The organism is Clavibacter michiganensis (assembly GCF_016907085.1).
Classification (GTDB): Bacteria; Actinomycetota; Actinomycetes; order Actinomycetales; family Microbacteriaceae; genus Clavibacter; species Clavibacter michiganensis_O.
In genome coordinates this window covers 2,435,602-2,660,718 of the sequence record NZ_JAFBBJ010000001.1, presented here as the reverse complement: position 1 = coordinate 2,660,718, position 225,117 = coordinate 2,435,602, and the positions used below count along the sequence as shown (strand labels likewise).

The window sequence follows — 225,117 nt, the reverse complement described above, 5'->3', positions numbered from 1 at the left end:
TCGGTGCCCGCCCACTCCCACACGCCCACGCCGCGTGCCCCGTGCGCCCGCGCCTCCTCGAGCGAGAGCAGGCTCGCGGTCGGCTGCTTGCCCGCGACGACCACGTTGATGAGGTCGGTGCCGCGGAGGCAGTGGTCCATGGTCACGAGCAGCGAGTTCGCGTCGAACGGCAGGTACACGCGCACGATCTCGGCGCGCTTGTTCACGACGTGGTCGAGGAATCCCGGATCCTGGTGCGAGAACCCGTTGTGGTCCTGCCGCCACACGTGCGAGGAGAGCAGGTACGTGAACGACGCGACCGGCCGCCGCCACTCCACCTTCGAGCTCGACTCGAGCCACTTCGCGTACTGGTTGAACATCGAGTCGACGATGTGGATGAAGGCCTCGTACGACGTGAAGAGCCCGTGCCGGCCGGTGAGCAGGTACGCCTCGAGCAGCCCCTGCGTGATGTTCTCGTTGAGGATCTCGATGACCCGGCCCTCGTGCGCCAGGTGCTCGTCGACCGGCAGCACCTCGCCCTGCCAGGCCTTGGCCGTGACCTCGTAGACGTCGTCGAGGCGGTTGCTGGCGGTCTCGTCGGGGCCGAAGATCCGGAAGTCGAGCGGGTTGCGGGCGATCACGTCGCGCAGCCAGCCGCCGAGCACGCGGGTCGGCTCGGCGATGACGCCGCGACCGTCGCTGAAGTCGATCGCGTTCACCTCGAGCGGCGGGAGCCGGAGGTCGCGGCGGAGCAGGCCGCCGTTCGCGTGCGGGTTGGCGCTCATCCGCCGGTCGCCCTCGGGCCGGTTCGGCTGGAGCGCGGGCGTCAGGCGGCCGTCGCGGTCGAAGAGCTCGTGCGGGCGGTAGCTCTCGAGCCACTCCTGGAGCTGGCGGAGGTGATCCGGGTCGTCGCGGACACCTGAGAGCGGCACCTGGTGCGCGCGCCACGTGCCCTCGACCTGCTTGCCGTCGACCTCCTTGGGGCCGGTCCAGCCCTTCGGGGTGCGGAGGATCAGCATCGGCCACGCCGGGCGCTCCTCGCTGCCGCCCGTGCGGGCCGCGAGCTGGATCCGGCTGATCTCGTCGAGCGCGTCGCCCAGCGCGAGCGCGAACCGCTCGTGCACCGCCGCGTGGTCCTCGCCGTCGAAGCCACCCGAAACGATCCGCGGGGAGTAGCCGTAACCGGTGAAGAGCGCGAGCAGCTCCTCCTCCGGGATGCGCGCGAGCACGGTGGGGTTCGCGATCTTCCAGCCGTTGAGGTTGAGGATCGGCAGCACGGCCCCGTCCGACTCCGGGTCGAGGAACTTGTCGAGGTGCCAGCTGGCGGCGAGGGTCGCGGTCTCCGCCTCGCCGTCGCCGATCACGCACGCGACCACGAGGTCGGGGTTGTCGAGCGCGGCGCCGTACGCGTGCACGAGCGAGTACCCGAGCTCGCCGCCCTCGTTGATGGATCCGGGCGTCTCCGGCGCCGCGTGCGACGGCACGCCGCCCGGGAACGAGAACTGGCGGAAGAGGTGGCGGAGGCCGTCGCGATCGGGCGTCGCCGCGGAGAACAGCTCCGAGTAGGTGCCGTCGAGGTACGCGTTGGCGACCATGCCGGGGCCGCCGTGGCCGGGGCCGGCGATGTAGATCATGTCGAGGTCGCGCTCGATGATCGCCCGGTTGAGGTGCGCGTAGACGAAGTTCAGCAGCGGGGTCGTGCCCCAGTGCCCGAGCAGTCGCGGCTTGATGTCGTCGCGCGTGAGCGGACGCTCGAGCAGCGGGTCGTCCAGCAGGTAGATCTGGCCGACGGAGAGGTAGTTGGCGGCGCGCCACCACCCGTCGACGACGTCGAGGTAGAGGGGCGCGGCGGGGTCGCGGGGTGCGGTGTCGGAGGCCATGCATCAGCCTACGGCGGCGGGTGCGCGGCGTCCCGGGTGGCGGGTGCGCATTCGGTCGACGCCCAGCGGCACGGGCCGGGGAGCGATCGGACGGGAGCCGCCGGTCGGGTCCTAGGGTCGTCGCGTCCCCGCGCGGTCGGCGCGCTCCCGCCGCGCATCGGCCGGCCGCACGGCCGCGCTCCCGTGAACGGAAGAAGGAGAACCACCATGCCCCACCGCATCGCCCGCACCACGACCGCCCGGGCGGCGCTCGCCGTCGGCGCCCTCGCCGGGGCGCTCGTCCTCGTCCCGACGGTCGCGCAGGCCGCGCCCGCGGCGACCCATGCGAGCTCCGTCGCGCGTGCCGTCGCCCACGGCTCCGCCGACCCCGCCACCTCGCTCCGCCGGGGAGACGGGTGCATCTGGGGCCCGCCCGGGGACATCGGCGCCGCCACCGACCGCGCGCGCTCCGACGACGGATCCAGCACCCCGCCCCGGATCCACTGCTGAGGTGCCCCGCCCCGCGCGCCCACCGGGTGCGCGGGGCGGGTCGCGTCGGAGGCGGCGCCGGCGATGCCGCGGATGCGCCCTGAGGAGGATCCGCGCGACCGCCGACCGAGGTCGCCTACCGTGCTCGACGATCCGGTCGGGCAGGCCGCTCGGACGCCCGACCCCGACGAGGCCCCGTGTCCACCCTGATCCCCCTCCGCCGCGCCCGGCATGCCGCCGCGGTCGCCGCCATCGCCGTCGTCCTCGCGGTCGCCGCGCCGATCTCCGCCCCCGCTCGCGCCGCGGACGCCGCCCCGGTCGACGAGATCGCCGTCCCCCGGAGCGACGTCTCCGGCTTCGGCGGCGGCGTGGTCTTCGCCCCCGAGGCGCCCGCCGGCACGACGCTCGGCGCCGTCGTCATCACACCGGGCTTCCGCGACACGCACGCGGACATGCGCTGGTACGGCGAGGCGCTCGCGGCCGCCGGCTACGTCGCCTTCACCATCGACACGGACGGGGTCCTCGACCGCCCCGGCCAGCGCGAGCAGGAGACGCTGGCCGCGGTCGACTACCTCACGGGATCCAGCGCCGTGTCGGCCGAGGTGGATCCCGCCCGCGTGGCCGTCCTCGGCTACTCGATGGGCGGGGCGGGCGTCCTCCGGGCTGCCCAGGCGCGCCACGAGCTGAAGGCCGTGGTCGCCGTGGAGCCGTTCGACGTGCCCGCGTCCTATCCGTCGGACACCACGCCGACCCTCATCATCACCGGCCAGGCCGACCCGGTCGCGATCCCCTTCCTCATGGGCAAGCGCATGTACCGGTCGATCCCGGCGCCCACCCCCAAGGAGTACGTCGAGCTCCGCGGCGCCGGGCACACCGCCGGGGTGCGGACCCCGAACGCCACCATCCGCGACGCCGCCACCACGTTCCTCGCCCGCTACCTCGACGGCGACGAGTCCGTGAGCATCTGCCCGGCCCCCGCGGCCACGGGTCCCATCAGCGCCTCGATGAGCTACTGCGGCTGACGTAGCTCCTCGATCCGGCACGACGACGGCGCCGCCTCCCGCGAGGGAGACGGCGCCGTCGCGTGGATCAGGTGACGCGGATCAGGCCGTCTTCGTCGGCCCGTAGAACGCCTCGATGTCGGCGAGCTCGCGCTCGGCCGTCTCCTGGACGAGGGCCAGCAGGTCCTTGTCGAGGCCGGGCGCGAACTCCTCGAGCCGCTCGGGCGCGATGGTCGACGGGAAGCCGACGGGCGCCTGCTCGGTCGCGGTCAGGCCGGTGCCGTCGTTCGAGGGCGACGCGCCCTGGAAGATCCGGCCGGCCTCGCTCTTGCCGTCGAGGTCGAAGCTGTACTGCTTGCTCTGGAGCCCCAGGTCGAGGAGCTTCTTCACCTCGGGGAACTGCTCGGCGTTGGTCTTCGGGATCGGCAGGAGCTTGCCCCAGTCGACGCCGAGCGTCTCGAGCGCCTTCGCGTACGCGTTCTCGTGCGCCTGGTCGCGCACGATGAGGTAGGCGACGGTCGCGCGGGCGACGGGGTTGTCCGTCATCTCGTAGATGCGGCACTTCTGCAGGCGGCCGGTCGACTCGAGCATGACGTTGTACAGCAGGTCGAGCGGGAGGTTGCCCGAGTTGTAGACGTAGCTGCCGCTCCACGGGTTGCCGGCGGCGTCGACGGGCAGCGCGCCCTGGGCACCCACGAGGTGGTGGTGGATGTTGCCGTGGTCGAGCGCGATGCTGAGCGGCGTCGCCCCGCCCTTGCCCGGGGTGTCGAGCGGGTCGGTGAGCTTGCCGCTGTACTCGGGCGACCCGTCGAGCAGGCGCGAGATCGTGGTGCCGATGAGCTCGACGTGGCTGATCTCCTCGGTGCCGACGCCCTGGATCAGGTCGCGGTACGGCTTGGCGGCGGCGCCGCGGAAGTTCATGGCCTGGAAGAGGTACTGCATCATCGTGCGCATCTCGCCGAACTGGCCGCCGAGGCCCTCCTGCAGCGCGTTGGCGGCGGCGGGGTCGGGCTCGCCGTCGGCGATCTCGTTGATCCAGGTCTGTGCGTGGAAGTACATAGGTGCTCCTATGTCTTCATGCGGCGAAACCATCGCGCCTCCACCCTGCTCCGGACGGCGAGCAGCCTGCGGGATGCGGTGGGGGCTTGCCAGGGTCCGGTCGATCGGGTAACGGGGGACGAGTGTCCGGCGGTCGTCGCTCCCGGTCCCGCGCGGATCCGCCCCGGTAGGGTGTGCGCAGCGACGGGGGATGCGACCGGCCCGCGCCCCGGCGGGCGCGACGCGAGGCGCCGCGTCGGAGGATGCCGGATGGAGTGCGGGTGAGCGTCAGGAGCGGCGGCGAGCGGCTCGGACTCCGCGAGGTCGCGGAGCGCGCGGGCGTCTCGCACATGACCGTCTCGCGCGTGCTCAACGGGCACCCGCAGGTCAAGGAGTCGACCCGGCAGCGCGTGCTCGAGGTCGTCGCCGAGCTCGACTTCCGGCCGAACATGGCGGCCCGGCAGCTCGTCACGCAGCGGGCCCTGCGCATCGGCGTGCTCATCGAGAGCGCCGTCGAGTTCGGGCCGTCGAGCATCCTGCGCGCCATCGAGCGGTCGGCGCGCGACGGCGGCTACTCGGTCGCGTCGTTCGCGCTGCGCGACGACGAGGACGCGACGCCCGAGGAGGCCGTGCGCCACCTCACCGGCCAGGGCATCGACGCGCTGTGCGTGGTCGCGCCGCGCTCGTCGTCCGTCGCCGTGCTGCGCACCATCACGACCGGGCTGCCGACGCTCGTGGTGAAGGCCGAGAAGGATCCGGCGTTCCTCACGGTCTCGGTCGACCAGTCCGCGGGCACGCGGCTCGTGGTCGACCACCTCGCGAGCCTCGGCCACCGCGACGTGCTGCACGTCTCCGGCCCGCTCGACTGGCTCGACGCACGCGCCCGCGAGCGCGCCTTCCACGCGCGCACCCGGGCGTGGGGCATGCGCGAGCGGCCCATCGTGATCGGCGACTGGTCGAGCGACTTCGGCTACGACTTCGCGAAGGGGCTCACCGCGGTGCCCGAGTACACGGCCGTGTTCGTGGCGAACGACGAGATGGCGCTCGGCGTGATCCACGGGCTGCACGACCGCGGGATCCGCGTGCCGGAGGACCTCAGCGTCGTCGGCTTCGACGACCTGCCCGTCTCCCGCCACTTCCTCCCGCCGCTCACGACCGTCCGGCAGGACTTCCCGGCGCTCGGATCGCTCGTGGTCGACGTGCTCATCGCCGCGATCGAGGGGCGCGAGATCCCGCAGGCGACGCGGATCCCGGCCGAGCTCGTGGTGCGCGACTCGAGCGCCGCCGCCCGCCGCGTCGACTGATTCCGGCACCCGGGGGATCCGCGGCCCGGCCCCCTCCCCGCGCCGCCGACCGGCGGCTACAGTCGTGCACACCGGGCCCGCCCGGAACGCGGCCGCCGCCCGGCCCGGAACCCGAGGAGCACCAGGTGCGTCACGCACGGGGATCGACGACGATCCGCCCGACCGGCCCGAGCGCCGCTCCCGGATCCGCGCGCCCCGCGCGCTCCGACACCTCGACCCGCCCCACCGTGCGCATGCGGGGCATCACCGTCGCCTTCCCGAACGGCGTCGCGCTCGACGGCGTGGACCTCGACCTGCACCCCGGCGAGGTGCACGCGCTCCTCGGCGAGAACGGCGCGGGCAAGTCGACGCTCATCAAGGCGCTGCTCGGCGTGCACCGCATCGAGGCGGGCGAGATCCTCGTCGACGGCGAGCCCGTGCGGCTCGGAGGGCCGGCGGATGCGCGCGCCCTCGGGATCCAGGCCGCGTTCCAGGAGTCGCACCTGGTCGAGAACCTCAGCGTCGGCGAGAACGTGATGCTCGGCCACGAGATGCGGGGCCGCCTCGGCATCTCGTGGCGCCGGACGCACGAGCGCGCCGCCGCCATGCTCGCGGAGCTCGGCCTCGCGGACCTGGATCCCCGCGACCGCCTCGCCGACCTCTCCCCCGCCAGCCGCCAGCTCGTCTCCATCGCCCGCGCCATGGTCGACCGGCCGCGCGTGCTGGTGCTCGACGAGCCCACCTCGAGCCTCGACGCCGACGACGTGGCGCGCCTGTTCCAGGTGATCCGCCGCCTCCGCGACCAGGGCGTCGCGATCCTGTTCGTCTCCCACTTCCTCGAGCAGGTGCTGGCGCTCAGCGACCGGATGACCGTGCTCCGCGGCGGCGTGAAGGTGAGCGACCACCTGCCGCACGAGATCGACCGGGCCGAGCTGATCGCGCGCATGATCGGCACCGACGTGGCGCACCTCAAGCGCATCGGCTCGGAGCGGCGGGCGCACCGCGTGGATCCGGTCGGGCCGCCGCTGTACCGCGCCGCCGGCGTCGGCCGCCGCGGGATGCTGCGGCCGGTGGACCTCGAGCTGCACCCGGGCGAGGTGGTGGGCATCGCGGGGCTGCGCGGATCCGGCCGCACCGAGCTCGCGCGCCTGCTCGCGGGCGCCGACCGGGCCGACGGCGGCGTGGTGACGCTCGGCGGGCGCGACGTCGTGATCGACCGGCCGGCCGACGCGCTGCGGAACCGCGTGGCCCTCTCGGCGGAGGACCGCGGCGCCGAGGGCCTCATCGGCGAGCTGAGCGTGCGCGAGAACATCGTGCTCGCGCTGCAGGCGCTGCGCGGCTGGGCGCATCCGCTCGCCAAGGCCGAGCGCGAGGACCTCGTCGAGCGGCACATCGAGCACTTCGGCATCACGCCGGCGGACCCCGCGACGCCCGCCGGCCAGCTCTCCGGCGGGAACCAGCAGAAGGTGCTGCTCGCGCGCTGGCTGGCGATCCGGCCGCGCGTGCTGATCCTCGACGAGCCGACGCGCGGCGTCGACATCCGCGCGAAGGTCGACATCCAGGCGCACATCGCGCAGCTCGCGCTCGAGGGCGTCGCGGTCGTCTTCATCTCCAGCGCGTTCGACGAGCTCGTGCGCGTGAGCGACCGGATCGTCGTGCTCAAGGACCGGGAGAAGATCGGCGAGCTGGCCAACGGGCCGGGCGTGACGGTCGACACGCTCGTCGAGCTGATCGCGGCGCCCGCCGACGAGGAGGACGAGGGCGACTTCCCGCTGCCGGCGCTGCCGGGGCTTCCGGAGCCGCCCCGACGCTGATGCGCGTCCGCCGCGACGGCGCCCTTGTGCCACCAGAACTGTTACCGGTAACATCCCGAGCACGCGGCAGCACCCCGCGCCACCGCAGCACGACCGGCCCGACTGCCGGAACGGGACGCCGACGTCCCGACATCTCAAGGAGGAGATACATGTCCACGAAGAGGCGCATCGCCACCATCGCCGCAGCCGGGGCCATCGCCCTGAGCCTCGCGGCCTGCAACAGCAACTCCGGCACCGGATCCACGGCGGGCGGCGCCGCGGACAGCGGCGGCGAGACGGCCACCGTCGGCTTCGTCGCGGTCGGCCCCGAGGGCGCCTGGCGCCAGGCCAACGAGAAGGACATCCAGGACACCTTCACGAAGGAGGCCGGGTTCGACCTCAAGTACGCGCCCGCCACCAACAACGACCAGAAGTCGCAGATCGACGCGTTCACGTCGTTCGTCGACGAGGGCGTCGACGTGATCCTGCTCTCGGCCACCGAGGGATCCGGCTGGGAGGACTCGCTCGAGCGCGCCAAGGAGGCCGAGATCCCCGTGGTCCTCATCGACCGCGGCATCGAGCCCGACGACGACTCGCTCTACGCGACCCGCATCGCGCCCGACAACATCGCCGTGAGCTCGTCGGTCGCCGACTGGGCCAAGACCGCCCTGCCCGAGGGCGGCAAGTACTTCACCCTCGAGGGCCCGGCAGGCGTCTCGGTCGTGAACGAGCGCAACGAGGGCTGGGACGAGGTCATCGGCGCCGAGAGCTCCTTCACGAAGGTCGGCGCGCAGACCGCGAACTGGTCGACCGAGGAGGCCAAGAGCGTCTTCGAGACCGTGCTCAAGTCGAACGCGAACGACGTGCAGATGGTCTTCGCGCAGAACGACGAGATGGGCCTCGGCGCCGTCCAGGCCGTCGAGGAGGCAGGCCTCACGCCCGGCGAGGACGTGAAGATCGCGACCATCGACGGCACCAAGAACGCGCTGCAGGCGCTGGCCGACGGCAAGCTCAGCTTCGTCGCCGAGTACAACCCGCTGTTCGGCGGCACCGCGCTCGAGGCCGTGCAGGCGCTGCTCGACGGCGAGAGCGTCGAGTCGTCGATCGTCGTCCCGTCGGACGTGTTCGACTCGCCCGAGAAGGCCGCCACCGCGCTGCCCGACCGGAAGTTCTGACCCGCCCGCACGGACACCCGCGGCGGGGCGGACCATCCGCCCCGCCGCCCACCCGCCCGGCGACGACGCCGGCGGAGGAACGGAGCACGCGCCATGCAGGCACCCAGCCCGATCGTCGAGATGCAGGGCATCACCATCTCCTTCCCCGGCGTCAAGGCGCTCGACGGGGTGAGCTTGCGGCTCTTCCCGGGCGAGGTCCACACGCTCATGGGCGAGAACGGCGCCGGGAAGTCGACGCTCATCAAGGCGCTCACGGGCGTCTACGGGATCGACTCGGGCCGCGTCCTCGTAGGAGGCAGCGAGCGCCGCCTCTCCGGCACCGCCGACGCGCAGGCCGCCGGGATATCCACGGTCTACCAGGAGGTCAACCTCTGCGGGAACCTCACCATCGGCGAGAACGTCATGCTCGGCCACGAGAAGCGCGGCCGGTTCGGCATCGACTGGAGGGGCACGCACGCCGCCGCCACCGAGGTGCTGGCGCGCGTGGGCCTCGGCCACCTGGATCCGCGCACCCCGCTCTCCGCGCTCAGCCTCGCGCTGCAGCAGCTCGTCGCGATCAGCCGCGCCACCGTCGTCGACGCCCGCGTGCTGATCCTCGACGAGCCGACCTCCAGCCTCGACGCCGACGAGGTCGAGGGCCTCTTCCGCGTGATGCGCCGCCTCCGCGACGAGGGCGTCGCCATCCTCTTCGTCTCCCACTTCCTCGACCAGGTCTTCGCGATCAGCGACCGGCTCACGGTGCTGCGCAACGGGAAGCTCGTGGGCGAGCACCTCACCCGGGACATCGACCGGGCCGGGCTCATCGCCCTGATGATCGGCAAGGACCTGCAGGCCCTCCGCTCCCTCGACCGCGAGCGCGCCTCGCGGCAGGTGGCCGACGGCGAGCCCGTCTACCGGGCCACCGGCATCGGCCGCAAGGGCTCGCTCGACGCGACCGACGTCGAGCTCCGCCGCGGCGAGGTCGTCGGCCTCGCCGGGCTCCTCGGCTCCGGTCGCACCGAGCTCGCGCGCCTCCTCTACGGGGTCGACAAGCCGGACACCGGATCCGTGACCATGGACGGCGCGCCCGTCGCCATCTCCTCCCCCGCCAAGGCGCTGAGGCACCGCATCGCGTTCTCCAGCGAGAACCGGCGCGACGAGGGGATCATCCGCGACCTCAGCGTGCGGGAGAACCTCGTGCTCGCCGTGCAGGCGAAGCGCGGCTGGGCACGTCCCCTGCCGCGCAAGGAGAAGGACCGGATCGTCGCGAAGTACCTCACCGAGCTCAACGTGCGGCCCGCGGATCCCGACCGGCCCATCCGGAACCTGTCCGGCGGCAACCAGCAGAAGGTGCTGCTCGGCCGCTGGCTCGCGACCGAGCCGGAGCTGCTGATCCTCGACGAGCCGACCCGCGGGATCGACGTGGGCGCCAAGGCCGAGATCCAGGAGCAGGTCGCGGCCCTCGCCGACACGGGCGTCGCCGTCGTGTTCATCTCCTCGGAGCTCGAGGAGGTGGTGCGGCTCAGCGACCGCATCGTCGTGCTCAAGGACCACCGCAAGATCGCCGAGCTGGAGGCGGGACCCGACGTGACGGCGCAGTCGATCGTCGCCGCCATCGCGGAGGAGGGCGTCTCCGACGTCGCGCTCGCGACCGTGCCCGACACCGCGACCCGCACCGCGCCCGAGGAGGCAGCACGATGAGCGACACCACTCCCGCGAAGCGGAGCCCGCGCCCGCTCGCCGACGTGCTGCACCGGCCCTGGTTCTGGGGCACGGTCGCGATCGTGCTGCTGCTCGCCATCAACGTGGCGAAGGACCCCGGCTACCTCGCGCTCTCGGTGAACCCCGACACGGGGAACCTCGTGGGCAACCTCGTCGACATCCTCCGCGCCGCGGCGCCCGTGCTGATGATCGCGGTCGGCATGTGCCTCGTGGTCGCGACCGGCGGCATCGACCTCAGCGTCGGCTCGATCATGGTGGTCGCCGGCGCCGTCTCCATGGAGTTCCTGAAGGCGGCCGGATCCGACTCGCTCGGCGTCGCGCTCGGCGCGATGGGCCTCGCGCTCCTCATCGCCGGGATCCTCGGCGCGGTGAACGGCATGCTCGTCTCCGTCGTGGGGCTGCAGCCGTTCATCAGCACGCTCGTGATCATGCTCGCCGGCCGCGGGCTCGCGAAGGTCATCACGGCCGGGCAGAACACGGCCGCGTCGAACGAGCCGTTCCGCTGGGTCGCGAACGGCTACCTCGTGGGGCTGCCGGTGGTGTTCCTGCTGGCCGTGCTGATCACGATCGGCGTCGCCGTGCTCGTGCGCCGCAGCGCCCTCGGCCTCATGATCGAGGCGATCGGCATGGATCCGCAGGCCGCGCGCCTCGCGGGCCTCGACCGCCGCGCGCTCCTGTTCACCGCGTACATCGCGAGCGGCCTGCTCGCGGGCGTCGCCGGGATCTTCGCCACCGCCAGCGTCATGACGGTCGACGTCTCCCGCACCGGCTACCAGCTGGAGCTCGACGCGATCCTCGCGGTCGTCATCGGCGGCACCTCGCTCGCGGGCGGCAAGTTCCACCTGCTCGGGGCGGCCGTCGGCGCGCTCCTCATCGCGACCCTCGACAAGACGGTCGTGTTCCTCGGCATCTCGTCCTCGGCGACGCCCGCCTTCAAGGCGATCGTGATCGTCGCGATCGTGCTCCTGCAGTCCCGGCGCGTCCGCGCGCTGTTCACGCGGCGCCGCCCGCCGGCGCCCACACCCGTGCCGACCGAGAAGGAGGCCGTGCCCGCATGAGCGCCACGACGATCCAGCCGCCCGTGACCCCGACGCCCGCGCCGGGACCCGGCACCGCATCCCGGCCGCCGCGCCGACGCATGCGCCTCCGCCTCGACTCGCTGCCGACGGTCGCCGCCCTGGTGATCCTGCTGGCGATGCTGGCCTACGGCGAGATCGCGTACGGCCGGATCCTGCAGGCCGCGACGCTGTCGAACCTGCTCATCAACAACGCGCACGTCATCGTGCTCGCGGTGGGGCTCACGTTCGTGATCCTCACGGGCGGCATCGACCTGTCCGTCGGCGCGATCGTCGCCGTCAGCAGCGTCGCGGGCGTGCTGCTCGCGAACGCGGGCTGGAACCCGTGGGTGGTGATGGTGCTGATGATCCTCATCGGCACGGCCTCCGGAATCGTCTCGGGCGTCCTGATCCAGTTCTTCGACGTGCAGCCGTTCATCGCGACGCTCGCGATGATGTTCCTCGGCCGCGGGCTCGCCTCCATCCTCAGCACGGTGCCCGAGCGGCTCGACGACGCGTCGCCGCTGCGCTCGCTCGCCACCAACATGAAGGTGGTCGACGGCCCGAAGGTGAACGACGTCGTCACGACGCCGGGCGTGCTCATCGCGCTCGTCGTGGTGGCCGTCGCGTTCTTCGTGCTGCACCGCACGCGCCTCGGCCGCACGGTCTACGCCACCGGCGGATCCGAGCAGTCGGCCGCGCTCATGGGCCTGCCCGTGCGCCGCACGAAGCTCGCCGTCTACGTGATCAGCGGCACGCTCGCCGGCCTCGCCTCCGTGATCTACACGGCCCGCCTCGGCAGCGCGCAGAACATCACCGGCATCGGCTGGGAGCTCGACGCGATCGCCGCGACCGTGATCGGCGGCACCCTCCTCACCGGCGGCGTCGGCTTCGTGCTCGGGTCGGTCGTGGGCGCGCTCGTGCTCGGCCTCATGAACGTGCTCATCACCCGCGACGGCGGCATCCCGCCGGAGGCGACCACCATCATCACGGGCGGGATCCTGCTGGTCTTCGTGCTGCTGCAGCGCGCGGTGATGGCGCGGGGGCGGCGGACGTAGCGCACGCGGCCCGCACTGCTTACTAGCTTTAGGGCGCTTTATCCATTCGACATAAACCGTGATAAAGCTTGTAAGCTGCGTCCATGGACGCCCTGAGTAACCCCTACACGCCCAATGCCGGAGCTCAACCCGAGATCCTCATCGGGCGCGATGAGCAGACGACGGCATTCCGCAATCTGCTCGGACGACTCCGCCGGGGCCGCACGGATCAGTCCATGATCATCACCGGCCTCCGCGGGGTCGGCAAGACGGTGCTGCTGAACAGCTTCCGCACCATCGCGCTCCAGGAGCATTGGGAGGTCATCGAGTTCGAGGCCGTGAAGCACGGTGAGAGCCGCTTCCGCCAGACGATCGCATCGCAGCTCAAGGCTGCCCTCCTCCGCATCTCCCCCCGCGCCCGTTGGAGCGACAAGGGTGCGCGAGCAGCGAGCGTCCTCAGCTCGTTCGCGGTGTCGGTGAACGCTGAGGGGACGTGGTCGATCGGCTGGGACGTTCCGGCCGCCGAGGGTCTGGCCGACCATGGCGATCTGGCTATGGACCTGACGGACGTGCTCATCGCCGTCGGCGAGGCGGCTTCCGAAAAGGGCGACGGCATCGTCCTGCTCATCGACGAGGTCCAGTTCTTGGACTCCCGCCAGCTCGAGGCGCTCATCCAAGCGATCCACAAGACCGTCCAACGCAGCCTCCCCGTGACGTTCGTCGGCGCGGGACTGCCGCAGATCGCCGAGCTCGTAGGCGATGCCAAGTCCTACTCGGAGCGGTTGTTCAAATTTCCGCGCATCGACTCCCTGGACGAGGACGACGCGAGGGCCGCTTTGGTCGAGCCGGCAGCGGCGGAGGGGGCGAGCTTCGACGCCGATGCCGTCGCACTCGCCGTGGAGATCACCAGCGGCTACCCCTACTTCATCCAAGAGCTCGGGTCGCAGGTGTGGACGATCGCATCGAACGATCGCATCACCCGCGAAGACGTCGTCCTCGCCCAGGATGCGTACGAGGCCAAGCTCGACAGCTCGTTCTTCCGCGTCCGTCTCGACCGCGCCACTCCCCTGCAGACCGCCTACATGCGCGCGATGGCAGAGCTAGGGGCCGCACCCCAGAAGGCAGGCGACGTCGCTGCTCTCATGGACAGGAGTTCGACCCAACTGGGTCCTACTCGGGCGGAGCTCATCGAGATGGGCCTGCTCTTCACTCCGGAGCACGGATACGCCGCTTTCACCGTCCCGGACTTCGACCGCTTCATGAAGCGCGCGGTACCCGTGCTCGACGTTCCTCCCGTAGGTGCCCGACGCCCCCGTCGGCCACTGAACCCCTGAGCACCGGAGGACGTCCATGACCCACCCGCTCCCCCTGCACGTCACCGACGCCGACCTCGACGACCTCCGCGACCGGATCCGCCGCACGCGCTGGGCGCCCGCGTGGCCGGTCGACGCCTGGGAGGCGGGCACGGACCAGGCGACACTGCGACGCCTGGCTGTCGTCTGGGCCGACGGGTACGACTGGCGGGCGCGCGAGCGGGAGATCCGCGCGCTGCCGTGGGCGGTCGCCGACCTCGACGGCACGCCGATCTCCTACCTGCGCTTCGAGGCCGAGCGCGCCGGCGGCCTGCCGATCGTCCTCACGAACGGCTGGCCGAGCTCCGCGCTCGAGCTGGTGCCGCTCGCGGAGCGGCTGTCGCAGCCATCCCGCTCCGGGGGCGACCCGGACGACGCGGTCACCGTAATCGTCCCGGCGCTCCCCGGCTTCCCGTTCTCGCCGCCGCGGCCGCGGATGGACGAGCCGACGCACGAGCTCTGGCACCGGCTGATGACGGAGCAGCTGGGCTTCGCGCGGTACGCGGCGCACGGCGGCGACCTCGGCGCGGGGATCACGTCGCGGCTGGCGGAGGCGCACCCGGAGGCGGTGGCGGGGATTCACCTGATGGCGGTCGCCGCGCCCACGGACCTCGACGAGGCGACGCTCACCGATGAGGAGCGCGCGCACGTGGAGGAGATGCGCACATGGGAGGCGGACGAGGGCGGCTACGAGCACCAGCAGCAGACGCGTCCGTTGACCCTCGCGCCCGCGCTGCAGGACTCGCCCGTGGGGCTGCTGTCGTGGATCCTCGAGAAGCACCGCGCGTGGAGCGATTGCGGCGGAGACGTGTCCCGCGTGTTCAGCGACGACCACCTGCTGACACTCGCGTCGCTCTACTGGTTCACGGGATCCATCGGCACCTCGCTCCGCCCGTACTTCGCGTACGGCTCCGGACGCACCGCGCCGGTGGAGCGCGTGCGGGTGCCGACCGCGGTCGCCGTCTTCCCGCACGACCTGGTGCACCCGCCGCGGAGCTGGGCCGAGCGCACCTACGACGTCGCCAGGTACACGACCATGCCGCGCGGCGGCCACTTCGCGCCGCACGAGGAGCCGGGGCTGCTGGCGGACGACATCACGGCGTTCCTGCGGATGCTGCGGTAGTGCCGTCCGGTCAGGCGCCCGCCGGGACCGGATCCATGTGCCCGAGCTCGATCACGTTCCCGTCAGGGTCGCGCAGCTGCCGCTGGTACATGAAGCCGAGGTCGACGGCCGGCCTGGCCTCGGATCCGCCGGCGGCGAGGCCCGCGGTCGCGCGCGCGTCCACGTCCTGGCGGCTGTCGAGCATGACGGCGGTGATGGCCGCGGCGCTCGTGGACGGGTCGCCCACGGGCAGGTCGAGGAACGACTGGAAGAAGTCGCGCGTGAGCAGCATGAAGGCGCTGCGGTCGGCCTCCACGACGAGGCACGCGGCGTTCCGATCCGTGAAGTCCGGGTTCACGGTGCAGCCGACGGCCTCGTAGAACGCGATCGCGCGGGGCAGGTCGGTGACGGGCAGGTTGACGAAGATCATGGGCATGGCGGTCTCCCCTTCGAGACGGTCGGCGTCGATGCGATCAGCGTCCCGTGCACGGCGACCGCGGTCAAGGCCCGCGACCACCGGTGTCGTCTACCGGCCGCCGCGCTCCCGCTTCCGCCGCAGCGACCAGCGGAGCATGATGCCGCCGACCACGATGAACAGCCCGCCGGCGACGTAGCCCAGCACGCGCTGCTCCGGATGCAGGGTGCCGTAGACGATCGCGACGATCCCCGTGATCACGAGGTAGAGGTACTGGTCGCGCATGATCGACGAGGCCAAGCCCTCGTCCCGGTCGTCCGCCATGCCTGAAGCCTGGCAGGGCGCGGCGGCCGCGTCACGACCGACGGCCACCGGTCCCCTGCGGGATCCGGTGGCCGTCGTGGTGCGTGCTGCGGGTCAGCGCTTCTTCAGCGCCCCCGTCGACCAGAGCGCCACCGCGATGAGCACCGGCTGGAAGAACAGCCGGCCGAGGCGCTTGCCATCGGTGTCGAGGCCGAAGGCGTCGCGCTTGTGGACGTACTGCGCGATGTTGCCCGGGAAGATCGCCGTGAAGAACGCGGCGGCCGCCCAGCCCGCGAGGCCGCGGCGCGAGCGCGCGAACAGCAGGGCCGAGCCGAGCGTGATCTCGGCGACGCCGGATCCGATGACGGTCACGTCCTCGGGCACCGGCAGCGACTTCGGGACCTGCGCGCGGAACTCCTCGCGCGCGACCGTGAGGTGGGTCACGCCGGCGAACGCGAGGAAGGCTCCGAGCACGACGCGGGCGGCCGTGCGCGGGAAGGACGTGCGGGCGACGCCGGCCATTAGTCGTCCGAGACGGTGACGACGACCTCGATGTTGCCGCGGGTCGCGTTCGAGTAGGGGCAGACCTGGTGGGCCTGGTCGGCGAGCTCCTGCGCGAGGTCGTGCTCGACCCCGGGGATGACGACCTCGAGGTGCACGGCGAGCATGTAGCCGCCCTGGCCGTTGGAGCCGATGCTCACGCGGCTGCCGACGCTCGAGTCCGCGATCTTCACCTTGCGCGCGCGGGCGACGCCCTGCAGCGCGGAGTGGAAGCACGCGGCGTAGCCGGCGGCGAAGAGCTGCTCGGGGTTCGCGCCCTCGCCGGATCCGCCCATGGCCTTGGGGATGGAGAGGTCGAGCGCGAGGTCGCTGTCGCTGACGGCCACACGGCCGTCGCGGCCGGCTCCCGTGGCGAGGGCCTCCGCGGTGTAGAGGGCGTCCATGTCGGTTCCTTCCGTTCGTGGCCGCTCGTGGCGGCCGGGGTGGGGATGGGTGGTGCGGATCAGGGGGTGCGGGTGCGCGCCGACGCCTCGGCCGGTCGGGTGGCGGGGTTCGCGAGCGCCTCGGTCGTGGTCTCCTGCATGCCCGCGGTCAGCAGCTGCAGGGTGGCGAGGAGCTGGCGCGCGCGGTCGAGGTCGAGGCCCATGCCGCGGATGATCGCCGCGGGCACGTGCGCGAGCTCGGCCCGCACGGTGCGGCCGCGCTCGGCGAGCGACACGGTGACGACGCGCTGGTCGGCGGAGATCCGGCGCCGCGTGATGAAGCCGGCCTCCTCCATCCGCGCGAGCAGCGGCGAGAGCGTGCCCGAGTCGAGGTCGAGCTGCTGTCCGAGCTCGGTGACCGTGCGGTCGTCGCCCGACCAGAGCAGCACCAGCACGAGGTACTGCGGGTAGGTGAGGCCCCACGGCGCGAGGAGCGCGCGGTAGGCCTGGGTCGTGGATCGCGACGCCGTGTAGAGCGAGAAGCAGACCAGCTCGTCGGCGATGCGCGCGGGCGGCGCGGTCTCGTCGGCGGGCATGCAGCTCTCGGTTCCGGTCATGCTCCGACCCTGCCACGGAACAAGATTGTGCGCAATTCATCTCGGCCGATGCCCAGCGGAGGAGCGCCGCCCAAGTACCCTGGAGCGACATGATCACGAGACGAGAGGCCGCGCTGCGGCTGGGCATCCCGCTGGAGATGGCCACGCGCCACGGCATCCCGGGGCGCGTCCCGGAGTCCGAGATCGCCGCGATGGACCAGGATCCGCCCGCCTGGCTCGCGCAGTCCCGCGCCAACGCGACCGGCAAGCGGCCGGTCTGGGTGCAGCTGACGTGCGAGGTCTGCGGCTTCACCGAGGCCGTGCGCCCCAAGAAGTGGTGGCCCGAGTTCTCCTACCTCTCCTGCGAGCGGCACTCCCCCGACGAGCTCCCCGAGCCCGCGCTCGGCCTGGCTCGCCGCGAGGTCGACGGGATCGGCAGCCGATTCGTGGGCGTGGTGGACGAGCGGCCGTAGCCGCCTGCGCGAGCGACCGCCGGATCAGGCCGCGACGCCCTCCTCGCGCGCCCCCGCGTACGCCGCCCCGCCCTCGCGCAGCGCCGGGCAGTGCTCCGGCGTCGGGTGCAGGCAGATGTCGATGACGCGGTTCAGCTCCTCGCGGGCGCGCTCGAGCTCGGCGATGGCCGCGGTGATCCGGTCGCGCTCGGAGCGCAGGAGCGCGAGCGACTCGGGCGCCGCGACGCCCGAGTCGACGCTCGGCAGGAGCTGGCGGATCGTTCGGCTGGGGAGACCAGCGGCGAACAGCTGCTGGATGAGCTGCACGCGCTCGACCGCCGCCTCCGGGTAGACGCGCTGGCCGCTCGTGGTGCGCTCGGCCGGCAGCAGGCCCTGCTCCTCGTAGTACCGGAGCGCCCGCGTGCTCACGCCCGCTCGCCCCGCCACGTCGCCGATCCGCAGCATGTCGCCTCTTCCCTCGTGGTGGTGATCCCGTCGATCTCGCGGGCGGACTTGCCCTTCACGTCGACGTCAACTCCTAGCGTAGGCCGCGCCGCACTCCGCGAACGACGCGGGCGGCAGGAGGAAGAGCACGCATGGACATCCAGGATCGGGTCGCCCTCGTCACCGGCGCCAACCGCGGCATCGGCCGCACCTTCGTCGAGGAGCTGCTCGAGCGCGGCGCCCGCAAGGTCTACGCGACCGCGCGCCGACCCGAGGCGATCGACATCCCCGGCGTCGAGGTGCTGCGCCTCGACCTCACCGACCCGGCGTCCGTCAGCGCCGCCGCGGAGGCCGCGCAGGACGTGACGCTCGTCGTCAACAACGCGGGCATCTCCACCGGCGCCGCGCTCATCACGGGCGACATGGCGGAGATCCGCCGCGAGATGGACACCCACTTCTACGGGACGCTCGGCGTGATCCGCGCCTTCGCGCCCGTGCTCGCGGCCAACGGCGGGGGCGGGATCGTCAACATCCTGTCGGCCCTGTCGTGGTTCTCGACCTCCGGCGCCGGCGGCTACGCGGCGGCGAAGGCGGCCGAGTGGAACATGACGAACGCGGTGCGGCTGGAGCTCGCCGGGCAGGGCACCCTCGTGCAGGGCGTGCACCTCGGCGCCGCGGACACCGACATCATGGCCGGCTACGACGGCCCGATGATCGCCCCGCGCGACGTCGCCCGGGCGTCGCTCGACGGCGTGGTCGCGGGATCCGTCGAGGTCGTCGTCGACGACTGGAGCCGCATGGTGAAGGACTCGCTGGCCGGCGACCCCGCCCCGTTCTACGAGCGGATGCGCGCGATCCTCGGCTGATCGCCGCCGGCCGGCCGGGGAGGGCCCGCCGCCGGGAGCGCGTCAGAGGGACTCGAGCGCGTCGACCGCCTGCCGCACCCCGCGCTCCCGCCGCATGAGCCCGCCCACCTCGGTCGCCCGCTCGCGTCGGGACAGGGCGTCGCCCATCGCGGGCACGAGGGCGTCGACCGACAGGCGGCGCAGCGGGATCGGGGCGGCGCCCACCCCCTGCCGGTGCAGCTGGGCGCCCCAGAACGGCTGGTCGGCCATGAAGGGCACGACGACGGCGGGCACGCCCGCCCGGGCGACGGCGTGCGAGGTGCCGGCCCCGCCGTGGTGCACGGCGAGCGCCGCGCCCGGCAGCACCTGGTCGAACGGCGCCGACCGCACCACCAGCACGTCGGGTCCCCGGCACTCCTCCGGCAGCGCGAGCCCGCCCCACCCGGTGAGGACCAGCACCCGCAGGCCGTGGGCGCGGGCGCGGGCGGCCGTGACGATCGCGCGCCCGCGGGCCGACGCATCGCCTTTCGCCATGGATCCGAACGAGGCGACGACGTAGGGGCCGGCGCCCTGGAACTCGCCGACGACCGGGTCCAGGGACGCCGCCGACGCCTCGTCGTACCAGGCGCCCGTCTGGTGCACCCGCTCCGGCCAGTCGTCGGGACGCGGCAGCAGCTGCGGGCTCACGGCCATGAGCGTCGCGCGCGACGGCGAGCGCCGGGCAGGACGACGACCGCCCGGCAGCTCGGCCGCGGCGCGCGCCACGTCGCCGTCGAAGAGGCGCGCGACGGCGCGCGGCACCGCGTAGGTGGAGCGGTTGCGCGCACCGAGGTCGCGGGTGGCCGTGGGACCGCCGGCGGCGGGGAAGCGCGCGCTGGCGGTGGCCACCGGCGCGAACTCCACCACCACGCGCGGGACGCCGAGCGCGTCCGCCACCAAGGGCGCGCTGAGGATCAGGGGGTGGTGGATCACCACGTCGGGCTCGAAGGCGACCGTCTCGCGGACCGCCGCGACGATCGTCCGCCGCATCGCGGGCCGCACCTCCGTGCGCAGGTGGTGCGCGAGGGCCCAGGGGGTGCGGCGGGCCGGCGAGAGCACCCGCTGCACGTCCAGGTCGAGGCGCACGCAGTCCACGCCCTCGGGCGCGACCGCGTCGTCGGGCAGTGCGAGCCGCACCTCGTGACCGCGGGACGCGGCGTGTCGCGCCAGGGCCGCGAAGGGCTCCACGTCGCCCCGGGTACCGGCGGTGAGCAGCATCAGGCGCATCGGGTCAGTCTGGACCCGGAAGCCGTGACGCCTCCGCCCGCGTCCACGGCGTACGCTCGTGCGAGTGACCGACGGCAGCGAGACCATGTCCCGCACCGCCCCGTCGGGGATCGGCGTGGCCGTGCGCCGCCTCGTGCTCATCTCGCGCCCGGTGCTGTGGATCAACACCATCGGGTCCGGTCTCGTGGCCGTGTGGCTCACCGGCGCGCTGTTCGACCTGCGGGCCCTGCCGATCATCCTGTGGCTGACCCTGCCGTTCAACCTGCTCATCTACGGCGTCAACGACATCTACGACCAGGACACGGACGCGGCCAACCCCCGCAAGGGATCCATCGAGGGTGCGCGCATCCGCCAGTCCGAGGTGCGGTTCATCGCCTGGGCCGTCGCCGCCGTCAACGTCCCGTTCCTCGTCTGGTTCGTCCTCACGCTGCCGCCGCTCGCGAACGCGGCGATCCTGCTCTACGCGGGCGTGTTCGTCTTCTACTCCGCGCCCCCGCTGCGCTTCAAGGCCCGGCCCTTCCTCGACTCGCTGAGCAACGCGGCCTACGCGCTGCCGCTGGTGATCGTGCCGGCGGCCCTCGAGGTGACGCCGGTCTGGCCCGCCGCCCTCGGCCTCATGGCCTGGAGCGTCGCGAAGCACGCCTTCGACGCGGTGCAGGACATCGTGGAGGACCGCGAAGCGGGCATCACCACCACCGCGGTGCGGCTCGGCCCGCGCGGGACGGCCCTGTGGAGCGGCGCCTGGTGGCTCGTCTCCACGGCGCTCTTCGCGGTGGTGAGCGTGCCCGTGGCGGCCGTCAACCTGCTCATCGCCGGGATCCTCGTGGTCGGCCTGCTGCGCGACCCGCGGCCGGAGACCGGCCACCGCCTCTACCGCCTGTCGGTCGCATTCCCGTACATCGCCGGGACGTTCGCCGGGGTCCTGCTCATGGTCTCGATCGTGCTGGGAGGTACCCCGTGAGCCGCATCGTCGTGGTCGGCGGCGGGATGGGCGGGCTCACCGCCTCCGCGCTGCTCGCGCACGCGGGCCACCGCGTCACCCTGCTCGAGGCCTCCCCGGAGCTCGGCGGCAAGAGCCGGCGCATCCGGCTGGGCGACGACCGCATCGACACCGGCCCGTCGCTGGTGACGTTCCCCGCGGTGTGGGACGAGCTGCTGCGGCGGCTCGGCGACGGCGGCCGCGCGCCCGAGCGCCCCCGCGACGACGGCGCGCTCGACCTGGTGCGGATGCCCGAGGTCGGCCGCTACTACTACGACGGCCAGGAGACCTCCCTGCCGGTGGCGCCCGATCACCCCTGGTACCCCGCCTGGAAGCGGTTCTCCGACCTGCACGCGCCCCTCGCCGACGACGTGACCGAGCTGCTGCTCGCCGATCCCCTCGACCGGGCCGCGCTCCCGGCGCTGCGCCGGCTGCTGGACGTCTACGGCACGCGACTCACCACGCGCGCCTACCTCGACGGCCTTCCGTGGCTGCCCGACGGGCTGCGCGAGATCATCGCGATCCACACCCTCAACGCGGGCGTCTCTCCCGCGCGCACCCCGGCCCTCTACGCGAGCATGCCGGCGATCATGGCGGAGACCGGCGCCTGGGTGCCGCGCGGCGGTGTGTACGAGATCGTGCTCGCGCTCGGTCGGCTGGTCGAGGCGGCCGGGGTCGACGTGCGCACCGGCGAGGCCGTCACCCGCATCGAGCGCGGCTCGGTCACCACCGCCGTGGGGCGCTACCCCGCCGACCTCGTCGTTAGCGCCCTCGACGCCGACCGGCTGACCACGCTCATGGGGCCGTCGCGGATCCCGGCGCTCCCCCGCCTGCGCCCCCGCGCCCTCTCCTGCTCGGCCGTCGCGCTCTACGGCGTGCTGCGGGAGGAGCTGCCGGCGGAGATCGCGACGCACAGCGTGGTGCTCCCGACGCGGCCCGCCGCGCTGCACCGCAGCCTCGAGGCGGGCGACGAGCCGGCGGACACCATGGTGTTCGTCAACCAGTACCGCGCCGGCGAGGTGTACCCGAACCCGCGCAGCACCGTCGGGATCCTGCTCACGGCTCCCGCCGACGGCCGTCGCTACACGGCCGAGCACCCCTTCGTGCGGCGCGAGGTCGACCGCGTCTCGGCGGCGATGGGGCTCGACGGGCCCCTCACCGACCTTCTCGACGAGCAGACCGTGCTCGATCCGCGCTACTACGGCGAGGGCGGCGAGCCGCACGGCGCGCTCTACGGGGCCGCGCGTCCGCCGTGGCTGAGCGGGCCGTTCCACCGCCCGTCGTACAACGACCCCTGGCGGCCCTGGCTGTGGCGCGTCGGCGCGTCGGTGCATCCCGGCGGCGGGATCCCCGCGGTGGTGGGCGGCGCGATGATCGCGGTGACCCGGCTGCTCAAGTCGAACCCGGCCTGACGCGGGGGCGGCGCTTACCCCGCGGTGACGCGCACGGATGCGCCCTCGAGCACGAACTCGAGCGCCGTGCCCTCGGGGAACTCGTCGCGGAGCTCGGCCGGCATGTCGCCCGTGACCGTGAGGACCCCGCGGGCCGGGAACGAGCCGGCCGCGCATCCGCCGACGGGGTTCGCGCCGCGGGCGAAGCGCGGGGCGACGACCGTCACGCACGCCGCGTCGTCTGCGGGGTTCTCGAGGCCGATCACCGTGAGGCCGTGGAACTCGCCGACGCCCGTCGCGACGTCCTGGTACCAGTCGTCCCAGCGGTCGGGGACGGGACGGTCGGGATCCAGCGCGACGGTCCCGACGTCGCGGCCCGTCATCGACGCGAAGCCGGAGGTCAGCGCGACGGTCGCGCCGACCGCGACGAGGACGGACGCGGCCCAGAGGATCGCGGTGCGGCGGCGGCGGCGGCGCGGGGCGGGCGGGCGGGCAGCGCGGGCGTCGTCCTCGTCGAGATCGTCCGTCGCCGGGCCGTGCGCCGCCGGGTCGCGCTCCTCGAGGGCGGGGTCCGCGGGATCGGCTGCGGAGCGGACGCCGGGTGCGGCTGCCCGCGCCGAGGCCGACGCGACGGCCGTGCCGCCCTTGCGCGCCTCGAGCTCCCGCAGGCGGTCGAGCTCGGCGTCGTCCAGATCGGGGGCGGGTCCGTAGGCACGACGGCGCAGCTCCCGGAGCTCGCTGCGCTGCGCCTCGTCCATGTGCCGATCCTGTCACCGCGCGCCGCGCGTGTCCCGGGCGGCATCGCGGCCCTGTCCCCCTGGCGACCGCGCGCCTACGCTCGGCCCATGCTCACCGAGACCGACCTGCGGCTGCCCGACGGCCGCACGCTGCACTGCTACGACACGGGATCCGGCGACGGCGCCGACCTCGTGGTCGTCTACCACCACGGCACCCCGAACGTGGGGCCGCCGCCCGCGCCGCTCGTGGAGGCGCCGGCGGGCCGCGGGATCCGGTGGGTGTCGTACGACCGGCCGGGGTACGGCGGATCCGCGCCGAACCCGGGCCGCACCGTCGCGACCACCGTGGCCGACGACGCGGCCGTCGCGGACGCCCTCGGCATCGACCGGTTCGCCGTGCTCGGGCACTCGAGCGGCGCGGTGCTGGCGCTGGCGGCGGCGGCCGCTCTCCCGGGCCGCGTGCTCGGCGCGCTGTGCGGAGCGGCCCTCGCGCCGATCCGGGCGGAGGGCCTCGACTGGTTCGCCGGCATGCACGCGGGCGGCGAGCGCGAGCTGCGGGCCGCGGTGGCCGGGCGGGAGGCGCTCGAGCAGGAGCTGGCCGCGTCCGCGTTCGACCCGGCGATGTTCACCGACGGCGACCTCCGCGCCCTGGAGACCGACTGGGCGTGGTTGGACGGGGTCGCGTCGCACGGCCTCGACGCCGGTCCCGGCGGCATGGTCGACGACGACCTCGCGCTCGTCGCCGACTGGGGCGTCGACCTCGCCGCCGTCCGCGCGCCGGTGATCCTGCTGCACGGCGACGCCGACCGGATCGCACCGGTCGCGCACGCGCGCTGGCTGGCCGACCGCGTGCCGGGCGCCGAGCTCGTGATCCGGCCGGGCGACGGCCACATCGCGGTGCTGCGGGGCGCCGCGGACGCGCTCGCCCGGCTGCGGGAGCGCATCTCCGCCGCATAGGAGAGGTACGCACCCGCGGAAACGGCTCTCGCCGACCCGGACGGATCCGGATCGGCGAGAGGAGCGGCGGAGCGACGCGCGTCAGTGCCCGCGCGACACCCGTCGCGGCAGCGCGAACACGAGCGCGAAGGCGACGACCGCGAAGATCGCGCTGACGCCCATGGCCGAGGCCGAGGCGTCCGTGAACGCCTGCGGCACCATCTGCGGGCCCTGGATCCCGGCGCCCGCGACGCCCGCGAACAGCACGCTGCCGATGACCGCGATGCCGACCGCCGAGCCGACGCGCTGCACGGTGCCGATGACACCGGACGCGGCACCCGCCTCGGCCGGATCCACCGTCGCGACGATGAACTGCGCGTTCGGGGCGATGAAGAGGCCGTTGCCGATGCCCGCGAGCAGCAGCGGGACGAGGAGCATCCAGCTGTTCAGGTCGGCCGCGGCGGTGTTGAGCAGCACGAGCCACAGCCAGATGAGGCCGACGCTCACGAGCGCCGTGCCGATCACGAGCACGGTGCGGCCGAGGCGGTTCGTGAGGCGGTTGCTCTGCGAGGAGCCGACGATGCTCCCGATCGCGAACGGGATCGAGACGAGGCCGGACTCGAGCGCCGAGTTGCCGAGGCCCGACTGCCACAGGATCGAGATCGTGAAGAAGATGCTCGTGAAGGCGGCGAAGTACACCATCGCGAGGATCACGCCGCCCGTGAACGCCGGGTGCGTGAACAGGTGCGGCGGCACGAGGACGCCCTTCGAGCGCCGGGTCTGCATGACCTCCCACGCGCCGAAGAGCGCGAGGAGCACGACGCCGCCCGCGAGGGAGAGGTAGGTCCAGAGCGGCCAGCCCTGGTCCTGGCCGTCGATGAGCGGCACGAGCAGCGCGACGAGGCCGGCGCTCACGAGGAGGATGCCGACGAGGTCGACGCCCGAGGGGGCGGGGGCCGTGGCGGGCGCGGCCGCGCCCTGCTTCGTGCCCGCGCGCTGCCCGGACTGCGCGCGCACGTCGCCCGCGACCTCCTCGGCCACCTGGCGGCTCGGGAGCAGGAAGATCGCGGCGATGACGGTCGCGAGGCCCACGGGCAGGTTCACGAAGAAGACCAGGCGCCAGCCCGACTCCTCCCCGGCGGCCTGGATGATGAGGCCTCCCACGATCGGGCCGAGCGCGGACGAGACGCCGATGACGGCGCCCATGATGGCGAACGCCTTGCCGCGCGCCTGCGGCGGGAACAGCAGCTGGATGAAGGCGGTCACCGCAGGCACGAACAGTCCGCCCGCGAGCCCCTGCACCACGCGCGCGATCACGAGCTGGAGGTCGTCCTGAGCCACACCGCACGCGAGGCTGGCGAGCGTGAAGAGCGCGATGCCCGTCACGAAGACCCACTTGTGCCCGTAGCGGTCGCCGAGGCGGCCGGCGGGGATCAGCGCGAGGCCGAACGCGAGCGCGTAGCCGGAGATGATCCAGCTCAGCGTCGACTCGGAGGCGTCGAGGCTCGTGCGGATGGTGGGCAGCGCCACGTTCACGATGGTGGTGTCGAGCAGCGCGATGAACATGCCGGCGAGCAGCACGATGAGCGCCTGCCAGGCGCGCCGCGAGACGACGGGGGCGGCGGGCCGGCCTGCGTCGCCGGGCGCGCCGGTGCCGCCGGGCGCCGGGCGGGCGGATGCGGTGGTGTCGGACATGGGGTCCTTTCGTGCCGGCGCGGGCGTCGGCGGTGGTGCGAGCGGATCCGTCCGGCGAGCGCACGCGCGGGCGACGAGGGCGCGGGACCGGAGGTCGGGCGCCTCTCGTGCTGGCGGGCGGCGGGCACGGAGGGGGATCCGCGGCGGTGCGGGAGAGACGGCCGGGCGGATGCGCCCGTCCCGTCAGTCTGGCACCGGTTGACCCGTGCGGCCTATCCCGGTGTCCGGCCACAGGCTCCCGTCACCGGCGGGCGTTCCGTCATCAGGCGGATGCGCCCGCGGGGCCCGCGTCGATACCGTGGGCGGATGAGCGCCGCACCCGCCCCCGACAGCGTCGACCGCTTCTGGGTGCGGCCGCGGCCCGACCGCGCGGGGCTGCGGTTCGACGTGATCCTCGCGCTCGTGATGCTCGTGCTCACCGCGTTCAGCGTCATGCAGTACTACGCGCTCGGCATGTACCCCTCGCGGCCCGCGATCTGGGTCATCGTCGCCTGGCTCATGCTGATGTGCGTCCCGCTCGCCTTCCGCCGCCTCCAGCCGGAGGCGGTGACGCTCGTGATCGGCGTGACGTTCGTCGTGGGCGCGTACCAGTACGTCCCGGAGGTGCTGTTCTCGAACATCGCCATGTTCATCGCGATGTACTCGCTCGGCGCCTGGGGCAGGAACCGCCTGCGGGCCAACATCGTGCGCGGCGTGATCGTCGTCGGCATGTTCGCGTGGCTGTTCAGCGCGCTGCTGCAGACCTCGGGGTTCTACTCGATCACCGCTTCCGTCTTCAAGAACGCCCCGGCCGACTCCTGGATCCCCGCGCCGATCGCGTCCGGCCTCGTGACGATCATCACCAACCTCCTCTACTTCGGCGGCGCCTGGTACTTCGGCGACCGCGCCTGGGCCTCGGCGCGGGATCGCTGCGCGCTCGAGACGCGCACCGCCGAGCTGGCGACGGAGCGCGAGCGGGTCGCGGAACAGGCGGTCACGATCGAGCGGGTGCGCATCGCGCGGGAGCTGCACGACGTCGTCGCCCACCACGTGTCGGTGATGGGCGTGCACGCGGGCGCGGCGCGGCGCGTCCTCGCCCGCGACGCGGACAAGGCGGCGGCATCGCTCGGCATCGTGGAGGACAACGCGCGCAGCGCCATCGAGGAGCTGCACCGCATGCTCGTCGCGCTCCGGCAGGAGGAGGACGGCGCGGGATCCGACGAGCGCGCCGGCGCCGACCCCACCCGCACCGCGTCCACCCGCGGCGTCGACCAGCTGCACGAGCTCGTCGCGGACGCGTGCGGCGCGGGCCTGCAGGTCGCGTTCGACGTCATCGGCACCCCGCGGCCGCTCACGCCGACGGTCGACCTCATCGTCTACCGGGTCGCGCAGGAGTCGCTCACTAACGTGCGCAAGCACGCGGGGACGGGCGCGCGCGTCGACCTCCGCCTGCGCTACCTCGCCGGCCGCGTCGAGGTGGAGGTGAGCGACGGCGGGCCCGCGGGCGCCGCGGCGGCCGCGGCGGCGGGTCCCGTGCGGAACGGGCCGGGCGGTCTCGGCCAGCGCGGCATGCGGGAGCGCGTGGCGGCGGTCGGCGGATCCATCGAGATCGGCCCGAAGGCCCGCGGCGGGTACCTCGTGCGGGCATCGGTGCCGACCGGGCGTGCACCCGTCGTGCCGCCCGTGCCGATGCCCGTGCCCCTCTCCGCATCCGTCCCCGCGTCCATGCCCGCACCCGCACCCGCACCCGAGGAGACCCGCGCATGAGCGCCGACCCGATCGCCCCCACCGCCGGCGCGCCCGCGTCCGTCCGCGTCCTGCTCGTCGACGACCAGGCGCTCGTGCGCGCCGGCTTCCGCGTGATCCTCGAGAGCGAGGACGGCATCGAGGTGGTCGGCGAGGCCGCCGACGGCGAGGAGGGCGTGCGCCTGGCCGCCGCGCTCGCGCCTGACGTGATCTGCATGGACGTGCAGATGCCGCGCGTCGACGGGCTCGAGGCCACGCGCCGCATCGTCGCCGACCCGTCCATCCGGGCCGGCGTCCTCATGCTCACCACGTTCGACCGCGAGGACTACCTCTTCACCGCGCTCGACGCGGGCGCGAGCGGCTTCGTGCTGAAGAGCGCGTCGCCGGAGTCGCTCGTGGAGGCCGTCCACGTGATCGCGCGCGGTGACGCGCTGCTGTCGCCCGACGTCACCCGCCGGGTCATCGAGCGCTTCGGCCGCGGATCCGGCGCCTCCGACGACGGCGCCGCGACGCCGCTCCCCGCCCCGACGATCCCCACCGACCCGCGCGTCGCCACCCTCACCGACCGCGAGCTCGAGGTGCTGCGCCTCCTCGCCGAGGGCCTCGCGAACGCGGAGATCGCCGAGCGCCTCTACCTCGGCGAGGCCACGGTGAAGACGCACGTCTCGCGCCTGCTGCTCAAGCTCGGCGTGCGCGACCGCGTGCAGGCCGTCGTGTTCGCCTACGAGCGCGGCATCGTCGTGCCGGGCGCGAGCTGAGCCACGCTGCTGTCGAGGACTACGCGTCGTAGGCGACGTGGTGCAGCTCGGCGTCCGTCCGCTCCGCGTGCAGTCGCGTGTACTCGCGCGCGATGACCTCGGGCGCCGCGTCCGGGTGCCCGCCGCCGATGAGGGCCGTGATCCCGACGTGGGCGACGTAGACGCCCTTCGGCGCGAGGGCGGCGTGCAGGTTGAGCGTCCAGTTGCGGAGGCCCGCGGCCGCGATGTTGACGTTGCCGAGGAACGGCAGGGGCGAGATGGATCCGCCGCCGGTCGTGACGAGCACGGTGCCGCGTCCGGCCTCGATCATGCCCGGCAGGACGTGGCCGACCGCGGTGAGGGCGCCGCCGAGGTAGAAGTCGATCTGCGGCTGCAGGTTCGCAGGTGTCACCTCGAGGACGTCGACGGACTCGAGGGACGGGTCGGCCGGGGAGAACTCGAGCACGTCGATCGGGCCGAGCGCGGCGACGACCGCGTCGAGCGCGCGGGTGATGCTCGCGGCGTCGCGGATGTCGGCCGCGAAGCCCTGCGCGGTGACGCCCTCGGCGCCGAGGGTGGCGGCGAGGCCGTCGAGCTTGGCCTGATCGCGGGAGACGAGCGCGACGGCGAAGCCCTCGCGGCCGAACGCGCGGGCGATCTCGAGGCCGAGTCCGGCGCCTGCGCCGACGATGGTGATGAGGGGCATGGGGATCCTTCGTCCTGGCCGGCCGCAGCCGGCGTGAGCGGTAAGTTGAGGGTGACCTCAGGTGCGAGTGTACGCATGACTTGAGGCATTCCTCAACTTAAGGGAGCCCGATGACCGAACAGCGGAGCATGCGGCGCGACGCGCGCGCCAACGTCGAGAAGCTGCACGCGGCGGCCCTAACGACGTTCACCGCGCGCGGCCTCGGCGCGCCGCTGGAGGACATCGCGCGGGCGGCGGGCGTCAGCATCGGCACGCTCTACAACCGCGTCGGCTCCCGCGAGGCGCTCATCGACGCGGTGATCCCGACCATCGCGGGCGAGAAGCTGCTGGCCCTCAAGGCGTCCGTCGACGCGCAGCCCACCCCGCGCGCACGCCTCGAACGCTTCGTGCACGGCATGGTCGACCTGCAGCTCGAGGACCCCGCCCTCAACGACGCGATGCTCCGCCGCTTCCCCGAGGCCGCCGCGCTCATCAGCACCTGCGATCGCTCCCTCGCGCTCGGGCGTCGGCTCGTCGAGGAGGCGCACGACGACGGGTCCCTGTCGGACGACTTCACCGACGACGACCTCATGGCGATCATCTGGCTGGCCGGCACCGCCAGCCGGGACGCGGCGGCGCCGGACGCCTGGAGACGGGTCATCGACCGGAGCCTGGCCGCCGCGTGGCGGGCGCCCGCGTGAGCCGCCCGCGTCAGAACCCGCCGCGCTGCGACATCGGGGACAGCACCAGCTCGTCGATCCGCACGTGCGGCGGCGAGACGAGCACGAACATCGCCGCGCGCGCCACGTCGTCGGGCGCGAGCATCGCGGCGCGCTCGGCGGCGTCGGGCACAGTGGGACGGAGCGCGAGGAAGTCGCTGTCGATGGTGCCGGGGCAGAGGTGCGTGGCGCGGATCCCGCTGCCCGCCTCCTGCGCGTTGAGGTCGCGCACCAGCGCCCCGAGCGCGGTCTTCGAGGCGCTGTAGGCGACGCCGGCGCCCGGCGAGTGCGTCCACGCGGCGTAGGAGGAGACGAGCACGACCGTGCCGCCGGACGCGCGCAGCAGCGGGAGCGCGGCCGCGACCTGGTGCGCGGGGCCGGTGAGGTTGGTCGCGACGATGCGGTCGAAGTCGGCGACGTCCTGCTCGGCCCACGAGCGGCGCGGGGCGTTGAGGCCGGCGGCGACCACGACGCCGTCGAGCCGATCGAGGCCCGCCACCACGGCGGCGAGCGCGGCGTCGTCGGTCACGTCGAGCGGCGCGACGACCGCGGTGGATCCGAGGTCGTCGACGAGCGCGCGCGTCTCCTCGAGCGCCTCCCGGCGCCGGCCCGAGAGCACGAGCCGCCAGCCGTCGCGGGCCGCGGCGACGGCGGTCGCGCGGCCCACGCCGGATCCCGCGCCGCTGATCCACAGCGTCCGCGGGCTCGCCGATCCCTCCCCAGGCGCGTCGCCGTCGTGGTCGTCGTGCGCCCGTGCTGCGGACATGGCGGTCTCCCTCGGTCACCCCTACGTTGAGGGAAACGCTATTAGGACTGTGGGGAACACGCATGCTCATCGACCTCCGCGACAGGGTCGTCGTCGTCTCCGGTGCCGCCCAGGGCATCGGCCGGGCCATCGCCGAGCGCTTCCAGGAGGAGGGGTGCCGGGTCTTCGGGCTCGACCTCCGCTTCCGCGACGCGCTGCCGGAGGGGATCACCGCGATCGTCGCCGACGTCACCGACCCGGCGTCCGTGCAGGCCGCGGTCGCGCAGGTGGTCGCGACGGCCGGCCGGGTGGACGTGCTCGTGAACAACGCCGGGATCAACGTCGAGGGGTCGGTCGAGACGCTGGATCCCGCGCGCTTCCAGGCCGCGTTCGACGTCAACGTCGGCGGCGTGTTCCTGCTCTCGCAGGCCGTCATCCCGGCCATGAAGGCGGCGGGAGGCGGGCGCATCATCAACGCGGCGTCGTTCGCGGCCGTCATCCCGAGCGTCGGGGCGGCCGCCTACGGCGCGTCGAAGGCGGCGGTCGTGCAGTTCACGCGCGTGCTCGCGAGCGAGCTCGGGCCGTGGGGCATCACCGTCAACGCGTATGCGCCCGGCATGATCCCCACGGCCATGAACGGCTTCGCCGAGATGCCGGAGCCCGCGCAGGACCGCCTGCTCGACACCCTCAGCATCCGCCGGTGGGAGCGGCCCGACGACGTGGCCGACCTGCTCGTGTTCCTCGCGAGCGACCGCGCCGGCTACATCACGGGCACGCTCGTCGACGTCAGCGGCGGCAAGCTCGCGACGCAGATGCCGCAGCGCGCGTACGAGGGCGATGGCGCGCCGGAGCGCGGGCCGCGGGACGGCGCCCGATGAGCGTCACCGTCTGGGACGCCGTGCCGCTCGACACGGTCCGCTCCGAGCACGCCGAGGCACCGCTGTGGGACGCCGCGCGCGGCACCCTCCTCTGGGCCGACCAGTACGTCGGCATCGTGCGCGAGGCCACGCTCGATCCGGTCACGCTCGCGGTCGGGCCCGTCACGGAGACGCACGTCGGCGGGCCGGTCGGCGCGGTCGTCCGGCACGCGGACGGCGGCCACGTGCTCGCCGCCCGCGACGGCTTCGTCCGCCTCACGGCGGAGGGCGAGCTGATCCCCCTGGCCGACGTGCTGCCGGCTGACGGCATCCGGCGCCGCATGAACGACGGCGAGGTGGATCCGCGCGGCCGCCTCTGGGCGGGATCCATGGCCTTCGACAAGACGCCCGGCGCGGGCGCTCTCTACCTGCTCGACCGCGGCCGCGCGACGACCGTCCTCGAGGGCGTCACCATCTCCAACGGCACCGCGTTCTCGGCCGACGGCGCCGAGATGCTCTACATCGACACCCCCACGCAGCAGGTGCGGCGCTTCCGCGTCACCGACGAGGGCGGGCTGACGGATCCCGAGGTGGTGGTCGAGATCGACCCCGCCGACGGCCACCCCGACGGCATGTGCGTCGACGACGAGGGCTCCATCTGGGTCGCGCTCTGGGGCGGCAGCGAGGTTCGCCGCTACTCCCCGACCGGCGAGCACGTCGGTTCGGTGCGCGTCGACGCGCCCCAGGTCTCCAGCTGCGCGTTCGTGGGCCCCGACCGCGACGTGCTCGTCATCACCACCTCGCAGGAGGGCTACACGCCCGAGGACTCGGCCCGCCATCCGCGCGCGGGCACGCTGTTCGCTGTTCGGCCGGGCGTCGCGGGCCCGGCGGCGAGCGCCTACGCGTAGGCGGTGATCGAGGCGGAGTCGACGAAGCCGGATCCGCGTCCGGCACGGCGGGCGGCTCCCCCGACGAGCGCGGCCGACGCGACGGCTACCACGACCCCGGCGAGCACGGCGGCCATGACGGCACCGAGGGACGAGTGCGCGAGCACGAGCCCCGCGACGAAGGCGAGGCCCTGCACGAGCCACAGCGCGTGGATCCACCGCCGCCACGAACGCCGCGCCGTGGTCACGCGGTCGAGGCCGCGGCGCACCCGGGCGACCGCGACGACCCGGACGAGCACCGACAGCGCCGACAGGCCGAGCCCGGAGAGCGCGAGCGGCGCGGTGCCGATGCCGGTGGCGATCGACGCGAAGAGCACGAAGCCCGCCGCGCCGATCCCGTCGGCGACGGCCTGGACGACGGTGGCGCTGCGCATGATCCGACCCTAGGAGAGCCGACCGCGCGGATCCCCGCCGGCCGCGCCCCATTCCGCCGAGGCCGCGCCCCCATCCCCCACCCGGTTCCCCCTCACGGCGGACTCCCCCGCGCGCCCCCGCACCTAGCGTGAGCAGCACGGATCACCCGTGCCCACCGAGGAGGCCATTCGTGCTCGAAGTCCAGAACGTCACGCGATCGTTCGGGGACCGCCGCGTCCTCGACGACGTGTCCTTCGCCGTGCGGCCGGGGAGGCTGACCGGCTTCGTCGGCGGCAACGGCGCCGGCAAGACCACCACCATGCGGATCATGCTCGGCGTGCTCACCGCCGACTCCGGCGCTGTATCGCTGAACGGCAGCGACCTCGGCACCTCCAGCCGCCGCACCTTCGGCTACATGCCCGAGGAGCGCGGCCTCTACCCGAAGATGAAGCTGCAGGAGCAGATCGTCTACCTCGGCCGCCTCCACGGCATGAGCGCCGCTGACGCGACCGCCAGCACCGAGCGCCTGCTCGAGCGGCTCAGCCTCGGCGAGCGCCGGAACGACCCCATCGAGTCGCTGTCGCTCGGCAACCAGCAGCGGGCGCAGATCGCGGCGAGCCTCGTGCACGACCCCGAGGTGCTCGTGCTCGACGAGCCGTTCTCGGGCCTCGACCCGATCGCGGTCGAGACCGTCCTGGGCGTCCTCACCGAGCGGGCTGCCCAGGGCGTGCCCGTGCTCTTCTCCTCGCACCAGCTCGACATCGTGGAGCGCCTCTGCGACGACGTGGTCGTCATCGCCGAGGGCCGGATCCGGGCATCCGGCGACCGCGAGGAGCTGCGCGACCAGCACAGCCGCCCCCTCACGGAGCTGCAGATCGCGGGCGACGGCGGCTGGGTGCGCGACGTGCCCGGTGTCGAGGTCGTCGAGTTCGACGGCGGCTACGTGCTCTTCGAGGCCGAGGAGGAGGCGCGGCAGCGCGTGCTCGCCGAGGCCGTCTCCCGCGGATCCGTCACGGGCTTCACCCGTCGCCGCCCCACCCTCAGCGAGATCTTCCAGGAGGTCGTCCAGTGAGCACCACCACCGCGAGCCGACGGGGCACCGCCCCGACGTTCGCCCAGTCCACGCTGCTCGTGACGGGCCGCGAGGTGCGCATGCGCCTGCGCAGCAAGTCGTTCCTCATCAGCACGGGGATCCTGCTCGTCGGGATCCTCGCCTCCATCATCGTGAGCGGCTTCCTCACCGCGAACGGCGGCCCGGGGAACGGCGACACCACGCGCGTCGCCGTGGTCGGCTCCGCCCAGCAGGCCGTCTCGGGCGCCGCGTCGCTCGAGGGCGTGCCCGCCGACAGCGTCGAGGACGCGCGGGCGATGGTGCGCGACGGCGAGGTGGACGCGGCGGTCGTCCCCGACACCCAGGCGGACTCCGACGGCGCCGTACTCGTGATCGGCGACACCTCCGCGCCCGACGGCGTGGTGAGCGCGCTCACCGACACCCCGCGCGTCGAGCTCCTCGACGAGCCGACCACGGACCCCGCCATCGCCTACCTCGTCGCGATCGCGTTCGGCGTGGTGTTCTTCATCTCCGCGCTGACGTTCGGGCAGATCATCGCCCAGAGCGTGGTCGAGGAGAAGCAGACGCGGGTGGTCGAGCTGCTCATGTCGACCATCCCCGTGCGGGCGCTGCTCGCCGGCAAGGTGCTCGGCAACAGCATCCTGGCGTTCACGCAGATCGCCCTCATCGCCCTGATGTCCGGCGTCGGCCTCCTCGTGACCGAGCAGACCGCGCTGCTCGCGATCGTCGGCCCCGCGGTGATCTGGTTCGTCGTGTTCTTCCTGTTCGGGTTCGTGCTGCTCGCGTCGCTCTTCGCGACGGCGGCCTCGCTCGTCTCCCGCCAGGAGGACGTGGGCGCCGTCACGGCTCCGGTCACGTACCTCGTGATGATCCCGTACTTCGCGGTCATCTTCTTCAACGACAACCCCGTGGTGATGACGGTCATGTCGTACGTGCCGTTCTCGGCCCCGGTCGGGATGCCGATGCGCCTGTTCCTCGGCGAGGCCCAGTGGTGGGAGCCGCTGGTGTCGCTCGCCGTGCTCATCGCGACGACCGCCGTGGTGGTCGCCCTGGGATCCCGCATCTACAGCAACTCGCTCCTGCGCACCGGATCCCGCGTGAAGCTGAAGGACGCGCTGAAGGGATGATCGACGCGCTGCAGGACTTCACGAGCGGCCTGCCGGAGCTGCTCCGCTGGTTCGGGGTCATGGTCACCGCGATGATCCCGTTCCTCGAGGTCGAGTTCGCGGCCGTGGTGGGCGTGATCAGCGGCCAGCACGTCGCGATCGCGGTGCTCGCGGCGGTGGTCGGCAACGTCGCCGTCGTGGCGCTGATCGTGCTGGTCGCGTCGCGCACGCGCAACCGGATCACGCGCGACAGCACGAAGGAGGAGACGCCCCGGCGTGCCAAGATCCGCCGCACGTTCGACCGCTACGGCGTGCCGGGCGTCAGCCTCCTCGGCCCGCTCCTGGTGCCCACGCACTTCACGTCGGCCGCGATGGTCTCCTTCGGCGCCCGCCCGCGGGCGGTGCTGATCTGGGAGACGATCGCCATCGCCGTCTGGGGCGTCGCCTTCGGGGCGCTCGCGGTGCTGGGGCTCACGGTGGCGTGACGCGGCAGCGCGGCGAGAGCGCGTGACGGGAGTTTGTTCACTTTCACATGGCGTTCAGTATGATCGAACGCATGCAGAAACTGAACGCAGAGCACGGCGCGGCACCGTTGCAGCTCATCGCGCGATGGCTTGATGATCACGGCCTCCGGCTGGATCGACGCGGCCGCCATCCCGAGGAAGGACCGCTGCTGTCCGACCTCGAGGACGGCGTCCCCGGTGCCGCGGTCCTCTCCCACGCGAACGGCACGGCCATCGCCGCCCTCGAGGTGATGTGGGCCGAACGCATGACACACGCCGCGGCAGTTCGAGCAGCCCCCGATGCCGTCACGGCGGGGCGACTGCTGCTCGTCGGACCGCACGTCTCCGGCCGCGGCGCTGCGATCCTGCGCGAGGTGGGCATCCACCACCTCGACGCCGCGGGCAATGCGTGGCTCCGCCTCCCCGGCGTGGTCGTCGACGTCCGGGGACGGACCCCCGAGAAGCCGATCGGGCCGCGCGGAAGCGACGCGACGCAGTCGAACCTGTTCAGCTCCCGCCGTGCGCAGGTGATCTTCGCCCTGATCTCCTGGCCCGAGCTGGTGAGCGCTCCCATCCGACGGATCGCCGCAGCGTCCCATGTCTCAGTAGGGCTGACGCAGGACACGATGAAGCTCCTGGAGCGGGAGGGCTATGTGCGGACGTGGCCGGAACACCACCTGGATCGGGTGCCCGAGCTGATCGACAGATGGGTCGCCGCCTTCCCTCTCGGGCTCGGGTCCCCGGGCCGGACTCGTGGCTACCACGCGGAGCGCATGGACATGCAGGCGACCGCGAGCAGCTCCGTGCGCGTGAGCGGCGAGATGGCCGCTCCCGGCCTCCGCGGCAATACTGCGGTCGTGTACACCGACGAGGACGTGAGGCTGCTCGCGCTCCGGAACCGCTGGCGGTCGGATCGTGAGCCGAACGTCCTGGTCCGCGAGATGTTCTGGACGGAACCCGAGACGGCCGAAGCGCCCGTTCCACCCGGCGTCCGCGACGCGCCGCCGCTCCTCGTCTTCGCGGACCTCGTCGCCTCCGGGGACAGCAGGCAACGCGGGGTGGCCGAGGACATGCGGAAGGCGGACCGTGGACTTCACGCGAGTCGATGACGACCGACTCGCCCTGGTGGATGCGGTCGTCTCGGAGGTGCTCCGCGTCACCGAGGTCGATGCGGGTTCCGTGCTCCTCATCGGCGCCGAGGCACGGGACATCCTCCACTCCGCGCGCGGACACGACACCTCGCTCCGTGGCACCACCGACGTGGACATCGGGATCGCCGTCGAGGACTGGGCTGTGTACGCGCGCATCGAGGAGACGTTCGCGCGGACCGGTGACAGCGGCATCCGGTTCCTCATCGCGGGCATGCCCGTGGACGTCGTCCCGTTCGGCGAGGTCGAGGACCCTCGCGGCGTGACGAGGCCGCGTGCGCGCGGCGACGAGGACCTGGTGGTCTTCGGCTTCGCCGACGCGCTCCGCCTCGCCTGGCCGCTTCCCCTGCCGAGCGGAGCCGTAGTCCGGCTTCCCCGCGTCGAGGCCTACGTGGTGATGAAGATGAGCGCATGGATGGAGCGGTCGCCCGGATACGAGCACAGGGACGCATATGACCTGTCCGTCGCCCTCGGCTGGTACGTCGCCGACCAGAGCGTCACGGCACGGGCATGGGAGCGCGACGCGCTCGTCCTCGAGGCGGACGGTGACCTCGAACTCGTGATCGCCGCCTTCCTCGGCGCGGACGCTGCGGCCACCCTGTCGCAGCAGGACCGGGACGACCTCCGGGAGCGCTGGCGCAGGACCGACATGGACGCGCTCGCCCGCGCATTCTCGACGGGCCCGCGACAGCCCTGGTCCGGCGATCCTGCACGGTCGAGGCGCCTCCTCGATTGGCTGACCAGGGGCTTGTCCCTCCCCGGAGACGGCGGGGTCGCGTGACCTCCCCGCCGGATCCCGGTGCCTGACCGAGCGCGCGAACCGGCCGGGCCCGCGTACGGTCGACGCATGACCGACGCGACGCCGCCAGGATGCCGCACGCACCTCGAGCTGCCGCTGTACGGCGCGTCGTGGCAGGAGGCGATGCGGAGGTTCTTCCTCAAGTACGCGACCTTCCGCGGGCGCGCCAGCCGGAGCGAGTTCTGGTGGTGGGCGCTCACGGGGTTCGTCGTCTCGTCCGCGCTCCGGACCCTCAGCAGCCTGAACGCCGACAGCCGCGAGTCGCTCGGGTCCTTCGACGCCGTGACCATCATCGACCCCTGGAGCGCCGTGCTCTCCGTGCTCCAGCTGGCGGTCTTCATCCCGTCGCTGGCCGTCTCCTGGCGGCGGCTGCACGACGTCGACCGCAGCGGCGCGTGGACGTTCATCAACTTCATCCCGGTCCTCGGGACGATCGTCTACGTGGTCATGACCGCGGGGCGGTCACGGCCGGGCGGGGCGCGGTTCGACTGACGCCGCGGGTCCCCGGATCCGGCCATCGGCGCGGGCCGGCCCGCCGAGCGCTAGGAGCGGTCGGCAGCCTCGTCGTCGTCGCGGGATGCGGCCTTGCCGCCGACCTCGACGCGGTCGCCCTGGACCTCCACCGTGGCGGGGCCGTCGACCTCCACGCGGGTGGTGCCGTCACCGTGCCCGTCGACGACCACGGTGACCTCGGGTGCGGATCCGGCATGCGTCGCGTACGTGTCGAAGTCGGCCGCGTCGTCGGCATCGTCGGCGGCCGCGCGCTCGTCGCGCTCCTCGGCCGCCTCGCGGGTCTCCTCGACGTCCGCCTTCGCGGAGTCGGCGAGCACGGCGCCCGCGGCCTTCGCGCGGTCGGCCACCTCGGAGCCGATCTCCTTCGCGGTGTCCGCGGCGCGCGATCCGGCGTCCTGCGCGCGGTCGGCGGCGTCGGCGGACGCGTCCTGGATCCGGTCGCCGGCGTCGCGGGCGCGGTCGGCGGCCTCGGCTCCCGCGGCCTTCGCCCTGTCGAGCCCCTCGGCTCCCGCGGCCTTCGCCTTCTCGAGCCCCTCGGACCCGGCCGCCTTCGCCTTCTCGAGCGCGTCCGATCCGGCGTCCTTCGCCTTCTCGAGCGCGGCGCCCGCGGGCGACTGCTCGTCGTCGAACGGGCCGTGCACGTCGGTCACGCGGATGTTCACGCGGACGGCGCCGGGCGCGATCTGCCGTGCGGCACGCCCCACCTGCTCGCGCGTCTCGTCGACGACGTCCTGCACGGGCGTCGGGTACTCGACCACGAGGTCGATGTCGATCACGGTGCCGCCGGCCTCCTCGGAGACCGTGACGCCGGGTCCGGTGCTCGTGCCGCGGATCGCCCGCGACGCCGCGTCGAGCGCCCGCGCGGCCGAGCCGCCGAGGTGGTGCACGCCCGTGACGCCCGCGGCGGTCTCCGCCGCGGCGACGCCGATGCGGTGCGCGGCCGTCTCCCCCTCCGGGTGCGCGGCGTCGATGCCGGTCAGGTCGATGGGTCGGATGGCGGGTGCGGCGTCGTTCACGGCGGTGCTCCTTCGGTGGTGCGGGTGCGGATGGGTGCGAGGGCGCGGCGGCGTGCCGCGCGGGCGGATCAGGCGGGGACGTCGGCGGCGCGGGTCAGCGCGCGGTGCGCGAGCCCGGCGATCGCGGCGCCGACCAGCGGCGCGACGATGAACGCCCACACCTGCCCGAGCGCGACGGGCCCGCCGTAGACCGCGGCCGCGATGGAGCGGGCCGGGTTCACGGAGGTGTTGCTGACCGGGATGCTGATGAGGTGGATCAGGGTGAGCGTCAGCCCGATGACGAGGGGCGCGACGGCCGCGTACGCCTTCTGGCCGGTGACGGCGAGGATCACGGTCACGAAGACGGCGGTGAGGATCACCTCGACGAGGAGCACGGCCGCGAGGCCGAAGCCGCCGGGCGAGGCCTCGCCGTATCCGTTCGACGCGAAGCCCGCGTCCTGCGCGGCCGCGAGGTAGCCGGCGGGGCCGTCGGCGGCGATGAGCGCGAGGGCGCTGGATCCGAGGATCCCGCCGACGAGCTGCGCGACCACGTAGCCGGGCACCTCGCGCCAGCCGATGCGGCCCGCGAACGCGAGGCCGACGCTGACGGCCGGGTTGAAGTGGCCGCCGGAGATCCCGCCGACCGCGGCGACGCCCGCCATGACCGTGAGGCCGAACGCGAGCGCGACGCCCAGGAAGCCGACGCCCGTGGCGTTGCCGTCGTCCGGGAACGCGGACGCGTAGAGCGCGGTGCCGACGCCGCCGAAGACGAGGAGGAACGTGCCGAACGCCTCGGCGCCCCAGCGCGCGGCGGTGGACGGGCGGTCGCCGGCGGATGCCGCCTTCTGCCCGCGGCCCTGGGCCGGGGTGTCGCGGGGAGCCTTCGCGGCGGTGGTCGACTTGCTCATCGGTTCGTGTCCTCTGGGTGCTGCGGGTGGTGCGGCGGTGATGCGGTTGCGCGGGGCGGCATGCCCCGCACGCGGCGACGGGACCGGGTCGTGCCCGGTCCCGTCCGCGTGGGAGGTGCTACTGGACGCGGCTCTTGGAGTCGTCGTCGTCCTTGTCGTCCGACGGGATGTGCACGTCGGAGACGGTGACGTTGACCTCGGCGACGTCCATGCCGACGACCTGCGAGATCGCGTCGGTGACGGACTCGCGGATCCGGTCGGCGAGGTCCTGCAGCGCGACGGGGTACTCGGCGACGACGACGATGTCCGCGGCGACCTGCTTCTCGCCGACCTCGACGGAGATGCCCTGGCCGCGGTCCTGCTGGCCGATGACGTTGCGGATCGCGCCGACGGCACGGGCCGCGCCGTTGCCGAGGTCGTGGACGCCGGGGACCTGGCGGGCCGCGATGCCGGCGACCTTCTCGACGACGCCGTCGGCGATCGTGTTCTTGCCCGAGGCGGAGTCGGCGGGCGTGTGCTTGGCGGCGGCGCGGCTGGATGCGGTGGCGGGGGTGACGTCGGTCATGTGGTGCTCCTGAGGTGGATGGGGCGCGCTCCCGTCGAGGGGATCGCGGTGCCGGCTGGATGCCCGGCACGTCAAGGAGACGGGCCGGGTGCCCCGCTCGTCCCCGACGTTCAGCGTTCCTCCAGGCGGGAGCGGCTGGGCTTCGCTGCGCGGCCAGCGGGCGGCATCCGGCGTGCGCTTTCCGGCCAGGGCGCCACCCCGTCGTCGGCCGGCGTCGTCGGCCGGCGTCGCCCTCCGCCCCGGCACCCGCTCGCACCCCGGCCTAGGGTGAGCCCATGACCCCTCCCGACGGCACGACCCTGCACCACGACGTGCTCGTGATCGGCGGGGGGAACGCCGGCCTCTCGGTCGCGGGCCGGCTCCGGCGGTACGGCGTCGACGACGTCGCGGTGATCGAGCCGCGCGACACGCACTACTACCAGCCGATGTTCTCGCACGTCGCGGGCGGCACCGCGCGGGCGTCGCAGGCCACGCGGCCGCAGGGGTCCGTCACGCCGAAGGGCGTCACGTGGATCCGGGACCGCGTCGCCGGCATCGACCCGGCCGCGAAGACGGTGACGCTCGAGTCCGGCCGCCGCGTCTCCTACGGCCAGCTCATCGTGTGCCCCGGCATCCAGAAGGACTGGGATCGCGTGCCCGGCCTCGTCGAGGCGATGGACTCGCCCGTCGGCATCTCGAACTACGAGCACCGCTACGCGGCGAAGGCGTCGACGGTGCTGCGCGACGTGCGCTCCGGCACGGTCGTCTTCACGCAGCCCGACGGTCCCGGGACCTGCTCGGGCGCATCGCAGAAGCCCATGTACCTCGCATGCGACCACTGGCGGGCGATCGGCGTGCTCGACGACATCCGCGTGGTGCTCGTCGTGCCGACGCCGACCATGTTCGGCATGCCCCTCGTCGACGCCGAGCTCGAGCGCAAGGTCGCCGAGTACGGCATCGAGGTGCGGTACGGGCGCGAGCTCGTGGGCGTGGATCCGGCCGCCCGCACCGTCGAGATCGCCGGCGTCGACCGCGCCCGCGCGCTCCTCGGCCCGGACCACGCGGCGCAGCAGGGCCTCGAGGACGCGGATCGCGAGACGCTCTCCTACGACGTGCTGCACGCGGTGCCGCCGCAGTCCGCGCCCGACTGGCTCGCCGACACGGGCCTCGCAGCTCCCGGCGACGCGGGCGGCTTCGTCGAGGTGGATCCGCTGACCCTCCGCCACCCGCGCTTCCCCGACGTGTGGGCGCTCGGCGACGCCGCCGCGACCACGAACTCGAAGTCGGGTGGCGCGCTCCGCCAGCAGACCACCACGGTCGCGAAGAACCTCGTCGCGGCGCTCGAGGGGAAGCCGCTGCCGCAGACGTACGACGGGTACTCGGTGTGCCCGTTCGTGGTCTCCCGCTCGACCGTGGTGTTCGCCGAGTTCGACGACCGCTACCGCCCGAAGCCCACGATCCCCGGCTGGAAGGGCCTCGCGAAGGAGCGCCGCATCACGTTCCTCGCCGACCGCTACGTGCTCCCGTGGGTGTACTGGAACCTGATCCTGCAGGGCCGCGCCTGATCCAAACGGCCCGCCGGGCGGATCCGCCGTCGGACGGACGCGCCGCCGCCCAGCGCCCCGCGAGGATGGCACCATGACGCGCCCCGGTGAGACCGTGCCCGACTCGCGGGGCCGCACCGGCCTCCACCTGCGCGGCACGGACCTCGACCGGAACCCCGACGTCGTCGTCAAGCGCGTCGAGGTCACCTCCGACGGCTGGCACGTGCTCCGCCGGACGACGCTCGACCTGCAGCTGCGCGACGGATCCTGGCAGGAGCAGCAGCGCGAGACGTACGACCGGGGCGACGGCGCGACCGTGCTCCTCTACGCGGCCGACACCCACCGGATCCTCCTCACGCGCCAGTTCCGCTACCCCGCCTACGTCAACGGCCACGCAGACGGCATGCTCGTCGAGGCGGCGGCCGGCCTCCTCGACGAGGACTCCCCGGAGGATGCGATCCGCCGCGAGGCCCGCGAGGAGCTGGGCGTGGAGGTCGTGGCGCTCACGCACCTGTTCGACCTGTTCATGAGCCCCGGATCCGTGACCGAGCGCGTGCACCACTACCTCGCGTCGTACACGCCGGCCGACGTCGTGGGCGCGGGCGGCGGCGTGGCCGAGGAGGGCGAGGACATCGAGCGGGTCGAGGTGACGCTCGACGAGGCGCTCGCGATGGTCGCCGACGGCCGCATCGCGGACGGCAAGACGGTGATCCTGCTCCAGCACGTGGCGCTGCACGGGTTCCCCGCGTAGGCCGGGCCGCACCCGCCGGTAGGCGAGGATGGATCCCGTGACCGACGCCACCGACGCCTCCCCCGTCTCCCCCCTCCGCCTCCACGACACCGCCGCCCGCGGCTTCGCCTCCGACAACTACTCCGGGATCCACCCCGAGGTGCTCGAGGCCATCGCGGCCGCGAACGGCGGGCACCAGGTCGCCTACGGCGGCGACGCGTACACGGCACGGCTCCAGGAGGTCGTGGGCGAGCACTTCGGCCGCGGCGCCGAGGCGTTCCCCGTCTTCAACGGCACGGGCGCGAACGTCACCGGGCTCCTCTCGATGCTGCCGCGCTGGGGCGCCGTGGTCTGCGCGACCACCGCGCACATCAACACCGACGAGGGCGGCGCGCCCGAGCGAGTCGCCGGCATCAAGCTCCTCCAGGTGCCCACCGAGGACGGCAAGCTCACCCCCGAGCTGATCGACCGCGAGGCGTGGGGCTGGGGCGACGAGCACCGCGCACAGCCGCTCGCCGTGAGCATCACGCAGACCACCGAGCTCGGCACCGTCTACACGCCGGCCGAGGTGCGGGCGATCGCCGACCACGCGCACGAGCGCGGCATGCGCCTGCACATGGACGGCGCCCGCCTCTCGAACGCGGCCGCCACGCTGGACGCGCCCTTCCGCGCCTTCACGTCCGACGCCGGCGTCGACGTCGTCAGCTTCGGCGGCACCAAGAACGGCCTGCTCTACGGCGAGGCGATCGTGGTGCTCGACCCCGAGGCGTCCGAGGGGCTCACCTACTTGCGCAAGCTCAACATGCAGCTCGCCTCGAAGATGCGGTTCGTGAGCGCGCAGCTGCTGGCGCTCCTCGGATCCGAGGTCGACGGCGTGCCGCTCTACCTCCGCTCCGCGCGCCACGCGAACGGCATGGCCGCGCGACTCCGCTCGGCGCTCGACGGCGTCGACGGCGTCGAGTTCACGCAGGAGACGCAGGCGAACGGCCTCTTCGCGATCCTCCCCGAGGGCGTCGCCGACCGCCTCCGCTCCGAGTTCCGCTTCTACGACTGGGACCCGGCCCGCCGCGAGGTGCGCTGGATGTGCTCGTTCGACACCACCGAGGACGACATCGACCGCTTCGCGGCGGCGATCCGCCGGGAGGTCGGGGCGGCATAGGGCGCGCCCCGTTCCCCGACGCACGACGGCGGCCGGCCCCGCGAGGGACTGGCCGCCGCCGCGTTCGTACGAGCGCGGATCACCTCGTGTTCTACAGCCACGCCGCGATGCCGTCGACCGTGAGAGCAGGAGCCGGTGGTCCGGATCCGTCGGGTCGGCCTGGCCGGGCGCGGCCTGGCCTGCCGCGTCGGAAGCCGGCGTGCGCCGCGCCCGCAGCTGCAGCTGCAGCTGCAGCCAGCGAGCGTCGACTCGAGACGGCCTGCACGTCGCGTCCCACGCCCAGCCGACTACGCGTGATGTGGACAGCCCACTCGTGTCCCCTGCGCATGGTCCTACCGTGTGCGGCGCCGGCTCCGGCGCTCTCGGCGAGGAACGCGCGACTCGCCTCAGAGCATTCAGCGCGCAGAACAGAACGGGACACACATGACAGATCGCATATCCCGCGTCACGGCGACACGAGCCCTCCTCCTCCTCGGCGCCATGAGCGCGGCCATGGTCCTCACTCCCATGTCCGCGCAGGCCTCGACCCGCGGACTCGAGACCGACGGCGTCCGGCACCACTACCCTCAGGTCCGTCCCGACCCGTGCTACTCCGGGACCCCGACCTTCGAGTGGCCCCCGAGCGTCCACTGCGGACCCGACAACTAGGCACGCCCCACGGCGCCGTCTTCAGCTACGTGAAGGCGGCGCCGTAGAGCGGCGGCGATGGATGCGCCGCTCCCGGAGAGCAGCGGGTCGGACCCGCGTCACGTCTCGCGCGGTGGAGTCTGAGCCGACATCCCGTGACGTAGCCAGTCCGGCTGAGGCGCTTCAGGGGCTCATCCGACCGTCACGTGAACTCGTGCCGCCTATCGCGCGATCATCGCTGCGCCTGCGATCCGGAGCGGGGGCTTCCGCCCTACCTCGCCAAGCGGGGGAACAGTGCCTCGGCGGCGGAGCGGTCCACCTCACCCAGCCGCTCCGCCCCAGGGCCGTCATAGATGTCCAGCTCGTGGTCGAAGCGCGCGCTCCATTCCGGGTCGGCATAGGGGAAGTCGCTTCCGTAGAGGATGTGACCCGGCTCCGCGAACGCGAGGAGCGACGGCAGGGACGTGGGCGACGCGGACAACGCGGTGTCGAAGTAGAATTTGCGCAGTCCCGCCTGGATGCTCTCCGGGGTGGTGCCGGGGTTGAACATGGCGGCGGCGCTGAAGCGGCTGGCGGCGTAGGGCAGGAACCCGCCCGCGTGCGAGAGGATCACGCGCAGGTCCGGGTGCCGGTCGAACACGCCGTGGGCGACGAGGTCCACGGCGGTGCGCGTGGTGTCGAACGGGAAGTCCAGCAGCGCCGTCGGCATCCCCGGCAGCTGCGCGATCGGCGGCGACGTGGGGTGCACGAAGACCACGGCCGAGCGTGCGGCGAGCTCCACCCACAGCGGCTCGTACGCGGGATCGCCGAGGTAGCGCCCGTTCGCGTTCGACAGCAGGAGCACACCGTCGGCGTGGAGGTCGTCGAGCGCCCGGACGGCCTCGGCGACCGCGCCGTCGAAGTCCGGCAGCGGCAGCACGGCGAAGTGCCCGAACCGGTCCGGCCGTGATCGGACCAGCTCGGCCTGGTAGTCGTTCAGCTCGCGCGCGAGCGCGCGGGCTGCGGCATCGTCACCGAAGTGGACACCGGGTGCGCTCATCGACAGGATCCCGGTCTCGATGCCGGCCTCGTCCATCATCGCGATGGCTGCCTCGGGGTCCCATTCCGGCATCTGCCAGCCGCCGATCGTGCGCGGACCCTGTCGCGGTCCCGTGTCGCCGTTCGCCGCCCACGGATTCCACTGCGCGGATCCGCCCGACACGGCCGGGGCACCCCCGGCCGACCCGGCCCCGCTCCCCATCGCCCGTTCTCCTGCCGCCTTCAGCGCCTCGAAGTAGATGGGCGGGAGCAGGTGCTGGTGGACGTCGATCTTTCCTGGCATGTCAAGAACCTCCGATTGCGTTGGTGGATGTCACGTGCGCGTCGTGCGGGGCGTGGGCGTGATGGCCGCCGGTCAGGTGGAGCAGTGCTGCTGATCGCGTCGCGGTCAGGGTGACGGCGTGAGCGGAAGGAATTCCGAGCTGGTGGTGACGGCGGCGTGCGGGGCGTGGGCGGGCGAGGGCCCGGCCGCCCCGCGGGTCCCCGACCCCGGAGGCCGTGCCTCCGTCGCGCGGGCCGCGGCTTCCCGACGGGTGCGGATGAGCATGGCCGTCAGGGTCAGCAGGATGCCCGCGACCGCCCAGATCCCCAGTCGGATGATCGGAGCGGTCACGGCCGCGCCGTCGAAGTACTGGACCGACCGCAGGAGGTCGAGCGCGTCGCCCTGGGGGAAGACGTAGTAGAGGGTCTGGAAGAAGTCGTTGAGGACGTGGATCCCGAGCGGCCCACCGGAGGACGTGTTGCCCAAGATCACCAGGGCGAGCGTCATCGCCAGCGCGGCGATGGTGCCGCCGAGGGCCGCGACTCCCGTCACCGCCCCTCCAATCGCGACACCCGTCAGCCAGAGGACCCCGAACACGCCCCATGGGCCGACGGTCACGGCATCCAGCGCGGAGTCGATCCAGAGCGTGATCAGGCCGGCGAGCAGGCCGGAGTAGATGACGAGGACGACGCTGCGCTCGACGAACTTCGGCGCCGTGTCGACCGTGCCGAGGATGCGTCCGAACACCGTCGCGCCGAGCGCCGCGCCCAGCCCCGCGAAGAGGATCGCGTAGAACTCGATCGATCCGACCGGGTCGTCCTCCGGCAGAGGGGCGAGGTCGATGGTCTGGTTCGTGGACTGCGCCTTCGCCGCGATCGAGGCGCCGATGCCGGATACTGCCTGCGCGACGGCGCGGCCTCCGCCGCTGGCGATGTAGGTGGAGACCTGGCCGCCGGTACCCGGCGCGGGCAGGACGACAGCGCCGTCCACGTCACGGTCGAGCACGGCGGCCTGGGCCTCCTCGGCGGAGGACACGACGGTGAGCTCCAGCGACCCCTGCTGCTCGAGCGCGACGATCGTGTCGGCGTCGCCGGTCACCGCGAGGTGGATGTGGTTCGGCGTCGGGTCGCCGAACGCGGTCGAGTAGCTGACCAGCATCGCCATGGCGAGGAGCAGGATCGCGACCCCGCCGAGGATCAGGTTCCGGTAGCGATGGATGGACCCCGGCCCCTCCGACGTCAGCGCGCCCCCCGCGACCGCCGCCTCGAAGTCGGGGTGCTGCGGGGAGTCTCCGCGGTGATGTGCCGTCTCGGTCACGTGGGTCATCATGTCCTTTACAGTTGTCCAATAGATGACGACCGTACACAAGGTCGGGGCCTCTGACAAGATGGATGCATGACGGAGCGGAGTGGCGCGGTACCGGACGGCGCGTCCCGGGTCGACCCGCGGGTCGTCCGCACCCGCTCCGCCCTGATCCAGGCGCTCACAGCGCTGGTGTCCGAGGCGCCGAAGGGCGAGGCGATCTCGATGAGCGCGGTGGCGCAGCGCGCGGGCTTCAGCCGGCAGGCGCTGCACAACCACTACGACAACGTCGGCGACCTCGCGACGGATGCCTGGATCAGCCGGCTCCTCCAGGAATGCCCAACCGCCGCCGACGGCGCGGCGAACCTCGCGCAGGCGCTCACCGACGCCGTCCGGGAGCACGGGGTCGAACCGCTGCTGGCCGCCGGGCGAGCGGATCGCGAGTTCTTCGACAAGCTCCGCGCCATCCCGCGCGGCGAGCGGGTCGCCGAGGTCATCGCGGCGGTGGTGAGCACCTGGTTGATGGAGTCGCATCACGACGACGCCCGACCGGGCATCGCCCTCAGCGATGACGCACGGACCTTCGCGATCGGCGGGATGGTCGCGCTCGTGTCGACCTGGCAGATGGCCGACGCGCCGCCGAGCACCGCCCAGCAGGTCGCGACGCTCCGCGCGTTCGCCGCCGCGGCCGCCACCGCTACCGCGGCCCCGGCCTCGTCCGACTAGACGGCGCGGTCACCAGGGCCCGGGAGCCGCACGCCGACCCGCCCGAGCCGCGGAGCCCGGGCGGGAGATGCGTCAGGCGTCGTAGGCGACGTAGTGCAGCTCGGCGTCCCGTCGCTCGTCGTGGAGCGTGACGTACGCCTGCGCGATGACGTCCGGCTCGGCATCCGGGCGGCCGCCGCCGATCAGCGCGGTGATGGCGACGAACGCCACGTGGACCCCGCGCTCCGCGAGGGCGGCGTGGAGGTTCAGCGTCCAGTTCCGCAGTCCCGCCGCGGCGATGTTGATGTTGCCGCGGGCCGGCGTGGGCGCGAGCGAGCCACCGCCCGTGGTCACGATGACCGTGCCGGAACCCGCGGCGATCATGTCCGGCAGCACGGCGCCGATCGCCGCCACGGCACCGCCCAGGTAGAAGTCGATCTGCGGCTGCAGGTTCTCCATCGTCACGTCCAGCGCGTCGACCGACTCCAGAGCGCGATCCGCCGGGGAGAACTCGAGCACGTCGATCGGACCGAGCTCGTCGCGGATCGAGCGGAGCGCTTCCCTGATCGTGTCGGGCCGGGTGACGTCGGCCGTGAAGCCCCGAGCGGTGATGCCATCGGCACCGAGCGTGCGCTCCAAGCCGTCCAGCTTCGACCGGTCACGCGCCACGAGGGCGACGTCGAAGCCCTTCCGCCCGAACGCGCGCGCGATCTCGAGGCCGAGTCCCGGCCCCGCTCCGATGATGGTGATGAGGGGCATGATGCGTCCTTCCCGTGGCGCGCTGCCGAGCCACGTGTCCTGATGCGATAAGTTGAGTAGGTCCTCAAGTGCGCCCGAGCCTATGTTGAGGATGCCCTCAAGATCAAGTGGAGCCAGCATGAGTCCTGCCCCCGGCCTGCGCCGAGACGCTCAGGCGAACGTCGAGAAGCTGCGCGCGGCCGCCATGGCGGTGTTCACCGCACGAGGGCTGTCCGCTCCGCTGGAGGACATCGCCCGAGAAGCCGGCGTGAGCATCGGGACGCTCTACAACCGCATCGGCTCGCGGGACCAGCTCATCGACGCCGTCGTGCCGGACATCGCCGGCGCGAAGCTCGCGACGCTCCGGGACCGGACCTTGGCCGAGGACTCCCCGCGCGCGCAGCTGGAGACCTTCATCGCCGAGATGATCGATCTGCAGCGCAGCGATCCCGCCATGAACGACGCGATGCTCCGCCGCTATCCCGACGCGGTGCTCCTCATCAACGCGTGCGAACGATCCATGGCGCTCGGGGCGGAGCTCGTCGACAACGCCCACGACGCCGGCGTGCTCTCGCCCGACTTCACACCGGATGACCTCATGAGCGTGCTGTGGATGGCCGGGATGGCCAGCCACGACCCCACCGCGCCGGACGGATGGCGTCGGGTCGTCGACCGCAGCATCGCCGCGGCCTGGACCGCGGGGGGCTGACGCCGGCCTCCGCCAGCACCCGCCCGTCGACCCGACGAAGACCACAGCGACGAGCTCACCGCCCGCTGCGGCGGTGAGCTCCTCGACTCCCACCGTCCTCCGGCCTGTACCGCCCTTCTGAGCTCGTCATCCCCTCGCACGGAACGGCGGCGGTCGGCACACTCGAGGCCGGCCGCCGCCGTGTTCCCAGGGCGCGGATCAGCCCGTGTTCTGCAGCCCCGCCGCGATGCCGTTGACCGTGAGGAGCAGGAGCCGGTGGTCGGGATCCGTGGGGTCGGCCTGGCCGGGAGCGCCCTGGCCGGTCGCGTCGGAGGCCGCCGTGCGCAGCGCGCGGAGGGCCCGCAGCTGGAGCAGCGAGAGCGCGTCGACGTACGGGCTGCGGAGGCGCACCGCGCGGCGCAGCACCGGCCGGCCCTCGAGGATCTCGCCGCGGCCCGTGGCCTTCCGCACCCACTCGCGCGTGAGCTCCATCTCCTCGGTGACGAGCGCCGCGAGATCCGGCCGGTCGCCGAGCGCGAGGTAGCGCTCCGCGAGGCGGCCGTCGGTCTTGGCGAGCGACATCTCGACGTTGTCGATCATCGACGTGAACAGCGGCCACTCGTCGTACGCCTTGCGGAGCACGGCCTCGTCGCCGACGGCGGCGAGCGCCGACCCCAGCCCGAACCAGCCCGTGAGGTTGATGCGCGCCTGCGTCCACGCGAACACCCACGGGATCGCCCGCAGGTCCTCGAGCGACTCGACCGACAGGCCGCGGCGGGCCGGCCGCGAGCCGAGCGCCAGCAGCCCGATCTCCTCCATCGGCGTGACCTGCGCGAACCACGGCGCGAAGCCGGGCGCCTTCACGAGCTCGAAGAAGCGGGCGCGCGAGGCCTCGTCCATCGTGCGCACCATCTCGGCGGACCCCTGTGCGGCCACCGCGTTGCGCTCCTCGTTGGAGGGCGCAGAGGCGAGCAGGGTCGCGGCGGCCATCTGCTCGATGTGGCGGGCGGCGATGCGCTTGTCGCCGTAGTGGGCGAAGATCACCTCGCCCTGCTCGGTGAGCTTGAAGCGGCCGTCGACGGATCCCGGCGGCTGGGCCCGCACGGCGCGGTCGGCAGGCCCGCCGCCGCGGCCGAGCGCGCCGCCGCGGCCGTGGAAGAGCGTGAGCTCGATGTCGTTCTCGCGCGCCCACGCGGCGATGCGCGCCTGCGCGTCGAACAGCGCGAACGTCGCGGAGACCGGCCCGACGTCCTTCGACGAGTCGGAGTAGCCGAGCATGACCTCGAGCTTGCGGCCCGTCTGCGCGAGGCGCGCCGCCACCTGGGGCAGCCGGATCATGCCGTCGAGGATCTCCGTGCTCGCGTCGAGATCCGCGAACGTCTCGAAGAGCGGGATGACGTCGAGGACGGGCGCCTCCTCCGCCGACCCGAGCGCGAGCGCGGCCAGCTCGTGCACCGTGCGGATGTCGTCGGCCGACTGGGTGAACGAGACGATGAAGCGGGAGAACGGCGCGACGCCGTGCCGCTCCTGCAGGCGGGCGAGCGTGCGGAACACGTCGAGCACCTCGACCGTCATGGGCGCGAGCTCGGGCGCCTGGTCGCCGGACGCGTCCGCCGCGGCGACGGCGAGGACCTCGCGGAGCGCCTCGCGGTGCACCTGCGAGTGCTGGCGCACCTCCATCTCGGCGAGGTGGAAGCCGAAGGTCTCGGCCTGCCAGACGAGGCCCTGCAGCTCGCCGCCCGCGATGCGGTGCGCGCCCGCGCTCCGGAGCGACGCCTGCAGCACGCGGAGGTCGGCGAGCAGCTCGGCGGCCGACGGGTAGGCGATGGGGTCGTCGTGGCGCTCGCGCGTGGCGGCGAGGCGGCCGGCGATGACGAGCAGCACGCGGCGGTGCAGCTCGGCGGGCGCGCGCGTGCCGATGCGGGCGGTGAGGTGCGGCGCGAGCGCGTCCTGCGCGGCGGCGAGCTCGCGGAGCTCGGCGCTCGGCGGGGTGTCGGCGTCGCCGAGCGTGAGCGAGCGGCCGACGCGGAGGGCGACGCGCTCGAGGCCCAGCAGGATGTGCTCGCTGGCGATGCCCGCGGCCTCCTCCGTGACCGCGGCGGTGACGTACGGGTTGCCGTCGCGATCCGCCGCGATCCAGTTGCCGAGCCGGAAGAAGGCGGGCGCGACCGCGTCGCGCACGCCGGCCTCCTCGCCGAGCAGCCAGTCGTCGAGCAGGCGGTAGACGCGCGGCACGACCTCGAACAAGGTCTGGTCGAAGACGCCCATGGCGGTGCGGACCTCGTCGAGCGGGGTGGGCCGCGTGGTGCGCAGCGGCGACGTGCGCCACAGGCCGTCGATCTCCTCGAGCAGCCGGCGGTCGATGTCCTGCCCGGTGAGCGTGCCCGCCATGGCGCCGTCGCGCTCCGTGAGCAGGTCGCCGATGCGGCGGATCCCCGTGGCCACCGCCCGCCGGCGCGCCTCGGTGGGGTGCGCCGTGAGCACCGGGTGGAACCGCATCTCGCCGAGGCGGTGCATGGCCTCCTCGCGGCCCAGCTCCTCGGTGAGCTTCCCGACGGCGTCCGGGATGGAGTCGGGGACGAAGCCCGACGCCGCCTCGCGCTCGCGGAGGACGCGCACGCGGTGGTGCTCCTCGGCGAGGTTCGCGAGGTGGAAGTAGCAGGTGAACGCGCGGGCGACCTGCTCGGCGCGCTCGGGCGTGAACGTGGCGACGAGGCGCTCGGCGTCGTCGATGGAGGCGTCGCGCGCGCTCTCGTACGCGTCGATCACGAGCTCGCGCAGCCGCTCGACGTCGCGCAGCAGATCCTCCCCGCCGGACTCGCGGAGCACCTGGCCGAGCAGGCCGCCGAGGTGGCTGACGTCGGAGCGGAGCGCCGGCTCGACGGCGTCGCGCGTGCCGTCGCGGGTGGAGTCGTGCTCGAGGGGAAGCGGCTTCTTCGGGGGAGTCGTCACGGTGTCGAGGATACGGACAGCGCGCGGCGGATCCTGCGCATGACGTCCGAGGACGGACCCTCCGGCCGCGGATCCTGCTGTGGAGGGCGCACCGGGCGACCGGATCAGCTCGCGGCGGGCGCCGCCACGCGCTCGTCCCGCGGCATCCGCAGCAGCGCGTACGCGGAGGCGGCGAGCAGCAGCACGGCGCCCGTCGCGAAGGCGACCGGGTACGAGAACGCGTCCGCGAGGAAGCCGGCGACGAGCGGGCCGACGATGGCGCCGAGGTCCGACACCATCGAGAACACGGCGACCGGCCGGCCGCTGCGGGCGCCCGCGGCATCGCCGACGGCGGCGGCGGGCGCCGTGCCCATGAACGACGCGGCGGCGCCGTAGACGCAGAGCAGCACGGTGAGCACGACCATGTCCGGGGCGAACGGGATCGCGATCATCAGCAGCCCGGCGACGCCGTACGCGCCGACGATCGCGGGCCGGCGACCGCGCGTGTCCACGAAGCGCGCGGCCGGCGCGAGCGCGAGCGCCTGCACCACGGCGGCGCACGCGAACGCGATGCCGGTGGCCGAGGGATCCGCGCCGATCACGGCCACGACGAGCAGCGGGATCAGCGCGCTGCGGACGCCCATCGACGCCCACCCGTTGCCGAGGTTCGCGAGCAGCGCCGCGCGGTACCGCGGGTCGCGCAGCACCTTCCCGAACGGGATCACGACCTCGGGCGTCCCGGTCGCGGCGACGTCGCGCGTGCGCGGCCGCAGGAGCAGCAGCCCGATGACGCTCGCGACGGCGAGCGTGGCCGCGTAGAAGAAGAAGGGAGCGGTGAGCGAGATGGTCGCGAGCACGGCGCCGAGCGCGGGCCCGGCCATGCCGCCGATGAGGAAGCCGCCCTGGTAGAAGCCGATCGCGCGGGCGCGGCGGGTGGGATCCGTCGAGCCGAGCAGCAGCGTCATCGCGGCCACCGAGAACATCGCCGACCCGATGCCGCCCGCGCCGCGGAGGAGCAGCAGCTGCACGTAGTCCTGCGCGAGGCCCGCGAGCCCGGAGGAGACGGCGACGATCCCGATGCCGACCGCGAGCACGGTGCGCTCGCCGCTCCAGTCGATGAGGCGCGCGACGAACGGGCTCATCACGAACCGCATGAGCGCGAACGCCGAGATGACCGCGCCGACCTCGAAGCTGCCGACCCCGAAGCTCTCGGCGTAGACGGGCAGCACGGGCACGACGACGCCGAAGCCGACCATCACGAAGAACGCGATGACGCCGAGGACGAGGACGTCGCGCGGGAGCTTCGCGCGGGGTGCGCGGCCGGGGCCACGGGTGTCGGGCATCGAGCCGTCGCCGGGCTCGGGGGTGCGTGCGGATCCCGCACGTCGGAAGGACCGCATGCAGCCAGCGTACGTCGGCCGACGCCGCCGTCGGTCGCCGCTGCGCGCCCGCCTCACCCCATGTCGGCGCCCAGCCCCACCTCCGTGAAGATCGACCCGAGCAGCACGCCCGCGGGCGGCGACGTGTCCGCGCCGAGCTCCGGGAAGCGGTGCGCGAAGACCTCGGCGTCGTCCTCGGGGTGGTAGCCGATCGCCTCGCCCGCGGCGAGCGAGACCCAGCGGCGCGTGTTCCGCGAGACGCCCCAGACGATGCGGTGGCCGGGCTCGTCGAGGTGCAGCACCGCCTCCACGAGCCGGGCGGCGTCGCCCGCGGACAGCCAGGTGGAGATGCTGCGCGCGGCGGACGGCTCGGGCTCGGCCGTCATGATCCGCACGCTCACCACGACGTGCCCGTGCCGGTCGGCGTACATGCTGCCGAGCCCCTCGAGCAGCACCTTGCTGAGGCCGTAGAAGGTGTCGGGGCGGGGCACGGGCACGTCCTCGCGCGCGGCCTCGGTCGCGGGCAGGAAGCCGACCGCGTGGATGGAGCTGGCGGCGAGGATCCGCGGCACCCCCGCCCGCACGACCGCCTCGTGCACCGCGTGCGCGCCGTCGTTGTTGACCCGCTGGATCGCCTCCCACGACCGCTCGGCCGCGTGCGCCGCGAGGTGCACCACGAGGTCGGATCCGCGGAACGCCTCGGTGCACGCGTCGACGTCGGTCGTGTCGACGATCGCGGAGGTCTCCCCCGGCGCGAGCGGCCTCGGCGGCGCCACCACGTCGAGCAGCCGCAGCTCGTGCCCGGCCGCGAGGAGGAGCGGGCGGATGCTCGTGGCGATGCGCCCGGATCCTCCCGTGATCGTGATCGTGGCCATGCGGATCCCCTCGTCGTCGAAGCGCCGCGGTCCCGCGGCCGTCCTCCCATCCTGGGCGACGGGCGGGGCCCCGCCTAGAGGGGAGCCGCGTCGAACAGGACGCGCGAGCAGCCGACCGCCGCATCGTGCGTCACGACCGCACGCACGCCGTAGACGTCGGCGATGAGCTCCGGGGTGAGCACCTCGCGCGGATGCCCGCCCGCCACCACGCGCCCCTCGCGCAGCACGAGCACGCTGTCGCAGAACATCGCCGCGAGGTTGAGGTCGTGCAGCGCGATCACCGTGGTCACCGGCAGGTCGCGCACGAGGGCGAGCAGCTCCAGCTGGTGGCGGATGTCGAGGTGGTTGGTCGGCTCGTCGAGCAGCAGCTCGCGCGGCTCCTGCGCGAGGGCCCGGGCGATGTGGGCCCGCTGCCGCTCGCCGCCGGAGAGCGTGCGCCAGGCGCGGTCGGCCTTCGCCTCGAGGCCCACGTGCGCGATGGCCCGGTCGATGGCCGCCGCATCCTCCGCCGTGTCCCCGCCGAGCAGCGTGCGGTACGGCGTGCGGCCGAGGCGCACGACGTCGCGCACCACGATGTCGACCTCGGTCTCGCCGTGCTGCGTCACGGTCGCGACCCGGCGGGCGACGTCGCGGCGGCGGATCCCCGCGAGGTCGGCGCCGTCGAGCGTCACGCGGCCGGAGTCCGGCGACGCAGCCCCCTGGAGCAGCCTGAGGAGCGACGACTTGCCGGACCCGTTCGGCCCGAGCAGCCCGACGGTGGATCCGGGCGCGGGCTCCAGCGTCACGTCGTCGACCACGATCCGCCCGCCCCGCGACCAGCTGACGCCGTGCGCCTCGAGCGTCATGCGCGTCCCCGGTTCCGCATCAGCAGCAGCATGAAGACGGGCACGCCCACGAGCGCCGTGCCCACGCCCACGGGCAGCGGGGTGGGTGCGAAGGCGAGGCGCGAGAACGCGTCCACCCACACCATGAAGACCGCGCCGAGCACGATCGTGGCGGGCACGACACGCGCGTGCCGCTGGCCGAACAGCAGGCGCGCGGCGTGCGGGAGCACCAGGCCGACGAAGCCGATGGCGCCCGCGATGCTCACGAGCGTCGCGGTGAGGAGGGCCGTGACCACCAGGAGGATCGTGCGGGTGCGGCCCACGTGGATCCCGAGCGACGACGCCACCTCCTCCCCGAACGCGAAGGCGTCGAGCGAGCGGGCGTAGGCGAGGCAGACGACCGCGCCGATCGCCACGACGGAGACGCTGAGCCCCACCTCGTCCCAGCGCATGCCCTCGAGCGACCCGAGCAGCCAGAACGTGATGCCGCGCGTCTCGTCGGAGTCGGCGAACGCGAACACCACGAGCGAGGTGAGCGCGGAGAAGAGCTGCGTGCTGGCCACGCCCGCGAGGATCACGCCGGCCGTGCCCGCCGACGAGAACCGGGCGAGCAGCAGCACGAAGCCGAAGGCCACGAGCGCCCCGATGAAGGCGCCGCCGGACATCCCGATCGCGCCGCCGCCGAGGCCGAGCACCCCGATGAGCACGGCGCCCGTGGAGGCACCGGACGAGACGCCGAGCACGAACGGATCCGCGAGCGGGTTCCGCAGCAGCGACTGCAGCACGACGCCGCAGAGGCCGAGTCCCGCGCCGCACGCCGCCGCGACGAGCGCGCGCGGGAGGCGCTCCTGCCAGACGATCGCGTCCTCGGAGACGCGCACCGGGATGCTCGCGAGCCCGGCGTGGTTGAGCAGGATGTCGCGCACGTTCACGAGCGAGACGTCGGCCGGCCCGAGGGTCACGGCGACGCCCACGGAGAGCGCGAGCGCGACGATCCCGAGCACGACCAGCAGCCCGACGCGGAGCGCGTGCGGGAGGGCGCGCACCCGTGCGGCGACCGCGCCGAACGGCGCCCGCGGGACCGCCGCGCTCAGAGCTCCGCCCCGCGCGCGTCCCACCAGGCCCGGATCTTCTCGAGCCCGTCCACGAACCGGATCGACGGGTTCATCTCCGCGCCGTGCAGCGCCACCATCCGGTCCTCCTTCACGGCCGTGAGGTCGCGCGTGAGCGGGTCGGACTCGAGGAAGTCGATCTTGTCCTGCAGCTTGTCGCCCGGGAACCGGTCCCGCTGCAGGTCGCCGAGCACGAGGATGTCCGGGTCGCGGTCGACCACGGTCTCCCACCCGGTGGCGATGAAGTCGTCGCGCACCTCGGGGAACGCGTCCGTGAGACCGAGCTGGCGCGACAGGAGCGACGTGGCGCCGAATCCGCCGCCCATGTACGGCGTCTTGGTGTCGGCGAACCAGTACATGACCTTCGCGCCGCCCATGTCCATGCCGTCGGTGGCCGCGGCCGCGCGCTGCTGGAGCGACGCGACGAGCGCCTCGCCGCGATCCTGCACGTCGAAGACCTCCGCCATCTCGCGGATCTCCTGGTACAGCGCGTCGACGGTGAGCGCGGTCGTGCGCTGGCCGCCGCCGTTGATGCTGATGTCGGAGTCGCAGTCGGTGGGCGACAGGTAGGAGGGGATGCCCGTCTCGGCGAGCCGGTCGCGCGTGACGACGCCGCCCGTGCCGTAGTGGCGGCCGAAGGACGCGGTGACGAAGTCGGGGTCCGCGCCGAGCAGCACCTCGTAGGTGGGCGCGTTGTCGGCGAGGCGCGGCACCTGCGCGTTCGCGTCGGCGAGCGAGTCCAGCACCGGATCCGTCCACGACGCCGTGCCGACCATGCGGTCCTGGAGCCCGAGCGACAGCAGGATCTCGGTGGAGTCCTGGTCGAGCGACACGACGCGCGACGGCGCCTGGTCGATCGTCACGTCGTGGCCGCAGTTCGACAGCGTCAGCGGGTACGTCGTCGATCCCTCGCCGGCGTCGGCGACGGAGGCGGCCGGCACCTCCTCGGAGGCGCCGCATCCGGTGAGGGCGACGAGCACGAGGCCCGTCACGGCGGTGGCGGTGAGGCGGGCGAGGGCGCGAGCGCGGGGCATGGGTCTCCTGGGGTCGAGGCCGGCATCGGCCCGGCGGGGAGCCCGGGCCGCGGGTAAGCATAGCCTTACCTCACTGGGCGGCTCGACCCCGCCTCCACGACCGGGCGGGCCTATCGCCGTGGTCGCCGGGACGTCACGCGGTAGACCACGGCGAGGCCGATCACGAGGACGCCGTAGAAGGGAATCGCCCACGCGGAGCGGATCAGCGAGAAGCAGACCGCCGCGAGCAGGAGCGGCACCATCACCGCGACCCCGAGGGCGATGGGCTTCCGATCCATGGCGACGACCCTACCGAGACGTCGCCGACGGCACGATCCCCGTGAGCGGCGGGCGTCGACGGCCGGATCAGCGCCCGCGCACCACCGTCGACCCGCGCACGATCAGCTCGAAGCCCATCGTCTCGGAGCGGAAGGCGCCCGCGTCCGCACCGCGCTCGATCCGCTCGGCCAGCATCGCGACCGCCCGGCGCGCGATGGCGCGCCGACCGGGCGACACGGTGGTGAGCGGCGGCTGGGCGAAGCGGGAGTCGGCCGTGTCGTCGAGGCCCGCGACGGACACGTCCTCGGGCACGCGGAGGCCGCGTTCCTGGAGCATCCACTGGGCGCCGAGCGCGAGCGAGTCGTTGAAGCCGAAGACGGCGTCGAGCTCCACGCCGTCGTCGAGGAGGCGGGCCATCGCGGCGGCGCCGGACTCGCGGCGCCAGGGGCCGGGATCCACCTGCAGGCGCGGGTCGACGGGGATGCCGGCCGCGGCCAGCGCCTCCTCGGCGCCGCGCTGCCGGAGCGCGGATCCCGAGCGCTCGCCCGCGTCCCGCACGCCGATGAGCGCGATCCGCCGACGTCCGGTCTCCACGAGATGCGCGACCGCGGCACGCGCGGCGTCCAGGTCGGCGATGAGCACCTGGTCGGCGAGGCCCTCGAGGAAGCGCTGGCCGATCATCACGAGCGGCACGTTCAGGTCGATGACGCCCGCGTCCTCCTGGTGGAGGGCGAGCGGCTCGTAGATCACGCCGTCGAGCACCTGGCGGTGCAGGCCCGAGAGCGCGCCGATCTCGCGGTCGCGCCGCCCCGCCGTGGTCTCGACGAGCACGCTCAGGCCGAGCTCGTCGGCCGCGTCGATCACGTCCTGCGCGAGCGGCGCGAGGTACGCGCTGTCGAGCTCGGGGATCACGAGCGCGATCATGCGCGACCGGCCCGAGCGGAGGTTCCGGGCCGACACGTTCATCCGGTAGCCGAGCTCGGCGACGGCCGCCTCGATCCGCGCCCGCGTCTCTTCGCGCATGTAGGGGTAGCCGTTGAAGAAGTTGCTGACGGTCTTGATGGAGACGCCGGCGGCCTTCGCGACGTCGCTCATCGTGGCCGCCATCCGCTCCCCCTCGTCCGGGCGCTCCCGCGGCGGATCCTCGTCCGGCCGGCGCGCGCCGCCCCCAGCCTCGCACGCGGGCCGGGTGGCGGCCCTACTTCACGGCGCCGCTGATGAGGCCGGCCACGTAGTAGCGCTGCAGCAGCAGGTAGAGCACGACGCACGGGAGCACCGTCACGGCGACGCCCGTCTGCATCAGCCCCCAGTCGACCGTGTTGTTCTGGCCGGCCGAGAGGATGTTGAGGCTCACCGGGAGCGTGTAGAGGCTCTGGTCGGTGATGAGGATGAGCGTCGCGAAGAAGTCGTTCCACGCCGAGAAGAAGGTGAGCAGAGCGGTCGAGACGACGCCGGGGATCGCGATGGGCAGCATCACGCGCCGCATCGCCTGCAGCGGCGTGTTCCCGTCGATGAGCGCGGCCTCCTCCAGGCTCGCCGGCACCGCCGCGAACGAGTTCCGCATGAGGAAGATCCCGAACGGCAGGTTGAAGGTGGCGAGCACGAGCGACAGCCCCACGAGGCTGTTGTCGAGGTCGAGCTCGATGAGCGTCAGGAACAGCGGCGTGATGATCGCCTGGAACGGGATCATGAACGTGATCAGCACGACGAAGAAGACGACGTCGCTCCCCTGGAACGGCAGTCGCGCGAACGCGTAGCCGGCCAGCGTCGAGACCACGACCGTGATCGCGGTCACCAGCAGCGACACGAAGACGCTGTTGCGCAGGCTCGTCACGAGGTCGAGCCCGCCGGTCGGAGTGAGGAGCCGCTGGAGGTTGCCGAGACCGACCGAGCCGTCCTGCGCGGTGAGCGCGGTGCCGAGCATGATCCCCAGCGGGTAGAGGAAGAGGAGCGCGACGCAGCCGCAGGCGACGTACCAGGCGAGGCGCGGCATGGAGGCGCGCACGGCGCCGAGGCCGCGGGCGTCCCGGCCGCGCGCTTCGCGAAGCGGGGACGCGCCCGCGGCGGGGACGGAGGAGGCGGGGCGGGTGGGGGCGGATGTGCTCATGAGTGGTCCGAGTTCCGGAGGAGCAGCATCTGGGCTGCGCTGACGAGGCCGAGGACGACCATGAGGATGATGGAGAGCGCGGCCCCGTAGCCGAGGTCGAGCCGGATGAACGAGGAGCGGTAGATCTCGTAGACCGCCGTGATGGTGCCGTTGTCCGGCCCGCCCGCGGTCATGATGTAGAACTGGTCGAACGCCAACAGGGACCCGGCCACGCTGAACACCAGCACGAGCGCGAGGGTCGGCCGCAGCAGCGGCAGCGTGATGTGGAAGAACCGCTGCCAGCGCGTGGATCCGTCCACCTCGGCCGCCTCGTTCACCTCCTGCGGGATCGACTGGAAGCCCGAGAGCAGGAGCAGCATCTGGAGCCCCGCGGACTTCCACGCGACCATGCTGACGACCACGAGGAACGCGGTCACGTTCCCGCCGAACATGTTCGTCGACACGTCGAGCAGCCCGATGCCGGCCAGCGCCTTCATGGTCGGCCCGATCACCGGCTGCCACATGAAGAGGAAGAGGTAGCTCGCGGAGGCGAGACCGACCACGACCGGCAGGAAGAAGATCGACTGGAAGATGCGGGCGGTGCGCGTGCGGCGCTGGATGAGGAGCACCAGCACGAGGCCGATCACGAGGAGCACCGGGGTCACCACCGCCGTGTAGACGAGCGTGAACCCGACCGCCTTGAGGAAGGCGGCGTCCTGGAACGCCTCGACGTAGTTGGCCAGGCCGGTGAAGGCCCGGTTGCCGAGCAGCGGCCAGGTGTACGTCGACATCGCGATGGTGCGCATCAGCGGCCAGATGAAGAACGTCACGAGCATCACGAGGGCGGGCAGCGCCAGGAGGATGCCGGTGCGGCGCCGCCTCCTCGCCATGCCGCCGCGGTCGCGCACCGCGCTGCGGGCAGGGGACGCCACGGCGCCCTGCAGCCGGGTGATCACGGGTGCGGTCACTTCTCGTCCTCCTCGACGTAGACGACGGAGTCGAGGATGCGCTGCGCCTCGGCCTGGGCCTCGCGCTGCGCCTCCGGGATCCCGCCGCCGAACACGGACTGCGAGATCAGGTTGACCCAGACCCCGTTGTTGTCGTTGAACAGCTCGTTCTCGACCGGGCTGAACGGCACGTGGCCCACCCGGAGCGCATCCGCGAACACGCTGTAGCGCGGGTCCTGCGGCACGTAGACCTCGTCGAGCAGGTCGGTGCGGATGGGCACGACCGACTGCTCGGCGAGGATCGTCTGGGCCTCCGCTCCCGTCGCCCACTCGACGAACTCCCACGCCGCGTCGGCGTCGTCGGAGCCCTCGAGGATCGCAAGGGTGTCGCCGCCGCCGAAGGACGCGGATCCGCCGTCCTTGCCGGGCAGCGGCGTGACACCGAAGTCGACCGTGCCGCCGGCCACCAGCGCGCCCATGGTGGCGGTGCCGTCGGCGATCATGCCGACCGTGCCCTGCTGGAACGCGGTCGCGGTGTTGGGGCCGGCGTCGGTCTGGGCGAGCGACGGCATGCTGCCGTCGGTCCACATTCCGCGCAGGAGCTCGAGCCCCTCGGCGACCTCCGGGCTGTCGAGGGTCGCAGTGCGGCCGTCGGCGGAGAGCACGTTGCCGCCGCCGCCCCAGATCAGCGGAGTGAAGCCGAAGATGAGGCAGCCGCCGCACGCGCCGGGGATGGAGTAGCCGTAGGTGCTGTCGCCGAGCGCGGTGATGGCCTTCGCAGCCGCGCGGATCTCCGCGTGGGTAGTCGGCGGATCCTCCGGGTCGAGCCCGGCCTCGGCGAAGAGCGTCTTGTTGTAGAAGAGCACCGACGCGTCGCCCGTGAACGGCACTGCGTAGGTGCGGTCGTCGAACGCCGAGACGGATGCGTGCGCGGGGCTGAAGTCGTCGGCGTAGCCGAGCGCGTCGACCCGGTCGGTGATGTCGACGAGGGCGCCGGCCTGCGCGAAGTACGGCGTGAAGACCAGGTCGAGGGCGGCCGCGTCCGGCGGGTCGCCACCCGCGATGGAGGTCGCGAGCTTCTGCACGTAGCTGGGCGAGGGGACGAGCGTGATCTCGACCTGCGTCTCGTGCGTGGCGTTGTACGCGTCGGCGAGCGGCTCGACGAGGGCCTTCTCGTAGTCGCGGATCCAGAGCTCGATGGTCCCGTCGCCCTCGCCGCCGCCGGATCCCGCGGAGCACCCGCTGAGCGCGAGGCCCGTGATCGTGAGGGTCGCCGCGGCGACCAGCCTCCTCGTGGTCCGCTTCATCGCGCTCCTCGTGTCCGTGACGTGTCGGCCCCGAGGGACTCGGCCGCATGGCCGCACGCACCGCCGTGGTGCCTTCTACATCGTTGTACTAGATTATGTGCATCGATGTACTGCCCGTCAAGGGCGGGTCGATCCGGGTACGGCACCGCCGCCGCGCCCGCATCCGAGAGCCGAGGATCCCGATGACCGCACTCCCCGCAGCCCCGCGTCCCGCCGCCGCCGACCACGGCGCGGTCCAGGTGTTCCCGCTCTCCGCCGTGCGCCTCGGGGACGGGCCGCTCCGGCACGCGCAGCTCACGGACGTCGAGTACGTGCTGCGCCTGGATCCCGACCGGCTGCTCGCGCCGTTCCTCCGCGAGGCCGGGCTCGACTCCCCCGCGCCGAGCTACGGCAGCTGGGAGGCGATCGGCCTCGACGGGCACATCGGCGGCCACTACCTCTCCGCGCTGGCGCAGCTGCACGCCGCGACCGGCGATCCCCGCCTGCTCCCCCGCCTCGAGCACATGCTCGACGTGCTCGAGCGCTGCCAGGAGGCGGCCGGCGACGGATGGCTCGGTGGCGTGCCCGACGGCCGGGAGTTCGGCCGCACAGTGGCCTCGGGCCGGATAGAGGCGGACACGTTCGACCTCGAGGGACGATGGGTGCCGCTCTACAACCTGCACAAGACGCTCCGCGGGCTGCTCCACGCGCACGAGCACACGGGATCCGCGCGAGCCCTGCGCATGGCGGAGGGCATGGCCGACTGGTGGCTCGGCGTCTCGGCGCACCTCGACGACGAGCAGTTCGAGGGCATGCTCGCGACCGAGCACGGCGGCATGTGCGACGCGTTCGCGACGCTCGCCGGGATCACCGGGCGCGCCGACCTGCTCGCCGAGGCGCAGCGATTCGCGCAGCGCGCGCTGGTGGATCCACTCGCCGCCGGCCGCGACGAGCTCGACGGGCTGCACGCCAACACGCAGATCCCCAAGGTCATCGGGATCGAGCGGCTCGGGCGGATGACGGGAGACGCGCGCCTCGTCGCCGCATCGGACGCGTTCTGGGAGTCGGTGGTGCAGCGGCGGAGCGTCGTGATCGGCGGCAACAGCGTGCGCGAGCACTTCCACCCGTCGCGCGACTTCGCGCCGATGGTGCTCGACGAGCAGGGGCCGGAGACCTGCAACAGCTACAACATGCTCGAGCTCGCGCGGCTGCGCTTCGAGCGGACGGGGGATCCGGCGATCCTCGACCAGGTCGAGCGCACGACCCTCGACCACATCCTCTCCACGCAGCACCCCGAGCACGGCGGGCTCGTCTACTTCACGTCGCTCCGACCGGCGCACCACCGCGTGTACTCGGTGGCCGAGGAGTCGATGTGGTGCTGCGTCGGCACCGGGATGGAGAACCACGCGCGCTACGGCGAGCAGGTGTTCGCGCGCGCGGGCGACGATGCGCTGCTCGTGGACCTCTACGTGCCGGCTTCGGTGGACTGGGCCGAGCGTGGGATCAGGGCGCGCATCGACGGGGACGTGGCGCGCACGGGGTACGCGACCGTCACGATCACGGCCGACGCGCCCGCCGACCTGGAGGTGCGGCTACGGCGACCAGGGTGGGCGACGTCGATGGAGGTGCACGTCGGAGACGCGGCGGTACCCGTCATGCCCGGCGTCGACGCGGTGCCGATCCGCCGCACGTGGTCGGGCGAGACGGTCGTGACCGTGCACCTCGGGATGGAGGTGCGGGCCGAGCGCCTGCCCGACGGATCCGCGTGGACCTCGTTCCGGTACGGGCCCGTGGCGCTGGCCTCGCGCGACGGCGTCGCCGGGATCGCGGGATCGCTCGCGGAGGACTCGCGCATGGGCCACGTGTCGCCCGCGCCGAAGGTCCCGCTCGAGCGCACGCCCGTGATCACCGCGGACGATCCCGCCGACGCCGTCGCCCTCGTCGACCGCGCGTCGCTCGCGTTCCGCCTCGACGCCTGGCGGGACGGCGGTCCGGTCGCCGTCGCGCTCGAGCCGTTCGCGGGGATCCACGACGAGCGGTGCACGCTGGTCTGGCCGACGGGCGCGGATCCCGTGACGCGCGCCGCCGAGCTGCGCACGATGGACGCCGCGGGCACCGACACCGACGTGGTCGACGAGGTGGTCGCCGGTGAGCAGCAGCCCGAGGTGGATCACGGCTTCCGGGGAGAGGGCACGCGGGCCCGAGGCGCCGACGGCGTGCACTGGCGGAGCGCGACCGGCTGGTTCTCCTACGAGCTGCGCGACCCGGACGGCACGGCGACCGCGGTGCGCGTGCGACTGCGCCGGGGTGACGACGTCGGCGGCGGCCAGTCGATCCGCGTCGGCGACGTCGAGGCGGACGCGGTCCCGCGCGAGCTCGGCGGCGAGGCCGACGACGACGCGCTCGACGTGCGGATCACCGACCGGATGCGCGCCGGCTCCCCCGCCGGGGCGGTCACGGTGTCGGTGCACGCGGTGCCGGGCGGTCGCACGCGGGACGTGCTCGGGATCCAGCTGCGGCGCTGACCCGCCGACGACGCGGGGCCCGGACGTTCCCGCCCGGGCCCCGCGTGACGTGCGTCGTGTCCGCTACGCGGAGACGGCCTGCAGGTTCTTCTCGATGTGCGCGTGGAAGGCCTGCAGCCAGCTGACGAGGAACTCCTCGGTGCCGGCGTTCGAGATCGCGCCCTCGGGGGAGATCAGACCCTCGGTGGTCTGGATGTAGGCCTCGGGCTGCGAGAGCTCGGGCGACGCGAGGAACGACAGGATGCTGCGCAGGTGCTGCTGCGCGACGGCTGTGCCGACCGCGCCGATGGACGTGCCGATGACCGCGCTGGGCTTGCCCTGGAACGCGTTCTCGCCGTAGGGGCGGCTCGCGAAGTCGAGCGCGTTCTTCAGCACGCCGGGCACCGAGCGGTTGTACTCGGGCGTGACGATCATGATCGCGTCGGCGTCGGCGATGGCCGCCTTGAACGCGTTCGCGACCTCGGGGTACTCGCCGTCCATGTCCGCGCTGTAGAAGGGCAGCGGCTGGATCGGGATCTCGGTGAGCTCGAGGCCGGCCTGGGCGCCGAGGCGCTTGAGGGCGAGCGACAGGGCCCGGTTGATGGAGGTGGACGACAGGCTGCCGACGAGGTAGCCGACGCGGTAGGTGGTGCTCATGGGGTGCTCCTTCTCGCACGGATCAGTTCCATGCGCGCGCATGGAGCCTAGCGCCGGCGGATGCGCGCCCCCTCGACGTTCACGGCTCGCGCGGATCCCGGACAGCCCGCGCGAGCACGGCTTCCGACGGGAGGGCGGCGCGCTCGGCCGCCGGGAGGAGGTCGTAGCTCGACACGGCGACCGGCGCGCGTTGTCCGGCCAGCGAGTACCGCACCACCGCGTCCGTCTTCCCCGCCACGAGCAGGAGGCCGACGGTGTCCGCGTGATGGGCCCGGCGCAAGCGGTCGTCGACCAGCGCGACGTAGAAGCCGAGCTGCCCCAGCTGCTCCGGACGGAAGCGGCCCGTCTTCAGCTCGATGACGACGTAGCGGAGCTGCTCGACGTGGAAGAACAGGAGGTCGACAAAGAAGTCGTCGCCGTCCACGTCGAAGTGGACCTGGCGGCCGACGAACGCGAAGCCCTCGCCGAGCTCACGCAGCGTGTCGATGATCCGGTCGACGAGCGCCTGCTCCAGCTCGCGCTCCCTGGCGTCGCCGTCCACCGCGAGGAAGTCGAGGACGTACGGGTCCTTCGTGAGCTGCCGGGCGAGATCCGATTGGTCCGGCTCCAGGGCGCGATCGAAGTTCGTCGACGCTATCGCCGACCGCTCATGGAGACGCGTGCGGATGTGGTGCTCGAGGACGTTGCGCGACCAGCCCCGGGCGACGCTGCGGGAGGCGTACCAGTCGCGATCCGCCTGCGTGTCCAGTCGGCTCAGCAGCACCGTGATGTGCCCCCAGGGCAATTGCGCAACAGGCCGTTGCGCGATTGCCGGATCTGGCCAGGCGCGCGAGAAGGAGCGCATGTAGATGAGATTCCGAGGCGAGAAGCCCTTCATCTCCGGGAACTCCGCTCGCAGGTCGGCCGCGAGACGCGCGATGACCCCGCTTCCCCACGCCTGCTCGTCGGATCGTCGGATCGTCGCACGAGTGTGGCACCGATGCGCCAGTAGAGGACGACGAGCTCGATGTTCACCCGCCGCTGCGCTGCATGACGGGCGGCGTGCACGCGATCCTTCAGCTCGGCGAGCACGTCGTCGTAGCGCGAGGGGGATATGGGGGACGATCCGAAATCCATGCGCGCAGTGAAGCGCCCACCACCGACATCGACCGCGACTACCCCAGAAGCACCTCCCACGTGCGCAGCGACGGCCAGAGCGCGTGGCGCGGGAGCACGTCGGGGCCGCACGCGCGGGATCCGAGGCCGTGCTGCGCGTCGTCGAGGAGCAGGTGGAGGCCGTCGGGTGCCGGCAGCTCGTGCGGGTGGCCGACGTCGGTCATCTGCTGCGGGGTCCAGCGGGAGAGCTGGAAGCCGGGGCGGTGGCCGGCGGCGTCGGGCACGGTGCTCACGGTGAGCGGGGTCGCGGACGCGTCGCCGATCACGAGCGAGCGAAGCCCGGGGCGGTGGCCCGTCTCCTGCGGGCGGGCGTAGGCGACCGCGAGGCCGTCGACGCTCGACGCGAAGCGGCCGACCCGCACGGCGGTGCCGCTGTCGGCGTACGACTCCCCCGGCCCGGTCCCGTGCCACGCGACCGGGTGCTCGGCGAGGGCGGACGGCAGGTCGATGCGCACGCCGACCCGCGGCCAGGTGCAGTCCCACGTGCCGAACGGCACGACCTCGGTGGCGAGCAGCAGGCCGCGATCGGTCGCCGTCCAGCGGAAGGCGACGTCGACGCCCGCGCCGGAGTGCGCGGCCTGCACGCGCATCCGCGTCTCGAGGCCGTCGGCCGTGCGGATGGATCCGAGCAGCCGGTGGGTGAGCCGGTGGAGCCCGCGCTCCCGCCACCGGTCGGCCGACGGCGGCGTCTCCTCGGCGCCGCGGCCGCGGGTCAGCTCGGGCTCGGCCAGCTCGTAGGATCCCTGGCCGGCCCCGCGGTCGTTCTCCGTGGGCGCGCGCCACAGCTCGAGCCGCGGCCCGCGCACGGGGACGCCGGACCACGCGACGAGGTCGCCGCGCGCGTCGAACGTGCCGACGCCGAGCGCGTCCCCGTGCCAGCGGCCGGCGGGACGCGGCCTCGGCGCGGGCCGGTCGCGCACGAGCGCCTGATGCGACGACACGACGTGCCCCGCCTCGGCCCAGGGCGCGTCATGTCGGGTGACGACCTGCACCGTCACGTGCGCCTCCTCGGCGTGCCCGGCGGCGCGCGCCTCGGGCGGCAGCGGGATCGTCGTGGCGGCACCGGCCGCGAGGGGCGCGTGCTCGAGGATCCCGCGGGCGACGGGCCGGCCGTCGTGGGCGAGGATCCACACCAGGTCGACGTCGTCGGTGGACGCGCTGTGCCGCCGGTTCTCCACCCGCACGCCGGATCCGTCGCCCGCGACGCGCACCCGCACGGGCGCGATGACGGCGGCGAGCTCGGCGAGGCCGGGCGTGGGCGTGCCGTCGGAGAGCAGGAGGCCGTCCATCACGAAGGGCCCGTCGTGCACGGGCTCGCCGAAGTCGCCGCCGTACGCGTGGAAGGGGCGGCCGTCGGCGGTGCGCGCGAGCAGCCCGTGGTCGCGCCACTCCCAGACGAAGCCGCCGTGCAGGCGCGGCCAGCGGTCGATCGCGTCCTCGTAGTCGGCGAGGGATCCGGGCCCGTTGCCCATCGCGTGCCCGTACTCGCACAGGATGAACGGCTTCGCGCGCTGCTTCGCGCCCGTCGCGCCCGTGGTCTCGTGGATGCTCGCCACGGGCGTGCCGCACACCGAGTCGATCTCCTCGAGCGTCGGGTACATGCGGGAGTAGACGTCGGTGTGCTCGCCCGTGAGGTCGCCCTCGTAGTGCACGGGCCGGGTGGGATCCGCGCGCCGCACCCACGCCGACATGGCCGCGATGTTGCGCCCGGTGCCGGACTCGTTGCCGAGCGACCACATCACGATCGACGGGTGGTTGCGGTCGCGGCCCACCGTGCGGGCGATGCGGTCGAGGTACGCATCCCGCCAGCGCGGGTCGTCGGAGGGGTTGTCGCGCCACTCGACGTCCCAGAAGCCGTGGGTCTCGAGGTCGCACTCGAGCACTACCCAGAAGCCGAGCTCGTCGGCGATGTCGATGAGGCGCGGATGCGGCGGGTAGTGGGAGGTGCGGATCGCGTTCACGCCGTTCCGCTTCATCAGCTCGAGGTCGGCGCGCGCCTCGGCCTCGTCGAACACGCGGCCGCGCTCGGGGTGCGACTCGTGGCGGTTGACGCCGCGGAAGGTGAGCCGGCGGCCGTCGACGAGGAGCGCGTCGCCCTCGATGCGCACCGTGCGGAAGCCGATCCGCAGCGTCGCCTTCTCGCCCGGCGATGACACGGTCGCGTCATAGAGGCGCGGCCGCTCGGCGCTCCACGCGTCGACGGCGGGGATCGCGACGGGAGCGACGTCGGCCGGGGTCTCCCACCTCACGTGGATCCCGAGCTCCGGCACGCGCACCAGCACGGGGAACGCGCCGTCGACCTCCAGCTCGAGGCGGCCGGATCCGTCGACCGGGTCGCGGTCGGCCCGCACGCGCACGTCGTCGAGGGCATCGGCGGGCCGGGCGAGCAGCTCGACCGGGCGGAAGATCCCGGGCAGCCACCACTGGTCCTGGTCCTCGAGGTAGGAGGCGGCGGACCACTGGTGCACCCGGATCCCGAGCACGTTCTCGCCGGGCACGAGCACCTCCGTCACGTCGATCTCGGTCGTCAGGCGGCTGCCGGTCGTCCAGCCCGCCTCGACGCCGTTCACCCAGAAGGTGGCGAGCCCCTCGATCCCGTCGGTGCGCAGCAGCACCCGCTGGGCGTCCGCGAACGAGCCAGGCAGCGTGAACGCGCGCCGGTGCTCGCCGGTCGGGTTCGCGTCGGGCACGTGGGGCGGGTCGATGGGGAACGGGTACTGCAGGTTCGTGTACGCGGGCGATCCGTGGCCGTGCAGCACCCAGTGCGACGGCACGGGCAGCGTCGTCCAGCCGGCCGCGTCGAGCGCGGCGTCGTCGAGGGATGGATCCGCGACCTCGGGCGGCGCGTCGGCCCGGTCGACCGGCGCCTCCGGCAGCAGGCGGAAGTGCCAGTCGCCGCCGAGCGGGTGGACGGGCGCGTCCGTCGCGAAGCGGGCGCGCGGCGGCAGCCGCGAGGCGGATCCCGGGGCGACGTCGTCGAGGTGGGACATGCGGGTCTCCGTGCTGGTCGGTGCGCCGGAGCGCGGGTGGCGGCGGATGCGGCGACCGGGCGGTCCCGGTCAGGCGAGCGTCGCGAGCCCCGCGAGCGCGGCCCGGTCGGCGACGACGGTCACGCGCGGATGCCGCTGCAGGATCGAGGCGGGCACCGCCTCCGAGACCGACCCGGCGAGCGCCGCGGCGAGCGCGTCGGCCTTGCGGTCGCCCGAGGCGACGAGCAGGATCCGCTCGGCCGACATGATCGTCGCGATCCCCTGCGTGATAGCGTGCGTCGGCACCCGCGCGGGATCCCCGCCGAAGTACCGCGCGTTGTCGCGCCGCGTGCCCTCGGCGAGGCGCACCACGCGGCTGACCCCGTCGAACGGCGAGCCCGGCTCGTTGAAGCCGAGGTGCCCGTTGGCGCCGATGCCCACGATCTGGAGACCTGCGCCGCCGAGCCGGTGGATCCGCCGCTCGTGCTCGTGCGCCGCCGCGCGCGGGTCGGCCGCCGCGCCGTCGGGCACGATCACGCGCGCGCTCGGCACGCCGAGCGGCTCGGCGATGCGCGCCCGCACGAACGCGAGGTACGACTGCGGGTGCCCCGCCGGCAGGCCCACGTACTCGTCGAGCGCCACGAGCGAGAGGCCGTCGGTGACGAGGCCGCGCTCCCGGTGCCGCCGACCGAGCTCGGCGTAGAGCGGCTCGGGGCTGGATCCGGTCGCCACCCCCAGCACGCCGGCCGGGTCCTCGCCGAGGAACGCCTGGACCACATCCGCCGCGGCGACCCCGAGGGCCGCCTGGTCGTCCACGGCCATGATCCGCGGCGGCCGCGTCGACGCCCCCGTCACTTCAGCGCGCCCTTCGCGATGTCGCCGATGAACTGCTTGGCGCCCACGAGGAACACGACGATGAGCGGGATCACCGCGAGCAGCGCGCCCGCCATGACCATGCCGTAGTCCTTGCCGTGGGCGCTGTTCAGCTGGCTCATCGCCACCTGCAGCGTCAGCGTGCCCGGGTCGTTGAGCACGATGAGCGGCCAGAGGTAGTCGTTCCACGCGGCGATGAAGGTGAAGATCCCGAGGAACCCGAGACCCGGCCGGATGAGCGGCAGGCACACCGTGAGGTACTGCCGGAAGAACCCGGCGCCGTCGATGCGGGCCGCGTCGATGAGCTCGTCCGGCACGCTCGAGATGATGAACTGCCGCAGCCAGAAGATGCCGAACGCGTTCGCCGCCGCCGGCACGATGAGCGCCTGCAGCTGGCCCACCCAGCCGAGGTTGATCATCGTGACGAACTGCGGGATCACCGACAGCTGCGCGGGCAGCATGAACGTCACGAGCAGCAGCGCGAACAGCACGCGCCGCCCCGGGAACTCGTACTTCGCGAACGTGAACGCCGCGATCGAGTCGAAGAACAGCACGAGCACCGTCACGGAGACCGCGACGATCACGGTGTTCATGAGCGAGCCGCCGAAGTCGATCGTGCGGAACACGGCCTGGATGTTGTCCCACAGGTACGGCCCCGGCACGAGCACGGGCGGCGACTTGTAGATGTCGCTCGTGGTGTTGCTCGCCATCACGACGAGCCAGTAGAGCGGGAAGAGACTGACGATGGATCCCGCGAACAGCACCCCGTGCAGGATCACCCGGCCGGGCGGCAGCTGCCGCCGGCGCGGCGCATGGACGGTCGTGCTCATGCGCGCTGCCCCTTCCTCGTGCCGGGCGCCCGCACGACCTTCTCCTTCTTCTCCGACCCGAGCCGGAAGCTGATGATGGAGAAGATCACCACGAGCAGGAACACGCCCCACGCGATGGCGGCGCCGTAGCCGAAGCGGTTGTAGTTGAAGGCCTGCTGGTAGAAGTACAGGACGGTCGTGAGGCCGGCCTGGCCCGCGCCGCCCGAGTTCGGGTTCGTCGTGCTGGAGGAGGCCGTGAGCACCTGCGCCTCGGTGAAGCTCTGCAGTCCGGTGATGGTCGAGACCACGAGCACGAAGAGGATCGTCGGCCGCAGGAGCGGCAGCGTCACCGACCAGAAGGTGCGGATCGCGCCCGCGCCGTCGAGCTTGGCGGCCTCGTAGACCTCGGTGCCGATGGCCTGCATGCCGGCGAGGAAGATGATCGCGTTGTAGCCGGTCCACTGGTAGGTGATGAGGATCGCGATGGTCACCTGGATCGCCCACGGCGTCGAGAGCCAGGCCACGCCGTCGAGGCCGATCGCGCGGAGCCCCGCGTTCACGAGCCCGAAGCTGTCGCCGAAGATGGATCCGAACAGCACCGCCATCGCCACCACGCTCGTGACGTTCGGCACGAAGTAGCTGATCTTGTAGAAGGTGCTGAGCCGCTTGGCCGAGTTGAGCATGGCCGCGACGACGACGGCGATCGCCATCATCGGGAACGTCGACAGCGCGAAGATGACGAGCGTGTTCCTGATGGACAGCCAGAACGTGCCGTCGGCCGCGAGGGCCTGGAAGTTCGCGAGGCCCACCCACTTGGCCGTGCCGAGCCCGTTCCAGTCCTGGAACGAGAGCACGAGCGAGTAGAGCGCCGGGAACAGGCCGAAGATCAGGAACAGCACGAAGAACGGCGCGATGGCGACGTAGTACGGCCACGTGCGGCGGATCCCCCGCGCGCCCGCGCCCGCCCGGGACGGCGCGGAGCCCGAGGGACCCGCGCCCGCCCGGGAGGGCGCGGGCGGGCGCCCTCCCGGGCGGACGGCGACGGGGATCACTGCTTCGCGGTCTTCAGGGCGGCCTCGCCGGCGGCGACGGCGTCGGTCCAGGCCTGGTCCGGGTCCTTGCCGAGCGACGTCACGTTCTGCAGCTCGGTGACGAACGCGGCCTGCACCTGGTTGTCGTAGGGGCTCGTGTAGGCGGTGGGCATCTTGGCGGCCGCGTCGGCGAAGATCCCGACGGTCGACTGGCCGCCGAAGAAGTCGTCGCCCTTCTGCAGCTCCGGGGAGTCGTACGCGGCGGTGGCCGACGGGAAGATGCCCTTGTCGGCGTACGCGGTGACCTGGTTGTCCTCGCTCAGCACGTCCTTGATCACCGCGAACGCGGCCTGCGGGTCCTTGGTGCCGGAGGGGATGGAGAGGAACGAGCCGCCGATGTTGGCCGGGCCGCCGGGCATGGGCGCGACGCGCCAGTCGCCCGAGGTGTCCGCGGTCGCGCTCTTGAGGTCGGCCTGGTACCAGGAGGCGCCGAGGAGCGCGGGGAGGGATCCGTTGCTGATGGCCGACGCCCAGTCCGGGCTGCCGTCGGTCACGTTCGCGGTGAGGCCGTCCTTCCAGGCGAGCACGGCGCGGTCCCAGGCGGTCTTGACGGTGTCGCTGTCGCCGGTGAAGTTCCCGTCCTCGTCGACGAAGCGGGTGGTGCCCTGGCCGAGCGACTTGGTGAACACGTCGGACGCGTCCACGAAGATCGCGCCGCCGGTCGCCGCCTTGAGCTTCTTGCCGAACGCGAAGTAGTCGTCCCAGGTGGCGGTCGCGGCGGCGACGTCGGCGGGCTCGCTCGGCAGGCCGGCCTCCTTGAACACGTCCGCGCGGTAGTAGAGGGCGGTGGGGCCGATGTCGATGGGGAGGCCGATGAGCTGGCCGTCCTTCGTGGTCGCCTCCTTCAGCTTCCACGCCGGGTACTGGTCGGTGACGTCCTTCGCGCCCAGGTCGTCCAGGTTCTCGAAGAGCCCGTCCTCGCTGAGGAAGTACGGCATGTCCTCGCCCTTGACGCCCGTGACGGACGGCAGACCCGAGCGGCCCGTGAACGTGGTGACGAGCTTCTGCTTGAAGTCGCCGCCGATGGTGGAGACGTTGAGCGTCGTGCCGGGCACCTCCGCGGGCACCTTGTCGAGCACCGTCTGGCTGAGGCCGTCCGGCCAGATCCAGAGGTCGAGCTGGCCGCCCGCCGAGGATCCCGACGACGACGAGCAGGAGGCGAGGACCGGCGCGAGGAGCGCGAGGGTCGCGACGCCGACGACGATGCGCCGGGCGCGGGGACGGCGGGCGGTGGGGATGGGCATGGTGGTTCTCGATTCGGTGAGGGACAGGAGGGTCGGGGCGGGCGGAGGGGGTCGGGATGAGGAGCGTCGGGCCGGCTCAGGCGAGCAGGCGGGCCGCGTCGGGATGGGCGAGCGCGTCGGCGAGGTAGTCGTAGCGGCCGGGCTCGGCCGCCTCGGGGTGCGCGCGCAGCCAGGGCACGAGCTCGTCGAGCCGCGGGGCCCCGGACGCGCCGCCGGGGCGGGTGACCGTGATCCCCGCGACGAGGCAGGCGAAGTCGACGCGCTCGGTGAGGGACCAGGGTGCGCGGGCGGACGCGGCGAGCGCGGCGCCGAACACGTCGCCCGCGCCGGTCGCGTCGACCGCGCGCACGGCGAGCGGCGGCCGCACGACCTCCTCGCCGGCGCCGGCGTCGACGGCGACGACGCCGCGGGATCCGGACGTCACGATGCTGAGCGGCACCCGCGCGGCGAGCGCCCGGGCGGCCTGCACGGCCGAGTCGGTGCCCGTGTAGGCGGCGGCCTCGAGCTCGTTGGGGACGAACGCGTGGCAGTCGTCGAGCTGGTCGAGGATGGCGGGGTCCCAGCGCTCGGACGGGTCCCAGCCGACGTCGGCGTAGACGTCGGTGCCCGCGGCGGCGGCACGCCCGATCCAGGCGCTGCGCTGCGGATCCAGGTGCACGAGGGCCGCGGCGGCGGCCGGCACCTCCCCCGGGACGAGCTCGTCGGATCCGAGCGGGCAGGGCACGCCGCCCGTGACGAGCGCGCGGTCGTCGTCGTAGGTCAGGGACGCGGTGACGGGGAGCGCCCAGTCGTCGAGGGTCACGAGGTGGTCGAGCGACACGCCCTCGGCGGCGAGCGCGGCGCGCACGAGGTGGGAGAACGGATCCGTGCCCACGGCCGCCGCGATGGCGGTCGGCACCCCGAGGCGCGCGCCGGCGACCGCGAAGTTCGCGATGCCGCCGGGGCCGTGCCCGAAGGACGACGTCCAGATCTCGTGGCCCGGCCGGGGTCCGCCCGACAGCTCGCCGAACACGACGTCCGCGAAGAGCTGCCCGACGACGAGCAGCCCGGCGGGAGCCTGGCCGGCAGCGCCCTGGTCGGCGGTGCCCTGGTCGGGACGCGGGTCTGCGGGCACGGGGACCTCATTCCTTCGGGTGGGCCGCGACGCTGCCTCAGGCGGCGAGCGGTGCGGGTCCGCCGACGGCGACGCTGCCGGCGGGACGAGGTCGACGGGTGCCCGCCGACCGGTAGTGACGTTTCTAGCCCATGTGAGCACATGGATGGAAGACCTTGTTCATTACGAGATTGTTTCTGACTGATCCTGCGCGCTAATGTTCACATCATGAGAGACGCCCGAGAGTTCGTGATCCTCGACCGGTTGCGCGCCACCCGCAGCGCCACGGTCGCCGAGCTCGCCGAGGCCGCCGGCACGAGCGACGCGACCATCCGCCGCGACCTGGCCCGCCTCGACGAGCAGGGCGCGCTCCGGCGCACCCACGGCGGCGCCGTGCTGATCGAGGTCGACGCGCCCTTCGCCGAGGTCGAGCAGGTCAACCGCGAGGCCAAGGAGCGCATCGCGCGCACCGCGGCGGCGCAGATCCAGGACGGCCAGTCGGTCGTGCTCGACATCGGCACGACCACGCTGCACCTCGCCGAGCAGCTGCGCGGCCGGGCCGTCACCGTGATAACCGCGAACGTCGCCGCGTTCGACGTGCTGCGGGACGACCGGAGCGTGCGGCTCATCCTGCTGCCGGGCGACTGGGATCCGGTCTACCGCTCGGTGTCCGGCCCGCTCACGGCCGAGAGCCTGCGGATGCTGCACGCCGACCACGCGTTCGTGGGCGTGAGCGGCATCGCCGACAACGGCGACCTGCGCGACACGACGATGGCCCAGGTGCCCATCAAGCGCGCGATGGCCGACATGAGCGACCGGGTCACGGTGCTCGCCGACTCCTCCAAGTTCCCGGGCACCGGCGCCGGCCGTGTCGCCCCCACCGCGTCGCTGACGCAGCTGATCACCGAGGCCGCCCCGCACGAGCGGGTGTCGCAGGGCCTCGCGGACAAGGGAGTGTCGGTGACCGTCGCATGAGGCTCACGATCCTGGGCGGGGGCGGCTTCCGCGTCCCGCTCGTCTACTCGGCGCTGCTGCGCGACCACGAGGCCGGCCGGGTGGACCACGTGGCCCTCTACGACACGGACGAGGTGCGCCTCACGGCCGTCGCGCGCGTGCTCGCGGAGCAGGCCGCGGCCTACGCCGATGCCCCCGTGATCACGCTGCACACCGACCTCGACGAGGCGCTCGCGGGCGCCGCGTTCGTGTTCTCGGCGATCCGCGTGGGCGGCATGGCCGGGCGCTCGTGCGACGAGCGGCTCGGCATGGCGCACGGCGTCATCGGCCAGGAGACCGTCGGCTACGGCGGCATCTCCTACGCGCTGCGGACGCTGCCGGTCGTCATGGACCTGGCCGAGCGGATCCGCGTGCAGGCCCCCGACGCCTGGGTCATCAACTTCACGAACCCGGCGGGCGTCGTCACCGAGGCCATGTCGCGCGTGCTCGGCGACCGCGTCATCGGGATCTGCGACTCCCCCATCGGCCTCGCCCGCCGCGTGCTCGGCGCGCTCGGCGTCGTGGGCGACGACGTGGTCATCGACTACGCGGGGCTCAACCACCTCGGCTGGCTGCGCGGCCTGCGGGTCGACGGCCGCGACGTGCTGCCGGACCTCATGGCCCGCCCCGACCTCATCGGCACGTTCGAGGAGGGCCGGCTCTTCGGCGCCGAGTGGGTCACCGAGCTCGGCGCCGTGCCGAACGAGTACCTCCACTACTACTACTTCCGGCGGGAGGTCCGGCACGCCGACCAGCTCGCCGCGCAGACCCGCGGCGCCTTCCTCGTGGAGCAGCAGGGCCGGTTCTACGAGCAGCTCGAGCACCGGCACGACGTGTCCGCGCTCGCGCTCTGGGAGCGCACGCGCCTCGACCGCGAGACCACCTACATGGCCACCAACCGGCAGTCGGCCGGCATGGGCGACCGCGACGAGGACGACCTCGTCTCGGGCGGCTACGAGGACGTCGCGATCGCGCTCATGCGCGGCATCGCGTACGACCAGAGCGCCCGGCTGATCCTCAACGTGCGCAACCGCGGGACGCTCGCCGCGCTGGACGCGGACGCCGTGGTCGAGGTGCCGTGCGTCGTCGACGCCTCGGGCGCGCATCCGGTCGCGGGCACGGAGCTGCCCGACTTCGGGGTGGGCCTCGTGACCAACGCGAAGTACGTGGAGCGGCAGACCATCGAGGCCGGCGTCGGCGGATCCCGCGCCGCGGCCGTCCGCGCGCTCGCGCACCACCCGCTCGTCGACTCCGTCACGGTCGCGCGCTCCCTGCTGGAGGACGCGATGCACGCGTTCCCGGCGCTCTCCTACCTCCGCTGACGCGCGGACCGCACCCGCCGCGTCCACCCGACTGCCTGCATCCCGACCTCCCGAAGGACTCCCCATGCACCAGAACCAGAAGCTCGTCCAGGAGCGGATCCTCCGCGCGCTGGACGAGCGGATCACGCCCGCCGTCTACTCCGCGAAGACGCCCGTCTCGCTCCGCGCGTGGATGGCGCCCGACGAGCCCGTGCCCGTCGCCGAGGCGATGCAGCAGGAGTACGCGCCCTTCGCGCTCGGTGAGCCGTGGGGCCGCGCGTGGTCCACGTGGTGGTTCGAGGTCACGGGCGAGGTGCCCGCCGAGTGGGCCGGCCGCACGGTCGAGCTCCTCATCGACCCCGGCTTCATCGGCGACTGGCCGGGCAACCAGGCCGAGTGCCTCGTGCACACGATGGACGGGGTGCCGGTCAAGGGGATCCACCCGCGCAACACCTACGTGCGCCTCGCCGACGAGGCCGCGGGCGGCGAGCAGGTGCGCTTCCTCGTGGAGGCGGCGGGCAACCCGGACATCCTCGTGAACGAGTTCGTGCCGACCCCCTACGGCGACAAGGCGACCGCGCCCGCCGAGCCCATCTACCGCTTCCGCCAGGCCGAGCTCGCCGTGTTCGAGCCCGAGGTCTGGGCGCTGCGCTTCGACGTCGAGGTGCTGTACCAGCTGCTGATGGAGCTGCCCGATACCGAGCCCCGCCGCCACGAGGTGCTGCGCGCGATCGAGCGCGCGCTCGACGTCCTCGCGATGGACGACATCGTCGGCACCGCGGCCGCCGCCCGCGCCGAGCTCGCCGACGTGCTCTCGCGCCCCGCCGTGCCGAGCGCCCACACGCTCAGCGGAGTCGGCCACGCCCACATCGACAGCGCGTGGCTCTGGCCCATCCGCGAGACGAAGCGCAAGACCGCGCGCACCTTCTCCAACGTGCTGCGGCTCGCCGAGCAGTACCCCGACTTCCGCTTCGCGTGCTCGCAGGCCCAGCAGTACGTCTGGGTGAAGGAGAACTACCCGACGGTGTTCGAGGGCATCAAGCAGGCCATCGCGGACGGCACCTGGTACCCGGTCGGATCCATGTGGATCGAGCCCGACGGCAACCTCCCGGGCGGCGAGGCGATGATCCGCCAGCTCACCCACGGCATGCGCTTCTTCCAGGAGGAGCTCGGCGTCCAGACGCACGGCGTGTGGCTGCCGGACTCGTTCGGCTACACGGCGTCGTTCCCGCAGATCGCGAAGCTCGCCGGGCTCGACTGGTTCCTCACGCAGAAGCTGTCGTGGAACCAGACGAACACGTTCCCGCACCACACCTTCTTCTGGGAGGGCATCGACGGGTCGCGGATCTTCACGCACTTCCCGCCCATCGACACCTACAACTCCACGCTCGAGGCCGAGGAGACGCACCACGCCGTCCGGCAGTTCCGCGAGAAGGGCCGCTCCACGATGTCGCTCGCGCCCTTCGGCTACGGCGACGGCGGCGGCGGGCCCACGCGCGACATGATGGAGCGCCAGCGCCGCACGGCCGACCTCGAGGGGTCGCCGAAGGTGATCGTGGAGCACCCGGACGAGTTCTTCCGCAAGGCCGAGGCCGAGTACCCGGACGCGCCCGTCTGGGTCGGTGAGCTGTACCTCGAGCTGCACCGTGGCACGTTCACCTCGCACGCCCGCGAGAAGCGCGGCAACCGCCAGGCCGAGCACCGCCTCCGCGAGGCCGAGCTGTGGTGGACCATCGCGGCCGTCCGCACGGGCGCCGACTACCCGTACGCGGCGCTCGACCGGCTCTGGAAGCAGACGCTGCTGCAGCAGTTCCACGACATCCTCCCCGGCTCCTCCATCACGTGGGTGCACCGGGAGAACGAGGAGGACTACGCGCGCAGCCTCGCCGAGCTCGACGCGCTCGTGGCCGACGCCATCGCGCGCGTCACGGCGCAGGCGGTCGCGGACGGCGAGGGCGACGGATCCGGCGCGTTCGCGGTGAACTCCACCGGCCACGCGCGCACCGCGCTCGTGGAGGCGGTCGACGGATCCGCGCTCGCGCTCGTCGCGGTGCCCGGCAGCGGGATCGCGCCGCTCGTCGCGGTGGATCCCGTCTCGCCCGTCGTCACGACGCGCGCCGACGGTGGCACCGTGCTCGACAACGGCCTGCTGCGCGTCACGCTCGACGCGCGCGGCCTCATCACGTCGATCGTCGACCTGCGGCACGCCGACCGCGAGCTCGTGCCCGCCGGCCGCGCCGCGAACCTGCTCCAGCTGCACGAGGACATCCCCACCGCGTGGGACGCCTGGGACGTCGACGCGCACTACCGCGCGAGCCGCACCGACCTCGTCGACGCGGCCTCGGTCGAGCTCGTCGAGGACTCGCCGCTCCGCGCGACCGTCGAGGTGGTCCGCCAGTTCGGGCGCTCGCGCATCGTGCAGCGGGTGTCGCTGCACGCCGACGACGCCCGGATCCACACCACGGCCGACCTCGACTGGCTCGAGGACGAGAAGCTCCTCAAGGTCACCTTCCCGCTCACGATCCACGCGCAGCACCACAGCGCGGAGATCCAGTTCGGGCACGTCCGCCGCCCTACGCACACGAACACGTCGTGGGACGAGGCGCGGTTCGAGGTCATGGCCCACCGCTTCGTGCACGTGGAGGAGCCCGGCTACGGCGTGGCCCTCACCAATGCGGGGAGCTACGGCCACGACATCACGCGCTCGGTGGGCGCGACGGGCGAGGTGGAGACCGAGCTGCGGATCAGCCTGGTCCGGGCGGCGCGCTCCCCCGACCCCGTGCAGGACATCGGCCACCACCGCTTCGAGTACGCGCTCGTGCCGGGCGTGGGCATCGAGGGCGCGGTGGACGCGGGGCTCGAGCAGAACCTGCCCGTGCGCGTGGTGCGGCCCGGCGGCGCGACCGAGGCGCCCGCCGCCGTCGGATCCGCTCCCGCGTCCGACGCGGCCGTCCCGTCCTCGCTGCCCACCGCCGCCGGCCTCGTCTCGGTGCACGGCGGCACGGTGCGGATCGAGGCGCTGAAGCTCGCGGACGACGGCTCGGGCGACGTGATCGTGCGGCTCTACGAGTCCACGGGCGCACGCGCCGCGACCCGGCTCGAGGCGCACCTCGCCGCCGACCGCTTCACCGAGGTGGACGTGCTCGAGCGCCCGCTCGGCCAGGGCTTCCCGCGGTCGATCGCGTTCGAGCCCGAGGCCGACGGCCGCGGCGTGCGGCTCGTGCTGCGGCCGTTCCAGGTGATCACGGTCCGCATCCACCGGGCCTGACCCGACGGGCGACGACGCCCGCCCTCCCGCCGGCGGCCGCGGCCTCGGCCGCGACTCAGCCGGCGGGAGGGCGGATCGCCTCTCCCGCGATCCACACCGCGGACGGCTGCCACGCGGCGTCCCACCACACCAGGTCGGCGGCCGCCCCCGCGGCGACGTGGCCGATGTCGGTGCGCCCGAGCGAGCGCGCGGCGTTCTCGGTGCACGCGGCGAGGACGCGAGCCGGATCCAGTCCCGCGGCGATCATGCGCCGCACCCCCTCGTCGAGCACCACGCCCGCCCCGGCGATCGTGCCGTCGGGCCGGCGGCCCAGGCCGGAGGCGTCGTTGGCGACGGGCTGACCGCCGAACTCGTGCCATTCCCCGGGCTCCCGCCCGGCCGTCACGATGGCGTCGGTCACCCCGACCATGCGCGAGCCGGCGGCGCTCATCACGAGCGACACCACGCGCGGGTCGAGGTGCTGGCCGTCGATGATGGTGCCGACGAAGAAGCGCTCGTCGGTGAGGACCGCGCCCGGCACGCCGGGTTCCCGGTGCTTGAGGGACCGCTGGGCGTTGAACACGTGCGTGGTCATCGTCGCGCCCGCGTCGCCGACGGCGTCCACCTCGGCCGCCGTGGCGTCGCTGTGGCCGACGGAGACGACGTAGCCCTCCGCGACCAGCCGCCGCGTCGCCTCCACGGCGCCCGGCAGCTCGGGGGCGAGCGTGACCGTGCGCAGCGCCGCGCGGGCCGCCGGGTCGGCGAGCAGCGCGTCGAGGTGGGCGGGGGTCGGGTGGAGCATGCACTCCACGCGATGCGCGCCCTTGCGCGCGGGCGAGAGGAACGGGCCCTCGAGATGGGCGCCGAGGATCCGGGCCACCGGCTCGCCGGCGGACTCGGCCCGGGCCCGCCCGACGCGGGCGAGGGCGGTCGCGATCTCGGGCAGCGGCGCCGTGATCACGGTCGGCTCGATCCCCGTGACCCCGCGGGAGGCCAGCCCGGCGAGCAGCGTCCGCCAGCCCGCGGTGTCCGCGGACGCGACGTCGACGCCGAACGAGCCGTTGACCTGGAGGTCCAGCAGGCCCGCGCTGAGCGTCCCGTCGACGAGGTCGTGGTCGACGACCTCGGTCCCCGTCGCCGGGCGGACGGCCGTGATCCTCCCCGCCGCGACGTCGACGACGACCGGCCCCGTGAACGCGCCGCCGACGAGCGCCCGGGCGGCGCGCAGCCGCATCAGAGGCCCTGCCCGGCCGGCTTGCCCGCGAAGGTCTCGCGGTAGTGGTCGACGAACTCCAGCTCGGCCGCGGCCTCCTCGTCGACGACCACCGTGGCGTGCGGATGCAGCTGCAGCGCGGAGGCGGGCCACCGCGCCGACAGGGCGCCCTCGACGGCCTGGCGCACGGCCGGCGCCTTGGCCCGGCCGAAGCCGAGCAGGATCGCGTGCCGGCTGTCGAGGATCGTGGCCAGCCCCTGCGTGAGGCACTGCGCGGGCACGCGGTCGACGTCGTCGCCGAAGAAGCGCGCGTTGTCCCGCCGGGTCTGGGCCGTGAGGGTCTTGAGGCGCGTGCGGCTGCCGAGGCTCGACATGGGCATGTTGAACGCCAGGTGCCCGTCGGAGCCGATGCCGAGGATCTGCAGGTCGATGCCGCCGGCGTCGCGGATGGCGCGCTCGTAGGCGGGGCCCGCCTCCAGGGGATCGGGCGCGACGTCGCCCGGCCCGAGGATCGCGTCGGGCGCGAAGTCGACGTGCCGCTCGAGCTCCTCCGCGATGAACGCGCGGTACCGCTCGGGGTGCCCGGCGGGCAGCCCCACGTACTCGTCGAGGAGGAAGCCCCGCGCCCGCGCGAAGCTCAGCCCCTCCTCCCGGTGGCGGCGGATGAGCTCCCGGTACAGCGGCAGGGGCGTCGAGCCGGTCGCGAGGCCCAGCACCGCATCCGGCCGGCGCTCGAGCAGCGCGCGGTAGGCGTCGGCGACGAGCCGGGCGGCGTCCTCCGCGGTCGGGACGACGACGACCTCCATCAGAGCACCTCGCGCATCGCGTCCTTCAGCGACTCCGCGCGCGGGCCGAAGACGGCCTGGACGTTGTCGCCCACCTCCATCACGCCGGCGGCGCCGAGCTCCTTGAGGCGGGCGTGGTCGACGAGCGTGCGGTCCGCGACCTCGACGCGCAGGCGCGTGATGCACGCGTCCACGAGGACGAGGTTGTCGCGCCCGCCGAAGGCCTGGATCAGCCGCTCGGCGGTGGGGGCCGACGCGTCGACGACGGGGGCGGCGGCCGGAGGCGCGGCGGCGGCGAGCCCGGCAGCGGCAGCCGAGTCCGCGTCCGTGCGGGCGGCCTCGTCGACGGGCGCCGCCACGTCCTCCCGGCCGGGCGTGCGCAGGTTCCAGCGCTTGATCACGAGGCGGAAGAGCACGTAGTAGACGGCGAAGTAGACGACGCCCATGATCACGAGCAGCCCGATGTTCTTGGCCGCGGGGGCGGTGCCGTAGAGCAGCAGGTCGAAGAGGCCCGCCGAGAACGAGAAGCCGAGGTGGATGTCGAGCAGGTTCGCGATCGCGAGCGAGAGCCCGGTGAGCAGGGCGTGCACGACGTACAGCGGGAAGGCCGCGAACATGAACGCGAACTCGAGGGGCTCGGTGACGCCGGTGAGGAACGCCGTGAGGCCCGCCGCGCCGAGGATGCCGACGGCCGCCTTGCGCTGCGCCGGGTTCGACAGGTGGATCATCGCCAGCGCCGCGGCCGGGAGCCCGAACATGAGCACCGGGTAGAAGCCCGAGGTGAGCGCGCCGGCCGTGGGGTCCCCCGCGGCGAAGCGGGTCAGCTCGCCCGTGACGACGCTGCCGTCGGCCTTCGTGTAGGAGCCCTGGAGGAACCACACGTAGGAGTTGAGGATGTGGTGCAGGCCCACGGGGATGAGCATCCGGTTGGTGAAGCCGTACACGAACGCGCCAAGCGCGCCCGTGCCGCCGATGAAGGCGCCGAGGCCCGCGAGGCCGAGGTTGAAGACCGGGTACGCGTAGCTCAGCCCGAACCCGATGACGAGGCTCACGAGCGAGACGATGATCGGCACGAACCGGCGTCCGCCGAAGAAGCCCAGGTAGGAGGGCAGCTGGATGGTGTGGTACCGGTCGAACAGCCAGGCGGTGACCAGGCCCACGACGATCCCGCCGAAGACGCTGTAGTCGATCTCCACCTGCGCGCCGGCCGCCGTGGTCTGGCCGGCGAGCACGACCGGCGACATGGCCGTGAACACGTTCGAGAGCACGAGGTACCCGACCACCGCCGAGAGCGCGGTCGAGCCGTCGGCCTTCTTGGCGAAGCCGATGGCGACGCCCACCGCGAACAGGAGCGCCAGGTTGTCGAACAGCGCGCCGCCCGCGGCGCTCATCGCCTGGAAGAACGGGCCGATGACGGGCAGGTCGATGCGGCCGAGCAGGTCGGGCTGCCCGACCCGGAGCAGGATCCCGGCGGCGGGCAGCACCGCGATCGGGAGCATCAGGCTCTTGCCGAGGCGCTGCATGTGGGCGAAGCCCGGGACGGTGCGCCGGCGACGCGGCGGGGCGGTGGCGGTCATGGATCCTCTTTCGCGGGTGCTTGGGTGGTGGGGCGGGGCGTCGGGCGAGCCGGCGGGTCAGACGGAGATCAGGGGCGCGCCGGGGAGCAGGGCGGCGCCCTCGTCGACGAGCACGCGGACGTCCTCCGCCTGGCGCTCGAGCACGATGACGGGGACGACGCTGGAGAGGCCGGCGGCGAGGATCGCGGGGACGTCGTAGGCGATGACGGGGGCGCCCGCGGCGACGCGGTCGCCCTTGGCGGCGAAGGCCGTGAAGCCCGCACCCGCGAGCTGCACGGTGTCGATGCCGAGGTGGACGAGCACGGCGAGGCCGTCGTCGGCCACGACCACGAAGGCGTGCGGGAAGACCTGCAGGAGCGTGCCGTCGATGGGGGCGACCACGTCGACCGTCTCGGCCGGCGGCGTGATCGCCGCTCCGGGGCCCATCACGCCCGCGCCGAAGAGCGCATCGGGCACGGACGACAGGGGCAGGGCGACCCCCACGAGCGGGGACAGCACATGGACCACGGGGACTCCTCGGTGGGGATGGATCACTGGTATGCACCACTGCCGTGCATCTAGAGTCGATGCCAAGACGATCCGCCACACGACGGGATGCATGGCCGGAACTGGTACGTACCGGTGAAGGTACGTGGCCGTGCCCCGTCATGTCAACGCCGAGAGCCGCACCCATGCCCCGACCCCACGATTCCGCCCCCCGGACCGCCGTCGTCGCGCCCGGCCCGGTGCCCAAGCACGCCCAGCTGCGGGCGATCCTGCTCGCCGACATCGGCGGCGCGTGGCCCGCGCACTCCGCCATCCCGTCGGAGCGCGAGCTCGCGATCGCCCACGACGTGAGCCGCGCGACCGTGCGGCAGGCGCTGCGGCAGCTCATCGAGGAGCGGCGGCTCTACACGGTGCAGGGGAAGGGCACGTTCGTGGCCGGGGAGCGGATCCAGTCGCAGCTGCACCTGGCCTCGTTCACCGAGGACATGCGGCGGCGCGGGATGATGGCGACTACCCTCGTGCGGCACGCCCGGTTCGACACCCCGCCCCTCGAGGCGCGCGCCGCCCTGGGGCTCGACGAGGGCGAGCGCGCGTGGTCGATCGAGCGGCTGCGGCTGGCCGACGGCACCCCCATGGCCCTCGAGATCGGCTGGTACTCCCCGCGCGTGGCGGCGGACCTCGGCGACCACGACCTCAGCGCCTCGCTCTACGGCGTGCTCGCGGAGCGGTACGGCGTGCACATCGACGGCGCCGAGCAGACGGTGTGGGCCGACGCCGCGGATGCGGACACCGCCGCGGCGCTGGAGGTGACCGCGGGGGCACCCACCCTGGTGTTCCGCCGCACCTCCCGCGCCGGCGGGAGGCCTGTCGAGCACGTGACGTCGTGGTACCGCGGCGATCGCTACCAGGTGCGCATGGCGCTCACCGGCGACTGACGCGCGGCGGCGCGACCGCGCGCCTGCGCGCCCGCGCGCCCGCGCGCCCGCGCTAGTTGAGCGCCTTGCCGCCCGTCGTGAGCGGCTCGGCCGAGCTGGGCGTCAGCGCGAGGGCGAGGCCGGAGAGGCCGATGCCGAAAAAGAGGAAGTCGTCGACGATCGTGAAGCCGGTGGGCGCGAGGCCGCCGAGCCGGGGATCGAGGATGCTCAGCACGCCCATGAGCGTGTACAGGCCGCCGAAGGCCGCGAGCGTCGCCCGGATCGCGCCGGGACCGAGCTGCCGGGTACCGGCGACGAGCAGGGCGACCGCGCTCAGCAGGTAGAGGGCGTCGAGGAAGAAGTCGACGTTGAGCACCCCCAGCATGTGCGACCCCTCGATGAAGAGCCCCACGAACCCGTGGCCGCCGAGCACGGCCGCGACCATCACCATCCACGCCTTGCCCATGGCATCCGTCCCCTCGTGTCGTGGTGCCGCCGCACGACGGGCACGCGTCCAGCCAACCGGGCGGCGGGAGGCGTGCCAAGGGCGCGCGGCCCGACTCCCAGGATCCGGGGACGGCTCGTCGGCTCCCGGCGGTGTCGCGATCCTGGGCATCCGCCGCCCGCCGACACACTGCTCGATCCCGGGCGTAGCGTCCAGCTCACAGACAGCGGCCGCCCCGCGGGCGGTCTCGGACGACTCGGGAGAAGCACAATGTCAGAACGCAACACCGTCATCAGGAGCATGCACGACCTCGGCCTCGCGGCCTGGTTCGGCGGATCGCTCATGGGCGCGGTCGGCCTCAACGGCGCCGCCGCCGCCGCGAAGCAGCCGCAGGAGCGCCTGCGCCTCTCCTCCCTCGGCTGGGCCAAGTGGGCGCCCGTGCAGCTCGCCGCCCTGGGCGCGCACGCCGTCGGCGGGCTCGGCCTGATCTACGCGAACAAGGGCCGCCTCGCGGCCCAGGGCGAGGCCCGCACCAACACCAAGGTCAAGGCCGTCCTGACCATCGCGGCCGCCGGCACGACGCTCTACTCGGCGCTCGTCGGCGGACGCATGGCCAAGCACGCGGACGAGGCCCCGAAGGGCACGACCGAGCCCGGCGCCGGCGTCTCGGACGAGCTGGCCAGCGCCCAGAAGCAGCAGAAGGCGCTGCAGTGGGCGATCCCCGCGCTCACCGCGGTGCTCGTGGTCCTCGCCGCCCAGCAGGGCGAGCAGCAGCGCCCCGTCGCGGGCTGGATCGACCGCTTCACGAGCTAGCCACGACGCACGTGCGACGGCGGGGTGCCCGAGGGCGCCCCGCCGTCGCACTGTCCCGCGCCGCCGCCGCGGTCAGCAGGTGCCGCGGTACTCGCTGATCTGGAGGCTCACCGCGGGCGCCGGGCAGATGAAGCGCTCGTAGCGGGTGTCCGCGTCGACGTGGCGCTTGAGCCAGGCGATGCTCGCGCTCGCGATGGTCGTGTTCGAGATGTTCGGGGCGAAGTGGCTCGCGCCGCGGAGCTCCAGGTACGCCTTCTCCGACGCCTGCGTCAGCGACTCGTAGAAGGGCTCGGCGTGACGGGAGACCGGGGCCACGCTGTCGTCCTCCGCGCCGATGACCAGGGTGGGCGCGACCACCTCGGGCCACGTCTTGTCGAGGTTGTACGGCGTCATCGGGATGACCGCGCGGATCGCCGGGTCGTCCTTGGCCGCCTGCAGGGATCCGCCGCCGCCCATCGAGTGCCCCATGACCGCGAGCCGGGAGCCGTCGACGCGGCCGCGCACGGAGCTCTCGGTCGCCACGTAGGACAGCGCCGCGCGGAGCTGGTCGCCGCGCGAGCTCGGCTGGTCCGATGTGGTGATCGTGTCGATGGTGAACACGACGAAGCCCTGCGACGCGAGGCGCGGGCCGAGCCAGGCGATGCTCGACTCGCGGGCCGTGTAGCCGGGCGCGATGGCGACGGCGCCGAAGGTGCCGGCGCTCGTGGTGGTCGGGTAGTGGATGGTGCCGCCACCGAAGCCGCGGGCCGTGAGCCGGGACACCGACGTCTCCGACACCGCGAACGAGCCCCGCGTGGCCTCGATGCTCGCGGTGCTCGGCTCGGGTCCCCGCTCGTACGGGTTGACCGCCGCCGCCTGGGCGGGGGCGGCGAGCCCGAGGGCGGTACCTGCCGCCACCAGCATCGCCGCCGTGGTCAGGAGCGGGCCGCGTCGGCCGCCCCTCGTCGTCGTCATCGTCATCGTCATCGTGTCCCCCCAGACGGTCATGCGCTCGCCCGATCCCCGGGAACACGCTCCCGGGCCCCCGCGGGCGCCTCGTGCCGAGGACGCTACGTTTGCTCTACCAATCGGTCAAGCAATCGTCGTGGCGGCGTTCGCGCAGAGGCCAGGCAGGAGGTCAGGGGCGGATGCGCGACGACGCGATCGACGGACGGCGGCGGCGATACGCCCACCGCCGCGGCGAGCTGCTCCGGGCGGCGACCGAGCACGCCCTCGACCACGGCATCGGCGACCTGACCCTCCGCGGCATCGCCGACGGCGTCGGGGTGAGCCACGCCACCCTCGTGCACCACTTCGCCTCCCGGGACGCGCTCATCGCCGAGATCGTCGAGCGCGTGCTCGCGGAGACGTTCTCCTCGCCCGACCTCGTCGCCGGGGCCGACGACCCGCTGCTGGCCCTGTGGGCGCGCGCCACGGATCCCGATGGCCTGCGGCACGTCCGGCTCTTCGTGGCGATCACCGGTCGCAGCCTCCACGGCGACCCGCCCTTCGCCGGCGCGGTGGCGCGCTCCATCCGGGAGCGCACGGCCCTCATCGCCGGGGCGCTCGAGGCCGCCGGACGCGCTCCCGCGGACGCGTCGGCCGCTGCCACCCTGATCCTCGGCGCGATGCGCGGCCTCATGGTCGACCTCCTCCTCACCGGCGACCGCGAGCGGATCGACGCAGCGTTCACGGCCCTCGCGGCCGGGCAGGCGCGCGGGGACTGACGCGGCCCGGCCACCCCCGGACGCGGGGCCTGGCCCCGCATACCGGTAGCCCGGGATCGGATCCCAGCAGAAGGCGAGGGCTAAGGCATTGCGCACGAGAAGATTCGGGCGGATCGTGAGCCACGCGGATGCCCATGGACGAGCCATGCGCACCGCCGACCTCCTCGGAGCGTGCCATGTTCGACAGGAAGTTCATCAGCCAGGCCATCGACCGGAGCGCGCAATCGCCCCTGGATCGCCGTCGTTTCTTCAGCGCCGCGGGCGTCGCGGGACTCGGCGTCGGCGCCGCGGCCCTCATCCCCGCGACCGGGGCCCAGGCGGCCGACGCCCAGGCCGAGGCCGACGCGGGCGCCGTCACGGACGCCGCCGTCCTCAACTTCGCGCTCAACCTCGAGTACCTGGAGGCCGAGTTCTACCTCCGCGCCGTGACCGGCAACGGCCTCGTCCCGAACGACACCACGGGCGTCGGCACGCTGGGCGCCGTGACCGGCGGCCGCGCGGTCCAGTTCCAGGACTACGCGATCCGCCAGTACGCCTACGAGATCGCGCAGGACGAGAAGGCGCACGTCAAGTTCCTCCGCGCCGCCCTCGGATCCGCGCGGGTCGCGCGCCCGGCGATCAACCTGGACGCCGCGTTCACGGCCGCGGCCCGCGCCGCCGGCCTCATCAGCGGCACCCAGACCTTCGACGCGTTCGCCAACCAGGAGAACTTCCTGCTGGCCTCCTTCATCTTCGAGGACGTCGGGGTCACGGCGTACAAGGGCGCCGCGCCGCTCATCACCAACAAGACGTACCTCGAGGCGGCCGCCGGGATCCTCGCGGTCGAGGCCTACCACGCGGGCATCATCCGCTCGCAGCTGTTCGCCCGGGGCCTCGCGGCGCCCGCCAACGCGATCTCGAACGCGCGCGACTCCCTCGACGGGTCCACGGACCTCGACCAGGGCATCACGGTCTCGGGCGGCGCCAACCTCGTGCCGACCGACGCGAACAGCATCGCGTTCAGCCGCACGACCGGCCAGGTGCTCAACATCGTGTACCTGAACAGCAAGGCCGTGAACCGCGGCGGGTTCTACCCGGCCGGCATCAACGGGAGCATCACCACGAGCGCCGCGAACTAGCGGCAGCGGGCGGGTCGGGGCGCCGCCGCGGCGTCCCGACCTGACCCGTCCGGTCGCGCGCCGGACGGGGATCCGCCCTCCCGAAGCGTGACGAACACGCCGCCCAGAACGTCCACTCCATGACACGCGATCGGATCCCGGTCGCGCAGGACGGAGGATCCATGAGCACCGCATCCGCGCCCGACGGGCGCCACCGCGCCGCGTCCCCCCTGCACGCGCTGCCCGCGCTCGACGACGAGCGGGCCGGCGGTGCCGGGCTGCCGGGCACGACCCGGCCTGCACCCCGCACACGCCCGCACGACGGCGACGCGACCGTCGACACCATCGCGCCCCACGAGGGCGGCGCGGCCCCCGAGGGCCGGGCCGCGGATCTCGCCGACTGGGCCGCGGAGTCCCCTGCTCCCGCGCTCCGCCGCGGCCACATGGCCGGCACCGACCTCGACGAGGCGATCGAGCGCTACCGCGCCCTGCACCCGGGCACCGACTTCCGCGCCGCGAAGGGCCCGGGCGACTTCTCGTACCGGTACTCGTTCGTCGGCGACGAGAACGTCACGCTCCGATCGTCGGTCTTCCCCGCCGAGCACTGGGGCCGGCTGCCCGTGCTGGCCGACTACGTCGTCGCCTGGTGGCGCGAGGGATCCGGCGCCGTCGACATCGGCTCGCACGAGGTGCGCTCGAGCGGGACCCGCCCGTTCCTCCTGCCCTCCGGCCGGTCGTTCAGCTTCCGCTCCGACCCCGCGGTGCAGAACCTCGTGCACATCGACGCGGCCTTCCTCGAGGAGACCGCCGCCGAGCTGCACGAGGGCCGCTCGCGCCCGCTCGTCTTCGACCACACCCGCGCGCCGTCGCCCGAGCAGACCTCCGCCTGGCGGCGCGCGGTCGGCGAGGCGAGCCCCGTGCTGCAGGACGCCACGTCGAGCCCGCTGCTGCGGATGCAGGCCGGCCTCCTCGTCGCGCGCGCCACCCTCCAGCTGTTCCCGTGGCACGACGTGCCGTTCAGCGCGGAGATGCGCGCGCCGCGCCTGAGCGCCGTCCGCGCCGCCATCGAGTACCTGCATCACCACGCCGACCGGCCCATCACGCCGGCCGACGCGGCGCGGGCCGCGGGGATCAGCACGCGCGTGCTCCAGCTCGCCGTGCGGCGCCACGAGGACACGACGCCGAGCGCGCTGCTCCGCGGGATCCGGCTCGACCGCGTGCGCGCCGAGCTGCGCGACGCGTCGCCCACCACGACCACCGTGCGGGCCGTCGCCGAGCAGTGGGGCTTCGGCCACCTCGGCCGGTTCGCCGCCTCCTACGCGGAGCGCTTCGGCGAGCTGCCGAGCGCGACGCTGCGCGGCTGACGGGCGTCGGGGCGGTGTCCGCTCCCGCCCCGACCGGTGTCCGGGAGGCGAAGCGGTGATCCCGCTCCCTGGGAGTCACCTGAACCGCGTGCCGAACCGCCCGGTCCATGCGTCTGAATGACGAAGCGGGATCGCGAGGCACCCTCGGATCCGCGCCACGCAGCTGCACCACCAGAACCGTCCGACCACCACGAGAGAGAGACACCATGTCGAGCATCACCCCCACGTCCGCGTCCACCGGCGTCACCGGCACCGGCACCACCGGAGGCAAGAACACCATCGCCGACGGTGTCATCGAGAAGGTCGCCGGCATCGCGGCCCGCCAGGTGGCCGGCGTGCACGACCTCGGCAACGGCGCGGCCCGTGCCGTCGGCGCGATCCGCAACGTCATCGGCCAGCAGGACCGCGGCCAGGGCATCTCCGTCGAGGTCGGCGAGACCCAGGTCGCCGTCGACGTCACGCTCATCGCCGAGTACCCGGTCGACCTGCAGCAGGTCGCCGACGACGTGCGCTCCGCCATCACCGACGCCATCGACCAGGTCGTCGGCATGGAGGTCACCGAGGTCAACGTCACGATCACGGACGTGAACCTCCCGTCCGACAAGTCGTCCGACGACGACGCGGCCGAGAAGCGCGTCCAGTGACCCCCACCGTCACGGGCCTCCTCGTCGGCGCGGTCCTCGCGCTCTCCGGGCTCGCCTTCGGCTTCGGGGGCTTCCTCCTCGTGCTGATCTTCATGGCCGTCGGCTTCGGCGTCGGCCGCGTCCTCGAGGGCAAGCTGGACGTCCGCGGCCTCGCCGACGCCCTCCGCGGGCGCCGGTCGTCGTGAGCTCCGCGATCGCGGCCCCCGGGACGCCCGGCACCGCGTCGCAGGCGACCCGCGGCCGCACCACGATCACGTCGCGCGCCGTGCGCCGGGTGGTCTCCGCCGTCACCGCGGATGCCCTCGAGGTGCCCGCGTCGGACGTCAGCGTCACGCTGACGGACGCCGGCGGCAAGCTCACCGTCGAGGCGCGCACGCCCATCCGCGTCCCCGCGCTCTCGGACCGCCCGGTCCGCGAGGGGTCGCTGGTGGAGCGCCTCACCGCCGCGCAGACCGAGGTCCGCGAGCGCGTGCTCGGCCTCACGGGATCCACCGTGGGCCGGGTCGACCTCCGGATCACGGGCGCCCGCATCCAGGAACGCAGGAGGGTCTCATGAGCACCGACAGCACCTACCGCCGCCTCGTGCGGCGGGAGACGCACTCGTCGCGCGCCGGGATCGCCATCACGCTCGCCGTGCTGCTGATCCTCGTGCTCGCCTGGCTCGGCACCGAGTCGGTCCTCGCGGCCATCGGCACCGCGCCGCTGCTGCTCGCGCCCGCCGACCTCGCGTCGGCGACGCTCGACGCCGCGTCGGCCCCGGCCGGCGCGCTCGTCGCGATCGGCGTCGTGGTCGCGATCCTGGGTCTGATCCTCGTGATCGTGGGCATCAAGCCCGGCAGCCGCGGCCGCCGCGGCGGGAGCGTGGGACGCACCGCGGCCGTCGTCGACGACCGCGTCATCGCCCGCTCCGTCGCCCTCACCGCCAGCTACGCGGGCGAGGTGTCGCCCGACCAGGTCGACGTCTCCGTCTCGAAGCGCCAGGTGCTCGTGCGGCTGACGCCCTCCTCGGGGTACACGCCGGACAAGGCCACCATCGAGCAGGCCGTCCGCGCCGAGCTCGACGGCTACGACTACACGCCGAAGCTCACCGCCAAGGTGACGCTCGCGAAGGACGGGAAGGTGGGCTCATGACCAGCACGAACAGGGCGCTGAACCGCCTCCTCGTCATCGTGGTCGGCCTCGTGCTGATCGCGGCGGGCGTCGCGCTCGGCGCCGGCAGCCTCCTGCCGGACGTGCAGTCCACGGTCTCCGGCGCCGCGTCCGACGCGAAGCAGCCGGTCGCCGACGCGCTCTCCGGCGGGCAGCCGTGGATCCTCTGGGTCGTCGCCCTCGTGGCGCTCGTGCTCATCGTGGTCCTCGCGTGGTTCGCGCTCCGCCAGGGGCACGGCCGCACCGGCACGCTCGTCCGGCTCGAGGGCGGTCGCGACGCGTCCACCCCCACGGGCGGATCCGTCGTCATCGACGCGAAGGTCGCCGAGCAGCTGCTCGGGGACGCGCTGCGCGACGACTCCGCGATCGTGTCCGTCGACGTCACGGCGTTCGAGGTGGCCCACGCCACCACGCTGCGGGTCACCGCGGTCGCCCGTCGCGGCGTCTCGCCCGTCGCGGTCCGCCGCACGGTCGACGAGGCCGTGACCCGGCTCGACGCCGTCCTCGGCACCGAGGTGCCGGTCGTCATCCAGATCACCGGCGGCCTCCGCTCGAGCATGTCGAGCGAGACGCGCCTGGCCTGATCGACCCGCGGCCGCCCCGGCCCGGATCCCCTCGGGATCCGGCCGGGGCGGTCGTCTGCCCGCTCCCTGCACGCCCGCCCCCCCCGCACGAGAGAAGAGAACGCACCATGACCGACGACGACAGCTCCTCCCGCGGCGGCTGGCTGGGCGGGTCCTTCGCCCAGAAGGCCATCGACCCCCTGCTCCGCGCGGTGCGCGCCGAGATCGACTCCGCCAAGCGCGAGATCGGCGAGCGCGCCCGGTCCGCCCGCTCGGGCGCCATCATGCTCGGCGCGGGCGTCGCGCTCGCGCTCGTCTCGCTGGGGCTCCTGGCCGCGGTGATCGTGGCGCTCCTGCTGCTCGCGCTGCCGCTGTGGGCGGCGACGCTCATCACGCTGGCGCTGTTCGGGATCGCGACCGCGGTCGTCGTGCGGGTCGGGCTCGCGCGGCTCTCCCGCGGCGTGCCGCCCGTGCCGTCGGACACGCTGCACCACGCGCGCGACCGCATGCGTCCGGGCGACCGCGGCGCGGGCGACGGCGGATCCGACGGGCCGACCGGTCCGACGGCCCCCGTGCCCGCCGACCGCTGACACCCACCGCGTCGCCCTCGTCGCGCCTCCCGCCGCCCGGCCCCTGTGGATGCCGGGCGGCGGCGCGCGCGGTCCCCACGTACGGTGTCGGTTCACGCCCGCTCGGCCCGGCGGCACCACGCGTCGCCATCAGGCCGTCGGACAACCGCAGACCGCCGTCCCCCGGACGACCGTGCCGCTCTGCGGACCGGTCTGCTCGGCGGCCCGGCATGGGAGGCACACCGATGAACCTGTCCCGACGCTCCGTCCTGTCCCGACGCTCCGTCCTGGGCGGCGCACTCGCCGCCGTCCCCGTCGCCCTCGTCGCCGCGGGTCCCGCGCACGCCGACGAGGCCACCGCCCCCGCGACCCCGACCCCTGAGTTCCCGCTCGCGTCGAACGGCCGCCCGGTCGTCCGCGACATCCAGAAGCAGCTCGTCGCCCGCTACGGCGCCCGCACGGGCTTCCCGGCCGTCACCACCGACGGCGTGTGGACCGGCGACTCGCACAAGGCCCTCATCCACGCGCTCCAGCTCGAGATGGGCATCGACGAGGCCACCGCCAACGGCGTGTTCGGGCCGCTCACCCGCACGACGCTGCAGAAGCAGGCGACGCTCACCGTGGGATCCGCCGACACCACCGGCTACCTCGTGCACCTGCTCCAGGCGTCGCTCGTGGTCATGAGCACGTGGGACGGGCCGGTCGACGGCACCTTCTCCGCCGAGCAGGGCGTGCGCATCTCCCAGTTCCAACGCACGGTGGCGCTGCCCGAGACGGGCCGCGGCGACTACCGCACGTGGGCCGCGCTGCTCGCGAGCAACGGCGACCCGACCCGTCCGGGCAACGCGGCCGACGGGATCACCGTCATCACGGCCGAGCGCGCGAAGACGCTGAAGGACGCCGGCTACACCATCGTCGGGCGCTACCTCACGAACTCCGACCGGCCGGACGCGCTCGAGAAGCGCATCCAGGACGGCGAGCTCCAGGCCATCTTCGCCGGCGGCCTCAAGGTGTTCCCGATCTTCCAGGAGGGCGGCACCGACACCACGTACTTCTCCTACGACCTCGGGGTGCGCGCGGCCGGCCGCGCCGACGACGCGGCCCGCCGCCTCGGCTTCCTGCCGGGCACGACCATCTACTACGCGGTCGACTTCGACGCGACGGGCGACGAGGTCGAGACGTACCTCGAGCCGTACTTCCGCGGGATCCACGACGAGCTCCGCCGCCGCGGCAGCGCCTACCGCGTGGGCGTGTACGCCGGCCGCCGCATCTGCTGCACCCTCGCCGCCGCGCACCTCACCGAGCTCAGCTACGTGGCCGACATGTCCAACGGCTGGGGCGCCAACCTGGGTGCGAAGATCCCGGAGAACTGGGCGTTCGACCAGATCCTCGAGCACACGATCGGCGCGGGAGACCAGGCGTTCGACATCGACACGAACGTCGTCTCCGGTCGCGACGCGGGCCAGAGCCGGGTCGAGCCGCGCGGCTGATCCGACCGCGGTACGACACGACGAACGGGGCCGTCCGGACGATTCCCCCTCCTGGGGGACGCCCGGGCGGCCCCGTTCCTGTCGGATGGACGCATGCCTGCGTCACCGATCCGACCGACCCGTCCGTCCCGCCGATCCCGCCCCGCGCGCGCCGCGATCGCCCTCGCTATCGCCGCCGTGACCGCCCTGACGGCCGCGTGCTCGGCGTCGCCCGCGGATCCCGCCACGCCCGCGCCCGTCGCCGAGCCGGTGGTGCTGCCGGGGTCGCCCGTGGGCCAGCAGGCGCGGTGGCTGCTCGACACCGTGAACGCCGACGACGCGGTGCCCGTGCAGGAGACCGGCGAGCGCCTGGCGCAGGTGATGCTCGACGCGGCGTCGGCGGAGGACATCGCCGCCGTGCTGGAGCAGGTGCGCGCGGGCCGCCCGTGGACCGTGACCGCGCACGAGGAGCAGGGCCCGCAGTCGGTGACGACCATCGCGAGCGAGGCGGGCGGCACCTTCGACATGACGGTCGCGGTCGACGAGCAGGGGCTCATCACGGGCCTGTTCTTCGGCGAGCCGGAGGGCGACCGCGAGCCCGCGACGAGCTGGGACGAGCTCGAGGAGCAGGCCGCCGCGCTCGGCGGCGACGTGTCGCTCACGGTCACGCGCGCGTCCGGCGGGGAGCTCGGCGAGCGGATCCTCGAGGTGCTGCCCGACGGCGTGCGGGCGACGGACGCGCGGCCCATCGGATCCATCGTGAAGCTCTACGTGCTGGGCGCGCTCGTGCAGGCCGTGGAGGAGGGCCGGATCGGCTGGGACGACCCGCTCACCGTCACCGACGACGTGCGCAGCCTCCCCTCCGGCGAGCTGCAGGACGCCCCGAGCGGCACGGTCGTGAGCGTGCGCGACACCGCCGAGAAGATGATCGCGATCAGCGACAACACGGCCACGGACATGGTCATCCAGGCGATCGGTCGGGAGCGCGTGGAGGCGGCGCTCGCCGACCTCGGCCACTCGGATCCGCCGCGCAACGTACCGCTCATGACCACGCGCGACCTCTTCCGCATCGGCTGGCAGGACGACGGCGCGCTCCGCGACGCGTGGGCGGATGGCGACGCGGCCGAGCGGCGCGCGCTCCTCGACGGGCTGCCGGGCGGGATCCTCGACGTGCCGGTCACCGCGGTCACGGACGTCGTGTGGACCGAGGGCGCGGACTGGTTCGCGACCCCCGACGACATCGCCCGCGCGCACCTGCGCCTCGACGAGCTGGCGGCGACGCCCGCCGGGGAGCCCGTGCGCGGGATCCTCGCGGCGAACCCGGGCCTGCCCGAGCCGGCGCGCTTCGACCACGTGGCCTTCAAGGGCGGCAGCTCGGTGGGCACGCTCGCGCTCTCCTACCTCGTCCAGGACGGGGACGACACGTGGACCGTGGTCGTGCAGGCCGCGGCGCGCGAGGCGGACGGGCTCGAGCGGCAGTCGGCCTACTCGGGTCTGGCCGCCGACGCCGCGGCCCTGCTGGCGGGCGGATCCCGTGGTTGACTCCGGGTGCGGCGGGGGTCGCGCGAGGGGAGCACGATGACGAGCGCTGACGCATCCGGCACGGGCGACGGGGAGCCGGACCGGACGGTCGCCGCCGAGGTCCTCGAGGCGGTGCTGGAACCCGGGCCACGACGGCCGGTGCGGCGCGCCATCCGCGCGATCGGGGCCGTCGCGATGGCGGCCGTCGGGGCGGACGCGATGGAGCTCGGGCGCGAGGCGCAGCTCGTGGTCAGGCGGATCGACACCGGCCGCGAGGTCCTGCGCACCGACGCCGGCCCCCTCGCCGACGCCGACCTGCTGCTGCAGCGCGTGCGCCTCGACCTCGAGACGCGGAGCGTCCGCGCGTTCGTCGCCGACTGGCGGCTCATGGATCCGGGGCCGGGCACGAGCGCGGGAGCGAGCGGTGCGTGAGCGCGCGCGGAGCCGGACCGATGCCGGCCGCCGCGCCGGTCGCATCGCCCGCGCCACCCGGATCCGCCTGGCGCTCGTCGCCGCGCTGCTGACCGCGCTCGCGATCCCGCTCGGCCTCGCCGCCCCGGCGCACGCCGACGTCGACGACTTCTCCTTCCGCTCGTTCGACGCCGTCTACCGGCTGTCGGCCGACGCGGACGGCCGCTCCGTGCTGCGCACCACCGAGACGCTCGTGGCCGAGTTCCCCGACCGGGACCAGAACCGGGGGATCCGCCGCGAGCTCGTGCGCGACTACGACGGCCACCCGACCGGCCTCCGCGTGCTCTCCGTGACCGACGGATCCGGCACGCCGCGCGAGCACGAGACCGACTCGGACGACGGCGCGCTGATCCTGACCATCGCCGACGAGGACGCGTACGTGCGCGGCGAGCAGACCTACGTGATCGAGTACGAGCAGCACGACGTGACCCGCGCCTACGCCGACACGGACGCCGACGAGTTCTACTGGGACGTCAACGGGCTCGGCTGGGCGCAGCCGTTCGGGCGCGTGTCGGCGACCGTCGAGATCGCGCCGGAGCTCCTCCCGCGGCTCACGGGCGGAGCGGACGCGGCGGCCGGCCCCGAGGGCGCCGACGGGCCCGCGGAGATCACCCGGACGGACGCCGGCTTCACGGCCGTCGCGGACGACCTCGGCCCCCGCGAGAACCTCAGCCTCTCCATCGGCTTCGAGCCCGGCACGTTCACGCCGCGCGACTCGTCGTTCCTCGCCGCGCCCTGGCCGGGCCTGTCGCTCGCGGGCGCGCTGCTGGCGCTGGCCGCCGCCGCGGGCGCCCTCGTCCTCCGTCGCCGCCGCCTCTCCGACGCGCCCGGCCGCGGCACGGTCGTCGCCCAGTACGACCCGCCGGAGGGCGTCGGCGTGCTGGTCTCGTCCGTGATCTCCGGGAACGCCGCGCGCGCCACCACCGCGCTCCTGCTCGACCTCGCGGTGCGCGGGGCGGTGCGGATCCTGGAGCGGGACGGCGGCAGGAAGCCGGCGTACTCGCTGGAGCTCGTGGATCCGTCGCGCGTCACCGACCCCGACGAGCGGCGCTTCGTCGACGCGGTCTTCGGCGACGGCGCGGGGCCCGGCGCGGTGAAGGAGCTGACGGGGACCGACACGGAGGTCGCGACGCGGATCCAGAAGCTCATGGCCGGCGTGCGGAAGCGCACCGTGACGGACGGCCTCCGGAAGCCGCTCCCGGTGGGCCCCATCGCGCTGCTGATCGTCGCGGCGACGCTCGGCATGGTCGCCGCGATCGTCTTCGCGGTGCTGTCGCTCGTCGGCGCCTACGGCGGGCCGGTCGTGATCGCGTTCCTCGTGGTGGCCGTGCTCGCGCTCGGCGTGACGATCGCGGCGCTCGTGAAGCACCCGCTCACCGAGCGCGGCGTCGCGCTCCGCGACCACCTGGCGGGGCTCCGCCTGTTCATCCGGCTGGCCGAGGCCGACCGGATCCGCATGCTGCAGTCACCCGCGGGCGCCGAGCGGCAGGACCTCCCGCGCGACGACCGCGATGCGCTGCGCCTCACCGAGGAGCTGCTGCCCTACGCCGCCGTGTTCGGCCAGGAGCGCGAGTGGGCCGACGAGCTCGGCCGCCGCTACGAGCACGAGCGGGACCGGCCGGGCTGGTACTCCGGGCAGACGCCGTTCGCGCCCGCCGTGTTCGCGGCGAGCCTCGGGTCGGTGTCGTCGAGCATGCACGGCACGTACTCCGGCTCGAGCTCGAGCGGCGGATCCACGGGAGGCACGACCTCCGGCGGTGGCGGCGGAGGAGGCGGGGGCGGCGGGGTCTGAGCCGCCGCGACGTCCCCGACCGGGTCAGCGGGCGCGGACGACGTGGTCCGCGATGCTCGCCAGCTTCTCGCGCGTCTCCTCGAGCTCGCGCGCCGGACGTGACGCCCCCATGACGCCCGCGCCGGCCTGCAGCCACGTCGCGTCGCCCCGCCGGAACAGCGTCCGCAGCACCAGGGCCGCGTCGAGCGCGCCGTCCGGGTCGATCCGGAGGACCGCGCCGGCGTAGAGGCCGCGATCCCGTCCCTCCAGCCGGCGGATGAGGTCGAACGCGGCGCGCTTGGGGATGCCCGACGCGGTGACGGCCGGGAACAGCGCGGCCAGCGCGTCCCACGAGGTGAGGCCGTCGACGAGCTCGCCCGCGACGCGGGACGCCAGGTGCTGCACCGTGCCGCGCTCCTCCACCACCATGAACTCCTCGACGCGCACGCTGCCCGGGCGGCACACGGGCGCCATCTCCTCCACCGCGAGCTTCACCGAGATGGCGTGCTCGTGGATCTCCTTCGCGTCCGACAGGAGCTCCTCGCGCAGCCGCCGCGACTCGACGGGGTCGGCCACGAGCGCCCGCGTGCCGGCGAGCGGCTGGGTGCGGACGGTGCCCCGGGCGTCCACCGCCACGACGATCTCGGGGCTGAAGCCCACCGCCTCGACCCCGCCGAGGCCCAGCAGGTAGGAGCGGGCGGGCGTGTTGGCCCGGCGTCCGCGCACGAAGGTGGCGGGCAGGTCCACCTCGCCCGCGACAGGCACGCGGCGCGACACGACGACCTTCTGCAGCTCGCCCGCGTGGATCGCGGCGACGCCCGACGCGACCGCGGCCAGGTAGCGCGCGCGGCCCTCCTCGGGATCCGCGATGCCGGGGCGCGCGGGCGCGGGGTCGGGGTCGGCGGGGTCGGCGGCCGGCTCGGGCGCGGCGAGGATCCGCGCGACCTCCACCGCCTCGCGCGCGTCCCCCGAGCGGACGGTCGCGAGGCCGTCCGCGATGGTGACCTCCGTGCGCGGCAGGATCACGTGCAGGAGCTCCCCCGCGTCCGGCGCGACCGGCATGCCCGCGTGCGCGCACGCCAGCTCGAAGGACGCGGTGCCGTAGGCGCGCCCGCGGTCGGGGCCGAGGCCCGCGAGCAGCCGGTCCACCTCCCGCAGCGGCTGCTCCCGCCACGGCACGACGACGTCCTCCTCGCCCACGACGCGCAGGCGGACGACCCGCCGGTCGACCACGACCTCGGCCCACGCCCCGATCGCGCAGGAGAACCGCCCCGCCTCCTCGAGGATGACGTGCGGCTCGTGACGGAAGGCCCGCGCGAGGTCGGCGACGGCGCCGAGCGGGTCGCGGGTGATCCGCAGCTCGGCTGCGCGGGTCACGGGGGCTGCGGGCATGGGGACTCCTTCGGGCGGGGCGGGGACGACGGACGGGATGCGGGGGACGGCGAGCGCCTCGGGGAGGATCGCGTCACGCACGGAGGTCCCCGTCGGCATCCGCGCGCGCGTCCGCGCCCGCGGACAGCAGCGCCGGGATCCGGGCCTTGTCGATCTTGCCCACGGCGGTGAGCGGCAGCGCGGGCAGCGCGACCACCCGGTCCGGGTGCTTGTACGCCGCCACCCCGAGGGAGCGGAGATGCGCGACGACCGCGCGGCGATCGGGTGCCGGCCCCGCGCAGGCGATGACCGCGACGGCGCGTTCGCCCAGGTCGGGATCCGGCACCGGCACCACGGCCGCCTGGCGCACGGACGGCATGGCCAGCAGGTAGCGCTCGACCTCCGCCGCCGCGTACTTCTCGCCGCCGCGGTTGACCTGGTCCTTCGCGCGTCCCGTGACCACGAGGTGCCCCGACGGGAGCCGGCGCACGATGTCGCCGGTGCGGTAGAAGCCGTCGGGCGTGAAGGCCGTCGCGTCCGTCTCCGGGGCCGCGTGGTAGCCGCGGAGCGTGCACGGCCCGCGGGTCTCCAGCTCGCCCTCGTCGCCGTCGGCCGCGAGGGAGCCGTCGGCGGCGCGCAGGCGGACCAGGTCGTCGGGGCTGGTCGGGCGTCCCTGCGTGCTCCAGCGCAGCTCGGGCGGATCGTCGAGCCCGGTCATGCAGACGAGCCCCTCCGCCATCCCGTAGACCTGCTGGAGCGTCGCCCCGAGCGCGGGTTCCAGGGCGCGCGCCGTGACGTCGTCGAGCCGGGCGCCGCCGACCTGGACGACACGGAGGCTCGCGAGGTCGGCGGTCGCGTGCGCGGCCTCGTCGATCCACGCCCGCGCCAGCGTGGGGGTCAGGGCGACGTGGGTCACGCCCTCGCGGGCGACGAGCGCGAAGGCCGTCGCGGGATCCGGGTCGGGCGCGATGACGACGGTGCCGCCCGCGTCCAGCGCGCCGAGCACGCCGGGGCACGCCAGGGTGAAGTTGAAGGCGACGGGCAGCACGGCCAGCAGGACCGCGTCGGGGCCGACTCCCGACGCCCGCGCCGCCGCCCATGCGTTGTAGGAGTACTCCGCGTGGTGGCGCGGGATGAGCTTGGGCAGGCCCGTGGTGCCGCCCGAGTGCAGGAGGAGCGCGAGGCGGGGCGGGCCATCCGGCGCGACCGGGTCGAGCCCCGGGCCGGATGCGGCGGCGGGATCCTGCGCGCGGCCCCGCTCGCGGACCTCCTCCCACGCGAGGGCGCCGTCCGCGCGTCGCGGCCCGTGCACGATCACGAGGTCGAGCCCGGGGCAGGCCGCGCGCACCCCGGCCGCGAGCTCCCGGCCGTCGTCGCGGCCCACGCGCTCCGCGACGACCATGCCGCGCGCCCCGCTGCCGGCGGCGAGGTGCGCGAGCTCCATCAGCCGGTGGGCCGGCATGGCGTGCACGGGCACGGCGCCGGCGCGCACGAGCGCGAACCACGCGATGACGAAGGCGGCGCCGTCGGCGAGCTGCAGCAGGATCCGGTCGCCGGGCCGGACGCCCGACCGGATGAGGCCGCGCGCGGCGAGGTCGACCTCGGCGTCGAGCTCGGCGTGGGTCCAGCGCCCGCCGCCCCCGACGAGCGCCGTGCGGTCCGGCACGCGCGCGGCGCTCCGCCGCAGGATGCCGTCGAGCCGCGCGTCCGGGTCCCGTCCCGCCGCACGGGCGGCCCCGGCCATCGCGTCGACCCAGTCGGCGCATCCGTGACCGGGCCCGTGACCCGGGCGCTCCGCGTGCTCGCGCTCGTGCATCCGTCCGCGTCCTCCTCCTGCCGTGGACGGATCTCGTCGCCGGCGCGTCAGCGGCCATATGATAACCGTTCTCAACAAAGCGAGCCCGAGGAGCGTGCACATGACCGAGCGGATCCCCTCCGTGCCTCCCGCCGCGCTGCTCCGCGACCAGGTCGCGCGCGCCCTGCACCTCGACCCCGCGGACGTGGGCCTCGACGACGACCTGGTGGACCTCGGGCTCGAGTCCACTGCGCTCATCCGCCTCGCCGGACGCTGGCGACGCGACGGCCTCGCGGCCGACTTCTCGCGTCTCGCGGCCGACCCGACGATCCGGGCGTGGACCCGCGTGCTCGGCGAGGCCGCCGCGGATCCCGGCGCGAGCACGGCCGCCGCCCCCGCCCTCGACCCCGCGTCGCCGTCGCCGCTCACCCCGCTGCAGCACGCGTACTGGCTCGGCCGGCAGCCCGGCCAGCCGTCCGGATCGGTCGCCGCGCACTTCTACGTCGAGCTCGACGGGGCGGAGCGGGATCCCGAGCGGCTGCGCGCGGCCCTCGCCGCCCTGGTGGCCCGGCACGCGTCGCTGCGGATGCGCTTCCGGGACGACGGCACGCAGCAGCCGCTGCCCGCCGACGAGGAACCGCCCGCCGCCCGGCTGCGCGTCCACGACCTCCGCGCGCTGCCGGCCGACGCCGTGGACGCGCGCCTCGCGGAGATGCGCGACGCGGGCACGCACCGCCGCATGGCCGTCGAGCGCGGCGAGGTGCTCCGCGTCGACCTGACGCTCCTGCCGTTCGGCCGCAGCCGCCTGCACGTCGACCTCGACATGCTCGCGGGCGACGCCATCAGCCTCCGCGTGCTCCTCGCCGACCTCCGCGACCTCGTGGACGCGCCTGGGCGGCCGCTGCCCGGGATCCAGCGCGACGTGCGCGCGGAGCTGGCGGCCCGGGCCGCGCGCGCCGCGGAGTCCCGCTCCTCGGCCGACGCGCGCTGGTGGCGCGAGCGCGTGCCCGACCTCCCGGCGGGCCCCGCGCTCCCCGTCCGCGACGACGCCGAGCGGCCCGACGCGGTGCCGCGCTCGCGCCGGCTGCACCACCGGATCGGGGAGGAGGAGCTCCGCCTGCTCGAGGCCGCCGCGCGCGCCCGCGGGCTGACGGTGGCCGCCGTGCTCGCGACGGCGTTCGCCGAGGTCGTGGCCGCCTGGTCGGCCGAGGGGCGCTTCCTCCTCAACCTCCCCGTGCTCGACCGCGGCGACGAGGAGGGGCTGGAGCTGCTCGTCGGCGAGTTCAGCACCTCGATCCTGCTCGACGTGGACCTCCGCGAGGAGCGGCCGTTCGCGGACGAGGCGCGGCGGATCCAGCAGGGCGTGCGCGAGGCCGTCGCCCACGCGGGCTACGGCGGCGTCGACGTGCTCCGCGACCTCGCGCGCCGCGACGGCGGGAGCCCCGTGCTCGCGCCGGTCGTGTACACGAGCGCCATCGGGCTGGGCGAGCTGTACGACGCGTCCATCCGCCGCGCGCTCGGGGAGCCGGTCTGGATCATCTCCCAGGGCCCGCAGGTCTGGCTCGACGCGCAGGTCACCGAGCTCGACGGCGGGCTGCTGCTCAACTGGGACGTGCGGGTCGACATCCTCGAGGACCGGGCGATGGAGGCCGCGTTCGGGGCGTACCGCGCCCTCGTCGACGCGCTGGTGCACGAGCGGACCGGCGCCTGGGACCTGCCGGCGCTCGCGGTCCCCGCCCCGGAGGACGCGCGGGCGCGCCGGGCGCTGGAGCGGCCGGCGCCGGACGCGGACGCGGACGCGTCGGGCCCGGTCGACGGCCTCCTGCACTCGGCGTTCCTCGCGCGGGCGGCGGCGGATCCGGGCCGGCCGGCGGTCATCGCGTCCGACGGCCGCGTGGTCGCGTACGGCGAGCTGGCCGAGCACGCGCGCCGGGTCGCGGGGCTGCTGCGCGCGGAAGGCGTCGGCCCCGGCGCGACCGTGGCGATCACCGCGCCCGCCGGGCCGGACCGCGTGGCCGCCGTGCTCGGCGTGCTGCTCGCCGGCGCCTGCTACGCGCCCGTCGGCCCGGACCAGCCGCCCGCGCGCCGCGCCGCGATCCTGGGGAGCGGGATCACCTGCGTGCTCGCCCACGACGACCTGGTCGCCGTCTCCGCGGCGGCCGTCGGCCCGGACGGCCCGCCCGTGGTCGCGCTCGGGGCCGCCCGGAACGCCGCGCCGCTCGCGGATCCCGTCGTCGTGACCCCCGACGACCCCGCCTACCTGCTGTTCACGTCGGGATCCACCGGCCGGCCGAAGGGCGTGGAGGTCGCCCACCGCGCCGCCGTCGCCACCATCCGCTCGCTCGCGCACGTCGCGCCCGTCGGCCCGGACGACCGCGCCATCGCCCTCTCCGCGCTCGACTTCGACCTCTCCGTCTACGACCTGTTCGCGCTGCTCTCGGCGGGCGGCGCGGTCGTCGTGCCCGCCGAGCACGAGCGCCGCGACGCCGACCGCTGGCGGGACCTGGTGCGCGCGCACGGCGTCACCGTCTGGAACACCGTGCCGGCGCTCCTCGACATGCTGCTCACGGCGACCGGGGACGGCGCCCTGCCCCTGCGGCTCGTGCTGCTCGGCGGCGACGTCGTCGGGGCGGATCTGCCGGAGCGTCTCTCCGCGTGCGCGCCCGCCGCCCGGCTCCTCGCGCTCGGCGGGATGACGGAGGCGACCATCCACTCCACGGTGCACGAGGCGGCTGCGGGTGCCCCCGCGGATCCCGCGTCCGCCGCGCGCGGCCTCCCCTGGGGCGAGCCGCTGCCCGGCGTGCGCCTCCGGGTCGTCGACGAGCGCGGCCGCGACCGCCCCGACGGCGTGCCCGGCGAGCTGCTCGTGGGCGGGCACGCGCTGGCCCGCGGCTACCGCGGCGAGCCCGACCTCACCGCCGCCCGCTTCCCCGTGCTCGACGGCGCGCGCTGGTACCGCTCGGGCGACCGCGCCCGGTACCGGCGCGACGACGCGGGGCGGCCCGTGCTCGAGTTCCTCGGGCGCGCGGACCACCAGCTGAAGATCCGCGGGCACCGCGTGGAACCCGGCGAGGTGGAGGCCGCGCTGACCTCCTTCCCGGGCGTGCAGCGCGCGGTCGTCGTCGCCGTCGCCGGCGCGCTCGCCGCCATGGTGGTGCCCGAGCCGGGCGCCGTCGTCGCCCCCGACGACGTCGCGGCCCACGCGCGCGCCCTGCTGCCGCCGTCCATGGAGTGTGGGCGCGTGGTCGTGCGGGCCGAGCTGCCGCTCACGGCCAACGGGAAGGTCGACCGGGCGCGGATCACCGCCGAGCTCGCCGAGCGCCCGGCCCCCGCGCCGGACCCGGACGACGCCCCGCTGTCGCCCGAGGAGCGGCTGGTCGAGCGCGTCTGGAGCGAGCTGCTCGGCACCCCGTGCGGTCGCGGGCGCTCCTTCTTCGCCGCGGGCGGCGACTCCCTCCAGGCGACCCGCAGCATCGCCGCCCTGCGCGCCGCCGGTGCCGCCGACGCGAGCGTGGCCGCGCTCTTCCGGCACCCGGTGCTGGCCGACTTCGCGGCGACGCTGCACCTCACGGAGCCGGAGCCGGGGGACGCGCGCGCCCGCATCGTGCCGGATCCCGAACACCGCCACGACCCCTTCCCGCTCACCGACGTGCAGCGCGCGTACGCGGTCGGCCGCGACCCGCGCATCCCGCTCGGCGGCGTCGGCACGTACCACCACACCGAGTTCGACGGCGCGGGGCAGGACCTCGACCTGCTCGGCGCCAAGTTCGACGAGCTCGTGCGCCGGCACCCGACGCTGCGCACCGTGATCCACCCCGACGGCACCCAGCGCGTGCTCGAGGAGGTGCCGCCCGTGCGCGTCGACGTGCGCGCGGTTCCGGCCGACGCGGATCCGGATGCGGTGGCCCGGGAGCTCGCCGCGTTCCGCGAGCGCACCTCGCACCGCCGGCACGACCTCGCCGTCTGGCCGTTGTTCGACGTCGACGCGCTGCGCTACCCGGACGGCCGGGGCGGGATCCGCACGCGCATCGCGATCGGCATCGACTACGCCGTCGTCGACGCGCTGTCGATCATGATCCTGTACACCGAGCTCGACCTCCTCGTGCGCGGGCTGCCGCTCCCGCCCGCGCCCGCCGAGCTGACCTTCCGCGACTGCGTGCTGCAGACCCGGCCGGACCCGGAGCGGCGCCGCGCGGACGAGGAGCACTGGCGCGCGCGGCTCGCCGGCATGCCCGACGCCCCGCGGCTGCCGCTCGCGGACGCGGACCCGGCCCCGCGCTTCACGCGCCGCGCGCACCGCTTCGACGCCGCGTGGTGGGCCGCGTTCCGCGACCGCTGCCGGGCGGCCGGGCTCACGCCCACGAGCATGCTGGCGACCGCGTACGGCCACGTGCTCTCCCGCTGGACCGGGCAGCGCGACCTCACCATGACGCTGACCCTCTTCGACCGGCGCGACGTCCACCCCGACATGCCGCGCCTCGTCGGCGACTTCACGGCCCTGACCCTGCTCGACCACCGCGCCGCGGGCTCCGCGGCGGAGGCGGCCCGCGGGCTGCAGGAGCGCCTCGCCGGCGACCTCGACCACCGCGAGGCGCCCGCGTCGTGGATCCTCCGGGAGCGCGCGCGCCTCGCGGGCACGGCCGTCGCGCCGGTGCCCGTGGTGTTCACGAGCGCGATCGGCGTCGGCGACGGCGTCTCCGCGGACGTATCGGGGGCGTTCGGCGAGCGGATCCACGGCGTGTCCCAGTCGCCCCAGGTGCTCCTCGACGTGCAGGTGCTGGAGGACCACGGCGGGCTGCGGGTCGACGCGGACGCCCGCGACGACGCGTTCCCGCCCGGCCTCGTCGACGCGCTGTTCGCGGCGTACGTGACCACGCTCGAGCACCTCGCCGCGGCCGACTGGGACGCGCCCCTCCCCGTGGATCCCCCGGCCGACCAGGCGCGCGCCCGCGCCACGGCGCCCGCGGCCCCCGCGGCCCCCGCGGCCTCCGCGGCTCCCCGACCGGGCCGGCTCCTGCACGACGCGGTGCACGCGGCCGCGCGCCGGGCACCCGACGCGCCCGCGCTCATCACGGGCACGGGCGCGGCGACGCGCGTCGTCACGCACGGCCAGCTCGCCGACCGCGCCCTGCGGATCGCCGGCGCGCTCCAGCGGCGCGGGATCGGCCCGGGCGACCTCGTCGGCGTCACGCTCCCGCGCGGCGCGGACCAGGCGGCGGCGGCCATCGGCGTGTTGAGCGCCGGTGCCGCGTACGCGCCGGTCGGGATCGCGCAGCCTCCCGCGCGGCGGCGGGCGATCCACCGCGCGGCCGGCATCCGCCTGGTCATCGCCGACGACCCGGCCGCGGCGGGCGGCGACGACCCCGACGCTCCCGCCCTCCTCCGCCCGGCCGACGCGGCCGCGGAGGAGCCGCTCGCCGAACCGGTGCGGCCGCCCGTCGAGGCGCTCGCCTACGTCATCCACACCTCCGGCTCCACGGGCGAGCCCAAGGGCGTGGAGATCGCGCACGACGCCGCGTGGTCCACGATCGACGCGGTCGGCCGGATGCTCGACCTCGGCGCCCGCGACCGGATCCTCGCCCTCTCCGCCCTCGACTTCGACCTCTCGGTGTTCGACGTGCTCGGCGTGCTCGGCGCGGGCGGCGCGCTCGTGATCCCCGAGGAGGGCGAGGAGCGCGACGCCCCGCGGTGGCTCGACCTGGTGCACGAGCACGGGGTCACGCTGTGGGACACGGTGCCGATGCTGCTCGACATGCTCCTCGTCGCGGCCGACGACCGACCCGGGAGGCTCGGCACGCTGCGGGCGGCGCTCGTCTCGGGCGACCGCGTGGGCACCGACCTGCACGGGCGGCTGATCCGCGCGGCCGGCCCGGACACGCGCCTCGTGGCCCTGGGCGGCGCCACCGAGGCGGCCATCTGGTCGAACGCGTGGGAGGTGGACGGCCCGCTGGACGGCTGGGCATCCGCGCCCTACGGCCGGCCGCTGCCCGACCAGGCGTTCCGCGTCCTCGACGCGTCCGGCCGGGACTGCCCCGACTGGGTGCCGGGCGAGCTCGTCATCGGCGGCCGCGGCCTCGCTCGCGGCTACCGGGGCGATCCCGCGCGCACGGCGGCCGCGTTCGTCGAGCTCGACGGCGGCCGCTGGTACCGCACGGGCGACACGGGCAGGTACCGGCCCGGCGGGATCCTCGAGTTCCTCGGCCGGGCGGACCGGCAGGTGAAGCTCGGCGGGCACCGGATGGAGCTCGGCGAGATCGAGGCCGCCCTCGCCGCGGCGCCCGGGGTCCGGCGCGCGATCGCGCTCGTGGTCGACGGGCCGGGCGGGCGACGCCGCCTGCTCGCGGCCGTCGAGCCGGCCGACGGGCACGACGGGGCCGCCGTGCTGTCCGCGGCGACCGCGACGACCGACGACCGGCTCCCCGCCTACGCCGTGCCGCACCGCATCCACCTGGTCGACGCGTGGCCGCTCACCGCGAACGGCAAGGTCGACGTGCCCGCGCTGGCCCGCGCGCTCGCGGAGGCCGACGCCGACGCCGACGACCCCGCGCGACCCGGAGCGCCCGCGCCCGCGACCGCGACGGAGGCCGCCCTCGCCGAGCTGTGGGCCGGGATCCTCGGCACCCCGCCCGCCCCCGACACCGGCTTCTTCGCGGCGGGCGGCGACAGCCTCGCCATGCTCCGGCTCGTGACCGCCGCCCAGCGCCGGTTCGGCGTCGACGCGGGCGTCCGCCGCTTCCTCGAGGAGCCGACCGTGCGGGCGTTCGCCGCCTGCATCGACCGCTCGCGCGTCGCGTCCGCCACCCCATCCACCCCCGCGTCCGCATCCCCCGCGGACGCACCCGCCCGAACGCCGGCCCCGGCCGGCACCGACCTCTTCGAAAGCGGAGACCTGTGAACGCTGAACAGCTCATCGACGACCTCAACGCCCGCGGCGTCCGGCTCTGGGCGGAGGACGGGCGGATCCGGTTCCGCGGACCGCGCGGCGTGATCGACGACGACCGGCGCGAGCTCATCCGCCGGCACCGCGACGAGGTGCTCGCGATCCTCGGGCGGCAGGACGCGACGGGGCCGGGCGCCCCCGATGCGGCCGCCGCCGATCCCGCCGCCGCGCACGCGCCCTTCCCGCTCACCCCCGTGCAGACCGCCTACCTCCTCGGCCGCACCGACGCGTACCCCTACGGCGGCGTCGCCTGCAGCGCCGACCTCGACCTGTCGTGGCCGGCGTCCACCGATCCCGCGCGCATCGTCGACGCGTGGATCCGCCTGGTCGCGCACCACGGGATGCTGCGCGCCGACATCCATCCCGACGGCTCGCAGCGCGTGCTCGCCGACCCCGGCCCCGTCGAGGTGCCGGTCGACGACCTACGGGGCCTCGGATCCGCGTCCATCGGGCACCGCCTCGACGCCGTGCGCGCCGAGCTCGCGCAGGGCACGGGCGGCGACCCCGGCTGGCCGCGCGTGCGCGCCGTCGTGACCCGCGCCGACGACGCCGTGCGCCTGCACCTGGCCGTCGACCTGCTCGTGATCGACCACGCGAGCCTGCAGCTCGTGCTCGACCAGCTGCGCGCGCTCGTCGAGGATCCGGCAGCCGCCCTCCCCGGATCGCCCGACGGCCCCGGCTTCCGCGACTGCGTGCTCGCCCGGCGCGCCCTCACGGCGTCGGCCGCGTACGAGCGCGACCGCTCCTACTGGTGGCGCCGCCTCGACGACCTGCCGCCGGCGCCCGAGCTGCCGCTCGCCGACCACGACCCGATGGCGGCTCCCGCCCGGTTCCGCCGCCTGTCCGCTGTGCTCGACCCCGCGTCCGCCCAGCGCCTCGACCGCGCCGCCGCCGCCGCCGGAGTGACCCCCACGAGCGCCCTGCTCGCCGCCTACGCCGAGACCGTCGGCCGCTGGAGCCGCGGCCCGCGCTTCCTCCTCAACGTGCCCGTCTCGGATCGCGGCGGGCTGCCCGCCGGCGCGGAGCACGTGGTGGGCGACTTCACGTCCGTGGAGCTGCTCGAGGTCGACCTCACCGAGGGCGTGCCCGCCGTGGAGCGGATGCGGGCGCTCTCCGCGCGCCTGCTCGAGGACCTCGCCCACCCGCTCTGCGGCGGCACCGAGCTGCTCGCCGAGCTCACCCGGCGCCGGGGAGGCGATGCGCGCGACGTGGCCCTCGCACCCGTGGTCTTCACGAGCGCGCTCGCCGGGGACGCCGCGAGCGCGCCCACAGGCGACGGCGGGCGGATCACCGCGGCCGTCACGCGCACGCCGCAGGTCTGGATCGACTGCCAGGCCCTGCGGGTGCCCGACGGGCTGCAGCTCAGCTGGGACGTGCGGGAGGGCGTGCTCGCCGACGGCGTGGCCGACGCGGCGTTCGGCGCCTTCATCCGGGCGGTGCGCGCCCTCGCCGACGACCCGGGCGCCTGGGACCGACCGGTCGCCGTCGACCTGCCCGACGACCAGCGCGACCGGCGGATCCGGGTGGGCGACACCGGGGATCCGGTCGCGCCCGCGCTCGTGCACGAGCCGCTCCTCGCCGCCGCCGACGCGACACCCGACGCGCCCGCGGTCATCGCCCCCGACCGCACGCTGACCCACGACGAGCTCGTGCGGCGCGCGGCCGCCGTCGCCGCGCGGCTCCGCTCCACCGGGCACCAGCCGGGCGACCGCGTGGCGATCGTCGCGGCGCGCGGCTGGGAGCAGGTCGTCGCCGTGGTCGGCGTGCTCCTCGCGGGCGGCGCGTACGTGCCCGTGGACGTGGCCCAGCCCCGGATCCGCCGCGACACCGTGCTGGCCGACGCCGGGATCCGGCAGGTGCTCACGCAGGAGGCCCTCGTCGGCGCGTCCGAGGACTGGCCCGTCGGCGTCGAGCGGATCGCGGTCGACGCGATCGAGCCCGCCGCCGCCCGGCCTGGCCCCGACGCCGGGCGCGACGGCGTGGATCCGGCCGACCCCGCCTACGTCATCTACACGTCCGGGTCCACGGGCACCCCCAAGGGCGCGATCCTCTCCCACCACGCCGCGCACAACACGCTCGTGGACATCCGCGAGCGGTTCGGCGTCGGCCCCGACGACCGCGTGCTCGCGCTCGCCGGCCTCGGCTTCGACCTGTCGATCTTCGACGTGCTCGGCGTGCTCGGCGCGGGCGGCGCCATGGTGCTGCCGGACCCGCGGCGGCGCGACGACCCCTCGCACTGGGCCGCGCTCATCGCCCGCCACCGCGTCACCCTCTGGAACTCCGTGCCCGCGCAGGCGCGCATGCTGCAGGACTACCGCGACGCGGTGGCCGCGACCGGCGGCGCGGCGGACGGCGACGGCCCGAGCACGCTGCGGCTCGCGCTCCTCTCGGGCGACTGGATCCCCGTGACCCTGCCCGACGCCATGCGCGCCGGCCACCCCGAGCTCACCGTCGTGAGCCTCGGCGGCGCGACCGAGGCCGCCATCTGGTCGGTGCACCACGTGATCGGCGAGGTCGACCGCCTGCTGCCGAGCATCCCGTACGGCACCCCGCTGCGCGGCCAGCGGCTGGCCGTCGTCGACCACCTCGGGCGCGACCGGCCCGAGGGCGTGCCCGGCGAGATCCTCATCCGCGGCGCGGGCGTGGCGCTCGGGTACCTCGGCGACGCCGAGCGCACGCGCGAGCGCTTCGGGGTGGATCCCGCCACGGGCGACCGCGAGTACCGCACGGGCGACATCGGCCGGTACCTGCCCGACGGGAGCATCGAGCTCCTCGGGCGCGAGGACGCGCAGGTGAAGATCCGCGGCTACCGCATCGAGCTGGCGGAGATCCAGGCCGCCGTGCTCGCGCACCCGGGCGTCGCCGACTGCGCGGTGCAGGTGGCCGAGGGGACCGCGGGCCGGCACCTCGTCGGGCTCGTGCAGCCCGAGCGGATCGCGCCCGCCGACACGCCGGACGACCGCGCGCCCGGTGACGCCGCGCGCGCCGCCCTCGCGGTCGCCGCGGCGGACGTGGACACGGCTGCCCTCGGCGCGTTCCTCGCCCAGTTCGACGAGCACGCGCTCCGCGTGATCGAGCGGACGCTCGCCGCGGCGGGCGCGCTCGTCGACGAGGAGGCACCGGTCAACGCGGACGAGGTCGCCGGCCTCCTGCGCGCGAGCGACGCCCACCGCGTGGTCGTGCGCCGCTGGCTGCGCGCGCTCGAGCGGCGCGGACGCATCGCGCGCGACGCCGACGGACGCTACCGCGGCGCGCTCTCCGCGGATCCGGAGCGGGTCGCGCGCGCCTGGGCCCGGGTGGAGGAGGCCGAGCGGGAGATCCGCTGGAGCGCCGAGCTGCTCCGCCACGTGCAGGCGTCGAGCCTCGCGCTCGCGGACCTCGTGAGCGGCGACCTCGACATCGCGGAGCTGCTCTACCCGGGTGCGCCGAGCGACGCGATCGGCGCGGCCTACCGCGACAACCTCGGCGTGCGGCTGCTCACCGCGGCGCTCACGGCCGCGGTCGTCGCCCTCGCCGACCGGCACGAGGCCCGGGGGCTCGGCGCGGACGAGCCGCTGCGGATCCTCGAGGTGCGCGGCGGCGTGGGCGGCGCGGCCGACCAGCTCATCCCCGCCCTCGCCGGCCGCGCCGTCGAGTACGTGTTCACCGACCCCTCGATGTTCCACGTCGGCGAGGCCCGCGAGCGCCACCCCGACCGGCCCGGCGTGCGGTTCCAGGCCTTCGACCCGGCCGCCGACCCGCTGTCGCAGGGGCAGCGCCCGAACTCCTACGACGTCGTGATCTGCTCCAACGGCCTGCACGGCGTGCCCGACGTGCCCGCGGCGCTCCGGCGGCTGGAGGGGCTCCTCGCCCCGCACGGCCACCTCGCCGTGATCGAGAGCACCCGCGAGGACAACCCGCCGCTCATGATCGCCACCGACTTCATGGAGGTGCGCGCCGGCGGACCCGCCGACGCGCGGCTCGCCGACGAAGCCCTGCTCTTCGCGGCCGACGCGTGGCGGGCGATGCTCGGCGACCTCGGTGCCCGGGGGATCCAGCAGGTGCCGGCGGACGAGGATCCGCTCTCCGGCCTCGGCCAGCACCTCCTGCTCGCGCAGGTGAAGGCCGACCGCGCGCCGCTGCGGGCCGCGTCGCTCCGCCGCCACGCCGCCGACCGCCTGCCGGAGTACATGGTGCCGCGCCGCTGGCAGGTGCTCGACGCGCTGCCGGTCACCGCGAACGGCAAGGTCGACCGTGCTGCGCTCGCCCGGCTCGCGGAGGACCGGGCGCCGGCCGCCGCCGTGGCCGCGGGATCCGACGCGCCCCGCGACGACGTCGAGCGCCGCCTCCAGGAGCTGTGGGCGGAGCTGCTGGGCCGCCCCGGCATCGGCCGCGACGACGACTTCTTCGCGCTCGGCGGCGACTCGCTCCTCGTGGCGCGCCTCGTCGGCCGGATGCGGGAGCAGCTGCCCGAGGTCGTCGACCTCGAGTGGGACGTCGTGCTCCGCCACATGCTCCGCCGGCCGACCATCGCCGGGCTCGCGGGCTACGTCCGGCAGGCCGGGCAGGGCGCGGCGGGCGACCGGGAGGCGCCCGCGACGCCGGCCGTGAGCCTGCTCTCGGGATCCGGCCAGGGACCGGCCACCGTGCTCGTCCACGCCGGGATCGGCACGATCATGCCGTACCGCGCGCTGATGACCGAGATCCGCCGCCGGTCCCGCGGCACCGGCTCGCTGTACGGCGTGGAGGTCCCCGACCTCGACGCCTTCCTCGACGCCGACCCGCACGGCCTCATCGACCGGATCGCCGCGGAGTACGCCCGCGAGCTCCTCGCCACCGGGATCCGCACCTTCCACGTCGTCGGCTACTGCCTCGGCGGCCTGGTCGCCACCGAGGTGGCGCGTGCGCTCACGGAGGCGGGCGCCGACGTGGCGTCCTTCACCGCGATCAGCAGTCACAGCCCCGCGTTCCGGCTCGACGACGAGATGGTGTCGGAGTACTCGTTCGCGATGATGATCGGCATCGACCCCGTCGACCTCGGCTTCCCCGCCGACCCGTGGCGCATCGCCGCGGCGGGCGCGCGCATCCTCGAGAGGACCCCCGGGGTCATGCCCGCGGACGGCTACGCGTCGCTCGACGGCGAGTTCGCCGACATCGGCCGGGCCTTCCTCGACCTGTCGCGCATCCCGCGCCGGGCCCGCATCGCCCGCATGTGCGAGGTCGTGCCGCCGGCGTCCGGCAGCTACACCCCGGAGCAGATGACGCGGTTCTTCCGCACCTTCCGGCAGAGCGTGTTCGCCATCACGCGCTACCGGCCGGATCCGTACGCGGGCGACATCACGTTCCTCCGGCACAGCGGCGCGTACCCGTTCCCGGGCAGCAGGGAGGCGGTGACCGACTACTGGGAGGAGCTCGCGCTCGGCGAGCTCGACATCGTCGACATCCCGGGCGACCACTACGACTGCCTGTCGGTCGAGCACGCGCCGCGCGTGCTGTCGATCCTCACGCGCGTCACGGGCGGGGCGGTGATCGCGTGATCGCGGTCATCGGCGCGTCCGGCGCCGTCGGGCGACCCGCGGTGCTCGCCCTCCGCGCCCTGTCCGATGAGCCGCTCCGGCTCGGCGGGCGTCGCGAGGCGCCGCTCCGCGAGCTCGCCGACGAGGCGGGCGGCGAGGTCGAGACCGTGACCGTCGACCTGATGGACGACGACGCGCTCGCGCGCTTCTGCCGCGGCGCCGACGTGGTGGTGCACTGCGCCGCCCCCGCCTTCGCGTTCGGCGACAGGATCGCGGCCGCCGCCCACGAGGCGGGCGCCGACTACGTGGACGTCTGCGGCGAGGAGCCCGTGCGCGCGGGCCTCGTCGCGCGCGGCCTCGCCGACGTCGCCGTGCGCGACGGCCGCCGCGCGGTCGTCTCGACCGGCGTGGTCCCCGGCCTCTCGGGCCTCCTGCCGCGGCTCGCCGCCCAGGGGCTGCGCGGCCCTCTCCGCCTGCGCGGCTGGGTGGGCGGGGTCGAGGCGTGCTCCCCCGGGGTCGCGCTCGACGTGCCGCTGTCGCTCGCGGCCGGCGGGCCCGGATCCACCGCGTACGGCACGCCGCTCGCCGCGTGGTCCGGCGGCCGACGGGTCGAGCGCGCGCTCCGCGCGGAGGAGGACGCGACGGCGCCGTTCTTCGCGGGCCGGGTCGCGCTGCAGCCGTACCTGTCGGCGGAGACCGAGCGGATCGCACGCGGCACAGGCTTCGCGGAGGCCGAGTGGTGGAACGTGCACCCGGGTCCGGCCGTGCGCGACGCCCTCAACCGGCTGCCCGCGCTGCTCGCGGGCGACGACGGCGCGACGGCGGCCGCCGACGCGCTCATCCGCGCGGGCGACCTCGACCTGCTCGGCACCCGGCCGTTCCACGTGCTGGCCGTCTCCGTGCGCGGCACCGACGCCGAGGGCGTCACGGTCGAGCGCGCGATCGTGCTGCACAGCGACGACAGCTACGTGCTCGCGGGCCATCTCGCGGCCATCACCGTGCGGGAGATCCGCGCGGGCACCGTGCCCGCGGGCGTCGGCTTCGCGCACGACGTGCTGGATCCGCAGCGCGTCCTCGACCTCGTCGCCGCATCCGGCGCGAGCACCGTCACGCGCATCGACGACGCCGGCGACGCCGGCGACGCGGGCGAGATGGTGGAGGAGGACCTGTGACGGGCGATCCCGCCGGCCGCCCGCTGCGGGTCGTCGTCTGCGGCACCGGCTTCGGCCGCATCCACCTCCGGGCCGTGCTCGCGCGCCCCGATCTGCGGCTGGTCGGGATCCTCGCGCGCGGCGGCGACGCCTCCCGCGCCCTCGCCACCGCGCATGGCGTGCCGATGTGGACCGACGTCGCCGAGGTGCCCGCCGACGTCGACCTGGCGTCGGTCGCCGTCGGCGCGGCCGTGCAGGGCGGGCCGGGATCCGAGCTCGTGCTGGCGCTGCTCGCCCGCGGGATCCACGTGCTGCAGGAGCACCCGGCGCACCCCGACGAGATCACCGCGGCCGCCCGCGCGGCGCGCAAGGCCGGCGTCCGCTACCGCCTCTCGACCCACTACCGGCACGTGCGCGCGACGCGCGGCTTCCTCGCGTCGGCCGAGCGGCTGCGCGCCAGGAGCGCGCTCGTGCACGTGGACGCCGCGGGTCCCGTGCACCTGCTGCAGCCGCTCGTCGACGTCCTCGGCCTGGCGGTCGGCGGGCTCCGGCCGTGGGCGTTCGCGGATCCCGTCGCGCGCCCGCGCGAGCTGACCGCGCTCGAGACGCGCCCGTCCCCGCTCACGGCGATCGAGGGCGTGGTCGGCGGCATCCCGCTGTCGCTGCGCGTGCACGACGAGCTGCACCCCGCCGACCGCGACAACCACGCGCTCCTCTGGCCGCGCATCTCCCTCGCGTCGGAGGCGGGCGTGCTGACGCTCGCCGACGTGCACGGCCCGGTCACCTGGAGCCCGGCGCTGCACACCCGCCGCGACGCGGCCGGCCGGCTCGACCTCGACGGGGATCCCGCCCGGCGCTCCCTGCCGCGCCTCGCCTCCTGGCCGGAGGCGCCCGCACCGACCGCGGGCGAGCTCTTCGACGACGTGTGGCCGGACGCGGTCGGGCACGCGCTCGGGATGCTCGTGGCGGAGATCCGCTCGGGCGACGGGGACGCGCTCCGCTCGGCGCAGGCCGACATCACGATGGCGCGCGCGTGGGTCGACCTCACCCGGCGGCTCGGCCCGCCGCGGAGCATCCGGCCGGGCGAGCCGCCGCGGGTGACGGCCGCGGCGATCCTGCCCGCGGCAGAGCCGTCGGACGCGGCGGACGGGCGCGCGCCGGCGGGCGGCGATCCGTCGGGCGCGTCCCCCGACCCGGCGCCGGCCGACCCCTACGGCCCCGCGGCCGAGCTCTTCGACCTCGCCGCCGCCGCGCACGCCGAGCTCACGGCCGCCGCGGTCTGCCGGCTCCTCGACGGCCGCGACCTGTCCGCGGCGCCCGTGCTCGACATCGGGGCGGGCACGGGCGTCATCGCGCGGGCCGTCGCGCGGGCGCATCCGGAGGCGCGCGTGGTGGCCGCCGAGCCGTCCGAGCCGCTGCGCGCGGTGCTGACCGCGCGGATCCTCGACGCCGACGGCCTGCAGGAGCGCGTGACCGTGACCGCCGGATCCGCGCCCGACCTCGACCTGCCCGACCGCCTCTCCGCGGTGCTCCTCTGCGGCGTGCTCGGCCACCTCGATCCGGGGCAGCGCGCGCGGCTCTGGGAGCGGATCGCCGAACGGCTGCTGCCGGACGGGGTCGTCGTCGTCGAGACGATGGGCCTCGAGCCCGGGACGCGCGTGCCCGAGTCGCGGCTGGCCCGCACGCGCGTGGGCGACGACGAGATCGAGTGGTGGTTCCGCGCGGATCCCGCGCCCGACGGCCTCCTCGCCCTGCGCACGCGCTGGCGCAGCCGCGAGCCCGGCGGCCGGGAGCGCGAGGTGCACGACGCGTACTCCTGGGATCCGGTGGGCCTGGAGGCGCTCGCGCGGGAGGCCGGCATGGACCTCGTGCGCCTGCCCGCCGCGGCCGGTGCGTCGCTGCCGCTCGGCGCGCTCGTGCCGCGGCCGACCGATTCCCCAGCCGGGTGATGCGCCGCCCTTCCACACCGCGACGCACCCTTATCGCGCATGGTTCTCAATAAGGGCTACGCTCCTTGCCGACCCACCCCGCAGCGAGGAGCCGCACCATGATCGACACCCCGCGCGCCGACGGCGGCTGGCTGCGGCGCATCGCCACGGCGCCCGATGCCCGCATCCGCCTCGTCTGCCTGCCGCACGCGGGCGGCGCGGCGTCGGCGTACCGCGGCTGGGCGCCGTTCGCGCCGCGGGGCGTCGAGGTCCTCGCGGTCCAGTACCCGGGCCGCGGGGACCGCTACGGCGATCCCGTCAGCCCGGATCTCGACACGCTCGCCGCCGACGTCGCGGCGGCCGTCGGCGCCCTGCCCGACCGCCTGCCCGTCGTCCTCTTCGGGCACAGCATGGGCGCCCTGGTCGCCTACGAGACCGCGCGCGTCCTCGCCGCGCGCGGCCGCCCCGCCGCCCGGCTCGTCGTGTCGGGACGCCGCGCGCCGACCGTGCGGTGGGGCGGCCCCCTGCACCGGCAGGACGACGCCGCGCTCCTCGCCGACCTCGAGCGGCACTCCGGGACCGCGCCCGAGATCCTCGCCGACGACGACATGCGGCGCACCGTGCTCGCCTGCCTGCGCGACGACTACCGGCTCGTGGAGACGCACCGCACCGCGGCGGGACCCGGGCCCGGCTGCCCGGTGAGCGTCTTCAGCGGCGACGCGGATCCCGAGCTGCGGCCCGCGGATGCCGAGGCGTGGCACCGGCTCGCCGGCGACGGAGCGGCGGACGACGGGGCGGCCGACGACGGCCTCCGGGTCTTCCGCGGCGGCCACTTCTACCTGGCCGAGCGGCCGGCCGAGGTGGTCGAGGCGATCGTGTCCCTGCTGGATCCCGCGCTCGCGTTCCCCGCCCCGGCGGAGTCGATGTTCCCGTGACGCTCGAGCTGCAGGACTACTCCCCGGGCGCGGAGTTCTACGACCTCGTGGCCCGGCGCCACACGGAGGCGCTCGCGGGCGTGCTCGCCGAGGCGCTGGCGGGCGCCCCGGCGGGCGCGGCCGCGGGCGCCTCCGCCGGCGCCGAGCCCGATTCCGACCCCGGCACCGTCGTGGAGCTCGGCGCGGGCACCGGCCGCGTCACGCGGCTGCTCGCCGACCTCGTGCCCGACGCGCCGATCCTCGCCGCGGAGCCCTCCCCCGTCATGCGCGCCGTGCTGCGCAGCCGCGTGCACGAGGATCCCGCGCTCCGCAGCCGGGTCACCATCCGCCCCGAGACGGCGCAGGAGCTCGTGCTGCCCGAGCGGATCCGCGCGGTCGTGCTCATCGGCGTCGCCGGCCACATCGGCAGCGACGACCGGGCGGACCTCTGGCGCCGCTGCCTCGAGCGCCTGGTGCCCGGCGGCGTGGTCGTCGTCGACCTGATGGGGACGAGCGCGCGCGCGCTCCCGCCGACCCGCCTCCTGCGCGAGCGCATCGGCACCCAGACCTACGAGTGGTGGACCACGGCCGAGCCCGGCCGCGACGGCGCCACCCGATTCACCACGCGCTGGCTCGTGCTCGACGGCGCGAGGACGGTACGCGAGGTCCGAGGAGGATACGAATGGCACAGCCTGGACCAGGCGACGCTCGCCCGGGAGGCGGGCCGGTCGTGGACCGTGCTCCGCGGCGGGGCCGAGGACGCGGCGACCGAGGTCGCGGTGCTCGGCCGATGACGGACGCGGCCGAGGCCCCGGGCGCCGCGGTCGCCGCGTCCCTGCCGGAGCCGCCCGCCACGGTGGCCCGGGCCGTCCGGGCGGTCCGCGGCCGGCTGGCGGCGGCCGTGCTGCTGCAGGCGGCGGCCTCCGCGAGCGGGCTCGCCGCCGTCGTGGCGGTCGCCGAGATCGGCCGGGCCGCGGTCGCCGACCCCGGCGGTCCCCCGGCGTGGGGCGGCGTGGTCCTCGCCGCCGTCGCCGGCCTGGCGGGCCTCCTGCTCTCCGCGGCCGCCGACACGCTGACGCACCTCGCCGACGCCGACCTCCAGCTCGACCTCCGGCGCCTCGTCGTGGCGCGACTCGGCCTGGTCCCGCTCGCCTGGTTCGACGACCACGACGCCGGCCGGGTCCGCCAGGCCGTGCAGCAGGACGTGGCCGCGCTGCACGCGCTCGTGGCGCACACGCTGCTCGACGTCACGCGGCTCGTCGTCGTCACCGTCGCGTCGCTCGTCTACCTGCTCGCGCTCGACGTGCCGCTCGCCCTCGTGTGCCTGCTGCCGCTCGTCGTCGGCGTGTTCCTGTTCGCGCGGGCGATGGCGGGCGCCATGTCGTCCATGGCCGAGTACGGGCGTGCGTCGGCCGAGATCGCGGGCAGCGTGGTGGAGTTCGCCGACGGGATCCAGGTGGTCCGCTCCTTCGGCCGGCCCGGCCGCGCGCACGCCCGCTACCTGCGCGCGGTCGACGCGTTCGCCGCGTTCTTCGGCGCCTGGGTCGCCCGGACCACGACGGCCACGACCGCGTCCTGGCTGACGGTCTCGCCGATCGGCGTGCTCGCCCTCGTCGTGCCGGTGGGCGGCGCGATGGTCGCGGCGGGCGCGCTGCCCGCCGCGGACCTCGCTCCGTTCCTCCTGCTCGCGCCCGCGATGGCGGCGCCCGTGGGCGTCATCGGCCCGCGCGCGCAGGCCATCCGGGGCGCCGTCGACGCGGCGGCCTCCGTCGACGAGGTGCTGCGCGCGCCCACCGAGCCCGAGGTCGCGGAGCCGCGCGTGCCCGACGCCCGCGATGGCGGGGGCCTCGTGCTCCGCGGCGTCTGCTTCTCCTACGACGGCGAGCGCGACGCGCTCCGGGACGTCGACCTCGACCTGGAACCTGGATCCGTGACGGCGGTCGTCGGCCCGTCCGGCTCCGGCAAGTCCACCCTCGCGGCCCTCGTCGCCCGCCTGCGCCTGCCCACCCGCGGCACGCTGGAGCTCGGCGGCGTGGACGTGCGCGACGCGACCCCGGCGGCCTGGCACGCCCAGGTCGGCTGCGTGCTGCAGGACACGGTGCTGCTGCGCGACACGGCCCTGGAGAACCTCCGGCTGGGCCGCCCCGACGCGCCGCTCGACGAGGTGCGCGCCGCCGCCCGGGTCGCGCAGGTCGACGACGTCATCGAGGCGCTCCCCGACGGGTACGCCACCGTGCTGGATCCGCGCGGCGGCCTCTCCGGCGGCGAGGCCCAGCGCATCGCCCTCGCCCGCGCGCTCGTCGCCGACTGCCCGGTGCTGGTGCTCGACGAGCCGATGGCGCACGCCGACCCGGGCACCGCCGGGCGCATGCAGCGCGCCCTCGACCACGCGACCCGGGACCGGACCGTGCTGGTCGTCGCGCACCGGCTGGAGACGGTGGAGCACGCCGACCGCATCGTCGTGATGGACGCGGGCCGCGTCGCGGAGCAGGGCACGCACGCGGAGCTGATGGCCCGCGACGGCCTCTACGCGCGGCTCCTCCGCGCGGGCGCGCCCACGCCGACGACCGACACCGACGGGGAGGGGCGCTGATGCGCGCGATCGACGAGGCCAGACGGACCCTGGGACCCGCGGGCGAGCGGGAGCTGCGCCCGGTCGTGGCGCGGATGGCGGCCGCGTCCGTGCTGCACGGCGCCGCGGCCCTCGCCCTCGTGCCGGTGCTGGAGCGCCTCTTCGGCCCGGATCCGGCGTCCGCGTGGCCGTGGATCGCCCTCTTCCTGCTCCTCGCCGCCGCCCACCTCGCCGTGCAGGCCCGCGGCCAGGCGGCCGCGTTCGGGGCGGGCGTCCGGGCGGCGAACGCGCTGCACCACCGCATCGGCGACCACGTGGTGCGCCTCCCGCTGGCCTGGTTCGACGCGTCCCACCGGGCGGAGCTGACGGCCGCGGCGGGCGGCAGCGTGCTCGCGTCGATGGGCGTGCCCGCCTACCTGCTGCGTCCGCTCATCACCGCGACCGTGGTGCCCGCGGTCATCGCGCTCGGCCTCCTGGTGCTGGATCCCCCGCTCGGCGTCGCCCTGCTCGTGCTCGCCCCGCTGCTCGTGCTCGCGCTCCGCATCGGCGGCCGGATCGTGGCGCGCGCCGACGCCGAGCGCGACGCGGCCGACACGGGGATCGGCGAGCGCGTCGTGGAGTTCGCGCAGGCCCAGCACGTGCTGCGCGCGCACGGCCGCACCGGGCGCGACGCGGGCCTCGTCGACGCGGTCCTCGTGCGGCACCGCGCCGCGGCGCGCGCCCTCATCGGCCGCACCGTCGCGGGGCTGCTCGCGTTCGGCGCCGTCATGCGCGTGACGCTCGTCGTCGCGCTCGTCATCGTGGTGGCCCGTGTCCTCGGGGGCCCCGTCGACGCCGGCCGCACGGTCGCGGCGCTCGTGCTCGTCTTCCACGCCGCCGACCTCGTGGGCCAGGGGGCGGAGCTGGCGGTCGGCGTGCGCGCCGCGCGCCGCGACATCGGGGCCGTGGCCCGGATCCTCGACGCCGCCCCCATCCCCGAGCGGGATCCCGGCACGACCCGCACGCCCGCCGGCGCCGACGTGGAGCTCGACGGCGTGTCCTTCTCCTACCCGGGATCCCCGGCGGAGGCCGTCTCGGGCCTCGACGCCCGGCTGCCCGCGGGCCGCATGACCGCGCTCGTGGGCCCGTCCGGATCCGGCAAGACGACGGTCGCCCGGCTCCTCGCCCGCGCCGCCGACGTGACGGGAGGCGCCGTGCGCATCGGCGGGGTCGACGTCCGCGACATGGCGCTCGCGGACGTGGCCGCGCACGTGTCCACCGTCTTCCAGGACGTGCACCTGCTCGCGGGCACGCTCGGCGACAACGTGCGCATCGCGGATCCGGACGCGGACGACGACGCCGTCACGGATGCGCTCGGCCGCGCCGGCCTGCCGCTCGGCGACGGCCTCGATCTCGACACGCCCGTGGGCGAGGGCGGACGCCAGCTGTCGGGCGGCCAGCGCCAGCGCGTGTCCATCGCCCGCGTGCTCCTGAAGGACGCGCCCGTGGTCGTGCTCGACGAGGCCACGGCGGCGCTCGACGCGGAGAGCGCCGCGGCCGTGGGCGAGGCGATCCGGCTCCTGCGCGGGCACCGCACCCTGCTCGTCATCGCGCACCGGCTCGACACCGTGCGGAGCGCCGACGAGATCCTCGTGCTCGACGGCGGCCGCCTCGTGCAGCGCGGCACGCACGACGAGCTGGCCGGGCAGCCGGGCGTCTACGCCGGGTTCCTCGCCGACGTCGTCGCGGCGGACGGCTGGCGGGTGCGCGCCCAGTACTCGTAGCGCGACGCGGTCGAGAAGCCGAGGCCGCCGTAGAGCGCGCGAGCGCCGTCGTTCTCCGCGACGACCTGCAGCCAGACCGCGGTGATCCCGCGGTCGAGCCCCGCGTCGACCGCCGCCGCCATCGCCGCCCGCGACAGCCCGCGGCGTCGGGCCTCGGGGCGCGTCGCGACGGCGAAGAGCCCGCCCCAGCTCCCCACGAGCGCGAGCCGCGCGGTGGCGAGCACGCGGTCGCCGTCGCCGTCGCGCACGGCGGCGTAGACGGAGGGGCCGCGCTCGAGGATCCGGCGGGCGACCGCGAGCTCCGCGGATCCGCCGCGCCCGTCCACGCTCCACCACGCGTCGAGCCAGGCGTCGTCGGGCGCGTCGGCGACCGTGACCTCGTGCGCCGGATCCGCGGGAGCCACGTCCGCCAGCCGCTCCGCCACCCCGTCCGCGTCAGCGACCTGCACGAGCGTGAGCGCCTCGGCGCCGTAGCCGCGGGCGGCGAGCCGGGACGCGAGGTCGGCGGGCTCGGACGCGGGCGACACCTGCACGCACGGGTCGATGCCGTGGTGGCGCGCGAAGGCCTCGGCCGCGTCGAGCGCGGCCTCCGGATCGGCGACGGGGCCGGCCGGGAGCGCCGAGTTCGCGCGCTTCGTCACGCCTCCCGCGGCGCGCAGGATCCACCCGCCGTGCAGCTCGCGCGTCTCGGCCGGCCAGCCGCGGTCGGCGAGGTCGTCCAGCAGGGCGGCCGCGGCGCGCGGGTCCATGGCGCGCACGGCGGCGACATCGGATCCGGCGACGGATCCTGCGCTCACGCCAGCTGCCCCGCGTCCGCCGGCCCGCGCGACACGTCGTCGTCCGCATCCGCCGCCCGCAGCACGCGCAGCGCGTTGCCGCCCGCGAGCGCCATGAGGTCGTCGTCCGACCAGCCGCGCTCGGCGAGCGCCGCGATGAGCGCCGGGTAGCGCGACACGTCCTCGAGCCCGTCGGGCGTGCGGTCGACGCCGTCGTAGTCGCCGCCGAGGCCCACGTGCCGGGGGCCGGCGACCTCGCGGATCCGCTCCACGTGCCGCACGACGTCGGCCAGCGTCGCGCGCGGCCGCTCCCCGGGGCGGCGCGCGGCGACGGCCTGCACGCCCTCGTGGTCGCGCGGGTCCACGCCCTCGCCGATCGCGATCATCAACGTCTCGTCGTGCCACTCCGCGACGGCGGGCGACACGAACTGCGGCACGAACGTGGCCATGCAGACGCCGCCGTTCGCGGGCAGCGCGGCGAGCACGTCGTCGGGGACGTTGCGCGGCACGTCGCACTCGGCGCGCGCGCCCGAGTGCGAGAACAGCACGGGCCGGCGGGCGATCCGCAGCGCGTGCCGCATCACGTCGGCCGACACGTGCGACAGGTCGACGAGCATGCCGATCCGCTCCATCTCGGCCACGACGCGCTCGCCCGCCGGACTCAGACCGTGGTGCACGGGCGCGTCGGTGGCCGAGTCGGCCCAGGCCACGTTCGCGTTGTGCGTGAGCGTCATGTACCGCACGCCGAGCGCGCGCATGGTCCGCAGCGCGCCGAGGGATCCGCCGATCGAGTGGCCGCCCTCCATGCCGAGGAGCGAGGCGACCCGGCCGGACGCGACGACGCGCTCGACGTCGTCGGCCGTCACGGCGAGCGCGAGCCGATCCGGATGCGCGGCGACGAAGCGCCGCACGACGTCGACCTGCTCGATGGTCGAGCGCACGGGGTCGATGCCCGGCAGGTCCGGCACCCACACCGACCAGAACTGCGCCGCCACCCGGCCGCGCGCGAGGCGCGGCAGGTCGGTGTGCAGGCCGGGCACGGCATCCTCGACGGCGAGGCGCGCGATCACGTCGTCGGCGACGGACGCGCTCGGCCCGCCATCCCGCACCGCGCGCTCGCGGAGCGCCCAGGCGAGGTCGTCGTGGCCGTCGACGATCCCCTGCGCGTCGAGCAGGCGCGCGACGCGGTCGGCGAGCGCGGGCGAGGGGGCGGGTGCGTCCGTCATCCCCGGATCAGCGCCCGGTGCCGTCGACCGCGAACGGCTCGATGGCCGCCAGCTCGTCGTCCGTCAGCGCGGGGGCGCCCGCCGCGGCCACGTTCTGCTCCAGCTGCTCCACGCTCGACGCGCCGATGAGCGCGCTCGTGATCCCCGGGTGCCGCAGCACCCACGAGAGCGCGAGCTGCGCGAGCGTCTGCCCGCGCCCCTCGGCGACGGCCTGCAGGCCGCGCGCCCGCTCCAGGTAGACGGACGAGACCGCGGACTCGTCGAGGAACCCGCTGGTCGCGGCGCGCGAGTCGGCGGGGATGGATCCCGACAGGTACCGGTCGGTGAGCAGCCCCTGCGCGAGCGGCGAGAACACGATGCAGCCGGATCCCGCCTCCTCGAGCACGGGCAGCAGCCCGCCCTCGACGTGCCGGTTGAACATGGAGTAGCTCGGCTGGTGGATGGTCAGCGGCACCTTGTGCTCCGCGAGCGCGGCGACCGCGCGCTCCGTCTGCTCGGGCGAGTAGTTGCTGATGCCGGCGTACAGCGCCTTGCCCTGGTGCACCGCGGTCGCGAGCGCGCCCATCGTCTCCTCGATGGGCGTCTCGGGATCCGGGCGGTGCGAGTAGAAGACGTCGACGTACTCGAGGCCCATGCGGCCGAGGCTCTGGTCGAGCGACGCGAGCATCGACTTGCGGGATCCCCACTCGCCGTAGGGCCCGTCCCACATCAGGTAGCCGGCCTTGGAGGAGATGACGATCTCGTCGCGGTACGGGCGGAGGTCCTCGGCGAGGATCCGGCCGAACGCCGTCTCGGCGCTGCCGGGAGGCGGGCCGTAGTTGTTCGCGAGGTCGAAGTGCGTGATGCCGAGGTCGAACGCGCGGCGCACGATGGCGCGCTGGGTGTCGATCGGGCGGGCGGTGCCGAAGTTGTGCCAGAGGCCGAGGGACAGCTCGGGGAGCTTGAGGCCGCTGCGGCCGGAGCGGCGGTACGGCATGGACGAGTAGCGATCGGGATGAGCGACGTAGGTCATCCGCCGAGCGTACCGAGGGCGGCTCACCTGCCCGGGGCGCGCGGCGGACCCTCCACCCCCTAGCCGCCCGCGGCAACCCCCTTGGCGGGCGGCGGCGGAGGGCCTTCACTGAGAGCGTGCACACCATCCACTACGCCGACGGGCGCTATCTGACGGGCGACGACATCGCCCGGGCCGTCGTCGAGTGCGCGCAGGCGCTCGCGCGCGAGGGCATGGCCGCGGCTACCGTGACGGTGCCCGTCTGGCTGCCCGAGGGCGGCGTGGGCGAGGTCGAGATCCTCATCGGCCCGGCCAGCCAGATCGTGGTCGAGCCGGCCGGCCCCTCGGAGGACGAGCTGCGCGACCCGGAGGCCGTCGACCGGATCCGCGCGCTCACCGTCCGCGCCCGCCAGTCGCAGTCGAGCACGAGCGTGACCGCCGACCGGCAGGACGGCACGGCCGTCCCGGGGCTCGAGGACCTGGACTGACGGCACGCGCGCCTCCTCGGCGCGCGCACCCGCGTCGGCACGGGAGGATGGATCCGTCCCCACCCGCATCGACGCGAGGAGCACCATGCCCGACACCGCCGTCCCCTCCGCCCTCCTCCACCTCCGGGCGTCCGGCGTCTCGCTGGTGCTCGACCTCACGGAGGGCCGCCTGCCGGCCGTCGTGCACTGGGGCGCGGATCTCGGCGACACCACCGCGGCCGACCTCGCGACGCTCGCGCTCGCGGCCGTCGAGCCCATCGCGGGCAGCGTCGCCGACGACCCCATCCGCCTCGCGATCCTCCCCGAGGCGCACACGTCGTGGACGGGCAAGCCCGGCCTCGAGGGCCACCGCGACGGCGCCGACTGGTCGCCGCTGTTCCGCGTCGCGTCCGCCACCGTCGACGGCGATCCGCTCCCCGCGGGCGTCGACGGCCGTGCCGGATCCGCGTCCACCGGCCCCGCCCTCGTGCACGTCGACGCGGTGGACGAGGTCGCGGGCCTCGGTCTCGCGCTCGACGTCGAGCTGCTGCCGTCGGGCCTCGTGCGCACGCGCGCCGAGGTCACCAACACCGGCGAGGGGACCTACTACGTCGGCGGCGTCACGCTCGCGCTGCCCCTGCCGGCCGAGGCCCGCGAGATCCTCGACTTCGCCGGGCGCTGGGGCCTCGAGCGCACGCCGCAGCGCCGGGAGCTCGTCGTCGGGATCCACGAGCGCGAGGGCCGCAAGGGCCGCACCGGACCCGACGCCGCGACGCTCCTGTCGGTCGGCACCCCCGGCTTCGGCTTCCGGCAGGGCGAGGTCCGCGGCGTGCACGTCGCCTTCAGCGGCAACCACCGCCACTACGCCGAGCGCCTCTCCACGGGCCGGCAGGTGATCGGCGGCGGCGAGCTGCTGCTGCCCGGCGAGGTGCGCCTGGCCCAGGGCGAGGCGTACGCGAGCCCGTGGGTCTACGCCGCGTACGGCGACGGCCTCGACGACCAGGCCGCCCGCTTCCACCGCCACCTGCGCGCGCGGGACACGCACCCGCGCCGCGACCGGCCCATGACGATCAACGTGTGGGAGGCCGTCTACTTCGACCACGACCTCGCGCGCCTGACGGACCTCGCGGATCGCGCGGCCGCCCTCGGCGTCGAGCGCTACGTGCTCGACGACGGCTGGTTCCGCCACCGCCGCGACGACCACGCCGGCCTCGGCGACTGGTACGTCGACGAGGACGTCTGGCCCGACGGCCTCGGCCCGATCATCGAGCACGTCACGGGCCTCGGCATGGAGTTCGGCCTCTGGTTCGAGCCCGAGATGGTCAACGAGGACAGCGATCTGGCGCGCGCCCACCCCGAGTGGATCATGGCCACGGGCGGCCGCCTCCCCGTGCGCGCCCGCGACCAGCAGGTGCTCGACCTGGCGATCCCCGAGGCGTACGCGCACGTGCTCGAGCGGATGACCGCGATCCTGAGCGAGAACGACATCGCGTACATCAAGTGGGATCACAACCGCGACCTGGTGGATGCCGGCATCGCCCCGCGCGGCGAGGCGGGCGTGCACCTGCAGACGCTCGCCGCGTACCGCCTCATGGACGAGCTGAAGGCGCGCTTCCCCGGCCTCGAGATCGAGTCGTGCTCGTCGGGCGGATCCCGCGTCGACCTCGGCGTGCTCGAGCGCACCGACCGCGTCTGGGTCTCCGACTGCATCGACCCGCTCGACCGCCAGACGATGATGCGCTGGACCATGCAGCTCCTCCCGCCGGAGCTGATGGGCTCCCACATCGCCTCGGGCGTCAGCCACACCACCGGCCGCGCCCACCGCCTGGCGTTCCGCGCGGGCTCGGCGCTCTACGGCCACCTCGGCATCGAGTGGGACCTCGCGCAGGCGACCGACGAGGAGAACGCGGACCTCGCTGCGTGGATCGCGCTCTACAAGGAGGAGCGCGCGCTGATGCACACGGGCACGGTCGTCCGCGCCGACGAGTCCGACCCGACCCTGCTCGTGTACGGCGCCGTCGCCGAGGACGCCGAGCGCGCGCTGTTCTTCCTCGCGTCGATCGGCCGCTCCGAGGTCTCGCCGCGCGGCCGTCTCCTGCTGCCGGGCCTGGATCCCGCGCGCCGCTACCGCGTGGAGCCCGTGCGCGTCGGCACCCCCGAGCCGGGCTTCGCGGCCCCGGCCTGGTGGGACGGAGTCGAGCTCACCGGCCGCGCGCTCGCGGCATCCGGCCTGCACGCGCCGCTGATGCTGCCCGAGTCCATCGCGATCCTGCGGGTCACCGCGGTCTGATCCGCGCCCGGCACGACGACGGCCCGCCGCGCACCCGAGACGGGCGCACGGCGGGCCGCATCCGCATCAGGCGCCGAGCTCCTGGCCCTCCGGCTCGTCGCTCCACGCGCGGCTGACCGTGAGGCCGTCGCCGTCGGGCGCGAGGTCGACCCGCACCGCGTCGCCGTCGCGGATGTCGCCCGCGAGCAGCTCGCGCGCGAGGCGGTCGTCGATCTCCCGCTGCATGAGGCGGCGAAGAGGCCGGGCGCCGTAGAGCGGGTCGTGGCCGCGCTCCGCGAGCCAGCGGCGCGCGTCCGGCGTGACGCCGAGCGCGAGCCGGCGGTCGGAGAGCCGCACGCCGAGCCGGTCGATGTAGAGCTCCACGATCTGCGCGAGGTCGTCCATGGACAGCGTCTGGAACACCACGATGTCGTCGAGGCGGTTCACGAACTCCGGCTTGAAGGTCTGGCGCACGAGCTGCTGCACGGCCTGCTCGCGCTGGTCGAGCGGCAGGGTGGCGTCGCTGATGAACTGCGAGCCGAGGTTGCTGGTGAGCACGAGGATCACGTTGCGGAAGTCGACCGTGCGCCCCTGGCCGTCGGTGAGCCGGCCGTCGTCGAGCACCTGGAGCAGCACGTCGAACACCTCGGGGTGCGCCTTCTCGACCTCGTCGAGCAGCACCACCGAGTACGGGCGGCGCCGCACGGCCTCGGTGAGCTGGCCGCCCTGCTCGTACCCGACGTACCCGGGAGGCGCTCCAACGAGCCGCGAGACGGCGAACTTCTCGCCGTACTCGCTCATGTCGATGCGCACCATCGCCTTCTCGTCGTCGAACAGGAACTCGGCGAGCGCCTTCGCGAGCTCGGTCTTGCCGACGCCCGTGGGCCCGAGGAAGAGGAAGGACCCGGTGGGCCGGTCGGGATCCGAGATGCCGGCCCGCGTGCGGCGCACCGCGTCCGCGACGGCCCGCACGGCCTGCTTCTGCCCGATGAGGCGCTTGCCGAGCTCCTGCTCGAGGTGCAGCAGCTTCTCGGTCTCGCCCTGGAGCAGCCGGCCGACGGGGATCCCCGTCCACGCCGCGACGACCGCCGCGACGTCCTCGGCGGTGACCTGCTCGTTGACCATGCGGTCCTCGGCCGACGGCACCGACTCGGCGGCCTCCGCCTGCGCGACCTCGCGCTCGATCACGGGGATCTCGCCGTAGAGCAGGCGCGACGCCTTCTCCAGGTTCCCCTCGCGCTGGGCCCGCTCGGCGCGGATCCGCAGCTCGTTGAGCTCGTCCTTCAGCTTGCCGACGCGGTTGACGCTGGCGCGCTCCGCCTCCCAGCGCCGCTGCAGCTCGCCGAGCGTCTGCTCGCGCGCCGCGACGTCCTCGCGCAGCTTCGCCAGCCGGGCCTTGGAGGCCTCGTCCTTCTCGCGCTTGAGCGCGAGCTCCTCGAGGCGCATGCGGTCGACCGCGCGCCGCAGCTCGTCGATCTCGACGGGAGACGAGTCGATCTCCATCCGCAGCCGCGACGCGGCCTCGTCGATGAGGTCGATGGCCTTGTCCGGCAGCTGCCGGGCGGGGATGTAGCGGTTGGAGAGGGACGCGGCCGCGACGAGCGCCGCATCCGTGATGGGCACCTGGTGGTGCGCCTCGTACCGGCCCTTGAGCCCACGGAGGATCGCGACGGTGTCCTCGACGCTCGGCTCGCCGACGTACACCTGCTGGAACCGGCGCTCGAGCGCCGCGTCCTTCTCGATGTACTGGCGGTACTCGTCGAGCGTGGTGGCGCCGATGAGGCGCAGCTCGCCGCGCGCGAGCATGGGCTTGAGCATGTTGGACGCCGCGACGGATCCCTCGCCGCCGCCCGCGCCCATGAGCGTGTGCAGCTCGTCGACGAAGGTGATGATCTCGCCGTCGGCGTCGTCGATCTCCTTGAGCACCGCCTTCAGCCGCTCCTCGAACTCCCCGCGGTACTTCGCGCCCGCGACGAGCGCCGCGAGGTCCAGCGACACCAGCTGCTTGCCCTTGAGCGAGTCGGCCACGTCGCCCGCGACGATGCGCTGGGCGAGGCCCTCGACGACGGCCGTCTTGCCGACGCCGGGCTCGCCGATGAGCACCGGGTTGTTCTTGGTGCGCCGCGTGAGCACCTGGCTGATGCGCCGGATCTCCGCGTCGCGTCCGATGACCGGGTCGAGCTTGCCGCTCTTCGCGATCTCGGTCAGGTTCACCCCGTACTGCTCGAGCGCGGTCTTCGCGTTCTCGTCGGTGGCGGGTGCGCCCTGCATGTTGGCCACTGCGTTCCCTTCGGTCGTACTTGAGTCGTGCGGACTCAAGTTTACTTCGGGATCCGACTCAGCGCTACCGGGCGACGGCCGCCGGCATCGCCGCCACGGCGACCGCGACGTCCTCCGTCACCATCCCCGCGTTCGCCATCGCGCCCGCCATGGTGCCGGCGGCCATGGCGACCGGCACGTTCGCGGATCCGCTCGACGCGTTGCCCGCGATGAGGAGGCCGGGGACGCTCGTCTGGCCCATCGGATCCGCCGCGACGAACGGGCCCCAGGGCGTGTCCTCGGTGGCGGCGCCGAGCGCGCGGGCGAAGTCGTCCCGCGGGGCCACGCCGGGCATGGCGAAGAGGGAGTCGAGCTCGAGGATCCGGCCGTCGGCGAGCTCCACGCCCGCCAGCGCGCCCCGCTCGCCGAGCACGCGGACGACCGCGGCCTCCTCGACGCGGATGCCGCGGGCGTCGATCCCGGCGCGGGTCGCGGCGTCGATCTCCAGCGGCGCACCGTCGGCCGTCCCGCCCGCGACCAGGAACGTGACGTCGGCCGACCACTGCCGCAGCATCTGCACGTGGTGGAGGCTGCCGGGCCCGGTCGCGAGCACGCCGATGCGGCGGTCGCGCACCTCGTAGCCGTCGCAGTAGGGGCAGACGACGACGCCCGCGCCCCAGTGCGCCGCGAGGCCGGGGACCTCGGGCAGGACGTCGGCGAGGCCGGTCGCGAGGATCACGCGGCGGGCCGTGACCGCGGCGCCGCCGTCGAGGGTGACGCGGAAGCGCGGCCCGTCCGGGTCGTCGAGCGCCGCGACCCGCTCCACCCGCCCGTCGACCACGACCCCGCCGTAGCCCTCGATCTCGCGGCGCCCCTCGGCGACGAGCTGGCGAGGCGGCTTCCCGTCGTGGCCGAGCACGCCGTGCATGTGCGCGGCGACTGCGTTCCGGGGCTGGCCCGCGTCCACCATCAGCACGCTGCGGCGAGCCCGGACGAGCATCAGCGCCGCGCTCGATCCCGCTACTCCGCCGCCGATGACGACCGCGTCCCACTCCTGCTGACCTTCGATGCGTTCGGTGATGTCCATGGATCGAGCCTCGCGGGCCGGGTCGCCCGGCGCACGACTCCTTGCGGGATCAGCAAGGAGTCTGCGGCGCAGGCGGGTCGCGCCGGGCCCTTCCACAGATGACGCGCGCGCCGACCCGCGCCAACCACGGGCCCCTACCCTCGTGTCGTCGACCGCTGCTCGCGCACGTCCGCAGCGGCGCGCTCCGCCCTCACGAGAACAAGGAGATGCACCATGACCACGACCAGGACCGCCTCGCGCCGCCCCTCGATCGCCGCGCGCTCCGCCCTCGCGCTCGGCGCGCTCAGCGCGGCGCTCGTGCTCAGCCCGCTGGCCGCGCACGCCGCCGCCGGCGTCGACACCACGGCCGCCGCGTGGGGCGCGGGGCACTTCCACGGCTGCGTCGCACCCGACTGGCCGATCCCCGGACAGGACCCGCGCTGCCCTCCCCCGGTGCGTGATCGGTGACAGCCGGATCACCCGGCTCGGCTCACCGGCGTGAGCCCGCGCGACGGCGCCGCCTCCCTCGCGGAGGCGGCGCCGTCGCATGAGCGCGTGAGCGCGTGGGCTCGGTCGCGCCGGACGCCCGCACGGCGTCAGTGCCGGTGCTCGGTGCCCCAGACGGGGAACGGATCCGCGTAGCCGTGCCACGCGGCCGGACCCGCCACGAGCTCGGCGGGCTCCAGGAGGCAGGCGCCGAGGATCCGGTCGAGCAGGGCGCCGTCGAGGTGCTCGCCGACGAACGCGATCTCCTGCCCGGCGGGCGAGTCGGCGTCCCAGCTGCGCATCGCGGTCGGGTCGAGGCTCAGCACGTCGCCGGCGGTCGCCCACGAGCCGACCGTCGCGGGCCGCGTCGCGAGGCGCACGAGCCCGCGCGAGCGGATGATCCGGCCGACGGGGCCGGGCACGAGGTCGTGCGCGACGGCCTGGTGCAGGCGGCCGGGGTGGAACGGGCGGGGATCGCGGAACACGTGCACGCCCATGCCGCCGGCGGTCGTCGGCGCACCCTCGCCCGCGAGCGCGAGCTGCCAGCCCATGCCCGCGGCGAGCGCTCGTGCTCGCCCACGGCCGATGCGCAGGGGCGCCGGCGCGAGCGACGCCCGGTCGGCCGTGGCGACGACGCGGGCATGCGGGGCCAGGTGCGCGAGCAGGGCGACGGCGCGGTGGGCGTCCGGCGTGGGGCGGTCGGGATCCAGGTCGTCGAGCACCACGACGCTCGCGCACTCGAGCCGCCCGGCCAGCCGCTCGGCCGCGTCGAAGGGCGTCGCGTCGGCGCCGCTCGGGTCGAGCAGCAGCTCGCGGATCTCGGCGACGGAGGAGACCGCGACCACGTCGAGGATGCCGATGGGCGTGGATCCGGGGTGCCGTGCCTCGACGACGTGCTCGAGCACGAGCGCGACCTCGAGCGGATCCGCGGCCGGCTCGAGCGCCACGACCGCGAGCCCGGTGCGCCCGTCGTCGGCGTCCGCGATGAGGCCGTCGGCGATGTCGGCGCCGAGGTCGCCGCTGTCGCCGCCCGGCGCCTCGACCACGGCGGGCGGGACGGACGCGGGTGCGCCGACCGCGGCAGCGGCGACGCGCGACGCGGCCCCGAGGTCGCTCGCCGAGACGAGGGTCACGGCCAGCCCGCCGCGGACGACGGACGGGCGGGCGTTGGCGTGGGGATCCATCCGCCCAGCCTAGAAGAGAATCGTTCTCATCTGCGCCGGGGCGATGTCGTCGCGGCGACCTAGGCTGCCGGAGGGGGATCGAGAGCTCGAGGAGACGGCATGACCGACGACGTGGATCCGCGCGACGACGAGGAGCGCGGCGACGCGGCGGACGACGCGACATCCGACGCGACCGAGGCGGTGCGCTTCGGCATCGACGGCATCGTGCACGAGATCGACCTCGACCGCGCAGGCGCGCGCGCCCTCCGCGCCGCGCTCGCGCCGTACGTCGCGGCCGGGCGGCGCACGACCGTGACGATCACGCCGATCCGCGACGAGCCCGCGCGAACCGCGGGCGGCACCGCCGGCGCCACCCCGACCGGCGAGCGCGCCGCCGCCCGTGCCTGGCTCGAGGCGAACGGCCACAAGCTCGGCCCGGGAGGCCGCATCTCGGCGACGCTCATGACGCTGTACCGGAGCCGCGACGGGCGCTGACCCGTCAGGCGCGGCGGCGGTCCCGCCTGTGCAGGGCCCATGCCGCGGGATCGAGCACGCCCCTAGCCTCCGTTCGCGCGTCTCCAGGCGCGATCCCGCATCCACTCGATCCGACGGAGGAACATTGCACATCATCATGCGAACCACGGCCGCCGCCGCCATCGCCATCACCGGCGCGCTGTCCATCGGCCTCGCCTCCCCGACGACCGCGGACGCCGCGACCCGCGTCCCGACCCACGCCTCTACCGCCGCCCACGTCGACCGGGAGGCGCGGTTCGCGCTGCCGGCGCCGACGCGCCTCACCGGGCCCGACGACGGCACCGCCCCCCTCACCGTGGCCGTCACGCAGCGCTCCATCTGCGCGGGCACGACCAAGTGCGTCGCGCTCAGCGGCACCGGCGTCCCCGGACAGACCGTCGTCGTCACGTACGAGGTGACGAAGAACCCGCTGTTCGGCAACCGCGGCGCAGCGGGCATTACGACCGTGTCCGAGAAGGTGAACGTCGACGGCACCGGCAACTGGTCGCTCAACACCGAGTTCCCGAACGCCGTCGTCACCAAGGACGCCCCGGGCAAGCGCAGCGTGGCGTACCACGTGGTCGAGTCGGACGACGTCCTCACCCTCGTCGCCACGGCCCGCTTCGCGGGAGCCATCCCGATCCGCTGATCCGCACCACGACACCACGACGCCCGTGGGGCCGGCGCGACCGCGTCGGCACCTCGGGCGTCTCGCTGCCGCCGCGACGGGCGCTGATCCCGCGCGGCCGATCCGCGCGGCCGCCGCCCCGGTGCTGCCGTACGCGTCCACCAGGGAACCGCCTCAGGGAGAGTCCGGGCGACGAGGACGCCGATCCCACGCCGAACAGGCGGCGCCCTCGCGCTCTACGAGAACCGACGCCGCCACCGAGCCGTGACGACGCCCGCGACGAGGGCACCGAGCGAGAGGACGGGGAGAAGCGGGCTCCCTGGCAGTCCCGCCGAAGCGCCGAGGAGCACGGCGAGCACCGGTCCGTCCAGCCCCCAGAGCAGCCGGACGACGGGCATGGGGTCGCCCAGTGGGCTCGGGGCAGACGTCATGAGCATGAGCGGCAAGGGCCCCTTGAGGGCACCGGCCAGTCGCAGGCCCACCATCGAGGCGCCGATCGCCGCTGCGCACAGCCCGAACAGGGGGAGATCGGGCGCGTCCAGAGCACCGCGCGCGATGATGGCGCCTCCCACGGTCAACCCCGTGACGGAGACCGGCAGCAGACAGTGCAGGGCGACGAGATGACCATCGGCCACCCCGTAGATGCTCCCGGCCGCGACGACCTGCGACGCATGTCGGATGCCGTCCGTGAGGGGGCCGAGGCCGCTGAACATCACGGCCCCGGCGACTGCGCCGATGAGCACGCCCTCGTGGCTGGTGGATGCGATGACGAGCATCGCCGACGAGACGCCCAGCTGCACGACGCCGAAGACGAACCTGCCGGGTGTGCGCGCGGCTCCGACGACGGTCCGGATGAAGAACCGCGCAGCCGTGCTCCCGCTCCACCTGACCGCGGAGATGCGCCTGCCGATCGTCGGGAGCGTCTGATACAGCGTCGAGGCAGCCCCGAACTCCATGGAGGACCCGAGGTTGACCGCGACCTCCCAGCGGGTCGCGTGGGCGATCAGGTCAGCGACGCGCAGGCGCTCCGCCGACACCGGCACGGCCAGCACCGCGAGGAGCGCGAGCACGAGGAGCAGGAGGACCGGCATGGCGGCGGCGGCGTCCTCCGACGTCGCGGCCGTCATCGCAGCGTCCACCCAACCGCTGGGGAGGAAGGGCCGCAGCGTCGACGAGGTGGCTCCGAGGACCCCGAGGAGCGCGACCGCGGCGCTCGTGGGGGCCGCCGCGCGCCCCAGCGCCTGCCCGAGGACCGCCGACCCGAACGCGATGATGCCCACAGCGGATCCCATGACGATGAGCAGCACCGCCCCGAGCGCGTCGGTCTGCCCGTTGGTGGACAAGCTCCCGGCCACGAAGCCGGCCGCGATGGTCGCCACGGCGAAGCTCGAGGCGCCTGCGACGGCGAGGGGCCGCCCGAAGACACGGGTGCGTCGCATGTCGCTCTCGGCGAGCACATGGACCAGGAGAGGAGCGAGCAGGGCCGGCCCTCTTCGACCGCCGATCAAGATCGCGGCCGACCACATCGCCGCCGCCGTGATGCCCGCCACGCGGGCAGCGGCGGTGGAGGAGAGGACCACCGCCACGTCCGGAGCGCTGACGGCCAGCCACACGGACCTCGCGATGGGGAACACGACCACGAGCAGACCCAATACGACCACGTAGGACAGGAATGCGGCGTCTCTCCCAGCGTGAGCGCCCCTCCCGTTCCAGATCGCCAGGACCGGTCGCATGGCGCCTGTCACGTCGGGGTGCCCAGATCGAGCTTCCGGTCTGCCAGACGGTCCTCGAGGGCATCACTGTGAGTCGCGATGATCAACGTCGCCCCGGCGCTCCTGCGTCGCGTCAGCGCTTCGGCGACGAGACCCAGCCGCTGGGGATCCAGCCTCTGTTCCGGCTCGTCCAGCACGAGGACATCGAAGGGCCGGACGAGCACGAGGGCGAGCCCGAACAGCTGAGTCTGACCGGACGAGAGCTCGTGTGGGAACCTCCCGTGCAGACCGGTGAGATCGAGGGAGCGCAGCGCTTCGCGGGTCGCGGCTCCCGCATCGGCTTGGTCGTCGTACCAGGTGGACGCGACGAGCGCGACGTGATCGTGGACCGTGAGGTCGGCCGCCATGGGGGGAAGCCCGATCATCGTGGCCACTCGTCGACGTTGGGCCCGGCTGCGATCGGGAACGGGAACTCCCGCGACCCTGGCTTCTCCCGATGATGGCCGGAGGGCACTGCTCATGACCCGCAAGAACGTCGACTTGCCCGTCCCGTTCGCCCCCCTGACGATGAGGGCCTCCCCCGCGGCGACGCTCACGGACGTGGGCGCGAGCAGGGTCACTCCGCCCGATTCGACGCTGACGGATGTTGCCTCGATCACTGCCACGCAGCCCCCCTCTGAACTGATGATGTCGCTCCCCCGCACGCGGCGTGACGATGCCGATGCCGCTGCCGCTGCCGCTCGTCTCCCACTCTGGGTCATCTCCGCGGCAGCCATGTGCGCAGCGCCGCGAGCCCGCTACCCGGAGATCGCCGCGTTGGCGATCTCGATCGCCCCGGGCAGGTTGAATCCGCTGCCATGAGGCGTGCGGTCGTCCGCTCGGACGCCCTGGAGCTGCGGCACGAAGGAGACATTGCTCCTTCGGCGGAGCAGATCGCGCCAGTGCGTGATCACGGCGTTGTCGGCAGGTGAGACCTCCGCGACGATGATGGGCAGCTCGGTGATCTGCATCATCATGTGGGCCGGCGTATCGGCTCGTCCCTGCGACAGCCTCATGACCGTATCCAGGGTGGCGGGGAAGACGATGATGCATTGGGCGTTCCCGCTTCGACCCCGCCGCCAGGAATGAGGCAAGCCCTCCGCGCTCCAGTCATCCGACCATGCCTCACCGTTGGACAGCTCTCTCAGCGCGTCCAGGGAGACGAAGCGTTGCGCCCGAGTCGAGACGGAGACGTTGACGATCACCTCGGGATTCACGTGTCGAAGCCAGTGGATCCACCACGGCACCAGCGCGGCGCTGACCGAACCGGAGACATGGATGTGGAGCTCAGAGCCCTGATATGGGGAGAAGCCGGGATCGCTCACGACTCTCGACTCCGCTCCTCGGATGCGATGGGCATCCACTCGGAGATGAGGACAGGAAGCATCCGCTTCCCGTCGGGGGCGGACGGTTGATAGTTCATCAGCAAGAACTGGAAGGCGGTGAAGCCCGAGGAGTGGAGGATCCCCCGCGTCGCGTCCGATACCAAGATGTACGGGAGGCTGATCCTGATCCACTCGAGCGTCGTGAAGTTCGCGCCCATGACGGTCAATTGCTGCATCGCATCGAAGAGCGCTTTCGGACCGCGGCTCTGCGGATTGATGATGAGGTTGGACCAACCGTGGGGCACGCTGGGGGTGACGTCACGCCAGGTGGTCTGGACGTCTCCGCCAGCGATGTCATCGCTCGTCCTGACGAGAAGGTGCACGTTGTGGATCCCCGGATTGGGAGCGAAGAATCGCCAACCGGGAATGGTCCAGCCGCCCACGTATCGACGCAGGTCCAAGTTGAACGAATCCGGCGTGTTCTGCAGGATCGTCGCGATCACATGGACGGACAGAGCAGCCGCAGCGGCGCCTCCGGCCAGCTTGGCCGCTCTATTCGATGTCATCGACAGCCCCCCGCACTATCGCCGCGACCTGGGCCGCGTACTCCCGGCGACCGAGTATGGAGCGATGAGATGATCCCGACAGGAGCGTGTACGCCGCATCCAAGCGAAGCGCGAGGTCCTCCTGCTGCTGCGAGTTCTCCGTCGATCCGACGAGGCGGCGGACGGGTACAGCGCGGAGAGTCTCGCTTGAGCCGGTCGGGGTGACTTCGAAGTACTCTCGGGTCGCTTGAAGGACATTCCTCGGAGAGAAGGTGAATTGGACCACGCCGCCCTGGTCGTCCGGCGCATACGCGCTCTGCCGGGATACGGCACTGGGAACGAAGTTGTAGATGCCCGTGATGGCCAGGAACATCGATCCGAGCTGGGACTGCAGGAACGACCCGATCTTCCGACGGTCCTGCCTATCCGCGATGAACAGATCGGCGTCAGTACCGTCTACCACCACCAGCGCGTCGAGCCCTTTGCCGTTCCGCAGCTCCGTCGCGTATGTCGCCAGGGGGAAGACTCCGATGGAGTGTGACACGCCGACGACGGGGCCCTGAGACGGGACTACGGCGAGGAGGGCGGCGACCGACGATGCGGGCCCTGCAGAGGCAGTCGTCAGGCCGTACCCTCGCCGGTGGTACGCGATGACATGGCAGGTGCGGCCGAGGTCTTCGGCTACCCAGGACCAGGCATCGAGTGGGCTGCCCAGCCCTGCTTCGAGCACGACGATGGGGGCCGTCGACGGGTCGACGGCGGGATCGCTCGGCGAGAGGGCACGGTACTCGACGACGCCGCCGCCGAGCTCAAGGGCCGATGTGCCCTTCAAGCCGCGGCGCCGCTCCTTGTCGAGTTGACGCAAGGACGCCGCGTAGACGGCGCTGACGCAGGTGACCGCTGATGCTGCGGTCAGCACGCCGCGTTCGAAGGCGGTCGCGCGGGCTCCCGTGATGGCCCGCATGTCGATGACGTACTGCACCGATCCGTGCGAACCCGCGAAGCCCCAGATGAATCGTGGCAATTCCATGACCGCAGCCACGCCGACATGGAAGGCCTTGACGGCGAGGAGCGCGATCCGCGCTCCCGCGGGAGGGAGGGCGTAGATGAAGAGGAAGCCCACCTCCCACAGCGGCGTGACCCACGTGGCCAGACGCGCGATGGAGGGGTGCTTGCGCAGGACGGCGGCCGCTGGCCCTCGACCGTAGGCCTCGGTCTGGAGGATCTCGCCGAGAGCGTCCCCCTGTATCCAACTGGAGCCGAACAGCTTGGCGGCGCCCGAGACGAAGTAGCTCACACCGGCTTGCACGTTGAGGGCTCGCAGGAAGATGTCATCGGAGCGGTCGTGGCCGGGAATGAGAGCCGACACGACACGGTATTGGGTTATGACGGCCGTCATCTGATCCGCACCATCGCGGCCGTAGGGCGTGCGCATCTCGCCCAATCTGTTGCACACTGCGATGACGGTGGAGGCTGCGATCTGCGTACGTCGTCGGCCTCCCGCGAGGAGGAGCGCGCTCGAGGCGACGAGCGTGACGGTAGCGAGGACGGGTGGCGTCCTGGCGGAGTCCAGCAGCACGAGCAGACGGTGCTTGAGGGTGCCGGGCTCGACTGACTGGGCGGCGACACCCCGGAGAAGTCCGTTCGGCCTGTAGAGGCGCCCGAGGGTGAGGGCCTCGATCGATGCCAGGATCTGACCGACGGCGATGGGGGCGAAGGTGGCGTCCAGTGCCGCCCGCCGAACCCGGCTTGCATCAGGACGGCCTCCGTGAATTCTGTTCACGAGTTGATTCTCCTTCAAACGACCTCTCCCCCCATCGACGCGTCCCGCCTGCAGCACCGCCGGAGCATCCGGATGCGGATGCTCCGGCGATGCCTGTTTCAGATGATCAGCAGATCAGGCAGATCGTGCTTCCCTGGACGACGAACTGCGCCGCCGTCACGAAGGCGGGTGTCGTCATGGCCGGCGTGCCCACGTCGTTGCGAAGCCCCGGCTCCGCCGTCCGCAGCATCTGGTTGGCGAAGTCCTGTACTTCGAGGGTTTCGTTGCGCATAACATTCTCCTTCGATTGCGTGCACGATTGTGCACGACCGCACGCTAATGCATTAATACCCGCCCCGGGAAGAGCCTCTCGAAACGAATTCGCGTGGGAGGCGGCTCTGCATCGCGCCGTCAGACGCATGGGAAAATGGGGCCGAGTACCGAGCCCGTGTCCCCGCGCCCATTGCGGATTCGGCGATCACGAAGTGCACGACCCCCCGGCCTACTCGTGAATGAGTATGTCCTGCACGGCCCAGGAAGTCCAGGTGATCAGGCGCCTTCCGCTGCCCCCGGCCATCTGGTATGGCGCGTCGGCAACGGCCCGACGTGGTGGCGAACTCCACCGCGATTATCCCCGATACCGGTGAGGCATCGCTCTCCAAGGACGAGACATCCACTTTCACATGACCCTCGAATTGGTGACAGGCGTCGCGTGCCTCGGAGGAGTGAAAGGTTATTGCCGCGCCCCAGAATGAGGGGCATGGCACCTGGGCGGCCAGCCGGGAGCGAGGCAGAATCATGGTCCGTGGAGTCGCCATATGAGGCCCGTGCCCACCCGCACGGCAAAGCCTCGTCATGTCCGGCGAGAAGGTCGGCATCAGGTCGCAGTTCCGCGAAGGGATCGGCCGGTGAATCACGCTCGCCGTCCCGCCCATCCTCGACGCTGCCGAGCACGCCCGTCGCGCGCACGCTTCGACACCCTCGGGGTGAAATGGCCTATGGCGCCATGGAGCCCGAAGTGCTGCGCAGACCCGCTAGCACGACGCCCGTCGGCCGCGGGTGCGGCGCGACGGGCGCGTGGGGGAACGGGGTGCGACTAGCCGAGCGACACGGCCGTCCACGACACGGGCGGCAGCGTGATCGTGAGGGTGCCGTCGGCGAGCGTCGCGGACGCGTTCTCCGTCAGGCCCACGCGCTCGCGGTCCTCGAAGGTGTTCTTCGCGTAGACGTCCTCGTCGTGGATCCCGACGGCCTCGAGCACCTCGGAGACGGCGAGGCCGGCGACGTCGACCTCGATCGTGAGCGCGTCCGAGAGGCTGCGGTTCACGAGGAAGACCGCGGCGCGGCCGGTGGCCTCGTCGAAGGTCGCGACGGAGTCGACGAGCGGCGCGGTGCCGTGCACCTCGGTCTCGTACGTGCCCACGTCGATGCGCGGCTTCAGCACCTCGCCCTGCGCGAGCCGGCTCGTGACCGAGAACGGGAAGAACGTCGTCTGGCGCCAGGCGCCGCCGCCGGTCTCCGTCATGATCGGCGCGATCACGTTCACGAGCTGCGCCAGGCTGGCCGACGTGACGCGGTCGCTGTGCTTGAGCAGCGTGATCATGAGGTTGCCGAGCACGACCGCGTCCGCCACCGAGTAGACGTCCTCGAGCAGGTGCGGCGCGTAGGGCCAGCCCTCGGTGATGACGCCGGACTCCTGGTGCTCGTCGAGGTACCAGACGTTCCACTCGTCGAACGAGATGTTGATGGTCTTGTCGCTCTTGCGGCGGTACTTGACCTGGTCGGCCGACGCGACGACCGTGCGGATGAAGTACTCCATGTCGAGCGAGGAGGCGAGGAAGCTGCCGAGGTCGCCCTTGCGCTCCTGGTAGTAGGCGTGTGCGGAGATGAAGTCGACGTTGTCGTAGGCGTGCTCGAGCACGGTGCGCTCCCACTCGCCGAAGGTCGGCATGCCGGATCCGCTGCTGCCGCACGCGACGAGCTCGAGCGTGGGATCCACCATCTTCATGGCGCCGGCGGTGCGGTTCGCGAGCTTGCCGTAGTCGTCGGCGGTCATGTGGCCGACCTGCCAGGGGCCGTCCATCTCGTTGCCGAGGCACCACATCTTCACGTTGTGGGGCTCGGGGGATCCGTTGGCGATGCGCTGGTCGGAGAGGGCCGTGCCGCCCGGGTGGTTGGAGTACTCGAGGATGTCGAGGGCCTCGAGCACGCCGCGCGTGCCGAGGTTGACGGCCATCATCAGCTCGCTGCCGGTGAGCTCGCACCAGCGAGCGAACTCGTCGAGGCCGATCTCGTTCGTCTCGAGCGAGTGCCAGGCGAGGTCGAGGCGCTTCGGGCGCTCGGCGCGGGGGCCGACGCCGTCCTCCCAGCGGTAGCCGGAGACGAAGTTGCCGCCGGGGTAGCGGATGGCGCTGGTGCCGAGCTCCTTGACGAGGTCGACGACGTCGCCGCGGAAGCCGTCCGCGTCGGCGGTGGGGTGGCCGGGCTCGTAGATGCCGTCGTAGACGCAGCGGCCGAGGTGCTCGACGAACGAGCCGAAGGTGCGGCGGTTGACGGGGGCCACGACGGCGGTGCGGTCGATGGCGATGCGGGCGTCGGCCGCGGGGCGGGCGTCGGTCATGGAGTGGTCCTTCACTTCATCGGGAGCGGGGCCGATCGACGCCGGGCTAGCCGGGTGGATCCGAGCCGTTACAACGTTGTAAGCAACGTCGTCCCATTGTCCCGGGGGCGCGGGGGACGTGTCAACGCGGGCGGCGGCGCGGAGCGGCTCGCGCGTGGGACCCTGGCCGAATGGACTCGGGATCCCCCACGAGGGCGCTCTTCCTCGGCGGGCGCTCGGGCGTCGGCACGACCACGGTGGCGCTCGAGGTGTCGCGGATCCTCGCGGCGGACATCGCGCACGCGCTCATCGAGGGCGACGGCCTCGACCAGGCGCACCCGGAGCCGTGGCAGCGAGGGATCCCGCTGGCCGAGCGGAACCTCGCAGCGATGTGGCGGAACTACCGCGAGGTCGGTTGGACGCGCGTGATCTACACGAACACCGCCAGCGTGCTCGAGCTGCCGGGACTGACGGCCGCGCTCGGCGGCGAGGTGGATGCGGTCGGCGTACTGCTCACGGCCGACGACGCGACGGCGGCCTCACGGCTGGCGGGGCGCGAGATCGGGTCGGGGCTCGCCGAGGCGATCGAGCGGAGCGCGGCCGCGGCGCCGCGACTGGATGCGGGGGGTGACGGACGCGGTCCACCGCGTGGCGACCGACGGCCGGACCGTCGCGGACGTCGCGGCGGAGGTGGTGGCGCTCAGCGGGTGGCGCCCTGTGGACGGCCGGTGACATTACCGACCTCGCCGACCGCGGATTACATTACCAAGCCCGTTTCAGGGGTTGACGAAATGGCCGCGGCGACCCCGGGCCGAGGGCATGCCGCTCAGCAGACTGCGGGCGCCGCATCCGCGACGGCCGCCACGGCCTCGACCGCCAGCTCCGCGAGCCGGTGGTCGCGCTCCTCCTCGTGGGCCGTGATGGTGACGACCGCGTCGCGGGATCCGTCGACCAGCACGTACTGGCCGTAGCGGCCGTCGAGGCGCCACGCGTCGCCGGGGCCGTCCCAGGTCGCGAGGCCGTAGCGGGCGAAGGGAGCGGCGGGGTCGTCGGCGCCGGTGCCGACCCAGGATCCGTGCATCCGGTCGACCCACTCCGCGCTCACGAGCTGCCGGCCCTCCCACGCGCCGCGGTCGCGGAGGAGACGGCCGATCCGTGCGAGCTCGCCCGTGCGGAGCTCCAGGCCGCTGCCGCCGACGACGAAGCCCAGCGGGCAGCGGTGCCACTGCGGGTTGTCGATGCCGAGCGGCTCGAACAGGCGCGGCAGGAGCCAGTCGCGCGCGTCGCCGACCGCGGCGGCGAGCATCCGCATGGCGACGTAGGGGCTCGCGTCGCTGTACTGGAAGACGCGACCGCGGCTCGGCCGGCCGAGCATCGCCTGCGCGAGGTCGGGGCCGGGCACGGGCTGGTCGCCGAACCAGGCGAAGTCGATCCCGCTGGTCATGGTGAGGAGGTGCTCGACCGAGACCTCGGCGACGCCCGGGCCCAGCTCCAGGTCGGGCAGAAGCTCGGGGACGCGGGTGTCGAGCGCGAGGATCCCTGCATCAACCGCCATGCCGACGGCGAGCGCGCACACGCCCTTGGACACCGAGTACAGGTTCTCGCGGTCGTCGCTGCGCCAGCGATGGGCGGCCTCATCGTCGCCGATCCGCACGACGGCGCCGTACGCGCCGAGCCGCTCGCGGTCGATGCTCGCGACGAGGCGGGCGAGGGCGTCGGCGGCGGTGCTCATGGATCCAGTGTGGCGCGGGGAGCGGGCGGGGGCGCGCCCCTTCCCCGACCGGGGGAACCGTGCGAGGGTGGCGGCTCGGCACACGGCAAAGGACGGCATGAGGCTCGCGACGCGTATCACCATCGGGATCCTGGCCGTGGAGCTCGTCGCCCTCGCCGCGCTGCTGGTGATCGCCGACCGGTCCGAGGACATGGGCTGGCCCGCGCTCGGCATGGACCATTGGGTCATCGGCCTCGGCTTCGCGCTGCCGCCGCTCATCGTGATGACCGCGGTCGCGCTGGTGCTGCTGGCGGGGACGCGGATCCTCGTGGCGGAGGTCGGGGCGTGGCGGGCCCGTCGCGCGCCGGTCGCGGACGGGCTCAGCGCATCGTCGCGTCGCGCTGCGCGTCGGTGAGGGCGCGGTCGGCGTAGACGAGGCGCAGCACGCCGGGGTCGGGGTTGCCCGGATCCGGCCCGCGGTGCACGAGCGTCAGCCCGGCCTTCTCCGCCACGGCCGCCGACGCGCGGTTGTGCGCGACGAGGTACGCGACGACGGGCAGCTCAGGGCGGAGAATGCGTGCCCGCGCGATCGCCCGCGTCGCCATCTCGGTCGCGTACCCGCGGCCGTGCACGGCGGGCGCGAAGCGGTAGCCGAGGTTCCAGAAGGCGTCGTGCGCGATGCCGCAGCCGCCGAATCCGACGACCGCGTCGGCGTCGCGCTCGCGGACGATCCACGTGCCGAGCCCGTCGCGCTCCCAGGTCTCGATGCGCGTGCGGAGGAAGCGGTCGGTCTGCGCGGGATCGGTCACGCGCAGCGACGGGTAGTGGGTCCAGACGGCGGGGTCGGAGAGGATCGCGTGCACCTCGGCGGCGTCGGTGGCCGTCGGCCGGTGGAGGTCGAGCCGGGACGTGCGATCCTCGGGGGCGGCGAGGCGGTCGGTCGGCATGCGTCGACGGTAGCGGCGGGCCGACCGATCAGCCGCCGGCCACCAGCGCCGCGAGCCGGTCGAGGTCCGCCGCGACGAGCGCCGCGTCCTCCGCGAACGACACGTCGGTGACGCCCGGCCGCCGGAAGAGCGTGAAGACGACCTCGCTGCCGGCGTCGTTCGGGAGGACGCGCAGCGGGTTGCGGACCACGGTGCCGTCGGGGAGCGTCACGTCGTGGTCGAGGATCCCGAGCTCGCGCGGGCCCGTGAACGCGATCTCGATCGCGCCCATCGGCGAGTCCGACAGCCAGCGCCCGCCCTCGAGCCGGATCCCGGAGCTGACGCCCGCCGCCCACTCGGGCAGCCGGGCCGGATCCCCCGCGACGGCCACGACGGACGCGACGTCGGCGTCGACGGATCGGGTGATGTGCAGCGCGGGCCAGGTCACGCTCCGACGCTACCCGGCAGCGGCACGACCGCGGGAGGCGGATCCGTCGCCAGCCGGAGCCCCAGCCTCAGTACTCGATGCGCCCGTGCCGGCTGTGGAACTCGCCGGTCGGCCCGTCGGGTCCGACGAGCGCCATCGCGACGGTCGCGTCGGTGCCCTCGGTCACGGTCTGGTGCCCGCTGTTGCCGTTGAAGTCGGTGGCCGTGTAGCCGGGGTCGGTGGCGTTGACACGGAAGCCCGGCAGGTTCTTCGCGTACTGCACGGTCGCGGTGATCACGGCGGCCTTCGAGGCCGCGTACGGGATCGCGAGCACGCCGCTCTCGTCGGTGCCGTCGCCGCGGAGGGCGCGCGGCCAGCCGACGCCCGAGGAGACGTTCACGATGACGGGCGCGGCGGAGGCGCGCATCAGCGGCAGCGCGGCCTGCGTCACGCGGACGATGCCGACGACGTTGGTCTGCAGCACGGCGGCCATCGCCTCGGGCGTGAGGTCGTCGACGCCGAACGAGGTGCCGAGGATGCCGGCGTTGTTGACGAGCACGTCCAGCTCCGGGAGCTCGGACATGGCGCGGTCGACGCTCGCCTGGTCGTCGACGTCGAGCTGCACGGGGTGGGCGCCGAGGGCGCGGGCGGCGGCGCCGTCCGCGGTGTCGCGCATGCCGGCGTAGACGGTGTGGCCGGCCTCGATGAGGCGGCGGGCGGTCTCGAGGCCGAGGCTGCGGTTGGATCCGGTGATCAGTGTCGTGGTCATGTGTCGAGCCTGCGCCCCGCCCGCCGCATCGCCCAGGCACCGATCGACGGGAGGACCGGCGGTACCAGGCTGATCCGCCCGCCAGCGCGGAGGATGGGGGCATGACCGAATTCGCGAGCGTGCTCCGCTCCTGGCGCGAGCGCGTGCAGCCGGCCGACGTGGGCCTGCCCGCGGGATCCCACCGTCGCACCGCGGGCCTCCGCCGCGAGGAGCTCGCCGCGCTCGCGGGCGTCAGCGTCGACTACGTCGTGCGCCTCGAGCAGGGCCGGTCGGTGAACCCGTCGCCGCAGATGCTCGGCGCGCTCGCCCGCGCGCTCCGCCTCACCGAGGACGAGCGCGACCACCTGCACCGGGTCGCGGGCGTCGCCCCGCCCGGCCGCGGCGAGGTGCCACGGCACATCACGCCGGGCGTGCACCGCATCGTCGACCGGCTCGGCGACGTGCCCATCGCGGTGTTCACGGCGACGCACGACATGCTGCTCTGGAACCCGCTGTGGGCGGCGCTCAACGGGGATCCGTCGACGCGCACCGGCTGGGACCGCAACCTCGTCTGGACCTACTTCACGCAGGGCCACGCGGGCACCGACTTCGACGCCGTGCACGAGGAGGAGTTCGCGCGCGACCTCGCGGCCGACCTGCGCACCGCGGTCGGCCGCTATCCCGCGGATCGCGCGCTCGCCCGGCTCGTCGCACGGCTGCGCGCCGAGGTGCCCGAGTTCGAGCGACGCTGGAGCGAGGCGCGCGTCGCCGAGCACCGGTCGAGCCGCAAGACCGTCACGCGAACCGCGGTCGGCCCCATCACGATCGACTGCGACACCCTCTCCGTGCCGGGCAGCGACCTCCGCATCGTCGTCTACACGGCCGAGCCCGGCAGCACGGACGAGGCGCGGCTGGATCTCCTCCGCGTCACGGGGTTGCAGGCGCTGACGACCGCGCCTGTGGAGGTGGCGGGGGCCTGATCGCTGAGGGCCGCGCCGACAGGACTCGCCACTGCTTTTTAACCAAGGCGAGTCGCCCACAACGGTCATGGCTCAAACGGTTGGGACCTCCGTGATGGCCGGGCCCCGTCCTCTCGTGCCGGCGTAGGCGACCCGGTAGTTGACTCGCTCGCCCCCGGACCTCCTGAACGTGACGATCCAAGGCGCGCTGGTCAGCTTTCCACCAGCATTCATCTTTCGATAGGAACCGACCAGGTTGCCGACAGTCCACCGATCGCGCGCATTCCTCGGAGCCTCCCACGAGGCGACCAGGTCAGCCAGCACCGCCAAGGGCACAGCAGCGGGCTTTCGATATTCACCGTCGCCCTCCACTCGGACGATGTCGACCGCGGTTTCATCCTCCATATCGTCCACGTCGGCCCCGTCCCCAACGTCCTCGGTCTCCTGACTCGAGGGAACATCGGCGATGTCCTTGACATTGCCCATCTCCTTGACGATGTCGTAGGTGGACGCCGCATGCGTCGCAGCGGACTGCGAACTAGCGTTGATGCCGTCAAGCATCTTCACTGTGTCGGCTGCTTGCCGTCGCGCGTCATCTCCCTGGCGACGGAAGATCGACAGCGCAAGAGCAACGCCGAGACTTGTAACACTGAAGCTGATCAAGCCAGTTGAATTCCACAGATTTGACTCGACATCCAGCGCAAACGACACCAAGGCTGTCCCGAACAGAAGAGCAGCCAGGACGTAGAACACGATCTCGCCGAGCTTGCTGACTCCCCGGCTCTTCTGGCTATCGGAAGCGCCGCTGAAAGAGTGTGTCGACATGGTCATATCTGCATCCATGATCTTGAGGTTAATCCACTACTCGAGACACGCTGGCCGAAACCTACCCCCAGTCCAGGTGCACTGTCGAAAACGGCATCCGCGCCAGTGATAGACGGAAGATGCCGAGCGGCCGCACAACTTCCAGGTCACTATCACGCGCTCCGCGAAGAAGACGATCAAGTCGACGGAGCCCCGGCCGCCGCATCTCGAGGACGAGGCGGCCGGGGCTCCGGGGTGATGCGGATCAGCTCGGCGCGAGCACCCGCTCGGCAACCCCCACGCGCTCGACCGACGTGCCCACGTACCGCTCGTCCGCGATCGTGACTCGGTGCGCGGATCCGGTGACCGCGATCGCGGCCTCCGTCTCCTTCACCGCGCTCGACGGCCCGACCCACAGCTCCACCACGCCCGGCTCGACCACGCGGCGGTGCCGCAGGTCGGTGAGGGCGAGGCGGGTGGTGGGCACCGCGAAGGTGACGCGCGCGGACTCGCCCGCGGCCAGATCCAGCCGCAGGTAGCCGAGCAGCTGCGCGACGGGCCTGGTGACGCTGCCCTGCACGTCGCGCGCGTAGAGCTGCACGATGTCGGTGCCGTCGCGGTCGCCCGTGTTGCGGACCTCGACGGTCGCGGTGAACGCCTCCCCCGCCGCGACCTCGGACGCCTCGACCCGGAGGTCGGAGCGCGCGAACGTCGTGTACGACAGGCCGTGCCCGAACGGGAGGACGGGCGTGGGATCCGCGCTCGTCACCTCCGAAGGCCCGCCGAGGATCGGGTGCAGGTACGAGAACGGCTGCGCGCCCGCGGAGCGCGGGAGCGACACGGGCAGGCGGCCCGACGGCGACACCCGGCCGGAGAGCACGCCCGCGATCGCGGATCCGCCCTCCTCGCCCGGGAAGAACGCCTGGAGCACGGCGGCCGGAGCCGACTCGCCCTCGAGGGCCCACGCCACCGCGTACGGCCGTCCGGTGAGCAGCACCACGACCACGGGGGTCCCGGTGGCGCGCACGGCCTCGACCAGCTCGCGCTGCACGCCGGGCAGCTCGAGGCTCTCGACGTCGTTGCCCTCGCCGACCGTGCCGCGGCCGAAGAGGCCCGCCCGGTCGCCGACGACCACGACCGCGAGGTCGGATCCGCGCGCGGCCTCGACCGCGGCGTCGAAGCCGGAGCGGTCGTCGCCCTCGACGTCGGCCCCGTGCGCGAGCACGAGCTCGCTGTCGGGCAGCTCCGCGCGGAGCGCCTCAGCGACGGTCGGGATCGCGAACCCGAGCGGCGTGCCCGGGTGGTGCGCGAGCACGTGGTTCGCGAACGAGTAGCAGCCCATGAGCGCCTCGGCGCTGTCGGCGTTGGGGCCGATCAGCGCGATCCGCCCGGGAGCCGTGCGGCCGCCGCCCGCGAGCGGCAGCGTGCCGTCGTTGGCGAGCAGCACCACGGACTCCTCCGCGAGCCGGCGCGCGACGTCCCGGTGGGCCGGGGTGTCGAGGTCGATCTCGGTGGGCGGAGCGTCGAAGGTCGCGTCGAGCAGGCCCAGCTCCTCCTTCTCGTCGAGCACGCGGAGCACCGCGCGGTCGACGAGCGACTCGTCGGCGAGCCCGGCGCGGATCCGCTCGGCCAGCGGCGCGAGGTACGCGTCGCCGGTGGGCAGCTCCACGTCGATGCCGGCGGCGAGCGCGAGCTCGGCCGCCTCGCCGCGGTCGCCCGCGACGGCGTGCATCACCTGGAGGAACGCGACGGAGAAGTAGTCGGAGACCACGACGCCGTCGAAGCCCCAGCGCCCGCGGAGCACGTCGGTGAGGTACTCGGGGGTCGCGCCCACGGGCGCGCCGTCGATCTCCGCGTACGAGTTCATGACCGAGCGCACGCCGCCGTCGAGCACGGCCATCTCGAAGGGCGGCAGCAGCACGTCCTCCACGAAGCGCGGGCCCACGTGCGCGGGCGCGTGGTTGCGGCCGGACTGCGAGACGGAGTAGCCGACGAAGTGCTTGAGCGTCGCGTGGATCCCGGCCGACTGCAGCCCCTTCACGTACGCCGTGCCGATGGTGCCGACCACGTACGGGTCCTCGGCGATGCACTCGTCGACGCGGCCCCAGCGGGCGTCGCGGATCACGTCGAGCACGGGCGCGAGGCCCTGGTGCACGCCGAGCTCCTTCATCGAGCCGCCGATGAGCGCGGCCATCTCCTCGACGAGACCCGGGTCGAAGGACGCGCCCCACGCGAGCGGCGTGGGGAAGGTCGCGGCCTGCCACGCGGCGAGCCCGGTGAGGCACTCCTCGTGCACGAGCGCCGGGATCCCGAGCCGCGTCTCCTTCTGGAGGCGGCGCTGCTCAGCCCAGAGCCACGACGCGCGCTCGACCGGGTCCACCGGCCGCGTGCCGTACACGCGGGTGAGGTGCCCGAGGCCGTGCTCGGTCGCCTCCTCGTAGCGGCCGGTCGTCGCCATCTCGCCCTGCATGGGCGCGACCACCTCGCCGCCCTGGTCGACCCAGTAGCCGACGATCTGCGCCAGCTTCTCCTCGAGGGTCATGCGCGCGTGCAGCTCGCGCACGCGCTCCGACACCTCGGGGAGCTCCACGGCGCCGGGCGCCGGGGTCGTCTCCGCCCCGGTCACCCCTTCACCGCGCCGGTGAGGCCGCCGACGATGCGGCGCTCGAAGATCGAGAAGAAGATGAGCGCCGGGATCATCGACAGCGACGTGAACGCGAGCACCTTGGCCGTGTCCACCGAGTACTGCGACGAGAACGACTGCACGCCGAGCGGCAGCGTGTAGATCGACGCGTCGCTCAGGAGGAACAGCGGCAGCAGGTAGGAGTTCCAGCTGCCGATGAACGCGAGGATGCCCACCGTGATGACGCCCGGCATCGACAGCCGCACCACCATGCGGAAGAAGAACCCGATGCGGCTGCACCCGTCGATGAACGCGGCCTCCTGGATCTCATCCGGGATGGCCCGCAGGAACGGCACCAGGATGATGATCGTCGTCGGGAGCGCGAACGCGATCTGCGGGAGGATGATCCCCGGCAGCGAATTCGTGAGGCCGAGCGAGCGGATCACGATGTAGAGCGGCGTGATGGCCACGGTGATCGGGAACATGAGCCCCGACGCGAACAGCGCGTAGAGCGCTCCCCGCCCGAAGAACGTGTACCGGGCCAGCACGTAGCTCGCCATGAGGCCGAGCACGACCGCGCCGACCGTGGTCCCGATGGCCGCGATGAGCGAGTTGCCCACCTGGCGCCAGAACATCGAGCCGCCGAGCACGTCGAGGTAGTTCTGGATCTGGAACGGCGACGGGAAGCCCGCCGGGTCGGTCGTGATCTGCGCGTTCGTGCGGAACCCGCCCAGGATGATGTACGCCACCGGCGTCAGCATCAGGGCGATCAGCACGACCGCGACGAGGTACGGGATGGGGTTGTTCCCCTGCCCGGGCACCTTGGCGCGCTTGGGCTTCGGCGCCTTCGCCGAGTAGGTGGGATCCAGGTCCGCGTTGCGCGGAGCCGCGGTGACGGCGGTCACTTCTTCTTCCTTCCCGCACCCGTGAGGGCGCCGGCGGTGTCGCGGTTGAGGACGAACCGCTGGTAGATCAGCGCGACGACCAGGGAGATGAGGAACAGCACCACGGCGACGGCGTTGCCGTACCCGTAGTTGCCGGATCCGCGCCCGTTGGCCACGAGGTACGTGGCCATGGTCGAGGTGCCCGCGGTGGCGGAGATGTACTGGCCCCAGATGATGTAGACGAGGTCGAACAGCTGCAGCGAGCCGATGATCGACAGGAACGCCCAGATGCGCAGCGTCGGCGCGAGCAGCGGCAGCGTGATGCGCCGCTGGATCTGCCAGTACGACGCGCCGTCGATGGCGGCCGCCTCGCTGAGCTCCTCGGGGATGCCCTGGAGGCCGGCGAGGAAGAGGATCACCGCGAAGCCGATGTACTTCCACGTGATGATCGTCATGAGCGACCAGATCGCGATGTCGGGGTTGGCGAGCCAGTCCTGGCGGAGGTCCCCCAGGCCGACGTTCTCGAGGAAGCCGTTCAGCGCGCCGGAGCCCTGGAGCATGAGGCTCCAGCCGGTGCCGACGACGACCTCGGAGATCACGTACGGCACGAAGATCAGCACGCGGATGATCGACTGGCCGCGGAGCTTCCTGTTGAGCAGCAGCGCCACGAGGATCGCGACCGGGCCCTGGAGCACGAGCGACAGGATCACGATCACGGCGTTGTGCATCAGCGCCTCGTGGAACGTGGGGTCCTGGAGGATCGTGATGTAGTTCCGGAAGCCCACGAACACCGTGGGCGGGCCGAAGCCCTGCCAGCTGAAGAAGCCGTAGTAGGCCGCCATCACCACGGGGTAGATGACGAAGCCCAGGAAGAAGAGGAGGGCCGGGCCGACGAGGATCAGGACCTCGAGGCGACCGGACCAGCCGAGGCCGCGGCGTCGCGCACGGACCGCCGAGGGCGGCGTCGTCGCGACGCCGCCCTCGGGGTGTGCAGGATCAGCCGCGGGGCGCTGCTCGTCGAGCGAGCTCTCGCGGATGGCCATGTCGGGTCGCCTAGGCCTTCTTGGCCGCGTCGCCGACGGTCTGGATGAGCTTCTCCGGGCTGCCGTCGCCCGCCATGAGGTCGACCACGCCGACGTTCATCGCGTTGCCGACGTTCAGGCCGTAGACGGTGTCGAGCCACTGGGAGACGTAGGGCGCGTCGTTGTACGCCGCGATGATCTCCTTCAGGTACGGCTCGGTGACCGCGGTCTGCGCCTCGGTGTTCACTGGCGGGGCGTTGAAGGCCGCGTAGTACTCCTTCTGCACGTCGGCGGTGCCGATGTAGTTGAGGAAGTCGACGCACGCCTTCGGGGCCTGCGCGGAGCAGGAGTACCCGTCGATGCCGCCCATGATGGAGCCGGGCTCGCCCGCGCCGCCGGAGATCTCCGGGAAGGGGAACCAGGACAGGTCGGCCAGCGGCTTCGTGTCCGGCGTCAGGCCCGCGATGACTCCCGGGTCCCAGGCGCCCATGAGCTCCATGGCAGCCTTCTTGTTGGCGATGAGGCCGGCCGAGGAGCCGGCGCCCTGCTGCGCCGCCGTGGTGAGGAAGCCGTCGTTGAAGGGGTTCGTGCCCACGAGGTCCTCGACGTCCTGGCCCGCCTTGATCCAGCAGTCGTCGCTGAAGTCCTTGTCCGTGGCGGCCTTCTCGAGCGTGGCGGAGCTGCACTCGCGGAGCGCGAAGTTGAAGTACCAGTGCGCGGCGGGCCACGCGTCCTTCGCGCCGAGCGCGATGGGGGCGACGCCCGTGGCCTTGAGCTTCTCGACGGCCGCGTCCAGCTCGTCCATGGTCTTCGGCGTCTCCGTGATGCCGGCCGCCGTGAAGAGGTCCTGGCTGTAGAAGATGCCGCTGGGGAGCACGGCGACGGGCATGGCGTAGGCCTTGCCGTCGATCGAGTTCGCGTCGAACGCGCTCTGCGCGATGCCGGCCTTCGCGTCGGCGGAGATGCCGTCCGTGATGTCCATGACCTGTCCCGCCGCGACCGTGGCGGCGAGCTTGCCGCCACCGCGCTGCAGGAAGATGTCGGGCGCGTCGCCCGAGTTGAGCGCGGTCTGGAGCTTGCCGTCGAGGTCCTCGTTCTGGACCGACGTGGGCGTGACCGTGACGCCCGGGTTCGCGGCGTTGAAGTCCGCGGTCGTCTTGTCCCAGAACGCCTTGCCCGGGCCGGTGGTGGAGTTGTGCCACAGCGTCATCTCGACGGGTCCGCCGTCGTCGCCGCTGCCGGATCCGCTGCCGCTGCAGCCGGTGAGGGCGAGGGCCCCCACGAGCAGGGCCGCGGATCCCGTGAGGATCTTCCGTGCCTTCATGTCGTTCTACCTGTCTCTTCATTGAGCGCACCCTGGCGGGTGTCGGGGGGGGACGTGCACGAGCCGCGTGCCTGGTGCTGTGGGGTGCGACTCGGTCCGGGCCCTCTGTCGCGTCGTCGCGTCGTCGCCTCGTCGTGACGGGGGCCGGTCGGGCCAGTCTCGGTCGCTGCCGGATCTTCGTCAAACGTTTTCGAAATCCTTTTCTCCGGGCGTAGGGTCCAGTCCATGTCCCGCCGCCCCACCATCCACGACGTCGCCGCTGCAGCCGGCGTCTCGGTGTCCACCGTGTCCAAGGCGGTGAACGGGCGGTACGGGATCTCGGCCGAGACGTCGAGCCGCGTGATGGAGGTCGTCGAGCGCCTGGGCTACGAGTCGAGCCTCGTCGCGAGCAGCATGCGCTCCCACCGCACGGGCGTGATCGGCGTGCTGGTGGCGGGCTTCGAGCCGTTCAGCGCGGAGATCCTCAAGGGCGTGGGCGCGGCCCTCCGGAACTCGCGCTACGACCTGCTGGCCTACAGCGGATCCCGGCAGGTGGACAACACGGGGTGGGAGCGCCGGTCGCTGAGCCGGCTGAGCGGCACCCTCATCGATGGCGCGATCATGGTCACGCCCACGGTCGTGACGGCGCAGACCGAGATCCCCGTCGTCTCCATCGACCCCCACACGGGACCCGCCGACCTGCCGAGCGTCGAGTCCGACAGCCTCGGCGGCGCGCTCCAGGCGACGCGGCACCTGCTCGAGCTGGGGCACAGGCGGATCGGGTTCCTCGCGGGCCGCCCCGACCTCCGCTCCGCGAGCCTGCGCGAGGCCGGCTACCGGCGCGCGCTGCAGGACGCCGGCATCGCATTCGACCCGGCGCTCGTGCGCGGGGGCCTCTTCCTCACGGCCGCCGCCCGGGAGCCGGCGCGCGCGCTGCTGTCGATGCCCGACCGGCCCACCGCGATCTTCGCGGCCAACGACCTCTCGGGCATCGGCATCCTGCAGGTGGCGGCCGAACTCGGGATCCGCGTGCCCGAGGACCTCTCCGTCATCGGCTTCGACGACATCCCCGAGGCCTCCCAGATGACGCCGCCGCTCACGACCATCCGTCAGCCCATGCAGCGCCTCGGCACCACCGCGGTGGACCTCCTCATGTCGCTGATGGGCGGCACCGATCCCGACGCGATGCACGTGCAGCTGCCGACGCGGCTGGTGCGCCGGGCGACGACGGGGCCGCCGCCGGCGCGCAGCCGCTGACCGGCGGTGCGCGGACCTGCCAGGCTCGACGCATGGGAGACGACGACGACGCCGAGCGGCCCGGGCTCCCGGTGTCGCACTGGATGCGCCGCGAGACGCCCGAGGAGGGCCGCGAGCGGAACGACCTGAACGTCAGCGCCTTCCTCGTGCAGTTCTACGCGGTGATCCCGCTGGTGGTCGTGGCCTTCTTCCTCCCGGCGGGCGCCGTCCGCGGCACGTGGGTCGTCATCGTGCTCGGCGGCTTCTGCGTGTGGCTCGTCCTGCGGGCCACACGCGCGCGGCGTCGGCACGCGGACGCGAGCGCCTCCCCCGACGGCGGGGCTTCCGAGACCGACACGTCATCGCCCGACCCCGGCGCCTGATCCGCCCCTGCCAGGCTGGGCGCATGCACCACGACGACTGGGACGCCCGGATCGCCTCCTTCTGGGCGAGCGCCGACGACGAGCGCGCGGACGAGACCGTCGCCGGGATGCGCGCGCTCATCGCGGAGCGCCCGGCCGACGATCCGCGATCCCTCTTCGAGCTGGCCTGCGCGCACGACTTCGTGGGACGCGAGGCGGAGGCCGTGCCCCTGTACCGCGCCGCGCTCGACGGCGGGCTGGATCCGGAGCACCGGCCGCTCGCGGTGATCCAGCTCGCGAGCTCCCTGCGCAACGTCGGCGAGGCCCGGGAGGCGGTCGCGCTCCTGGAGGCGATGCCCGACGACGCGCACGCACCCGGCCGCGACGCGTTCCTCGCGCTCGCGCTGCACGACGCCGGCCGCCCGACGGAGGCGCTGGCCGTGGCGCTGCGCCGGCTCGCGCCCGCTCTGCCGGGCTACGGCCGCGCCGTATCGGCGTACGCGGACGAGCTCGCAGATCGCGACCGCGCGGAGGACTAGGAGCCGGGCGTCACGCGCGCCGGGTCGACCGCGGTCGTGCCGGATCCGGCGGCGGCGGCCTCCGGCTCGGGATCCGCATCCGCCGCGTCCGCCTCCGCCTTCTTCTCCCGGGCGATGCGGATCGCCGCGCGGCCGGAGGGCAGCGAGATGGCCACCGAGATCACCACGACCGTGATGATCCCCGCGGCCACGAGGAGCTCCTGCACGCTGAACACGTCGGCGAGCGGGCCGAACGCGACCGCGCCGATCGGGGTCGCGAGCGCCATGACGATGCCGACGTAGCTGAAGACGCGGCCGTGCATCTCGGGCGCGACGGTCTCCTGCACGAGCGTCATGAACGGCGCCGAGAACAGCGGCACGAACAGGCCGATCGCGAACATGAAGCCGTAGAACACCCAGAGGTTGGGGCTGAGGCCGAGGCCCGCCGTGAAGATCGCGAAGCCGAAGCAGCTGACGAGGATCAGCGTCATGCGGTCGGACTTCGCGAACAGCGTCGAGACGAGCGCGCCCCCGCCGAGCATGCCGACGCTGAAGGCGATCTCGAGCACCGTCACCATCCACACCTCGGTGCCGTAGGTGCGGGCCACGAGCAGCGGCGTGATGAACGACGGCGCCACGGTGAGCAGGAAGATGATCGCGAAGACCACGAGCAGCCAGCGGACGACCGGGTTGCCGCCGATGTAGCGGATCCCCTCGACGAGGTCCTCGCGGTAGGTCGACGTCTTGTCGGCGATGGACGCGAGCGTCGGCACGGCGACCGAGAGCAGGAACGCGATGCCGATGGCGGCCGTGATCGCGTCGACGAAGAAGAGAGGCACGAGGCCGTAGGCGGCGAAGATCGCGCCCGCCGCGGCCGGCGCGAGCAGGGCCATCGCCGACTGGATGGTGCCGAAGATGCCGTTCACGCGCAGCAGCTGCTCCGGCGGCACGATCTGCGGGATCATCGCCTGCACCGCGGGCGTCTGGAACCCGGCGCCGACGGAGCGCACGGCGACCGCGAGCAGGATGATCCAGAGGTCGGTGACCCCGTTCATCATCAGCAGCGCGAGCGCGAGGGTGACGATCGCGATGCTGCTGTCCGAGACGATCACGAGCACGCGCCGGTTCATGCGGTCGGCGAGCGTGCCGCCGAAGATCGAGACGATGCCCTGCGGCAGGAACGCGCAGACCGCGTAGAGCGCGACCGCGAGGCCCGAGCGGGTCTCGAACGTGACGTACCACATGACCGCGTACTGGACGAGCATCGAGCCGAACAGCGAGACGGTCTGCCCGCTGAGGAAGAGGGTCGCGTTGCGCTTCCAGCGGGCGGCGACGACGGCCCGGTCGGCGGCGCTCATGGCGGGCGTCTCGGGCACGTCGGCGTGCGCTGCCGGGTCGCTCATCGGATCCTCGCCTGCTCGCGTTTCCTCGGGTGTGGGACGCCAGGCTACGGGGCGGCGGGGGTGGCGCGCCAGGGGTGATGCGCGACGATCAGAGGTCCCGGCTCGCCAGCACCACGTCGGAGTCGGAGGGCGTGATCTGCACCTCGCGGATGCGGTCGATCGGGAGGCTCGAGGTCGCCGCGAGCTGCGTCGCCTCCGCCTGGCCCGCGCCCCACGTGGCGACGACCGTGCGGGTGCCGTCGTCGTCGATCGCGACGAGGTCGTAGGCGCCCTTGCCCGCTCCGCCGCCCGCGTAGGCGCAGCTCCAGTCGAAGCGCGTGCCCCACGGCTTGGCCGTCACGGCGAGCTGCGCCGTGACGCCCTCGTCGAGGTCGGAGCGCATGCTGACGGCGTCGGCGGGCAGGCCGGTGTCGGAGGTCGGGTCCTGGGCGGGCGACGAGACGGCGGGGGTCGGATCCGCGACGGGCGCGCTCACGCCGGCCCGCAGCGCGGAGCCGAGGGCGGCGCCGCCCGCGAGGAGCGCGACGGCGGCGGCCGCGAGGATCCACCGGCCCGTGCGGCGGGTCAGCGGAACGCGGGAGGCACCGGCGAGGGCGCGCCGACGGCGGCGCGGCACCCGGTGGGCGGACGCGTCCGGCGCCGTCGCGACGGGCTGCGGCACGGCGGGGGCCTCGGGCTCGTCCATGAGCGCGATCGCCTCCTCGACGGGCAGCATCCGCAGCACGCCGGGCAGCCCGGAGAGCTCGGCGAGGGAGCGCATGCACGCGTCGCACCCCTCGAGGTGGTCCTCGAAGAGCGCGCGGTCGGTGGCGCTCAGGCTGCCGAGCACGTACGCGGCATCCCACTCGTGGATGTCGTCGGCGCGGTCGTTCATCGGGTGACTCCTCGTTCCTGCAGGGCGAGACGGAGCGCCTTGAGCGCGTAGTGGAGGCGGGACTTGATGGTGCCGGGCGGGACGCCCTCGCGTTCGGCGGTCTCCGCGACCGACCGGCCCAGGTGGTAGCAGCTGACGACCGCGCGGCGGTGCTCCGCGGAGAGCGACGCGAGCGCCTCGGCGACGAGCAGGCGGTCGATGATGGCGTCGGACGCGTCGGCGACGGGATCCTCGGGAAGGGTGTCCGTCGGCGTCTCGCGGCCGCGCCAGGCGCTGCGCCGGTCGTCGATCACCAGGTTGCGCACGACGGTGAAGAGCCAGCGCCGGGCGGACTCGTCGTCCTCCGCGAGGATCGCCGGCGAGCGCCAGGCCCGCAGCAGCGCCTCCTGCACGACGTCCTCGGCGAGCGCCGGATCCCCCGTCAGCCGCAGCGCGTACCGCTGCAGCGCGGGTGCGTGCGCATCGTGCAGCGCCCGCATGCGGGCCGTGCTCTCCGTGGTCATCCGTGCCTCCTCCTTCCACGACGAGACGGAAGGCCGGATGGTTCACCGCTCCGGGGAATCATCGCAGGGCGATCTGCGAACCTGGCAGGAACCTGAACCCGTGAACCGTTCCCGCGGCTGGTCCGTCGTCCCTGATGTCGGCGCGTCACATCGCGGCGGACGAAGACGCACCATCCGGATCAGGAGACCCCCATGCAGAAGAAGAGCAAGATCATCCTCGGCACGAGCGCGGCAGTGGTCGTCGTGCTCGGTGTCAGCGCCGCCGCGTTCGGCCCCGCGTTCTACCGCGACGTGATCGTCGGCGCCCCCGCCGCCGCCCCGTCGGTCTCGGCCGACCCCGCCGACTCCACGCTCGACACGAGCGACCTGTCCGGCGACTGGCAGATCGGCACCGGCAGCACCGCCGGATACCGCGTCGCCGAGGTGCTCAACGGCACCGACGTGACCGTCGTCGGCAAGACCGAGAACGTGACCGGCGACGTGAAGGTCGACGGATCGACCCTCACTGCCGCGACCGTGAAGGTCGACGTCGCGAGCATCGCCACCGACGCGGCACCCCGCGACGAGTACTTCCGCGGCACGGCCATGGAGGTCTCGAAGTACCCCGACGCGACCTTCACGCTCACGCAGCCGGTCGACGCGGCCGTGCCCGCGAGCGGCCAGGTCGCGACGGTCGACGCGACCGGCGAGCTCACCATGCACGGCGTGACGCAGACCGTCACCGTGCCGCTGCAGGCCGCGCTCTCGGGCGACGGCGTGCAGGTGAGCGGATCCATCCCCGTCACCTTCTCCGACTACGGCGTCCAGGCTCCGAGCCTCGGCTTCGTGAGCGTCCAGGACAAGGGGACCGTCGAGTTCCTGGTGAAGGCGACGCCCGCGAAGTAGTCGCGGACCGGCCCCTGGGGCCGCCCCAGACGAGGGGAGGAGGAGCGCGTTCGGGACGCTCCTCCTCCCCTTCTGCGTGCCCCGGTCGGTGCGGGTCCGGGGCTCCGGACCCACGCACGTCCGCGCGCCCCGCGCTCCGTCTGTCCACGGGCGGCGGGTCCTGAGGACGGTCGGGAACGTTCCACAGCATCGCGCGCCTATGGTCATCGCGGTCCGGCGAGGGTGTTCCCGCCTGGACGCCATTCACTGCCCACGACAGAGAGATGACACGACCATGTCCGTCACCCGCTCAGCGTTCCGCACCCGCCCCGTCGCGGTCGCCGCCCTCGCGACGCTCGCCCTCCTCGGCGTCCCCACCGCCGCCCAGGCCGCCACCCCGGCCCACGCCGCCACCGCGGACAGCGCATCCGCCCACCACCACGCGGCCTACCCCCTCCGCCAGTACACGATCCCCGCCGTGGACGGCTCCGGCTTCGGCGACGCCACCCTCTACGCCCCGCAGGACACGGGCAAGAAGGCCCTCGGCGCGATCGTCGTCGCACCCGGCCTGAAGGGCACGCGCTCCGACCTGGAGTGGCTGGCCAAGGACCTCGCCGGCGAGGGCTTCATCGTGCTGAACATGAACACCCTCGGCAGCTACGACCTCCCGAACCAGCGCTCCTACGAGATGCTCGCCGCGGCCAAGTACCTCGCCACCGCGAGCCCGGTGAAGGACCAGGTGGACCCCGCGGACATCGGCGTCGTCGGCTACTCGCTCGCCGGCGGCGGCGCCCTGCAGGCCGCCGTGGAGCAGCACGGCCTCAAGGCCGCGGTCGCCCTCATGCCGTACGACTTCCCCGCCGGCACGACCGACCCGTACCACCCCACCCAGTCGCCGACGTACCCCACCATCACCACCCCGACGCTGGTCATCACCGGCCAGGCCGACACGACCGCTCCGGCGTCGTTCATGGGCAAGCCCGCCTACGACTCCATCCCCGCCTCCACCCCCAAGCAGTACCTGGAGCTCCGCGGCGCGGACCACTACGCGGCTCGGGCGAAGACCGACGGCACCGTCCGCGACGCCGTGACGAACTTCCTCAAGGCGTACCTCGACGGCAACAGCGCCTACAAGAAGTACGTCTGCCCCGCCCAGCCGGTGTCGGCCGCCATCAGCGACTCCGCCAGCTCCTGCCCCCGCTAGATCCGATCCACGGCCTCCTGGCCTGACGAGAGCGGCGTGCGACCCTCGGTCGCACGCCGCTCTCGGCATTCGGCGGGTCCGGGATGTCCCCACGACCCCCGGGGTGGCACGACCCCTACTCGTCGTCCATGTCGGCGGCGAAGCGGCGGAAGTCGCCGCGCTCCTCGTGCATCGCCCAGAGGGTGTCGGCGAGGGCCATCGGGTCCTTCGTCGGGTGCCCCGGGGTGATGGCGCCGGGGATGATCAGCTGGCCCACGTGGATCCCGTCGCCGGCGAGCGCCTCGTGGATCATCTGCCCGTAGGCGCTCTCGCCCGCGAAGGCGATGGAGGTGCCGGCGTACTTCGGCAGCGGCTGCACCGCGGTGCCGCCGTTGATGAAGAGGACCGTCCCGCGCCCGAGCACGCGCATCCCCTGCAGCACCTGGTGCACGGCGGCGACGGGCGCCTGGATGGAGAACTCGAACGCGCCGACGAGGTCGCCGGGCGTCGTCTCAAGCACCGGCCGCAGGAACTCCTTCTGCGGCAGCGGGCTGTACTGGAGGACCTCGACGGGACCGAGGTCCTGCGCCGCCCGGTCGAGCGCGGCGGCGAGGGCCACGTGGTCGCGGACGTTCGCGACGTAGCCGCGGGCGGTGATCCCCTCGTCGGAGAGCGTGCGCGCGAGCTCGTCGACGCGCTCCTGGCTGCGCGAGATGAGCGCGACGGCGAAGCCCTCGGCTCCGAAGCGGCGGGCGACGGCGGCGCCGAGGCCGGCGCCGGCCCCCACGATGGCGATGGTGGTCATGGTTCTCCTCCTGCGGATCGGACGGATGGCACGGCCCGGCGTCGGGTGCGCGCGGCTCGTGCCTCCGACGCTAGGCCGGTCGGGCTCGGAGCGTCGGGGCCGCCGGATCGCCCCGCCGACGAGCGGACAGCTCCTCCCGCAGCAGGCGCACGTACGGCAGGCGCTCCTCGGGCGTCGCGAAGCCGGGCAGCGGCGCGGATCCGTAGAGGTCGTTCCCCTCAGCGCGCGGGAACACGTGCACGTGCAGGTGCCACACGTCCTGTCCGCCCGCGGTCTCGTTGTGCTGCCGGATCGAGATGCCCGCGCAGCCGTACGCCGCGCGCATCGCCACGGCCACCTCCTGCACGAGGTCCATCACGGCGTGCAGGTCGGCGGGCACCACGGAGTAGAGGTCGCGGACGTGGACCCGCGGGATCACCAGGGCGTGCCCGCGGTTGCGCGGCCACCAGCGCGGCGCGATGACGGCGACCGCGCGCTCGCGCTCGGCGACGACGTCCTGCGGCAGCGGGGCGACCATCGGCTCGGCGCGGAGGAGCGCGCAGAACGGGCAGGGTGCCGCGTCGTCCCCCGTTCCGCTCACGACGACGACGCCTCCAGCAGCGCCCGCGCGGCGTCGCGGACGACCACCATCGGCCGCGCGAAGGTGCCCATGCCGAGCGTCACGAGGCCGCCCTCGTAGATCAGCATCAGCGTGCGGGAGGTGGCGGCCGGATCCGGCACCGCGGCCTCGCGGCACAGGTCGCGGAGGAGCTCCAGCATCCACGCCTTCTGCCGCATGACCTCGGGGAGCACGTCGTGACCGTCGTCCTCGTCGCCCAGCTCGCCTTCGCCGAGCTCCGCGCGCGCGTTGATCGCGCTGCAGCCCTTGGGCGTGTACGCGTCGGCCCACGCGATCGCGGCGTCGAACACCGCCAGCACCCGCTCGATCCCGGGCTCCGGCGTGCGGGCGAGCCGCGCCCCGAGGTGCTCGCGCCAGCGGGCGTCGCGGTGCTGCAGGTACGCGACCACCAGCTGCTCCTTGGAGCCGAAGCGGTCGTAGATCGTCTTCTTGGTGACGCCGGCGGCCGCGGCGATCGCATCGACGCCGACCACGTGGATCCCCCGCGCGTAGAAGAGCTCGGACGCCGCGTCGAGCACGCGGCGGGCCCCGGGGGTGAGCGGGGTGAGGTCGGGGACGGCGGTGGGCACGCGTCGAATATACCGGTCTGTATAGTCGAGCCCATGACAAGTAGACAGATCGGTATACCTCGACCGCTGGTGACCGTCTTCGCCGCCGCCGGCTTCGTACTCGCCTGGAGCTCCGGCTTCCTCATCGCGGCCGTCGGCACGGTCGAGGTGCCCGCGACGACGCTGCTCGTCTGGCGGTTCGCGCCGCTCGCCGTCGTGCTCGTGACGCTGGTCGTCGCGACCGGCGCGGCCCGCGGGATCGCGCCGCGGATGCTCGGGCGGCAGGCGCTCATCGGCGCGTTCGCGCAGCTCGGCTACTGCGCGTTCGTGTACGCGGCGATCGGCGCGGGCATCGCGACGGGCACGACCGCGCTGATCGACGCGGTGCAGCCGCTCGTGATCGCGACGCTCGTCGGACCGCTGCTCGGGCTGCGCGTCCGCGGCGCGCAGTGGGCCGGGCTCGCGCTCGGGGCGGTCGGCGTGGTGCTCGTGGTGCGGTCGCAGGCGGGGGCGGCGGACGCGGATCCGGTCGCCTACCTGCTGCCCGCGGCGGCGATGGCGTGCCTCGTCGCCGGGACGTTCCTCGAGCGCCGCTCGCACGGCCGGCCGCCCGTGCTCGTGACGCTGACCGTGCACGTCGTCGTCACGACGGTCGCGCTCGTGGTCGCCGCGATCGCGACGGGGACGCTGGCGCCGCCCGCGGATCCCGGGTTCTGGATCACCGCGGCCGTCGCCGCCCTCCTGCCGACCCTCGCCGCCTACGGACTGTACTGGTGGCTGCTCGAGCGGGTCGGGATCACGGCGACCAACGCGCTGCTGTTCCTCGTCGCGCCGACGACCGCGGCGGCGGGCGCGCTGCTGCTCGGGGAGCGGATCACGGCGGTCACGCTCGCGGGGTTCGTGCTGTGCGGCGCGGGCGTGGCGGCGGTGCTGGTGACGGAGGCCCGACGCGCCGCCACGGCGCCCGCCCGGATCGAGGACACCGCCGCGGACCACCCCAGTCCGGGTGCGGATCGCCGCGAGCCGGCCACCCGGGCCGCGTGACGCCCTAGGGTCCGGTCATGAGCGCTCCGCGGATCACCGTCGCCGGGGCGGGGCTGTGCGCCGCCGCCGTCCTCACGCTGAGCGGGTGCGCGGCGCCCGGCGGGGCGGGCGGCGGGCTCGGACCGGAGGAGCCGCCGATCATCCTGCCGACGTCCACCGCGTCTCCGACGCCGACGCCGACGGCCGACGCCGACGCGGGCGGCTTCACGGAATGCGCGGACGCCGCCCCCGCCGCGCTCGCCGCGGTGAACGCGAGCATCGCCGCGCATCCCGGGCCGTTCCCCGGACTCCGGCTCGACGGCCTCGAGACCGTCTGGGACGCGGACGAGGAGGTCTGGACGCTGGCCGGCATGGTCGGCCCGATGGGCGAGCCCGTGAGCCCCACGTCCGGGCACATGGTGGCGCTCTGGGCGACGGACCAGGATCCGACGCGCGCGGACTTCGCGGGCACGGTCTGGTCGGCCGTGAACGGGTCCGACATGGTCTCCGACGCCCCGCGTCTCGACTCGTTCCGACCGCTGACCATGGACGACCCCGACCCGGCGGGGCTCTGGTGCAGCGACCTCTACCCGGAGGCGGACGGCGGCACCGGCGGCTGATCCCGCCGCGTCGGCTGATCCGCGGCCGGCAGCCCCCGCAGCCACACGTCGACCTCGCGGGTGGACCGCAGCCGCACGACCCGGAGGTGCGCGTGCTCGACGAGCGCGCGCACCACGCGCTTCCGCGCCTTCGCGCGCCCTCGCCACCCCCAGCGGACGATGTGGTCCGGATCGGTGAGGATCGTCCGCATCGGCGGCTCGACGTTGCCGTGCCAGAGCGGCTCGCGGCGCCAGCGGCGGACGACCGTGCGGCGGATCAGGCGCCCCATCTGCACGGCCACGGGCAGGTCGAGCCAGACGAGCGTGTCGGCGCGCGACGGCAGCAGCTGCCCGAGCTGCGTCGTGTACTGCCACTCGGTGACCCAGGCGTCGCGCGACGAGAAGGCCTCGACGTCGGCGCGGAACGTGGGCAGCTCGGTCCACGCGGGGCCGTGGAAGAGCGAGTCCATCTCGGTGTGCGGGAGGCCCGTGCGCTCCTGGATCCGCCGGGCCAGCGTGGTCTTGCCGGCCCCCGCCGGCGCGCCGATGAGGATGCGCCGGGCGGGTGGATCCAGGCGCGGGAGAGGTCCGAGCATCCCGCGATCCTAGGGCGAGCGGGCGGGGCGCCGTCGGGATCCGCCCCCGTCCTCCCGCCGGGACGACCCGCCCGCGACCGGGACGCCGCCGGGTACCGTGGTGCCGCCCGCGACGACGGGACGCCCGACCGGAAGGACCCGATCATCCGCTCGATCACGCGCGACGACGCGCACCCCGCCCCCGTCTTCACGACCGCGACCGCGGCGCCGACCTGGGAGGAGGGCGTCGTCGTCGGCAGCGGGCGCGTCGGCGCCGTCGCGCACGGGCCGGCCGACGCGATCACCGTCTCCCTCGCGCACGAGCGCTGGTTCCCGCCGGTGAACCCGCGGCCGCACGCGCCCGACCTCCGGCCCCGCCTCGACGCCATCCGCCGGGCCCTCCTCGCGGGCGACCCGGACACGGCGAGCGCCGAGCTCATGGCGGGCGCGCGGGACAGCGGCTACGGCGACGACCTCGTCTGGACGGATCCGCTGGGCATCTGCGCGACGCTCGTGATCCGCACCGCGGGTGGCGTCGCCCGCATGCGACGCACCCTGGACCCGGTCGGCGGCGAGGCCGCGATCGCGTGGACGGATCTCGCGGGCGGCCGGCACGCGCTGCGCCTCATCGCGCCGCGCGACGGATCCGCCTGCTGGCTGGCGCTCGAGTCCGACCGGGATTCCGAGACGGTCGTGGAGCTCGGCCTCGGCGCGGGCGACGCGACGGCGCTGTACACGGGCGGGCCCGACGCGTCCGCCGCGGTGCGCACGTCGGTCGCGGGCGGCACGCGCGGGATCCTCACGGCCGAGGCCGGCGCAGGCGAGGACGCGCTGCGGACGGTCACGGCGGTCGACGCTCCGGGCCCGGGCGCCGCGGGCGGCGCGGGCGTCGCGGGCGTCGCGTGGGAGGTCGACGGCGGATCCGCGCGCACGACCATCCGTACCGGCCCGGGCGCGACGGCGCTGCTGCGCCTGTCCGTGGCCGTGGGTCCCGCATCCGCGGCACCGACGCCCGACATCCCTCTGGTGGCGACGCCCGCGTGGGAGGACCTGCGGGCCGCCCAGCGCGCGACGCACGGCCGGCTCGTCGCCGCATCCGCCCTCGACCTCCGCGGCGAGGCGCCGGGGCACGACGCCGCGGACGCCGCCGACGCTGCCCCCACCACCGAGCGCCTCTGGGCGGCGGCCCGCGCGGGCGACCCCGCTGCCCGCCGCCGCGTCGTCGAGGTCGCGTACCTCAGCGGCCGCGCGGCGATCATCTCCGCCACGGGCGAGCTGCCGGCCACGCTGCAGGGCGTGTGGCAGGGCACCTGGCGCCCAGCCTGGTCGGCCGACTACACGCTCAACGGCAACGTGCAGAACGGCGGGATCGCGAGCCTCATCCCCACCGGCACGCCCGAACTCGCGCTGAGCCTCCTCGAGCTGGTGCTCCCCCACCTCGACGACTTCCGCGAGAACGCCCGCCGCGTCTTCGGCGCCGAGGGCATGCTGCTGCCCGCGCGCATGTCCACGCACGGCCGGGCGGACCACTTCGACGCCGACTACCCGATGCCGTTCTGGCAGGGCTGCGGCGGCTGGATCCTCCGCGTCGCCGCCGACGCCGTCGCCACGACGGGCGACCGCGGCATCGTCGATGACCGGCTGTGGGAGCTCGCCGAGGGCGTCCTGCGCTTCGCCGAGACCGCCACCGTGATGGTCGACGGGGTGCGCCGGCTCGTCCCCTCCTACTCGCCCGAGAACACGCCCGCCGGCGAGCGCGTCCCCGCGGCGACCGACGCGACGATGGACGTGTCGATCCTCCGCGACGCCGCCCGCTCGACGGCCCTGCTCGGCCGGGCCCGCGGCGACTCCTCGCTCGACGCGCGCTGGGCCGCCGTGGTCCGCGACCTGCCGCCGTACCGGGTGGCCGACGACGGCACGCTCGCCGAGTGGCTGGATCCGCGCTGGCCGGAGCGGATCGCGCACCGCCACGCGTCGCAGCTGCACCCGCTCTGGTACGAGGCGGATCCCGCGTTCGTCGGCGACGGCGACGAGGCCGCCCGCCTCCGCGCCGCGGCCGCCGCGACCGTCGCCGCGAAGATCGCCTGGCGCGCCGAGGACCCGACCCCGCCGCCCGGGCGGATGGGCATGGCGTTCGGCCTGGTGCAGGTGGGCCTCGCGGCCGCGGCCCTCGGCGACGGCGAGGCGGCGCTCACGTGCGTGGAGTGGCTCGCCGTCGAGCACTGGAGCCCCGCCCTCACGAGCCGGCATGACGCCGGCCGCATCTTCAACCTCGACGCGAGCGGCGGCCTGCCCGCGCTCGTCGCGGCGATGCTGCTCGGATCCGACGCGGGGTCGCTCGCGGTCCTCCCGGCGCTGCCCGCGGCGTGGGCGCGCGGATCCGTGACCGGGCTCCGGGCGCGCGGCGGCCTGGTCGTCGACCGGCTCGACTGGGATCCGTCCGGCGCGTCCCTCGTGGTGCGGCGCGTGCCGGGCGCGGAGTGGCTGGCGCCCGCGGGCGGCACGGCGCTGCGGCTGCCGCGGGCGGCTTCGGTGCGCGTGGACGGGCGCGAGCGCGACGCCGGCGCGCGCATCGCGTTCGGCGCGGACGCCCTGCGCGTCGAGCTCGCGTGGCTGCCCGGGCCCGTACGGTGATCCGCGTGACCCCTGCCGCCGGATCCGCCGCCCGTCTCCTCGCCGCCTACGACGCCCAGCTCCGCACCGACGCCGAGACGCCGAGCGCGCTCGATGTCCGGCTGCTCGGCCCGCTGCGGCTCGTCGTCTTCCCCGGCGGGCGCGGCTTCATCACCTACGCCGACCTCGGCGGCCTCGACGAGGCCGGCCTGCGCGAGCTCGTCCCCGCGGCGCTGGCCCGCTTCCGCGACGACCCCGCGATCACGACCGTGGAGTGGAAGACCCGGGGACACGACCGCGCACCCGGGCTCGATTGCGTCCTCCGCGCCAACGGCTTCGTCCCCGAGGAGCCCGAGTCGATCATGCTGGGCGAGGCCCGGGCGCTCGCGGTCGATGTGCCGCTGCTCGCGGGCGTCACGCTCCGGCGCATCACCGCGGACGCCGACGTGCGGGCGATGAGCGCCATGCAGGACGAGGTCTTCGGCGACGCGGTGTCCGCAGATCACGCCGACGCGATCCTCCGCCGCCTCCGGCTCGACGACGGCATAGAGCTGTGGGTCGCGGAAGCCGAAGGGCGGATCGTCTCGGCGGGCCGGCTCGAGCCCGTCGCGGGATCCGACTTCGCCGGCCTCTGGGGCGGCGCGACCCTGCCGGAGTGGCGCGGCCGCGGCATCTACCGCGCGCTCACGGCCGCCCGCGCGCGCTCGGCCCTCGCCGCCGGCCGCACCCTGATGCACAGCGACTCGACCGACTTCTCCCGCCCGATCCTCGAGCGCTCCGGCCTCATCGCCTGCTCGACGACCACGCCGTACGCCTGGTCGCGCTGAGGCGGTCGCGGCCCCGACCATCCCGCGCCCGCCGGAGTTGACTGGCCGGATGCAGACGTTCCTCCCCTACCCGGACCTCGCGGAGAGCATGGCCGTGCTCGACGACAGGCGGCTCGGGAAGCAGCGCGTCGAGACGCTCCAGGTGATGAAGGCGGTGACCGTCGCCGGCTACGGCTGGCAGAGCCACCCCGTCACGCGCATGTGGCGCGGCTACCGGCCCGCGCTCATGGAGTACCAGGAGGCGACATGCGCCGAGTGGACCCGCCGCGGCTTCGCGGACACGTGCTTCGAGAAGACGCTCGCGGTCATCGCCGAGGTGCCCGAGGACCTCGCCGCCTACACGGAGGGCCGCATCGCGCTGCCGCCGTGGTGGGATCGCGCGGATCTGCACCTCTCCCACCGCTCGAAGCTGCTGGCCAAGGCGCCGGAGCTGTACCGGCCGGCGTTCCCCGGGGATCCCGACGACCTCGACTACGTGTGGCCGGGCGCCGGCGCGTGATCGATTCCCTCACGCGGGGGTACCGTTGTCGCGTGAGCATAACGAGCAGCGCGGCGCCCTCGGGGCGTGGGGAGGTCGTCGGCGGCACGTCCGTCGGCACCAGGTAGTCACCGGATCCGTCGCCGCGCCCCGCGAGGGCCGGCCGCACCCGGCGCGCCGTCGATCCCCGAGGATCCGGCCGCCTCTCCCGACACCCGCTCCCGCGGCACCGCCGCGACCCCGCACGAAGGGCACCACATGCTCCCCTTGACCGAATCCGCCATCCGCGCCTCGCTCGTCAACGCCTCCCAGCGCGAGGCGCGCGACCTCCGCCTCCCCGAGGGCTTCGCCGACCTCGCCTGGGACCGCCTCGACTTCCTCGGCTGGCGCGACCCGAAGGCGCCGCAGCGCGGCATCGTCGTCGCCCCCGTCGGCGACGAGCTGATCGGCGTGCTGCTGCAGCAGTCCTCCACGGCACCGCGATCCCGCGCCCAGTGCACGTGGTGCCAGGACGTGCGCCTGCCGAACCCCGTCGTGTTCTACGGCGCGCGCCGGGCGGGCGCCGCGGGGCGCAACGGCAACACCGTCGGCACGCTCGTCTGCACCGACTTCGAGTGCAGCGCCAACGTGCGGAAGCCCCGGCCGATCCCGTACCTCGGCTTCGACCCCGCGGCGGCGACGGCGCAGCTCATCGACGACCTGCGGAACCGGGTGGCCTCGTTCGCGGCCGACATCGCGTCGACCGCCTGATGCGGGCTGACGGCGGCGTGACCCGCTGACCCGCGCGTCCGCGTCCGCGTCCGGCTCCGCCATGCTCGGAGCATGCTGCTGCGCACCGTGATCCTGTTCGCCCTCGCCGCGGTCGCCGAGATCGGCGGCGCCTGGCTCGTGTGGCAGGCGGTGCGCGAGGGGAAGCCGTGGTGGTGGGCCGGGCTCGGCGTCATGGCGCTCGGCGCGTACGGCTTCATCGCGTCGCAGCAGGCGGACGCGTCGTTCGGGCGGATCCTCGCGGCCTACGGCGGCGTGTTCGTCGCGGGCTCGCTCGTGTGGGGCGCCGTCGTGGACGGCTACCGGCCCGACAGGTGGGACGTGATCGGCGCCGTCGTCTGCCTGCTCGGGGTCGCCGTGATCATGTTCGGGCCGCGCGGGCAGGGCGCCTGACGGGGTCCCCGTACGACAGCGCGCGCCCGCCCCGGAGGGCGGACGCGCGCGTGATTGGGTCGGCCGGACCAGCGCATCGGGGCAGCTGACCCGACCGGGTCGGTGGGCCGGCTCAGCTCTCCGGCGTGCAGACGGTCGCGAGGGCCGTGCGGAAGGCCTTGCGGTGGGCGTCGTCGAGGCCCTGGCCGAGCTGGCCGCGGGCGTCCTTCACGAGGTGGCCGCAGGCCTGGTCGTCGAGCGCGGCGGACGCGGCGCCGATGGCCGGCACGAGCCGGGCATCCACGGCGTTGATGCGCGGGCGGACGCTCGTGGTGAGGTCGGGCGCGGTGGTGGGCGCCTCGTCGGGGTGCGCGTGCCAGCGGGCGATGAGCGCGTACTGCACCTGCTTGCTGGCGACGATCTGCGCGCGGATGATGCGCTCGGCCGCGACCGGGTCGACACCGTCGGCCTTCGCGGCGGCGATGGTGGCGTCGACGACGGCCTGCTCGCGCGCGGGATCCGCCACCGCCTTGCCCGAGAGCCACTTCGACGCGGCCACGTCGTCGGCGATCTCGAGGCGGTCGAGCGCGGCGGACGCGACCGCGGTGACCGCCTGCTGCTCCGCCGGGTCGCGCGGGCACGCCTGCGCGGGCGCGGCGGCGCCGAGGAGGGCGGCGAGGGTGACGGCGAACGCGGACGTGGCGAGCAGGGCGCGGCGGGGCATGGCGGATCCGTTCTGAGAGGAGCGGGCGGGCGGAGGTCGGGCGCGGGCGATCGGGTCGGTCGGGTGCCGTGAGCATAGGCAGAGGACGCGCCCGGGTGTCCGCGGGAGTGCACAGGCCGGCCCGACCGGGGGCGCGCGACCGCGGCGACCGCGTCGCTAGCGTGGGCGCATGACGACGCCCGACACCGCGCCCGCCCCCGGCACGACCCTCGACGATCCGGCGGCCCGGGCGATCCCCGGCGTGCGCGGCGCGCTCCTCGCGCTGGCCGTCGGCGTGGCCGCGGCGGTGCTCGGGCTGCTCCCGTGGATCCTCTCCGGGCTGCGCCTGCCGATGCAGAACCTGTGGGCGGAGGACGTGACGTCCGCGGCCGACATGCCCATCGCGCTGCTGCCCTTCAACCAGTACACGGCGGGCCTCCTGGCCGCGGTGATCCTGGTGGGCGGCGGCATCGCGGGCGCCGCGGCGCGCGCGCTGCGGTCGCGGCTCCCCCGGCACGGGTCATGGCTCGTGGTCGCGGGGCTGCTCCTCGTGCAGGTCGTCGCGCTCGTGCAGACCGCCACGGTGACGGCCGACGGGCTCGGCATGGACGACGTCTCGGGCGCAGGCGGCCGCACGGGCGCCTCGATCAGCGAGGCGCAGGTCTACCTCGTCGCGTTCGTGGGCGGCACCGCGGCGATGATCCTGCTCGCAGCCGTCGTCGCCGCGCTCCTCGCGCGTGCGCCCGCGGGCCTCGCGGTGGTCGCCTCGGCCTTCCCGGTGGTGCTGCTCGGCGAGTGGCTCGGCGGGTTCGTGTCCCCGGGCCCGACCGGCGTGCTCAGCGACGCGGCGTACGCGATCCTGCCCGTGATCTCGTGGGTGCCGCCCGTCGTGCTCGGCATCGCCATCGCGCTCACCGGGCTGCGCTCGGTCGGCCGCGTGATCGGCTCGGTCGTCGCGGTGCTGCTGCTCTGGCTCGGCACGGCCGTCGTGGTCGGCGTCACCTACGCCCTCGGCAACCGCGTCCTCCTGCGCTACCCGCTCGAGCTCCTCGACGCCGGCGGCATGGTGGGCGGCGCGGTCCTCCGCGGCGAGGGCGGCGTGCTCGGGCAGCTCGCGGTGGCACTGCTCGTGGGGATCCTCGGCGCGCTCGTCGTGCGCGCGGTGCGGCGACGGCGGGTGGTCAGCGCGGCGTGACCCGTCTGGGCGGCCGGGATCGGCGGCTCAGCCCGCGAGCTCCCGCAGCAGCCGCGGCAGGTCGCGCATGTCGTCGAAGACGGTCGCGCCCGCGTCCCGCAGACGGTCGGCCGGCGTCAGCCCGCCCGCGTAGCCGAGCGCGCGCATGCCCGCGGTGAGCGCGCCCTGGACGCCGTAGGGGCTGTCCTCCACGACGACGCAGCGCGCGGGATCCACGCCCATGCGCGCGGCCGCGAGCAGGAAGAGGTCGGGGGCGGGCTTGCCGTGCGCCACCTCGGTGGCGCTCGAGATCCGGCCGTCGAAGCGCGGGAGCAGGCCGGTGCGCGCGAGGTTCGCGCGGATCTTCGGGTGGTCGCCGCTGGACGCCACGCAGGTCGGCAGGGTGATGGCGTCGAGCGCCTCCCCGATCCCGTCGACCGGCCGCAGGTGCTCCTCGAACGCGTCGGCGTACCAGCGCGCGTAGGGCGCGTCCCAGTCGTCGGCGAGGTCGCGGCCGAGGTGCGCCGCGACCTCGGCGGTGAAGGTCGCGTGCGACTTCCCGACGAAGCGCTCGACGATCTCCTCGGTCGTGATGTCCCAGCCGAGCTCCGCGAGCACGCGTCGGTCGACCTCGACGGCGAGCACCTCGCTGTCGACGAGCACGCCGTCGCAGTCGAGGATCACGAGATCCACCGGCGCGCTCACGCCGTGGTGCGCTCCGCGGCGGCGGCGGCGCGCATCACGCCCGACGGATCCACGAGCACGCCCGCGAAGGCCAGCTCGGCCGCGCCGATCATCAGCCGGTCGGGGCCGAGGGCCGCGCGGCGGATGCGCAGGGCCTCGCGCGCGCCGGGGAGCGCCTGGGCGGTGGCGCGGGCGAGGATCCGGTCGGGATCCGCCGCGTGCAGCGACCCGAGGAACCCGCCGAGCACCACGAGCGACGGGTTGAAGATGTTGACGACGTTGCGCAGCGCGACCGCCAGGTTGTCGATCTGCCGCTCGACCTCGCGGGTGATCGCCGGATCCCCCGCCTCGAGCGCCGCCGCGAGCACGTCGCCCAGCTCGTCGGCGCGGGCGCGCGGCAGGCCCGTGACCTCGAGCAGGGCGTCCTGGCCGACCGTCGTCTCCAGGCAGCCGACCGCGCCGCAGTGGCAGAGCTCGCCGCCGGAGTCCACGAGCGTGTGGCCGAGCTCGCCGCCGTAGCCCTCCGCGCCGCCGAACGGGCGCCGGCCGATGAGCACGCCGCCGCCGACGCCCGACGCGCCGCCGTTGAGGTAGACGAGGTCGTCGACGTCCCGGCCGGATCCGAAGCGCCCCTCGGCGACGGCCGCGAGGCTCGCGTCGTTGGCGGCGAGCGCGGGCAGCCCGGTGGCGTCGGCGAGGAGCGCCGCGAACGGCTCGTCGACCCAGCCGAGGTGCGGCGCGAGGCGCACGATGCCGCCGTCGAAGCGCACGAGGCCGGGGACCGCGACGCCGATGCCGAGCACGCGCGCGTCGGGCCGGGTCGCGCGGAGGTCGGCGCGGATCCCGTCGATGATCGCCGCGGCGAGCCGGGCGGCCTGCGCGGCGGTCGGCACCCCGTCGGTGTCGCGGCGGATCCGCTGCTGCACGACGCCGTCCAGGCCGACGAGCCCGACCGTCACCGCGTCGATCTCGGGGTTGACCGCGAAGACGACCACGCCCGGGTCGGCCGAGACGATGGGGCTCGGCCGGCCGACGCGGTTGGTGCCCGGCGGCTCGGACTCGACGACGAGCCCCAGCTCCTGCAGCTCGCCCACGAGCGCGGCGATGGTGGAGCGGTTGAGGCCGGTCTCGCGCGTCAGCTCCGAGCGCGACGCGGGGCCGGTCTCGTGCACGATCTGCAGCACGGTCGCGAGGTTGGAGCGGCGGACGTGGTCGGGCGTGGTGCCGCGGGAGCGGGGATCCGGCGCGAGCGGGACCGACCGGGCGGGATCCACGACCGATGCGAGCGGCTCGGGCGCGCGCGCGGCACCGCCCGTCTCATCGCCGGTCACTGGATCCCCACCCGATGAGGCTACCCGGCGGCGGCCGGGCGGGCGACGGCGGCGACGCCCTCCAGGCCTGCGCGGCCAGCGGACTCCGGCGGCCCCTGGAGCGCCTCCCGCACGCCCCGCTCGCGCCACGACTCGAGCCGCGCGCGCACGTCGTCGCGCCGCTCGTCGGCGAGCGCGGTCGCGTAGGCGCGCTCGAGCACGTCGTCGATCGCGAGCCGCCGGCCGGTGCCCTTCGACTCGATCGCGGCCTCCACCATTGCGAGGCTCATCACGTTGCCGTGCACCTCGCCGTGCGGCCGCTCCCCCGTGCGCAGCGCGCGGACGAACGCGCGCAGCGAGCCGGCGATCTCCACGCCCACCGACGCGGCGGCCGCGGGCGCCGGGGGCGGGCCGTCGGGCGCGTCCGTGATCTCGCTGGTGGGCTCGTGGTCGCCGTCCCACAGCGCGGTGCCGTGCGCGCCGCTCACCCGCCAGGATCCGTTCCACGACGTCTCCGCGCCCGGGCTGCACCAGCTGCCCGTGTAGACGTACCGCACGCCGCCCTCGAACGCGAAGACCGCGGTGGCTCCCGCGTCGCCGCGGTACCAGCTCCACGCGGGGTTGTACGACTCGCAGTAGACGCTCACGGGATCCGCGTCGAGCAGGTACCGCACCGCGTCGAACTGGTGCACGGCCATGTCGAGCAGCAGCACGTCGTCCATCTCCTCGCGGAACCCGCCGAAGTGCGGGGCCTTGAAGAACTCCGTGGTGACGATGCCGACGCCGCCGAGGTCGGCCGCCCGCCGCTTGAGCGCGACGAGGTGGTCGTTGTAGCGGCGCGACTGGCTGACCATGAACAGCTCGCCCGTGATCTCCGCGGCCGCCGCGAGCGACAGCCCCTCGGCGACCGTGAGCGCGACGGGCTTCTCGCCGAGCACCGGGATCCCCGCGAACAGCGCCTGCGTGGTGACGGGGTGGTGCGCGCGCGGGATGGTGACGTCGATCACCGCGTCGGGCCGGACCCGCGCGATCAGCTCGCCGAGGTCGGTCGACGCCTCCGCCGACGCCCCGTGCGCCGCAGCACCCGCCCGCGCCGCCTCCTCATCGAGGTCGACGACGCCCACGAGCTCGACGTCGGGATCCTCCGCGATGGTCTCCAGCCACTGCCGCCCCATGCCGCCCGCGCCCACCTGCACGACCCGCAGCCGCGCGCCGTCAGCCGGCGCGACGATCCGGTGGGCGGCGCCCGTGCGCTCCTCCACGTCCGTCATCGCTCGAGCGCCCCGGCGTAGTCGGTGCCGTCGTAGTACTCGCCGAGCTCGTAGCGCAGCAACGTGGGCGTCTCGCGCCGGTCGGGCCGCGCCCACTCGCAGGCGTTCGCGATCACGCGGCGGACGTCCCGGTGGTGGTACACGGGGAAGTCCTGGTCGCCGGGCGAGAAGAAGAAGATCCGGCCGAAGCCGCGGCGGTAGGTCATGCCGCTGCGGAACACCTCGCCTCCCGTGAAGCCCGAGATGAAGACGAGCTCGTCGGGCGTGGGCACGTCGAAGTACTCGCCGTACATCTCCTGCTCGTCGATGACGATCGGGTTCGGCACGCCGCGGGTGATGGGGTGCTGCGGGTTCACGGTCCACACCAGCTCGCGGTCGTGCTCGCTGCGCCAGCGGAGGGTGCACGTGGTGCCCATCAGCTTCGTGAAGATCTTCGACCAGTGCCCGGAGTGCAGCACGATGAGGCCCATCCCGTCGAGCACGTGGCGGTGCACCCGATCGACGATCTCGTCGTCCACCTCGGCGTGGGCCGCGTGGCCCCACCAGGTGAGGACGTCGGTGCGGGCGAGCAGCTCCTCGGTGAGGCCGTGCTCGGGCTGCTCCATGGTCGCGATCTCGACGTGCGCGTCGGGCAGGTTCTCCTGCACGCCCTCGGCGACGGCGCCGTGCATCCCGGTCGGGTAGCGGTCGCGGACGTGCTGCTCGATCTGCTCGTGGCGGTTCTCGCCCCAGACGGTGACGCGGAGCGGGGATGCGGTGTCGGTCATGGTGTCTCTCTCTCGGAGGGGTCGTGCGGGATGTCGGGGGCGGCGCCGGCCGCATCGGGCGAGCGCGCGTGCGGGCGCCGGATCACTTGACCGCGCCGCCCGTCGCGCCCGCCGCGATGAAGCGCTGCGCCGCGAGGAGAAGGACGATCGCCGGCAGCGACGCGAGCACGGCCGTCGCCATCACCGTGCTCCAGTCGGCGGTGTAGGTGCCGATGTACTGGTAGATCCCGAGCGTGATGGGGCGCACGTCGTCGGTCGTCGTGAGCGTCAGCGCGAACAGGAAGTCGCTCCAGGTGAAGAGGAACGTGAAGAGCCCGGCCGTGATCACGGCGTTGAGGCTCACGGGCAGGACGATCGAGCGGAAGGCCCGGAAGTTCCCGGCGCCGTCCACCTTCGCGGCCTCGATGATCGACGGCGGGATGCCCGCCATGAACGCCCGCATGATGAGGATCGCGAACGGGATGCCGGCCGTGGAGTCCGCGAGGATCAGGCCCGGGATCGAGTTCAGCAGCCCCACGTCGTTGTACGCGGCGTAGAGCGCGTTCGCGACGACGATGCCGGGGATCATCTGCGAGATGAGGATCCCGAACAGCACCAGGTTGATCCACTTGAACTTGAACTGCGCGAGCGCGTACGCCGCCGGGGTCGCGATGGCGAGGCTGAGCACGACGCTGCCGAGCGCGATCACGAGGCTCGTGCCGAGCGCCTGGCCCTGCTCCGAGAGCGCGGTCGCGTAGCCCTGGAACTGCGCCTCGAACGGGAACCACGCCGCCTCGATCGCCGGACCCGCGGGCTGCAGGGAGATGTTGACCATCCAGTAGACGGGGAACAGCATCACGGCGAGGATCGCGATCCCGACGACCGTGCCGATCCAGCTGCGGTCGGCGCGCGGTCGGCGGGAGCCCGACGGCACCCGGCGGGCCGGGGCGGGGACGGGGACGAGGCGCTCGGCGGTGTCAGTCATCGACGGCCTTCCTGTTGGCGCGGAGGTAGACCACCGCGAACACCGCCGAGATGACGATGAGGATGTTGCTGAGGGCGGCGCCCGACCCGAAGTCGAACTGCTGGAACGAGAGCGTGTACGACTGCGTCGCGATGGTCTGCGTCGAGTTCGCGGGCCCGCCGTTCGTGAGGCCGAGGATGATGTCGAGCACCTTGATCGTGTAGACGACGCCGAGCACGAGCACGACGCCCACCACGGGTCGCAGCAGCGGCCAGGTGATGTGCCGGAAGCCGCGCCAGCCGGTGGCCCCGTCGAGGGATCCGGCCTCGTACAGCTCCGGCGGGATGTCCTGCAGGCCGCCGTAGAGGATGGTCGTGTTGAACGGGATCCCGATCCACACGTTCACCGCGATCACCGTGATGAGCGCGAACGCCGGGCTCGTGAGCCACGGCACCGGATCCTGCACCACGCCCGTGCCCAGCAGGAACTGGTTGAGCACGCCCGAGTCCTGGTCGAGGATCCACTTCCACACCGCGCTCGAGACGATGAGCGGCAGCAGCCACGGCAGGAGCAGCAGCGCGCGCAGCAGGCCGTTGAGCGGGAAGGACCGGCGGAAGAACAGCGCCAGCACGAGCCCGATGACGAACTGGCCGAGGATCGAGCCGATCGTGAACAGGAACGTGTTGAGCAGGGCCGTCGAGAAGATCCCCGACGAGAGCACCGACGCGTAGTTCGCGAACCCGACCCACGGCGCCTCTCCCGTGTAGAAGGTGGTCGTCGTGTACTCCTGGAAGCTCATGACGATGTTCTTCACGACCGGGTAGCCGAAGAAGAGCACGAGGTACACGACCGCCGGCACCAGGAACATCACCTGGAAGAAGCGCTCCCACCGGAAGCGGGGACGGCGGCGCACGGGACCGCGTGCGACGGCGGCGTCCCCGGCGCCCCGGGCCCGCCCGGGAGCCTGCGCGACCGGGCGCGCGGGGACGGCGGTCGTCGCCATCAGCCCTGCTCGGCGTTCTTCAGCGCGTCCTCCGGCGAGGCCTGCCCGGTGAGCGCCGACTGCACGGCCGTGTAGATCTTCGTGGCGGCCTTCGGCCAGTCGGCACCGAGCTCGCCGGTGCGGGCGCGGGCGTCGGCGACGAGGTCGACGAACACCTGCTCGGTGGGCACCTGCTGGCCGAACTGGGTGGCGACGGCGGTCTTCGACGGGATCGTGTAGCGCTTGGTGGCCATGTCGAGCTGGTTCTCGTCGGAGTTGAGGCACTCGACGACCTTCGCGGCCGTGGCCTGCTTCGCCTTGTCGCCCGTCTGCGGCACGGTCCACACCTCGCCGCCGAGCGGGGCGACGGCGGTGCCGCCGGCCTCGGGCGCGGGGAGCTTCGCGATGCCGTAGTCGACGCCCGACTCGGTGAGCGCGGGGATCTGCCACGGGCCGTTGATCATCATCGCCGTCTTGCCGGCCATGAACTGGTCGTTGACGTCGGACTGGGTCCAGTTGACGACGCTCTGCGAGGCCGAGCCGTCCTTCACGAGGTCGGTCCAGAGCTGCAGCGCCTCCGCGGTCTCGGGGGTGGCGATGTCCTTCTCGTCGCCGCCGTTCGACCACATGAAGGGCAGGAACTGCCAGGTGCCCTCGTAGGTGGCGTTGGCGTCCATCGCGATGCCGTATCGGTCGCCGTCCTTGAGCGCGGCGGCCGCGGTCTTGAGCTCGTCCCACGTGGTGGGCGGCTGGATCCCCTTGTCGGCCAGCATCTGCTCGTTGTAGAAGAGCGCGATCGTGTTGACGGTGGGCGCGAGGCCGTACGTCTTGCCCTCGTAGGTGCCCGCGTCCACGACGCCCTTCGCGTAGCCGTCGGTCGAGATGCCGAAGTCCTCGAGCGGGGCGAGCGCGCCCGTCGCGGCGATCTGCTGCAGGTCGGGGTTGTCGAGCATGAGCACGTCGGGCAGCGTCCGCGACGACGCCTGCTGGAGCACCTTCTGGATGAGGCTCGAGCCCGGGATCGACGTGCGCTTGATGGTGACGCCGAGGGACTCGCCGCACTTCGTGAGGGTGTCGCCGATGACGGTGTTGTCGTTGCCCTCGTTGTAGTAGTCGGTGACGTTGACCGTCGTGGGATCCCCGCCGGACGAGGATCCTCCCCCGCCGCCGGAGCAGCCGGCGAGAACGAGGGGGACGGTGGCCGCGACGGCGGCGGCGCCGAGGAGTCGGCGGCGGCGGGCGGTGGATCGAGGGGACATCGCGTGGTCTCTTCCTTGAGGTGGCGGTCGGTCCGGGGCTCGACGACACCGTGATCCGCCAGCTCCGCACGCATCCGGGAGGCGTCGTCGCGCACCCGATGGCGGCGACGCTAACACCGGATCGGGGGTTGTGTAAAGCGGTTAACCAGAAACCTTTCGCATACCGCGCCGCCCGTCCCCTCGGGCGGGCGGCGCGGGATGGCGCGCGACCCGCGTCAGCCGCGCATCGACGGGAAGGGCGCGGGCGGCGGCGTGGTCGGCACCCACACCGCCTTCTGCTGCGTGTATTCGTCGAGCACGCCCGGGCCCGACGAGCGGCCGTGGCCGGACTCGCCGAAGCCGCCGAACGGCACGGCGACGTGGATCGTCTTGTACGCGTTGATCCAGAACGTGCCGGCGTCGACGGCCGCTGCCACGCGGTGCGCGCGCGAGACGTCGGAGGTCCAGACCGCGCCCGCGAGCCCGAAGCCCGTGGCGTTCGCGCGCGCGACCACCTCCTCCTCCGTGTCGAAGACGGAGACGCCGAGGACGGGGCCGAACACCTCGGTGGTCTCGAGGCGGTGGCCGGGTTCGACGCCGTCGAGGATCGTCGGCATGATCCAGCTGCCGGCGGCGAGGGCGCCGTCGGCGAGCGCGGCCGACGGGGTCGCGCCGGAGAGGCGGCGCGCGCCGTCCTCCTGGCCCGCCTGGATGAGCGCGTGGATGGTCGCGACCTGGCGGCGCGAGATGATCGGGCCGATCTCGGTCTCGGGGTCGAGCGGGTCGCCGAGCCGGAGCGCCTCGACGTGGGCGACGATGCGGGCCACGAGCTCGTCGTGCACGCCGCGCTCGACGAGCAGGCGGGATCCGGCGACGCACGACTGCCCGGCGCCCGAGAAGACGGCGCTCACGGCGCCGCGCGCGGCCTGGTCGAGGTCCGCGTCGGCGAAGACGACGTTGGCGCTCTTGCCGCCGAGCTCGAGCACGACGGGGATGCCGGCGCCGGCCGCCGCCTGCGCGACCGTGCGGCCGACGGGCACGGATCCGATGAAGCTCAGCTTGCCCACGCGCCGGTCGGTGCTCAGCGCGGCGCCGACCGTGGTGCCCGCGCCGACCGCGACGGACAGCACGCCGGCGGGCAGGCCCGCCTCCTCGGCGAGCTGCGCCAGGCGGATCGTGCTGAGCGGCGTGTACTCGCTGGGCTTCAGGACCACGGCGTTGCCCGCGGCGAGCGGCGCGGAGGAGTTCCAGCCGGCCGTGAACAGCGGCGAGTTCCACGGCGTGACCGCGACCACCACGCCCCACGGCACGCGCGTCGTGTACGTGAGCCAGTCGCCGGGGACGGGGATGGTCTGGCCGGTGACCTTGTCGGCCCAGCCGGCGTAGTAGCCGAACATCTGCGCCACACGGCCGGCCTCGACGCGGGCGTCGCGGAGCGGCTTGCCGGTCGTCACCGTCTCGAGCACGGCGAGCTCCTCCTGGTGCTCGCCGATCACGCGGGCGACGTCGCGGAGGATCGCGGCGCGGTCGTAGGGGTCCATCGCGCCCCACGTGCGCGCGCCGCGGACGGCGGCGGCGAGGGCGGTCTCGGCGCCCTCGGCGCCCGGATCCGCGTAGCTCGTGACGAGCTCACCCGTCGCGGCGTCGACGAGGTCGATCGCGGGGCCGGATCCCGGGTGCACGCGACCGTCGGCCCACGTGCCGATGCCGTCGGGGAACGCGTGGGCGATGAGATCCCGGGCGCGCTCGGCGGGGTGCGCGGCGCGGTCGATGGCCTCGAGGAGCGGCGTGCGGGAGGTCGGGGCGGTGGCGGTCATGATGCGGTGTCGTCCTTCCGGGCGGGGAGCTGCGCGGGATCCAGGGCGGTGGTCGCCGTGGTGAAGGTGGAGGTGGCGGCGACGAAGTCGGCCTGCGGGCCGAGGGCCGCGAGCGCCTGCTGCCAGCGCGCGTCGGTCTCGGCGAAGAGCCCCGGGGTCGCGCCGGTCGCGCGGGCGACGTCGTGCGCGAGCGCCACGTCGCGGGCCATGAGGCCGAGCGCGAAGCCCGAGCCGAAGCGCCCGCTGAGGATCTGGTCGGGGAACATCCGCTGGCTAGCCGTGCTGGCGCCCGTGGCGGTGTTGAGCGCGGCGACCGCGGTGTCGAGGTCGATCCCGTGGGCCGCCGCGACGTCCATCGCCTCGGCGACCGCGAGCAGGTTGACCGAGACGAGCATGTTGTTGAGGAGCTTGACGACGTTCCCGGATCCGGCGGGGCCGACGTGGCGCCAGCCGCCGGAGGTGAGGGCCTCGAGCACGGGGCGGGCCGCGTCGACGGCCTCCGCGGATCCGCCGACGAAGGACGCCAGCGTGCCCGCGGCCGCGCCCGTGTTGCCGCCGGAGACCGGGGCGTCGACGAAGGCGGCGCCGTGCGCGGCGGCGAGCTCCGCCATCGCGGCGCTCGTCGCGGGCTCGGACGTGGTGGTGTCGACGATCGCCACGGTGCCGGGGGCGGCGAGGAGCGCGGGCACGGTCGCCTCGACCACGCGCGCGGACGGCAGCGAGAGCACGACGTACGGGATCCCGGCGAGCGCGGACACGTCGGCGACCGTCGCGAGGCCGCGCGCCTCCGAAGCCGCGCGCGCCGCCGCGGACGGGTCGCAGCCGACGACGTCCCAGCCGCGGCCGGCGAGGGACGCCGCCATGGCGCCGCCCATGGATCCGAGGCCGACGACGCCGATGCGCCGCGGAGTGGTGGGGTCGAGCGGGTCGGTGGGGGTCATGGGTCCTTCCGGTGCCGCGCGGGGCGGCGGATCGAGGCGGGCGGTGGAGGCGGGCGAATGCGGGCGGCCGCGTCAGCCGGTGAAGGTGCCGAGCTGCTGCCACAGCTCCTGCGTGCGGCGGAGCGCGGCGCGGCTGCGCTCGGGGTGCGCCGCCTCCATCCCGCTGAGCAGGCCGTAGACGACCGACGTGGTGGCGGTCGTGGACTGGAGGAACGAGACGCCCTCGCTGGGGACGACGAGCACGTGGTCGGCGCTGGCGGCCAGGCGGCCGCGGCGCATGTCGGTGATGGCGACCACGGTCGTGCCCGCCGCGTGGGCCGCGGATGCGGCGGCGAGCACGTCGCGCATCGGCCGCCACAGGCTCACGACCACGAGCACGTCGTCCGCGCCGAGCGTGGTCATCGCGGCCGCGAGGTGCGCGCCGCCGCGGCCCTCGAAGGCGATCGGGTAGCCCATCACGGATCCGAGGTGCGCCAGGATCGACGCCGGCGCGCCGAACGAGCCCATGCCGACCACGAGGATCCGCCCGGCCGACGCGAGCGCCTGGATGGCCGCGTCGCCCTCCTCCGGGTCGATGGACTCGAGCGCCCGGCCGAGGTTCGCGACGTCGCGCTGGATGGACGCGTGCACCGCGCCCGACGCCGGGGCCGGATGCTCGCGCAGGGTCTCCTCGGACGTGAGCGTCGCGAGGTACCGCATCCGCAGCTCCTGCTGCAGCTCGGGCCAGCCGCGGAAGCCGAGCGCCTGCGCGAACCGCACCACCGTGCTGGCGTTCACCTCGGCGCGCTGCGCGATCTCGGCGATCTCCGAGTACGACGCGAGCTGCTGGTTCTCGAGCAGCACGCGGGCGACACGGGCGTGCGAGGGCGTGTGCCCCTTCGTCGGCTCGAGCTCGTCGAGCCAGTCGGCGAGCGGATCCGCCGCGCTCACGACCAGAACCCGAGCGCGAACTCCGCGATGACGGCCGAGAGCAGGAACGACGCCGTGATGGCGACGAGCCCGACCGGCACGATGCGCCAGCCGACGGTCTTGAGGAGCGCCGCGTCCTTGCCGAGGCTGAGGCCCGCGAACGTGAGTGTCGCGCACGCGATGGAGAGGAAGTCGATGGACGTGACGACGGAGGTCAGCTCCGCGCCGATCGGCGAGTACGGGCTGGAGGCGAGCGCGCCGATCGTCGTGACGAACACGATCGCGGACACCTTGCGCGTGATCCGGGCGAGCAGCTGGCTGACGAGCAGGAGGGCGATGAGGATCGCGTAGCCGCCGACGATGGACCAGCTCACGCCGCCCGCGAAGATCGACGCGGTGCCGATGCCCACGACCGCGAGGACGGCGATCGCGACCCACGGCCGGATGTCCACGGGCGCCGCCGCCTCGGCCACGCGCTCGCGGAAGACGCGGTTCGACTCCTCCGTCTCCGCGGAGACCGCCACCGGACCGGACGCCGCCTCCGCGGCCGCCTGCTTCCGCGTCAGGAACCGGTAGAACCGGTCGGCGAGCGGCAGCGCCACGTAGATGCCGACGTACACGCCGAGGACAGTGGTGATCAGGTTCGAGACCGCGGCGATGCCGAGGATCGCGTCCTGCTGGCCCGGGTACGCGGCGATGATGCTGGCGGTCGACGCAGCCATCATCGACCCGGATCCGACGCCCGCGCCCATCGCGAGCGCCAGCGGGTCGAAGACGTCGGCCGACGCCACGAGCGAGGTCAGCAGGGTGATGTAGACCGCGCCGAAGAGCGTGCCGAACACGTACATGGCGAGCACGCCGCGGTACTGGTCGGAGTCGGGCCCGTACTTCTCGCTCACCATCGCGAACGCCGGCTCGCGGTCGAGCGAGAAGGTCGCGCCGATGGTGGCCTTGCCCATCCGCAGCAGCACGGCGAGCGGCAGGGCGAGCGCGACCGTGCCGAGCAGGTGCCCGATCTCCTGGAGCAGGAGCGCGGGTCCGGCCTGCAGCAGCGTCGGGATGTTCGGCCCGATGTTGAACGCGAGCCGCGCCACGAGGAACAGCACGGCGACGCCCACGAACGCGTTCGCGATCCGCTGGAAGTCGAGGCCGACCCGCCGGATCCGCTGGAACGACAGCGCGGCGGCGATGAGGAGGCCCCACACCATCGGGAAGAACACGATGGAGGCGGATCCGAGCGGCAGGGTGCGCGACCCGATGACCTGCGCGACGAGCGCGATCACGAGCGCCGCCGCCGCCACGGGCGCGACCCCCCGCAGGCCGACGACGGACCTCGTCCTCTCTCCGACGGTCGTGGTCATGTGCGGTCCCTTCGCGAGGTGCTGAGCGGGTGGTCGAGCGATGCGGATCGGCGTCTGCAATCGGGGTCGCGGAGCGCGGATCCTGCAATCGCCATTGCACACGAGGCTAGGGAGCCCCCGTTTCCGCGGCGATGCGCGCGTGTTGCGGCCGTGTGAACACGGCCCGCGGGCGGCCGGGCACGCGAGCGGGTCTGGACGCGCGGTCGTGCGGCGCGGATCATGGCGTCCACACCCGAGCTCGAGGAGGAGCGCGTGCGACGACTCACCGCAGGCCTGTTCACGTCCGTCGACGGCGTCGTGGAGTCGCCGAACCTGTTCCAGTTCGACTCGTTCGACCCCGAGCTCGGCGCGGGCCTCGGCCGCATGATCTCCTCGGTCACCACCGCCGTGATGGGCCGCCGCGGCTACGAGGACTGGTCGGCGCACTGGCCGGCCGCATCCGCGGACGACCCGTTCGCCGCGTTCGTCAACCCGCTCGAGAAGCTCGTCGCCACACGCACCCTCACGGGCGACCTGGGGTGGAACGCCTCGCGGATCGAGGGCGACGCGCTCGAGGCGATCGCCCGGCTGAAGGAGACGGAGGGCGGCGAGATCGCCGTGCTGTCGAGCATCTCGCTGACGCGCGCGCTGCTGTTCGCGGGGCTGCTCGACGAGCTGACCCTGATGATCCACCCGGTCATCGCGGGCGCCGGCCGCCGCCTGTTCGAGCCCGGCGACCCGACCACGCGGCTGGAGCTGCGCCGCTCCGAGATCACGAGCGCGGGCAACGCGGTGCTCACCTACGCGCTCCGCGACGGAGGCTGAGTCGCTCGCGACGCCGGCCCGGACGCGCCGACGCCCCCGATGCGGCATCGGGGGCGTCGGGCTGGCTCGGTGGGCGGCTAGCGCAGGGTCCACTTGGGCGAGCGGATCGGGTACACGATCCAGTGCGTGAACCGCGTGTCGACCGTGCCCGTCGTCCAGCGGTAGTTCGCGCCGCGCGAGCAGGCGAAGTCGCTGTAGGACGACACGGTGTAGCGCGCGTTCGCGAGCAGGTCGACGCCGATCTCCGTCCAGATGGGGAGGCCGGACTGCGGCAGGTCGACGCAGCGCGACCAGCCGGGTGCGCCGTTCCCGGGGTTCGGCCCCCGCACGAGGATCGACACGACGACGTCGCCGTACCGCTGCATGTGCGCGGAGAAGCGCACGGTCTGCCGGCGCACGTAGGCGTCGGATGCGGCGACCGGGTCGCCGACGGGGGCGACCGCGGTGGTCGTCGAGGACGCCGGGGCGGCGGAGGCGGGTGCCGTGCCGACGCCGACGAGGGCGGAGCCCGCGATGGCGAGGGCGGCGAGGGCCACGCGGGTGCGGCGCGGACGGGGAGCGGTGGTGCGAGCGTGCACGGGGTTCTCCGATCGGGTGGGGGATGCAGGCGGCGACCCGCGGGACGACGGTAGGACCGGGACCGGAGGCGGATCGGTACGTCAGACGAACGTCTGGTGAAGAGTCCCGCGCCGCGCGGGATCGGGCGGGTCAGCCCTCCGGGAACGAGAACAGCACCTGCGCGATGCGGCGCGTGAGGTCGACCGGATCCTCGCCCGCGTAGCTGCGCTCGAGCGCGCCGGACGCGTGCAGCATCACGAGCCCGTGCACGAGCGCGAACGCGGCGAGCGGGGAATCCGGCGTGCGCGGCTCGACCGTGGCGACGCCCGCGAGCAGCACCTGGTCGGTCGCGGCGCGCGCGGCGACGAGCGCGGGATCCGCCGGGTCGATGCGCGACGGGTCGAACATCACGGCGTAGTGCCCGCGGCCGGGTCCGGTCGCGAAGCGCACGTACGCCTCGGCGGCGGCGAGGAAGTCGGGCGCCTGGCGGAGGACGTCGCCGAGCTGGCGGAAGCCCTCGGACGCGAGCGCCGTCATGAGGCCGCGGCGGTCGCGGAAGTGGTGCGCGGGCGCCGCGTGCGAGACGCCGACGCGGCGGGCGAGCTCGCGGAGGGTCACCGCGTCCGGCCCGTCGGCGGCGACGATCTCGGCGGCCTCGCGGAGCAGGGCGGAGCGGAGATCGCCGTGGTGGTAGGCCATGCGATCACGGTACGCGCACGTCGACTTTGACAAGACCGGCCCGCCCCGGCAAGATCTTGACGCCGTCAAGATGCTGGAGACCCATGATCCCGTTCGTCGCCCTGATCGTCGTCGCCCTCGAGGCGCGGCTCGTGGGGATCGCCGTCCCCGTGCCCTACCTGGACGGATGGCCGGCCTCCGTCGCGGTGGGCCTCGCGGCGGCGTTCGCGCTCGGCGCCAGCGCCCACTTCCGGGAACCGCGTCGGTCCGGGCTCGTGTCGATCGTGCCGCCGTCGCTGCCGCGGCCGGAGCTCATCGTCACCGTCACGGGCGTGCTCGAGATCGCGGGAGCGGTCGGGCTGCTTATCCCCGCCCTCCGCATCCCCGCCGCGATCGGCCTGGCGATCCTCCTCGTCTCCGTCTTCCCGGCGAACGTGCGCGCGGCCCGCGGCTGCCACCACCCCGACGCCCCGACGACGCCCCTGCCGCTGCGGACGATCGCGCAGGTCGGCTTCCTCGCGGCGTGCGTCGTCGCGATGGGGTGAGCGCGCGGGGCGCGCGGCCTGACGTGTCGCGCTAGCGCGGCGCCCCGACCGGCGGCAGCAGCCCCTGCTCCGCGGCGGCCGCGCGGGCGATCAGGAGGGTCGGGTCCTCGATGCCGCCCGCGGCGATGAGCGCGTCGAGCTCCGCGACCGGCATGCGGACGAGGCGCACCTGCTCGGACGGGTCGGAGCGATCGGCGACGCCCGCGGTGGTCGGGGTCGTGCAGGCGAAGACGTGCACGAGCCAGGATGCGCGGCCGGGGTTGACGGCGTAGGTGCGCAGCGGCACGAGGCCGGGCGCGACCAGGCCGAGCTCCTCCTCGAGCTCGCGGCGGGCGGCGTCGGCGGGCTGCTCGGAGGCGTCGCCGGCGCCGCCGGGGAGGTCGAGGATCCAGCGCCCGAGCGGGTGCCGGTACTGGCGCGACAGGATCACGGCGTCGCCGTCGATCACGAGGGTCGCGACCGCGAAGGGCACGCTCTCGTCGACCTCGTAGCGCGACGCGGATCCGTCGGGCAGCTGCACGTCGTGCTCGACGAGGACGACGCGGCCGCGGTGGAGGTCGCGGCGGCCGGTCGTGGTCCAGACGAGCTCCGGGTCGGGCTGGGTCTCCGCGCTGCTCATCCGCCGAGCCTAGGCGGGCACGTCCGCAGCCGCCCCCAGCGCCCGCGACCACGCGACCTCGCGCGCCAGCTGGCCGCTCGCGCGGAACGCGACGACCTGGCGGGCCTCAGGCAGCGCGGCGGCGAGCGCGTCGCGGTCCGCCTCCTGGAAGCCGAGGCCGCGTCAGAACGGACCCGACCTCCGCGAGAACAGCCAGGCGCGCTCCGCACCAGCGGCGGCCGCCTCGGCGAGCGCGTGCCGGGCGAGCGTCGAGCCGAGCCCCGCGGACCGCAGGGCGGGATCCACCGCGACGCTGCGGATCAGCGCGTACCGCCCGTCCGCGCTGAGCTCGAAGCCCGTGCTGCCGGTGATGCGGCCGTGGGCGTCGCGATGGATCCAGAGCCGCACACCCGGGTCGTCGAGCCCGGTGACCGTGAGGTCGGCCGCGGCGAGGAACGCCTGCAGCGCCGGGACGTCCGCGGCGGCGACGGACGCCAGGGCCGTCACAGCGCCTGGCCCACCGCGATCCCCAGGCCGGCCGCCGCGACGCACACGACGAGCATCCCCACGCCGTTCGCGAGCGCGGCACCCACACGGCCCGCCTGCGCGAGCCGCACGGTCTCGAGGCTCGCGGTGCTGAAGGTCGTGTAGCCGCCCATCAGCCCGCCGCCGAGGATCAGGAGCAGGTCGTGCGGGAGGCCCGCCTGCGCAGCGGCACCCGTGAGGAGGCCGAGGCCGAGGGATCCCGTGACGTTGATGACGGTCGTGCCCCACGGGTACGCCGCGCCGAGGCGGCCGCGGATGACGCCGTCGAGCAGCAGGCGGAGGGCGGATCCGACGCCGCCGGCCACGCAGATGAGCGCGAACACCAGGGGCCCGGTCACGACGCCGCTCCCGTCGCGCGGCCGGCCGCCGTGCGGCGGTGGATCGCGGCGCCCGTGGCGATCCCGGCGACGGACGCCGCGGCGCCGACCACGAGCGAGAGCCCCGCGTACGCGAGCGCCGTGCCGAGCGCGGATCCGGTGAGCGACGCCGCGTCGGTCGCGAGCGAGCTGTAGGTGGTGAAGCCGCCGAGCACGCCCGTGCCGACCAGCAGGCGGATCGCGCGGCGCCGGCCCTCGTCGGGCCCGCGGCGGACGAGCGCCTCGAGCAGGGCGCCGAGCACGAAGGCGCCGACCACGTTGATGAGGAGGATCGTCACGGGGATGCCCCCGGCGGGCGCGGGCCAGGTGAGCGCGAGCGCCTCCCGGATCCCCGTTCCCACGGCGCCGCCGAGCGCGACGAGGCCGAGGGACGACCAGCGGAGGTGGACCGGGCGGCCCGGGTCGTCGTCGACCTCGATGTCGCTGTCGAGGGGCAGGCCGTCGAAGGGCGTGCCGTCGCCGGTCGCGCCGTCGTCGGGCTGCGGGTGGTCGGTCATGGGGTCTCCCATCTCGGATGGCATGGCGATGCCGAAGAGACAGGGACTGTCGTCGACGAGGATGTCGAGGTTCGGGTACGGCGAGCCCCACCGCCGTGCCTCCCGAGGGAGGCCCCTCCCGTGAGGAGACCGGACCATTGAACCACGGCCCGGGCTCGCCACGGCCGTGCGCCGCCGGTACCGTCGCACCATGAACGCGCACGGCATCGTCGCCCCGCCCCCGCCGCCCGAGGGACAGAAGGCGAAGGGTCCCGCCTCCTACTTCCCGAGCATCGAGTCGACCTACGGGCAGCCGGTCCAGCGCTGGATCGACCTCGCCGACGCCCGCCTCGACGTCGAGCCGCACATGCAGGTCGTCGCGTGGCTGAAGTCCGAGCACGGCCTCGGACACGGGCACGCCAACGCGGTCGTCGCGTTCGTGAAGGCGGCGCGCTCCGCGTGACGTCCCCCTCGGTCGCCGGGCGGCGCCCGTAGCCTGGCCTGATGCGCACCCGCCAGCTCGTCGTCGGCGTGCCGGCCGCGCTCCTCGCCGCGGTCGGCGCCGTGCTCCTCGCGAGCGAGGGGATCCACCGGCTCGCCAGCACCCGCGGCCTCGGCCGCGCGCCCGGCCGGCCCGACGGCGCCGTGGGCCGCGAGGCGGTCGTCGTCCTCGGCTTCGGCAACGCCGGCCCGCGCGCCAACCGGATCAACCGCTACCGCGTGCGGGCGGCCCTCCGCTCGATGGACCCGCGGGCCGACGCGACCGCGCTCGTCCTCTGCGGCGGATCCGTGATGGGCGACGAGCCCGAGGCCCGCATCCTCGCCCGCTTCGCCCGCGACGAGCTCGGCTACGGGGGCCGGGTCGTCCTCGAGGAGGCCAGCACGAGCACGCGCGAGAACGTGGCGAACGCGATCCCGCTGGTCGAGGACGCCGACACGATCCGCATCGTCTCCGACCCCGTGCACGCCGAGGAGGCGCGCGCCTACCTGCGCCACGCCCGCCCCGACCTCGCCGACCGCCTCGCGCGCGCCGACGACTACCGGTTCGGCGAGATGACGTGGATGAAGCCGCTCGCCATCGCCGTCGCCCTGCTGCGGCGCGCGCGGTCGGGCTAGGCCCGGCCCGTCCGCTCCTGCGCCCGCTGCTCCTCGGCCGCGAGCCGCCCGAGGAACCGCACGGACGCCTCCGACATCTCCGCCGGCACCCCGAGCGCTCCGAGGTGCTCGACCACCGACTCCATCTCGTGCCCGCGACGGACCGCGTGCTTGCGGCTGCCGGACTCGTACCGCTCGATCTTCGCGGCCACGTCGCCCGAGAGCTGGCCCGCGATCTGGTCGCGCACCCAGTCCTCGCATCCGGCCGCGCGCCCCGCGGTGACCGCCTCGACCACGACGGCCGCGAGGCTCTTCATCAGCACGCTGCGGAGGAGCTTGCGGCTGGTGGCCTCGCCCGCCGGCCCGTCGATCCGCTCCACCTCCGCGCCGAGGGAGACGAGGTACGCCTCGACGTCCCGGGCGGCGGATCCGCTGACGATCGTCTCGGTCTGCGCGCCCTTCGCGGGCACAGGCCCGAGGATCGCGACGTCGGCGAAGCGCGCGCCCGCGTCCTGGACGACCCGCTCCACGCGGGCCATCACCTGCGGGGACGCCGTCGTGAAGTCGGCGTAGACGGCGTCCGCGCCGAGGTGCGGCGCGGCGTCGGCCGCGATGCGCTCGCTCAGCGCCGCGCCCGTGAGCACGACCACGAGGTCGGCTCCCTCCACGGCCTCGGCGAGGGTCGCCGCGCGCGTGACGCCCTCCGGCGTGGTGGGCGCGGCCGGGTCGAAGCCCGACACGTCGTCGCCGTGGGCCGCGGCGGCGGCCGCGTAGATCGCGCCGGCTTCCCCGAGTCCGATGAACGCTGTCCTCATCGTGCGTCTCCTCCTCTGCCGGGCGCGCGTCGCGACCCGGCGTCTACCGCTCCACGGCCGCTGCCGCTCGGCGCAGTTCCGGCACGCGCGCCTCGAGGCGCGCGCGCGTGATGGTCTCGGACGGCCCCGAGGTCGAGATCGCCGCGACGACCTCCCCGGAGCGGTCGTGGATCGGGACGCTCACCGCGGCGACGCCCGTCTCCCGCTCGTCGATCGAGATGTGGAAGCCGTCCCGGCGCACCACCTCGAGCTGCGCGCGCAGATCGTCGGCCGAGACCGATGCCCCGCCGGCCGTGTCCGTGCTCCCGATCCGGGCGAGCACCCGCTCGCGCTCCTCCTCCGGGAACGCCGCGAGGATGTTCTTCCCCGCGCCCACGTGCAGCGGGAGCCGACGGCCGAGCGGCAGCTGGTACCGCAGCGGGTCCTCGCCGTCGACCCGCACCGTGAGGATCCGCTCCTCGCCGATCCGCACGTACAGCGACGCCGTCAGCCGCGTGCTGTCCGCGAGCTGCTGCAGCACCGGGCGCGCCGTCGAGCTCAGCCGGTCGGTCGTGAGGAAACCGTTCGCGATCCCGAGGGCCGCCGGGCCCACGCGGTACTCGCCGTGCTCGACCGTCACCCAGCCGCGGTTCTGCAGCGAGCCGAGGATCCGCAGCACGGTCGCGTTCTGCAGGCCGGATCCGCGGCTCAGCTCCACGAGCCGCAGCGGCCCGTCGCCGCGCTCGAGCAGCTCGAGCAGGTCCAGCGCCCGGTCGACGCTCCGGACGGTCGACGACGAGGTCTCCGCGGGGGTGGCGCGGCTGTCCGATGGGGTTTCTGGCATGTGCCCCATCGTCCCAGGCGACGGGGGTCATCGCGCGGCGATGATCGAGGCCCGGGTGGCGGACTCGTCGGCGTGCTTGGCCTCGGCCCGGTCGGCGACCGCTGCGGCCTCCGCGGCGGGCACGATCGCGAGCCCGTCGGCGTCGCCGAGCACGATGTCGCCCGGCATCACGACCACGGTCCCGATGGCGACCGGCACCTGGATCCGGAACGGCCCATTGCGGTACGGGCCCGCGGGCGTCACGGCGCGGGCGAACGCGGGGAAGCCCATCTCCTCGAGGTCGTCGACGTCGCGCAGGGCCCCGTCGATGACGATGCCCGCGCAGCCGGCGGAGCGCAGCCGCTCGCCGATCAGCTCGCCGACGAGCGCGCGGTCCCGCAGGCCGTGGCCGTTGACCACGAGCACGTCGCCGGGCTGGAGCCGGCCGATGGCCTCGTGGATCCCCGCGTTGTCCCCGCCCGCGACCTCCACCGTGAAGGCGGGGCCGGCGACGCGGGCGCCGCGCCAGACGGGGCGGATCCCGGCGTCGACCACGCCGAGGCGGTCCATGGAGTCGCCCACGTTGGCGACGGGGAGGGCGGCGAGCCGCCCGAGGGTCGATGCGTCCGACATGACGTGCCTCTTCTTCCGGTGGGTGGTGCGGGGGCCTGTCCGCCTAGTCGGCGGGCTTCCAGCCGTGGACGTAGGAGAGCAGGAGCGTCCAGATCCCGAGCACCCCGGCGACGCCGAAGGTCCAGGGGCTGAGCGCGGCCGACGCGCCGGTGATCAGGCCGCCGTCGACGATCACGAGGCCGACGACCTGCAGCAGGACGAGCACGGTGCCGAGCGCGAGCATCAGCACGAGCAGGGCGACGAAGACGGCGGTCATCACGCGGATGGCGCGCAGGCGGGCCGGGCCGTGGGTGGTCTCGGCGGGGGGCTTCTCTTCCGACATCAGCTCCTCCTCGGGGCGGTCGTGCGGCGGATCGTGCGGGCGGGGACGGGACGAGGACGCGCGGGGCGTCCGCGTGCGGCTCGCATCAGTGCGGCACCGGCAGCCAGCCGGGCCCGATGAGGGCCGCGATCACGAGGATCGGCAGCACGTACAGGACGATGAGCGGCACGAACGTCTTCACCGGGTTGACCTGCGCGATGCCGGTCGCGATGTAGATCGCGGACGCCCCGGGCGGCGAGGCGCCCTCGGTCGAGGCGGCGACGAGCACGACGCAGGCGGCGAGCACCGGATCCACCCCGGAGGCCACGAGCACGGAGAACCCGATGCCGCCGATGGTCGCGATGGTGGCCGTGGAGCTGAGCGGCCCGGCGACGAGCACCACCATGACGGCGACGATGATCGACATCACGACGGGCGACGCGTCCAGCCCGTTGAGCACGCTGGACAGCTGCTCCGCGAGGCCGAGCTCGGTGAGCACGGCGCCGCCGGCGAAGGCGAACACGAGGGTCGCGCCGATGTCGCGGTAGCGCGGCGCGGTCTTCGCGACGAACCCGTACCACTCGCGGCCGGACCGGGGCAGGCGGCGCCAGCCGAGAGCCGCGGCGAAGAGGCCGAGGAGCACGGGGATCCAGACGATGATGCTGATCGACTCCATCACCTCCTCGCCGAGCACGCCCGTGAGCGACTCGCCGGTCGGCCCGAGGGTGACGAGCACCGGGATCACGATGCCGAGGAACACCAGGAGCGACGACCAGCCCTGCTTGAAGGAGCGGCCGAACGGCAGGATGTCGGCGGCGGACACCCGCCCGATCTCGTGCTTGCGCACGAAGTAGAAGACGACGACCAGCCGCCAGAGGATGCACCATGCCGCCGCCGCGAACATCGCGAGCAGCAGCTCGTCGATGGAGACGTACGGCGCGACCGTCGCGGTGCCGATGAGGATGAAGAACGAGGCGCTCGGCGGGATGACCGTGCCGTTGCCCGCGTTGCCGGCGATGAGCGTCGCGGCCACGTGCGGCGGCCAGTTCGAGCGCTTCATCCACGGGATCGCGACGGAGCCCATGGTCGCGGCGTTGGCGGATCCCGAGTGCGCGACCGCGCCGAACAGCGCCGACCCGACCGTGGCCACGTACCCGGCGCCGCCGCGGAGGCGGCCGAGCAGCGAGTTGAGCAGGTCCACCTGCCGGTCGATCACCCCGGTCGACGCAAGCAGGAAGCCGATGAAGGTGAAGGCGAGCGCCGCGAAGACGATCTCCTGGTCGAAGGCCGCCTGCACGCCCGTGAGGACGAGGCGCGGGAACTCCCCGCCCCCGAACGCGCAGACGACGAGGAACCCGACGACCATCGCCTCGCCGATGCCGCGCTTCAGCGCGACGCTCCAGACGACGATGATCCCGATGTACGAGATGAGGGCCCAGACAGCCAACCCCATGTGTATCTCCGCTCTCCATTGAGTGGTGCAGTTCGCTGTGCGGACTGAAAGTTCGTTTCGACGAGCATGGGGGCAGCCGCCCGGGATGTCAAGGCATCCGCGCGCCGCCCTACCGGATCCGCGTCCTGCGCGCGCGGATCATCCCGAGCCGGCCGCGTCTCCCCAGGCGGTGACGGCTCCTCCTCGCGGCGGGTTAGCGTCAGCCGCGATGAACACGCTCCGCCCCCTCCTCGTGATGGACCGCGCCTTCTCCTCCCTCGGTGGGGCCCAGACGGCCGTCGTCCAGCAGGCGCTCGCGCTCGCGCGCGCGGGCCACGCGGTCACCGTCGCGGCACCCGACGCGACGTCCGTCCGCGAGCTGCACGGCACGGGCGTCGCCCTGCACGACGTCGCGCCCACCGTGCCCGTCCCGCTCTTCGGCCTGCCGGTCATCCGCGCCGACGCCGCCACCCGCCGCGACCTCGGAACGCTGATGGACCAGGTCGGCACCGACCTCGTCCTCACGCACTCCGAGCACGGGCTCGCCGCGACCGCGCTGCGGCTCGGGCGCGAGCGGGGGATCCCGACCCTGCACACCGTGCACACCTTCTTCCTGCGCGGCCCGGCCTGGGGCGGGTTCCTCGCGCCCGCCGTCGCGGCCGTGCATCGCGCGATGACCGGGCTCCCGGATCCGCGCGTGCGCCTGGCCCCGCGCCGCCTCGACAGCGCCCTCCGCGGCATGACCCTCGCCGCCTGCCGCGAGGCCGACCTCGTGCTCTCCCCCTCCGCGCACCAGGCTGTCGCCCTCCGGAACGCGGGCCTGCCGGCCGTCGAGGTGCTGTCGAACACGAGCTGCACGGCGCGCGGGGCGTCCGCGGAGCTCCCCGCGAGCGGCGCGCTGCGGCTCGTCTGGGCGACGCGGTTCGTGCCCGGGAAGCGCCTGGACGTGATGCTCGAGGCGATGGCGCTGGTCGCCGCGAGGAGCGGACCGGACGCCGTCCACCTCGACCTCGCCGGCGGCCGACCGCGCGGCGCCGTCCCGCCCGGCGTCACGGTGCACGGCCGCGTGTCGACCGCCACCGTCACCGCGCTCCTCCGCGGGGCGCACGCGGCCGTGATCACGTCGCTGGGCTCCGACGACCAGCCGATGATCGCGATGGAGGCCTTCGCGGAGGGGCGCCCCGCGCTCGTCAGCGACCCCGTCCTCGCCGCGGAGTTCGGCGGGGCCGCGATGCTCGCGGACGGCACGGACGCGGAGGGGCTGGCCACCGCGATCCTGCGGCTGGCCGCCGACCGGCACCTCCTCGACGGGCCCGCCCGCGAGGCCCGGGATCTCGCCGCCGCGGTCTCCCCCGCGGCGCACGCCCGGGGCGTCGAGGAGGCGTGCCGCCGCGTGGCCGGCGCCCGACGCGGATCGGCCCCGGCGTGAGCCGCGCGACCACGCGACCGGAGACGCTCGGCGACGGAGGAGGCGAGATCGTGGGAACCTCATCCGTGCGCATCTTCCTCTCCGTCGTCCGCATCGCCACCGCGATCGCCGCCGTCATCGGCGTCATCGCCCAGTACCACGTCAACTACGCCTACTGGCAGGACCTCGGCGTCACCGGCATCGCCGGCAAGTCGCTCGACTTCGCCCTGTTCTTCACCGTCGACGCGAACGTGCTCGGCGCGGTCGTGCTGGTCGTCGGCGGCGTGGGGCTCGCGCGGGGCCGCGTGACGGATCCGGGGGTCGGCTGGGTCACGCTGCGGCTCGCGTCCACCGTGTACCTCGTCATCACGGGCATCGTCTGGAACCTGCTGCTGCGCGGCCAGCCCCAGCCGGAGCCGCTGAAGCTCGACTGGGCCGACCAGATCGTGCACGTCGCCGTCCCGCTGATCGTGCTGCTCGACTGGATCATCGCGCCCGACCGCCGTCCGCTGCGCGCGGGCGCCATCGGCCGCGTCATCGCGTTCCCCCTCGCGTGGATCGCCGTCACGCTCCTCCGCGGCCCGTTCACCGGCGACGAGGTCTTCCAGACCGCCACCTACTACCCGTACGGGTTCCTGAACCCGGACTCGTCGCCCGGCGGGTACGGCACGGTCGCCGCGTACGTGGTCGGCCTCACGCTCGCGGTCTGCGCGATCACGGGCGCGCTCATTCTCGTCTCGCGGTTCCGCGCCCCGACCGACCCGCGCCGCGGCGCGACGCCCGCTATACGCTGAGCACGCGCCCGGCCGCTGCCCGCCCGGCGCCGCCCGAACCCGAGGAGCCGCCATCCCGACCATGCGAGAGGTCGCCGCGCGCGCGGGGGTCTCGATCGCCACGGTCTCCTTCGTCGTCAACGGCACCAAGGCCGTCTCCGAGCCGACCAGGCGGGCCGTCACCGAGGCGATGCAGGAGCTCGGCTACCGCAACAACGTCGTGGCCCGCGCGCTCGCCAGCAAGCGCACCCGGATCGTCGCGCTGCTGTTCCCCGCCGACGTGCAGCGCCTCAGCCGCATCGCCCTCGAGATCTTCATGAGCGCCGCCACGCGGGCATCCGAGCTCGGCTACCACCTCGTGCTCTGGCCCACCGGCACCTCGCCGGACGACGTGTCCGACCTGGTGAGCGGCCGGCTCGTCGACGGCGTGATCGTGATGGAGGTGCGCATGGACGACTCGCGCATCAGCGAGCTCGCGGCGCTCGACGTGCCGTTCGTCTCCATCGGGCGCACGGCGGACACGCACGACCTGCCGTTCGTCGACATGGACTTCGAGCGCACCGTCGCCGACGGGATCGACCACCTCCAGGCCCTCGGCCACCGCCGGTTCGGGCTCATGGTGGAGGACCTCGAGGGCGGGCCGCTGCGCGGATACGGGCCGACGACGCGCACCGAGCGGGCCTTCCTGCAGGAGACGGCGTCGCGCGGGCTCGGCGGCCAGGTGGCCCGGTGCGCGCCGACGCCCGTGGGGGGACGCGCGGCGGCGGGCGAGCTGCTGGCGGCGGATCCGGGGATCACGGCGGTCATGCTCCTCAACGACCAGGCGGCGCGCGGCCTCATCTCGGGGTTCGACGCGGCGGGGCGGCACGTCCCGGAGGACGTCTCGATCCTGTCGCTCGCGTCGTCGACCGAGGTGGGCGCGCTCGTGGAGCCCGCCCTCAGCACCATGGACGCGCCGGGCCCCGAGCTCGGCCGCCTCGCCGTCGAGATGCTGCTCGCGCGGCTCGACGGCACGGCGACGGAGCTGCCGCACGCGCTCCTGCCGTGCCTCCTGCACGTGGCGGCGTCGACCGGGCCGGCGCCGGCCGCCCGCTGACCCGCGGGCGACCGGGCCGGCGCCAGCCGGCGCTCCGGCTCAGGCCTCGGTACCCGCCCGGTGCACGCGCGCGGCGGTGAGCAGCGCGTCGAGCAGCACGAAGCCGACCAGCGGGATCCCGACGAGCGGCAGGAACAGCCCCACGCCGACGCCGACCGCGACGACCGCCGCGATCCCCCACCACGGCGCCCGCACGAGCGCGCCCGCCGGAGCCGGACGGCCGGGGCGCGCGACGCCCGGCCGGCGCTTCCACCACATGAGGTAGCCGAACACGACCATCGCGGCGATGCCGAGCGCGGTCACCGCGAGGAGCAGCTGGTTCGGGAGCCCGAACATGGATCCCTGGTGCGTGTCGATCCCCCAGCGCGCGAGCTTCGCGGGGAACGGGTAGTCGACGAAGTCGGTGCGGCCCACGACCTGCAGCGTGCTGCCGTCGACGGCCACCTGGTCGACCTCGGTCGGGAAGCTGCGCTGGATCTCGCTCACCGTCCACGCCTGGCCGGCATCCGCGGGCGGCTTGATCTCGACCAGGCCCGTGTCCACGTTGACGCCCTGCGCGACCCGGAGGACCTCGTCGAACGTCGCGGGATCCACGGCGGGCGTCGTCGCGGGCGCGGCGGACGCGTGGTGGCCGGCGTGCGGATCCGCGGCGGAGGCCGCCCCCGCGCCCGTGCCCGGCTGCGCGGTCGTGAGCGTCGGCGTCTGCCAGCTGAGCGCGGCGCGCAGGTCGGTCACGTTCTGCCCGCCGAACTGCGACCACGTGATGCCCGTGGCCGACAGGAACAGCGCGCCCGCGACGAGCCACACGCCCGTCGAGGCGTGCCAGGAGAGGATCCGCCGGTAGCCGGTGGCCGTCCCGTCCGGCCGCACGAGATCGCGGCGGCGCGGCGACCGGCGCCAGCGCGCGACCCACAGGCCGAGGCCCGCGAGGGTCACGACGCCGAGCCAGCTCGCGGCGAGCTCGCTGTAGAGCCGGCCGGGGTCGCCGAGGCCGAGCGTGCGGTGGAAGTGGCTGATCGCGGTGCGCAGCGGCAGCGCGCCGCTCGTGCCGTAGACGGGCAGGTCGCCGCGGATGGACGCGTCGGCCGGGTCGACGAAGATCGCGCGGGTCTGGCTCGGGATGAGGCCGTCGCCCGTGAACATGACGCGCGTCGTGTCGCCGGGCGCGGGGGCCGGGCGGACGGCGACGAGCGTGCCGGATCCGCCGACCACGGCCTCCGCGGCCTCGACCTGCGCGGCGAGCGGCACGGTGGATCCCGTCGCGGGCGCGTGCAGCTCGTGGTCGTACACGACCTGCTCGGCGGTCGGCGCGAGCGCGTACGCGGCGCCGCTCAGGGCGGCGGTGAGGATGAACGGGCCCACGAGGATCCCCGCGAGGAAGTGCAGGCGCAGCAGCAGCGGGATGAACCAGCCGCGCTGCGGGCGGGTGATCGCGGGGGTCGCGACGGGCGGTCCGGCCTCGGGCGCGTCGGCGGGACCGGCGGCGTCCGCGCGGTCGTGCACGGCGGTCATCGGCGGCCGCCCTGCTGCGGGCGGCGCATGCCGATGGTGAGGAGCATCACGGCGACGACGCCCACCACGAGGGCGCCGAGTCCGAGGAGGCGCGCGACCGGGTCGACGGGCGCGACGGCCGCGGCGGCCGCGCTGGCCTCCGTGCCCGTCGCCGAGGCCGCGCCCATGCCGGCCATGCCGCTGCCGCTCGCGGTCGCGGCGTCGGTCAGCGTGATCGCCGGCGCCGGGTGGTCGGGCTCGGTGCCCGCGGCGGGCGTCTCGGCCCAGTCGGTGGATCCGGCGACGCAGGTCTGCAGCGTCGGGAACGTCACGACATCGCCGGCCGCGCCGTTGACGGGCAGCAGCGCCTCGACCTGCACGGTCGCGCGCAGGTCGTCGGGCAGCGGGGTGTCGGCCGTGTAGGTGACGGTCGTGCCGTCGGCCGCCTCCTGCTCCGCGACCGACCAGCCGGGCGCGAGCGTGGGCTTCACGGCCTGCACGTCCGTGGGGAAGCGGATCGCGAGGGCCGTGGTGGCGGATCCCTCGCAGCCGTGCCCGACCGCGAAGGTCAGGACGCTGAGCGAGGCGGGGGCGGTGGTGGACGCGTCGAGCTCGACGTGCGCGGAGGCGGCGAGCGGCGCCGACACGGCGAGCGCGAGGCCGACGGCGGCGCCGGCGACGACGCGGCGCGAGGTGGATGGGGTGCGGGAGGGCATGGCTGTCCTTCGGTGGAGGCACGGGTGTCCGTGCGCTGTTCGGGCGTGCGGGAGGCGCGCGGCGGCGCGACGACGACCCCCACGACCACCGCCGCGGGGTGCGCGGCAGGCGGGAGGGACGGGTCGGCGCGACGGCGCGGGACCGCGCCCGGGCTCCGAGGGAGCGGCGGCGGGCGCGGATCAGGCGGCGAGCGCGGCGAGCGGCGGGCCGCGGCGTCCGCGGATCCGCGCGGCGAGCAGCGACTCGAGCCGCGCGGGACGGAGGTCCGTCGCGAGCCGGCGCGGCCGGGGTGCGGCGGCCGGCTCGGCGAGCGCGGCGGCCAGCGCGACCGCCGCTCCGACGAGCGCGCCGAGGGCTCCAGTGAGCGCGCCACCGACCCGCAGGGCGAGGGCGCGCACGACCCGGCGGAGCGCGTCGGCGCCGGCCCGGAGGGAGCAGACGCTGACGATCCCGGCGATCACGTGGGCGAGCAGCATGGCGCCGTCGTGGTCGGCGGGCATCCCCGCCATCGCGGAGGACCCGGCGAGGGCGCGCGCGGCGTCGGCCGCGGCGTGCGCGTGGGAGTGCCCGGCGGACGCGGACGCGGCAGCGGAGGCCGCGCCGCCCATGTCCATGCCGGATCCGGGGACGGACCCGATCGCGGATCCGCCGAACGTGAACGCCGCGTGCAGCACGCCCTGGGTCGCGCCGATCGCGAGCACGAGGTGCGCGAGCGTCACCCGGCGGCCGCCGAGCCCGAAGCACAGCGCGACGCCGAGCACGAGGGCGAGCGCGAGGACGAGAGGATGCGGGATCCCGCCGCCGGCCGCCGCGTGCAGCGTCGCCGTGACGAGCGTGCAGACGAAGGCGGACAGCGCGGCGCGCAGCGTCCGCTCCTGCCGTGCCTGCACTCGTCCGCCTTCCGGTCGTCCGCTCCAGGTTACGGGAGCGCCCGGGCGACGCCGCGACGGCACGGCACCGGGACCCGGCTCCGCTCAGCCGAGCGCGTGATCCGCGGCGACACGCTCGGGCAGGACGTCGCCCTGCTCGTGGTCGATCCGCGCGAACGTCGCCGACGGCCCCGTGGCGCCGTCCGCCTGCACGCCCGCGTCCGGAGCCGCGAAGATGCCGGCGGAGCCGCCCGTGACGAACGACTGGGTGGCCGCGTCGCCGGGCAGGCGCGAGGGCCGCAGGTAGAGGAGGTACGTGGATCCGCTCCCGAGCATCGCCGCCGGGCCCGGCTCCGCGGCCGTGCCGATCTGCCGCACCCCGATCTCGTCGCCGACCGCGACGCCGCGCGCGGTCTTCGCGACGGACGCGACGCGCACCGTCGAGACCGTGGCCGGGGCGCTCGGCCCGAGGTCCGCCACCTCGCGCTGCGCGACGACGGTGCCCGTGACGATGTCGAGGCTGTCGTCCGCGAGCGCGGCGAGCGAGCCGTAGAGGGTGTGGCGGGATCCGTGGGTGTGCGACCCCGGCCCCGCCTCCATCGGCATGTCCATGCCGGGATCCATCGGCGCCGTCGTCGAGGCGTCGTCCGCGGGAGCGGCCGGGGAGGCGTCCGTCGGCGCTGCCGCGCAGCCGGCCAGCAGGAGCACGCCGGCTCCCAGGGCGAGGGCGGCGACGCGGATCGACGGCGCGGTCGTGCTCGTGCTCGTGCTCATGTGCGTGCCCATCAGTAGAGGGAGTCGATCCCGGCGACCTCGTCGTCGGTGAGGCCGTCCACGCCGTCCTCGTAGGCGTCGGATGCCCGGTAGTACATGACGTGGTCGATGCCGGGGACGTGCGCGAGCCCGAGCACGTGGCCCGTCTCGTGCTCCCACACGACCTTCAGGCGCGTGGTCGGCATCGAGTCGTCGAGGTACTCGGTGTTGAGGTGCATGGACGCCGTGTACGTGTGGTCGTCCCCGTCGTAGCTCCAGGTCGAGTAGCCCTCGTAGCCGTCGTCTCCCGCGTCGATGACCTGGGCGCTCCAGGGCGAGCCCGTCGTGTCCTCCGTGGTGACCGACGCGTGGGTGCGCGCGGTGTACTCGGCGGCCGCGTCGGCGAGGGCGTCGTGGAACGTGCCAGCGGGGACCGCGGTCGTGTCCACGGTCAGCTTCGCGGTGGGCCAGTGCGGGCCCTCGCGGTTGAAGGCCTGGGCCGGTGCGGCGACGGCCAGGGCGGCCAGCGATGCCAGGCCCGCGGTGGCGAGCAGGGCGACGCGACCGCGTCGGCGGGCAGGGGCGGGTGATCTCATGGGACCTCCGGGAGCGATGGAGCGGGTGCATCCCGACGTCCCCGCCCGTGCCTCCCCGCGGGCCGAAGTTAGGACCTGCCCGCCCTCCCGCGCGCGGATCGCTCCCAGGCGATCGTCTGACGAGGCCGGCAGGCGGGGAGCCGGCCGACCCCGCGCGCCGGATCAGCCTCGGGTGGCGTCCACCTGCACCCACGCGCTGCCGTCGGCCGAGCTGCGCTCCACGGCGTCGAGCACGCGTTGCACGCGGAGTCCGTCGGCGAACGAGGGCTGCGGCTCGCGGCCCGCGGCGATGTCGTGCACGAGGTCGCGCACCTGGTGGGTGAACGCGTGCTCGTAGCCGAGGCCGTGGCCCGTGGGCCACCACGCCGCCGTATAGGGGTGCTCGGGCTCGGTGACGAGGATCCGGCGGAAGCCCAGCCGGTCGGCGGGCGCGGTCGCGTCGTACAGCTCGATCTCGTTGAGGCGCTCGAGGTCGAAGGAGATGGCGCCGTCGGATCCGCTGAACTCCAGCCGCAGCGCGTTCTTGCGGCCGGTGGCCATGCGGGTCGCCTCGAAGCTGGCGAGCGCGCCGCCGGCGAGCTTCCCCGTGAAGTAGGCGGCGTCGTCGACCGTGACCTTCCCGCGCTCGCTCGACGCGACGCCGCCGAGGCCGCGCGTCTCGGCGAGCAGCGGGCGCTCCTCGACGAACGTGCGCAGCAGGCCGCTGACCGCGTCGAGCCGCTCGCCCGTGATGAACTGCACCGCGTCGACGATGTGCGCGCCGATGTCGCCGAGCGCGCCGGATCCCGCCGCCTCCTTGTCGAGGCGCCAGGTCATGGGGCCCTCGGCATCGGTCAGCCAGTCCTGCAGGTACAGCGCGCGCACCTGGCGGAGCTCGCCGATCGCGCCCTGGGCGACGAGGTCGCGCGCGAACGTGATGGCGGGCACGCGGCGGTAGCTGAAGCCGACCATCGCGCGGATCCCCTTCGCGGCGGCCTTCTCGGCGGCGGCGGCCATGATCTCGGCCTCCTCCACCGTGTTCGCGAGCGGCTTCTCGCACAGCACGTGCTTGCCGGCCTCGAGCGCGGCGACCGCGATCTCCACGTGGGTGCTGCCGGGCGAGCAGATGTCGACGACGTCGATGTCGTCGCGCTCGATGGCCGCGCGCCAGTCGGTCTCCGCACGATCCCAGCCCCAGCGGTCCGCGGACTCCTGCGTGCGCTCCTGGTCGCGCCCGACGACGGAGACCATGCGCGGCGCGAGCGGCAGGTCGAAGAACGCGGGCGCGACGCGCCAGGCCTGCGAGTGGGCGGCGCCCATGAACCCGTGCCCGATCATCGCGACGCCGAGGGCGCCTCCGGTCTCCGTGGGCGTCGCTGCGGGCTGCGTGTCGGACATGGGACTCCTTCGTCTCATACGGGGTGCGGATCCGCGCGCGGGTGATTCGTTGCGGGTCGCGTCAAATCTACGGGGAGGCCGCGGGGCGGGACAAGGCGCGCGGCCGCACACGACGACGGCCGGGCCCCGTGGGGGATCCGGCCGTCGTCGTGCGTGGTACGGGTGAGGCGGTGCCGCTACTCCGCGGAGCGCAGGCGACGACGGGCGACGAGCGTGCCCGCGCCGGCCAGCGCCAGCAGCGCGCCGAGGCCGCCGAGGCCGAGGGCCGCCGCGCCGTCGGTTCCCGTGACGGGCAGGGTGTCGCCGTGGTGCGCGGCCGGCTTCGTGATCGGCTGCGGGGCGGTGCCCGCGGGGTCGATCGACGGCGTGGTCGGGGTCGGGGTGGGGACGCCCGGGATGACCGGGCCGCCCGCGTCCTCGGCCGTCAGCTCGACGGTGCCGCCCTGCGTGAGACCCGACTCGAGGCCCGCGACGGACACCCGGTAGGTGCCCGGCTGGATGTCGCCGAACAGGATGATCGGCTGCGCGAAGGTGCCGTCGACGTCGGCGCGCACGAGGTCCTTGAGCGAGCGGGTGCCGACGCCCACGCCGCCGTTGGCGTCGCTGAGCTGGATCACGCGGCCGTCGGGCGCGGTGACCGTCACCTCGACGGCCTCGTAGCGGAGGTAGCCGGTGGCGTTGACCTTGAGGCCGCCGAGGAGGCTGGTCGCCTGGGCGACGGAGATCGGCGAGATGGTCGAGAACGACGCCTCGGCGCGCACGAACGGGCCGACGGGCGCCTCGGCGAAGCGCACCAGGCCGCGGATCTCGCCCTTGACCGTGAGGTCGAGGCCGACCTGCGTCAGCGTGACGCTCGCGGTCTTGGAGTCCTGCAGCAGCTCGGTGAAGCTCGCGGGGAACGCGTACGTGCCGTCCTCGCCGACGATGCCGATGCCGGCGATGGCCTTGACCCCCACCGCGTTGAAGTAGCTGGCCGTGACGATGCTGCCCGCGGTGCCGGTGCCGGCGAACGGCACGGCCTCGTTGATCGGGAGGGCGACGCCGCGATCGGGCGTGGTCCAGGTGAAGGGCAGCTCCACGACGGGGACGGTCGGCTCGAGCGTCGGGAGGCCGGTCGACGGGGTGCCGGGGGTCGTCGGGACGGCCGGGGTCGGCGTGGTCTCGACGGGGGCGTCGGCGACGGGGGCCGTCTCGTCGGCGGTCTCGGTGGGCGCGGGCGTCGGCGTCGCGTCGGCGGCAGGGGCCTCGACAGCGACGGGCGCGGTCTCGACGGGGACGGTCTCGGCGTGGGCGGCGGGCGCCATGGCCAGGGGCAGGATCACGAGCGAGGCCGAGAGGCAGGCGCCGGCGGCCGCGCGGCGGAACGACCTGCCGCGACCGGCGGCGGGGGTGGGACGGGACATGGCATCTCCAGTGGTGCAGGACCGTCCGCCCGCGCCATTGCTGTGCCGCGACCGTGCGGTTGAGGGGACGCGCTCCGGGGTCTCGAGAACGCGGCGGGGAGGATCTGCTCCCCACCGCCGACTGTAGGAGCTCCCGCTACCCACCTGGGGAAATTCTCGGCGCAGTGTGACGCGTGTGACTCGTGATCCCCGGAGTTGCGGGGGTGACTCGCCGCGCCGGCCCCCGGATTGGGGTGGCCCGCGCGGTCGGCGTCGGCCGGACCGGGCGTCAGACGGCGGGCGCGAGCACGAGGTCGTCGCCCGCCGCGGCGAGCAGGACGACCTGGTCGCGGCCCGCGCGGCGGCCCGTCACGGACGGCAGGTCGAGGAGCGCGCGCGGGGCGACGAGGCCCCAGCCGGCGTCCGTGAGGCGGTGCACGAGCTCGCGGCGGGAGAGCCGCCGGGTCGGCTCCTCGGCGAGCGCCCGCACGACGACGAGGTCCATCGGATCCAGCTCCAGCGGCACGCCCGCGAGCCACGCCTCGCCCGTGGCCGGGTCGAGCACGAGGTCGCCCGCGGTGACCATGCTCGGAGCGAGGCCACGTCGGCGGAAGAGCACGCGCAGCGTCTCGACGACCTCCTCGAGGCCGAACGGCTTGGTGACGTAGTCGTCGGCGCCCGCGCCGAAGGCCGCGAGCCGGTCCTCGAGCGAGTCGCGGCCGGTGAGGAACAGCACGGGCGTCGCGACGCCGGCGCGCCGCAGCTCGCCGACCACCTCCACGCCCGAGACATCGGGCAGCGTCATGTCGAGCAGGATCGCGTCGGGCGCGGCCTCGACGGCGGCGTCGATCGCGGCACGGCCGGTGGCGAAGACGCGCACGTCCCAGCCCTCCATCCGCAGCGCGAGCGACAGCAGCTGCGTGATGGGCGCCTCCTCGTCGACCACGAAGACGCGGAGCGCGCGGGGTGCGTCGCCGGGTGCGTCGCCGGGCACGTGCGCGGGCGCCGCCTGCTCGTCGTCGCGTGCGGCGGAGCTCAGGGTGCTGGCCATGCGGATCCTCTTCCGTCGGATGCGCCGCCGGCCCGGGGGGACGGGCCGGCGGCGGATGCTCCTCGCGGAGCGCGCGGCCGGGGGTGGGCCGCACCTCCATCCTCGCGACCGGGGAGCGCCGGGGCATCATCCGCGGGGACCGTCACGGGTAGTCCCTACGGCGCGCACGGGCGCAGCACCGGAGACCGTGAGGAGGCGCACGGCGCGTCCGCAGGGTGACGGCATCGGGCGGCGGGCTGTCGGGCCGGCCAGGGGATCCGCGAGACTGATCCGCACGCCGACCTCACGGATCACCCCGCCCCGGCGTCTACCCGGTGTGGAGATGATGCAGCCGTTCGACAGGGTCGTGACCGAGCACGGCGCCGTGGTGCTCCGCGTGTGCCGGGCGGTGCTCGGCGGGCACGCGGACGCCGAGGACGCGTGGTCGGAGACGTTCCTGTCGGCGCTCCTCGCGTACCCGGGGCTCGGGCCGCGCGCCGACGTGCGCGCCTGGCTCGTCACCATCGCGCACCGCAAGGCCCTCGACGCGATCCGCGCCCGCGGCCGCCGAGCGATCCCCGTCGACGAGGTGCCCGAGCGCGTCTCGGACCTCGGCGTGCCCGACTCCCGCGACCCCGATCTGTGGCGCGCCGTCGCCGCCCTGCCCGAGCGGCAGCGGCTCGCCGTCGCGTACCGGTACCTCGGCGGCCTGCCGCACGCGGAGGTGGCGGCGATCGTCGGCGGGACGCCCGAGGCCGTGCGGCGCGCGGCCGCGGACGGGGTGGCGAGCCTCCGGCGGACGATGGGGGCGGATCCGCCGGGCACCGGTCGCGCTCCCGCACCCACCACGACCCCCGGAGGACGACCGTGACCGATCCCGACGACACCATCCCCTTCCTCGACGCCGCCGCGCTCGAGGCAGCAGACCCGACCGCCCCCGCCCTCGACGCCCTCCGCCTCCGCCTCGCCGACCGGGCCGAGGCCGACGGCGCCCTCGACGTCGGCTTCACCACGATCGACTCCCCCGTCGGCCCGCTGCTGCTCGCCGCCACCGAGCGCGGCCTGATCCGCGTCGCGTACTCCCGCGAGGACCACGACACCGTGCTCGGCGACCTCGCGCGCCGGCTCGGCCCGCGGATCCTGCGCGCCCCGAAGCGCCTGGATGCGGCCGCCCGCGAGCTCGACGAGTACTTCGCCGGCCGCCGCCGCTCCTTCGACCTGCCGCTCGACCGCCGCCTGTCGACCGGCTTCCGCGACCGGGTGCAGCGGCTGCTGCCGGAGATCCCGTACGGGTCCACGCGCACCTACCGCGAGGTCGCCGAGACCGCGGGCAGCCCGGCCGCCACGCGCGCGGTCGGCACGGCGTGCTCGACGAACCCGCTGCCCGTCGTGATCCCCTGCCACCGCGTCCTCCGCTCCGACGGCACGCTCGGCGGCTACATCGGCGGGCTCGCGGCGAAGACGACGCTGCTGGAGCTGGAGGGGCGGATCTGACCGGCATCCCCCATCCGGCGGACGCGACGGCGCGGGCCCGCGCCTAGCGTGAGGGCATGGACGATGCGACGGGCCCCGGCGACCGCGCGACGACGGCCGGAGGCGCCGGCCGGCTGCACGACACCGGGCTCGCCGTCCTCTTCGCGATCGGCGTCGTCATGACGCTCGTCCACGACGATCTGCGTCCCCTCGGGCTCCTGCTGATGGTCGTGAGCGCGGTCGTGTTCCTGGTGTCCACGGTCGTCCGGTGGCGTCGCCGGGGCGCGAGGCGCTGACCGGGCACGTCTGCGGCGTGTACACCCCCTGTGCGGCACGCTTACGGGGCGCCGGGGCCGCGCACTAGATTCCTCGCGCATCCGTCCGCGTCCGCGACCGGGAGACGGGGATCGATCCTCGAACGCCCGCGAAGCCCGGGCGACACCCTTCGAGAGAACAGGATCCCCATGCCAATCAACCGCACACGCTCCACCGCCGCGCGCTCCGCGCTCGCCCTCGGCACGCTCACCGCCGCGCTCGTGCTGTCCCCCGCCGCGGTCTCCGCGGCGCAGGCCGCGCCCGCCCACCACGGCGCGGTCACGGAGACGACCGCGCGAGCGGCGCACTGCTACAGGACCATCGGCGGCGGCCCCGACGATCCCGGCCATGTCGGCGTCCGCATCTCCCACTACTGCGGCGGCCACGGACAGGCCTGAACCCGGCCGCGTGCCCGCGTCCCCCACGAGGCGGACGCGGGCGGGCAGCCCTGCTGCCTAGCGTGAGGGCATGAGCGATCCGACGACGCCCGGCGGCCCCGTCGATCCGCCCGCGGAGGACGACGACGCCGCCGACTCGAACCCGAACATCGCGCTCGGCATCGTCTTCGGGATGCTCGGCCTCGTGCTGATGCTCACCCTCGACGACACGCGAGTCGCCGGGCTGCCGTTCCTGATCCTCGGCGTCACCTTCTTCGTGATGGGCGTGCGCCCTGCCAAGGCGAAGCGCGACGGCCCTGCAGCGGACGGCACCCCGCCCCCGCCGGCGTAGACAGGGTCATGACCACCTCGCCCGACCGCCCGCGCCTGCTGCAGACCGTGCTCGACGCGCCGGATCCGCGTCGCCTCGCCGAGTTCTACCGCGAGCTCCTCGGCTTCCGGTACCGGCCGGGCGACGCGCCCGAGGAGACGGGGCCGGATCCCGACTGGCTGGTGCTCGTCGACGGCGACGGATCCCGCCGCCTCGCCTTCCAGCTCGCGCCCGGCATGCCCGCGCCCCGCTGGCCCAAGGGATCGCCGCCGCAGATGCTGCACCTCGACCTCACCGTCGGATCCGTCGCCGACCTCGAGCGCCAGCGGTCGCGGGCGGTCGCGCTCGGCGCCGCAGTGCTGCAGGACCGGTCGGCGGATGAGGACGAGCCCCTCTACGTGCTGCGGGATCCCGCCGGCCACCCGTTCTGCGTCTTCGTCGCGCCGGAGCCCTCGGGGGCCCAGGACCTCTAGAGCGTCACGGTGTCGTGCGGCTCCACGGTCGACACGATCCCCGGGTGCCGCAGCGTCGCGAAGTAGAGGTCGGTGTGGGCCACGATCTTCGCCGCGCCGATCGCGACGCCCTCGTGCAGCGCATCCGCCGTGGTGTGCGCATCACCGACGAGCGTCACGTCGAACCCGCGTGCGGCGGCGCTCTGCAGCGTCGTGCGCACGCAGTAGTCGGTCTGGGCGCCCGCGACCACGATCCGCGTGGTCCCGAGCCGCGCGAGCACCTCGGCGAGGTCGGTGTCGGCGAAGGAGTCGCGATGCGCCTTCCGCACGAGCGGCTCGCCGGCCGCCCGCGCGAGCGGCGGCACGAGCGCCCAGTCGGGGTCGCCCACCGCGAAGCCGTGGTGGTCCTGGATCCACACCACCGGAGTCCCGTTCGCGCGGGCGCGCCCGACGAGCGACGACGTGCGCGCCACCACCCCGTCGGCGTCGAGGCAGCCGGGCATCACCCCGACCTGGAGATCGATCACGAGGAGGGCCGTGGATGCGGTCATGCGGTGTCGCTCCCGTCTCGTCAGCTGGCTTCGTACGCCGTCGACCGGCTGCGCTCCGCCCACGCGTCGACGTCGGCGCGCAGGTCGTCGAGCGCGCCCGTGACGATCTCGACCGCGTCGCCGCCGAGCAGGAGATAGAAGGGAGCGCCCTGCTCGACCGCGTCCACGAGCACCTTCGCGCCGAGCGCGGGGTCGTTCGGCTGCGTGCCGTCGGTGGTGTCGTTCTCCTTGCGGCGCTTGCCGGCGGTCTCCGCGTAGTCGTCGATCACGGTGGACGACTGCGTGAGCGAGCGGCCGGAGAAGTCGGTGCGGAAGGATCCGGGCGCCACCACCGTCGCGACGATCCCGAGCGGCGCGAGCTCGGTGCGCAGCGCCATGGTCATCTGCTCGATCGCGGCCTTCACGGCGCCGTAGTAGCCGGATCCGGCGCCCGTACGCGCTGCGCCGATGGACGAGAGGTTCACGATCGTGCCGCTGCGGCGCTCGCGCATGCCGGGCAGCACGGCCTTGATCATGCGGACGCTGCCGTGGAACTGGGTGTCGAAGAGGCGCGCGACGTCCTCGTCGTCGCCCTCCTCGACGGCCGCGCGGTAGCCGTAGCCCGCGTTGTTGACGAGCACGTCGACGCCGCCGAACCGGGCCGTGGCCTCGTCGACCGCGAGCGACACCTGCGCGGGATCCGTCACGTCGAGGTCGAGCGCGAGCGCGTGCTCGGGGTACGTGTCGGCGAGGTCCTGCACGTTCGCAGCATCGCGCGCCGTGACGACGACGTCGTGCCCGCGCTCCAGCGCCTCGACCGCGAAGGCGCGCCCGAGTCCCGTGGAGCATCCCGTGATCAGCCAGGTCGTCATGCGCGTTCCTCTTCCTCGTGGATGCGGTGGGGGCGGCCGGTGCGGCGCGGCCCCACCCGAGGTTAGGCGCATCGGCGGGCGGCTGACGGTTGTGATCAAGGTCCTCTTTTACACGTAACACGAGAAAGTCGGGCACAGCAAATTGCTGCGGCGCGCACGATGAGAGCGCACATCTCGTCCTCAGGGCGGCGATCATGAAGAGCTCCCGTACCACGAACCCCATAGAGCATGTATTAACGCAAACGCTCGCGCCGACCGCGGCCACGATGGCCACCAGTCGCTACTGTGAGGCATGCACCTCACGCACCACGCTTCTGCAGACAGCGGCCTAGACCCGGTCGCAATGGCAGCTCTGATCTTGTCCGTATTTGCTCTCTCTGCACAGCTGCTATCCCGCTACCTTGACGGCGGTCGTGTCCGCGTCACACTGAGACCCTTACTCCATGACCCATTCGGTGGCATTGTTCACTCAGTCGACTCGGGAGAGTGGCCCTACCGAACAAAACGAGCTCGCGAATTAAATGAAAGTGCCAATAGAGGCACGGCGGTCGACCTTGCCGAGATTGTTCTCGAGAATGTCGGCCGCTTAGCGATCACCGTCACGTCGATACAAGTAGCCAAGCGCAGCGACGCCCGTCGCCGCTTCAGGCGACAATGGCATCACTTCGGGCTTCCCCCGTACGAACTTACAGACTTCGAGCCCAACCGATTTGTCAGCAGTGTAGACAGCTTCCGCCTCGAGCCCTATTCCCGCATTAGCATTTTGGTAGATCCTTGGCTACTCCTTGCCCCAGGGAGACGCACGAAAGAAGGATTCACAATCCTTCGCGCCACCGCGCAGGTGCCTGGGCGCCGACGAAGCTACTCCTCACCGCGTAGAGCCTGGCGCGTTTTGGACTCCGTCGTCACCTCGATTGAGGCAGCTTCGACCAAACCACTTCAAGCAGTAATCACAAAGGCTATCTTCAGTAGCGACCATCAGCAAACCCTTCGAACTCAACCAAGATGGGAGATGGTTTCGAGCTTAAGCGCAACTATTGCAAGCCAACCATGGCCCACTACCTATACGGCGCAACGCCAATTGGTACGCGAAGCGCTTGACCACTACAATGAACTCCTCGGCGCAGACGATCCTGATCAAACCTTCATTCTGACTCGACTGATCGTCGATGCAATTCGCACCGCTGGCGCCACAATCGAGTGGCCCTCACCTCGACACCCCGGCCCCTAGGAATCTAGACGGCCCGATCTAGGAGTCGACCAGCCGCGTCTGGCGACGGATCCCACCCAATGGAGCCCTTGTTTCACCAGGCGAAGGGCGCGCATGAGACCGAGGCTTGGGGGCACCTTTCCGAGCTCCGATCCTCGTGGCGTGTACTTACAAGCTCTCAGTCGGCGGATCTCTGGACGGCGTCGCGGTCCTCGCACGCGGGTGCAGCGACCCACTGACCATCCGCGAACCGTCCCCCGCATGACCGCACCCTCCACGCCCACCCGCCTCCCGCCCGGAAGTGGCACGATGGGCCGACGATGTTGCCGGGCCCGACCGTCGCATCCGCGAGACGGGGTCCCGGCGCCGCCTCAGGAGGATCACCCGTGCACTGCCCGGATCACGGTCAGATGACGTCCCCGCTCCGCACCGCCGACTCGGCGGCCCGCTCGTGAGCGCGCCGAAGCTGCTGCGCGCGCCCGAGCAGCGGCGCGCCCGCGACGGGATCACCGCGTGGCTGCTCGACGGCCTGCCCGGCGCGTCCGGCGCGCACCCCGGCCCGCACGCCGAGACCGTCGAGAAGACGCACTCGTGGTGGCGTGTCATGTGCCTCACGGGCGTCGACTACTTCTCCACGCTCGGCTACCAGCCCGCCATCGCGGCGGTCGCGGCGGGGCTCCTGTCGCCGCTCGCGACGCTCGTCCTCATCCTCCTGACGCTGCTCGGCGCCCTGCCCGTCTACCGGCGGGTGGCGCGCGAGAGCCCCCGCGGCGAGGGATCCATCGCCATGCTCGAGCGCCTCCTCCCCTGGTGGGGCGGCAAGCTCTTCGTGCTCGTGCTGCTCGGGTTCGCGGCGACCGACTTCCTCATCACCATCACGCTGTCGGCGGCGGACGCGACCGCGCACGCCGTCGAGAACCCGTTCGCCCCGGACTGGTTCCAGGGCAACGAGGTGCTGCTGACCCTGGTGCTGCTGGCCGCGCTCGCGTTCGTGTTCCTGCGCGGCTTCAAGGAGGCGATCTCCATCGCGGTCGTGCTCGTGGGCGCATTCCTCCTGCTCAACGCGATCGTGATCGTCGTCTCCCTCTTCCACGTCGCCGGCAACCTGCAGGTGATCGACGACTGGTGGCTCGCCCTCACGGCGCAGCACGGCAACCCGCTCGTGATGGTGGGCATCGCGCTCATCGTCTTCCCGAAGCTCGCGCTCGGCCTCTCCGGCTTCGAGACGGGCGTCGCGGTGATGCCGCAGGTGCGCGGCGAGGACGACGCTGACGGGGTGCCGCGGGCGCGGATCCACGGCACGAAGCGGCTGCTCGCGACCGCGGCGCTCATCATGAGCGCGTTCCTCATCACGTCGAGCTTCGTGACGACGCTGCTGATCCCGCAGGCCGAGTTCCAGGACGGCGGCAAGGCCAGCGGCCGCGCGCTCGCGTACCTCGCGCACCAGTTCCTCGGCGACGGCTTCGGGACCCTCTACGACATCAGCACGATCTGCATCCTCTGGTTCGCGGGCGCCTCCGCGATGGCCGGGCTCCTCAACATCGTGCCGCGCTACCTGCCGCGCTACGGCATGGCGCCGCACTGGGCCGCGGCTGTCCGCCCGCTCGTGCTCGTGTTCACGGCCATCGCCGTGATCGTGACGCTCGTGTTCCAGGCCGACGTGGACGCGCAGGCCGGCGCCTACGCGACCGGCGTGCTCGTGCTGATCACCTCGGCCTCGGTCGCGGTGACGCTCTCGGCGAGGAAGGCCGGGCAGCGGAAGCGCACGATCGGCTTCGCGGTCATCGCGACGGTGTTCGCGTACACGACCGTCGTCAACGTGATCGAGCGGCCGGACGGCGTGCGGATCGCGGCGCTGTTCATCCTCGGGATCCTCGTGGTCTCGATCGTGAGCCGCGTGCAGCGCTCGTTCCAGCTGCGCGCGACCTCGCTCACGATGGACGAGCAGGCGCGCGCCTTCGTCATCGAGGATGCGGAGGACTACGGGGCGGTGAGCATCATCGCCCACGAGCCGGACGAGCCCGACGAGGCCCTGACCGAGGAGGAGCGCATCGCCGAGTACCGCCGCAAGGCGAGCGACGAGCGCCGCGACAGCGGGATCCCGGCCCGGGCCCCCGTGATCTTCCTCGAGGTGACCCCGGGCGACTCGTCCGAGTTCGAGGAGGACCTCGTGGTGCGCGGCATCGTGCGCTGCGGCTTCCGCGTGCTCCAGGTCACGAGCGGCAACGTCCCCAACACGATCGCCGCGGTGCTCCTCGCGGTGCGCGACCTCACGGGAGTGAAGCCGGGCGTCTACTTCGAGTGGACGGAAGGGTCGCCCGTCGGCAACCTCCTCCGCTTCCTCGTGACGGGCACGGGCGAGGTCGCCCCGGTCACGCGCGAGGTGCTGCGGCGGGCCGAGCCGGTGCGGGCCAGGCGGCCGGATGTGCACGTGAGCTGAGGGACGCACCCCCCTGTGGAGCGATCTTCCGTGACCCGATCATCCGTGTCCTAGCATGCGGGCGATGCCGACCGGCATCCCCGACGAACGGAAACCCCATGCCCATCCGCCGATCCTTCGCCGCCTGCCACCAGACGCGCATCGGCGGCGGAGGCGGCTTCGCGTGGACGGAGCACGCGAATCGCGCATGAGGTCGACGCCATCCCGCATCCTCTACTACCTGACGCTCGCGACGACGGCGACGCTGGGCCTCGTCATGTCGGAGACGGTGTCCCGCGTCATGGCCCTCGGTGCGTGCTGGTATCTCGCGTCCTTCCTCGTCAGCACGCGAGAACGCCGACGAGGGCGGGGTGCCGCGACTCCGGGGCCGGGAAGGTCCACCGTCTACCTCGAGCTGCACCCCCTGATCCTCGCCGTCGCGGGCGTGATCGCCTTCGTCCGACGCGATGACGTGGCGGCGGTGCTGATCACCACGGGGACCGCAGCATGCCTGTCGATCATCCTCGACACGCGTGAAGCACGCGCGTCGGCGGGAGCGCCATCTCCTGGACGAGAGCCCCACCTCCATGGCCTCCGGGATGCCCGGCGATCCCCCCTCGTCCTCGCGGCCGTGTTCCTCATCGCGATCGGAGGTCTCTGCGTGAGCATCCCTGACGATCCCGGCGCGGTCACGGCGGCGGCCAGCGGGGCGTTCGCTGCGCTGCTCCTCCTGACAGCGTTCGGTTTCCCTCATCGACGGCACCGCACCGCGACGACGGGCGCCGGCGCGGACGTCGGCGAGGACTGACAGGAGCGGAGCGCGAGGCTCGCGCCGCGCCCCCGCATTCGCCAGGGGCCCGCATCTCCCCTATCGTTCACCTGAACGATAACGAGGAGGGCCCGTCCCGATGCCATCGATCGTCACCACCCGCACCACGCTCGCCGGCGCCAGCGCGCGCACCATCCGCATCGCCGACCGCCCCGAGCGACCCCGCACCCCGAGCCGCCGCGCCGTCCTCGCGGGCACCGCCGGGATCGCCGGCCTCGGCCTGCTCGCCCTCACCGGATGCAGCACCGGCGCGAGCAGCACGACCATCCCGGAGGCCGCCGCGACCGGCACGCCCGTGCGGGGCGGTCGCCTCCGCGTCGCCCGGCCGGCCGCATCCGCCGCCGAGACCCTCGACTCCGCCAGCTCGCTCTCCGCGTACGAGTACCTGGGCGCCCTCTACAACCGGCTCGTCAAGCTCGACGAGAAGGGCGAGACGATCCCCGACCTCGCGGAGGAGTGGTCGGCGAGCGGCGACGGCGTCACCTGGACCTTCCGGCTCCGCCGCGACGTGCGCTTCCACGACGGCACGCGCTTCACGGCGGCCGACGCGATCGCCTCGATCCAGCACGTCATCGACCCCGCGACGGCGTCCCCGCAGGGCGGCGTGCTCGGCGACATGCTCGACCCGGGCAGCATGTCGGCGCCGGATCCGCACACCCTCGTCTTCCAGCTGAAGACCCCCAACGCCGAGTTCCCGTCGCTGCTCACGGCGTACCAGTGCTACATCGTGCCGGCCGACGCGATCGCGACCATCGGGAGCACCGGCATCGGCACGGGGCCGTTCCGCCTCTCGTCGTTCCACCCGGCGGGATCCGGCAGCGTCGAGGCATTCGAGGACCACTTCGCCGGCCGGCCGGTGCTCGACGGCATCGACTTCTCCTCCATCCAGGACACGACGGCCCGGGTGAACGCGCTGCTCGCCGGGCAGATCGACCTCATCTCGCAGACCAACCTCGACTTCGCCACGGCCCGCGTCGTCTCCGCGTCGAGCCGCGCCACGGTCGCGCGGGTGGAGAACGCGCAGTGGTACACGATCCCGATGCTCGCCACGAGCGCCGAGTTCCAGGATCCGCTCGTGCGCCAGGCGATGAAGCTCGCCTACGACCCCGACCAGATCCTCGCGACCGCGCTGCAGGGCACCGGCACGGCCGGCTGGGACAACCCGGTCCCGCCGTCGCTCGCCGCCTTCGTGGACGTCCACCGCGCCTACGACCCCGACCAGGCGAAGGCGCTGCTCGCGAAGGCGGGCGTCCCGGGGCTCCGGACGACGATCCACACCTCGAGCTACGAGTCGGTGTTCACGCCCATGGCGGTCGCCTACCGCGACCAGGTGAAGGCCGCCGGCATCGACCTCACGGTGACGAACGCCTCCTCCGACTCCTACTACACGGAGATCTGGATGCAGAAGCCGCTGATGGTGAGCTACTGGTTCACCGGCCGGCCCATCGACCAGCTGCTCAACCAGATCTTCCGCACCGGCTCCTCCTACAACGAGAGCGCGTGGTCGAACCCGACCTTCGACGCGCTCCTCGACGACGCCCGCGCCACGATGGACGACGCGAAGCGGCGGATGCTCTACCAGGACGCCCAGCGGATCGTCGTGGAGGACAGCGCCGACATGACCCCGATGTTCGGCGACCGGCTCGTGGGCATCTCGCGCGACGTCGTGAACTACCGCGAGTTCGGCTTCGAGTTCGACCACCTCCAGATCGGATTCCGTCGATGAACATCTCCGCGCAGGTCCTGCGCCGCCTCGGCACCGCGATCCTCACGATCGTGCTCGCGTCGCTGTTCGTGTTCCTCGCGATCCAGCTGCTGCCGGGCGACGTGGCGCAGCAGCTCCTCGGGCAGGACGCGACGCCCGAGGCCGTCGCGACCCTCCGCGAGTCGCTCGGGCTCGACCGGAACGTGTGGCTGCGGTACGGCGACTGGCTGCTCGGCGCCGCCCGCGGGGACTTCGGCACCTCGCTCGTGAGCGGGGATCCGGTCGCGCCGGCCCTGCTCGTCGCCTTCCGCAACAGCATGCTCATCGCGGTGCCGGCGATGCTCGTCGGCGTGACGCTGTCGCTCACCCTCGGCGTCATCGCGGGCGTCCGCCGCGGCCGCACGAGCGACTCGGTCATCAGCATCGTGAGCCTCGTCGTGATGAGCGTCCCCGAGTTCATGGTCGCCACCGTGCTCGTGCTGCTGTTCGCGATCACGATCCCGGTCTTCCCGGCGGTGGTCCTCCGCGGGAGCGACGCCACGGTCGCCGAGCTGCTGCCCTCGGTGTGGCTGCCGGTGATCGTGCTGACGCTCGCCATGGCCGCCTACATCGTGCGCACCATGCGCTCCTCGACCATCGACGTGATGGCCTCCGAGTTCGTCACCACGGCCGAGCTCAAGGGCCTCACCACGCGTCAGGTGGTGTGGCGGCACGCGGTGCCGAGCGCGCTGCTGCCGACGCTCAACGTGGTCGCGCTCAACGTCGCGTGGCTGCTCGGCGGCGTCGTCGTGGTCGAGAACGTCTTCAACTACCCGGGCATGGGGAAGCTCATGCTCGAGTCGGTCTTCACGCGCGACCTGCCGACGATCCAGGCCATCGCGCTGCTGAGCGCCGCCGTGTACGTGGTCTGCAACCTCGCGGCCGACCTCGTCGCGCTCGCGCTGGATCCGCGGCTCCGCACCCGGCAGAGCGCGCGCCGCACCCGGCCCGCCCGATCCGCCGCCCGACCCAGCACCCGACGGAAGGCCCGCGCATGACCGCGACGCCCCTGCCCACCCGCCGAGGCGGACGCCTGCGCGGGTGGACCACCCCGCTCCGAGCGTCGACGGCGCTCTCCGTCGGGCTCGGGATCATCGCGATCCACGTCGTGCTCGCGGTGCTCGCGCCGTGGATCGCCGGGCACGACCCCGTCGCGACCGACTCGACGGACGTGCTCTCCGGCACGACGTGGGCGCACTGGCTCGGCACCGACCAGTACGGCCGCGACGTGCTCTCCCGCGTCCTCAACGGCGGCCGGTATGCGCTCGTCGTCACCTTCCTCGCGACCACGATCGCGGTCGCCGTCGGCACGGTCGTCGGCTGCGTCACGGCGTACGCGGAGGGCTGGCTCGACGAGGTCGTGATGCGGATCGTGGACGCGCTGCTGAGCGTGCCGTCGATCCTCGCGCTGCTCGTGGTGGTGACGGTCTTCGGATCCGGTCTCGGGGTCATCGTGCTCGCGGTGACCGTCGTGTACGCGCCCGCCGTCACGCGCGTGGTGCGTGGCGCCGCGCGGACGGTGATCACGCAGGACTACGTCACGGCGGCACGCGCCCGGGGCGAGCGGCCGCTGAGCATCGTGTTCCGCGAGATCCTCCCGAACGTGCTCGACGTCGTGCTCGTGGAGTACGCGATGCGCGCCTCGTGGATCGTGCTGCTGATCTCCTCGCTCTCCTTCCTCGGCTTCGGCGCGAACCCGCCGACGCCCGACTGGGGGCTCATGGTGCAGGAGAACCGCACCGCCCTCACGGTCGTGCCGCTCGGCACGCTCGCGCCGATCGTGGCGCTCGCGACCCTCGTGGTCGGCCTCAACCTCAGCGCCGACGGGCTCAGCAAGTCGCTCGGCGTCGACCGCGCCCAGAGGGGGATCGCATGATGCCCGGCAACGTCGAGGACACCCTCACCGGACAGGTGCGGCTCGGCACCGTCGTCCGCGTCGCCGACCTCGCCATCTCGTACGCGGCCGGGCGCACCGACGTGCCCGTCGTGCGCGGCGTGAGCTTCGAGATCCGCGCCGGACGCGCGCTCGGGCTCGTCGGGGAGTCGGGCAGCGGCAAGTCCACCGTCGCGCGGACGCTGCTCGCGCACCTGCGCCGCGGATCCCGCATCGTCGGCGGATCCGTCGAGGTCGCCGGCCAGGACGTGTTCGCGCTCTCGCCCGCCGCGACGCGCGAGCTCCGCGGCGGCACCGCCGCGGTCGTCGCGCAGAACGCCGGCCAGGCGCTCACGCCCTCGATGCGCGTGGGCCGCCAGCTCCGCGAGGCGCTCGAGAGCCACGGGCTGCCGAGCGACGATGAGCGGGTCGCGGAGCTGATCCGGCTCGTGCGCCTGCCGGATCCCGCGACCATCGTGCGGCGCTACCCGCACCAGCTCTCCGGCGGGCAGCAGCAGCGCATCGCGATCGCGATGGCCGTCGCCGCGCGCCCCCGCGTGCTCGTGCTCGACGAGCCGACGACCGCCCTCGACGTCGTGACGCAGGCGGCGGTGCTGACCCTGATCCGCGACCTCGCCCGCGAGCTCGGCATGGCGGTGCTGCTCGTCAGCCACGACCTCGGCGTCGTCTCGACGATGGTCGACGAGATCGCCGTGATGCGCGATGGCGTCATCGTGGAGCACCGGCCGACCGCGGAGCTGTTCGCGACGCCCGAGCACGCATACACGCGGGAGCTGCTCGCCGCGATCCCGGGTGGCGCCGGTCCGGTCGCCCCGGCCGACGCCGACGACGCGGTGACCCCGATGGTCGTCGCCGACGGCCTCGTCGTCCGGTATGGCCGCAGCCTGCCGCCCGCGGTGTCCGACGTGTCGTTCACCATCGCGCCGCGCGAGACCCTCGCGGTCGTCGGCGAGTCCGGAAGCGGCAAGACCACGCTCGCCACCGCCCTCGCCGGTCTCGTGCCCACCGAGTCGGGCACGTTCCGCTTCCAGGGCGACGGCGTCTCCGGCGACCTCACCTCGGCGGTCGCCGGCCGCGCGCCCGAGCTGCGGCGCGCGGTGCAGCTCGTGTTCCAGAACGCGGACACCTCGCTCAACCCGCGGCGGACCGTCGGCGCGGCGATCGCCCGGCCACTCAAGCTCTTCACGGGCCGCGCGTCCGCGGAGCGCGTGGGAGAGATCCTCACCGAGGTCGGGCTGTCGCCGGACTTCGCCGCCCGGCTTCCGAGCCAGCTCTCGGGCGGCCAGCGGCAGCGCGTCGGGATCGCCCGGGCGCTGGCGGCAGGGCCGCAGCTCGTGATCGCGGACGAGATCACGACCGCGCTCGACGTGCGCGTGCAGGCCGAGATCCTGGATCTCCTCGCCACCCTGCAGCGCGACAAGGGCCTCAGCTGCCTCTTCATCAGCCACGACCTCGCGGTCGTCCGCGGCGTCGCGGACCGCGTGGCCGTCATGACCGGCGGGCGGATCGTGGAGATCGGCCCGACCGAGCGCGTGTTCCGCGGGCCGAACCACCCGTACACGCGGCAGCTGCTCGCGGCGACCCTCGAACCGGGCGCCACCGAGCTGCCGCGGGTGGAGGACGTGACGGCCACCTGGCGCGACGCCGCCGGTGGCGGGTGGAGGGAGCTCGGCGACGGGCACCGGATCCGGGATTGGGAGGACGCACGATGACCGACGCCGCACGAGGGACGAGCCCGACCGGAGCCGACACCGGGACGTCGGACGGCGTGACGCATCGCGACGTCTGGATCCCGATGCCCGACGGCACCCCCCTGCACGCCCGCATCTGGGCGCCGGCGACCGACGAGCCCGTGCCCGCGCTCCTCGAGTACCTCCCCTACCGGCTCGACGACTGGACCGCCCCGCGCGACAGCGAGCGGCACCCCTGGTACGCGGCGCACGGCTACGCGTCCATCCGCGTCGACATCCGCGGCACGGGATCCTCCGACGGCCTGTTCGTCGACGAGTACTCCGCGCAGGAGCTCGACGACGGCGTCGCGGTGATCGAGTGGATCGCCGCGCAGGACTGGTGCACGGGCGCCGTCGGGATCTTCGGGATCTCGTGGGGCGGCTTCAACGGCCTGCAGCTCGCGGCCCGCGCCCCCGAGGCCCTCAAGGCCGTCGTCACGGTGTGCTCCACCGACGACCGCTTCGACAACGACGTGCACTACATGGGCGGCGCGGTGCTCGGCATCGACATGGCCGCGTGGGGCGCGACGATGTTCGCGTTCAACTCCCGGCCGCCCCGGCCCGAGGTCGTGGGCGCCGGCTGGGTCGAGCGCTGGCGCGAGCGCCTCGAGGCGAACCGGCCGATGACGCCCACCTGGCTCGCGCACCAGGAGCGCGACGACTACTGGCGGCACGGCAGCGTGTCCGAGGACTACTCCTCGATCGACGCCGCGGTGCTCGCCGTCGGCGGGTGGGCGGATCCGTACCGCGACGCCGTCCTGCGCCTCGTCGAGAACCTGTCCTCTCCCGTGAAGGGCATCGTCGGCCCGTGGTCGCACCAGTACCCGGACCGCGGCCTGACGCCGGGCCCGTCGATCGGCTTCCTGCAGGAGACGCTGCGCTGGTGGGACCGCTGGCTGAAGGGCGTCGACACCGGCGTGGAGGCGGATCCCGCGCTCCGCGCCTTCGTCAGCGACTCCGAGCCGCCCGCCACGAGCTACCCCGAGCGCACCGGGCGCTGGGTCGCCGCGGAGTCGTGGCCGCCGCCCGCGTCCGTCGCGGCGCAGCCCGTGCTGCCGCTGTCCGCGTTCCACGGGCCGGCCGCCGCGGGCGACGCCGTCGTGGTGCGCTCGCCCCAGCGCACCGGGCTCGACGCCGGCCGCTTCTTCCCCTTCGGCAACGCGACCGACCTGCCGCCCGACCAGCGCGCGGAGGACGGCCTCTCCGTCTGCTTCGACCTGCTGCTCGACGAGCCGCTCGACGTGCTCGGCAACGTGCTCGTCGACCTCGCGGTCACGAGCGACCTGCCCGACGCGAACCTCGTGGTGCGACTCTGCGACGTGGCGCCCGACGGCGCGTCCACCCTCGTGACGCGCGGCGCGCTCAACCTGAACTCGCGGATCGACCGCTCCCGGAACGACCCGATGGTGCCGGGCTCCGAGCAGGTCGTGCGCGTGGCGCTCGTCTCCACGGGGCACGCGTTCCCGGCCGGGCACCGGCTGCGGATCGCGGTGTCGTCGGCGTACTGGCCGTGGATCTGGCCGCACGCCCGCGAGGCGACCCTCGTCGTCGCGCCCTCCCGCAGCGCCGTGACCCTGCCGGTCTGGACGCGCGCGGAGGACGACGGCGTGCGCTTCGAGGAGGCCGAGCGGTCGACGCCCATCGCGATCGAGCGCATACCCGACGACTCCGGCCTGCCCGAGCGCAGCGTCTCCCACGACGTCGCGACGGGCGAGTGGACGCTCGACGTCGACCCCGGCTACGGCGGATCCCGGATCTACCCCGACGGCCTCGTCTTCACCGAGTCGAGCCGAGAGACGTACCGGATCACCGAGGGCGACCCGACGTCGGCCGTCGCCGAGTCGCGCTGGGCGATCGGCCTCGAGAAGCCCGGCTGGCGCGCGCGCCTGGAGACGACGTCGCGCGTGACGGCCGACGCCGACGCGTTCCGCGTCGTGAACACGCTCAAGGCCTGGGCGCGCGACGGCGGCCCGGATGCGCCCGAGGTGCTCGTGGCCGACCGCGTGTTCGACGACCTCGTGCCGCGGACGTCCGCGTGAGCGCGGGCACCGGGGCGGGCACGACCGCGACCGCGACCGCCGCCCGCCGCGGCGGCAAGCGCGAGAAGCCCGAGGTGCGGCGCGCGATGATCGTCGAGGCCGCGCGCGCGGTGATCCTCCGCCAGGGTCTCACCGCCACCGGCCTCCGCGACATCGCGGCCGAGGGCGGCGTCTCGGTGGGCACGGTGACGTACCACTTCGCGAGCGTGACGGAGATCCTCGACGAGGTCGTCGTGCTCGAGACCGACCGGTTCTACGCGTCGATCGTGGAGGAGGTGGACGCGGATCCGGATCCCGTGCACGGCATCCGCCTGCTGGTCGAGCCGCTCTTCACCGGCGCCGAGGACGCCGAGGCGCACTGGCGGCTCTGGTCGGACTACTGGACCGCCGTCGCGCGCCAGCCCGGCCTGACCGCCGACCGGCTGGAGCGCATCCGCGTGTGGGAGGCGTGCCTCGTCCGCACCATCCGCCGCGGCGTCGAGGGCGGCGCGTTCCGGGCGGTGGACGCGCCCGAGGTCGCGCTCAAGCTCGCGGCCTACAGCGACGGGATCGCGACCCAGCTCTCCCAGAAGGTCCCCGGCCTCGACAACACGCGCGCGCTGGCGTGGATCTGGACCTTCCTCGACGCCGAGCTCGCCGACGGGACGCCGCTCTTCCGCTGAGCCGACGCGGAGACGGCCGTGCCGCCACCGTGTCGCCACCGTGCCGCCACCGTGCCGCCCGCCGCGGAGGCGGGCATGATGGGCGAGGCGACGCGGCCCGAGGGCGCGCGGGACGCCGACCGCCCGCCGAACGCCCGGAGGATCCATGCTCATCGAACCCGTCGACGCCGCCCGCGCGCACGTCAGCAGCCACGTCGACCCGGACGACTTCGACGCGTTCTGGGCCGCCACCCTCGCCGAGGCCGGACGCCACGACCTCGACGTGCGGCTCGCGCCGGTCGACACCGACCTCGCGCTCGTGGACGTGCAGGACGTGACGTTCGCGGGATCCGGCGGCACCGACGTGCGCGCGTGGCTCCGCACCCCGCGCGGCGCGACCGGCCCGCTGCCCACGGTCGTCTCGTACGTCGGCTACGGCGGCGGCCGCGGTCGCGCCGAGGAGACGCTGATCTACGCGGCCGCCGGCTACGCGCACCTGCAGATGGACACGCGCGGCCAGGGCTCGTACTGGAGCGCCGGCGACACCGCCGACCACGGCGAGGCCGGACCCGCGATCCCCGGCTTCATGACCCGCGGCATCGCGTCGCGCGACACCTACTACTACCGCCGCCTCTTCACCGACGCGGTGCGCGCGGTCGACGTGGCGCGCTCGCTCGACGTCGTGGATCCGTCGCGCATCGCCGTGCAGGGCGGCAGCCAGGGCGGCGGCATGGCGCTCGCGGTCGCCGGCCTCCGCGACGACATCGCGGCCGTCTCCGCCTACGTGCCCTTCCTCTGCGACATCGAGCGCGCCACCCACATCACCGACGCGTACCCGTACCACGAGGTCGTCGACTACCTGAAGACGCACCGGGGTCGCGGCGAGGACGTGCACGCGGTGCTGCGGTACTTCGACGGCGTCGCGTTCTCGCGTCGCGCCACCGCGCCCGCCCGGTTCTCGGTGGGCCTGATGGACGCGACCTGCCCGCCCTCCACCGTCTACGGCGCCTTCAACGCGTACGCGGGCGAGAAGGAGATCGTCGAGTGGGAGTACAACGGCCACGACGGCGGCGGCATCGACGACGAGCTCGGGACGCTCGCGTTCCTGCGGCGTCGGATGGGCTGAGGCCGGCCCGGCGACGACCGCGGACGACGCACGGGGATCGGCACGGGGATGGGGGCGCGAACCGCCCCGCTGTCGGCCGTTCCGCGTAACCTGGGAGCACCTCGCCGGTGGAGCGAGCGGACCGGGAGGACATCATGCCCCGGCCCCGCATCCGCCCCGCGAAGCCCTCCAAGCCGGGCGCCCCGCCGCCGTCCGTGGCCGCCCGCGTCGCCGCGGATCCGGCGCAGAAGGAGGTGCTCGTCGAGGAGTCGCTGCTGCTCGTCGGCGTCGCGCTCCGCATCCAGATGGTCAACCTCATCATCCTGCGCACGCTGCGGGAGCGCCGCCCGTACGACGAGGAGTCGCTCATCGAGGCGCTCCGCGGCGAGCTGGCCGAGCTCATCGGCGAGAAGCGCGGCGAGGCGGAGCGGCTGCGCATGGCCCGCGACCGCGCGGCGCTGCGCGACGGCAAGGGACGCCGGCCCGACGACTACCGCGAGGGCGACGTGCCGGGGCTCCGGCTGCGCGCCGAGATCGCGGAGGAGATCGTCGAGCGGCTGGGCGCGCTCTCGCGCGACCCGGAGGCGCTCCGCGAGGTGCTGGTGATCGCGCGCGACGCGGCGCTCGAGCAGATCGTGCGCGCCCGCCTCTCCCCGCAGCTGCTGCCCGGCGCGTTCCCCGAGGAGGGCCGCGACGACCGCGTCGACGAGCTGCGCGCCGAGCTGGCGCGGCTGGCGGCGGATCGGGAGCGCGAGGCCGAGCGCGCGGAGGCACGGGATGCGGGCCGGACGCGCGTGCGCTCCGGCGGCCGCGGGCGCGCGCAGAAGGTCTGACGCCCGGCGCCTCCCCGCCTCAGCGGCCGGGCGGCCCGCCGCCTCAGGGCGCGAGCGCGAACCGCGGCTCGACGCGCTCGCCGGTCGCCGCGTCCGCCGCGAGGCTGCCGATGAGCGGCGCGAACTTGGCGCCGTGGCCGGAGCACGGCGAGACGATCGTGATCCCGTCCACCCGGTCGATCACGAAGTCCTCGCTCGGCGTGCTCGTGAACAGGCACGTCGCCTCCGCGTACGGCACGGGCTCGACGCCCGGCAGGTTGCGGCGCACCCAGTCGACGACGCGGGCGCGGTTGGCCGGATCCACGACGCCGTCCTGGTGCGCGGCCGACGGGATCACGCGCCCGCCGTCGAACTCGGCGACCTTGTGGCCGCGGTGGTCGGCATCGCGGCCGCCGGGCAGCGCGTAGACCTGCATGCGCTCGTCCATGTGGATGGAGGTCGGCACGGATCGCGCAGGCGGGCCGTCCATGTAGGCACCCTGCCGGTACGGACTCTGCCGATACGGGAAATGGAACACCTGCTCCTGCCGCACGCGCAGCGGCGGGATGCGGTCGAGCGCGGCACGCGGCAGCGGCAGCGCCCCGCCGAGCAGCTCGGGCAGCCAGGCGCCGGCGCCCACGACCACGCTGTCGCCCTCGACCCGGCGGCCGTCATCGGAGGTCACGGCGAAGCCCGCGCCGATCCGCTCGACGGACGCCGCCTCCCAGCCCTCGTGCACGACGGCGCCGTGCCCGACGGCGAGGTCGAGCATCGTGCGCACGGCGGTCTCGGCGTCGACCACTCCCGCGGCCGGGTGGAACAGCACGTCGGAGTCGAAGGACATCTCCGGCCAGCGGTCCTCGGCCTCGCGTGCGCCCATCAGCTCGTGCTCGATGCCGACGCGCTCGAGCACGCGCGCGAGCTCGGCGGGGCGGCGCACGAGGCCGGAGTCGACGGATCCGGTCGGGGTCACGAGCCGCGCGCCCGTGGTGCGCTCGAGCCGGTCCCAGAGCACGCGGGCGTCGCGTACCAGGCGCACGTAGAAGGGGTCGTCGTAGGCGTAGCGGAGGATGCGCGCGGATCCGTGCGAGCTGCCGAGCATTCCCGCCGGCCGGTCGCGCTCCAGCACCGTGACCTCGTGCCCGCGGCTCGCGAGCTGCCAGGCGGTGGCCGCCCCCGCGAGCCCCGCGCCGATGACGACATGGTGCGATGCGCGCCCGCGCCCGGTGGATCCCGCCATGCCCCCAGGCTACGTGCGCGTACCGCGCGCGACCGGGCCGGGCGGGAGGCCGTAAGCGGTGGGGTCGGCAGCTACCCTGTCGCGGTGATCCCCCCTCCCACCGGGTCGTCCGCATGACTGGCGCCAAGCCCACGGCTGCCGTCTACGTCGACGGCTTCAACCTCTACCGCCGGCTGCTGACGCGCGAACCGTCGCTGAAGTGGCTGGATGTCGCTGCCCTGTGCGACCTGCTGCTCCCGTCGTTCGACGTCGTCCGCGTCCGGTACTTCACCGCGCTCATCCGGGCCACGGCGGGGACG

At 74.0% G+C, this 225,117-nt stretch carries 212 protein-coding genes and 1 pseudogene (2 of these 213 cut by a window edge); 103 read left to right on the top strand and 110 right to left on the bottom strand.

Translation table 11 applies throughout. The annotated features are described in order from the left end of the window. Positions 1-1,859, bottom strand: partial view of a phosphoketolase family protein gene (locus JOE38_RS12500; protein WP_204576579.1) — the 5' portion only. It extends 580 nt beyond the left edge of the window; only the first 1,859 of its 2,439 coding nucleotides appear in the window; the start codon lies at positions 1,857-1,859; the stop codon falls past the left edge of the window. Positions 1,860-2,066: 207 nt separating this feature from the next. On the opposite strand from JOE38_RS12500, the gene JOE38_RS12495 reads away from it, so the two are divergent. Both JOE38_RS12495 and JOE38_RS12490 read left to right on the top strand, forming a co-directional pair. Next, positions 2,067-2,348, top strand: a complete 282-nt coding sequence (locus JOE38_RS12495) for a hypothetical protein (protein WP_204576578.1) — start codon at positions 2,067-2,069, stop codon at positions 2,346-2,348. Between the two features lie 176 nt (positions 2,349-2,524). Continuing rightward, entirely contained in the window at positions 2,525-3,349 is an 825-nt protein-coding gene (locus tag JOE38_RS12490) for an alpha/beta hydrolase (protein WP_307838877.1), read from the top strand. 81 nt (positions 3,350-3,430) lie between these two features. Here the strand turns inward: JOE38_RS12490 and JOE38_RS12485 are convergent, their stop codons facing one another. Beyond that, a complete protein-coding gene (locus JOE38_RS12485) occupies positions 3,431-4,387 on the bottom strand; it encodes a manganese catalase family protein (RefSeq protein ID WP_204576577.1) in 957 nt (318 codons plus the stop codon). Positions 4,388-4,647: 260 nt separating this feature from the next. Here JOE38_RS12485 and JOE38_RS12480 point away from each other — a divergent pair, with 260 nt between their 5' ends. The 8 genes from JOE38_RS12480 (at position 4,648) to JOE38_RS12445 (ending at position 14,885) form a co-directional block, all read left to right on the top strand. Then, positions 4,648-5,670 carry a LacI family DNA-binding transcriptional regulator gene (locus JOE38_RS12480; protein WP_204576576.1) on the top strand — a complete coding sequence of 341 codons (1,023 nt, stop codon included), beginning with the start codon at positions 4,648-4,650 and terminating at the stop codon, positions 5,668-5,670. Positions 5,671-5,795: 125 nt separating this feature from the next. Beyond that, the gene (locus JOE38_RS12475) at positions 5,796-7,463 is read left to right on the top strand and encodes a sugar ABC transporter ATP-binding protein (RefSeq protein ID WP_204576575.1); all 1,668 of its coding nucleotides are present in this window, start codon (positions 5,796-5,798) and stop codon (positions 7,461-7,463) included. 149 nt (positions 7,464-7,612) lie between these two features. Beyond that, positions 7,613-8,617: an ABC transporter substrate-binding protein gene (locus JOE38_RS12470; RefSeq protein WP_204576574.1), complete on the top strand. Its 1,005-nt coding sequence runs from the start codon at positions 7,613-7,615 to the stop codon at positions 8,615-8,617. Positions 8,618-8,710: 93 nt separating this feature from the next. Further along, the gene (locus JOE38_RS12465; protein ID WP_204576573.1) at positions 8,711-10,297 is read left to right on the top strand and encodes a sugar ABC transporter ATP-binding protein; all 1,587 of its coding nucleotides are present in this window, start codon (positions 8,711-8,713) and stop codon (positions 10,295-10,297) included. Next, entirely contained in the window at positions 10,294-11,376 is a 1,083-nt protein-coding gene (locus tag JOE38_RS12460) for an ABC transporter permease (protein ID WP_204576572.1), read from the top strand. The genes JOE38_RS12465 and JOE38_RS12460 overlap by 4 nt, the downstream gene beginning before the upstream one ends. Next, positions 11,373-12,431 (top strand): ABC transporter permease, encoded by a 1,059-nt coding sequence (locus tag JOE38_RS12455; RefSeq protein WP_204576571.1) that lies wholly within the window; start codon positions 11,373-11,375, stop codon positions 12,429-12,431. Before JOE38_RS12460 ends, JOE38_RS12455 begins: the two co-directional genes overlap by 4 nt. Before the next feature lie 83 nt (positions 12,432-12,514). Continuing rightward, positions 12,515-13,744 carry an ATP-binding protein gene (locus JOE38_RS12450; RefSeq protein WP_204576570.1) on the top strand — a complete coding sequence of 410 codons (1,230 nt, stop codon included), beginning with the start codon at positions 12,515-12,517 and terminating at the stop codon, positions 13,742-13,744. Between the two features lie 16 nt (positions 13,745-13,760). Further along, positions 13,761-14,885 carry an epoxide hydrolase family protein gene (locus JOE38_RS12445; protein ID WP_204576569.1) on the top strand — a complete coding sequence of 375 codons (1,125 nt, stop codon included), beginning with the start codon at positions 13,761-13,763 and terminating at the stop codon, positions 14,883-14,885. Between the two features lie 10 nt (positions 14,886-14,895). Here the strand turns inward: JOE38_RS12445 and JOE38_RS12440 are convergent, their stop codons facing one another. The 5 genes from JOE38_RS12440 to JOE38_RS12420 form a co-directional block, all read right to left on the bottom strand. Continuing rightward, complete coding sequence (locus tag JOE38_RS12440) at positions 14,896-15,300, bottom strand: VOC family protein (protein WP_204576568.1); 405 nt, start codon at positions 15,298-15,300, stop codon at positions 14,896-14,898. Between the two features lie 90 nt (positions 15,301-15,390). Further along, positions 15,391-15,603 carry a hypothetical protein gene (locus JOE38_RS12435; RefSeq protein WP_204576567.1) on the bottom strand — a complete coding sequence of 71 codons (213 nt, stop codon included), beginning with the start codon at positions 15,601-15,603 and terminating at the stop codon, positions 15,391-15,393. Positions 15,604-15,696: 93 nt separating this feature from the next. Next, positions 15,697-16,104 (bottom strand): DoxX family protein, encoded by a 408-nt coding sequence (locus tag JOE38_RS12430; RefSeq protein ID WP_204576566.1) that lies wholly within the window; start codon positions 16,102-16,104, stop codon positions 15,697-15,699. Continuing rightward, entirely contained in the window at positions 16,104-16,526 is a 423-nt protein-coding gene (locus JOE38_RS12425) for an organic hydroperoxide resistance protein (RefSeq protein WP_094126565.1), read from the bottom strand. The genes JOE38_RS12430 and JOE38_RS12425 overlap by 1 nt, the downstream gene beginning before the upstream one ends. A gap of 59 nt (positions 16,527-16,585) precedes the next feature. Further along, positions 16,586-17,122 carry a MarR family winged helix-turn-helix transcriptional regulator gene (locus JOE38_RS12420; RefSeq protein ID WP_204576565.1) on the bottom strand — a complete coding sequence of 179 codons (537 nt, stop codon included), beginning with the start codon at positions 17,120-17,122 and terminating at the stop codon, positions 16,586-16,588. An 89-nt stretch (positions 17,123-17,211) separates the two neighbouring features. Between JOE38_RS12420 and JOE38_RS12415 the strand changes: the two genes are divergently transcribed. Next, positions 17,212-17,574 carry a hypothetical protein gene (locus tag JOE38_RS12415; protein WP_063070407.1) on the top strand — a complete coding sequence of 121 codons (363 nt, stop codon included), beginning with the start codon at positions 17,212-17,214 and terminating at the stop codon, positions 17,572-17,574. 24 nt (positions 17,575-17,598) lie between these two features. On the opposite strand, the gene JOE38_RS12410 is transcribed toward JOE38_RS12415, so the two are convergent. Continuing rightward, positions 17,599-18,018, bottom strand: coding sequence for a MerR family transcriptional regulator (locus tag JOE38_RS12410; protein WP_204576564.1), 420 nt, complete (start codon positions 18,016-18,018; stop codon positions 17,599-17,601). Between the two features lie 131 nt (positions 18,019-18,149). On the opposite strand from JOE38_RS12410, the gene JOE38_RS12405 reads away from it, so the two are divergent. Continuing rightward, positions 18,150-18,863: an SDR family oxidoreductase gene (locus JOE38_RS12405; RefSeq protein WP_204576563.1), complete on the top strand. Its 714-nt coding sequence runs from the start codon at positions 18,150-18,152 to the stop codon at positions 18,861-18,863. A 42-nt stretch (positions 18,864-18,905) separates the two neighbouring features. Here JOE38_RS12405 and JOE38_RS12400 read toward each other — a convergent pair whose 3' ends face one another. Then, complete coding sequence (locus JOE38_RS12400; protein WP_204576562.1) at positions 18,906-20,108, bottom strand: glycosyltransferase; 1,203 nt, start codon at positions 20,106-20,108, stop codon at positions 18,906-18,908. Between the two features lie 64 nt (positions 20,109-20,172). Between JOE38_RS12400 and JOE38_RS12395 the strand changes: the two genes are divergently transcribed. Next, complete coding sequence (locus JOE38_RS12395; RefSeq protein WP_307838876.1) at positions 20,173-21,069, top strand: UbiA family prenyltransferase; 897 nt, start codon at positions 20,173-20,175, stop codon at positions 21,067-21,069. After that, a complete protein-coding gene (locus tag JOE38_RS12390; RefSeq protein WP_204576561.1) occupies positions 21,066-22,499 on the top strand; it encodes a phytoene desaturase family protein in 1,434 nt (477 codons plus the stop codon). The genes JOE38_RS12395 and JOE38_RS12390 overlap by 4 nt, the downstream gene beginning before the upstream one ends. A gap of 14 nt (positions 22,500-22,513) precedes the next feature. Here the strand turns inward: JOE38_RS12390 and JOE38_RS12385 are convergent, their stop codons facing one another. Next, entirely contained in the window at positions 22,514-23,236 is a 723-nt protein-coding gene (locus JOE38_RS12385; protein ID WP_204576560.1) for a hypothetical protein, read from the bottom strand. Between the two features lie 87 nt (positions 23,237-23,323). Here JOE38_RS12385 and JOE38_RS12380 point away from each other — a divergent pair, with 87 nt between their 5' ends. Then, the gene (locus JOE38_RS12380) at positions 23,324-24,172 is read left to right on the top strand and encodes an alpha/beta fold hydrolase (RefSeq protein WP_204576559.1); all 849 of its coding nucleotides are present in this window, start codon (positions 23,324-23,326) and stop codon (positions 24,170-24,172) included. A gap of 81 nt (positions 24,173-24,253) precedes the next feature. On the opposite strand, the gene JOE38_RS12375 is transcribed toward JOE38_RS12380, so the two are convergent. Beyond that, positions 24,254-25,846: an MFS transporter gene (locus JOE38_RS12375; RefSeq protein WP_204576558.1), complete on the bottom strand. Its 1,593-nt coding sequence runs from the start codon at positions 25,844-25,846 to the stop codon at positions 24,254-24,256. Positions 25,847-26,152: 306 nt separating this feature from the next. Here JOE38_RS12375 and JOE38_RS12370 point away from each other — a divergent pair, with 306 nt between their 5' ends. Continuing rightward, the gene (locus JOE38_RS12370; RefSeq protein ID WP_204576557.1) at positions 26,153-27,592 is read left to right on the top strand and encodes a sensor histidine kinase; all 1,440 of its coding nucleotides are present in this window, start codon (positions 26,153-26,155) and stop codon (positions 27,590-27,592) included. Next, positions 27,589-28,329 carry a response regulator gene (locus tag JOE38_RS12365; RefSeq protein ID WP_204576556.1) on the top strand — a complete coding sequence of 247 codons (741 nt, stop codon included), beginning with the start codon at positions 27,589-27,591 and terminating at the stop codon, positions 28,327-28,329. The genes JOE38_RS12370 and JOE38_RS12365 overlap by 4 nt, the downstream gene beginning before the upstream one ends. Positions 28,330-28,348: 19 nt before the next feature. On the opposite strand, the gene JOE38_RS12360 is transcribed toward JOE38_RS12365, so the two are convergent. Further along, positions 28,349-29,014 carry an SDR family NAD(P)-dependent oxidoreductase gene (locus JOE38_RS12360; RefSeq protein WP_204576555.1) on the bottom strand — a complete coding sequence of 222 codons (666 nt, stop codon included), beginning with the start codon at positions 29,012-29,014 and terminating at the stop codon, positions 28,349-28,351. Positions 29,015-29,124: 110 nt separating this feature from the next. Between JOE38_RS12360 and JOE38_RS12355 the strand changes: the two genes are divergently transcribed. Then, positions 29,125-29,694 (top strand): TetR/AcrR family transcriptional regulator, encoded by a 570-nt coding sequence (locus JOE38_RS12355; protein WP_204576554.1) that lies wholly within the window; start codon positions 29,125-29,127, stop codon positions 29,692-29,694. 10 nt (positions 29,695-29,704) lie between these two features. Here the strand turns inward: JOE38_RS12355 and JOE38_RS12350 are convergent, their stop codons facing one another. Beyond that, positions 29,705-30,478 (bottom strand): SDR family oxidoreductase, encoded by a 774-nt coding sequence (locus tag JOE38_RS12350; protein ID WP_204576553.1) that lies wholly within the window; start codon positions 30,476-30,478, stop codon positions 29,705-29,707. A 62-nt stretch (positions 30,479-30,540) separates the two neighbouring features. On the opposite strand from JOE38_RS12350, the gene JOE38_RS12345 reads away from it, so the two are divergent. After that, positions 30,541-31,335 carry an SDR family NAD(P)-dependent oxidoreductase gene (locus JOE38_RS12345; RefSeq protein WP_204576552.1) on the top strand — a complete coding sequence of 265 codons (795 nt, stop codon included), beginning with the start codon at positions 30,541-30,543 and terminating at the stop codon, positions 31,333-31,335. Beyond that, the gene (locus JOE38_RS12340) at positions 31,332-32,222 is read left to right on the top strand and encodes an SMP-30/gluconolactonase/LRE family protein (RefSeq protein ID WP_204576551.1); all 891 of its coding nucleotides are present in this window, start codon (positions 31,332-31,334) and stop codon (positions 32,220-32,222) included. Before JOE38_RS12345 ends, JOE38_RS12340 begins: the two co-directional genes overlap by 4 nt. On the opposite strand, the gene JOE38_RS12335 is transcribed toward JOE38_RS12340, so the two are convergent. Next, positions 32,213-32,635, bottom strand: coding sequence for a hypothetical protein (locus JOE38_RS12335; RefSeq protein ID WP_204576550.1), 423 nt, complete (start codon positions 32,633-32,635; stop codon positions 32,213-32,215). The two genes, JOE38_RS12340 and JOE38_RS12335, sit on opposite strands and share 10 nt — an antisense overlap. A 170-nt stretch (positions 32,636-32,805) precedes the next feature. Between JOE38_RS12335 and JOE38_RS12330 the strand changes: the two genes are divergently transcribed. From JOE38_RS12330 to JOE38_RS12305, 6 genes are all read left to right on the top strand, one after another. After that, positions 32,806-33,687, top strand: a complete 882-nt coding sequence (locus JOE38_RS12330; protein ID WP_204576549.1) for an ABC transporter ATP-binding protein — start codon at positions 32,806-32,808, stop codon at positions 33,685-33,687. Further along, entirely contained in the window at positions 33,684-34,814 is a 1,131-nt protein-coding gene (locus JOE38_RS12325; protein WP_204576548.1) for an ABC transporter permease, read from the top strand. Before JOE38_RS12330 ends, JOE38_RS12325 begins: the two co-directional genes overlap by 4 nt. Next, positions 34,811-35,278 (top strand): hypothetical protein, encoded by a 468-nt coding sequence (locus JOE38_RS12320; protein WP_204576547.1) that lies wholly within the window; start codon positions 34,811-34,813, stop codon positions 35,276-35,278. The genes JOE38_RS12325 and JOE38_RS12320 overlap by 4 nt, the downstream gene beginning before the upstream one ends. Positions 35,279-35,337: 59 nt before the next feature. Next, positions 35,338-36,405, top strand: a complete 1,068-nt coding sequence (locus tag JOE38_RS12315) for a type IV toxin-antitoxin system AbiEi family antitoxin (RefSeq protein ID WP_204576546.1) — start codon at positions 35,338-35,340, stop codon at positions 36,403-36,405. Beyond that, a complete protein-coding gene (locus tag JOE38_RS12310; protein WP_204576545.1) occupies positions 36,383-37,225 on the top strand; it encodes a hypothetical protein in 843 nt (280 codons plus the stop codon). The genes JOE38_RS12315 and JOE38_RS12310 overlap by 23 nt, the downstream gene beginning before the upstream one ends. Before the next feature lie 66 nt (positions 37,226-37,291). Further along, on the top strand, positions 37,292-37,735 hold the full coding sequence (locus JOE38_RS12305; protein WP_204576544.1) for a DUF805 domain-containing protein: 444 nt from the start codon (positions 37,292-37,294) through the stop codon (positions 37,733-37,735). 50 nt (positions 37,736-37,785) lie between these two features. On the opposite strand, the gene JOE38_RS12300 is transcribed toward JOE38_RS12305, so the two are convergent. The 3 genes from JOE38_RS12300 to JOE38_RS12290 form a co-directional block, all read right to left on the bottom strand. Then, the gene (locus JOE38_RS12300; protein WP_204576543.1) at positions 37,786-38,772 is read right to left on the bottom strand and encodes an Asp23/Gls24 family envelope stress response protein; all 987 of its coding nucleotides are present in this window, start codon (positions 38,770-38,772) and stop codon (positions 37,786-37,788) included. A 68-nt stretch (positions 38,773-38,840) separates the two neighbouring features. Continuing rightward, the gene (gene aqpZ / locus JOE38_RS12295) at positions 38,841-39,659 is read right to left on the bottom strand and encodes an aquaporin Z (RefSeq protein WP_204576542.1); all 819 of its coding nucleotides are present in this window, start codon (positions 39,657-39,659) and stop codon (positions 38,841-38,843) included. Positions 39,660-39,777: 118 nt separating this feature from the next. Next, positions 39,778-40,224: an Asp23/Gls24 family envelope stress response protein gene (locus tag JOE38_RS12290; RefSeq protein ID WP_204576541.1), complete on the bottom strand. Its 447-nt coding sequence runs from the start codon at positions 40,222-40,224 to the stop codon at positions 39,778-39,780. Between the two features lie 275 nt (positions 40,225-40,499). On the opposite strand from JOE38_RS12290, the gene JOE38_RS12285 reads away from it, so the two are divergent. The 3 genes from JOE38_RS12285 (at position 40,500) to JOE38_RS12275 (ending at position 43,636) form a co-directional block, all read left to right on the top strand. Next, positions 40,500-41,768 (top strand): NAD(P)/FAD-dependent oxidoreductase, encoded by a 1,269-nt coding sequence (locus JOE38_RS12285; protein ID WP_204576540.1) that lies wholly within the window; start codon positions 40,500-40,502, stop codon positions 41,766-41,768. 73 nt (positions 41,769-41,841) lie between these two features. Beyond that, positions 41,842-42,498 carry an NUDIX domain-containing protein gene (locus JOE38_RS12280; RefSeq protein WP_204576539.1) on the top strand — a complete coding sequence of 219 codons (657 nt, stop codon included), beginning with the start codon at positions 41,842-41,844 and terminating at the stop codon, positions 42,496-42,498. A 28-nt stretch (positions 42,499-42,526) separates the two neighbouring features. Further along, the gene (locus JOE38_RS12275) at positions 42,527-43,636 is read left to right on the top strand and encodes a threonine aldolase family protein (RefSeq protein ID WP_204576538.1); all 1,110 of its coding nucleotides are present in this window, start codon (positions 42,527-42,529) and stop codon (positions 43,634-43,636) included. A gap of 898 nt (positions 43,637-44,534) precedes the next feature. Here the strand turns inward: JOE38_RS12275 and JOE38_RS12270 are convergent. Together JOE38_RS12270 and JOE38_RS12265 are read right to left on the bottom strand one after the other, a co-directional pair. Continuing rightward, a complete protein-coding gene (locus JOE38_RS12270) occupies positions 44,535-45,584 on the bottom strand; it encodes an amidohydrolase family protein (RefSeq protein ID WP_204576537.1) in 1,050 nt (349 codons plus the stop codon). Positions 45,585-45,689: 105 nt separating this feature from the next. Further along, on the bottom strand, positions 45,690-46,880 hold the full coding sequence (locus JOE38_RS12265) for a hypothetical protein (RefSeq protein ID WP_204576536.1): 1,191 nt from the start codon (positions 46,878-46,880) through the stop codon (positions 45,690-45,692). A gap of 78 nt (positions 46,881-46,958) precedes the next feature. On the opposite strand from JOE38_RS12265, the gene JOE38_RS12260 reads away from it, so the two are divergent. Then, on the top strand, positions 46,959-47,591 hold the full coding sequence (locus JOE38_RS12260) for a TetR/AcrR family transcriptional regulator (protein WP_204576535.1): 633 nt from the start codon (positions 46,959-46,961) through the stop codon (positions 47,589-47,591). 72 nt (positions 47,592-47,663) lie between these two features. On the opposite strand, the gene JOE38_RS12255 is transcribed toward JOE38_RS12260, so the two are convergent. Next, complete coding sequence (locus JOE38_RS12255; RefSeq protein ID WP_204576534.1) at positions 47,664-48,329, bottom strand: SDR family NAD(P)-dependent oxidoreductase; 666 nt, start codon at positions 48,327-48,329, stop codon at positions 47,664-47,666. Between the two features lie 118 nt (positions 48,330-48,447). Here JOE38_RS12255 and JOE38_RS12250 point away from each other — a divergent pair, with 118 nt between their 5' ends. Then, positions 48,448-49,017 carry a TetR/AcrR family transcriptional regulator gene (locus JOE38_RS12250; RefSeq protein ID WP_204576533.1) on the top strand — a complete coding sequence of 190 codons (570 nt, stop codon included), beginning with the start codon at positions 48,448-48,450 and terminating at the stop codon, positions 49,015-49,017. A 198-nt stretch (positions 49,018-49,215) separates the two neighbouring features. Here the strand turns inward: JOE38_RS12250 and JOE38_RS12245 are convergent, their stop codons facing one another. From JOE38_RS12245 to JOE38_RS12195, 11 genes are all read right to left on the bottom strand, one after another. Continuing rightward, positions 49,216-51,948 (bottom strand): phosphoenolpyruvate carboxylase, encoded by a 2,733-nt coding sequence (locus JOE38_RS12245; RefSeq protein WP_204576532.1) that lies wholly within the window; start codon positions 51,946-51,948, stop codon positions 49,216-49,218. 104 nt (positions 51,949-52,052) lie between these two features. Further along, on the bottom strand, positions 52,053-53,327 hold the full coding sequence (locus JOE38_RS12240; protein WP_239544827.1) for an MFS transporter: 1,275 nt from the start codon (positions 53,325-53,327) through the stop codon (positions 52,053-52,055). A gap of 53 nt (positions 53,328-53,380) precedes the next feature. After that, positions 53,381-54,181, bottom strand: coding sequence for an NAD-dependent epimerase/dehydratase family protein (locus JOE38_RS12235; RefSeq protein ID WP_204576531.1), 801 nt, complete (start codon positions 54,179-54,181; stop codon positions 53,381-53,383). Positions 54,182-54,255: 74 nt separating this feature from the next. Beyond that, positions 54,256-55,026: an ABC transporter ATP-binding protein gene (locus JOE38_RS12230; RefSeq protein WP_204576530.1), complete on the bottom strand. Its 771-nt coding sequence runs from the start codon at positions 55,024-55,026 to the stop codon at positions 54,256-54,258. Further along, positions 55,023-56,123 carry a FecCD family ABC transporter permease gene (locus JOE38_RS12225; RefSeq protein ID WP_374191163.1) on the bottom strand — a complete coding sequence of 367 codons (1,101 nt, stop codon included), beginning with the start codon at positions 56,121-56,123 and terminating at the stop codon, positions 55,023-55,025. The genes JOE38_RS12230 and JOE38_RS12225 overlap by 4 nt, the downstream gene beginning before the upstream one ends. After that, positions 56,096-57,151, bottom strand: coding sequence for an ABC transporter substrate-binding protein (locus tag JOE38_RS12220; RefSeq protein WP_204576529.1), 1,056 nt, complete (start codon positions 57,149-57,151; stop codon positions 56,096-56,098). Before JOE38_RS12220 ends, JOE38_RS12225 begins: the two co-directional genes overlap by 28 nt. A gap of 110 nt (positions 57,152-57,261) precedes the next feature. Next, the gene (locus JOE38_RS12215; RefSeq protein ID WP_204576528.1) at positions 57,262-57,429 is read right to left on the bottom strand and encodes a hypothetical protein; all 168 of its coding nucleotides are present in this window, start codon (positions 57,427-57,429) and stop codon (positions 57,262-57,264) included. Positions 57,430-57,496: 67 nt separating this feature from the next. Then, positions 57,497-58,516: a LacI family DNA-binding transcriptional regulator gene (locus JOE38_RS12210; RefSeq protein ID WP_239544826.1), complete on the bottom strand. Its 1,020-nt coding sequence runs from the start codon at positions 58,514-58,516 to the stop codon at positions 57,497-57,499. A gap of 91 nt (positions 58,517-58,607) precedes the next feature. Continuing rightward, on the bottom strand, positions 58,608-59,516 hold the full coding sequence (locus JOE38_RS12205; RefSeq protein ID WP_239544825.1) for a carbohydrate ABC transporter permease: 909 nt from the start codon (positions 59,514-59,516) through the stop codon (positions 58,608-58,610). Then, a complete protein-coding gene (locus JOE38_RS12200) occupies positions 59,513-60,463 on the bottom strand; it encodes a carbohydrate ABC transporter permease (protein WP_307838875.1) in 951 nt (316 codons plus the stop codon). The genes JOE38_RS12205 and JOE38_RS12200 overlap by 4 nt, the downstream gene beginning before the upstream one ends. Next, positions 60,460-61,749 (bottom strand): ABC transporter substrate-binding protein, encoded by a 1,290-nt coding sequence (locus tag JOE38_RS12195; RefSeq protein ID WP_204576527.1) that lies wholly within the window; start codon positions 61,747-61,749, stop codon positions 60,460-60,462. The genes JOE38_RS12200 and JOE38_RS12195 overlap by 4 nt, the downstream gene beginning before the upstream one ends. Positions 61,750-61,931: 182 nt before the next feature. Here JOE38_RS12195 and JOE38_RS12190 point away from each other — a divergent pair, with 182 nt between their 5' ends. Next, complete coding sequence (locus tag JOE38_RS12190; RefSeq protein WP_204576526.1) at positions 61,932-64,253, top strand: beta-L-arabinofuranosidase domain-containing protein; 2,322 nt, start codon at positions 61,932-61,934, stop codon at positions 64,251-64,253. A 63-nt stretch (positions 64,254-64,316) separates the two neighbouring features. Here JOE38_RS12190 and JOE38_RS12185 read toward each other — a convergent pair whose 3' ends face one another. From JOE38_RS12185 to JOE38_RS12150, 8 genes are all read right to left on the bottom strand, one after another. Beyond that, a complete protein-coding gene (locus tag JOE38_RS12185; RefSeq protein ID WP_204576525.1) occupies positions 64,317-64,889 on the bottom strand; it encodes an NADPH-dependent FMN reductase in 573 nt (190 codons plus the stop codon). A gap of 79 nt (positions 64,890-64,968) precedes the next feature. After that, on the bottom strand, positions 64,969-65,787 hold the full coding sequence (locus JOE38_RS12180; protein ID WP_239545580.1) for a PDDEXK nuclease domain-containing protein: 819 nt from the start codon (positions 65,785-65,787) through the stop codon (positions 64,969-64,971). 256 nt (positions 65,788-66,043) lie between these two features. Beyond that, the gene (locus JOE38_RS12175; RefSeq protein WP_204576524.1) at positions 66,044-69,034 is read right to left on the bottom strand and encodes a glycoside hydrolase family 2 TIM barrel-domain containing protein; all 2,991 of its coding nucleotides are present in this window, start codon (positions 69,032-69,034) and stop codon (positions 66,044-66,046) included. A gap of 69 nt (positions 69,035-69,103) precedes the next feature. Continuing rightward, a complete protein-coding gene (locus tag JOE38_RS12170) occupies positions 69,104-69,868 on the bottom strand; it encodes a glucosamine-6-phosphate deaminase (RefSeq protein ID WP_204576523.1) in 765 nt (254 codons plus the stop codon). Next, entirely contained in the window at positions 69,865-70,716 is an 852-nt protein-coding gene (locus JOE38_RS12165; RefSeq protein WP_204576522.1) for a carbohydrate ABC transporter permease, read from the bottom strand. Before JOE38_RS12165 ends, JOE38_RS12170 begins: the two co-directional genes overlap by 4 nt. Beyond that, positions 70,713-71,747, bottom strand: a complete 1,035-nt coding sequence (locus tag JOE38_RS12160; protein ID WP_204576521.1) for a carbohydrate ABC transporter permease — start codon at positions 71,745-71,747, stop codon at positions 70,713-70,715. The genes JOE38_RS12165 and JOE38_RS12160 overlap by 4 nt, the downstream gene beginning before the upstream one ends. Beyond that, the gene (locus tag JOE38_RS12155) at positions 71,744-73,030 is read right to left on the bottom strand and encodes an ABC transporter substrate-binding protein (protein WP_204576520.1); all 1,287 of its coding nucleotides are present in this window, start codon (positions 73,028-73,030) and stop codon (positions 71,744-71,746) included. Before JOE38_RS12155 ends, JOE38_RS12160 begins: the two co-directional genes overlap by 4 nt. A 76-nt stretch (positions 73,031-73,106) precedes the next feature. Continuing rightward, entirely contained in the window at positions 73,107-74,144 is a 1,038-nt protein-coding gene (locus JOE38_RS12150) for a carbohydrate kinase family protein (protein WP_204576519.1), read from the bottom strand. Between the two features lie 207 nt (positions 74,145-74,351). Here JOE38_RS12150 and JOE38_RS12145 point away from each other — a divergent pair, with 207 nt between their 5' ends. From JOE38_RS12145 to JOE38_RS12135, 3 genes are all read left to right on the top strand, one after another. Then, positions 74,352-75,098: a DeoR/GlpR family DNA-binding transcription regulator gene (locus JOE38_RS12145; protein WP_239544823.1), complete on the top strand. Its 747-nt coding sequence runs from the start codon at positions 74,352-74,354 to the stop codon at positions 75,096-75,098. Beyond that, complete coding sequence (locus tag JOE38_RS12140; protein WP_204576518.1) at positions 75,095-76,438, top strand: 6-phospho-beta-glucosidase; 1,344 nt, start codon at positions 75,095-75,097, stop codon at positions 76,436-76,438. Before JOE38_RS12145 ends, JOE38_RS12140 begins: the two co-directional genes overlap by 4 nt. Positions 76,439-76,502: 64 nt before the next feature. Further along, the gene (locus JOE38_RS12135; RefSeq protein WP_204576517.1) at positions 76,503-79,685 is read left to right on the top strand and encodes an alpha-mannosidase; all 3,183 of its coding nucleotides are present in this window, start codon (positions 76,503-76,505) and stop codon (positions 79,683-79,685) included. A 55-nt stretch (positions 79,686-79,740) separates the two neighbouring features. Here the strand turns inward: JOE38_RS12135 and JOE38_RS12130 are convergent, their stop codons facing one another. The 4 genes from JOE38_RS12130 to JOE38_RS12115 are packed head-to-tail and all read right to left on the bottom strand — an operon-like array spanning position 79,741 to position 83,746. After that, positions 79,741-80,898 carry an N-acetylglucosamine-6-phosphate deacetylase gene (locus JOE38_RS12130; RefSeq protein WP_204576516.1) on the bottom strand — a complete coding sequence of 386 codons (1,158 nt, stop codon included), beginning with the start codon at positions 80,896-80,898 and terminating at the stop codon, positions 79,741-79,743. Next, on the bottom strand, positions 80,898-81,683 hold the full coding sequence (gene nagB / locus JOE38_RS12125) for a glucosamine-6-phosphate deaminase (RefSeq protein ID WP_204576515.1): 786 nt from the start codon (positions 81,681-81,683) through the stop codon (positions 80,898-80,900). The genes JOE38_RS12130 and nagB overlap by 1 nt, the downstream gene beginning before the upstream one ends. After that, on the bottom strand, positions 81,683-83,239 hold the full coding sequence (locus JOE38_RS12120; RefSeq protein ID WP_204576514.1) for a PTS transporter subunit EIIC: 1,557 nt from the start codon (positions 83,237-83,239) through the stop codon (positions 81,683-81,685). The genes nagB and JOE38_RS12120 overlap by 1 nt, the downstream gene beginning before the upstream one ends. Before the next feature lie 57 nt (positions 83,240-83,296). Further along, positions 83,297-83,746 (bottom strand): PTS sugar transporter subunit IIA, encoded by a 450-nt coding sequence (locus JOE38_RS12115; protein ID WP_307838874.1) that lies wholly within the window; start codon positions 83,744-83,746, stop codon positions 83,297-83,299. Positions 83,747-83,910: 164 nt separating this feature from the next. On the opposite strand from JOE38_RS12115, the gene JOE38_RS12110 reads away from it, so the two are divergent. Continuing rightward, a complete protein-coding gene (locus JOE38_RS12110) occupies positions 83,911-84,660 on the top strand; it encodes a GntR family transcriptional regulator (protein ID WP_204576513.1) in 750 nt (249 codons plus the stop codon). Between the two features lie 52 nt (positions 84,661-84,712). Here JOE38_RS12110 and JOE38_RS12105 read toward each other — a convergent pair whose 3' ends face one another. Further along, on the bottom strand, positions 84,713-85,105 hold the full coding sequence (locus JOE38_RS12105; RefSeq protein ID WP_204576512.1) for a hypothetical protein: 393 nt from the start codon (positions 85,103-85,105) through the stop codon (positions 84,713-84,715). 249 nt (positions 85,106-85,354) lie between these two features. Between JOE38_RS12105 and JOE38_RS12100 the strand changes: the two genes are divergently transcribed. Then, entirely contained in the window at positions 85,355-85,897 is a 543-nt protein-coding gene (locus JOE38_RS12100) for a hypothetical protein (RefSeq protein ID WP_204576511.1), read from the top strand. A 72-nt stretch (positions 85,898-85,969) separates the two neighbouring features. On the opposite strand, the gene JOE38_RS12095 is transcribed toward JOE38_RS12100, so the two are convergent. Continuing rightward, a complete protein-coding gene (locus JOE38_RS12095; RefSeq protein ID WP_239544821.1) occupies positions 85,970-86,851 on the bottom strand; it encodes a poly(ethylene terephthalate) hydrolase family protein in 882 nt (293 codons plus the stop codon). Positions 86,852-87,024: 173 nt separating this feature from the next. Here JOE38_RS12095 and JOE38_RS12090 point away from each other — a divergent pair, with 173 nt between their 5' ends. The 13 genes from JOE38_RS12090 to JOE38_RS12030 all read left to right on the top strand — a co-directional run bounded on the left by JOE38_RS12090 (position 87,025) and on the right by JOE38_RS12030 (position 98,242). Beyond that, on the top strand, positions 87,025-87,603 hold the full coding sequence (locus tag JOE38_RS12090; RefSeq protein WP_204576510.1) for a TetR/AcrR family transcriptional regulator: 579 nt from the start codon (positions 87,025-87,027) through the stop codon (positions 87,601-87,603). Positions 87,604-87,779: 176 nt separating this feature from the next. Further along, the gene (locus tag JOE38_RS12085; RefSeq protein ID WP_204576509.1) at positions 87,780-88,721 is read left to right on the top strand and encodes a ferritin-like domain-containing protein; all 942 of its coding nucleotides are present in this window, start codon (positions 87,780-87,782) and stop codon (positions 88,719-88,721) included. A gap of 161 nt (positions 88,722-88,882) precedes the next feature. Then, entirely contained in the window at positions 88,883-90,064 is a 1,182-nt protein-coding gene (locus JOE38_RS12080; protein WP_204576508.1) for a helix-turn-helix transcriptional regulator, read from the top strand. 206 nt (positions 90,065-90,270) lie between these two features. Next, a complete protein-coding gene (locus JOE38_RS12075) occupies positions 90,271-90,708 on the top strand; it encodes an Asp23/Gls24 family envelope stress response protein (protein ID WP_011931563.1) in 438 nt (145 codons plus the stop codon). Further along, positions 90,705-90,893, top strand: coding sequence for a DUF2273 domain-containing protein (locus tag JOE38_RS12070; protein WP_015489105.1), 189 nt, complete (start codon positions 90,705-90,707; stop codon positions 90,891-90,893). Before JOE38_RS12075 ends, JOE38_RS12070 begins: the two co-directional genes overlap by 4 nt. Next, a complete protein-coding gene (locus tag JOE38_RS12065; RefSeq protein WP_204576507.1) occupies positions 90,890-91,264 on the top strand; it encodes a hypothetical protein in 375 nt (124 codons plus the stop codon). Before JOE38_RS12070 ends, JOE38_RS12065 begins: the two co-directional genes overlap by 4 nt. Next, positions 91,261-91,839 (top strand): hypothetical protein, encoded by a 579-nt coding sequence (locus JOE38_RS12060; protein WP_204576506.1) that lies wholly within the window; start codon positions 91,261-91,263, stop codon positions 91,837-91,839. Before JOE38_RS12065 ends, JOE38_RS12060 begins: the two co-directional genes overlap by 4 nt. Beyond that, positions 91,836-92,441: a hypothetical protein gene (locus JOE38_RS12055; protein WP_204576505.1), complete on the top strand. Its 606-nt coding sequence runs from the start codon at positions 91,836-91,838 to the stop codon at positions 92,439-92,441. The genes JOE38_RS12060 and JOE38_RS12055 overlap by 4 nt, the downstream gene beginning before the upstream one ends. A gap of 107 nt (positions 92,442-92,548) precedes the next feature. Then, complete coding sequence (locus JOE38_RS12050; RefSeq protein WP_204576504.1) at positions 92,549-93,010, top strand: phage holin family protein; 462 nt, start codon at positions 92,549-92,551, stop codon at positions 93,008-93,010. A gap of 224 nt (positions 93,011-93,234) precedes the next feature. After that, positions 93,235-94,479, top strand: a complete 1,245-nt coding sequence (locus tag JOE38_RS12045) for a glycoside hydrolase domain-containing protein (protein WP_204576503.1) — start codon at positions 93,235-93,237, stop codon at positions 94,477-94,479. A 177-nt stretch (positions 94,480-94,656) separates the two neighbouring features. Further along, positions 94,657-96,000, top strand: coding sequence for a serine hydrolase (locus JOE38_RS12040; protein WP_307838873.1), 1,344 nt, complete (start codon positions 94,657-94,659; stop codon positions 95,998-96,000). A 36-nt stretch (positions 96,001-96,036) separates the two neighbouring features. Further along, entirely contained in the window at positions 96,037-96,411 is a 375-nt protein-coding gene (locus tag JOE38_RS12035) for a hypothetical protein (RefSeq protein ID WP_204576501.1), read from the top strand. Further along, positions 96,404-98,242 (top strand): DUF2207 domain-containing protein, encoded by a 1,839-nt coding sequence (locus JOE38_RS12030; protein ID WP_307838872.1) that lies wholly within the window; start codon positions 96,404-96,406, stop codon positions 98,240-98,242. The genes JOE38_RS12035 and JOE38_RS12030 overlap by 8 nt, the downstream gene beginning before the upstream one ends. A 24-nt stretch (positions 98,243-98,266) precedes the next feature. Here JOE38_RS12030 and JOE38_RS12025 read toward each other — a convergent pair whose 3' ends face one another. Beyond that, positions 98,267-99,613, bottom strand: coding sequence for a salicylate synthase (locus JOE38_RS12025; protein ID WP_239544820.1), 1,347 nt, complete (start codon positions 99,611-99,613; stop codon positions 98,267-98,269). Between the two features lie 73 nt (positions 99,614-99,686). Further along, positions 99,687-101,408 (bottom strand): (2,3-dihydroxybenzoyl)adenylate synthase, encoded by a 1,722-nt coding sequence (locus JOE38_RS12020; protein WP_204576500.1) that lies wholly within the window; start codon positions 101,406-101,408, stop codon positions 99,687-99,689. Between the two features lie 100 nt (positions 101,409-101,508). Here JOE38_RS12020 and JOE38_RS12015 point away from each other — a divergent pair, with 100 nt between their 5' ends. The 9 genes and pseudogenes from JOE38_RS12015 to JOE38_RS11980 all read left to right on the top strand — a co-directional run bounded on the left by JOE38_RS12015 (position 101,509) and on the right by JOE38_RS11980 (position 122,150). Further along, a complete protein-coding gene (locus JOE38_RS12015) occupies positions 101,509-108,282 on the top strand; it encodes a non-ribosomal peptide synthetase (protein WP_204576499.1) in 6,774 nt (2,257 codons plus the stop codon). Next, positions 108,279-109,505, top strand: a pseudogene (locus JOE38_RS16115) (condensation domain-containing protein); the annotation flags it as partial. The gene JOE38_RS12015 and the pseudogene JOE38_RS16115, both read left to right, overlap by 4 nt. Positions 109,506-109,763: 258 nt before the next feature. Then, a complete protein-coding gene (locus tag JOE38_RS15945; protein WP_374191170.1) occupies positions 109,764-113,843 on the top strand; it encodes an amino acid adenylation domain-containing protein in 4,080 nt (1,359 codons plus the stop codon). Beyond that, positions 113,840-114,994 carry a saccharopine dehydrogenase NADP-binding domain-containing protein gene (locus JOE38_RS12005; RefSeq protein ID WP_204576497.1) on the top strand — a complete coding sequence of 385 codons (1,155 nt, stop codon included), beginning with the start codon at positions 113,840-113,842 and terminating at the stop codon, positions 114,992-114,994. The genes JOE38_RS15945 and JOE38_RS12005 overlap by 4 nt, the downstream gene beginning before the upstream one ends. Further along, positions 114,991-116,922 (top strand): Gfo/Idh/MocA family oxidoreductase, encoded by a 1,932-nt coding sequence (locus JOE38_RS12000; protein ID WP_204576496.1) that lies wholly within the window; start codon positions 114,991-114,993, stop codon positions 116,920-116,922. Before JOE38_RS12005 ends, JOE38_RS12000 begins: the two co-directional genes overlap by 4 nt. A gap of 98 nt (positions 116,923-117,020) precedes the next feature. Continuing rightward, on the top strand, positions 117,021-117,836 hold the full coding sequence (locus JOE38_RS11995; RefSeq protein WP_204576495.1) for a thioesterase II family protein: 816 nt from the start codon (positions 117,021-117,023) through the stop codon (positions 117,834-117,836). After that, the gene (locus JOE38_RS11990; RefSeq protein WP_204576494.1) at positions 117,833-118,609 is read left to right on the top strand and encodes a class I SAM-dependent methyltransferase; all 777 of its coding nucleotides are present in this window, start codon (positions 117,833-117,835) and stop codon (positions 118,607-118,609) included. The genes JOE38_RS11995 and JOE38_RS11990 overlap by 4 nt, the downstream gene beginning before the upstream one ends. Continuing rightward, positions 118,606-120,408 carry an ABC transporter ATP-binding protein gene (locus JOE38_RS11985; protein ID WP_204576493.1) on the top strand — a complete coding sequence of 601 codons (1,803 nt, stop codon included), beginning with the start codon at positions 118,606-118,608 and terminating at the stop codon, positions 120,406-120,408. Before JOE38_RS11990 ends, JOE38_RS11985 begins: the two co-directional genes overlap by 4 nt. Beyond that, positions 120,408-122,150, top strand: a complete 1,743-nt coding sequence (locus JOE38_RS11980; protein WP_204576492.1) for an ABC transporter ATP-binding protein — start codon at positions 120,408-120,410, stop codon at positions 122,148-122,150. The genes JOE38_RS11985 and JOE38_RS11980 overlap by 1 nt, the downstream gene beginning before the upstream one ends. Here JOE38_RS11980 and JOE38_RS11975 read toward each other — a convergent pair. The 3 genes from JOE38_RS11975 to JOE38_RS11965 are packed head-to-tail and all read right to left on the bottom strand — an operon-like array spanning position 122,084 to position 125,164. Beyond that, positions 122,084-122,947: a GNAT family N-acetyltransferase gene (locus JOE38_RS11975; RefSeq protein WP_307838871.1), complete on the bottom strand. Its 864-nt coding sequence runs from the start codon at positions 122,945-122,947 to the stop codon at positions 122,084-122,086. The two genes, JOE38_RS11980 and JOE38_RS11975, sit on opposite strands and share 67 nt — an antisense overlap. Continuing rightward, on the bottom strand, positions 122,944-124,152 hold the full coding sequence (locus JOE38_RS11970; RefSeq protein ID WP_204576491.1) for a dipeptidase: 1,209 nt from the start codon (positions 124,150-124,152) through the stop codon (positions 122,944-122,946). The genes JOE38_RS11975 and JOE38_RS11970 overlap by 4 nt, the downstream gene beginning before the upstream one ends. A 7-nt stretch (positions 124,153-124,159) precedes the next feature. Then, a complete protein-coding gene (locus JOE38_RS11965; RefSeq protein ID WP_204576490.1) occupies positions 124,160-125,164 on the bottom strand; it encodes an aldo/keto reductase in 1,005 nt (334 codons plus the stop codon). A gap of 116 nt (positions 125,165-125,280) precedes the next feature. Here JOE38_RS11965 and JOE38_RS11960 point away from each other — a divergent pair, with 116 nt between their 5' ends. Next, positions 125,281-125,631, top strand: a complete 351-nt coding sequence (locus tag JOE38_RS11960; protein WP_043585937.1) for a hypothetical protein — start codon at positions 125,281-125,283, stop codon at positions 125,629-125,631. Positions 125,632-125,716: 85 nt separating this feature from the next. Continuing rightward, entirely contained in the window at positions 125,717-127,900 is a 2,184-nt protein-coding gene (locus JOE38_RS11955) for an alpha-galactosidase (RefSeq protein WP_204576489.1), read from the top strand. Positions 127,901-127,966: 66 nt separating this feature from the next. Here the strand turns inward: JOE38_RS11955 and JOE38_RS11950 are convergent, their stop codons facing one another. Together JOE38_RS11950 and JOE38_RS11945 are read right to left on the bottom strand one after the other, a co-directional pair. Next, on the bottom strand, positions 127,967-130,159 hold the full coding sequence (locus tag JOE38_RS11950) for an ATP-dependent Clp protease ATP-binding subunit (protein WP_204576488.1): 2,193 nt from the start codon (positions 130,157-130,159) through the stop codon (positions 127,967-127,969). Positions 130,160-130,223: 64 nt separating this feature from the next. Next, on the bottom strand, positions 130,224-131,225 hold the full coding sequence (locus JOE38_RS11945; RefSeq protein WP_204576487.1) for an NAD(P)/FAD-dependent oxidoreductase: 1,002 nt from the start codon (positions 131,223-131,225) through the stop codon (positions 130,224-130,226). 213 nt (positions 131,226-131,438) lie between these two features. Here JOE38_RS11945 and JOE38_RS11940 point away from each other — a divergent pair, with 213 nt between their 5' ends. Next, a complete protein-coding gene (locus tag JOE38_RS11940; RefSeq protein WP_204576486.1) occupies positions 131,439-131,672 on the top strand; it encodes a hypothetical protein in 234 nt (77 codons plus the stop codon). Between the two features lie 128 nt (positions 131,673-131,800). Here JOE38_RS11940 and JOE38_RS11935 read toward each other — a convergent pair whose 3' ends face one another. Next, entirely contained in the window at positions 131,801-132,874 is a 1,074-nt protein-coding gene (locus JOE38_RS11935) for a GTP-binding protein (RefSeq protein ID WP_204576485.1), read from the bottom strand. A gap of 99 nt (positions 132,875-132,973) precedes the next feature. Here JOE38_RS11935 and JOE38_RS11930 point away from each other — a divergent pair, with 99 nt between their 5' ends. Further along, positions 132,974-133,348, top strand: a complete 375-nt coding sequence (locus JOE38_RS11930; protein WP_204576484.1) for an Lsr2 dimerization domain-containing protein — start codon at positions 132,974-132,976, stop codon at positions 133,346-133,348. A gap of 136 nt (positions 133,349-133,484) precedes the next feature. Then, positions 133,485-134,015 (top strand): hypothetical protein, encoded by a 531-nt coding sequence (locus JOE38_RS11925; RefSeq protein ID WP_204576483.1) that lies wholly within the window; start codon positions 133,485-133,487, stop codon positions 134,013-134,015. 215 nt (positions 134,016-134,230) lie between these two features. Here the strand turns inward: JOE38_RS11925 and JOE38_RS11920 are convergent, their stop codons facing one another. From JOE38_RS11920 to JOE38_RS11880, 8 genes are all read right to left on the bottom strand, one after another. Beyond that, positions 134,231-135,646, bottom strand: coding sequence for a hypothetical protein (locus JOE38_RS11920; protein ID WP_204576482.1), 1,416 nt, complete (start codon positions 135,644-135,646; stop codon positions 134,231-134,233). Between the two features lie 89 nt (positions 135,647-135,735). Beyond that, on the bottom strand, positions 135,736-136,371 hold the full coding sequence (locus JOE38_RS11915; RefSeq protein WP_307838870.1) for an ABC transporter ATP-binding protein: 636 nt from the start codon (positions 136,369-136,371) through the stop codon (positions 135,736-135,738). A gap of 132 nt (positions 136,372-136,503) precedes the next feature. Further along, on the bottom strand, positions 136,504-137,070 hold the full coding sequence (locus tag JOE38_RS11910) for a CypD family RiPP peptide-cysteine decarboxylase (protein ID WP_204576481.1): 567 nt from the start codon (positions 137,068-137,070) through the stop codon (positions 136,504-136,506). After that, positions 137,067-137,636 (bottom strand): hypothetical protein, encoded by a 570-nt coding sequence (locus JOE38_RS11905; protein ID WP_204576480.1) that lies wholly within the window; start codon positions 137,634-137,636, stop codon positions 137,067-137,069. Before JOE38_RS11905 ends, JOE38_RS11910 begins: the two co-directional genes overlap by 4 nt. Then, positions 137,623-139,398 (bottom strand): alpha/beta fold hydrolase, encoded by a 1,776-nt coding sequence (locus JOE38_RS16045; RefSeq protein ID WP_204576479.1) that lies wholly within the window; start codon positions 139,396-139,398, stop codon positions 137,623-137,625. Before JOE38_RS16045 ends, JOE38_RS11905 begins: the two co-directional genes overlap by 14 nt. A 106-nt stretch (positions 139,399-139,504) precedes the next feature. Then, positions 139,505-139,669, bottom strand: coding sequence for a cypemycin family RiPP (locus JOE38_RS11895; RefSeq protein ID WP_204576478.1), 165 nt, complete (start codon positions 139,667-139,669; stop codon positions 139,505-139,507). Between the two features lie 804 nt (positions 139,670-140,473). Beyond that, on the bottom strand, positions 140,474-141,997 hold the full coding sequence (arfA, locus tag JOE38_RS11890) for an arabinosylfuranosidase ArfA (RefSeq protein ID WP_204576477.1): 1,524 nt from the start codon (positions 141,995-141,997) through the stop codon (positions 140,474-140,476). Between the two features lie 805 nt (positions 141,998-142,802). Next, positions 142,803-143,708 carry a serine hydrolase domain-containing protein gene (locus tag JOE38_RS11880; RefSeq protein WP_204576476.1) on the bottom strand — a complete coding sequence of 302 codons (906 nt, stop codon included), beginning with the start codon at positions 143,706-143,708 and terminating at the stop codon, positions 142,803-142,805. 97 nt (positions 143,709-143,805) lie between these two features. Here JOE38_RS11880 and JOE38_RS11875 point away from each other — a divergent pair, with 97 nt between their 5' ends. Next, complete coding sequence (locus tag JOE38_RS11875; protein ID WP_204576475.1) at positions 143,806-144,102, top strand: hypothetical protein; 297 nt, start codon at positions 143,806-143,808, stop codon at positions 144,100-144,102. On the opposite strand, the gene JOE38_RS11870 is transcribed toward JOE38_RS11875, so the two are convergent. From JOE38_RS11870 to JOE38_RS11860, 3 genes are all read right to left on the bottom strand, one after another. Continuing rightward, positions 144,068-144,634: a GNAT family N-acetyltransferase gene (locus JOE38_RS11870; protein WP_204576474.1), complete on the bottom strand. Its 567-nt coding sequence runs from the start codon at positions 144,632-144,634 to the stop codon at positions 144,068-144,070. The two genes, JOE38_RS11875 and JOE38_RS11870, sit on opposite strands and share 35 nt — an antisense overlap. A gap of 28 nt (positions 144,635-144,662) precedes the next feature. Further along, positions 144,663-145,061, bottom strand: a complete 399-nt coding sequence (locus JOE38_RS11865; protein ID WP_204576473.1) for an SRPBCC family protein — start codon at positions 145,059-145,061, stop codon at positions 144,663-144,665. Positions 145,062-145,128: 67 nt separating this feature from the next. Continuing rightward, positions 145,129-145,809 carry an SDR family NAD(P)-dependent oxidoreductase gene (locus tag JOE38_RS11860; RefSeq protein ID WP_204576472.1) on the bottom strand — a complete coding sequence of 227 codons (681 nt, stop codon included), beginning with the start codon at positions 145,807-145,809 and terminating at the stop codon, positions 145,129-145,131. A gap of 101 nt (positions 145,810-145,910) precedes the next feature. Between JOE38_RS11860 and JOE38_RS11855 the strand changes: the two genes are divergently transcribed. Continuing rightward, positions 145,911-146,768, top strand: a complete 858-nt coding sequence (locus JOE38_RS11855; protein ID WP_104294598.1) for a helix-turn-helix transcriptional regulator — start codon at positions 145,911-145,913, stop codon at positions 146,766-146,768. Between the two features lie 72 nt (positions 146,769-146,840). Here the strand turns inward: JOE38_RS11855 and JOE38_RS11850 are convergent, their stop codons facing one another. The 5 genes from JOE38_RS11850 to JOE38_RS11830 form a co-directional block, all read right to left on the bottom strand. Next, complete coding sequence (locus tag JOE38_RS11850; protein WP_204576471.1) at positions 146,841-147,590, bottom strand: hypothetical protein; 750 nt, start codon at positions 147,588-147,590, stop codon at positions 146,841-146,843. A 226-nt stretch (positions 147,591-147,816) separates the two neighbouring features. Further along, positions 147,817-150,177, bottom strand: a complete 2,361-nt coding sequence (locus JOE38_RS11845; RefSeq protein WP_204576470.1) for a beta-xylosidase/alpha-l-arabinosidase — start codon at positions 150,175-150,177, stop codon at positions 147,817-147,819. Beyond that, a complete protein-coding gene (locus tag JOE38_RS11840) occupies positions 150,174-151,079 on the bottom strand; it encodes a carbohydrate ABC transporter permease (RefSeq protein WP_204576469.1) in 906 nt (301 codons plus the stop codon). Before JOE38_RS11840 ends, JOE38_RS11845 begins: the two co-directional genes overlap by 4 nt. Continuing rightward, positions 151,076-152,101, bottom strand: coding sequence for a carbohydrate ABC transporter permease (locus tag JOE38_RS11835; protein ID WP_204576468.1), 1,026 nt, complete (start codon positions 152,099-152,101; stop codon positions 151,076-151,078). The genes JOE38_RS11840 and JOE38_RS11835 overlap by 4 nt, the downstream gene beginning before the upstream one ends. Before the next feature lie 10 nt (positions 152,102-152,111). Next, positions 152,112-153,404, bottom strand: coding sequence for an extracellular solute-binding protein (locus tag JOE38_RS11830; protein WP_204576467.1), 1,293 nt, complete (start codon positions 153,402-153,404; stop codon positions 152,112-152,114). Between the two features lie 225 nt (positions 153,405-153,629). On the opposite strand from JOE38_RS11830, the gene JOE38_RS11825 reads away from it, so the two are divergent. Genes JOE38_RS11825 through JOE38_RS11815 form a run of 3 tightly spaced genes read left to right on the top strand, consistent with a single transcriptional unit; the run spans position 153,630 to position 155,520 of the window. Further along, on the top strand, positions 153,630-154,640 hold the full coding sequence (locus JOE38_RS11825; RefSeq protein ID WP_204576466.1) for a LacI family DNA-binding transcriptional regulator: 1,011 nt from the start codon (positions 153,630-153,632) through the stop codon (positions 154,638-154,640). A gap of 32 nt (positions 154,641-154,672) precedes the next feature. Continuing rightward, positions 154,673-155,002, top strand: coding sequence for a hypothetical protein (locus JOE38_RS11820; protein WP_204576465.1), 330 nt, complete (start codon positions 154,673-154,675; stop codon positions 155,000-155,002). A gap of 23 nt (positions 155,003-155,025) precedes the next feature. Beyond that, positions 155,026-155,520, top strand: coding sequence for a tetratricopeptide repeat protein (locus JOE38_RS11815; protein WP_204576464.1), 495 nt, complete (start codon positions 155,026-155,028; stop codon positions 155,518-155,520). Here the strand turns inward: JOE38_RS11815 and JOE38_RS11810 are convergent. From JOE38_RS11810 to JOE38_RS11800, 3 genes are all read right to left on the bottom strand, one after another. Continuing rightward, positions 155,517-156,902 (bottom strand): MFS transporter, encoded by a 1,386-nt coding sequence (locus tag JOE38_RS11810; RefSeq protein WP_204576463.1) that lies wholly within the window; start codon positions 156,900-156,902, stop codon positions 155,517-155,519. The two genes, JOE38_RS11815 and JOE38_RS11810, sit on opposite strands and share 4 nt — an antisense overlap. Before the next feature lie 88 nt (positions 156,903-156,990). After that, positions 156,991-157,776, bottom strand: coding sequence for an anti-sigma factor family protein (locus JOE38_RS11805; RefSeq protein WP_204576462.1), 786 nt, complete (start codon positions 157,774-157,776; stop codon positions 156,991-156,993). After that, entirely contained in the window at positions 157,773-158,279 is a 507-nt protein-coding gene (locus JOE38_RS11800) for a sigma-70 family RNA polymerase sigma factor (RefSeq protein ID WP_012298279.1), read from the bottom strand. The genes JOE38_RS11805 and JOE38_RS11800 overlap by 4 nt, the downstream gene beginning before the upstream one ends. A 192-nt stretch (positions 158,280-158,471) precedes the next feature. On the opposite strand from JOE38_RS11800, the gene JOE38_RS11795 reads away from it, so the two are divergent. Beyond that, entirely contained in the window at positions 158,472-159,164 is a 693-nt protein-coding gene (locus JOE38_RS11795; RefSeq protein ID WP_204576461.1) for a YceI family protein, read from the top strand. A 274-nt stretch (positions 159,165-159,438) separates the two neighbouring features. After that, complete coding sequence (locus tag JOE38_RS11790; RefSeq protein ID WP_204576460.1) at positions 159,439-160,347, top strand: alpha/beta hydrolase; 909 nt, start codon at positions 159,439-159,441, stop codon at positions 160,345-160,347. A 115-nt stretch (positions 160,348-160,462) separates the two neighbouring features. On the opposite strand, the gene JOE38_RS11785 is transcribed toward JOE38_RS11790, so the two are convergent. The 3 genes from JOE38_RS11785 to JOE38_RS11775 form a co-directional block, all read right to left on the bottom strand. Then, the gene (locus JOE38_RS11785; RefSeq protein WP_204576459.1) at positions 160,463-161,131 is read right to left on the bottom strand and encodes an SDR family NAD(P)-dependent oxidoreductase; all 669 of its coding nucleotides are present in this window, start codon (positions 161,129-161,131) and stop codon (positions 160,463-160,465) included. A gap of 70 nt (positions 161,132-161,201) precedes the next feature. Further along, a complete protein-coding gene (locus JOE38_RS11780; protein ID WP_307838868.1) occupies positions 161,202-161,711 on the bottom strand; it encodes an HIT family protein in 510 nt (169 codons plus the stop codon). Then, positions 161,708-162,319 (bottom strand): TetR/AcrR family transcriptional regulator, encoded by a 612-nt coding sequence (locus JOE38_RS11775; protein ID WP_204576458.1) that lies wholly within the window; start codon positions 162,317-162,319, stop codon positions 161,708-161,710. The genes JOE38_RS11780 and JOE38_RS11775 overlap by 4 nt, the downstream gene beginning before the upstream one ends. 69 nt (positions 162,320-162,388) lie before the next feature. On the opposite strand from JOE38_RS11775, the gene JOE38_RS11770 reads away from it, so the two are divergent. Together JOE38_RS11770 and JOE38_RS11765 are read left to right on the top strand one after the other, a co-directional pair. After that, on the top strand, positions 162,389-163,342 hold the full coding sequence (locus tag JOE38_RS11770) for a DMT family transporter (RefSeq protein WP_204576457.1): 954 nt from the start codon (positions 162,389-162,391) through the stop codon (positions 163,340-163,342). A 17-nt stretch (positions 163,343-163,359) separates the two neighbouring features. Then, positions 163,360-163,941 (top strand): hypothetical protein, encoded by a 582-nt coding sequence (locus tag JOE38_RS11765; RefSeq protein ID WP_204576456.1) that lies wholly within the window; start codon positions 163,360-163,362, stop codon positions 163,939-163,941. Here JOE38_RS11765 and JOE38_RS11760 read toward each other — a convergent pair. After that, positions 163,908-164,516 carry an AAA family ATPase gene (locus JOE38_RS11760; protein ID WP_204576455.1) on the bottom strand — a complete coding sequence of 203 codons (609 nt, stop codon included), beginning with the start codon at positions 164,514-164,516 and terminating at the stop codon, positions 163,908-163,910. The two genes, JOE38_RS11765 and JOE38_RS11760, sit on opposite strands and share 34 nt — an antisense overlap. Between JOE38_RS11760 and JOE38_RS11755 the strand changes: the two genes are divergently transcribed. The 5 genes from JOE38_RS11755 to JOE38_RS11735 all read left to right on the top strand — a co-directional run bounded on the left by JOE38_RS11755 (position 164,397) and on the right by JOE38_RS11735 (position 169,574). Continuing rightward, positions 164,397-167,129: a glycosyl hydrolase family 95 catalytic domain-containing protein gene (locus tag JOE38_RS11755; protein WP_204576454.1), complete on the top strand. Its 2,733-nt coding sequence runs from the start codon at positions 164,397-164,399 to the stop codon at positions 167,127-167,129. The genes JOE38_RS11760 and JOE38_RS11755 overlap by 120 nt on opposite strands. Before the next feature lie 5 nt (positions 167,130-167,134). Continuing rightward, positions 167,135-167,935 (top strand): GNAT family N-acetyltransferase, encoded by an 801-nt coding sequence (locus tag JOE38_RS11750; RefSeq protein ID WP_204576453.1) that lies wholly within the window; start codon positions 167,135-167,137, stop codon positions 167,933-167,935. 49 nt (positions 167,936-167,984) lie between these two features. Then, positions 167,985-168,434 carry an MSMEG_6728 family protein gene (locus JOE38_RS11745; RefSeq protein ID WP_204576452.1) on the top strand — a complete coding sequence of 150 codons (450 nt, stop codon included), beginning with the start codon at positions 167,985-167,987 and terminating at the stop codon, positions 168,432-168,434. A 237-nt stretch (positions 168,435-168,671) separates the two neighbouring features. Beyond that, complete coding sequence (locus tag JOE38_RS11740; RefSeq protein WP_204576451.1) at positions 168,672-169,163, top strand: FBP domain-containing protein; 492 nt, start codon at positions 168,672-168,674, stop codon at positions 169,161-169,163. Positions 169,164-169,235: 72 nt separating this feature from the next. After that, positions 169,236-169,574 carry a YnfA family protein gene (locus JOE38_RS11735; protein WP_204576450.1) on the top strand — a complete coding sequence of 113 codons (339 nt, stop codon included), beginning with the start codon at positions 169,236-169,238 and terminating at the stop codon, positions 169,572-169,574. Positions 169,575-169,686: 112 nt separating this feature from the next. Here JOE38_RS11735 and aroQ read toward each other — a convergent pair whose 3' ends face one another. Further along, entirely contained in the window at positions 169,687-170,277 is a 591-nt protein-coding gene (aroQ, locus tag JOE38_RS11730; protein WP_204576449.1) for a gamma subclass chorismate mutase AroQ, read from the bottom strand. A 169-nt stretch (positions 170,278-170,446) separates the two neighbouring features. Here aroQ and JOE38_RS11725 point away from each other — a divergent pair, with 169 nt between their 5' ends. After that, positions 170,447-171,451: a hypothetical protein gene (locus tag JOE38_RS11725; RefSeq protein WP_204576448.1), complete on the top strand. Its 1,005-nt coding sequence runs from the start codon at positions 170,447-170,449 to the stop codon at positions 171,449-171,451. Between the two features lie 27 nt (positions 171,452-171,478). On the opposite strand, the gene JOE38_RS11720 is transcribed toward JOE38_RS11725, so the two are convergent. The 11 genes from JOE38_RS11720 to JOE38_RS11670 all read right to left on the bottom strand — a co-directional run bounded on the left by JOE38_RS11720 (position 171,479) and on the right by JOE38_RS11670 (position 183,653). Continuing rightward, a complete protein-coding gene (locus tag JOE38_RS11720; RefSeq protein ID WP_204576447.1) occupies positions 171,479-172,135 on the bottom strand; it encodes an HAD family hydrolase in 657 nt (218 codons plus the stop codon). Then, complete coding sequence (locus JOE38_RS11715; protein WP_204576446.1) at positions 172,132-173,445, bottom strand: ROK family transcriptional regulator; 1,314 nt, start codon at positions 173,443-173,445, stop codon at positions 172,132-172,134. The genes JOE38_RS11720 and JOE38_RS11715 overlap by 4 nt, the downstream gene beginning before the upstream one ends. A gap of 20 nt (positions 173,446-173,465) precedes the next feature. Further along, entirely contained in the window at positions 173,466-174,695 is a 1,230-nt protein-coding gene (locus tag JOE38_RS11710; protein WP_204576445.1) for a Gfo/Idh/MocA family protein, read from the bottom strand. Beyond that, positions 174,692-175,462, bottom strand: coding sequence for a ThuA domain-containing protein (locus tag JOE38_RS11705; RefSeq protein WP_204576444.1), 771 nt, complete (start codon positions 175,460-175,462; stop codon positions 174,692-174,694). Before JOE38_RS11705 ends, JOE38_RS11710 begins: the two co-directional genes overlap by 4 nt. An 82-nt stretch (positions 175,463-175,544) precedes the next feature. Then, positions 175,545-176,426, bottom strand: a complete 882-nt coding sequence (locus JOE38_RS11700) for a carbohydrate ABC transporter permease (RefSeq protein WP_204576443.1) — start codon at positions 176,424-176,426, stop codon at positions 175,545-175,547. Further along, positions 176,419-177,408 carry a carbohydrate ABC transporter permease gene (locus JOE38_RS11695; RefSeq protein ID WP_204576442.1) on the bottom strand — a complete coding sequence of 330 codons (990 nt, stop codon included), beginning with the start codon at positions 177,406-177,408 and terminating at the stop codon, positions 176,419-176,421. Before JOE38_RS11695 ends, JOE38_RS11700 begins: the two co-directional genes overlap by 8 nt. Continuing rightward, positions 177,408-178,646 (bottom strand): sugar ABC transporter substrate-binding protein, encoded by a 1,239-nt coding sequence (locus JOE38_RS11690; RefSeq protein ID WP_204576441.1) that lies wholly within the window; start codon positions 178,644-178,646, stop codon positions 177,408-177,410. The genes JOE38_RS11695 and JOE38_RS11690 overlap by 1 nt, the downstream gene beginning before the upstream one ends. A 215-nt stretch (positions 178,647-178,861) precedes the next feature. Then, positions 178,862-180,442 carry an aldehyde dehydrogenase family protein gene (locus tag JOE38_RS11685; protein WP_204576440.1) on the bottom strand — a complete coding sequence of 527 codons (1,581 nt, stop codon included), beginning with the start codon at positions 180,440-180,442 and terminating at the stop codon, positions 178,862-178,864. Continuing rightward, positions 180,439-181,383, bottom strand: a complete 945-nt coding sequence (locus JOE38_RS11680) for an NAD(P)-dependent oxidoreductase (protein ID WP_204576439.1) — start codon at positions 181,381-181,383, stop codon at positions 180,439-180,441. The genes JOE38_RS11685 and JOE38_RS11680 overlap by 4 nt, the downstream gene beginning before the upstream one ends. A gap of 72 nt (positions 181,384-181,455) precedes the next feature. Beyond that, positions 181,456-182,313, bottom strand: coding sequence for a MurR/RpiR family transcriptional regulator (locus JOE38_RS11675; RefSeq protein WP_204576438.1), 858 nt, complete (start codon positions 182,311-182,313; stop codon positions 181,456-181,458). After that, positions 182,310-183,653, bottom strand: coding sequence for a DUF3100 domain-containing protein (locus JOE38_RS11670; protein ID WP_204576437.1), 1,344 nt, complete (start codon positions 183,651-183,653; stop codon positions 182,310-182,312). The genes JOE38_RS11675 and JOE38_RS11670 overlap by 4 nt, the downstream gene beginning before the upstream one ends. 219 nt (positions 183,654-183,872) lie before the next feature. Here JOE38_RS11670 and JOE38_RS11665 point away from each other — a divergent pair, with 219 nt between their 5' ends. Next, on the top strand, positions 183,873-184,457 hold the full coding sequence (locus JOE38_RS11665; RefSeq protein WP_204576436.1) for a dihydrofolate reductase family protein: 585 nt from the start codon (positions 183,873-183,875) through the stop codon (positions 184,455-184,457). Positions 184,458-184,534: 77 nt separating this feature from the next. Here JOE38_RS11665 and JOE38_RS11660 read toward each other — a convergent pair whose 3' ends face one another. Together JOE38_RS11660 and JOE38_RS11655 are read right to left on the bottom strand one after the other, a co-directional pair. After that, positions 184,535-185,035 carry a hypothetical protein gene (locus JOE38_RS11660; protein WP_204576435.1) on the bottom strand — a complete coding sequence of 167 codons (501 nt, stop codon included), beginning with the start codon at positions 185,033-185,035 and terminating at the stop codon, positions 184,535-184,537. A 130-nt stretch (positions 185,036-185,165) separates the two neighbouring features. Then, positions 185,166-185,714, bottom strand: coding sequence for a TetR/AcrR family transcriptional regulator (locus JOE38_RS11655; protein WP_204576434.1), 549 nt, complete (start codon positions 185,712-185,714; stop codon positions 185,166-185,168). Between the two features lie 83 nt (positions 185,715-185,797). Here JOE38_RS11655 and JOE38_RS11650 point away from each other — a divergent pair, with 83 nt between their 5' ends. After that, a complete protein-coding gene (locus tag JOE38_RS11650) occupies positions 185,798-186,238 on the top strand; it encodes a DoxX family protein (protein ID WP_239544819.1) in 441 nt (146 codons plus the stop codon). A 31-nt stretch (positions 186,239-186,269) separates the two neighbouring features. Here the strand turns inward: JOE38_RS11650 and JOE38_RS11645 are convergent, their stop codons facing one another. From JOE38_RS11645 to JOE38_RS11630, 4 genes are all read right to left on the bottom strand, one after another. Further along, a complete protein-coding gene (locus JOE38_RS11645) occupies positions 186,270-186,857 on the bottom strand; it encodes an NUDIX hydrolase (RefSeq protein ID WP_204576433.1) in 588 nt (195 codons plus the stop codon). 162 nt (positions 186,858-187,019) lie between these two features. Continuing rightward, complete coding sequence (locus JOE38_RS11640) at positions 187,020-187,343, bottom strand: GNAT family N-acetyltransferase (RefSeq protein ID WP_307838867.1); 324 nt, start codon at positions 187,341-187,343, stop codon at positions 187,020-187,022. Continuing rightward, positions 187,340-187,720, bottom strand: a complete 381-nt coding sequence (locus JOE38_RS11635; protein ID WP_204576432.1) for a fluoride efflux transporter FluC — start codon at positions 187,718-187,720, stop codon at positions 187,340-187,342. The genes JOE38_RS11640 and JOE38_RS11635 overlap by 4 nt, the downstream gene beginning before the upstream one ends. Beyond that, entirely contained in the window at positions 187,717-188,256 is a 540-nt protein-coding gene (locus JOE38_RS11630) for a fluoride efflux transporter FluC (protein ID WP_204576431.1), read from the bottom strand. Before JOE38_RS11630 ends, JOE38_RS11635 begins: the two co-directional genes overlap by 4 nt. Before the next feature lie 190 nt (positions 188,257-188,446). On the opposite strand from JOE38_RS11630, the gene JOE38_RS11625 reads away from it, so the two are divergent. Beyond that, positions 188,447-188,698 (top strand): DUF4287 domain-containing protein, encoded by a 252-nt coding sequence (locus tag JOE38_RS11625; RefSeq protein WP_204576430.1) that lies wholly within the window; start codon positions 188,447-188,449, stop codon positions 188,696-188,698. A 41-nt stretch (positions 188,699-188,739) separates the two neighbouring features. Next, entirely contained in the window at positions 188,740-189,351 is a 612-nt protein-coding gene (locus tag JOE38_RS11620) for a YdcF family protein (protein WP_204576429.1), read from the top strand. Here JOE38_RS11620 and JOE38_RS11615 read toward each other — a convergent pair. The 5 genes from JOE38_RS11615 to JOE38_RS11595 all read right to left on the bottom strand — a co-directional run bounded on the left by JOE38_RS11615 (position 189,348) and on the right by JOE38_RS11595 (position 193,334). Next, positions 189,348-190,145, bottom strand: coding sequence for an NAD(P)-dependent oxidoreductase (locus JOE38_RS11615; RefSeq protein ID WP_204576428.1), 798 nt, complete (start codon positions 190,143-190,145; stop codon positions 189,348-189,350). The two genes, JOE38_RS11620 and JOE38_RS11615, sit on opposite strands and share 4 nt — an antisense overlap. A 43-nt stretch (positions 190,146-190,188) precedes the next feature. Beyond that, the gene (locus tag JOE38_RS11610) at positions 190,189-190,968 is read right to left on the bottom strand and encodes an IclR family transcriptional regulator (protein ID WP_204576427.1); all 780 of its coding nucleotides are present in this window, start codon (positions 190,966-190,968) and stop codon (positions 190,189-190,191) included. Positions 190,969-190,995: 27 nt separating this feature from the next. Beyond that, positions 190,996-191,580: a methyltransferase gene (locus tag JOE38_RS11605; protein ID WP_204576426.1), complete on the bottom strand. Its 585-nt coding sequence runs from the start codon at positions 191,578-191,580 to the stop codon at positions 190,996-190,998. A gap of 43 nt (positions 191,581-191,623) precedes the next feature. Continuing rightward, positions 191,624-191,902, bottom strand: coding sequence for a hypothetical protein (locus JOE38_RS11600; RefSeq protein WP_194665098.1), 279 nt, complete (start codon positions 191,900-191,902; stop codon positions 191,624-191,626). 85 nt (positions 191,903-191,987) lie between these two features. Then, on the bottom strand, positions 191,988-193,334 hold the full coding sequence (locus JOE38_RS11595; RefSeq protein ID WP_204576425.1) for a TRAP transporter large permease subunit: 1,347 nt from the start codon (positions 193,332-193,334) through the stop codon (positions 191,988-191,990). Positions 193,335-193,542: 208 nt separating this feature from the next. Between JOE38_RS11595 and JOE38_RS11590 the strand changes: the two genes are divergently transcribed. The 3 genes from JOE38_RS11590 (at position 193,543) to JOE38_RS11580 (ending at position 196,590) form a co-directional block, all read left to right on the top strand. Next, the gene (locus JOE38_RS11590) at positions 193,543-194,742 is read left to right on the top strand and encodes a glycosyltransferase family 4 protein (protein WP_204576424.1); all 1,200 of its coding nucleotides are present in this window, start codon (positions 193,543-193,545) and stop codon (positions 194,740-194,742) included. Positions 194,743-194,792: 50 nt separating this feature from the next. Next, on the top strand, positions 194,793-195,515 hold the full coding sequence (locus tag JOE38_RS11585; RefSeq protein ID WP_204576423.1) for a Pr6Pr family membrane protein: 723 nt from the start codon (positions 194,793-194,795) through the stop codon (positions 195,513-195,515). A 61-nt stretch (positions 195,516-195,576) separates the two neighbouring features. Next, positions 195,577-196,590 (top strand): LacI family DNA-binding transcriptional regulator, encoded by a 1,014-nt coding sequence (locus JOE38_RS11580; protein ID WP_204576422.1) that lies wholly within the window; start codon positions 195,577-195,579, stop codon positions 196,588-196,590. A 39-nt stretch (positions 196,591-196,629) separates the two neighbouring features. On the opposite strand, the gene JOE38_RS11575 is transcribed toward JOE38_RS11580, so the two are convergent. The 8 genes from JOE38_RS11575 to JOE38_RS11540 all read right to left on the bottom strand — a co-directional run bounded on the left by JOE38_RS11575 (position 196,630) and on the right by JOE38_RS11540 (position 204,826). Further along, complete coding sequence (locus tag JOE38_RS11575; RefSeq protein ID WP_204576421.1) at positions 196,630-198,102, bottom strand: PepSY-associated TM helix domain-containing protein; 1,473 nt, start codon at positions 198,100-198,102, stop codon at positions 196,630-196,632. After that, positions 198,099-198,797 carry a YcnI family protein gene (locus JOE38_RS11570; RefSeq protein WP_204576420.1) on the bottom strand — a complete coding sequence of 233 codons (699 nt, stop codon included), beginning with the start codon at positions 198,795-198,797 and terminating at the stop codon, positions 198,099-198,101. Before JOE38_RS11570 ends, JOE38_RS11575 begins: the two co-directional genes overlap by 4 nt. 180 nt (positions 198,798-198,977) lie before the next feature. After that, positions 198,978-199,688: a hypothetical protein gene (locus JOE38_RS11565; protein WP_204576419.1), complete on the bottom strand. Its 711-nt coding sequence runs from the start codon at positions 199,686-199,688 to the stop codon at positions 198,978-198,980. 84 nt (positions 199,689-199,772) lie between these two features. Further along, the gene (locus JOE38_RS11560; protein ID WP_204576418.1) at positions 199,773-200,441 is read right to left on the bottom strand and encodes a hypothetical protein; all 669 of its coding nucleotides are present in this window, start codon (positions 200,439-200,441) and stop codon (positions 199,773-199,775) included. 11 nt (positions 200,442-200,452) lie between these two features. Continuing rightward, a complete protein-coding gene (locus tag JOE38_RS11555) occupies positions 200,453-201,016 on the bottom strand; it encodes a matrixin family metalloprotease (RefSeq protein ID WP_204576417.1) in 564 nt (187 codons plus the stop codon). A gap of 162 nt (positions 201,017-201,178) precedes the next feature. Then, positions 201,179-202,393: a Gfo/Idh/MocA family protein gene (locus JOE38_RS11550; protein WP_204576416.1), complete on the bottom strand. Its 1,215-nt coding sequence runs from the start codon at positions 202,391-202,393 to the stop codon at positions 201,179-201,181. A 176-nt stretch (positions 202,394-202,569) separates the two neighbouring features. Next, positions 202,570-203,796: a sortase gene (locus JOE38_RS11545; RefSeq protein ID WP_204576415.1), complete on the bottom strand. Its 1,227-nt coding sequence runs from the start codon at positions 203,794-203,796 to the stop codon at positions 202,570-202,572. A gap of 268 nt (positions 203,797-204,064) precedes the next feature. Beyond that, positions 204,065-204,826 carry a response regulator transcription factor gene (locus JOE38_RS11540; protein ID WP_204576414.1) on the bottom strand — a complete coding sequence of 254 codons (762 nt, stop codon included), beginning with the start codon at positions 204,824-204,826 and terminating at the stop codon, positions 204,065-204,067. Between the two features lie 325 nt (positions 204,827-205,151). Between JOE38_RS11540 and JOE38_RS11535 the strand changes: the two genes are divergently transcribed. The 6 genes from JOE38_RS11535 (at position 205,152) to JOE38_RS11510 (ending at position 207,774) form a co-directional block, all read left to right on the top strand. After that, positions 205,152-205,676, top strand: a complete 525-nt coding sequence (locus JOE38_RS11535; protein ID WP_204577192.1) for an RNA polymerase sigma factor — start codon at positions 205,152-205,154, stop codon at positions 205,674-205,676. Further along, complete coding sequence (locus JOE38_RS11530) at positions 205,673-206,299, top strand: methylated-DNA--[protein]-cysteine S-methyltransferase (RefSeq protein WP_204576413.1); 627 nt, start codon at positions 205,673-205,675, stop codon at positions 206,297-206,299. The genes JOE38_RS11535 and JOE38_RS11530 overlap by 4 nt, the downstream gene beginning before the upstream one ends. Positions 206,300-206,355: 56 nt before the next feature. Further along, a complete protein-coding gene (locus JOE38_RS11525) occupies positions 206,356-206,574 on the top strand; it encodes a hypothetical protein (RefSeq protein WP_204576412.1) in 219 nt (72 codons plus the stop codon). 168 nt (positions 206,575-206,742) lie between these two features. Next, positions 206,743-206,991, top strand: a complete 249-nt coding sequence (locus tag JOE38_RS11520; protein WP_204576411.1) for a hypothetical protein — start codon at positions 206,743-206,745, stop codon at positions 206,989-206,991. 70 nt (positions 206,992-207,061) lie between these two features. Further along, complete coding sequence (locus JOE38_RS11515) at positions 207,062-207,322, top strand: hypothetical protein (RefSeq protein ID WP_194683776.1); 261 nt, start codon at positions 207,062-207,064, stop codon at positions 207,320-207,322. A gap of 8 nt (positions 207,323-207,330) precedes the next feature. Beyond that, positions 207,331-207,774, top strand: coding sequence for a VOC family protein (locus tag JOE38_RS11510; RefSeq protein WP_043582990.1), 444 nt, complete (start codon positions 207,331-207,333; stop codon positions 207,772-207,774). On the opposite strand, the gene JOE38_RS11505 is transcribed toward JOE38_RS11510, so the two are convergent. Then, positions 207,771-208,304 carry an isochorismatase family protein gene (locus JOE38_RS11505; RefSeq protein WP_204576410.1) on the bottom strand — a complete coding sequence of 178 codons (534 nt, stop codon included), beginning with the start codon at positions 208,302-208,304 and terminating at the stop codon, positions 207,771-207,773. The genes JOE38_RS11510 and JOE38_RS11505 overlap by 4 nt on opposite strands. 20 nt (positions 208,305-208,324) lie before the next feature. Continuing rightward, complete coding sequence (locus JOE38_RS11500) at positions 208,325-209,155, bottom strand: oxidoreductase (RefSeq protein ID WP_204576409.1); 831 nt, start codon at positions 209,153-209,155, stop codon at positions 208,325-208,327. 1,661 nt (positions 209,156-210,816) lie between these two features. Between JOE38_RS11500 and JOE38_RS11495 the strand changes: the two genes are divergently transcribed. The 10 genes from JOE38_RS11495 to JOE38_RS11450 all read left to right on the top strand — a co-directional run bounded on the left by JOE38_RS11495 (position 210,817) and on the right by JOE38_RS11450 (position 223,599). Continuing rightward, the gene (locus tag JOE38_RS11495; protein WP_204576408.1) at positions 210,817-212,805 is read left to right on the top strand and encodes an amino acid transporter; all 1,989 of its coding nucleotides are present in this window, start codon (positions 210,817-210,819) and stop codon (positions 212,803-212,805) included. A gap of 64 nt (positions 212,806-212,869) precedes the next feature. Next, the gene (locus tag JOE38_RS11490; RefSeq protein ID WP_239544818.1) at positions 212,870-213,592 is read left to right on the top strand and encodes a hypothetical protein; all 723 of its coding nucleotides are present in this window, start codon (positions 212,870-212,872) and stop codon (positions 213,590-213,592) included. 100 nt (positions 213,593-213,692) lie between these two features. Continuing rightward, a complete protein-coding gene (locus JOE38_RS11485; RefSeq protein WP_204576407.1) occupies positions 213,693-215,339 on the top strand; it encodes an ABC transporter substrate-binding protein in 1,647 nt (548 codons plus the stop codon). After that, positions 215,336-216,355 (top strand): ABC transporter permease, encoded by a 1,020-nt coding sequence (locus JOE38_RS11480; protein WP_204576406.1) that lies wholly within the window; start codon positions 215,336-215,338, stop codon positions 216,353-216,355. Before JOE38_RS11485 ends, JOE38_RS11480 begins: the two co-directional genes overlap by 4 nt. After that, a complete protein-coding gene (locus tag JOE38_RS11475; protein ID WP_204576405.1) occupies positions 216,352-217,233 on the top strand; it encodes an ABC transporter permease in 882 nt (293 codons plus the stop codon). The genes JOE38_RS11480 and JOE38_RS11475 overlap by 4 nt, the downstream gene beginning before the upstream one ends. Continuing rightward, complete coding sequence (locus JOE38_RS11470; protein ID WP_204576404.1) at positions 217,230-218,963, top strand: dipeptide ABC transporter ATP-binding protein; 1,734 nt, start codon at positions 217,230-217,232, stop codon at positions 218,961-218,963. The genes JOE38_RS11475 and JOE38_RS11470 overlap by 4 nt, the downstream gene beginning before the upstream one ends. Beyond that, positions 218,960-221,020, top strand: coding sequence for a CocE/NonD family hydrolase (locus tag JOE38_RS11465; RefSeq protein WP_204576403.1), 2,061 nt, complete (start codon positions 218,960-218,962; stop codon positions 221,018-221,020). The genes JOE38_RS11470 and JOE38_RS11465 overlap by 4 nt, the downstream gene beginning before the upstream one ends. After that, positions 221,017-221,682 (top strand): TetR/AcrR family transcriptional regulator, encoded by a 666-nt coding sequence (locus JOE38_RS11460; protein ID WP_204576402.1) that lies wholly within the window; start codon positions 221,017-221,019, stop codon positions 221,680-221,682. The genes JOE38_RS11465 and JOE38_RS11460 overlap by 4 nt, the downstream gene beginning before the upstream one ends. Before the next feature lie 145 nt (positions 221,683-221,827). Then, on the top strand, positions 221,828-222,787 hold the full coding sequence (locus tag JOE38_RS11455) for an acetylxylan esterase (protein WP_204576401.1): 960 nt from the start codon (positions 221,828-221,830) through the stop codon (positions 222,785-222,787). 134 nt (positions 222,788-222,921) lie between these two features. Next, complete coding sequence (locus tag JOE38_RS11450; protein WP_239544817.1) at positions 222,922-223,599, top strand: hypothetical protein; 678 nt, start codon at positions 222,922-222,924, stop codon at positions 223,597-223,599. Positions 223,600-223,642: 43 nt separating this feature from the next. Here the strand turns inward: JOE38_RS11450 and JOE38_RS11445 are convergent, their stop codons facing one another. Next, entirely contained in the window at positions 223,643-224,818 is a 1,176-nt protein-coding gene (locus JOE38_RS11445; protein WP_204576399.1) for an FAD-dependent oxidoreductase, read from the bottom strand. A 113-nt stretch (positions 224,819-224,931) separates the two neighbouring features. Between JOE38_RS11445 and JOE38_RS11440 the strand changes: the two genes are divergently transcribed. After that, a protein-coding gene (locus tag JOE38_RS11440; RefSeq protein WP_204576398.1) for an NYN domain-containing protein crosses the window boundary here: on the top strand, positions 224,932-225,117 show its start. The gene runs 549 nt beyond the window's last position; 186 of the gene's 735 nt are visible here — the first part of the coding sequence; its start codon is at positions 224,932-224,934; its stop codon lies beyond the right edge, outside the window.

Excerpts from the sequence above, each read along its gene's own strand:
- JOE38_RS11790 (WP_204576460.1), top strand. The coding sequence starts at position 159,439 with ATGTCCGTCACCCGCTCAGCGTTCCGCACCCGCCCCGTCGCGGTCGCC.
- JOE38_RS11485 (WP_204576407.1), top strand. The coding sequence starts at position 213,693 with ATGCCATCGATCGTCACCACCCGCACCACGCTCGCCGGCGCCAGCGCG.
- JOE38_RS12145 (WP_239544823.1), top strand. The coding sequence starts at position 74,352 with ATGAGAGACGCCCGAGAGTTCGTGATCCTCGACCGGTTGCGCGCCACC.
- JOE38_RS11820 (WP_204576465.1), top strand. The coding sequence starts at position 154,673 with ATGGGAGACGACGACGACGCCGAGCGGCCCGGGCTCCCGGTGTCGCAC.
- JOE38_RS12270 (WP_204576537.1), bottom strand. The coding sequence starts at position 45,584 with ATGCCAGGAAAGATCGACGTCCACCAGCACCTGCTCCCGCCCATCTAC.
- JOE38_RS12130 (WP_204576516.1), bottom strand. The coding sequence starts at position 80,898 with ATGCGGCTGCGCGCCGCCCGGGCGCTCGTCGGCGGCGCGTTCACGGGG.
- JOE38_RS12255 (WP_204576534.1), bottom strand. The coding sequence starts at position 48,329 with ATGCCCCTCATCACCATCATCGGAGCGGGGCCGGGACTCGGCCTCGAG.
- JOE38_RS11525 (WP_204576412.1), top strand. The coding sequence starts at position 206,356 with ATGGACGATGCGACGGGCCCCGGCGACCGCGCGACGACGGCCGGAGGC.
- JOE38_RS11700 (WP_204576443.1), bottom strand. The coding sequence starts at position 176,426 with ATGACTGACACCGCCGAGCGCCTCGTCCCCGTCCCCGCCCCGGCCCGC.
- JOE38_RS11895 (WP_204576478.1), bottom strand. The coding sequence starts at position 139,669 with ATGCGCAACGAAACCCTCGAAGTACAGGACTTCGCCAACCAGATGCTG.
- JOE38_RS12455 (WP_204576571.1), top strand. The coding sequence starts at position 11,373 with ATGAGCGCCACGACGATCCAGCCGCCCGTGACCCCGACGCCCGCGCCG.
- JOE38_RS12035 (WP_204576501.1), top strand. The coding sequence starts at position 96,037 with ATGACGAGCGCTGACGCATCCGGCACGGGCGACGGGGAGCCGGACCGG.
- aroQ (WP_204576449.1), bottom strand. The coding sequence starts at position 170,277 with ATGCCCCGCCGCGCCCTGCTCGCCACGTCCGCGTTCGCCGTCACCCTC.
- JOE38_RS11555 (WP_204576417.1), bottom strand. The coding sequence starts at position 201,016 with ATGAGATCACCCGCCCCTGCCCGCCGACGCGGTCGCGTCGCCCTGCTC.
- JOE38_RS11995 (WP_204576495.1), top strand. The coding sequence starts at position 117,021 with ATGATCGACACCCCGCGCGCCGACGGCGGCTGGCTGCGGCGCATCGCC.
- JOE38_RS11905 (WP_204576480.1), bottom strand. The coding sequence starts at position 137,636 with ATGACATCGAATAGAGCGGCCAAGCTGGCCGGAGGCGCCGCTGCGGCT.
- JOE38_RS11515 (WP_194683776.1), top strand. The coding sequence starts at position 207,062 with ATGAGCGATCCGACGACGCCCGGCGGCCCCGTCGATCCGCCCGCGGAG.
- JOE38_RS11540 (WP_204576414.1), bottom strand. The coding sequence starts at position 204,826 with ATGGCCAGCACCCTGAGCTCCGCCGCACGCGACGACGAGCAGGCGGCG.
- JOE38_RS12280 (WP_204576539.1), top strand. The coding sequence starts at position 41,842 with ATGACGCGCCCCGGTGAGACCGTGCCCGACTCGCGGGGCCGCACCGGC.
- JOE38_RS12470 (WP_204576574.1), top strand. The coding sequence starts at position 7,613 with ATGTCCACGAAGAGGCGCATCGCCACCATCGCCGCAGCCGGGGCCATC.
- JOE38_RS12355 (WP_204576554.1), top strand. The coding sequence starts at position 29,125 with ATGACCGAACAGCGGAGCATGCGGCGCGACGCGCGCGCCAACGTCGAG.
- JOE38_RS11670 (WP_204576437.1), bottom strand. The coding sequence starts at position 183,653 with ATGACCACGACCGTCGGAGAGAGGACGAGGTCCGTCGTCGGCCTGCGG.
- JOE38_RS12220 (WP_204576529.1), bottom strand. The coding sequence starts at position 57,151 with ATGCCCCGCGCTCGCGCCCTCGCCCGCCTCACCGCCACCGCCGTGACG.
- JOE38_RS12425 (WP_094126565.1), bottom strand. The coding sequence starts at position 16,526 with ATGGACGCCCTCTACACCGCGGAGGCCCTCGCCACGGGAGCCGGCCGC.
- JOE38_RS11850 (WP_204576471.1), bottom strand. The coding sequence starts at position 147,590 with ATGGATGCAGATATGACCATGTCGACACACTCTTTCAGCGGCGCTTCC.
- JOE38_RS12235 (WP_204576531.1), bottom strand. The coding sequence starts at position 54,181 with ATGGCCACGATCACGATCACGGGAGGATCCGGGCGCATCGCCACGAGC.
- JOE38_RS12450 (WP_204576570.1), top strand. The coding sequence starts at position 12,515 with ATGGACGCCCTGAGTAACCCCTACACGCCCAATGCCGGAGCTCAACCC.
- JOE38_RS11925 (WP_204576483.1), top strand. The coding sequence starts at position 133,485 with ATGCGAACCACGGCCGCCGCCGCCATCGCCATCACCGGCGCGCTGTCC.
- JOE38_RS11930 (WP_204576484.1), top strand. The coding sequence starts at position 132,974 with ATGACCGACGACGTGGATCCGCGCGACGACGAGGAGCGCGGCGACGCG.
- JOE38_RS11985 (WP_204576493.1), top strand. The coding sequence starts at position 118,606 with ATGACGGACGCGGCCGAGGCCCCGGGCGCCGCGGTCGCCGCGTCCCTG.
- JOE38_RS11710 (WP_204576445.1), bottom strand. The coding sequence starts at position 174,695 with ATGACGGACGTGGAGGAGCGCACGGGCGCCGCCCACCGGATCGTCGCG.
- JOE38_RS12110 (WP_204576513.1), top strand. The coding sequence starts at position 83,911 with ATGCCCCGACCCCACGATTCCGCCCCCCGGACCGCCGTCGTCGCGCCC.
- JOE38_RS12075 (WP_011931563.1), top strand. The coding sequence starts at position 90,271 with ATGTCGAGCATCACCCCCACGTCCGCGTCCACCGGCGTCACCGGCACC.
- JOE38_RS12445 (WP_204576569.1), top strand. The coding sequence starts at position 13,761 with ATGACCCACCCGCTCCCCCTGCACGTCACCGACGCCGACCTCGACGAC.
- JOE38_RS11595 (WP_204576425.1), bottom strand. The coding sequence starts at position 193,334 with ATGGGGTTGGCTGTCTGGGCCCTCATCTCGTACATCGGGATCATCGTC.
- JOE38_RS12345 (WP_204576552.1), top strand. The coding sequence starts at position 30,541 with ATGCTCATCGACCTCCGCGACAGGGTCGTCGTCGTCTCCGGTGCCGCC.
- JOE38_RS11580 (WP_204576422.1), top strand. The coding sequence starts at position 195,577 with ATGCGAGAGGTCGCCGCGCGCGCGGGGGTCTCGATCGCCACGGTCTCC.
- JOE38_RS11740 (WP_204576451.1), top strand. The coding sequence starts at position 168,672 with ATGCTCCCCTTGACCGAATCCGCCATCCGCGCCTCGCTCGTCAACGCC.
- JOE38_RS11760 (WP_204576455.1), bottom strand. The coding sequence starts at position 164,516 with ATGCTCGGACCTCTCCCGCGCCTGGATCCACCCGCCCGGCGCATCCTC.
- JOE38_RS11795 (WP_204576461.1), top strand. The coding sequence starts at position 158,472 with ATGCAGAAGAAGAGCAAGATCATCCTCGGCACGAGCGCGGCAGTGGTC.
- JOE38_RS12020 (WP_204576500.1), bottom strand. The coding sequence starts at position 101,408 with ATGCACGAGCGCGAGCACGCGGAGCGCCCGGGTCACGGGCCCGGTCAC.
- aqpZ (WP_204576542.1), bottom strand. The coding sequence starts at position 39,659 with ATGAGCAAGTCGACCACCGCCGCGAAGGCTCCCCGCGACACCCCGGCC.
- JOE38_RS11610 (WP_204576427.1), bottom strand. The coding sequence starts at position 190,968 with ATGCCAGAAACCCCATCGGACAGCCGCGCCACCCCCGCGGAGACCTCG.
- JOE38_RS11575 (WP_204576421.1), bottom strand. The coding sequence starts at position 198,102 with ATGACCGCCGTGCACGACCGCGCGGACGCCGCCGGTCCCGCCGACGCG.
- JOE38_RS11785 (WP_204576459.1), bottom strand. The coding sequence starts at position 161,131 with ATGACCACCATCGCCATCGTGGGGGCCGGCGCCGGCCTCGGCGCCGCC.
- JOE38_RS12385 (WP_204576560.1), bottom strand. The coding sequence starts at position 23,236 with ATGGACGAGGCGCAGCGCAGCGAGCTCCGGGAGCTGCGCCGTCGTGCC.
- JOE38_RS12380 (WP_204576559.1), top strand. The coding sequence starts at position 23,324 with ATGCTCACCGAGACCGACCTGCGGCTGCCCGACGGCCGCACGCTGCAC.
- JOE38_RS12400 (WP_204576562.1), bottom strand. The coding sequence starts at position 20,108 with ATGCGCCTGATGCTGCTCACCGCCGGTACCCGGGGCGACGTGGAGCCC.
- JOE38_RS11470 (WP_204576404.1), top strand. The coding sequence starts at position 217,230 with ATGATGCCCGGCAACGTCGAGGACACCCTCACCGGACAGGTGCGGCTC.
- JOE38_RS11520 (WP_204576411.1), top strand. The coding sequence starts at position 206,743 with ATGCCAATCAACCGCACACGCTCCACCGCCGCGCGCTCCGCGCTCGCC.
- JOE38_RS12195 (WP_204576527.1), bottom strand. The coding sequence starts at position 61,749 with ATGAAGCGGACCACGAGGAGGCTGGTCGCCGCGGCGACCCTCACGATC.
- JOE38_RS11875 (WP_204576475.1), top strand. The coding sequence starts at position 143,806 with ATGAGGCTCGCGACGCGTATCACCATCGGGATCCTGGCCGTGGAGCTC.
- JOE38_RS12185 (WP_204576525.1), bottom strand. The coding sequence starts at position 64,889 with ATGAGCACCACCTACCGCGTCGGCTACCTCGTCGGCAGCCTGTCGTCC.
- JOE38_RS11445 (WP_204576399.1), bottom strand. The coding sequence starts at position 224,818 with ATGGCGGGATCCACCGGGCGCGGGCGCGCATCGCACCATGTCGTCATC.
- JOE38_RS11510 (WP_043582990.1), top strand. The coding sequence starts at position 207,331 with ATGACCACCTCGCCCGACCGCCCGCGCCTGCTGCAGACCGTGCTCGAC.
- JOE38_RS11665 (WP_204576436.1), top strand. The coding sequence starts at position 183,873 with ATGGCGTCCACACCCGAGCTCGAGGAGGAGCGCGTGCGACGACTCACC.
- JOE38_RS11705 (WP_204576444.1), bottom strand. The coding sequence starts at position 175,462 with ATGACCGACACCGCATCCCCGCTCCGCGTCACCGTCTGGGGCGAGAAC.
- JOE38_RS11560 (WP_204576418.1), bottom strand. The coding sequence starts at position 200,441 with ATGAGCACGAGCACGAGCACGACCGCGCCGTCGATCCGCGTCGCCGCC.
- JOE38_RS12285 (WP_204576540.1), top strand. The coding sequence starts at position 40,500 with ATGACCCCTCCCGACGGCACGACCCTGCACCACGACGTGCTCGTGATC.
- JOE38_RS11970 (WP_204576491.1), bottom strand. The coding sequence starts at position 124,152 with ATGACGGACGCACCCGCCCCCTCGCCCGCGCTCGCCGACCGCGTCGCG.
- JOE38_RS12240 (WP_239544827.1), bottom strand. The coding sequence starts at position 53,327 with ATGCGGTCCTTCCGACGTGCGGGATCCGCACGCACCCCCGAGCCCGGC.
- JOE38_RS12260 (WP_204576535.1), top strand. The coding sequence starts at position 46,959 with ATGACGGAGCGGAGTGGCGCGGTACCGGACGGCGCGTCCCGGGTCGAC.
- JOE38_RS11550 (WP_204576416.1), bottom strand. The coding sequence starts at position 202,393 with ATGTCCGACACGCAGCCCGCAGCGACGCCCACGGAGACCGGAGGCGCC.
- JOE38_RS12485 (WP_204576577.1), bottom strand. The coding sequence starts at position 4,387 with ATGTACTTCCACGCACAGACCTGGATCAACGAGATCGCCGACGGCGAG.
- JOE38_RS11455 (WP_204576401.1), top strand. The coding sequence starts at position 221,828 with ATGCTCATCGAACCCGTCGACGCCGCCCGCGCGCACGTCAGCAGCCAC.
- JOE38_RS11815 (WP_204576464.1), top strand. The coding sequence starts at position 155,026 with ATGCACCACGACGACTGGGACGCCCGGATCGCCTCCTTCTGGGCGAGC.
- JOE38_RS11545 (WP_204576415.1), bottom strand. The coding sequence starts at position 203,796 with ATGTCCCGTCCCACCCCCGCCGCCGGTCGCGGCAGGTCGTTCCGCCGC.
- JOE38_RS11880 (WP_204576476.1), bottom strand. The coding sequence starts at position 143,708 with ATGAGCACCGCCGCCGACGCCCTCGCCCGCCTCGTCGCGAGCATCGAC.
- JOE38_RS12205 (WP_239544825.1), bottom strand. The coding sequence starts at position 59,516 with ATGAGCACATCCGCCCCCACCCGCCCCGCCTCCTCCGTCCCCGCCGCG.
- JOE38_RS12365 (WP_204576556.1), top strand. The coding sequence starts at position 27,589 with ATGAGCGCCGACCCGATCGCCCCCACCGCCGGCGCGCCCGCGTCCGTC.
- JOE38_RS11835 (WP_204576468.1), bottom strand. The coding sequence starts at position 152,101 with ATGGCCATCCGCGAGAGCTCGCTCGACGAGCAGCGCCCCGCGGCTGAT.
- JOE38_RS12025 (WP_239544820.1), bottom strand. The coding sequence starts at position 99,613 with ATGCCCGCAGCCCCCGTGACCCGCGCAGCCGAGCTGCGGATCACCCGC.
- JOE38_RS11615 (WP_204576428.1), bottom strand. The coding sequence starts at position 190,145 with ATGAGGACAGCGTTCATCGGACTCGGGGAAGCCGGCGCGATCTACGCG.
- JOE38_RS12415 (WP_063070407.1), top strand. The coding sequence starts at position 17,212 with ATGATCACGAGACGAGAGGCCGCGCTGCGGCTGGGCATCCCGCTGGAG.
- JOE38_RS11935 (WP_204576485.1), bottom strand. The coding sequence starts at position 132,874 with ATGGATCCCCACGCCAACGCCCGCCCGTCCGTCGTCCGCGGCGGGCTG.
- JOE38_RS12165 (WP_204576522.1), bottom strand. The coding sequence starts at position 70,716 with ATGAGCACGACCGTCCATGCGCCGCGCCGGCGGCAGCTGCCGCCCGGC.
- JOE38_RS12350 (WP_204576553.1), bottom strand. The coding sequence starts at position 30,478 with ATGTCCGCAGCACGGGCGCACGACGACCACGACGGCGACGCGCCTGGG.
- JOE38_RS11645 (WP_204576433.1), bottom strand. The coding sequence starts at position 186,857 with ATGAGCAGCGCGGAGACCCAGCCCGACCCGGAGCTCGTCTGGACCACG.
- JOE38_RS11620 (WP_204576429.1), top strand. The coding sequence starts at position 188,740 with ATGCGCACCCGCCAGCTCGTCGTCGGCGTGCCGGCCGCGCTCCTCGCC.
- JOE38_RS11450 (WP_239544817.1), top strand. The coding sequence starts at position 222,922 with ATGCCCCGGCCCCGCATCCGCCCCGCGAAGCCCTCCAAGCCGGGCGCC.
- JOE38_RS11945 (WP_204576487.1), bottom strand. The coding sequence starts at position 131,225 with ATGGACATCACCGAACGCATCGAAGGTCAGCAGGAGTGGGACGCGGTC.
- JOE38_RS12190 (WP_204576526.1), top strand. The coding sequence starts at position 61,932 with ATGACCGCACTCCCCGCAGCCCCGCGTCCCGCCGCCGCCGACCACGGC.
- JOE38_RS12335 (WP_204576550.1), bottom strand. The coding sequence starts at position 32,635 with ATGCGCAGCGCCACCGTCGTCCAGGCCGTCGCCGACGGGATCGGCGCG.
- JOE38_RS12320 (WP_204576547.1), top strand. The coding sequence starts at position 34,811 with ATGATCGACGCGCTGCAGGACTTCACGAGCGGCCTGCCGGAGCTGCTC.
- JOE38_RS11465 (WP_204576403.1), top strand. The coding sequence starts at position 218,960 with ATGACCGACGCCGCACGAGGGACGAGCCCGACCGGAGCCGACACCGGG.
- JOE38_RS12290 (WP_204576541.1), bottom strand. The coding sequence starts at position 40,224 with ATGACCGACGTCACCCCCGCCACCGCATCCAGCCGCGCCGCCGCCAAG.
- JOE38_RS11535 (WP_204577192.1), top strand. The coding sequence starts at position 205,152 with ATGCAGCCGTTCGACAGGGTCGTGACCGAGCACGGCGCCGTGGTGCTC.
- arfA (WP_204576477.1), bottom strand. The coding sequence starts at position 141,997 with ATGACCGACGCCCGCCCCGCGGCCGACGCCCGCATCGCCATCGACCGC.
- JOE38_RS12045 (WP_204576503.1), top strand. The coding sequence starts at position 93,235 with ATGAACCTGTCCCGACGCTCCGTCCTGTCCCGACGCTCCGTCCTGGGC.
- JOE38_RS12080 (WP_204576508.1), top strand. The coding sequence starts at position 88,883 with ATGAGCACCGCATCCGCGCCCGACGGGCGCCACCGCGCCGCGTCCCCC.
- JOE38_RS12340 (WP_204576551.1), top strand. The coding sequence starts at position 31,332 with ATGAGCGTCACCGTCTGGGACGCCGTGCCGCTCGACACGGTCCGCTCC.
- JOE38_RS11655 (WP_204576434.1), bottom strand. The coding sequence starts at position 185,714 with ATGGCCTACCACCACGGCGATCTCCGCTCCGCCCTGCTCCGCGAGGCC.
- JOE38_RS11830 (WP_204576467.1), bottom strand. The coding sequence starts at position 153,404 with ATGAAGGCACGGAAGATCCTCACGGGATCCGCGGCCCTGCTCGTGGGG.
- JOE38_RS11500 (WP_204576409.1), bottom strand. The coding sequence starts at position 209,155 with ATGACGACCTGGCTGATCACGGGATGCTCCACGGGACTCGGGCGCGCC.
- JOE38_RS11685 (WP_204576440.1), bottom strand. The coding sequence starts at position 180,442 with ATGACCGCCACCGCCCCGACCTCCCGCACGCCGCTCCTCGAGGCCATC.
- JOE38_RS12275 (WP_204576538.1), top strand. The coding sequence starts at position 42,527 with ATGGATCCCGTGACCGACGCCACCGACGCCTCCCCCGTCTCCCCCCTC.
- JOE38_RS11860 (WP_204576472.1), bottom strand. The coding sequence starts at position 145,809 with ATGACCACGACACTGATCACCGGATCCAACCGCAGCCTCGGCCTCGAG.
- JOE38_RS11570 (WP_204576420.1), bottom strand. The coding sequence starts at position 198,797 with ATGCCCTCCCGCACCCCATCCACCTCGCGCCGCGTCGTCGCCGGCGCC.
- JOE38_RS11480 (WP_204576406.1), top strand. The coding sequence starts at position 215,336 with ATGAACATCTCCGCGCAGGTCCTGCGCCGCCTCGGCACCGCGATCCTC.
- JOE38_RS11745 (WP_204576452.1), top strand. The coding sequence starts at position 167,985 with ATGCAGACGTTCCTCCCCTACCCGGACCTCGCGGAGAGCATGGCCGTG.
- JOE38_RS11805 (WP_204576462.1), bottom strand. The coding sequence starts at position 157,776 with ATGAACGACCGCGCCGACGACATCCACGAGTGGGATGCCGCGTACGTG.
- JOE38_RS11625 (WP_204576430.1), top strand. The coding sequence starts at position 188,447 with ATGAACGCGCACGGCATCGTCGCCCCGCCCCCGCCGCCCGAGGGACAG.
- JOE38_RS11490 (WP_239544818.1), top strand. The coding sequence starts at position 212,870 with ATGCCGACCGGCATCCCCGACGAACGGAAACCCCATGCCCATCCGCCG.
- JOE38_RS12175 (WP_204576524.1), bottom strand. The coding sequence starts at position 69,034 with ATGTCCCACCTCGACGACGTCGCCCCGGGATCCGCCTCGCGGCTGCCG.
- JOE38_RS12420 (WP_204576565.1), bottom strand. The coding sequence starts at position 17,122 with ATGACCGGAACCGAGAGCTGCATGCCCGCCGACGAGACCGCGCCGCCC.
- JOE38_RS12100 (WP_204576511.1), top strand. The coding sequence starts at position 85,355 with ATGTCAGAACGCAACACCGTCATCAGGAGCATGCACGACCTCGGCCTC.
- JOE38_RS11735 (WP_204576450.1), top strand. The coding sequence starts at position 169,236 with ATGCTGCTGCGCACCGTGATCCTGTTCGCCCTCGCCGCGGTCGCCGAG.
- JOE38_RS12360 (WP_204576555.1), bottom strand. The coding sequence starts at position 29,014 with ATGCCCCTCATCACCATCGTCGGCGCAGGCGCCGGACTCGGCCTCGAG.
- JOE38_RS11870 (WP_204576474.1), bottom strand. The coding sequence starts at position 144,634 with ATGCCGACCGACCGCCTCGCCGCCCCCGAGGATCGCACGTCCCGGCTC.
- JOE38_RS12315 (WP_204576546.1), top strand. The coding sequence starts at position 35,338 with ATGATCGAACGCATGCAGAAACTGAACGCAGAGCACGGCGCGGCACCG.
- JOE38_RS12410 (WP_204576564.1), bottom strand. The coding sequence starts at position 18,018 with ATGCTGCGGATCGGCGACGTGGCGGGGCGAGCGGGCGTGAGCACGCGG.
- JOE38_RS12250 (WP_204576533.1), top strand. The coding sequence starts at position 48,448 with ATGAGTCCTGCCCCCGGCCTGCGCCGAGACGCTCAGGCGAACGTCGAG.
- JOE38_RS12015 (WP_204576499.1), top strand. The coding sequence starts at position 101,509 with ATGACCGAGCGGATCCCCTCCGTGCCTCCCGCCGCGCTGCTCCGCGAC.
- JOE38_RS12435 (WP_204576567.1), bottom strand. The coding sequence starts at position 15,603 with ATGGCGGACGACCGGGACGAGGGCTTGGCCTCGTCGATCATGCGCGAC.
- JOE38_RS12440 (WP_204576568.1), bottom strand. The coding sequence starts at position 15,300 with ATGCCCATGATCTTCGTCAACCTGCCCGTCACCGACCTGCCCCGCGCG.
- JOE38_RS12370 (WP_204576557.1), top strand. The coding sequence starts at position 26,153 with ATGAGCGCCGCACCCGCCCCCGACAGCGTCGACCGCTTCTGGGTGCGG.
- JOE38_RS12430 (WP_204576566.1), bottom strand. The coding sequence starts at position 16,104 with ATGGCCGGCGTCGCCCGCACGTCCTTCCCGCGCACGGCCGCCCGCGTC.
- JOE38_RS12495 (WP_204576578.1), top strand. The coding sequence starts at position 2,067 with ATGCCCCACCGCATCGCCCGCACCACGACCGCCCGGGCGGCGCTCGCC.
- JOE38_RS11965 (WP_204576490.1), bottom strand. The coding sequence starts at position 125,164 with ATGACCTACGTCGCTCATCCCGATCGCTACTCGTCCATGCCGTACCGC.
- JOE38_RS12090 (WP_204576510.1), top strand. The coding sequence starts at position 87,025 with ATGCGCGACGACGCGATCGACGGACGGCGGCGGCGATACGCCCACCGC.
- JOE38_RS11810 (WP_204576463.1), bottom strand. The coding sequence starts at position 156,902 with ATGAGCGACCCGGCAGCGCACGCCGACGTGCCCGAGACGCCCGCCATG.
- JOE38_RS11940 (WP_204576486.1), top strand. The coding sequence starts at position 131,439 with ATGACCACGACCAGGACCGCCTCGCGCCGCCCCTCGATCGCCGCGCGC.
- JOE38_RS12210 (WP_239544826.1), bottom strand. The coding sequence starts at position 58,516 with ATGGCGGCCACGATGAGCGACGTCGCGAAGGCCGCCGGCGTCTCCATC.
- JOE38_RS12095 (WP_239544821.1), bottom strand. The coding sequence starts at position 86,851 with ATGACGACGACGAGGGGCGGCCGACGCGGCCCGCTCCTGACCACGGCG.
- JOE38_RS12375 (WP_204576558.1), bottom strand. The coding sequence starts at position 25,846 with ATGTCCGACACCACCGCATCCGCCCGCCCGGCGCCCGGCGGCACCGGC.
- JOE38_RS11980 (WP_204576492.1), top strand. The coding sequence starts at position 120,408 with ATGCGCGCGATCGACGAGGCCAGACGGACCCTGGGACCCGCGGGCGAG.
- JOE38_RS11695 (WP_204576442.1), bottom strand. The coding sequence starts at position 177,408 with ATGGCGACGACCGCCGTCCCCGCGCGCCCGGTCGCGCAGGCTCCCGGG.
- JOE38_RS12050 (WP_204576504.1), top strand. The coding sequence starts at position 92,549 with ATGACCGACGACGACAGCTCCTCCCGCGGCGGCTGGCTGGGCGGGTCC.
- JOE38_RS11600 (WP_194665098.1), bottom strand. The coding sequence starts at position 191,902 with ATGTCGGAAGAGAAGCCCCCCGCCGAGACCACCCACGGCCCGGCCCGC.
- JOE38_RS12465 (WP_204576573.1), top strand. The coding sequence starts at position 8,711 with ATGCAGGCACCCAGCCCGATCGTCGAGATGCAGGGCATCACCATCTCC.
- JOE38_RS12460 (WP_204576572.1), top strand. The coding sequence starts at position 10,294 with ATGAGCGACACCACTCCCGCGAAGCGGAGCCCGCGCCCGCTCGCCGAC.
- JOE38_RS11855 (WP_104294598.1), top strand. The coding sequence starts at position 145,911 with ATGACCGAATTCGCGAGCGTGCTCCGCTCCTGGCGCGAGCGCGTGCAG.
- JOE38_RS11955 (WP_204576489.1), top strand. The coding sequence starts at position 125,717 with ATGCCCGACACCGCCGTCCCCTCCGCCCTCCTCCACCTCCGGGCGTCC.
- JOE38_RS12215 (WP_204576528.1), bottom strand. The coding sequence starts at position 57,429 with ATGGATCGGAAGCCCATCGCCCTCGGGGTCGCGGTGATGGTGCCGCTC.
- JOE38_RS12105 (WP_204576512.1), bottom strand. The coding sequence starts at position 85,105 with ATGGGCAAGGCGTGGATGGTGATGGTCGCGGCCGTGCTCGGCGGCCAC.
- JOE38_RS12155 (WP_204576520.1), bottom strand. The coding sequence starts at position 73,030 with ATGCCCATCCCCACCGCCCGCCGTCCCCGCGCCCGGCGCATCGTCGTC.
- JOE38_RS12305 (WP_204576544.1), top strand. The coding sequence starts at position 37,292 with ATGACCGACGCGACGCCGCCAGGATGCCGCACGCACCTCGAGCTGCCG.
- JOE38_RS11605 (WP_204576426.1), bottom strand. The coding sequence starts at position 191,580 with ATGTCGGACGCATCGACCCTCGGGCGGCTCGCCGCCCTCCCCGTCGCC.
- JOE38_RS11800 (WP_012298279.1), bottom strand. The coding sequence starts at position 158,279 with ATGACCACGGAGAGCACGGCCCGCATGCGGGCGCTGCACGATGCGCAC.
- JOE38_RS11825 (WP_204576466.1), top strand. The coding sequence starts at position 153,630 with ATGTCCCGCCGCCCCACCATCCACGACGTCGCCGCTGCAGCCGGCGTC.
- JOE38_RS12055 (WP_204576505.1), top strand. The coding sequence starts at position 91,836 with ATGACCAGCACGAACAGGGCGCTGAACCGCCTCCTCGTCATCGTGGTC.
- JOE38_RS12230 (WP_204576530.1), bottom strand. The coding sequence starts at position 55,026 with ATGACGCTCGAGGCGCACGGCGTCAGCTGGTCGCGGGGCGGGCGGATC.
- JOE38_RS12405 (WP_204576563.1), top strand. The coding sequence starts at position 18,150 with ATGGACATCCAGGATCGGGTCGCCCTCGTCACCGGCGCCAACCGCGGC.
- JOE38_RS11590 (WP_204576424.1), top strand. The coding sequence starts at position 193,543 with ATGAACACGCTCCGCCCCCTCCTCGTGATGGACCGCGCCTTCTCCTCC.
- JOE38_RS11765 (WP_204576456.1), top strand. The coding sequence starts at position 163,360 with ATGAGCGCTCCGCGGATCACCGTCGCCGGGGCGGGGCTGTGCGCCGCC.
- JOE38_RS12135 (WP_204576517.1), top strand. The coding sequence starts at position 76,503 with ATGCACCAGAACCAGAAGCTCGTCCAGGAGCGGATCCTCCGCGCGCTG.
- JOE38_RS11630 (WP_204576431.1), bottom strand. The coding sequence starts at position 188,256 with ATGACCGACCACCCGCAGCCCGACGACGGCGCGACCGGCGACGGCACG.
- JOE38_RS11725 (WP_204576448.1), top strand. The coding sequence starts at position 170,447 with ATGACGACGCCCGACACCGCGCCCGCCCCCGGCACGACCCTCGACGAT.
- JOE38_RS12140 (WP_204576518.1), top strand. The coding sequence starts at position 75,095 with ATGAGGCTCACGATCCTGGGCGGGGGCGGCTTCCGCGTCCCGCTCGTC.
- nagB (WP_204576515.1), bottom strand. The coding sequence starts at position 81,683 with ATGGAGGTCGTCGTCGTCCCGACCGCGGAGGACGCCGCCCGGCTCGTC.
- JOE38_RS12060 (WP_204576506.1), top strand. The coding sequence starts at position 91,261 with ATGAGCACCGACAGCACCTACCGCCGCCTCGTGCGGCGGGAGACGCAC.
- JOE38_RS11475 (WP_204576405.1), top strand. The coding sequence starts at position 216,352 with ATGACCGCGACGCCCCTGCCCACCCGCCGAGGCGGACGCCTGCGCGGG.
- JOE38_RS12085 (WP_204576509.1), top strand. The coding sequence starts at position 87,780 with ATGTTCGACAGGAAGTTCATCAGCCAGGCCATCGACCGGAGCGCGCAA.
- JOE38_RS11650 (WP_239544819.1), top strand. The coding sequence starts at position 185,798 with ATGATCCCGTTCGTCGCCCTGATCGTCGTCGCCCTCGAGGCGCGGCTC.
- JOE38_RS11690 (WP_204576441.1), bottom strand. The coding sequence starts at position 178,646 with ATGTCCCCTCGATCCACCGCCCGCCGCCGCCGACTCCTCGGCGCCGCC.
- JOE38_RS12120 (WP_204576514.1), bottom strand. The coding sequence starts at position 83,239 with ATGACCGCCACCGCCCCGCCGCGTCGCCGGCGCACCGTCCCGGGCTTC.
- JOE38_RS11680 (WP_204576439.1), bottom strand. The coding sequence starts at position 181,383 with ATGACCCCCACCGACCCGCTCGACCCCACCACTCCGCGGCGCATCGGC.
- JOE38_RS11505 (WP_204576410.1), bottom strand. The coding sequence starts at position 208,304 with ATGACCGCATCCACGGCCCTCCTCGTGATCGATCTCCAGGTCGGGGTG.